The organism is Veillonella sp. AS16, assembly GCF_000517785.1.
Classification (GTDB): domain Bacteria; phylum Bacillota; class Negativicutes; order Veillonellales; family Veillonellaceae; genus Veillonella; species Veillonella denticariosi.
The window spans coordinates 1-192,631 of record NZ_AZYX01000022.1 but is presented as its reverse complement, the minus strand read 5'-3'; the positions used below and the strand labels follow the sequence as shown (position 1 = coordinate 192,631).

General features: G+C 43.5%; 181 protein-coding genes, 8 tRNA genes and 1 riboswitch. Of the genes, 149 read left to right on the top strand and 40 right to left on the bottom strand.

Annotated elements, in window-relative coordinates; genetic code table 11:
- The coding region (locus HMPREF1521_RS08810; RefSeq protein WP_232203216.1) for an ABC transporter permease at positions 1 to 1,041 on the bottom strand (1,041 nt) is incomplete at its 3' end.
- Positions 1,042 to 1,393: 352 nt separating this feature from the next.
- On the opposite strand from HMPREF1521_RS08810, the gene HMPREF1521_RS08805 reads away from it, so the two are divergent.
- The 5 genes from HMPREF1521_RS08805 to HMPREF1521_RS08785 all read left to right on the top strand — a co-directional run bounded on the left by HMPREF1521_RS08805 (position 1,394) and on the right by HMPREF1521_RS08785 (position 6,998).
- Positions 1,394 to 1,903, top strand: a complete 510-nt coding sequence (locus HMPREF1521_RS08805) for a hypothetical protein (protein WP_038118292.1) — start codon at positions 1,394 to 1,396, stop codon at positions 1,901 to 1,903.
- A 134-nt stretch (positions 1,904 to 2,037) separates the two neighbouring features.
- Positions 2,038 to 3,171 carry a PLP-dependent aspartate aminotransferase family protein gene (locus HMPREF1521_RS08800; protein WP_038118289.1) on the top strand — a complete coding sequence of 378 codons (1,134 nt, stop codon included), beginning with the start codon at positions 2,038 to 2,040 and terminating at the stop codon, positions 3,169 to 3,171.
- A gap of 11 nt (positions 3,172 to 3,182) precedes the next feature.
- Entirely contained in the window at positions 3,183 to 4,367 is a 1,185-nt protein-coding gene (locus tag HMPREF1521_RS08795) for a MalY/PatB family protein (protein ID WP_038118287.1), read from the top strand.
- Positions 4,368 to 4,393: 26 nt separating this feature from the next.
- Positions 4,394 to 5,353 carry a homoserine O-succinyltransferase gene (gene metA, locus HMPREF1521_RS08790; RefSeq protein ID WP_038118284.1) on the top strand — a complete coding sequence of 320 codons (960 nt, stop codon included), beginning with the start codon at positions 4,394 to 4,396 and terminating at the stop codon, positions 5,351 to 5,353.
- Between the two features lie 373 nt (positions 5,354 to 5,726).
- Positions 5,727 to 6,998, top strand: a complete 1,272-nt coding sequence (locus HMPREF1521_RS08785; RefSeq protein WP_038118282.1) for an O-acetylhomoserine aminocarboxypropyltransferase/cysteine synthase family protein — start codon at positions 5,727 to 5,729, stop codon at positions 6,996 to 6,998.
- A gap of 270 nt (positions 6,999 to 7,268) precedes the next feature.
- Here HMPREF1521_RS08785 and HMPREF1521_RS08780 read toward each other — a convergent pair whose 3' ends face one another.
- Positions 7,269 to 7,862: a PepSY domain-containing protein gene (locus HMPREF1521_RS08780; protein ID WP_038118279.1), complete on the bottom strand. Its 594-nt coding sequence runs from the start codon at positions 7,860 to 7,862 to the stop codon at positions 7,269 to 7,271.
- 436 nt (positions 7,863 to 8,298) lie between these two features.
- Between HMPREF1521_RS08780 and HMPREF1521_RS08775 the strand changes: the two genes are divergently transcribed.
- Positions 8,299 to 8,865: a biotin transporter BioY gene (locus tag HMPREF1521_RS08775; RefSeq protein ID WP_038118278.1), complete on the top strand. Its 567-nt coding sequence runs from the start codon at positions 8,299 to 8,301 to the stop codon at positions 8,863 to 8,865.
- A gap of 128 nt (positions 8,866 to 8,993) precedes the next feature.
- Here the strand turns inward: HMPREF1521_RS08775 and HMPREF1521_RS08770 are convergent, their stop codons facing one another.
- The 4 genes from HMPREF1521_RS08770 to HMPREF1521_RS08755 form a co-directional block, all read right to left on the bottom strand.
- Positions 8,994 to 9,764 carry a TIGR03943 family protein gene (locus HMPREF1521_RS08770; protein WP_038118275.1) on the bottom strand — a complete coding sequence of 257 codons (771 nt, stop codon included), beginning with the start codon at positions 9,762 to 9,764 and terminating at the stop codon, positions 8,994 to 8,996.
- 86 nt (positions 9,765 to 9,850) lie between these two features.
- Positions 9,851 to 11,473: a permease gene (locus HMPREF1521_RS08765; RefSeq protein WP_038118272.1), complete on the bottom strand. Its 1,623-nt coding sequence runs from the start codon at positions 11,471 to 11,473 to the stop codon at positions 9,851 to 9,853.
- Positions 11,470 to 12,339 carry a GTP-binding protein gene (locus HMPREF1521_RS08760; protein ID WP_038118269.1) on the bottom strand — a complete coding sequence of 290 codons (870 nt, stop codon included), beginning with the start codon at positions 12,337 to 12,339 and terminating at the stop codon, positions 11,470 to 11,472. Before HMPREF1521_RS08760 ends, HMPREF1521_RS08765 begins: the two co-directional genes overlap by 4 nt.
- A gap of 253 nt (positions 12,340 to 12,592) precedes the next feature.
- Complete coding sequence (locus tag HMPREF1521_RS08755) at positions 12,593 to 14,041, bottom strand: aminoacyl-histidine dipeptidase (RefSeq protein ID WP_038118268.1); 1,449 nt, start codon at positions 14,039 to 14,041, stop codon at positions 12,593 to 12,595.
- A gap of 421 nt (positions 14,042 to 14,462) precedes the next feature.
- Between HMPREF1521_RS08755 and HMPREF1521_RS08750 the strand changes: the two genes are divergently transcribed.
- The 3 genes from HMPREF1521_RS08750 to HMPREF1521_RS08740 are packed head-to-tail and all read left to right on the top strand — an operon-like array spanning position 14,463 to position 17,699.
- Positions 14,463 to 15,914: a nicotinate phosphoribosyltransferase gene (locus HMPREF1521_RS08750; RefSeq protein WP_084214647.1), complete on the top strand. Its 1,452-nt coding sequence runs from the start codon at positions 14,463 to 14,465 to the stop codon at positions 15,912 to 15,914.
- An 8-nt stretch (positions 15,915 to 15,922) separates the two neighbouring features.
- Positions 15,923 to 16,693 carry an NAD(+) synthase gene (nadE, locus tag HMPREF1521_RS08745; protein WP_038118263.1) on the top strand — a complete coding sequence of 257 codons (771 nt, stop codon included), beginning with the start codon at positions 15,923 to 15,925 and terminating at the stop codon, positions 16,691 to 16,693.
- Between the two features lie 28 nt (positions 16,694 to 16,721).
- The gene (locus HMPREF1521_RS08740; protein WP_038118260.1) at positions 16,722 to 17,699 is read left to right on the top strand and encodes an asparaginase; all 978 of its coding nucleotides are present in this window, start codon (positions 16,722 to 16,724) and stop codon (positions 17,697 to 17,699) included.
- A gap of 188 nt (positions 17,700 to 17,887) precedes the next feature.
- On the opposite strand, the gene HMPREF1521_RS08735 is transcribed toward HMPREF1521_RS08740, so the two are convergent.
- Positions 17,888 to 18,679, bottom strand: coding sequence for an adenosylcobinamide amidohydrolase (locus HMPREF1521_RS08735; protein WP_038118257.1), 792 nt, complete (start codon positions 18,677 to 18,679; stop codon positions 17,888 to 17,890).
- 238 nt (positions 18,680 to 18,917) lie between these two features.
- On the opposite strand from HMPREF1521_RS08735, the gene HMPREF1521_RS08730 reads away from it, so the two are divergent.
- The 3 genes from HMPREF1521_RS08730 to yfbR all read left to right on the top strand — a co-directional run bounded on the left by HMPREF1521_RS08730 (position 18,918) and on the right by yfbR (position 21,535).
- A complete protein-coding gene (locus tag HMPREF1521_RS08730) occupies positions 18,918 to 19,835 on the top strand; it encodes a mechanosensitive ion channel family protein (RefSeq protein ID WP_369759723.1) in 918 nt (305 codons plus the stop codon).
- 114 nt (positions 19,836 to 19,949) lie between these two features.
- Positions 19,950 to 20,798 carry a D-alanyl-D-alanine carboxypeptidase family protein gene (locus HMPREF1521_RS08725; protein ID WP_038118252.1) on the top strand — a complete coding sequence of 283 codons (849 nt, stop codon included), beginning with the start codon at positions 19,950 to 19,952 and terminating at the stop codon, positions 20,796 to 20,798.
- A gap of 146 nt (positions 20,799 to 20,944) precedes the next feature.
- Entirely contained in the window at positions 20,945 to 21,535 is a 591-nt protein-coding gene (yfbR, locus tag HMPREF1521_RS08720) for a 5'-deoxynucleotidase (RefSeq protein ID WP_038118250.1), read from the top strand.
- A gap of 32 nt (positions 21,536 to 21,567) precedes the next feature.
- Here yfbR and HMPREF1521_RS08715 read toward each other — a convergent pair whose 3' ends face one another.
- Positions 21,568 to 22,470, bottom strand: coding sequence for an epoxyqueuosine reductase (locus HMPREF1521_RS08715; protein ID WP_038118247.1), 903 nt, complete (start codon positions 22,468 to 22,470; stop codon positions 21,568 to 21,570).
- Positions 22,471 to 22,614: 144 nt separating this feature from the next.
- Between HMPREF1521_RS08715 and HMPREF1521_RS08710 the strand changes: the two genes are divergently transcribed.
- The 13 genes from HMPREF1521_RS08710 (at position 22,615) to HMPREF1521_RS08650 (ending at position 35,305) form a co-directional block, all read left to right on the top strand.
- Positions 22,615 to 23,397 (top strand): xanthine dehydrogenase family protein subunit M, encoded by a 783-nt coding sequence (locus HMPREF1521_RS08710; protein WP_038118245.1) that lies wholly within the window; start codon positions 22,615 to 22,617, stop codon positions 23,395 to 23,397.
- Positions 23,397 to 23,849 carry a (2Fe-2S)-binding protein gene (locus HMPREF1521_RS08705; RefSeq protein WP_038118242.1) on the top strand — a complete coding sequence of 151 codons (453 nt, stop codon included), beginning with the start codon at positions 23,397 to 23,399 and terminating at the stop codon, positions 23,847 to 23,849. Before HMPREF1521_RS08710 ends, HMPREF1521_RS08705 begins: the two co-directional genes overlap by 1 nt.
- Positions 23,846 to 26,143 carry a molybdopterin cofactor-binding domain-containing protein gene (locus tag HMPREF1521_RS08700; protein WP_038118238.1) on the top strand — a complete coding sequence of 766 codons (2,298 nt, stop codon included), beginning with the start codon at positions 23,846 to 23,848 and terminating at the stop codon, positions 26,141 to 26,143. The genes HMPREF1521_RS08705 and HMPREF1521_RS08700 overlap by 4 nt, the downstream gene beginning before the upstream one ends.
- Before the next feature lie 35 nt (positions 26,144 to 26,178).
- Positions 26,179 to 26,937 (top strand): selenium cofactor biosynthesis protein YqeC, encoded by a 759-nt coding sequence (yqeC, locus tag HMPREF1521_RS08695; protein ID WP_038118235.1) that lies wholly within the window; start codon positions 26,179 to 26,181, stop codon positions 26,935 to 26,937.
- Positions 26,938 to 26,943: 6 nt separating this feature from the next.
- Positions 26,944 to 27,669, top strand: a complete 726-nt coding sequence (locus HMPREF1521_RS08690; RefSeq protein WP_038118234.1) for an NTP transferase domain-containing protein — start codon at positions 26,944 to 26,946, stop codon at positions 27,667 to 27,669.
- On the top strand, positions 27,666 to 28,478 hold the full coding sequence (gene yqeB / locus HMPREF1521_RS08685; RefSeq protein WP_051435782.1) for a selenium-dependent molybdenum cofactor biosynthesis protein YqeB: 813 nt from the start codon (positions 27,666 to 27,668) through the stop codon (positions 28,476 to 28,478). The genes HMPREF1521_RS08690 and yqeB overlap by 4 nt, the downstream gene beginning before the upstream one ends.
- Entirely contained in the window at positions 28,462 to 29,190 is a 729-nt protein-coding gene (locus HMPREF1521_RS08680; RefSeq protein ID WP_038118330.1) for an XdhC family protein, read from the top strand. The genes yqeB and HMPREF1521_RS08680 overlap by 17 nt, the downstream gene beginning before the upstream one ends.
- The gene (locus HMPREF1521_RS08675; protein ID WP_038118231.1) at positions 29,180 to 29,494 is read left to right on the top strand and encodes an XdhC family protein; all 315 of its coding nucleotides are present in this window, start codon (positions 29,180 to 29,182) and stop codon (positions 29,492 to 29,494) included. The genes HMPREF1521_RS08680 and HMPREF1521_RS08675 overlap by 11 nt, the downstream gene beginning before the upstream one ends.
- 105 nt (positions 29,495 to 29,599) lie before the next feature.
- Entirely contained in the window at positions 29,600 to 30,412 is an 813-nt protein-coding gene (gene cdaA / locus HMPREF1521_RS08670) for a diadenylate cyclase CdaA (protein WP_084214646.1), read from the top strand.
- Entirely contained in the window at positions 30,409 to 31,332 is a 924-nt protein-coding gene (locus HMPREF1521_RS08665; RefSeq protein WP_038118228.1) for a YbbR-like domain-containing protein, read from the top strand. Before cdaA ends, HMPREF1521_RS08665 begins: the two co-directional genes overlap by 4 nt.
- Before the next feature lie 66 nt (positions 31,333 to 31,398).
- A complete protein-coding gene (locus HMPREF1521_RS08660) occupies positions 31,399 to 33,006 on the top strand; it encodes an NAD(P)/FAD-dependent oxidoreductase (RefSeq protein ID WP_038118226.1) in 1,608 nt (535 codons plus the stop codon).
- Between the two features lie 158 nt (positions 33,007 to 33,164).
- Positions 33,165 to 34,514 (top strand): phosphoglucosamine mutase, encoded by a 1,350-nt coding sequence (gene glmM, locus HMPREF1521_RS08655; RefSeq protein WP_038118223.1) that lies wholly within the window; start codon positions 33,165 to 33,167, stop codon positions 34,512 to 34,514.
- 95 nt (positions 34,515 to 34,609) lie between these two features.
- Complete coding sequence (locus HMPREF1521_RS08650; RefSeq protein ID WP_038118221.1) at positions 34,610 to 35,305, top strand: aspartate/glutamate racemase family protein; 696 nt, start codon at positions 34,610 to 34,612, stop codon at positions 35,303 to 35,305.
- A gap of 96 nt (positions 35,306 to 35,401) precedes the next feature.
- Here HMPREF1521_RS08650 and HMPREF1521_RS08645 read toward each other — a convergent pair whose 3' ends face one another.
- A complete protein-coding gene (locus tag HMPREF1521_RS08645) occupies positions 35,402 to 36,853 on the bottom strand; it encodes a hypothetical protein (protein WP_038118219.1) in 1,452 nt (483 codons plus the stop codon).
- 456 nt (positions 36,854 to 37,309) lie between these two features.
- Here HMPREF1521_RS08645 and glmS point away from each other — a divergent pair, with 456 nt between their 5' ends.
- The 9 genes from glmS (at position 37,310) to HMPREF1521_RS08600 (ending at position 45,603) form a co-directional block, all read left to right on the top strand.
- The gene (gene glmS / locus HMPREF1521_RS08640; RefSeq protein WP_038118217.1) at positions 37,310 to 39,142 is read left to right on the top strand and encodes a glutamine--fructose-6-phosphate transaminase (isomerizing); all 1,833 of its coding nucleotides are present in this window, start codon (positions 37,310 to 37,312) and stop codon (positions 39,140 to 39,142) included.
- A 57-nt stretch (positions 39,143 to 39,199) separates the two neighbouring features.
- Positions 39,200 to 40,186 (top strand): tryptophan--tRNA ligase, encoded by a 987-nt coding sequence (gene trpS, locus HMPREF1521_RS08635; RefSeq protein ID WP_038118215.1) that lies wholly within the window; start codon positions 39,200 to 39,202, stop codon positions 40,184 to 40,186.
- 37 nt (positions 40,187 to 40,223) lie between these two features.
- Positions 40,224 to 40,700 carry a hypothetical protein gene (locus tag HMPREF1521_RS08630; RefSeq protein ID WP_038118213.1) on the top strand — a complete coding sequence of 159 codons (477 nt, stop codon included), beginning with the start codon at positions 40,224 to 40,226 and terminating at the stop codon, positions 40,698 to 40,700.
- Positions 40,701 to 40,793: 93 nt separating this feature from the next.
- Complete coding sequence (locus HMPREF1521_RS08625) at positions 40,794 to 41,606, top strand: amino acid ABC transporter substrate-binding protein (protein WP_038118211.1); 813 nt, start codon at positions 40,794 to 40,796, stop codon at positions 41,604 to 41,606.
- A 124-nt stretch (positions 41,607 to 41,730) separates the two neighbouring features.
- Positions 41,731 to 42,384, top strand: a complete 654-nt coding sequence (locus HMPREF1521_RS08620) for an amino acid ABC transporter permease (protein WP_038118209.1) — start codon at positions 41,731 to 41,733, stop codon at positions 42,382 to 42,384.
- A 151-nt stretch (positions 42,385 to 42,535) separates the two neighbouring features.
- Positions 42,536 to 43,294, top strand: a complete 759-nt coding sequence (locus HMPREF1521_RS08615) for an amino acid ABC transporter ATP-binding protein (RefSeq protein ID WP_038118205.1) — start codon at positions 42,536 to 42,538, stop codon at positions 43,292 to 43,294.
- A gap of 9 nt (positions 43,295 to 43,303) precedes the next feature.
- Positions 43,304 to 44,569, top strand: a complete 1,266-nt coding sequence (locus HMPREF1521_RS08610) for a hypothetical protein (RefSeq protein ID WP_038118203.1) — start codon at positions 43,304 to 43,306, stop codon at positions 44,567 to 44,569.
- A gap of 189 nt (positions 44,570 to 44,758) precedes the next feature.
- Positions 44,759 to 45,205, top strand: a complete 447-nt coding sequence (locus HMPREF1521_RS08605; RefSeq protein ID WP_038118201.1) for a universal stress protein — start codon at positions 44,759 to 44,761, stop codon at positions 45,203 to 45,205.
- Between the two features lie 107 nt (positions 45,206 to 45,312).
- Positions 45,313 to 45,603 carry a metalloregulator ArsR/SmtB family transcription factor gene (locus HMPREF1521_RS08600; protein WP_038118199.1) on the top strand — a complete coding sequence of 97 codons (291 nt, stop codon included), beginning with the start codon at positions 45,313 to 45,315 and terminating at the stop codon, positions 45,601 to 45,603.
- Between the two features lie 162 nt (positions 45,604 to 45,765).
- Here HMPREF1521_RS08600 and HMPREF1521_RS08595 read toward each other — a convergent pair whose 3' ends face one another.
- Positions 45,766 to 46,755: an AEC family transporter gene (locus tag HMPREF1521_RS08595; RefSeq protein ID WP_038118196.1), complete on the bottom strand. Its 990-nt coding sequence runs from the start codon at positions 46,753 to 46,755 to the stop codon at positions 45,766 to 45,768.
- Between the two features lie 344 nt (positions 46,756 to 47,099).
- Here HMPREF1521_RS08595 and modA point away from each other — a divergent pair, with 344 nt between their 5' ends.
- The 5 genes from modA (at position 47,100) to thiM (ending at position 51,951) form a co-directional block, all read left to right on the top strand.
- A complete protein-coding gene (gene modA, locus HMPREF1521_RS08590; RefSeq protein WP_038118195.1) occupies positions 47,100 to 47,888 on the top strand; it encodes a molybdate ABC transporter substrate-binding protein in 789 nt (262 codons plus the stop codon).
- Positions 47,889 to 47,973: 85 nt separating this feature from the next.
- On the top strand, positions 47,974 to 48,642 hold the full coding sequence (gene modB, locus HMPREF1521_RS08585; protein WP_038118193.1) for a molybdate ABC transporter permease subunit: 669 nt from the start codon (positions 47,974 to 47,976) through the stop codon (positions 48,640 to 48,642).
- 10 nt (positions 48,643 to 48,652) lie between these two features.
- A complete protein-coding gene (locus HMPREF1521_RS08580; RefSeq protein WP_038118190.1) occupies positions 48,653 to 49,288 on the top strand; it encodes an ATP-binding cassette domain-containing protein in 636 nt (211 codons plus the stop codon).
- Between the two features lie 132 nt (positions 49,289 to 49,420).
- Positions 49,421 to 49,515, top strand: a riboswitch (TPP riboswitch).
- Between the two features lie 95 nt (positions 49,516 to 49,610).
- Positions 49,611 to 50,399: a bifunctional hydroxymethylpyrimidine kinase/phosphomethylpyrimidine kinase gene (gene thiD / locus HMPREF1521_RS08575; RefSeq protein WP_038118188.1), complete on the top strand. Its 789-nt coding sequence runs from the start codon at positions 49,611 to 49,613 to the stop codon at positions 50,397 to 50,399.
- 34 nt (positions 50,400 to 50,433) lie between these two features.
- Complete coding sequence (gene thiM, locus HMPREF1521_RS08570; protein WP_051435781.1) at positions 50,434 to 51,951, top strand: hydroxyethylthiazole kinase; 1,518 nt, start codon at positions 50,434 to 50,436, stop codon at positions 51,949 to 51,951.
- Positions 51,952 to 52,098: 147 nt separating this feature from the next.
- Here thiM and rbr read toward each other — a convergent pair whose 3' ends face one another.
- Positions 52,099 to 52,644, bottom strand: a complete 546-nt coding sequence (gene rbr / locus HMPREF1521_RS08565) for a rubrerythrin (RefSeq protein ID WP_038118186.1) — start codon at positions 52,642 to 52,644, stop codon at positions 52,099 to 52,101.
- A gap of 672 nt (positions 52,645 to 53,316) precedes the next feature.
- On the opposite strand from rbr, the gene HMPREF1521_RS08560 reads away from it, so the two are divergent.
- From HMPREF1521_RS08560 to HMPREF1521_RS08530, 8 genes are all read left to right on the top strand, one after another.
- Positions 53,317 to 53,520, top strand: coding sequence for a DUF951 domain-containing protein (locus HMPREF1521_RS08560; RefSeq protein WP_038118184.1), 204 nt, complete (start codon positions 53,317 to 53,319; stop codon positions 53,518 to 53,520).
- A gap of 11 nt (positions 53,521 to 53,531) precedes the next feature.
- On the top strand, positions 53,532 to 54,563 hold the full coding sequence (gene selD, locus HMPREF1521_RS08555) for a selenide, water dikinase SelD (protein WP_038118183.1): 1,032 nt from the start codon (positions 53,532 to 53,534) through the stop codon (positions 54,561 to 54,563).
- A 125-nt stretch (positions 54,564 to 54,688) separates the two neighbouring features.
- Complete coding sequence (gene yedF / locus HMPREF1521_RS08550) at positions 54,689 to 55,294, top strand: sulfurtransferase-like selenium metabolism protein YedF (protein ID WP_038118182.1); 606 nt, start codon at positions 54,689 to 54,691, stop codon at positions 55,292 to 55,294.
- A gap of 51 nt (positions 55,295 to 55,345) precedes the next feature.
- A complete protein-coding gene (locus HMPREF1521_RS08545) occupies positions 55,346 to 55,603 on the top strand; it encodes a DUF3343 domain-containing protein (protein ID WP_038118181.1) in 258 nt (85 codons plus the stop codon).
- A gap of 140 nt (positions 55,604 to 55,743) precedes the next feature.
- Positions 55,744 to 56,301, top strand: coding sequence for a Fic family protein (locus tag HMPREF1521_RS09150; RefSeq protein ID WP_304412505.1), 558 nt, complete (start codon positions 55,744 to 55,746; stop codon positions 56,299 to 56,301).
- A gap of 27 nt (positions 56,302 to 56,328) precedes the next feature.
- A complete protein-coding gene (locus HMPREF1521_RS08935) occupies positions 56,329 to 56,484 on the top strand; it encodes a helix-turn-helix domain-containing protein (protein WP_084214645.1) in 156 nt (51 codons plus the stop codon).
- A gap of 38 nt (positions 56,485 to 56,522) precedes the next feature.
- Positions 56,523 to 57,230, top strand: coding sequence for an NAD(P)H-dependent oxidoreductase (locus HMPREF1521_RS08535; RefSeq protein ID WP_038118180.1), 708 nt, complete (start codon positions 56,523 to 56,525; stop codon positions 57,228 to 57,230).
- Positions 57,231 to 57,419: 189 nt separating this feature from the next.
- Positions 57,420 to 57,656, top strand: a complete 237-nt coding sequence (locus tag HMPREF1521_RS08530; protein ID WP_038118179.1) for a CsbD family protein — start codon at positions 57,420 to 57,422, stop codon at positions 57,654 to 57,656.
- 76 nt (positions 57,657 to 57,732) lie between these two features.
- Here HMPREF1521_RS08530 and ychF read toward each other — a convergent pair whose 3' ends face one another.
- Positions 57,733 to 58,839 carry a redox-regulated ATPase YchF gene (gene ychF / locus HMPREF1521_RS08525; protein ID WP_038118178.1) on the bottom strand — a complete coding sequence of 369 codons (1,107 nt, stop codon included), beginning with the start codon at positions 58,837 to 58,839 and terminating at the stop codon, positions 57,733 to 57,735.
- Positions 58,840 to 59,219: 380 nt separating this feature from the next.
- Here ychF and HMPREF1521_RS08520 point away from each other — a divergent pair, with 380 nt between their 5' ends.
- Positions 59,220 to 60,392: a class I SAM-dependent methyltransferase gene (locus tag HMPREF1521_RS08520; RefSeq protein WP_038118176.1), complete on the top strand. Its 1,173-nt coding sequence runs from the start codon at positions 59,220 to 59,222 to the stop codon at positions 60,390 to 60,392.
- Positions 60,393 to 60,505: 113 nt separating this feature from the next.
- Here HMPREF1521_RS08520 and HMPREF1521_RS08515 read toward each other — a convergent pair whose 3' ends face one another.
- A complete protein-coding gene (locus HMPREF1521_RS08515; protein WP_038118174.1) occupies positions 60,506 to 61,477 on the bottom strand; it encodes a diaminopimelate dehydrogenase in 972 nt (323 codons plus the stop codon).
- A 266-nt stretch (positions 61,478 to 61,743) separates the two neighbouring features.
- On the opposite strand from HMPREF1521_RS08515, the gene HMPREF1521_RS08510 reads away from it, so the two are divergent.
- A complete protein-coding gene (locus tag HMPREF1521_RS08510) occupies positions 61,744 to 63,969 on the top strand; it encodes an autotransporter outer membrane beta-barrel domain-containing protein (RefSeq protein ID WP_038118172.1) in 2,226 nt (741 codons plus the stop codon).
- Between the two features lie 216 nt (positions 63,970 to 64,185).
- Here HMPREF1521_RS08510 and HMPREF1521_RS08505 read toward each other — a convergent pair whose 3' ends face one another.
- Positions 64,186 to 65,415, bottom strand: a complete 1,230-nt coding sequence (locus HMPREF1521_RS08505) for an LL-diaminopimelate aminotransferase (protein WP_038118170.1) — start codon at positions 65,413 to 65,415, stop codon at positions 64,186 to 64,188.
- A 212-nt stretch (positions 65,416 to 65,627) separates the two neighbouring features.
- Here HMPREF1521_RS08505 and HMPREF1521_RS08500 point away from each other — a divergent pair, with 212 nt between their 5' ends.
- The 7 genes from HMPREF1521_RS08500 to HMPREF1521_RS08470 all read left to right on the top strand — a co-directional run bounded on the left by HMPREF1521_RS08500 (position 65,628) and on the right by HMPREF1521_RS08470 (position 70,875).
- On the top strand, positions 65,628 to 66,812 hold the full coding sequence (locus HMPREF1521_RS08500; protein ID WP_038118168.1) for a multidrug effflux MFS transporter: 1,185 nt from the start codon (positions 65,628 to 65,630) through the stop codon (positions 66,810 to 66,812).
- A gap of 190 nt (positions 66,813 to 67,002) precedes the next feature.
- Positions 67,003 to 67,287: a 30S ribosomal protein S6 gene (gene rpsF, locus HMPREF1521_RS08495; RefSeq protein ID WP_038118165.1), complete on the top strand. Its 285-nt coding sequence runs from the start codon at positions 67,003 to 67,005 to the stop codon at positions 67,285 to 67,287.
- Between the two features lie 19 nt (positions 67,288 to 67,306).
- Positions 67,307 to 67,705 (top strand): single-stranded DNA-binding protein, encoded by a 399-nt coding sequence (locus tag HMPREF1521_RS08490; protein ID WP_038118163.1) that lies wholly within the window; start codon positions 67,307 to 67,309, stop codon positions 67,703 to 67,705.
- Between the two features lie 39 nt (positions 67,706 to 67,744).
- Positions 67,745 to 67,975 (top strand): 30S ribosomal protein S18, encoded by a 231-nt coding sequence (gene rpsR / locus HMPREF1521_RS08485; protein ID WP_004693795.1) that lies wholly within the window; start codon positions 67,745 to 67,747, stop codon positions 67,973 to 67,975.
- Between the two features lie 407 nt (positions 67,976 to 68,382).
- Positions 68,383 to 69,246: a substrate-binding domain-containing protein gene (locus HMPREF1521_RS08480; RefSeq protein ID WP_038118162.1), complete on the top strand. Its 864-nt coding sequence runs from the start codon at positions 68,383 to 68,385 to the stop codon at positions 69,244 to 69,246.
- A 115-nt stretch (positions 69,247 to 69,361) separates the two neighbouring features.
- Positions 69,362 to 70,042, top strand: coding sequence for a 4Fe-4S binding protein (locus tag HMPREF1521_RS08475; RefSeq protein ID WP_232203214.1), 681 nt, complete (start codon positions 69,362 to 69,364; stop codon positions 70,040 to 70,042).
- Between the two features lie 2 nt (positions 70,043 to 70,044).
- Entirely contained in the window at positions 70,045 to 70,875 is an 831-nt protein-coding gene (locus tag HMPREF1521_RS08470) for a radical SAM protein (protein ID WP_038118159.1), read from the top strand.
- A gap of 95 nt (positions 70,876 to 70,970) precedes the next feature.
- Here HMPREF1521_RS08470 and HMPREF1521_RS08465 read toward each other — a convergent pair whose 3' ends face one another.
- Positions 70,971 to 72,122 (bottom strand): aminotransferase class V-fold PLP-dependent enzyme, encoded by a 1,152-nt coding sequence (locus HMPREF1521_RS08465; protein WP_038118157.1) that lies wholly within the window; start codon positions 72,120 to 72,122, stop codon positions 70,971 to 70,973.
- A 120-nt stretch (positions 72,123 to 72,242) separates the two neighbouring features.
- Between HMPREF1521_RS08465 and yedE the strand changes: the two genes are divergently transcribed.
- From yedE to HMPREF1521_RS08400, 13 genes are all read left to right on the top strand, one after another.
- Positions 72,243 to 73,304 carry a YedE family putative selenium transporter gene (gene yedE, locus HMPREF1521_RS08460; RefSeq protein WP_038118155.1) on the top strand — a complete coding sequence of 354 codons (1,062 nt, stop codon included), beginning with the start codon at positions 72,243 to 72,245 and terminating at the stop codon, positions 73,302 to 73,304.
- Between the two features lie 96 nt (positions 73,305 to 73,400).
- Positions 73,401 to 73,649 carry a DUF3343 domain-containing protein gene (locus HMPREF1521_RS08455; protein WP_038118152.1) on the top strand — a complete coding sequence of 83 codons (249 nt, stop codon included), beginning with the start codon at positions 73,401 to 73,403 and terminating at the stop codon, positions 73,647 to 73,649.
- Positions 73,650 to 74,150: 501 nt separating this feature from the next.
- Positions 74,151 to 74,840: a hypothetical protein gene (locus tag HMPREF1521_RS08450; RefSeq protein ID WP_038118149.1), complete on the top strand. Its 690-nt coding sequence runs from the start codon at positions 74,151 to 74,153 to the stop codon at positions 74,838 to 74,840.
- A 144-nt stretch (positions 74,841 to 74,984) separates the two neighbouring features.
- Positions 74,985 to 75,644, top strand: coding sequence for a tRNA (guanosine(46)-N7)-methyltransferase TrmB (trmB, locus tag HMPREF1521_RS08445; protein ID WP_038118146.1), 660 nt, complete (start codon positions 74,985 to 74,987; stop codon positions 75,642 to 75,644).
- Between the two features lies 1 nt (position 75,645).
- Positions 75,646 to 76,992: an FtsW/RodA/SpoVE family cell cycle protein gene (locus HMPREF1521_RS08440; RefSeq protein ID WP_038118143.1), complete on the top strand. Its 1,347-nt coding sequence runs from the start codon at positions 75,646 to 75,648 to the stop codon at positions 76,990 to 76,992.
- A 105-nt stretch (positions 76,993 to 77,097) separates the two neighbouring features.
- A complete protein-coding gene (gene uraA / locus HMPREF1521_RS08435) occupies positions 77,098 to 78,381 on the top strand; it encodes a uracil permease (protein WP_038118140.1) in 1,284 nt (427 codons plus the stop codon).
- A gap of 248 nt (positions 78,382 to 78,629) precedes the next feature.
- Positions 78,630 to 79,094, top strand: coding sequence for an NfeD family protein (locus HMPREF1521_RS08430; protein WP_038118138.1), 465 nt, complete (start codon positions 78,630 to 78,632; stop codon positions 79,092 to 79,094).
- Positions 79,095 to 79,212: 118 nt separating this feature from the next.
- Positions 79,213 to 80,169 carry a flotillin-like protein FloA gene (gene floA, locus HMPREF1521_RS08425; RefSeq protein WP_105090545.1) on the top strand — a complete coding sequence of 319 codons (957 nt, stop codon included), beginning with the start codon at positions 79,213 to 79,215 and terminating at the stop codon, positions 80,167 to 80,169.
- 173 nt (positions 80,170 to 80,342) lie between these two features.
- Positions 80,343 to 80,795 carry a hypothetical protein gene (locus HMPREF1521_RS08420; RefSeq protein WP_232203213.1) on the top strand — a complete coding sequence of 151 codons (453 nt, stop codon included), beginning with the start codon at positions 80,343 to 80,345 and terminating at the stop codon, positions 80,793 to 80,795.
- Between the two features lie 158 nt (positions 80,796 to 80,953).
- A complete protein-coding gene (locus tag HMPREF1521_RS08415) occupies positions 80,954 to 81,688 on the top strand; it encodes a helix-turn-helix domain-containing protein (protein WP_038118127.1) in 735 nt (244 codons plus the stop codon).
- A 76-nt stretch (positions 81,689 to 81,764) separates the two neighbouring features.
- Complete coding sequence (locus HMPREF1521_RS08410) at positions 81,765 to 82,706, top strand: hypothetical protein (RefSeq protein ID WP_038118123.1); 942 nt, start codon at positions 81,765 to 81,767, stop codon at positions 82,704 to 82,706.
- A 77-nt stretch (positions 82,707 to 82,783) separates the two neighbouring features.
- Positions 82,784 to 83,377 carry a uracil-DNA glycosylase family protein gene (locus HMPREF1521_RS08405; RefSeq protein WP_038118120.1) on the top strand — a complete coding sequence of 198 codons (594 nt, stop codon included), beginning with the start codon at positions 82,784 to 82,786 and terminating at the stop codon, positions 83,375 to 83,377.
- A 338-nt stretch (positions 83,378 to 83,715) separates the two neighbouring features.
- A complete protein-coding gene (locus tag HMPREF1521_RS08400; protein WP_038118118.1) occupies positions 83,716 to 84,966 on the top strand; it encodes an MFS transporter in 1,251 nt (416 codons plus the stop codon).
- Positions 84,967 to 85,207: 241 nt separating this feature from the next.
- On the opposite strand, the gene pepT is transcribed toward HMPREF1521_RS08400, so the two are convergent.
- Positions 85,208 to 86,431: a peptidase T gene (gene pepT, locus HMPREF1521_RS08395; RefSeq protein WP_038118116.1), complete on the bottom strand. Its 1,224-nt coding sequence runs from the start codon at positions 86,429 to 86,431 to the stop codon at positions 85,208 to 85,210.
- A 248-nt stretch (positions 86,432 to 86,679) separates the two neighbouring features.
- Here pepT and HMPREF1521_RS08390 point away from each other — a divergent pair, with 248 nt between their 5' ends.
- Together HMPREF1521_RS08390 and mmuM are read left to right on the top strand one after the other, a co-directional pair.
- A complete protein-coding gene (locus HMPREF1521_RS08390) occupies positions 86,680 to 88,620 on the top strand; it encodes an OPT family oligopeptide transporter (RefSeq protein ID WP_038118113.1) in 1,941 nt (646 codons plus the stop codon).
- A gap of 522 nt (positions 88,621 to 89,142) precedes the next feature.
- Entirely contained in the window at positions 89,143 to 90,171 is a 1,029-nt protein-coding gene (gene mmuM, locus HMPREF1521_RS08385; RefSeq protein ID WP_038118325.1) for a homocysteine S-methyltransferase, read from the top strand.
- A gap of 20 nt (positions 90,172 to 90,191) precedes the next feature.
- On the opposite strand, the gene HMPREF1521_RS08380 is transcribed toward mmuM, so the two are convergent.
- From HMPREF1521_RS08380 to HMPREF1521_RS08370, 3 genes are all read right to left on the bottom strand, one after another.
- Positions 90,192 to 90,282: transfer RNA gene (locus HMPREF1521_RS08380), tRNA-Ser, on the bottom strand.
- A 183-nt stretch (positions 90,283 to 90,465) separates the two neighbouring features.
- Positions 90,466 to 91,701 carry an FprA family A-type flavoprotein gene (locus tag HMPREF1521_RS08375; RefSeq protein ID WP_038118110.1) on the bottom strand — a complete coding sequence of 412 codons (1,236 nt, stop codon included), beginning with the start codon at positions 91,699 to 91,701 and terminating at the stop codon, positions 90,466 to 90,468.
- Between the two features lie 262 nt (positions 91,702 to 91,963).
- Positions 91,964 to 95,704 (bottom strand): phosphoribosylformylglycinamidine synthase, encoded by a 3,741-nt coding sequence (locus HMPREF1521_RS08370; RefSeq protein ID WP_038118108.1) that lies wholly within the window; start codon positions 95,702 to 95,704, stop codon positions 91,964 to 91,966.
- Positions 95,705 to 95,989: 285 nt separating this feature from the next.
- Here HMPREF1521_RS08370 and HMPREF1521_RS08365 point away from each other — a divergent pair, with 285 nt between their 5' ends.
- The 18 genes from HMPREF1521_RS08365 to HMPREF1521_RS08280 all read left to right on the top strand — a co-directional run bounded on the left by HMPREF1521_RS08365 (position 95,990) and on the right by HMPREF1521_RS08280 (position 114,651).
- Entirely contained in the window at positions 95,990 to 96,895 is a 906-nt protein-coding gene (locus HMPREF1521_RS08365; protein ID WP_038118105.1) for a LysR family transcriptional regulator, read from the top strand.
- Between the two features lie 197 nt (positions 96,896 to 97,092).
- Entirely contained in the window at positions 97,093 to 97,668 is a 576-nt protein-coding gene (locus HMPREF1521_RS08360; protein ID WP_038118102.1) for a xanthine phosphoribosyltransferase, read from the top strand.
- 37 nt (positions 97,669 to 97,705) lie between these two features.
- The gene (locus HMPREF1521_RS08355) at positions 97,706 to 98,155 is read left to right on the top strand and encodes a hypothetical protein (protein ID WP_038118099.1); all 450 of its coding nucleotides are present in this window, start codon (positions 97,706 to 97,708) and stop codon (positions 98,153 to 98,155) included.
- An 8-nt stretch (positions 98,156 to 98,163) separates the two neighbouring features.
- Complete coding sequence (locus HMPREF1521_RS08350; RefSeq protein WP_038118096.1) at positions 98,164 to 98,604, top strand: hypothetical protein; 441 nt, start codon at positions 98,164 to 98,166, stop codon at positions 98,602 to 98,604.
- Positions 98,605 to 99,060: 456 nt separating this feature from the next.
- The gene (gene purE, locus HMPREF1521_RS08345; RefSeq protein WP_038118094.1) at positions 99,061 to 99,552 is read left to right on the top strand and encodes a 5-(carboxyamino)imidazole ribonucleotide mutase; all 492 of its coding nucleotides are present in this window, start codon (positions 99,061 to 99,063) and stop codon (positions 99,550 to 99,552) included.
- Positions 99,553 to 99,701: 149 nt separating this feature from the next.
- On the top strand, positions 99,702 to 100,430 hold the full coding sequence (purC, locus tag HMPREF1521_RS08340) for a phosphoribosylaminoimidazolesuccinocarboxamide synthase (protein WP_084214644.1): 729 nt from the start codon (positions 99,702 to 99,704) through the stop codon (positions 100,428 to 100,430).
- 12 nt (positions 100,431 to 100,442) lie between these two features.
- A complete protein-coding gene (gene purF, locus HMPREF1521_RS08335; protein WP_038118093.1) occupies positions 100,443 to 101,861 on the top strand; it encodes an amidophosphoribosyltransferase in 1,419 nt (472 codons plus the stop codon).
- Complete coding sequence (gene purM, locus HMPREF1521_RS08330) at positions 101,848 to 102,909, top strand: phosphoribosylformylglycinamidine cyclo-ligase (RefSeq protein WP_038118090.1); 1,062 nt, start codon at positions 101,848 to 101,850, stop codon at positions 102,907 to 102,909. Before purF ends, purM begins: the two co-directional genes overlap by 14 nt.
- Before the next feature lie 76 nt (positions 102,910 to 102,985).
- Positions 102,986 to 103,609, top strand: a complete 624-nt coding sequence (gene purN / locus HMPREF1521_RS08325) for a phosphoribosylglycinamide formyltransferase (protein ID WP_038118319.1) — start codon at positions 102,986 to 102,988, stop codon at positions 103,607 to 103,609.
- 39 nt (positions 103,610 to 103,648) lie between these two features.
- Positions 103,649 to 105,178: a bifunctional phosphoribosylaminoimidazolecarboxamide formyltransferase/IMP cyclohydrolase gene (gene purH / locus HMPREF1521_RS08320; protein WP_038118087.1), complete on the top strand. Its 1,530-nt coding sequence runs from the start codon at positions 103,649 to 103,651 to the stop codon at positions 105,176 to 105,178.
- 106 nt (positions 105,179 to 105,284) lie between these two features.
- Positions 105,285 to 106,547, top strand: coding sequence for a phosphoribosylamine--glycine ligase (purD, locus tag HMPREF1521_RS08315; protein ID WP_038118084.1), 1,263 nt, complete (start codon positions 105,285 to 105,287; stop codon positions 106,545 to 106,547).
- 295 nt (positions 106,548 to 106,842) lie between these two features.
- Entirely contained in the window at positions 106,843 to 107,985 is a 1,143-nt protein-coding gene (locus HMPREF1521_RS08310; protein ID WP_038118081.1) for an isochorismate synthase, read from the top strand.
- A 123-nt stretch (positions 107,986 to 108,108) separates the two neighbouring features.
- A complete protein-coding gene (gene menD / locus HMPREF1521_RS08305) occupies positions 108,109 to 109,890 on the top strand; it encodes a 2-succinyl-5-enolpyruvyl-6-hydroxy-3-cyclohexene-1-carboxylic-acid synthase (protein ID WP_038118078.1) in 1,782 nt (593 codons plus the stop codon).
- Between the two features lies 1 nt (position 109,891).
- The gene (menH, locus tag HMPREF1521_RS08300) at positions 109,892 to 110,722 is read left to right on the top strand and encodes a 2-succinyl-6-hydroxy-2,4-cyclohexadiene-1-carboxylate synthase (RefSeq protein ID WP_051435780.1); all 831 of its coding nucleotides are present in this window, start codon (positions 109,892 to 109,894) and stop codon (positions 110,720 to 110,722) included.
- Entirely contained in the window at positions 110,709 to 111,551 is an 843-nt protein-coding gene (gene menB / locus HMPREF1521_RS08295; protein ID WP_038118076.1) for a 1,4-dihydroxy-2-naphthoyl-CoA synthase, read from the top strand. Before menH ends, menB begins: the two co-directional genes overlap by 14 nt.
- A gap of 155 nt (positions 111,552 to 111,706) precedes the next feature.
- Complete coding sequence (gene menE, locus HMPREF1521_RS08290; RefSeq protein WP_038118314.1) at positions 111,707 to 113,098, top strand: o-succinylbenzoate--CoA ligase; 1,392 nt, start codon at positions 111,707 to 111,709, stop codon at positions 113,096 to 113,098.
- Positions 113,099 to 113,125: 27 nt separating this feature from the next.
- Positions 113,126 to 114,277: an o-succinylbenzoate synthase gene (gene menC, locus HMPREF1521_RS08285; RefSeq protein ID WP_038118074.1), complete on the top strand. Its 1,152-nt coding sequence runs from the start codon at positions 113,126 to 113,128 to the stop codon at positions 114,275 to 114,277.
- Positions 114,274 to 114,651, top strand: coding sequence for a PaaI family thioesterase (locus tag HMPREF1521_RS08280; protein ID WP_038118070.1), 378 nt, complete (start codon positions 114,274 to 114,276; stop codon positions 114,649 to 114,651). The genes menC and HMPREF1521_RS08280 overlap by 4 nt, the downstream gene beginning before the upstream one ends.
- 86 nt (positions 114,652 to 114,737) lie before the next feature.
- On the opposite strand, the gene HMPREF1521_RS08275 is transcribed toward HMPREF1521_RS08280, so the two are convergent.
- Positions 114,738 to 115,370 (bottom strand): hypothetical protein, encoded by a 633-nt coding sequence (locus HMPREF1521_RS08275; protein WP_038118067.1) that lies wholly within the window; start codon positions 115,368 to 115,370, stop codon positions 114,738 to 114,740.
- A 281-nt stretch (positions 115,371 to 115,651) separates the two neighbouring features.
- Between HMPREF1521_RS08275 and HMPREF1521_RS08270 the strand changes: the two genes are divergently transcribed.
- The 3 genes from HMPREF1521_RS08270 (at position 115,652) to HMPREF1521_RS08260 (ending at position 115,920) form a co-directional block, all read left to right on the top strand.
- Positions 115,652 to 115,727 (top strand) — tRNA-Asp (locus HMPREF1521_RS08270).
- A gap of 18 nt (positions 115,728 to 115,745) precedes the next feature.
- Positions 115,746 to 115,821: transfer RNA gene (locus HMPREF1521_RS08265), tRNA-Phe, on the top strand.
- A gap of 13 nt (positions 115,822 to 115,834) precedes the next feature.
- Positions 115,835 to 115,920 (top strand) — tRNA-Leu (locus HMPREF1521_RS08260).
- A gap of 135 nt (positions 115,921 to 116,055) precedes the next feature.
- Here the strand turns inward: HMPREF1521_RS08260 and HMPREF1521_RS08255 are convergent.
- The 4 genes from HMPREF1521_RS08255 to HMPREF1521_RS09065 all read right to left on the bottom strand — a co-directional run bounded on the left by HMPREF1521_RS08255 (position 116,056) and on the right by HMPREF1521_RS09065 (position 119,643).
- Complete coding sequence (locus HMPREF1521_RS08255; protein WP_232203212.1) at positions 116,056 to 116,571, bottom strand: phage integrase SAM-like domain-containing protein; 516 nt, start codon at positions 116,569 to 116,571, stop codon at positions 116,056 to 116,058.
- Between the two features lie 458 nt (positions 116,572 to 117,029).
- Positions 117,030 to 118,070 carry a hypothetical protein gene (locus HMPREF1521_RS08245; protein ID WP_038118062.1) on the bottom strand — a complete coding sequence of 347 codons (1,041 nt, stop codon included), beginning with the start codon at positions 118,068 to 118,070 and terminating at the stop codon, positions 117,030 to 117,032.
- 306 nt (positions 118,071 to 118,376) lie between these two features.
- Complete coding sequence (gene dinD / locus HMPREF1521_RS08235) at positions 118,377 to 119,240, bottom strand: DNA damage-inducible protein D (protein WP_038118059.1); 864 nt, start codon at positions 119,238 to 119,240, stop codon at positions 118,377 to 118,379.
- A gap of 25 nt (positions 119,241 to 119,265) precedes the next feature.
- On the bottom strand, positions 119,266 to 119,643 hold the full coding sequence (locus tag HMPREF1521_RS09065) for a helix-turn-helix transcriptional regulator (protein ID WP_198014221.1): 378 nt from the start codon (positions 119,641 to 119,643) through the stop codon (positions 119,266 to 119,268).
- Between the two features lie 319 nt (positions 119,644 to 119,962).
- Between HMPREF1521_RS09065 and HMPREF1521_RS09005 the strand changes: the two genes are divergently transcribed.
- Complete coding sequence (locus HMPREF1521_RS09005) at positions 119,963 to 120,136, top strand: hypothetical protein (protein WP_156924919.1); 174 nt, start codon at positions 119,963 to 119,965, stop codon at positions 120,134 to 120,136.
- A 29-nt stretch (positions 120,137 to 120,165) separates the two neighbouring features.
- Here HMPREF1521_RS09005 and HMPREF1521_RS09175 read toward each other — a convergent pair whose 3' ends face one another.
- Entirely contained in the window at positions 120,166 to 120,324 is a 159-nt protein-coding gene (locus HMPREF1521_RS09175; protein ID WP_198014220.1) for a KTSC domain-containing protein, read from the bottom strand.
- 1,857 nt (positions 120,325 to 122,181) lie between these two features.
- On the opposite strand from HMPREF1521_RS09175, the gene HMPREF1521_RS08220 reads away from it, so the two are divergent.
- Positions 122,182 to 123,618 (top strand): hypothetical protein, encoded by a 1,437-nt coding sequence (locus tag HMPREF1521_RS08220; protein ID WP_038118056.1) that lies wholly within the window; start codon positions 122,182 to 122,184, stop codon positions 123,616 to 123,618.
- Positions 123,619 to 123,757: 139 nt separating this feature from the next.
- Here the strand turns inward: HMPREF1521_RS08220 and HMPREF1521_RS08215 are convergent, their stop codons facing one another.
- Positions 123,758 to 124,549, bottom strand: coding sequence for a carbon-nitrogen family hydrolase (locus HMPREF1521_RS08215; RefSeq protein ID WP_038118052.1), 792 nt, complete (start codon positions 124,547 to 124,549; stop codon positions 123,758 to 123,760).
- Positions 124,550 to 124,698: 149 nt separating this feature from the next.
- On the opposite strand from HMPREF1521_RS08215, the gene HMPREF1521_RS08210 reads away from it, so the two are divergent.
- From HMPREF1521_RS08210 to HMPREF1521_RS08150, 13 genes are all read left to right on the top strand, one after another.
- Positions 124,699 to 125,262 (top strand): nitroreductase family protein, encoded by a 564-nt coding sequence (locus tag HMPREF1521_RS08210; RefSeq protein WP_038118050.1) that lies wholly within the window; start codon positions 124,699 to 124,701, stop codon positions 125,260 to 125,262.
- A gap of 67 nt (positions 125,263 to 125,329) precedes the next feature.
- Positions 125,330 to 126,133, top strand: a complete 804-nt coding sequence (locus tag HMPREF1521_RS08205) for a polysaccharide deacetylase family protein (protein WP_038118047.1) — start codon at positions 125,330 to 125,332, stop codon at positions 126,131 to 126,133.
- A gap of 11 nt (positions 126,134 to 126,144) precedes the next feature.
- Positions 126,145 to 127,083 (top strand): phosphodiester glycosidase family protein, encoded by a 939-nt coding sequence (locus HMPREF1521_RS08200; RefSeq protein WP_038118045.1) that lies wholly within the window; start codon positions 126,145 to 126,147, stop codon positions 127,081 to 127,083.
- An 8-nt stretch (positions 127,084 to 127,091) separates the two neighbouring features.
- Positions 127,092 to 128,069, top strand: a complete 978-nt coding sequence (locus HMPREF1521_RS08195) for a hypothetical protein (protein ID WP_038118042.1) — start codon at positions 127,092 to 127,094, stop codon at positions 128,067 to 128,069.
- A 72-nt stretch (positions 128,070 to 128,141) separates the two neighbouring features.
- Complete coding sequence (locus tag HMPREF1521_RS08190) at positions 128,142 to 129,317, top strand: glycosyltransferase family 9 protein (protein ID WP_038118040.1); 1,176 nt, start codon at positions 128,142 to 128,144, stop codon at positions 129,315 to 129,317.
- Positions 129,304 to 129,624 (top strand): hypothetical protein, encoded by a 321-nt coding sequence (locus tag HMPREF1521_RS08185; protein WP_038118038.1) that lies wholly within the window; start codon positions 129,304 to 129,306, stop codon positions 129,622 to 129,624. The genes HMPREF1521_RS08190 and HMPREF1521_RS08185 overlap by 14 nt, the downstream gene beginning before the upstream one ends.
- A gap of 540 nt (positions 129,625 to 130,164) precedes the next feature.
- On the top strand, positions 130,165 to 131,517 hold the full coding sequence (locus HMPREF1521_RS08180; protein ID WP_008715613.1) for a pyruvate carboxylase subunit B: 1,353 nt from the start codon (positions 130,165 to 130,167) through the stop codon (positions 131,515 to 131,517).
- A 218-nt stretch (positions 131,518 to 131,735) separates the two neighbouring features.
- Positions 131,736 to 133,079: a cell wall metabolism sensor histidine kinase WalK gene (locus HMPREF1521_RS08175; RefSeq protein WP_038118036.1), complete on the top strand. Its 1,344-nt coding sequence runs from the start codon at positions 131,736 to 131,738 to the stop codon at positions 133,077 to 133,079.
- On the top strand, positions 133,072 to 133,761 hold the full coding sequence (locus tag HMPREF1521_RS08170) for a response regulator transcription factor (RefSeq protein ID WP_038118031.1): 690 nt from the start codon (positions 133,072 to 133,074) through the stop codon (positions 133,759 to 133,761). The genes HMPREF1521_RS08175 and HMPREF1521_RS08170 overlap by 8 nt, the downstream gene beginning before the upstream one ends.
- A gap of 463 nt (positions 133,762 to 134,224) precedes the next feature.
- The gene (locus HMPREF1521_RS08165) at positions 134,225 to 135,331 is read left to right on the top strand and encodes a S1C family serine protease (RefSeq protein WP_038118027.1); all 1,107 of its coding nucleotides are present in this window, start codon (positions 134,225 to 134,227) and stop codon (positions 135,329 to 135,331) included.
- Positions 135,332 to 135,570: 239 nt separating this feature from the next.
- The gene (locus HMPREF1521_RS08160; protein ID WP_038118023.1) at positions 135,571 to 135,900 is read left to right on the top strand and encodes a PadR family transcriptional regulator; all 330 of its coding nucleotides are present in this window, start codon (positions 135,571 to 135,573) and stop codon (positions 135,898 to 135,900) included.
- A complete protein-coding gene (locus HMPREF1521_RS08155; protein ID WP_038118020.1) occupies positions 135,887 to 136,459 on the top strand; it encodes a DUF1700 domain-containing protein in 573 nt (190 codons plus the stop codon). Before HMPREF1521_RS08160 ends, HMPREF1521_RS08155 begins: the two co-directional genes overlap by 14 nt.
- Positions 136,460 to 136,468: 9 nt before the next feature.
- Positions 136,469 to 136,885, top strand: coding sequence for a hypothetical protein (locus HMPREF1521_RS08150; protein WP_038118017.1), 417 nt, complete (start codon positions 136,469 to 136,471; stop codon positions 136,883 to 136,885).
- Between the two features lie 299 nt (positions 136,886 to 137,184).
- Here HMPREF1521_RS08150 and pyrE read toward each other — a convergent pair whose 3' ends face one another.
- Both pyrE and pyrF read right to left on the bottom strand, forming a co-directional pair.
- Entirely contained in the window at positions 137,185 to 137,772 is a 588-nt protein-coding gene (gene pyrE / locus HMPREF1521_RS08145) for an orotate phosphoribosyltransferase (protein WP_038118013.1), read from the bottom strand.
- Positions 137,769 to 138,488: an orotidine-5'-phosphate decarboxylase gene (gene pyrF, locus HMPREF1521_RS08140; protein WP_038118010.1), complete on the bottom strand. Its 720-nt coding sequence runs from the start codon at positions 138,486 to 138,488 to the stop codon at positions 137,769 to 137,771. Before pyrF ends, pyrE begins: the two co-directional genes overlap by 4 nt.
- A gap of 183 nt (positions 138,489 to 138,671) precedes the next feature.
- Between pyrF and HMPREF1521_RS08135 the strand changes: the two genes are divergently transcribed.
- The 4 genes from HMPREF1521_RS08135 (at position 138,672) to HMPREF1521_RS08120 (ending at position 141,834) form a co-directional block, all read left to right on the top strand.
- Positions 138,672 to 139,301, top strand: coding sequence for a 3'-5' exonuclease (locus HMPREF1521_RS08135; RefSeq protein WP_038118008.1), 630 nt, complete (start codon positions 138,672 to 138,674; stop codon positions 139,299 to 139,301).
- A gap of 91 nt (positions 139,302 to 139,392) precedes the next feature.
- On the top strand, positions 139,393 to 140,055 hold the full coding sequence (gene deoC, locus HMPREF1521_RS08130) for a deoxyribose-phosphate aldolase (protein ID WP_038118005.1): 663 nt from the start codon (positions 139,393 to 139,395) through the stop codon (positions 140,053 to 140,055).
- A gap of 60 nt (positions 140,056 to 140,115) precedes the next feature.
- The gene (locus tag HMPREF1521_RS08125; RefSeq protein WP_038118003.1) at positions 140,116 to 141,417 is read left to right on the top strand and encodes a pyrimidine-nucleoside phosphorylase; all 1,302 of its coding nucleotides are present in this window, start codon (positions 140,116 to 140,118) and stop codon (positions 141,415 to 141,417) included.
- Between the two features lie 12 nt (positions 141,418 to 141,429).
- Positions 141,430 to 141,834, top strand: a complete 405-nt coding sequence (locus tag HMPREF1521_RS08120; protein ID WP_038117999.1) for a cytidine deaminase — start codon at positions 141,430 to 141,432, stop codon at positions 141,832 to 141,834.
- Here the strand turns inward: HMPREF1521_RS08120 and HMPREF1521_RS08115 are convergent.
- The 3 genes from HMPREF1521_RS08115 to HMPREF1521_RS08110 all read right to left on the bottom strand — a co-directional run bounded on the left by HMPREF1521_RS08115 (position 141,812) and on the right by HMPREF1521_RS08110 (position 143,906).
- On the bottom strand, positions 141,812 to 142,849 hold the full coding sequence (locus HMPREF1521_RS08115) for a glycosyltransferase family 39 protein (protein ID WP_232203210.1): 1,038 nt from the start codon (positions 142,847 to 142,849) through the stop codon (positions 141,812 to 141,814). The two genes, HMPREF1521_RS08120 and HMPREF1521_RS08115, sit on opposite strands and share 23 nt — an antisense overlap.
- Positions 142,850 to 142,876: 27 nt before the next feature.
- Positions 142,877 to 143,128, bottom strand: a complete 252-nt coding sequence (locus HMPREF1521_RS09120; RefSeq protein ID WP_232203217.1) for a glycosyltransferase family 39 protein — start codon at positions 143,126 to 143,128, stop codon at positions 142,877 to 142,879.
- Between the two features lie 142 nt (positions 143,129 to 143,270).
- Positions 143,271 to 143,906 carry a phosphatase PAP2 family protein gene (locus tag HMPREF1521_RS08110; protein WP_038117996.1) on the bottom strand — a complete coding sequence of 212 codons (636 nt, stop codon included), beginning with the start codon at positions 143,904 to 143,906 and terminating at the stop codon, positions 143,271 to 143,273.
- A 176-nt stretch (positions 143,907 to 144,082) separates the two neighbouring features.
- On the opposite strand from HMPREF1521_RS08110, the gene HMPREF1521_RS08105 reads away from it, so the two are divergent.
- Both HMPREF1521_RS08105 and HMPREF1521_RS08100 read left to right on the top strand, forming a co-directional pair.
- A complete protein-coding gene (locus tag HMPREF1521_RS08105) occupies positions 144,083 to 145,570 on the top strand; it encodes a HAMP domain-containing sensor histidine kinase (RefSeq protein WP_038117992.1) in 1,488 nt (495 codons plus the stop codon).
- 2 nt (positions 145,571 to 145,572) lie between these two features.
- Positions 145,573 to 146,292 (top strand): response regulator transcription factor, encoded by a 720-nt coding sequence (locus HMPREF1521_RS08100; protein WP_038117990.1) that lies wholly within the window; start codon positions 145,573 to 145,575, stop codon positions 146,290 to 146,292.
- Positions 146,293 to 146,518: 226 nt separating this feature from the next.
- On the opposite strand, the gene HMPREF1521_RS08095 is transcribed toward HMPREF1521_RS08100, so the two are convergent.
- Complete coding sequence (locus HMPREF1521_RS08095; protein WP_038117986.1) at positions 146,519 to 147,337, bottom strand: MetQ/NlpA family ABC transporter substrate-binding protein; 819 nt, start codon at positions 147,335 to 147,337, stop codon at positions 146,519 to 146,521.
- Positions 147,338 to 147,476: 139 nt separating this feature from the next.
- Positions 147,477 to 148,373: a 1,4-dihydroxy-2-naphthoate octaprenyltransferase gene (gene menA, locus HMPREF1521_RS08090; RefSeq protein ID WP_038117984.1), complete on the bottom strand. Its 897-nt coding sequence runs from the start codon at positions 148,371 to 148,373 to the stop codon at positions 147,477 to 147,479.
- A gap of 205 nt (positions 148,374 to 148,578) precedes the next feature.
- On the opposite strand from menA, the gene HMPREF1521_RS08085 reads away from it, so the two are divergent.
- The 4 genes from HMPREF1521_RS08085 (at position 148,579) to HMPREF1521_RS08070 (ending at position 152,091) form a co-directional block, all read left to right on the top strand.
- The gene (locus tag HMPREF1521_RS08085) at positions 148,579 to 149,529 is read left to right on the top strand and encodes a hypothetical protein (RefSeq protein ID WP_038117980.1); all 951 of its coding nucleotides are present in this window, start codon (positions 148,579 to 148,581) and stop codon (positions 149,527 to 149,529) included.
- Between the two features lies 1 nt (position 149,530).
- Positions 149,531 to 150,334: a hypothetical protein gene (locus tag HMPREF1521_RS08080; protein WP_038117977.1), complete on the top strand. Its 804-nt coding sequence runs from the start codon at positions 149,531 to 149,533 to the stop codon at positions 150,332 to 150,334.
- A gap of 139 nt (positions 150,335 to 150,473) precedes the next feature.
- Positions 150,474 to 150,845: a RidA family protein gene (locus HMPREF1521_RS08075; RefSeq protein ID WP_038117975.1), complete on the top strand. Its 372-nt coding sequence runs from the start codon at positions 150,474 to 150,476 to the stop codon at positions 150,843 to 150,845.
- 1 nt (position 150,846) lies between these two features.
- Complete coding sequence (locus HMPREF1521_RS08070; protein ID WP_038117973.1) at positions 150,847 to 152,091, top strand: serine dehydratase subunit alpha family protein; 1,245 nt, start codon at positions 150,847 to 150,849, stop codon at positions 152,089 to 152,091.
- Positions 152,092 to 152,210: 119 nt separating this feature from the next.
- Here the strand turns inward: HMPREF1521_RS08070 and HMPREF1521_RS08065 are convergent, their stop codons facing one another.
- The 4 genes from HMPREF1521_RS08065 to tadA all read right to left on the bottom strand — a co-directional run bounded on the left by HMPREF1521_RS08065 (position 152,211) and on the right by tadA (position 154,832).
- Entirely contained in the window at positions 152,211 to 152,936 is a 726-nt protein-coding gene (locus HMPREF1521_RS08065; RefSeq protein ID WP_038117972.1) for a hypothetical protein, read from the bottom strand.
- Between the two features lie 84 nt (positions 152,937 to 153,020).
- Entirely contained in the window at positions 153,021 to 154,211 is a 1,191-nt protein-coding gene (locus tag HMPREF1521_RS08060) for an MFS transporter (protein WP_038117969.1), read from the bottom strand.
- Between the two features lie 76 nt (positions 154,212 to 154,287).
- Positions 154,288 to 154,378: transfer RNA gene (locus HMPREF1521_RS08055), tRNA-Ser, on the bottom strand.
- On the bottom strand, positions 154,332 to 154,832 hold the full coding sequence (gene tadA, locus HMPREF1521_RS08920; RefSeq protein WP_071991537.1) for a tRNA adenosine(34) deaminase TadA: 501 nt from the start codon (positions 154,830 to 154,832) through the stop codon (positions 154,332 to 154,334). The genes HMPREF1521_RS08055 and tadA overlap by 47 nt, the downstream gene beginning before the upstream one ends.
- A gap of 84 nt (positions 154,833 to 154,916) precedes the next feature.
- Here tadA and HMPREF1521_RS08050 point away from each other — a divergent pair, with 84 nt between their 5' ends.
- The 31 genes from HMPREF1521_RS08050 to HMPREF1521_RS07900 all read left to right on the top strand — a co-directional run bounded on the left by HMPREF1521_RS08050 (position 154,917) and on the right by HMPREF1521_RS07900 (position 187,232).
- Entirely contained in the window at positions 154,917 to 155,543 is a 627-nt protein-coding gene (locus HMPREF1521_RS08050) for a trimeric intracellular cation channel family protein (protein ID WP_038117966.1), read from the top strand.
- Between the two features lie 112 nt (positions 155,544 to 155,655).
- Positions 155,656 to 157,464, top strand: a complete 1,809-nt coding sequence (locus tag HMPREF1521_RS08045; RefSeq protein WP_038117963.1) for a DUF4127 family protein — start codon at positions 155,656 to 155,658, stop codon at positions 157,462 to 157,464.
- A 10-nt stretch (positions 157,465 to 157,474) separates the two neighbouring features.
- Positions 157,475 to 158,596, top strand: a complete 1,122-nt coding sequence (locus tag HMPREF1521_RS08040; protein ID WP_084214642.1) for an acyltransferase — start codon at positions 157,475 to 157,477, stop codon at positions 158,594 to 158,596.
- 170 nt (positions 158,597 to 158,766) lie between these two features.
- Positions 158,767 to 159,624, top strand: coding sequence for an aminotransferase class IV (locus HMPREF1521_RS08035; RefSeq protein WP_038117960.1), 858 nt, complete (start codon positions 158,767 to 158,769; stop codon positions 159,622 to 159,624).
- Positions 159,625 to 159,772: 148 nt separating this feature from the next.
- Positions 159,773 to 160,819 (top strand): methionine ABC transporter ATP-binding protein, encoded by a 1,047-nt coding sequence (locus HMPREF1521_RS08030; RefSeq protein ID WP_038117959.1) that lies wholly within the window; start codon positions 159,773 to 159,775, stop codon positions 160,817 to 160,819.
- Complete coding sequence (locus HMPREF1521_RS08025; RefSeq protein WP_038117956.1) at positions 160,800 to 161,453, top strand: methionine ABC transporter permease; 654 nt, start codon at positions 160,800 to 160,802, stop codon at positions 161,451 to 161,453. Before HMPREF1521_RS08030 ends, HMPREF1521_RS08025 begins: the two co-directional genes overlap by 20 nt.
- A 9-nt stretch (positions 161,454 to 161,462) precedes the next feature.
- The gene (locus HMPREF1521_RS08020; RefSeq protein WP_038117953.1) at positions 161,463 to 161,768 is read left to right on the top strand and encodes a YerC/YecD family TrpR-related protein; all 306 of its coding nucleotides are present in this window, start codon (positions 161,463 to 161,465) and stop codon (positions 161,766 to 161,768) included.
- A gap of 58 nt (positions 161,769 to 161,826) precedes the next feature.
- The gene (locus HMPREF1521_RS08015; protein ID WP_038117951.1) at positions 161,827 to 162,621 is read left to right on the top strand and encodes a TSUP family transporter; all 795 of its coding nucleotides are present in this window, start codon (positions 161,827 to 161,829) and stop codon (positions 162,619 to 162,621) included.
- Between the two features lie 11 nt (positions 162,622 to 162,632).
- Entirely contained in the window at positions 162,633 to 163,400 is a 768-nt protein-coding gene (locus tag HMPREF1521_RS08010; protein WP_038117948.1) for an SDR family NAD(P)-dependent oxidoreductase, read from the top strand.
- Positions 163,401 to 163,540: 140 nt separating this feature from the next.
- Positions 163,541 to 164,404, top strand: coding sequence for a hypothetical protein (locus tag HMPREF1521_RS08005; RefSeq protein ID WP_038117945.1), 864 nt, complete (start codon positions 163,541 to 163,543; stop codon positions 164,402 to 164,404).
- Positions 164,405 to 164,423: 19 nt separating this feature from the next.
- Positions 164,424 to 164,768 (top strand): YkvA family protein, encoded by a 345-nt coding sequence (locus HMPREF1521_RS08000; protein ID WP_038117943.1) that lies wholly within the window; start codon positions 164,424 to 164,426, stop codon positions 164,766 to 164,768.
- Between the two features lie 117 nt (positions 164,769 to 164,885).
- Positions 164,886 to 165,305, top strand: a complete 420-nt coding sequence (locus HMPREF1521_RS07995) for a thioesterase family protein (protein ID WP_038117941.1) — start codon at positions 164,886 to 164,888, stop codon at positions 165,303 to 165,305.
- Positions 165,298 to 166,101 carry a glutamate racemase gene (murI, locus tag HMPREF1521_RS07990; RefSeq protein WP_038117937.1) on the top strand — a complete coding sequence of 268 codons (804 nt, stop codon included), beginning with the start codon at positions 165,298 to 165,300 and terminating at the stop codon, positions 166,099 to 166,101. The genes HMPREF1521_RS07995 and murI overlap by 8 nt, the downstream gene beginning before the upstream one ends.
- Before the next feature lie 13 nt (positions 166,102 to 166,114).
- Complete coding sequence (locus tag HMPREF1521_RS07985; RefSeq protein WP_038117935.1) at positions 166,115 to 166,654, top strand: hypothetical protein; 540 nt, start codon at positions 166,115 to 166,117, stop codon at positions 166,652 to 166,654.
- A gap of 10 nt (positions 166,655 to 166,664) precedes the next feature.
- Positions 166,665 to 167,315 carry a coenzyme F420-0:L-glutamate ligase gene (locus HMPREF1521_RS07980; protein ID WP_038117934.1) on the top strand — a complete coding sequence of 217 codons (651 nt, stop codon included), beginning with the start codon at positions 166,665 to 166,667 and terminating at the stop codon, positions 167,313 to 167,315.
- Between the two features lie 117 nt (positions 167,316 to 167,432).
- The gene (locus HMPREF1521_RS07975) at positions 167,433 to 169,100 is read left to right on the top strand and encodes a hydantoinase/oxoprolinase family protein (protein WP_038117931.1); all 1,668 of its coding nucleotides are present in this window, start codon (positions 167,433 to 167,435) and stop codon (positions 169,098 to 169,100) included.
- Complete coding sequence (locus HMPREF1521_RS07970; protein WP_051435779.1) at positions 169,090 to 170,559, top strand: histone deacetylase; 1,470 nt, start codon at positions 169,090 to 169,092, stop codon at positions 170,557 to 170,559. Before HMPREF1521_RS07975 ends, HMPREF1521_RS07970 begins: the two co-directional genes overlap by 11 nt.
- A gap of 131 nt (positions 170,560 to 170,690) precedes the next feature.
- Positions 170,691 to 171,446 (top strand): ribonuclease PH, encoded by a 756-nt coding sequence (gene rph / locus HMPREF1521_RS07965; protein ID WP_038117929.1) that lies wholly within the window; start codon positions 170,691 to 170,693, stop codon positions 171,444 to 171,446.
- 1 nt (position 171,447) lies between these two features.
- Positions 171,448 to 172,023: an XTP/dITP diphosphatase gene (locus HMPREF1521_RS07960; protein WP_038117926.1), complete on the top strand. Its 576-nt coding sequence runs from the start codon at positions 171,448 to 171,450 to the stop codon at positions 172,021 to 172,023.
- Positions 172,024 to 172,074: 51 nt separating this feature from the next.
- Entirely contained in the window at positions 172,075 to 172,572 is a 498-nt protein-coding gene (locus HMPREF1521_RS07955) for a metallophosphoesterase (RefSeq protein WP_038117923.1), read from the top strand.
- Positions 172,573 to 172,649: 77 nt separating this feature from the next.
- Positions 172,650 to 173,432: an adenosylmethionine decarboxylase gene (speD, locus tag HMPREF1521_RS07950; RefSeq protein WP_038117920.1), complete on the top strand. Its 783-nt coding sequence runs from the start codon at positions 172,650 to 172,652 to the stop codon at positions 173,430 to 173,432.
- A 148-nt stretch (positions 173,433 to 173,580) separates the two neighbouring features.
- Entirely contained in the window at positions 173,581 to 174,786 is a 1,206-nt protein-coding gene (locus HMPREF1521_RS07945) for an NADP-dependent malic enzyme (RefSeq protein ID WP_038117917.1), read from the top strand.
- A gap of 272 nt (positions 174,787 to 175,058) precedes the next feature.
- Positions 175,059 to 175,135: transfer RNA gene (locus HMPREF1521_RS07940), tRNA-Pro, on the top strand.
- A 10-nt stretch (positions 175,136 to 175,145) separates the two neighbouring features.
- A tRNA-Gly gene (locus tag HMPREF1521_RS07935) sits at positions 175,146 to 175,219 on the top strand.
- A 95-nt stretch (positions 175,220 to 175,314) separates the two neighbouring features.
- A tRNA-Arg gene (locus tag HMPREF1521_RS07930) sits at positions 175,315 to 175,391 on the top strand.
- Between the two features lie 495 nt (positions 175,392 to 175,886).
- Complete coding sequence (locus HMPREF1521_RS07925) at positions 175,887 to 181,181, top strand: YadA-like family protein (protein ID WP_051435778.1); 5,295 nt, start codon at positions 175,887 to 175,889, stop codon at positions 181,179 to 181,181.
- Positions 181,182 to 181,500: 319 nt separating this feature from the next.
- Positions 181,501 to 182,910: an MATE family efflux transporter gene (locus HMPREF1521_RS07920; RefSeq protein WP_038117915.1), complete on the top strand. Its 1,410-nt coding sequence runs from the start codon at positions 181,501 to 181,503 to the stop codon at positions 182,908 to 182,910.
- A gap of 363 nt (positions 182,911 to 183,273) precedes the next feature.
- Positions 183,274 to 183,969, top strand: a complete 696-nt coding sequence (locus HMPREF1521_RS07915) for an MIP family channel protein (RefSeq protein WP_038117914.1) — start codon at positions 183,274 to 183,276, stop codon at positions 183,967 to 183,969.
- A 154-nt stretch (positions 183,970 to 184,123) separates the two neighbouring features.
- Positions 184,124 to 185,170 (top strand): OmpA family protein, encoded by a 1,047-nt coding sequence (locus HMPREF1521_RS07910; RefSeq protein ID WP_038117911.1) that lies wholly within the window; start codon positions 184,124 to 184,126, stop codon positions 185,168 to 185,170.
- Between the two features lie 174 nt (positions 185,171 to 185,344).
- A complete protein-coding gene (locus HMPREF1521_RS07905; RefSeq protein ID WP_038118295.1) occupies positions 185,345 to 186,466 on the top strand; it encodes an AI-2E family transporter in 1,122 nt (373 codons plus the stop codon).
- A 109-nt stretch (positions 186,467 to 186,575) separates the two neighbouring features.
- Positions 186,576 to 187,232 (top strand): PepSY domain-containing protein, encoded by a 657-nt coding sequence (locus HMPREF1521_RS07900; RefSeq protein WP_038117909.1) that lies wholly within the window; start codon positions 186,576 to 186,578, stop codon positions 187,230 to 187,232.
- 146 nt (positions 187,233 to 187,378) lie between these two features.
- Here the strand turns inward: HMPREF1521_RS07900 and HMPREF1521_RS07895 are convergent, their stop codons facing one another.
- Positions 187,379 to 188,896: an NAD(P)/FAD-dependent oxidoreductase gene (locus HMPREF1521_RS07895; RefSeq protein ID WP_038117906.1), complete on the bottom strand. Its 1,518-nt coding sequence runs from the start codon at positions 188,894 to 188,896 to the stop codon at positions 187,379 to 187,381.
- Positions 188,897 to 189,225: 329 nt separating this feature from the next.
- Entirely contained in the window at positions 189,226 to 190,446 is a 1,221-nt protein-coding gene (gene sstT, locus HMPREF1521_RS07890) for a serine/threonine transporter SstT (protein WP_038117904.1), read from the bottom strand.
- A gap of 250 nt (positions 190,447 to 190,696) precedes the next feature.
- Here sstT and HMPREF1521_RS07885 point away from each other — a divergent pair, with 250 nt between their 5' ends.
- Entirely contained in the window at positions 190,697 to 191,422 is a 726-nt protein-coding gene (locus HMPREF1521_RS07885; RefSeq protein ID WP_038117902.1) for a ubiquinone/menaquinone biosynthesis methyltransferase, read from the top strand.
- Here HMPREF1521_RS07885 and HMPREF1521_RS07880 read toward each other — a convergent pair whose 3' ends face one another.
- Positions 191,423 to 192,172: an SIMPL domain-containing protein gene (locus tag HMPREF1521_RS07880; protein ID WP_232203209.1), complete on the bottom strand. Its 750-nt coding sequence runs from the start codon at positions 192,170 to 192,172 to the stop codon at positions 191,423 to 191,425.
- Between the last annotated feature and the right edge of the window lie 459 nt (positions 192,173 to 192,631).

Genomic DNA, 192,631 nt, shown 5'->3' with positions numbered 1-192,631 from the left:
ATCCTGGGTTGCGGTTGCGGTTGCGGTTGCGGTTGCGGTTGCGGTTGCGGTTGCGGTTGCGGTTGCGGTTGCGGTTGATGGGGGCGTCTCATAACTTTGTCGCGTATATTGCATCGATTTTGAGGTATTAGATTTTTCATCATCAGTGTGATAGGGCTCTGGAAATGTATCCGAATTTTCGTGTTCTAACAACTCTCGAATACGGGTATAGCATACGATAGCTTCAGGAATATCGATGATTACGAAAATAGCCATGAGCATACTCAATAAAATGAGGTTGGCGTATTCGATAACGGCCATGATATCACCTACCTGCAGGGAGCCCATGCTTACGTTGTAGCCTCCGAGCCATAGGATGGCTACGGTACTCATATTAAACAGGATCAATATGGTAGGTAAACCTATGGCAAAGGTTTGGCGCAATCGTTTGTTGAGTTGTGCTGTTTCTGTAAAAATACAGATTTCTTTATCGTTCTCATAGGTCCGTCTGTTGAAAGCTCGTATGACAGGCATGCCCACAATATGATCGCGTACCATGTCTGTAATATCATCTAATTTTATCTGTATCGCTTTGATGAGCGGTAAAGCCCGGCTTTCAATAAAGATAATGGTGAGTATCATGCAAGCCATAACGACGAGGATGACGAGGCCCAGTTGCCAGCTTTTATAGAATGTAAGACCGAGACCGACACAAATCATGAGAGGCATTGGGAGAATCATATTTAATCCTTCTCCCAGGACGGATTGAATCTTCTCTACGTCTCGGCTTGTTCGCATGAGTATGGTACCGGTGCCAAAATGTGTGAAGTCTCGTAGTGAAAAGTATTGTAAGGCTGTTACCAAATCATTGCGTATGTCCTTACCTATAGCGGCAGAAATATGAGCACTCATTGCTACGCTTAGAATTGCAGATAATACTGTTAAGAGCGCGACGATGAGCATATTCATGCTGGAGCTTGTAATCATTTCCAGGTCGCCGCGGAGTACGCCGTCATTGATGATAGATGCTGTTAATGTCGGTATATATAATGTGCCTGCCACATTGAGTAAAGATAATATCGATATTGTAATTATGGGGACCCGTAAGGGTTTTATATAATGGAAAAATGGTTTCATATAGAGCCTTTCGACATAATGCAGTTTAAAAGAGTACCTTTTATTATATTGCATAAAATTTAAATTAGCTAGAGATATATAATTACTCACAGTTTAGTATCTGTTAATAACTATTATGCTTTGAGATATGCGCTCTATCCTACGTAAGTCGCTGGATAGACATATGCCGGCTTATTTTTATCTAAAATGGTAAGACTTGACAAATCTAATAAAATCAATATATTGATAGTGTAATGGTAAGTATCCAAACTGTACTTTCTGTTGGAGGTGTTTTTTTATGTCCACAAAGTCTATAACCGGCACAGGTTTATTATTGGCCGTTGCTTTACTGGCGCAAAGCTTGCGTCTTATTTTCCCGTTTATTCCTAATACGGTGAGTATGTTCCTCATCGGAACGATTACGTCGGCTACATTTGTATTGGCGACATGGCGTTACGGTTGGAAAAACGGCCTCGTTATAGCCTGGATTGCACCGGTGGTGGCTTACTTGCAAGGTATGTTACCGTTTCCGCCGTTTATCCTGATCACGGGGCTTGGCACATCGGCCTATGTATTTGCCGTTTACCGGTTACAGCATAAACCCAAGATATTACTTGTCGTCGTAGGTGCCATTGTGAAAGCGGGGGTACTCTTTGGCGGATACTCGATGTTCTTTTCGTTATTCTCATTCCCTGAAAAGAGCGTTAACACCATGTTGTTCGTAGCTAGTTGGCCTCAGCTTGTCACAGCGTCATTGGGAATTATACTGGCTTTGATTGTTATGAAACGAGCTCGTCTTAGTTTCTAGTTATGACAACCCATTCAAAATAGATATGACTTTTAAGGGCGCTCATCACTGATGAACGCCCATTTTTGTTGACCTTACTCGCAGTCTACTTTTATAATTAACATATTGTATACGAATATGAGGAGTTGATTGGAATGAAGTTTAATACGAAATGCGTTCATGGCGGCGGCAAACCGGATAGTACGGGTGCGATTTCCCCTGCAATTTATATGTCCAGTACATTTTCCCATCCCGGATTAGGGGATACAACAGGATATCAATATACGCGTGAGTCGAATCCGACACGTGATCGATTGGAACAATTGATCGCCGGCCTTGAGGAAGGTACGGATGCATTGGCGTTTTCCTCGGGGATGGCGGCGGTGGACGCTGTATTCCATTTATTCTCTCCCGGAGACCACATCATATTAGGGGATGACCTGTATGGCGGCTCCATCCGCATGTTTACAAATATTTATGAACAGAACGGCATTGAATTTACCTATGTGGGGACGTCCGATCTTGATGCTGTGAAAGCAGCTTTCAAACCGAATACGAAGGCGGTATATATTGAAACGCCGACAAATCCGATGATGGAAATCACCGATATTCGCGCATTGTGTGCGATGGCACATGAACGAAATGCACTGGTTATCATCGACAATACATTTTTGAGTCCTTATTTCCAGAAGCCGTTGACCTTGGGTGCGGATATCGTGATTCATAGCGGCACAAAATTCATCGGCGGTCATCATGATGTTATTTCGGGATTTACGATTGTGAAAGATGATGAAATCGCGGCAAAGTTGCGGCTGATTTATAAAACGGTAGGCGCCTGCTTATCCGCTATGGACAGCTGGCTCGTTATTCGCGGTGTAAAAACATTGGCGCTTCGTATGGAACAGCATCAGAAAAATGCCATTGCTATTGCACAATGGCTTAAAAACGAACCGAAGGTGACCAAGGTATTGTTCCCGGGGCTTCCTGAACATCCGGGGTATGAAATCAATAAATCACAGACAACAGGTTTTGGCGGTATGTTGTCCTTCGAGGTAGATAGTGAAGAAACGGCGAAGACCGTCTTAGAAGGCATCGAGTTGATTCAATTTGCTGAAAGTCTCGGCGGGACGGAATCTCTGTTGACATATCCTGTAACGCAGACACATCCGGATTTAAAGCCGGAGGATGCGGAGCGTAAAGGCATTACACGTCGATTGTTGCGGTTGTCTGTGGGGATTGAAGATACGGATGATCTGATTGCTGATTTAGCGCAAGCTTTTAAAAAGTAAAAGGAGTTTAGATGGGACGATATAATTTTGATCAAATCTTGGATAGAACTCATACGAAGTCGTTAAAGTACGATTTCGCTGTGCAGCGGGGAAAACCGGCGGATATCCTACCGTTTTGGGTGGCGGATATGGACTTTGAGATTCCTTCAGAGTTGAAACAAATTTTGTTGGACCGTGTAAATCATGGCGTATTTGGATATACGGATACGGATGATTCATATTGGAATGTGTTGGAGCACTGGTTTACATCTCGTTTTAACTGGACTCCTCAAGCTAAATGGCTTGTGAAGACGCCGGGAATCGTGTTCGCCTTGGCAATGGCAGTTCGCGCTTTCACAAAGGAAGGGGACGGTGTCCTCATCAATCAACCGGTGTATTATCCTTTCAGTATGGTTATTGATGATAATGATCGACGGCTCATCAATGTACCTCTTATAAAAGGTGATGAAAAATATACCATCGATTTTGAGGGTATTGAGCGCGCTATCGTTGAGGAACATGTTACGTTATTCCTCTTGTGTAATCCTCACAATCCGGTGGGACGCGTATGGACTGAAGAGGAATTAAGATGTCTTGGCGATATCTGTATCAGATATAATGTGATTATTGTGAGTGATGAAATTCACGCTGATTTTGTGTGGAACGGTCATACACATCGCGTATTTGCCGGACTGGGTGAAGCGTATGCGGAGCATTGTATTGTATGTACGGCGCCGAGTAAAACCTTTAACATTGCAGGCTTGCAGGTGAGCAATATTTTTATTCCGAATGATTCGTTGCGCCGACGTTTTATCAAGGAAATCGATCGTGCCGGTTACAGTCAGTTAAATACGATGGGCATTGTTGCCTGTGAAGGAGCGTATAAGGTTGGGGCCCCTTGGCTTGATGAATTGAAGGAATATATTCAAGGGAATATTCAATTTACTATCGATTATTTTGAAAGCTATATGCCTAAGATTCACATGTATAGACCCGAAGGGACCTATCTCATGTGGTTCGATTGTTCTCAACTGCCACTTAGCCCTGCAGAACGGGACGAATGGATCGTGAATGATGCAAAACTGTGGTTTGATACAGGATCCATGTTCGGGGTTGACGGCGAGAACTTTGAGCGGATTAATGTAGCCTGTCCGAGAAAGACCTTGGAACAAGGCCTCGATGCATTGCGAAGAGCTTATGAGAAAAAAGGTTTTTAAATTGTATAAAGCCTAGGGGTGATATTATGCCTATTAAAGTGATAAAAAATTTGCCGGCTATTACGAAGTTAGCTCAGGAAAATATTTTCGTTATGGATACGGAGCGAGCGGAAAATCAACAGATTCGTCCTCTTCATATTCTGCTTGTCAATTTGATGCCTACTAAGGAAATTACGGAAACGCAGATCTTGCGTGCTCTCAGTAACAGCCCGTTGCAGGTAAATCTGACATTGCTACATACGGCATCGAGGAAATCTAAAAATACGGATGAAGAATATTTGGAAACATTTTATCGAACCTTTGATGAAGTGAAGGATGAGTTTTTTGACGGTATGATTATTACCGGCGCCCCTGTAGAACTGATGCCTTTTGAAGAGGTGGATTATTGGTCTGAACTCGTAGAAATTATGGACTGGGGTGAAGAACACGTTTATTCCACCTTTTATATTTGCTGGGGGGCACAGGCCGGTCTTTATCATCATTTCGGTATCAATAAATCCGTCATGGATGAAAAGCTGTTCGGTGTGTATGAGCATGATATTTATAATGATCAACCTGTATTAATGCGCGGATTTGATGAAAAATTCTGGATGCCTCATTCCCGTCATACGACGGTATCGTTGCAGCAGATTAAGGATAATCGTGAATTGGAATTATTGGCCGGATCTGAACCGACCGGTGCCGCTATAGTCCGTAGTCTTGATAATAAACATATTTTTGTGTTCGGTCATGCCGAGTATGATTGGGATACCCTTAATCGGGAATATGTGCGGGATATCAAAAAAGGTTTGAAAATTGATGTACCGGAAAATTATTTTCCCGATGATGATCCAAAACAGCGGCCTGTTGTGCGTTGGCGTTCGGTGAGCACATTGCTGTTTACGAATTGGCTCAATTACTATGTATATCAGGAAACACCGTATATTATTGAACAAATACAGAAAATGAAGTTTGAGCGCGATAAAAATTTAGGCGCCTATATTTAATCTTATAGAATGTTAGGAGTCCCTGAACGGGCTTCAAAGCCTCCAAGGCCATCCACCTCGCTACGCGAGGCCGCCAAGTCGTTTTGAAACCCGTTCAGGGGCTTTTTTATTTTAGGAATAAAATAGACGCCTACATATTATCGCTTGGGGCAGCGGCAAGTCGTTTTTGAGAAACCATTGGTTTTAATTTTGTGTCTTTTAACTATAGGGACCTAAAATTCTCAGAGGTATAAGAGGGTGTCAGGGAGTGCCCCATAGTTTTAAGTTATGGAGAAGGTGCTGTAAAAAATAGTAGACATAATTTTTAAAGCATAGTACTATACTGGGTATAAAAACAGATGAGATAGTTATCACATATAAAGGAGTTGTTACGATGAGCAAACAATACAGATTTGAAACTTTACAATTACATGCGGGTCATACGGTAGATCCTACAGGTTCTAGGGCGGTGCCGATTTATCAGACTACATCTTTCGTGTTTAAGGATGCGGAGGAAGCGGCAGGCCGATTTGCGTTAACAAATCCGGGCGCAATTTACAGTCGTCTCGGCAATCCTACGACGGATGTGCTGGATGCTCGCGTGGCACAACTCGAAGGTGGTGCAGGCGGTATTGCGGTAGCATCCGGTTCCGCAGCGGCTACTTATGCTATTCAAAACGTAGCGGGCACAGGTGATAATATTGTGGCTGCCTCCACATTGTACGGCGGTACATATAATCTGTTTACTGCAACATTACCTCGCTTCGGTATCACTACAAAGTTTGTTAATCCGGATAATTTAGATGAATTTGATGCGGCTATCGATGATAATACAAAGGCCGTATATATTGAAACAATCGGTAACCCCGGTATCAATTTGATTGACGTGCAGGCGGTAGCGGATATCGCTCACAAACACGGCGTAATCTTAATCGTAGATAATACATTTGCATCTCCATACTTGTTCCGTCCGCTTGAACACGGTGCAGACGTAGTTATTCATTCGGCGACTAAATACCTTGGCGGTCACGGTACGACCTTGGCGGGTATTATCGTAGAGTCCGGTAAATTTGATTATAAAGCATCCGGCCGCTATCCTGGCTTTGTGGAAGGGGATGAACATTATAACGGTTTAGTGTACGGTGATTTGCCGATTCCTTTCACCGTGAAAGTCCGCACTCAGTTATTGCGTGATACAGGCGCCTGCATTACCCCGTTGGCATCCTGGCAAATCCTACAAGGCATTGAAACATTATCCTTGCGCGTGGAACGTCATGTGGAAAACACTCGTAAAGTCGTAGAATTCTTGAGTAAACATCCTAAAGTATCCTGGATCAATTATCCTGAGTTAAAGGACAGTAAATATAAAGCCTTGGCGGATAAATACTTCCCTAAAGGAATCGGTGCTGTCTTTACATTCGGCGTAAAAGGCGGCAAGGAAGCGGGCATCAAATTTGTTGATGCATTGGATATTTTCTCCAACCTGGCAAATGTGGCGGATGCGAAATCCCTTGTTATTCATCCGGCATCTACTACACATGCTCAGCTTAACGAAGAGCAACAGAAATCTGCCGGTGTTACACCTGATATGATTCGTTTATCCGTAGGCCTTGAAAATATTGATGATATCATCGAAGATTTGGCACAAGCTTTGGATAAAGTATAATTGAATGTAATAAAAGAACCTTGGATCAATGATCCAAGGTTCTTTTTGAAAGGGAGTATAGTGTTATTTGACTTACGGTGTGTGGACATAAGTCAAATGTTTGTCTACATGTACGTAGACTTAGGAGAGCCTGTGGTGTGTGTCACAGGTTGTTAGTGTGTGTGAGAGTGTATCCAAAGGATACAGTGTGTATAGTATGTGTGTTATATATAGTGTTTGTCCAGGAGAGTGGTTAGGGTCTGAATTGCTCCCCTAGACTTTAAATTGGAATTAGTATTTAGTGTTTTTTACTTTTGCACTCAATACTTGGCCGGAAGTAGCATCGACTTTTACTTCAGCGTTTTTACCGCCGCCAGTAGTCATGTCGAATTCGTATACTACTCTGCCGCCTTCGCGTTCAACAGTCCATTCCATTGTTTGGAAATCGCTACCTACTTTTTCGATAGCTTTAGTTTCCGCTACTTCCGGAATGATAATGTTTTGAACGTTGAAGGTTTTGTTAGATTTGGAAGAGCCATATTTTTTAGCTTCTTTTGAAATGACTTGGCCGGACGCTTCATCAACCTTTAATTCAACTTCTCGGTTGCCGGAGAAGCCTTTTACTTCATAGTAAGGGTTGTGTTTTGCGTCATAGGAAATCGATTTCACTGTAGCATTAGGGAAATATTGGTGGAATGTCGTTACGGCACCCATGTAATCAACAGAGGAATTCTGCTGGTTGGAAGGAGTTACACTGCCGACACCGTCCCAATTGCTGCGGTTATTGTATGCGCCATGATTTGCGGCACTAACTGCACCGGCCAATAATACTGTACTAACACCTAATGCACATAATACCTTTGATAATTTCTTAACATTTTTCATAGTAATGCCTCCTGAATACCAAAAATCAAGGTAATATATTACGGTTTTGTAAAAGTAGATTTTGTTCAATCTACTGATACATAATTTAATGGCGTTGTATGAAAATAAGATGAAGAAATGGGAAATTTTGTATAAATATCTCCATATCTTTTAGTTATTACTGATACCTAATTTTCCTGATAATGATATATTGAATACTATATATAAATAATACATTATAGCAAGTCCCGTTATTAACGATTTTATAACTGAATATGACTATAGTCAACCGAAATCGATAGAAGTGTAGTTGACAATTAAAAATACAAGTGATTTAATACAAATAGTTAGTAGTTTGTTTAGCACATAGTCTTCATGATGTACATCGATGACAAGTGAAGATGTGCGCTGGATCGGTTGTATTTTTTTACACTGAAGTCGTTAATGGAGGTATATCATGAGTTCTACCGTTTCGAAACCATCTAAAATCAGTACACGTCAGCTGACCATGACAGCCTTATTTGTGGCGTTGATTGCAGTAGGGGCCTTTATACGGGTGCCGTTGCCGAATTGTCCTTTCACATTGCAGATTCTGTTTACTACCTTGGCCGGCATTGTCCTCGGTAGCCGTTTAGGTGCTATCAGCGTAGGAATTTATATTGCTTTAGGACTCATCGGGGTGCCTGTTTTTACATCCGGTGGTGGTCCCGGATATGTTTTGCAACCTACATTCGGATACCTGATAGGATTTATGATCGGTGCCTATGCTGTAGGCCGTATTGCAGAATCCATGCAGGTGTTATCCTTTAAACGGTTGTTGGTAGGGGCCATTATTAATCTATTTATTGTGTATGGTCTCGGTATGATTTATTTATACTTCATTATGAACTTCTATCTCGGCAAACCGATTGGTGTTGAAGCTGTTATCCTTACATGTTTCTTGATCCCGGTAGGCCCCGATTTATTCTTGTGTGCTGTGGCCGCATCCCTTGGAAAACGAATTGTGAAAGAATTGCAGTTCTGAGATAAAATTTAATTATGGCTTTTAGATAGAATCTGATCGCGATTATTCCGTTCATTAAAATAAACCGCCTCTAAGACTCTGCCTGGCCGATAATGTGCCGGCAGATTGCTTTAGAGGTGGTTTATTTTTTATGGATATACGTAACCTAGAATCGGTTCCGCTGCTTTCACTTTTTGAATTTCTATATACGGTTGTTGTCGTCCATGGAAGTCCCGCGTGGATACTTTACCTTCAATAGATACCCATTGATCGTTCTGGAAGCTGTCTCCATTTTCTTTATGGACTGTCATTCCCACCGGTGCTATATCGGCGATACAACAGGTCATCGCCATACGGGATAGGGTGAATTCATTATTTTTTAACGTATTGTCATCGCGGTTTACATAGCCGGTCATATATACGGTATAGTCTTTATACTGTTCGGCGTTAGAACCCATTTTGACAATCGTCTGATAGAAATTATCCGAGTTCAAAACGATTTCTTTTTTATCTTTTGAAATTCCCGGCTCTTTACTTTCATTATTAATCGTAATGACCTCACCTATATCGTCGCTGCTGAAATCAAAATTATTGGTGTCGTCATTGATGCGAGCGGAGCCTTGAACTTGTGCGGTAGGAACGAGAACAGGCGGCACGATGAGCAGCATCAGAGGAATGACGATAGGCACAACAGTACGCCAATTGTGTTTGTACCGGCGTTGAGGGGCCCATGCGACGGTGACGATACCCCCTAGGATAAGGGCGATTCCGCTGAGGGCGAGCAATAACTCATAGCGCGGAGCCACATAGTTTAAATAACGACCTGTCACGATGAGATAGATACAGGCAATACCCAGCGTGGCATAGAGCAGACCTTTCACGATGGAAAAGCGATCTCTGGTTGATAGTTCTGAAAACATATAATCATCTCCTTAATGATGCAGAACCGATACTATATAATAACTATTGATATAGAAAATTTATTGGTATTTTTTGATATAGAAGATTACTGAATTAACTTTAGAAATAACAGTGCTGTAAGACCGGTTGTAATGACGAGGGTCAATGCGAGACGCCATATGAACGCGGCCGGAACGTATTGTCGTAGCAGGTATACATTTTTTATATCCATCATAGGGCCTAAGATGAGAAAGCCCATGACGGCGCCCAGTGGAAAGAGTCCGCTTAAGGTCTTCCCGATGATGGCGTCCGATGTGGAGCATACGGAGAATAGAAATGCTGCCAATAATAGTACCGGAATAGTCGCTATATCCGGTAATGTGATGCCTGCACTGAGTAGAAGCGGTTTGCCGTAAACCTGAAAGACGGCTACGATAGCGGCAGCGATGGAAAAATATAACAATAATTGTGTAAATTCGCGCTCCATATGAAGTAATAGGATCTTGGGAGATACAGCTGATTGCCTGAATATTCTTTTGGTTAAAGAATGTTTTTTTATTGTAGTGCCGGTATTGTCGTTATGAACGGTTTCTTGAATACCTGATGGGGCGAAAGAAAGACTCAAGGCTTCGTATATGAAGTTCTGGCCGTTCTGTTTTGAACCCTTTAGCTCTGACAGTGCGGGCGGGCGGTATCGAAATGATAACGCCACGATGAGTGCTACGCCGAGGCCGAGCAAAATACGCCATACAGTTATCATCGGATTATCCGGAAATGCATACCATGTGGACAGTATGGTGATTGGATTGATGATAGGGCTGGCGAGCATGAATAAAATCGCTACCGATAGAGGTACGCCCCGGTCAATCAACGCCTTGAACAAAGGTATTATAGCGCAGTCGCAGACGGGTAAAACGAGTCCGCTCATCATGGCTGTGCCGTAGCTTTTCCATGAATGGCCGCCTAAAAGTTTTAATAATATGCGTTGAGGCACGAAAAAACGTATGCCTGTAGCTGCAATGGTCCCTAACAATAGAAACGGTATGGCTTCAATGATAAGTCCTGTTATTATGGCGAAACATTGATGAACCGAATAAGGTACATCGTGCCGGAAAACGGTGACTATCAGGATATAAGCGGTAAGGGCCATAATGAGCAGGTTCGGGATCAGGCCCCATGTGTTTTTTCTGCATAGCCGTTCCACATCTTTTGCTGTCGGCCTTATGATGATGTGGGCATCCGGATTATAAGAATGCAGCAGATCATCATGTTGATCCGACTCAGTAATGATAATGTCGGCGCTGTAAAGCTGGCTTTCAGCATTGGCACCTAAGGCGGGCAGCATCGTGGATATAAATGCGTCGCTACAAAGGTACAGTACTTTTTCTATGCGTACCTTGTCGCGTAATTCTTTACTGTATAACAGAGCTTCTAATTGGTGAAAGCCGAGCATGCCGTTCCATTCGATCCATAACTCTTTCGGTTGTACCTTGTCGAGGTAGGTTGCGATTGTTTTACTGATATCTATATAAGATTTCTGTTGGAACGGATTGATGACACTTAATCGGTCGGGCTCCAATACGAGCGGCTCTTTGATAAGTTTGGTGGATCCTTCCTCGGCAGAAATGAGGGCGGTACCGCCCAGCTTCTTACGATGCTGTAACTGTTCATTGATAAGCGTACTTTTACCGGATCCTATGAAGCCCATGACAATATAAACGGGGATCATGATTCGCACACTTCGTTGTGGACCATGGGTACATTAAAATCGGTACCGATAACGACGAGACCGTAATCGGTGGATTCTGTCGGGCTAAGCGTACAGTAATGAGTACCGTACTGGATTTCACGAGGCCCATCTGCCGTCGGTACAATGCCCTTGGCGCGCAATACCGTATCGGGCATTCCTTCCATGATGGTTTTCCACTGCAGCGTGGTGAGATTTCGTAAATTCCTGTATGTATGGCTCATAAAGTGATGATGATCATGCAGCGTTTCCTCATTGTGACCGTGGTGGAGCTGATTGATATAGTCCCGTAATGTCAATGTATCCCAAGGTTCTTCGTGAATCGGTGTGTGCGGTGCCAATTCGTCAATCATGTGTTTTGTTACGTTCGTTTGTCGACTGTCTGCGGTATGACTCAGGAATATGGCATCACTATGCGTGATTTGATCCTTGAAGAAGAGCCCGAAGTTTTTGATGAACATCGGTGCCTGCATGGCATCGACCGTAGTTATGGCTGCATGGACATATGCCTTTTCGGCGATATCCTCGTCTTCACAGGTCTGTAGAATTTCGCTGAGTTTGCTTACACCGGATGGTTCGATATATATGACATCGATAGATTCGTCTTTGATGATGTCGAGCAGGGCTTCCCGAAAGTTTCCCTGCAAGCTGCAACAGATGCAACCTGATGTGACTTCCTGTACGGTGGCGCCCGTTTGTGCCAGGTGGACCGCATCGAGGCTGGTTTCGCCGAAGTCGTTTTCTATAATAAGGACTTTATCAGTCGTTTTGTGTTCTTTTAGGATATGTTGTAAAAATGTTGTTTTCCCGGAGCCGAGAAAACCGGATATGATGACAATGGGAATCATATGCACCTCCTGAATAATGTAAACACAGTATACACCCATAGAATAACATATAAAATACTCCTATGGGTATATGCATACTTATGAATGACATGATGGTAAGAGTGTTTATCTGAAATATAATAATTATATGCTTTATATGAGTATATTGGTATATATTCAAGGGTTTCATAAATATTTGTACAGAAAAAGGCGTATGCCTCATCATGTATATATGAATGCATACGCCTGTATGAATAAATATTTAATTATATAATTATTGCAATTTTGCCAATAATGCTTTGAGGTAAATGAATACACGTTCCACAGATGGGAGGAATACTCGTTCTTGAGGTGTGTGTGGACTAACGATGGTAGGGCCGAAACTGATCATTTGTGTTTTGGGTAAAACACCTTTTAACAGACCGCATTCGAGTCCGGCATGAATCGCATTTACATTCGCCGGTGTATCGGACATTTCGTTATATAAGGAGATAGCCTGTTCTTCCAGTTTTGAGCCTTTATCGTATTCCCATGCAGGATATCCGCCGGTGCGAGTAGCGGATACGCCGAGGGCGCTGGCTAACAATAACATTTTCTTCGCTAAATAATCGAGACTGTTACCGTTGGAACTGCGGATGGAAATCAATACCTCAATGGTATGAGTATTTTCGCGAACGATGGCGATATTGTCCGATGTTTCCACGAGATTCGGAATGGTTTTGCTCATGGAATGAACGCCGTCTTCAGCGAGGTATACATAGGAGAGGAGGGCTTCCGACGTGTCGTCCGCATAGACTACCTTTGGTGCCGGAATGTCCTCGATGACAAATTTGAGCCCCGGATCTTGTACGGAGTACTCATTTTGATATTGTTTTTCCTGGAATTCCAATAATGTTTTGATGGCTTCCACATCTTCGGAACGGACGGAGAATTCCGCTACGGCTTTTGACGGGATGGCATTATGCTTTACGCCGCCCGTGAAAGAAGCTAAATTGATAGAATATTGCTTTTGTAAATCATAGAGGACACGTGCTAAGACCTGGTTGGCATTGGCGCGCTGCTCGATGATTTCGATGCCCGAGTGGCCGCCTTTAAGTCCCGTCACGGCAAGGGATAAGCCCGCATCATATCCTTGCAGATTGTTTTCCCGCAAGAGGGGAATGCTCACATGTATATGGCAACCGCCGGCACAACTTACGGTGAAGTCATGCTCTATTTCCGTGTCGAGGTTGAGCAGGTAATCGCCGGTGACCTGGCCTTCTTTAATCGCGAAGGCGCCGTCCATACCCGTTTCTTCATTTGTGGTAAATAGTAACTGCATAGGGCCGTGTTGCTGTGTATCGTCTTCGATAACGGCGAGCATCATCGCCGCGCCGATGCCGTTATCAGCACCTAGCGTGGTGTGGTCGGCGTGCATCCATTCGCCTTCGATGATATTTGCGATAGGATCCTTTGAAAAGTCGTGGCTTGAATCGTGGTCTTTTACACAGACCATGTCGATATGACCCTGTAAGATAACAGATGGGCGATTTTCATAGCCTCGAGAAGCCGGTTTTTTAATGACTACATTGTAAAGTTCGTCTTGCTGTACTTCAAGACCTAAGTTCTTTGCAAAGTTTACAATATAATCGCTGATAGCCTTTTCATTGCCTGATTCACGAGGAATTTGGCTCATGTCTTTGAAAATTTCTAATACTCGTTTGGCTTGAACGATTGTTTCCATAGTGGTACCTCTCATTCTTATTTCAGTATGAATAAACATCAGTATAGGGCTGAGCTATATTGAAAGATACAGTAAATCGTTTCAGTGGAGAATATACTGTACTTTATACTTACTTTCACAAAGCCGTAATGATGTATGCAATAGTAATATATTATATATATAGTTATATCATAAGAATGATTATTAGCATAGTTTACCATTGAATGAATGATTTATAATGATGGCGGTATATATGAGCGTAAGAGGCGAATCAGGTTGTATATATATGAATTGGATACTATAAAAAATAAAGAATATAACATAATATAAATCATAATTATACTGGCTATATGCCGGTTATAATGTATAATAAACGTATACGTGAGATTTGAATTATCGATGCGTACTTATATCTATTGCATAGCAGAAGGTTGGTGAACTGATGCAGCACGAACGTCGTAATATCAGTATGTTTATGGATTTTTATGAAATGACCATGGCTCATGGTTATTATAGAAAACAGGCGAATACAGATCGTGTCGCTTTCGATGTGTTCTTCCGGCGTAATCCGGACAAGGGCGGCTTCGCTATTTTTGGCGGATTGGAGCAGATTGTTGAATATATTTTAAATTTGCATTTTGATGAATGTGACATTGCCTATTTTCGGGAACAGGGCATATTCAGTGAAGAATTTTTATTATATCTGAAAGAGTTTTCTTTTACCGGCGATGTGTATGCATTTCCTGAAGGAACCATCATTTATCCCAATGAACCGGTTATAACTGTCGTGGCACCTCTCATTGATGCGCAGATTATAGAAACTGCCGTGTTGGCGATGATGAATCACGAGTCACTTATAGCGACAAAAGCAAACCGCATTGTTCGGGCTGCGGACGGACGCATCGTTTCGGATTTCGGAGCCCGGCGCGCTCATAATGTGGACGCCGCCGTGTACGGTGCACGGGCCGCTTATATCGGAGGGGTTCATTCTACGGCAACTGTCCTCGCGGGACAACAATTCGGTATTCCCGTCAGCGGGACCATGGCCCATAGCTGGGTGATGTACTATGATTCTGAATATGAGGCTTTTAAAGCCTATGCGGAATTATATCCGGATAATGCGATATTCCTTGTTGATACGTATGATGTGTTAAATTCCGGTGTGCCGAATGCCATCAAGGTGGCAAAGGACGTGTTGGAACCTATGGGACATCGGTTGAAGGGCATTCGCCTTGATTCGGGGGATTTGGCGTATCTGGCAAAACAGGCGCGGCGAATTCTTGATGACGCAGGCCTTACGGACTGTAAAATCGTGGCATCCAACAGTCTTGATGAATACACGATTACATCGTTGTTGAGTCAGGGCGGCCCTATTGATATGTTCGGTGTGGGGGAACGGCTTATCACATCTAAGAGTGATCCCGTATTCGGCGCCGTGTATAAAATTGTAGGTATTGAAAAAAACGGTCGTTGGGAACCTCGTATCAAGGTATCTGAGTCCGTTGAGAAGATTACGAACCCGGGACTAAAAAAGGTGTATCGCGTATATAATGAGCAGGGCCGTGCCATTGCGGAATTATTGACGCTGCCGGAAGAAGTGCCGAATACGGAAAAACCGTATCGCTATATCGATCCTGAGCAACCGTGGCGCGAGTTGTACTTTGAGCACTGTACGTTTAAAGAGATGCAGCAACTCGTTATAAAAGACGGAAAGCTGTTAATCGACTTACCGTCGTTGACGGAAATTCGCGCGTATGTTCAAAAACAGCTGCATGATGAAATCTGGCAGGAAGAACAGCGCTTTGAAAATCCGCATCGTCACTATCTGGATATGAGTCCTGATTACTATCATATGAAGATGGATTTACTCAATCGCATTGGCCGTAAGAAATAGGAGGTCTTATGTTAAAAGATGCAGAGGCTACGAAGAAGGCTCTGATTCAATGGATCAGAGATTACTTTCAGCAGAACGGACCTCAGTGTAGTGCCGTAGTAGGCATTTCGGGGGGAAAAGACTCGACGATTGTGGCGGCGCTCTGTAAAGAGGCCCTCGGTGCGGATCGCGTCGTAGGGGTTCTCATGCCGAACGGCGTGCAGTCCGATATCGACGATGCGAGAGCGGTGGTGAAGCACTTGGACATTCCCTATGTAGTGGTGAATATCGGAGAGTCCTATAAAGCATTGACATCTGCGATTGTTAAGGGCGAACATTTCAGCTCTGTTACGAAACGGACGGAATTATCTAGGGATGCCTTGATTAATATGCCGCCCCGATTGCGCATGGCCACGTTGTATGCCATAGGGCAGAATTTGCCGAATGGAGCGCGCATTGCCAATACTTGTAACGGTTCGGAGGACTATGTGGGATACTCTACAAAATTCGGGGACAGCGCGGGGGATTTCAGTCCGCTGGCTCACCTGGTAGTGGAGGAGGTCCGTCAAATAGGACGTCTGCTGGATATTCCGGCGTATTTGGTGGATAAAATACCGAGTGACGGCCTTAGCGGACAATCCGACGAGGATAAGCTGGGATTTACCTATGCCGTTTTAGATCGATATATTCGGAGCGGTGATATCGATGATATAGAAACAAAGGAACGTATTGATTATCTGAACCGTATTAACCGACATAAATTGGAATTGATGCCGGCTTTCAATCCCTTTGAAAAGTAGTTATATAGATGGTAATCATGGAGGAATTATGGATACTAAAATTGCCTTAATCGCTACCGGAGGTACTATTGCCGGTCAAGGAGCGTCAGATACGGATTTGACAGGGTATACACCGGGGGTTTTAGGACTTGATGAAATCCTTGCCTCTGTACCGGGTACAAAACCGTATGGCCCTTATGCATATACGCAGTTCAGCAATATTGAAAGTTCGGATATTACCGTTAAAGACTGGATTAAATTGGCAAAAGTGGTGCAGCGTCTGGTAAACCGGGATGATATCAGCGGGGTTGTTATCACACATGGTACGGACAGCATGGAGGAAACGGCGTATTTCCTCAATTTGACTGTACATACGGATAAACCTGTTGTGATTACCGGTTCCATGCGACCTGCAGGGGCTATCAGTGCTGATGGACCTATTAATCTGTTGCAGGCCATTCAGGTTGCACGCACGTCGGAATCTATAGGTAAAGGTGTTTTAGTCGTACTCAACGGATATATTGACGGTGCTCGTGACGTGTCAAAGCGGAATACGACCAATGTAGCAACCTTTGACAGTCCGTTAGTGGGGCATCTGGGCATAGTTCAGGACGGCAAGGCATATTATTATAGAACGTCTACGCGCCGTCATACGAATCAATCTATATTTGATGTGACCGATTGTGAAGAATTGCCGCGCGTGGTTATCTTGACTTGCTATGGCGGCATGGATGATATGGTGCCGCTCAGCGTGGTTGCGACTAATCCGGACGGACTCATTCTGGTCGGTCTCGGACATGGTACGATTCCTCAAAATGTGCGGCAGATTACGCAAAACCTGTCCTTTCCGATTGTGCGTGCGTCCAGGACGGGCAGCGGAATGGTATCCGCCGTGCCGCAAGATGCAGTGGCAGGTTATTTGGTGAGTGACACTTTGAGTCCACAAAAGGCGCGTATCTTATTGATGTTAGGCCTCACGAAAACAAAACACCTGAAAACATTACAAGAATATTTTCATGAATATTAATTTGAAATTCATTTTATAGACTCATAATATATCTGACAGTTTTATATGCAATAAACCGTACATCTCAATCGCCTAGATGTACGGTTTTTTCTTAGTATATATTCAGTTGGTTTGATGTGTTTATGAATTGCTTACAGTTGTTTATAAATTCACCTTCAGTTATTCATGAATCTATCTTCAGTTATTCGTTAATCGGAATTAGTAGAAATTAAATCCGTTCCGTTCTGTAAGGCTCGTTGCACGCCTACGTAGACGGCTTTGGCCAAGGTGTCGCCAAAGAGCGAAAAGGATCCCGCATCGGTTAAAATATCTCCGTTTGTATCGATGGTGAGAATGATTCCGTCTGTTGACGTGCCTGTAGCGGAGGTAAAATGTTCTTGCGTAATGGCATCCGGTATATCTTCGTTGATAAATGGATGGCGACGTACGCTCTCTATGCGCCAATCCTGTATAGCTGCCGTCTTGGCTTCGGTGATGGTCATGATTGCTTTTACCATGGCGCTATCCGTCAGCGCCTTGTTTGTAAAAATCAGGATATTAATCGTTCCGGGCGTTGTGAATACGCCGTTTTTTTCTTCGTAGCAATATCCTGTGCCTGCGCGGTGGGCCGTTTTGTCATACCCGGCGGTTACGATTGTTTCGACGATGGTGTCGCGTTCCTCTATTTTTGCATACGCGTGGTAAATCATATCGGCCGACGTGAGCAGCGCGGTACTGAAATGGACGGGTGTGTCGATATGTTCGAATTCCCGGGCTAAATAATTTGATACGGATCCGCCGGGCAAATCCTTTTCTGTTTCGATCTGGTATGTCAGTTGCTGATTCCGTACGGCCAATGTATGGTGAAAACCGCCGTTTAAGTGTCCGCTAGATAGGGAATAGTGAATGTCATCGAATAAAACGGTTACTGAATTGATTTCTTTTGTTATGTGACCACCTGTGGCGAGTTCATCTGGTGCTTCGTATGGATTGGTAAACATGGTGGGCTCCCTGTAGTTTCATAATCATTTGAAATTGTGTATTATAAATGATATATTAAGTAGATATTATTTTTAAATAGACATATTTAAGTTAAATGAAAGATAATTTATTTGGATATGTATATTAATAGTTATGATTATATGAATATTTTATTATATGTGGCATTATATCATACTTTTACAATAAGTTTGGTATACTAAACGATAGATTAAGGAGATTTGTATGACTGACGTTTGGATGACATTATCATCATTGGTGTTTCATGATGAAAGTACGATTTTACATCTAAAGGACTGGTTTTTTAATCAGGCCGGAAATATTCTGATAGCCCTTATTGTATTTTTGGTAGGTCGTTATATAATTCATTGGATCCAGCGCGTGGCGGAGCGTGTTATGACGCGTGCCGATTATGACCCGGCGGCGATGAGCTTTGTTAGCCAGATGGTTTATTATGTGTTATTGGTGGGACTCATTTTGATTTGTATTAATCAACTCGGCGTTCCTACGACGAACTTTATTGCCGCTTTCGGTGCCTTCGGTTTAGGTATCGGCTTGGCGTTGCAGAATAACTTGGCGAACTTAGCATCGGGTCTTCTGATTTTACTGTTCAAACCGTTTCGTGCGGGACACTACATTTCTGTAGGGGATATTGAGGGGAATGTACAGGCTATTCAGTTCATGAATACGATCATCATTACAAAGGATCAAAAACGCGTGTATATTCCGAATTCCCAGATGACATCGCAACCGGTAACGAATTTTTCGTATATGCGAGAGCGTATGATTCCTTTTGTATTTGACATTAGCTACAACAATAATCATCATGATGCTATTCAACTTTTAAAAGATATTTTTTCTGCAGATAAACGTATTCTTAACAGCAAATCTATGGAAATCGGCATCAAGGAATTTGGTAACAACTCCGTTCGTATAGCCGCTTTCGCTCGTGTTAACACCAGCAATTATCTTGATGTATTTTATGATATTATGTCCGATGTTAAAGATGCTTTTGATGAACATGGTATCGAAATTCCATATCCGCAACGTGTAGTATATATGCAACATGTAGATTCATCTGTCGGTGAAAGCGTTAAAATGGTAGGGAAGGGTTCAGACACCAAATCGATGAAAAAAACAGATGATTCGGGAAAATAAAAGCGGATTTATTGTAAAGATGATTTCGCAAGAGTATTTAGTTCAATTTCCCGATATAGAATTGTTTTATAATTAAATGTTCTGAGACGATGACTTGAGTAGAAAGAGAGAAGTATGTTTACGATTATAAAACGAATGGCTTTTACAGCTATCTGCATAGGGGCTTTTTTAGCTGTCACTGCAGGTACAGGCAATACGGCTGCTGCGGCAGCAATTTCACCACCGTCGACCATCGGTGAGGCGGTAGTCCTCATTGATGCGGATACGAAAGAGGTTTTATTTGCGAAGAATCCTAATAAATGGATGCATCCGGCGAGTACCACGAAGATGGTGACGCTTCTGACCGCTCTTGAATTGAAGGGGACTCATCTCGATGAACTGGCGACAATCAGTAACTATGCGACGAGTATGGAGGAATCCAATCTGGGTGTACGTGTAGGTGATCAGATTACGTTGGAGGCTGTCCTTGAAGGTATGATGGTTGCCAGCGGCAATGATGCGGCCGTTGTGGTCGCGGAAAATGTGAGCGGTTCTGTGGAAAAGTTTGCCGCTGATATGAACCGCATCGCCGCGAAGGCGGGCGCGAAGAACAGTCGCTTCCTGAATCCGCATGGATTAACACAGGTGGGACATCACTCCACGGCTCTTGATTTGGCACGTATCGCCGCATACGGAATGAAGTATCAGATGTTCCGCGATAAGGTAGCGAATGATTATTATAAGGTGCCGTATCAAAATCGCAACCCTGAGACGATTCGCACGACAAATATTTTCATTCGTAACAAATATCCCGGTGCAAACGGACTTAAGACTGGATATACGCAGGCGGCCGGTGAATGTCTAATCGCTTCGGCGACGCGTAACGGACATACCATGATTGTGGTTATGCTCAACGATGATAACCGGTGGAACGAAGCGGTGCAGTTTTTGGACTACGGCTTTAAACTTCGCGGCGTTATATAATGATGTAATTAAAGCCGGATATAATTATTTATATAGGCGTGTAATTTTTTATATAGTTAGTAGGCCTATAATTATTAATGTCTAGTTGTGTCTTTACTGATTTATTGTCGCAGATGTAAAGTAGATCCTATAATGTAGGAGGATGTATGAGTTCGTTTTTTGCATTTTTAAAACGCATGCGTTTCATCAATCGATGGAGTCTCATGCGCAATACGGAAACGGAAAATATTCAGGAGCATAGCTTAGAAGTGGCTATGGTGGCTCATAATTTGGCGGCTTTAAAAAATGAATACTTCGGTGGCGAGTTAGATATCAACAAGGTGGCTGTTATCGCCATGTATCACGAAGTGAGTGAAATCTTCACTGGTGATATGCCGACACCGATTAAATATTTCGATCCCAAACTGCGTGCACTGTATGGTGAAATTGAAACATTGGCGCAGGAGAAAATGCTGACCACGTTGCCGGAACAATTACAATCCGTGTATCGTCCGATTATCGTCGATGCCGAATCCAGCCCTGAATGGACTATTGTGAAAGCAGCGGATATTATTTCGGCATATATGAAATGCGTAACCGAGTTAAAAGCGGGAAATGATGAATTCAAGGAAGCTCATGATACGATTCTGGTAAAGCTAAAAAATCTAAATATGCCTGAAGTCGATATGTTCCTTGAACTCTATCTGCCGGCATTAGGAAAGTCGTTGGATGAGCTGAATTATTACGAAATTAAATAGAGTGTATCAATATACTAAAGACCGTATCGGACTTATTGGCCGATACGGTCTTTATGTTTTTTTGAATCGATGATTTCATGATTTCGAATAAGGATTTTCTTTCCGCGCCATGAGAATGCACGATGGCCGAATTTTGCTTTGAACTCCTTGTTGGTTAAAGATTTGAGTTCCGCTGTATCGACTACAGGTTCAATAGATTGGAATTCCACGATCGGTGTGGTGGGGAGATTCTTATTGTGCGGACATACTTCCTGACATACATCACAACCGAATATGAGAGGCGTTTTGCCGATAATAGTCCGTTCTGTATCGGTAAGCTCTCCTTTTTTTTGCGTTAAATAGCTTTTACATGTGGCATAGTTGAACTCATTATTTCCTAAACATTGCCCTAGACAGGACGTGATACATCGATTACAACCGATGCAGAACTTCGTTGAGGGCGTATCCGGTTCCAGTTCCAGTGTGGTGAGTACCGTGCCGATGACGATATAGGATCCCCAGGCGGGATTGATAAAGCATTTGTTCCTGCCGTAAAAGCCGAGTCCCGCCAGATATGCCATGTATCGATCTGCTAAGGGGGACGTATCGCAGTGAATAGAAAATTGTGCGGACGGTTCTAATATGCTCAGTTCGTTGACAAGTCGTGTCAAATAGTCGTTTATGACCAGGTGATAGTCTTTTGCCCATGTATAACGTGATACATTGGCAGGCCCTGTATAGTTTACATAATAGGGAAATAAGCATACGATGGCACTATGGGGCTCAAAATCTTCGGGCCCCCTTGTACGCTCCGCAATATCTGCTGCGGTAAAAGGACATGGATTGCTTTCATAGAGAATATTTTTGGCATCGGCTGGAAGCGGCCACGGAGCGATTCCTACGACTGGAATATGTAATTCTTTGCAAATTTTTTGTAAATTTATAGAGTTAATCATAGATTTAGTAACGAATCCTTGATAGAATAAATATATATAGACGAGATGATTCCATAGGTCATCCTCGAGTTTGGCGACTGCCGTGCTCGCTAGGCTGTCGCTTCTTGTAGTTTTAGTATTAGTATACCATTGAGAGGACAGGTTATGTTAGCATTTATGAAGGTTTTACAACCGAAGACGGTGGAAGAGGCTTATGAATTAGCCGTAAAAAACAAAACTGCCCCTATGCTGGCGGGCGGTTGCTGGTTGCGTTTAGGTCGTCGTACGTGGCCTGCTGTCATTGATATGGCAGGGCTTGACCTACGCTATGTGAAAGAAGAAGATAACGAATTTGTTATCGGTGCCATGGCTACACAAGGAGATGTGGAGCGTTTTGAACCGTTACAAACATTTTGTGGCGGTGCTGTAGTAAAAGGTGTAAAGGAAATTCTTGGAATTCAGTTTCGCAATATGGCCACTATGGGCGGGTCCGTTGCAAGTAAATTCGGATTTTCCGATATTATTCCCGCTTTGCTGGCGGTTCATGCGGATATCGTCACCTTTAAAGGCGGACGTATGTCTATGCAGGATTATATGAATTATAGGGAGCGAGATATTCTCGTAGAAATTCGTATTCCTAAGGCAGAGGTATCTGTTGCCATCGAGGCATTGCGTATTTCCCGCGGAGATTTTCCAATCTTGACGGGTTCTATTCGCCGTGATGATAAAGGCGTTGAATTGTACATCGGCACGAGACCGGGCGTTCCTCAGTTAGCACCTAAAGCGAGTGCGGTGCTTTCAGAAAAAGGCGCAGACGGTGTAAAAGAAGCGGCATTGCTCGCCTCGGAAGAATTAGTATACCAGAAGAATTCACATGCATCCAAGGAATATCGTATGGAAATGGTGAAGGCTATGGTTCAGCGTTTGTCCGGGGAGGTGCTGCAATAATGGAATTGTTACTAAATATCAATAATAAAAACGTTACTGTTAATGTAGCGACTGATGAAATGTTGATGGATACATTGCGCAATCTCGGTTATTTCAGCGTACGTTGCGGCTGTGATACGACGAATTGCGGATTATGTACCGTATGGGTGGATGATGAAATCACCCTGTCCTGTGCATATCCTACATTCCGTGCACCGGGACATAAGATTACCACATTGGAAGGCTTGCAGGAAGAAGCCGAACTGTTGGCATCCTGTCTTGCCAGTGAAGGGGCGGATCAATGTGGTTTCTGCACGACGGGTATGATGATGAGTGCGATTGCTTTGAAACGTAGAAATCCAAAGGCTAATGATGATGAAATTCGCGAATATCTCATCGGCAATCTTTGCCGCTGTACCGGTTATGAAGCACAACTTCGAGGGGTTCGTAAATTCTTAGAAGGAGGTCTATGATGAAGCAGCACATTGGTAAATCTTACGATAAAGTCGATGCAAAAGGTATTTTGACGGGCAAACCGTCCTATACGCGCGATTTTGTGCCGAAGGATGCACTTATTATCAAGGCTCTTCGTAGCCCTCATGCGCAGGCGCGTATAAAATCTATCGATACATCAAAGGCTAAACTGATTCCGGGTGTGGAAGCGATCTTTACCTATGAAGATGTACCGAATACGAGATATACATTGGCGGGCCAGACGTATCCGGAACCGTCTGCATATGATGCACTCATCTTGGATCCTGTAGTCCGTTACGTCGGTGATGAGGTGGCCCTCATTGTGGCTAAGGATGAAGCGACAGCATTAAAGGCGATGCCTCTTATCAAGGTGGAGTATGATGTGCAGACGCCGGTTCTCGACATGCATACGGCTATAGATCATGAAACAATCGTCCATCCGGAGGATGATATTCACAATAATATTCCTGTAGGTCAGGACTATAAACGCAATATTTGCGTATCCTATCATAAACGCGTCGGAGATATCGAGGCGGAACTCGCAAAATGCGATTATGTGGCGGAAGGGACTTATTTTGACCAGGCGACACGTCAGACGTCGATGGAAACGTTTAACAGCTTCGGCTATATTGACGCATTGGGACGTATTGTCATCGTATCATCTACGCAGATTGTATTCCATGTGCGTCGTCATATTGCACATGCTCTCGGAATTCCGGCGTCGAAGGTGCGCGTTATCAAGCCGCGTATCGGCGGCGGTTTCGGCTCTAAACAAACGGCGTGTACCGAATTGATGACTGCCTTTGTAACATGGAAGCTGAAGAAACCTTGTTATCTCCTGTACGATCGTACAGAGGCACAGACGTGTTCCACGACTCGTCATGCTCGTGAGTGGAAAATTCGCGTGGGAGCTACGAAGGACGGTATTATCAAGGTTATTGATATGGATTCCATCACGGCGGCAGGCGCTCATGCGACACATTGCTTCACGACGACCACCGCTGGGGAACATAAATCCGTTCCGCTTTATAATAAAGCGACGGCGGTTCACTATGGTACTGAAGGTGTGTACACAAACCATACACCGGGCGGTGCGTTCCGTGGCTATGGTGCTACAGAGGCATTGTGGCCTTTGGAATGCGCAGTCAATCAGTTGGCCGATAAAATGGGCATGGATCCGGCGGAATTACGCCAAAAGAATCTGATTGCCGCAGGTGAACAGAGCATAGTATATGCACCTGATGAGTATCTTGATTCCGGCCTTTTCCAGGATACGGTAAATCGGGTAAAAGAAATGGCCCGCTGGGATGAACGGCCTCATTCCTGGGATATCGATGAACGGTATCGAGGCGGTCTCGGTATGGCCTTAGCTTTACAGGGATCCGGTGTTGCCAATATCGATGTGGCTTCCGTAGAAGTTCGCCTTGGCGATGACGGGAACTATATATTGTATACCGGTTCTTCCGATATGGGTACGGGTTCTAATACCGTATTGAGCCAGATGGCTTGTGAAGTTATCGGTTGCCCTATGGAATATATGACGGTTATTGAATCCGATACGGATATTGTACCGTTCGATCCCGGTTCTTATGCATCCAGTACAACCTATGTAACGGGTACGGCCACAAAAATGGCGGCGGAAGAGTTACGCAACAAAATTATTGAAAAGTTTGCGACATTCTTTGAAACAGATGTGGATAATATTGATTTCGACGGTGTTGTAGCCACCACAAAGGACGGTTCCAAGAAGATGGATATTCATGAGTTGGCGCCTAAGTTAGTGGTGGGACCTAAAGCGGAACAGTTATCAGGTTCTGCTACATGGGGCAGCCATACATCGCCACCTCCGTTCATGGCATCCATTGCGGAAGTAAAGGTAGATAAACAGACAGGTAAAGTAATTCCTCTTCATTTCTACTCCTGTATTGATTGCGGAACAGTTATCAATCCTAAATTGGCGCGCGTTCAAGTTGAAGGCGGTGTAGTTCAGGCGATAGGCATGGCATTGTATGAAGATGTGAGGTATTCCTCTAACGGTCGTCTGGAAACGAACAATCTCATGACCTATAAAATACCGACTCGTCAGGATATAGGGGAACTTCATACGGACTTTGTAGAGTCCTATGAACCGACAGGCGGATTTGGTGCCAAATCAATCGGTGAAGTTGTTATCAACACGGGATGTCCTGCGATTCAACATGCCATTAAAAATGCTGTCGGTGCCGATATTCGTACATTGCCTATGACACCGGAGAAGGTATTTATGGGAATGGACGAGAAATATAAAGCATAGCTGTTTCTGTTCGCTTTCTAAGGAGGCCTGGTTCTATGAATGAACAAACATCGTATTGGAATCGTTTGGTACAGCCGGGTATCGTCGCCCTCGTAGGGGCCGGCGGTAAGACGACAGTATTATCCAAGCTGGTAGAATATGGCAGGTTGAAAGGTCAACCGATGGTGGTTACCACCACGACGCGTCTTTATGAATCACAGGTGGCTCATTATGAACCGATTTATACAACGGATATTAATGAAGCCGATGAATATTGTACGGAACGTATTTTGCGCGGTTATTGCGGTGCGTGGTTTTCGGGCATTACGGGAACCAAGGTGGACTCCTTAGATTGCGATTTTATCGATGGACTTTCACGGTTACATCCGAATTGGCAAATCGTCGTAGAGGCGGACGGTGCGAAGGAAAAATGGCTGAAAGCGCCGAAGACGACGGAACCGGTTATACCGTCATTGACGAAGACTACTATAGGGCTCGTTAATTTACAGATGTTGGGGACCAGTCTCGATGATGAACATGTTCATAACATCGAACTTGTTCAGGATATCGTGAAACGTGATATGGGCGCTATCGTGACGCCGCGTATGCTGGCGGATATCGTGCTGCACAAGCAGGGACTGTTTCAGTATAGTCGGGGCAAGAAAGTTTTGTTCTGTACCGGCTACGATACGGTGCAACATCGCATTATCGACGACTTTATCGATCAAATCGTAGACAGTGATATTTCCGCCATCATCCTGGCTGACGGATATAAGGCAAGTTGTGAAATTCGTCGCATTATTCAATGCCGGTAGGTAATTATGAATGTTGTGAAAGATGATTACATGACCGCTTTTAAAGCGGTGAAGGAATCTATAGATCGTGAACCTCTGCATATAGGTATTGTCCTGTTAGCGGGCGGTCAATCAAAGCGCATGGGATGCAATAAGCTGTTATTACCGTGGCGCAATAAGACCGTTCTTGATGCTGTTTGTGAGGCGCTCCGATCAGGTTGGAACGGGGCCGACATATCGTCTATGACGGATTGCAAGCGACCCTTTGTGGCCATAACCGGCGATGACCATGACCGGCTGGCCTCTATCGTAAGCCGCTATGGCTTTGAGGCGATTCAAAACATTCGTCCTGAACAGGGGCAGGGGGTATCCATTGCCATGGGGGTACGTTATTTATCGGGTTTGATGCCGATACCCATTGACGGAATCCTGTGTTCCGTAGGGGATCAGCCTTTATTGACGGGGCCTGCCGTGGGGCAGATTATAGAGGCGTTCGAAGAACATGCTGATCCCAAAACAATTGTCGTACCTCATTACGGGGCGGAATACCGGTCGGGAAACCCCGTACTGTTCGGATCTCATTGGTTTTCGGCATTACAACAAATCCATGGTGATAAAGGTGGAAAAACCATTATTCGCGGTATCGGTAAGGATCATGTGGTGAAGGTCTGGATTAGTGATGATATCGGGGACGATATCGATACACCTGATGATTTTAAGCGTTTGCAAGGTCGTGAAAGCGAGACATTATGAAACCATTAGTGCTTATGCGTGGGGGCGGTGATATAGCTTCCGGCGCTGTATATAGATTAAAACGGGCCGGCTATCCCGTTGTCATTAATGAAATAGCTATTCCTACGATGATTCGTCGCGAGGTCTGTTACGGTAATGCCGTACATCGCGGTGAGATGATTTTGGAGCGATATGTGGCGCGCCATGCGTCTATTGAAGAAATACCGGAGATGTTGGCAAATGATGTGATTCCCGTCGTGACCTCTCCTTATGAAGATTTGCTGGCTACATTACATCCTCCGATCGTGGTGGATGCTATTTTGAGCAAGAAAAATCTGGGTACTAATAAATCCGATGCGGAACTCGTGGTCGGTGTGGGCCCCGGATTTACCGCAGGCTATGATGTGGATGTGGTTATTGAGACGATGCGCGGTCACTGGTTGGGACGCTGTATCTATGACGGTCCGGCTCAGCCGAATACGGGGATTCCCGGCGATGTAGGCGGCTTTACACATGAACGTGTGATTCATGCTCCGAAAGCCGGCTTGTTTACGGCAAAGCGTCATATAGGGGACTCCGTACAGGCCAATGAAGTGATCGGTTATGTTGACGATGAACCGGTTCGTGCAAAGATTACAGGTATTCTTCGGGGCATTTTAAAGAGCGGTCTCATCGTGTCGGATCATTTCAAGTTGGCCGATGTCGATGCCCGCTGCGAAGAATCTCATTGTTATAGTATTTCGGATAAATCCCTTGCCGTCGGTGGAGGTGTGCTGGAAGCTGTAACCGCTTGGGACTATGAAAGGAATCAAGATGGAAACGATTTATGACGTAATGAAAAATCGGTTACATGCGACCGAAACCACCTTGATGGTTACGGTTCTATCAGGACCGCGACAAGGTGATAAAACTATTTATGCGAAGGACGGCAGCGTTCTTTACGGGACGGCTATCGAAGGCTTTACCGTAGACAAGGCAAAACTGAATGCTCTTTGCATGGTCGGTGAGATGGAATGTTTTGTACAACCAGTGGAAAATGATCCGTCCGTCCTCGTGTTGGGTGCGGGGCATGTGAGCCGTGCTATTACAGATCTGCTTTTATTCATCGGATGCCGCGTTACGGTTGTGGACGATCGTCCCGAATATGTGGTTCCTGAGTTTTTCGATGAACGCGTTATCCGTAAGTGTTTGCCGCTGGAAAACTTTAAGAATGATTTGCCTCTCGATGAATACAACGGCTTTATCATCGTTACGAGAGCCCATGAATACGATAATATCTGTCTTGAGCAATTGCGCGATTATCTGCCTGCCTATATGGGCGTAATGGGTAGTCAGAAACGCATTCATTACGCGTTTGAAGTGTTGCGGGAACAGGGCTGGACGCAGGAGGAGCTCGATATGATTTACGCTCCTATCGGTCTCGATTTGGGTGCGCAGACACCTGAGGAAATCGCTCTGTCCATCATTAGTGAATATTTAGCAGTGATACGTGGGAAAAAGGGCGGCTCATTGCGGAAAGGTAGAGTGAACCATGAATCGTGAGTTTGTTGAATATCTCAGTGCCCGTCAGAATGAAACATTAGCGGTGGCCACGATCCTGTTTACTCGCGGTTCTACGCCACGTAAAGCGGGAACGTCGATGGTGGTATTCCCTGACGGATCAATCTTCGGTACGATCGGCGGCGGTCGTGCGGAGAATGAAATTCGCCTCAGTGCCGTCGATTCTCTGAAGAAAAAAGAAGCTCATCGCCGCATCGAAGTTCGACTTGATGATGATGCGGCCGTAAAGGAAGGCATGGTCTGCGGCGGCGAGATGGATGTATGGATTGAAACCCAGAATATTTAAATTTGAACGTTTCTAAATTTACAGTGCTTTCAAAATACGATAAAATATAAGGTACAGTCATATGATGAGGCTGTACCTTATTATTTTGTATAAGGAGTTATGAATATGCATTTTGACGCACTTATTCATACCTTTAGGTTCCTTGATATCGTTGATATTTTAACGGTTGCTATCGGTATTTACTATATGTATAAACTGCTTAAAGATACACGGGCCGTATCTCTCCTGAAGGGTCTTGTTATCTTGGCGGTATTGAATTTATTGAGTCATCTGTTAAATCTGTATGTAATCAACTGGATTTTACAACAAGGGATGACGGTACTCCTCTTCGCGTTACCTGTCGTATTCCAGCCGGAATTGCGCCGTGCCCTTGAACAGTTGGGCCGGGGTCGAATTTTCAGCAAGGCTCAGAATGTGAATGAAGAGGAAATGGATATGGCCATCAATGAAGTGATGGCGGCGGCTCGCGTCATGTCCCGTGAACATACGGGGGCACTCATCGTATTTGAACGCGAGGTGGGGTTGAACGATTTCATCGATACGGGCATTCTCATAGATGCCGTATTGAGTCGTGAGCTCATAAAAAATATATTCGTTCCCAGTACACCGCTTCATGATGGAGCCTTGATTATTCGGGACGGACGTATCCGTGCGGCCGGATGTCTGTTGCCGTTAACTGAGGATCGCACGTTGAGTACGGAACTGGGAACTCGTCACCGCGCTGCAATCGGCTTATCCGAACAGACCGATGCGGTCGTTGTCGTTGTCAGTGAGGAAACGGGGACCATCTCTTACACATATGGTGGTCATATTTATCGTCATTTACCGGAAGACCAGATTAAAGAGGCTTTGCGTACCTTTATGGAACGCCCTCGTCAAACCATTACAAGTATGTGGAAATGGAGGGCGAAAAAATGATGATTCATTTGAAACGTAACTGGGTTGCGAAATTACTGTCCATTTTGGCTGCAATCGTCATGTGGTTCTTCATCATGAGGGATCAAAACCCTGTGATGGAGGTTACCTATAATGTGCCGATTCAAGTTCAAAATTTAGAATCCAATTATATCATCGAGGATGCACCGGCATCGGCACGTGTCGTGTTGAGCGGTCCTCGAGACACGATTATTACGATGAAAGCCGATGTACTCAAGGCTTATATCGATGCTTCCGGAGTAAAGCCGGGGCAGAATAATGTGACTATAACTTTCACCCCGCCGGCGGGCATGACGCTTGTGGAGGTTAAACCGGATAATATTACCATCAATGTTGATGAATATGCGGAACGAAAATTACCTGTTGAAATTGTGCCGCTAGGCAAATTCTCCGATGACGTGGCGTTGAAGTCCGTCACGATTGTTCCTAAAGAGGTGACCGTATCGGGGCGTAAACAGCAGGTCAATGCGGCTACAAAGGTTGTGATGAAGGTAAACCTTACGGGACAGACTAAAAACTTCAGCAGCGTTGGCGCTCTTGAAGCATGGGATAACAGCGGTAATGTATTGGATGTGCATGTCAATCCGGCGCAGGGTCAGGCGCAATATGAATTGAATTTATTGCGCAAGGATAAGGCTGTGCCTATAACCGTACCGACCACAGGAGCCGTAGCCGATGGTTATGAGGTCAAATCTATTACACAATCTCCGTCTCAGCTGACGATTACGGGACGTGAGGAAATTGTGGACAGCGTGAATGAAATTCAAACGGAACCGATTGATATATCCGGTGTGAATACACCGATACAGGGCACATATAATCTAGTATTGCCGAACGGTATTAGCAGTAATGTCTCGACGGTGCGTATTAAAATAGATGTTCAGAAGAAAGAAAATACGTAATGTAGGGACTTAAAAATAATCCATGAGGACCGTTGTTCTCATGGATTATTTACGATAGGTGCATAAATGATCAGAATAATAAATCTCCGCGTGGCCGTTACGGTCAAGTCGGATATCAAAGATATTGTAGAAAAGAAATATCCGGCGCTGCACGGTACAATTCAAACGATTCATGTCGTACGCCGTGCCGTCGATGCTCGTAAGAAACCGAATATCGTATTTGTGTACACTTTGTTTATAGAGGTGGAACACGAGGCGCAGGTTATGAAAAAACTGGGCAAACAGAAGGATGTATCCCTGTTTCATGCGGAAGAACCGGAACAGATTGTAATCGGTTCCGTGCCTTTGGCACATCGTCCTGTTGTTATGGGCTTCGGGCCCGCAGGAATGCTGGCCGCTTTTTATCTTGCCCGTGAAGGGTATCGGCCCATCGTTTTTGAGCGTGGTCAGGATGTGGATACGCGCAGTATGGACGTGGAAACATTCTGGAAACAGGGGCTGTTCAAATCGGAATCCAATGTGCAATTCGGTGAAGGCGGTGCCGGTACATTCTCGGACGGCAAGTTGACGACGCGCATTACTCATCCCAGGCTTCATGAAATCTCCAAATATTTCATTGAATTCGGGGCTCCTGAGGAAATCTTGTACAAGCATAAACCTCACGTAGGGACCGATAAATTGCGGACCATGGTGAAAGCCATGCGTGAACGCATCATCGAATGGGGCGGTGAGGTGCGTTTCGGTGCGAAGATAACGGATTTATTTATTGAAAACAATTGTATTGTAGGTGTTGAAGTTAATCACAACGAACGCATCGATACGACTGTCGTTCTATCCGGCGTCGGACATAGTGCCCGTGATACCTATGAAATGCTTCATAAACGGCATGTTGAAATGACTGCGAAGCCTTTTGCTATCGGTGTTCGTATCGAACATGACCAGGCGATTATCGATCAATCGCAATACGGTGTGGAGCCGGCCAGCTTGGGCCTTGGTGCAGCGGAATATTCCTTGGTGTATCACGATAAGGAATCGGGTCGCACCGCATACAGCTTCTGTATGTGTCCCGGTGGTCAGGTGGTGGCCTCCGCATCCGAAGAGGGCGGCGTCGTAACGAATGGCATGAGCTTATACGCCCGCGACAGCGGTGTGGCGAACAGCGCCATCGTCGTGAATGTGGGACCAGACGATTTCGGAACACATCCCCTTGACGGCGTTGCCTTTCAACGTGAATGGGAACGAAAAGCGTTTGCCTTGGGCGGGTCCAATTTTCATGCACCGGTTCAGACTGTAGGGCAATTCTTAGGGCTTTCACAGGCTCCGACCGTAACGGATAGCGTATACAGCTATGAACCGGGTGTGGTGAACTGCGATTTGCACGAGTGCCTGCCGGACTATGTGACGTCCGTTCTTGAGCGGGCTTTGCCGTATTGGGGGCGCCGTATTCATGGCTTTGACGATCCGAAGGTGTGCATGACGGGGGTGGAAACTCGCACGTCCGCACCGCTTCGCATAGGACGCAATGAGGAACGTGTGTCGCCTACGGTGGGAGGTTTCTACCCTATGGGGGAAGGCGCCGGTTACGCAGGCGGTATCATGAGTGCCGCCCTCGACGGAGCCGAAACGGCAATTCTATGTATGGCTAAATATGCTAGACCGTCAACTGACAATTAGGATAGCAGGCATCTTATCAACATAGATTGATGAATGTGCATTCATAGGAAAACAATGATTTAGGTTTATTCTATATGTGATATATTGTGATATAATACACAACAGCGATTATAGGTGATTTTGTGAAAGCTTTCACAAAATCTTGGAGGAGGAAGATTATGGCTCGATTATTTGGTACAGACGGTGTGCGCGGAGTGGTCAACGAGTTTTTGACACCTGAGTTGGCATATCATTTGGGACGTGCAGCGGGCACTCATTTCAGTAAGGAAAAGGCGCATCCTACATTTTTGATCGGCCGCGATACGCGTATTTCCGGTTCCATGCTGGAAAGTTCATTGGCTGCAGGAATTTGTTCCGTCGGCGGCAACGTGGTTATCGCCGGTGTAATACCGACTCCGGCTGTGGCATACCTCGTGCAACAACAAGGCTTTGACGCGGGAGCTGTTATTTCCGCATCTCACAATCCCTATCCCGATAACGGTATCAAATTCTTTGACGGCAGCGGCTTTAAATTACCTGATGAAGTGGAAGATCAATTAGAAACCTATGTATACCAAAGTGCGAACAATGAATTGCCTCGTCCGACCGGTGATGGCATAGGCCGCATTGAACATAACAGTAATTTGGCGCATTTTTATGCTCATTTTGTACGTCATACCATCAATACGTCCTTAGACGGTATGACCATCGTGTATGACGGTGCGAACGGTGCCGCATCCAGTGTGGGCCCTGAAATTTTAGCGGGCCTCGGTGCAAAGGTTATCAATATCAATGTCAATCCTGACGGGCTTAACATTAACCATCACTGCGGCTCAACTCATATCGAAGGGCTGCAGGTAGCGGTACAGCAGCATCATGCCGATTTAGGCATCGCCAATGACGGTGATGCGGATCGTTGTCTTTTAGTGGATGAAAAGGGGCAAGTGCTGGACGGTGACCAAATCATGCTGTTATGCGCCCTTAAACTGAAAGAAGAGGGAAAACTCAAAGGTGATACCATTGTAGGTACGGTAATGAGTAATATCGGCTTTCATAAAGCGGCGGAGGAGTTGGGCATGAAAACCGTATCGACCGCTGTCGGTGACCGCTATGTACTTGAGTATATGCGCGAACACGATTTATCCATCGGTGGCGAACAGTCGGGTCATGTTATCTTCCTCGACCATAATACGACCGGTGACGGTATGTTGACGGCTGTACAGGTGGCGGCCCTCGTGAAAGAAAAGGGTAAAACGCTTTCCGAACTGGCGGGAATCATGACAAAATATCCGCAAGTCCTTGTGAACGTACGCGTTGCCACAAAGACGGGCTGGGAAGATAATGATCTCATAAAAGCCGCTATCGTGACAGCTGAGGGGGAACTCGGTGATGAAGGTCGTGTACTCGTTCGTGCATCCGGTACGGAACCTTTGATTCGCGTTATGGCGGAAGGACCTGACCAGGAAACATTACAGTCCCTATGTGAGGAAATCGCCGATATTATCGGTAGAGAACAGGGGTTAGCATAAACTTCATATATAGGGGGTAGAGATGAGTGATATTTAAATTTGAATTTGAATAATCTTTTTTATTCCAGGATATTTTAATTTAAAAGGATGATATTATGAAAACCATCGGGTTAATTGGAGGAATGAGTTGGGAAAGCACGATTACGTACTACCAGGTATTGAATGAAACAATCAAGCAAGTTTTGGGAGGGTTACATTCGGCAAAATGTATTTTATACAGCGTTGATTTTGAAGAAATAGAAAAGTGCCAAGCGAATGGTGATTGGAACAGAAGTGCTGAAATTTTATCCGATGTGGCTCAGGCCCTTGAAAAGGCCGGTGCTGATTATATTGTTATATGCACGAATACAATGCATAAAGTGGCGGATGAAATAAAAAGACATATTCATATTCCTCTTCTTCATATTGCGGAAATGACTGCAGTAGAGTTAGAAAAATCAGGTATTACAAAGGTAGGTCTACTTGGTACCAAGTACACGATGCAACAAGATTTTTATAAATGTATCTTAGAAAATAGGGGCATTCATGTTGTTATCCCTAACGAAGAGCAGGTCGAACTTGTGAATGATATTATATACAATGAACTGTGTTTAGGTATTATTTCTAATAAATCTAAACAACAATACTTAAATATTATTGGCGATTTGGTAAAATCTGGTGTACAAGGTGTTATTTTAGGCTGTACTGAAATTGGATTGCTTGTTAAACAGGATGATACGGATATACCGTTATTTGACACTACATTGATACATGCAAAAAATGCGGCGTTGATTTCTATTGACAAGGCATAAATATAAAAAGCAACGTACTAAATGAACTGTACCTTCAAAGATTATGGTCAATTTTGGAGGTGCAATTTATAAATGACGTTGCTTTTTGTTTTTATACTATTGTTTATCCGCCACAACTAGTTTATATCCGTTAAGGCTTATATTAGCCCCCGTGGTGTCTTCGTTTTCAATGGATGTTACATAGCTGTCACCCGTGAGTACCCAACTGGAATCCTTGCTGAGTTTTACGGTTACGTTTTTAGATGCATTGTCGGGATTAATCGCGCCGACGAGGCTTGATCCGTTTGTCATGTCCAATGCGACGGAACTGATGGAATCCGCTAAGATATTCCCGTTCAAAGCCTGGTTGCTTGTTCGGAGTTTGAGATGTCCGCCGTTTTCTCCCGCTTTACCCCAGCGAGTGTCGGCTGCGGCTTTCACCAATGTCGTTGTATTCGGCATGGAGATCGCATTATTTGCCAAGTCCGCTTCGGCGGTGGTGTTGTTTACATAGAGAAATGCGCCGGTGGATAGGGTGGTAAGGGTATTGTTTTCCGCCTTGAGTCGGGCAATGCCGCTTTCAGCATCACCGGAGAAACTTTGGTAAAGCATAAAGCCGTTATCTTTGTAGCCTGTTACCGTTGAGTTTGTAAGGGTGATGGAATTTTTTCCTTCCACGACACCGATTTCACTGTTTCTCGCTTCACCGTTTATATTGTTCGCCGTAATATTGCCGGTTGAGTAGATTACAGGACTGCCTGAGCCTGATGTGGTGAGCTTCGCCGAATCCGCATTGATAGTGCCTTCACCGCGATCTGTGGCCAGCGTTGCGGAATGATCCCCTTCGGTGGTGATGGTCAGGTCTTTGCCGTTTACGATTCCTTTATAGGTCGCGTCAAGGCCGCGTGACGAATTGCCTTTTGTGTGGATGTTTGCATTTTCCACATTGATAACGGAGCCTTCGCCGGTTGCGAAGAGGGCGTTGGAACCGTTTGCATTGGATGTAATATTACTGTCCTTAATGTTGATTTGACTGCCTTCGATGCTTAGGACAATCGCATTTTGACCGCGGAAGTTACTGTTGTCATCGCTCGTCGTGTTGCCTGTTTTGTCCAATTCGTAACCTATAACATTGACGGTTGCACCGTTTTTGCCGATGAGAGCATTCTGATCCGCTGTCGTGCTTGTTACGAATTCGTGGGATACGGTCTGATTTTCCGTGATCACAGATGTACCTGTGAAAGTACTCGGATTCGCTTCGGGTTGGGGTGCATTCGGCATACCTTCAGGGGGATTTCCCGGAGGCGGATTGCCGTTTGGCGGTGTATTTGTCGGCATGGATTCTGCATCAGCTTGAGTCGTTGGCATCTGATGTTGTTGCGTAACCGCATTGGAAGCGGATGGGCTCTGTTCAACTGTTGCCGCAAAGGTCGGAGCAAAGGCCAAGGCGGATAATGCCGCACCGAATACGGCGGGAACCACCCAGCGACGCAGCTTGGCATAATTGCGCTTGTTTTTATAGGATACTTTATTCTTTTTTGTTGTATTTTTTTGTGCATTCTTAACCATAATAGACTCCTTTATATGACTACTCATATATTAGTAGTCACCAAACTTCAATCAAGGAAACGCAATAAAATATAATTGCATAAAATTAAGAATGATAGGAGTATATTAGAGAAGGATGAAACAGCGATGAAATGATACCGGCGCTTGAACTTCATCCCTACTTTCACGTATAATATTATTTGGTATATATTCATACCGATAGGTCTGTCGTATCCTAAAGAAAGGAGTCCCGTAATTCGTAAAGGCGAATAGCGCAGGTACCCGGCGAAGGCAGTCGTCAGGGTCGACGAGGTGAAGGGTTATCGAATCATCAGCGGATGCTCTTCCGGCCTCTCAGGTCGTAACAAGTAAAGCAAAGCCAATCGGTGACGATTGAACAAAGGTTACTTGAAAGAGATGTTTAACAAAATGAATTATGAACCATAAGGGCCCTGTGCCCTATAGGAGGAAACACATATGTGCGGTATCGTTGGATACATTGGCTTTAATCAAGCATCAGATTTTTTATTGGACGGTATGGCAAAATTGGAATACCGCGGTTATGATTCCGCCGGTATCGCTGTTATCGGTCCTGAAAATGTTATTAAAATTCAAAAAAAGGTAGGACGTCTCTCCAATTTAGAGACTATCGTGAAAGCGGATCCTAATGAAGGAACTGTAGGTATCGGACATACTCGTTGGGCTACACATGGCCGTCCATCCGATATGAACGCGCATCCCCATGCATCTGAAGATGGTAAATTTGCCGTTGTACATAACGGTATTATTGAAAACTATATGCCTTTAAAAGAGGAACTCATCGCAAAAGGCTATCATTTCAAATCTGAAACGGATACAGAAGTGGTTGCACATTTATTGGAGGATATGTACGATGGCGATTTCGTCGGTACTGTTCGTCGCATGCTGAATCGTGTAGACGGTGCATATGCTCTCGAAATCATCTGTGCCGATGAACCGGATAAAATTATTTGTACGAAGAAAGAAAATCCTTTGGTTATCGGTCTCGGCAAAGGGGAAAACTTCGTTGCGTCCGATATTCCGGCTATCATCAACTACACACGCGATACATATATCTTGAATGACGGTGAACTTGCTATCGTTACACGTGATAATGTGGCCGTATTTGACCGTGAAGGTAACGCTGTCGACAAAGAGGTGTTCCACGTCAACTGGAATGCTGAAGCCGCTGAAAAGGGCGGTTATGAACACTTCATGTTGAAGGAAATTCACGATCAGCCTAAGGCCGTGCGTGATACGTTCGGCACTCATATTTCCGAGGATGGTAAAACGGCGGTATTTGATGAACTTAACTGGACTGCTGACGATGTGGCGGCTTTCAACAAAATCCTCATCGTTGCGTGCGGTACTGCATATCATGCAGGTCTTGTGACGAAACAATATATTGAAAGCTTGGCGCGTATTCCCGTAAGCGTTGAAATCGCATCCGAGTACCGCTACAGTAATCCGTTGACTGATGACAAAACATTGTGTATCGTAATCAGTCAATCCGGTGAAACATCCGATACATTGGCCGCTTTGAAAGAAGCGAAACGCCTTGGTGCAAAATCGTTGGCTATCACAAATGTGGTAGGTTCCAGTATTTCCCGTGAAGCGGATAACACCGTTTACACATGGGCGGGTCCTGAAATTTCCGTAGCATCCACAAAAGCCTATACTACACAGCTTGTAGCGGGACTTTTATTCGCGGTATATCTCGGTCAGTTAAACGGGAAAATGGATGCTCAGATAGGGGCGGACATTTTAAGCGGCATCAAAGAATTACCGAACTTGATTCACGAAATCTTTGAAGTGGATGAGGATATGAAAGCATTCGCTAAGCATTACGGTTTTAAATCCGATGCGTTCTTCCTTGGCCGTGCCATCGATTATGCGGTAGCTATGGAAGGGGCTTTGAAACTGAAAGAAATTTCTTACATTCATGCGGAAGCCTATGCAGGCGGCGAATTGAAACACGGTACATTGGCCCTCATCGAGGAAGGTGTTCCTGTTATCGCTTTGGCGACACAGGAAGATGTATACGATAAGATGATCAGCAACATCCGCGAAGTAAAAGCGCGTGAAGCAATCGTTATCGGCATCGGCATGAAGGGTGACGACGAGTTGTCCAAGCACGTGGATCATACGATTTATGTGCCTCGCGCGAATAAGTTTATCGCGCCTATCCTGGCGGTTGTGCCGTTGCAATTATTGGCATATTATGCTGCGATTACACGCGGTGCGGACGTGGATAAACCTCGTAACCTCGCAAAATCCGTAACAGTAGAGTAATATACATGACCAACAGGGCTTAAGTCCTGTTGGTTTGTTCACTATAGGGAGTTTATTATGGCAGTTATATTTTCCGGTATCCAGCCGAGTGGGGAATTAACACTGGGCAATTATTTAGGGGCCTTACGTAATTTTTTAGACTATCAAGATACAGATGAATGTTATTATTGTATCGTTAACCAGCATGCGATTACCGTACCGCAGGATCCGAAGGAGCTATTCCAGAATACGCGTAATCTGGCGGCCTTGTACCTTGCTGTCGGACTCGATCCGAAGAAGGTGACATTATTTGTTCAATCCGAAGTGCCCGAGCATGTTAAACTCGGTTGGGTTATGCAATCTATCAGCTATGTAGGTGAATTGGAACGCATGACACAGTACAAGGATAAGTCTCAAAAGCAGGGGGATTCCATTCCGACCGCATTGCTTACGTACCCACCGTTGATGGCGGCGGATATTCTGCTATATGGTACAAACTATGTGCCTGTCGGCGATGACCAGAAGCAGCATCTTGAGTTGACCCGTAACTTGGCGGAACGTTTTAACCGTCGTTTCGGGGAAACCTTTGTGATTCCTGAAATCAAGGTCGGTGAAGGGGGCGCTCGCGTCATGAGTCTGCAGGAACCGACGAAGAAGATGAGTAAGTCCGATGATAACCAGAATGCGACGATTCGCCTGCTCGATGCACCGGACCAAATCGTGAAGAAATTGAAACGGGCCCAAACGGATTCGGATAATGCCGTTCGTTATGACAAGGACAATAAACCGGGAATTTCCAATTTGATGGGCATTTACCGCGCTATTACAAAGGATAGCTACGAAACAATCGAAGACCTGTATGCCGGTAAGGGTTACGGCGTATTTAAATCCGATATCGCCGACTTACTGGTGGCAACACTTGAACCGATTCAGCAGCGTTACCATGAATTGATTACGAGCTCCGAGCTCGATACAATTCTTGATGAAGGTGCTGAAAAGGCACATGCCAAGGCTAGCCGTATGTACCGTAAGGTCGAACAGGCTATGGGCTTGTGCCGCAAATAAAATCATATATTAAACTTTACTATCCGTGAGGCAAACCATGACGAAAAAAGAGGCGATGGAACGCTTTTCATCAGGAAACGTACAACAGAGCATAGAAATACATCGGTGGGTACAGTGGATCGGTCGTATCCTCGGCGTGTTGGGGTGCGTGCTTTTGGTGCGCTATATGCCGTCCGAATGGGCTGCGCGTTTGTGGTACTATCTACTGCTGCTTTGCATATTGTGGTGGCTCCATGGATTAGGTGAAAGCATCGCTTTCATCTGTGAAAAGGGCCTCGTGTTAAAACGTAGTCCTCTTTCTTTTGGAGAGTACTTTCACCGTCTGTTTAACGGGGATGAGTACTATGTATTTGTCGATTATGAGCATATCATCGGATTTACCGAAGCGTGGCGAGAACTGCAGGCTATGAACCAGCATGGCGGAATTTATGTGATTCCTTTGGATATACAACTCGTATCGTACAAGGATAAAATGGCTATGATGGATGCGATTCACAGAAATTCTTCAAATTAGTTATTTACAACTTTAATGAACTAAAGTATAATACATTCATCAGATAAATTAATTCGTAGTGAAGGTGGTCTATGTGCCCCGTGGAGGATAATGATGAATTGGAAAAAAGTGATGGCAATCGGCCTTGCAGCGGTATCTATGATGGCTTTCATAAGCGGCTGCGGCAGCGATACGAAAACGAATAACGGCGAACTGCCTAAAAAGGTTGTTATCGGGTTGGACGACAGCTTCCCGCCTATGGGCTTTAAAGATGAAAAGGGCGAAATCGTAGGTTTTGATATCGATATGGCGAAAGAAGCGGCTAAACGTGCCGGTATGGATGTAGAATTCAAAGCCATAGACTGGTCCAGTAAGGAAGCGGAACTGAAATCCAAGAAAATCGACGCATTATGGAATGGATTAACTATCACTCCGGATCGCGAAAAAAACATCGCCTTCTCCAATCCGTATATGAAGGATAAACAATATATCATCGTTCGTAATGACGATGATTCTGTTAAGGCTAAAGCTGATTTAGCGGGTAAGGTGATAGGCGTACAACAGGCCAGCACCGGTGAACAGGCATTGAAAGATGATCCAAGCGGTAAAACCGTTAAAGATATTAAATCCTATGCGGACTTCGTAAGTGCATTTATGGATCTTGGGATCGGACGTGTCGATGCGGTTATCGCTGACGGAGTGGTTGCCCGTTACCTGATGACAAAAGAACCGGGTAAATACAAAATCGTAGAAGGTACCGACTATGGTGTTGATGACTTTGCCGTAGGGTTCCGCAAAGAAGACACTGCATTGCGTGAAAAGATCAATGGTATTTTGGCGGAAATGAAAAAAGACGGTACTGCCGATAAGTTCGCTGAAAAATGGTTGGGTTCCGGTGCGGACTTGGATAAGAGCGATGCTAAATAGCACGATTCGTGATATACTAATAATGCTATGGTCAGCCTGTACAACTGATAATTAAAGAACGAAATGTACACTAGAGAAGTGGCCGAAAAGCCTCTTCTCTAGTCGTGTTTTGAAGGAGTATTTAATGGATTATTTATTGCAGATTATCCCTACCATCGCAGATGGGCTGAAGGTAACCGTATCGCTGTTCTTTGTGGTATGGATCTTATCGATTCCGGGCGGTATTTTACTCGCATTATTGCGATTGTCCAAACTGCCGTTAGTGGATAAAATCGTTGAAGCCTTCGTGTATTTGATGCGTGGCACACCGTTGATGTTACAAATTTTATTCATGTATTATGCATTGCCAATCATCACGGACGGCGCGATTCAGATGGATGACGCTACAGCGGCCGTTATTACATTTGTGCTGAATTACGCCGCCTACCTTTGTGAAATCTTCCGCGGTGGTATTCAGTCTATTTCCCGTGGTCAATACGAAGGGGCGAAGGTTCTCGGCTTTACGTATGCACAAACGATGCGTACCATCATATTACCGCAAATGTTCAAACGCGTTCTGCCTCCGTTGGCCAATGAAACCATCAACTTATTGAAGGACACATCTCTCGTGTACGTCTTGGCGATGAATGATATTCTGCGCATTACAAAATCGATTGTGCAGCGGGATTTCGATATTTCCGCTTTCATTGTGGCGGCCGTTTTCTATTTGATCTTCACCTTTATTTTGACGAATATCTTCAACTACTTGGAAAAACGATTTGCCGTATATGAAGATTAAGCTGTTTCTGTACTAGTCTGTCGTAGATGAGTGCTTGGGTGACGTTCATGTAAGTTGCTATGTGCATAGTGTATGCATAGCACGTGTATTTTCCCGTGTAAATAAACTTGTATATATGAACTCGATTAATACGACTAATTAAGAGGTAGTTATGACATTTGTGAATATGGAGCGCATCGAAAAGCGCTTTAACAATCAGCCTGTGTTGCGCGACGTGTCGCTCAGGATGGATCGGGGGGAAATCGTATCCATCATCGGTCCTTCCGGTTCCGGTAAATCCACATTTTTGCGATGCTTGGGGCAACTCGAAACCATCGATGGCGGATCTATTACTGTTGATGGGACCGTTCTTGCGAGCACTGATGAAAGCGGTGCCGTAAAATATGCGGATTCTCAGACTCAACATGATTTACTGTTGCGCATGGGCATGGTATTTCAATCGTTTAACTTATTTCCGCATATGACGGTGCTTGACAATATCATGATTGCTCCGCATATGGTTAAAGGGATGAAAAAAGAAGATATCCTGCCGATCGCTGAACGATTGCTGAACAAGGTCGGCTTGTGGGAGAAGCGTGACATGTATCCGTCGCGTTTATCCGGCGGGCAACAGCAGCGTGTGGCTATCGCCCGCGCTTTGGCGATGAATCCTGAAATCATGCTCTTTGATGAACCGACATCGGCCCTTGATCCGGAGTTGACCGGAGAGGTATTGAAAACGATAAAACAACTGGCGGATGACCACATGACGATGATCATCGTCACTCATGAAATGAATTTTGCCCGCGAAGTATCGGATCGCGTTATTTTCATGGCGGACGGTGTCATTCAAGAGGAAGGATCGCCGGAACAAATTTTTACGAATCCTCAGTCTCCAAGAACTAAGGCTTTCTTGGATAATATGTTATAAGGAGAAGCTATGAAACTACGTTTAACCGCAGCGTTTATGGTTGTGACAGCACTTGTGGGGCCGTTGGCTATGGCGGCAGATACGGAAGCGACGCCTCACGCTATTGTGGAATCGCAAAAGGATTCGGCATCCATTTTGCCGGCTCAGTATAAGTCGTATGCGACAAAGATGAATACGGTTGTAAAGGATTATAAAAACGGATATACTTTCACCATTCCGTGGCGTGTTTCCGACGGTGTCATGGTGGATATGGATGTGCGCAGTGAAAGCGGACATATTCAGGGGTATTCTTTCAACTTGGCGGGACCAACCCAGGAGGATTCGTATACGGTTTCTTTCACGAAGCGCAACAATACGCCACAGGACGGTGTATCTCAGAAGGAATGGAACACGACTTGGTACGGTGTGCCGATTAAGGGCTTGAGCAATGAGCAATATCTCAGCATCTGGCGTCAGCACAGCGATGTATTCGATGCGAATGATATTGAGGGCGGTTTTTTTGCTAAAAAAGGTGCCACCGCGGCCCGTTGGAACCGAACTACGCCGAAATCCTATGCGGAGATGACCTCTACGGAGTCTGTTCAATCCGTTTTTGAAGCGGAGTTTATCATGGATAAGGATCCGACTCATCGATATAATTTGGCCAGCACCTATCCTCCGTTCCAAAAGGACTTTATGGAACAGGGATTGCTCGAAACGACGATACCGTCATTTGAGTTATTGAACCGCAAGAGTGGGTCAGGCGCCATTAAAGGCGTACAGAAAATGCTTGCCGGTATGAGTGATATCAACGTAGTGGAAGGAATTAAATTTACATATCCGAAGGGCTTTACACGGATTAACGAAAAAGGGAAAATAGCATTTGCCAAGAACAACGTGCGACTCGATATTGAATCTTTCACAATTCCTGTACAGGCGGTCAGCTCCGGTGTGCCTACGATGATGGGGAAACAGATGCTGGGCGATTACTATGTGAAACAGCTGGTGGAGGTGAATAAGGCCACGATTTCACGGTATGAAACGCATATCGTAGACGGAAATGTGATGTTCTACATTGCGGGACATATGAAGAACCCGAATACGGCTGATACATCCGCAGCGGCACAGGTATCCTTCGGAGTGACTATCATTCTCGGCAATGAAGGCAATGTGGCCGTGGCACGCATGATCGGGCCTGCAGGTGTAACATTGGCGACACCTGAATTTATCGACATTTTGGACGGCTTTAAATTGACTACGACGTTGAATACCAACCAATCATCCCAAGTCTTATAAAATCATATTACGTATTATGATATGCAGAAATTTGTATTATTTGCATAATTTTTAAAAATCTGTGCTATAATGAGTATAAATCCTCTGGAAAAAAGAGGAGTTTTCCTTGCTTGTCTAGAATATAGTAATATAGGCTAAACAATCTTTGATCATATCCCCTTTGAGGGATTAGAAATAGGAGGGGTTATTATGGTTACCTACAAAACTATTGTCGTACCTACAGACGGCTCTGAAAATGCTAAGCGCGCATTGGAACATGCTCTCGCTGTAGCGGATCGCAACCACGCTGAATTGATTGTTGTTCACGTTGCTAATATTGTGTCTGCTATTTCCAATTTTGATCAAACTCCGATTTCCGGTGGTTATGTGTCCGAACAAATTGCTGAGGACATGGAGGAAACCGGCAAGGAAATCTTGAATGATGTGGTGAAAGAAATCCCTGCAGGCGTTAAGGTTAAAAGTGTATTTGAAGTTGGTTCTCCTGGACCTGCATTGCTCGCTGTGGCAAAAAAATATAATGCGGACCTTATCGTAATGGGTAGCCGTGGTCTCGGACCATTGAAAGGCTTATTCATGGGTAGTGTAAGTAGCTATGTGACTAGCCACTCTACATGTCCTGTACTAATCATTAAATAATTATCGTCATAAGATGTTATAAATGAATTACATAAAGAGGCTTTGTTCTATGAACAAAGCCTTTTTTTATGTATAATATACCTATAATACATAGAAAGGGGATACCGATGGGGGACACAAAAGAAGCTTTAATCAAGTTAGCGGAACTATTTAAAATCCTTGGTGATCCGACACGCCTTACAATAGTGGAATTATTGTTGGATAATGAAATGTGCGTCAATCATATTGCGGAGACGATGGGGATGGGACAATCCGCCATATCTCATCAGCTGCGCGTGTTGCGTCAGGCTCGACTTGTTACATATCGTAAAGAAGGCAAGACCGTGTATTATTCACTCGATGATGATCACGTGGAAGGCCTTGTGCGAATGGGCATGGAACACGTGGCGCATCAATAGAGTTCAATTTGAGGTTGCTTTCAAATATAGAAGCTTGATATATAAAATTTTGAATACAGCATATAAAAACACATCTCGTCGCTTGTACGAGATGTGTTTTGTATTATTTCAATTTATGGGATTAAATTTGCAACACATTTTGTGCTATAATCCTGTTTTTGGTTAATATAACGGGAATAAATAATATGCCAACGTGATAAATATAGGCATGGTCACAGCCGATAAAATGGTGGATCCCATGACGACCTGTGTCGCATATTCCGGATTGTTTTTCATTTCGATAGCGATGAGGGCCATATTGATGGCGCTCGGTACGCTGTAGGTGATGACGAGGGTTTGCGCCGCAATGGGATGCATCGGGCCGTAGAACAGGATAAAGCAGACTGTTACAGCTGCGGCGAGGAGCGGGCTCACGATGAGTCTCAGGCTGCTCGCCAATAAGACATCGGATTTGAAGAAATTCAGCGGCGTTCTGTTGATTTGTACACCTAAAGCGAGCATCGCAATCCCTACAAAGGCTTGTGCGAATATCGTGAGAGGTGCGTAGGCGAAGATATTGTGCAAGTCGTAAGGTAGCAGCTTGCATAAGAGGGCTAGGGGCACGGCGTAGACCATGGGCATGTGAAATACAACTCTGAGTGCATCGCGTGAACTCAATCGGCCCGCACCGGCCTGGTAGAAACCGAAGGTGTTGCTCGTGATGGTCTGAATGACCATAATCGATACGACACTTAGGATACCGAGTTCCGCATAGGGGGTGGTACCGTCGACGACATAAGGAACATTGCTGAATACGAAGAGCGCAAGCGCTACCCCCATATTACCGCAGTTATTGAACATAACGCAGTTTTTCAGGGTCGCTATCTTGGCGATATCGTATCCGTTTAGCCACCCCACGATATCTGAAATGATATAGTTCAGTATGAGTACACAGATGGCACAAAGTACGATTTCCAATGTGCTCCACGAAAACTTGGCTTCATATAAGGCTTTAAAGACAAAGGCCGGTAACAGTATATAGAAATTGAGTTTGCTCAGCGTATATAAATCGAGCTTGAATTTTCTGTCTAATACATAACCCATGCCGATGAGCATAAATATAGGGACCATGGAATTGATAAAAATATGGCCTATTAATTCGAATAAATTCATCATCTCACCTGAAATTTCTTTATTGATATGATATAAAATATGACGCTTTGAGCATGAATGTATACATTTGTTATACAGGTATAGCGCATATAGATGTTATAATATTTGCTATTATTATCATACCATAGTACGTATATTTTGGGACCTTAAATTTTATCCATTATTCATGCTTATCATATACATTACTAGCATTTATGCATAGTGGTGTGAAAGTATGCAGTCAAAGAGAAATTTTTATAGTATAATATGAATATATCGTATGTTTAGTATGTCGTATGAGTATCACCGTCGACGATACCATGGCTTTTATAGAATGGAGCGATATGGGATACGCAGGAGGAATCATGAAGAAAATTCTGGCACTGTTAATGAGTATTTGTATGATTGCGTTTTTGGCAGGTTGCGGTAATGACAGCAGTAAAACTGCAGACTCAGCAAAGCCGAGTACGTCCGAAAAGATTACCGTTCAAGCGGCGGCTAGTCTCAAAGGAGCCCTTACCGAATTGGCAGATACGTATAAGAAAGACCATCATTTAGCGGACGACCAAATTGCTATTAACTTTGCAGGCTCCGGTACATTGCGTCAACAAATCGAACAGGGCGCACCGGCAAGTCTATTTATTTCTGCGGACGAAAAGAACATGAAAATGTTACAGGAAAAGGACCTTGTAACTGATGTGAAACCGTTTGTTACGAATGAATTGGTTCTCGTTGTGCCGAAAGGTCAACCTCAAATCAGCTTGGATCAAATTACGACGGTGAAGCGTATCGTGTTGGGTAATCCTGAAACGGTACCGGCCGGTAACTACGGTAAACAGGTCTTAACAAAGATGGGCGTATGGGATCAAGTTGAACCGAATGTGGTATACGCAAAAGACGTTAAAGCCGTAACGGCTTCCATCAGCCAGGGCGCAGGGGATGCAGGTTTTATTTATAAAACGGATGCCATCGCGGCAGGCGATGCGGTGCAAATCGCGGCGGTAACACCTGCGGATTCTCATGATCCGGTTATCTATCCTATCGGTATCATTAAGAAGTATGACAATGCATTGGCAAAAGACTTCTATCAATATGTGATGAGCGACGAAGGTAAAAAGGTACTGGAAAAATATGGTTTCTCTACCGAAAAATAAACTTAAAACGCTAGCTTTGAGGGCTAGCGTTTTATTATGATAGAATGAACGTAATGAATTATGTATTTTAAGAAAGGGGGCAACTATGAGTCCTTTATGGTTGTCTATCTGGGTGGCAAGTGTTGCCCTCGTGTTTGTTATCATCGGCGGACTGATTACCTGTTTCTTGATGAATCAATGTCGCTGGAACGGCATTGCTGTCATTGATGCGATTCTCACGTTGCCTCTTGTGCTTCCTCCTGTGGTTGTAGGTTTTGCGCTACTTATGATATTTACGCCCGGTTATGCTTTCGGGGCATGGCTTGAAAGCCACGATTTGGGCGTTGTTTTTTCCGCGGCCGGTGCCGTTGTGGCATCTTCTGTCATCGCCTTTCCGCTGTTTTATCAGACGGTGCGCTCCGCATTGCAGTCCGTGGATCATAATATGGAGGATGTGGCGCGTACATTGGGGGCGTCGGAGCTGCGTATCTTCTTTACCATATCGATTCCGTTGGCCTGGAAAGGCATTTTGACGGGCAGTATTCTCGCTTTTTGTCGTGCCATGGGCGAGTTCGGGGCCACTATTTTGATTGCCGGCAATATTCCGGGGCTCACACGCACTATGCCGCTTGCGATTTACTCCTATGTAGAGGCGGGACAGTATATGGACGCCTTTGAACTGGTTATTTATATCTGTGTGCTTACATTGGCTTTATTGAGCGGTATTCATATCCTTACAAAGGGAACGTTATTCCGTCAAATCGATCACAATTAGGGAGGGGACTATGATAACTTTTTCTTTTTCCGTAGTCAGACCTTCTATTATTGTGAAAGCTGACGGTGTTTTATCGAATGGAATCACGGTTTTGACGGGGCAGTCCGGCAGTGGTAAAAGCACTTTCATTAAGTGTGTCGCAGGTCTTGTGAAGCCTACGACGGGCATCATTCGTTATGATGCGACCACCTGGGTGGATAGAGACAGAAAAATTTGGGTGCCGGCGCAGGATCGTCAGGTAGGGTATATGCCGCAAGGGAATATCGTATTTCCTCATTTGTCGGTGGAAAACAATATCAAGTACAGTAAACGCGGAACGCCTGAAATGTGTGAGAACCTATTGGCGCGATTGGGTCTTGAAAAGTATCGCCATACAAAGGCGGGGCAGTTATCCGGCGGTGAGCAGCAGCGAGTCGCGTTGGGACGTGCTCTTTACTCGAAACCGACCATATTGTTGCTGGATGAACCGTTATCGGCGCTCGACTGGACTCTGCGTAAACATGTGCGCGAGGATTTGGTATCCATTATCCGAGAGTGGGAGGTGCCTTGTGTATGGGTGACTCATGACGAGAGTGAAGCCGCAACGGTAGGTGATCGTCATTGGACCTGTGAAGGGGGACACATTGTTATACCGGAAAATGGATAGTCTTATATGGCATGCAGGAGTCGCATTGAACGGCAACAATTATTTTGTTGTATATAACATAAATGCATTGAATTTAACATAAATGTTATTGCATATGACGAATAATAATGTTATAAATAGAGTATAAAAATATATTGCCACTAGGGGTGCTTTTGCTGAGATTGAGTATTCAAAACCCTAGACCTGATCCGGATAATACCGGCGTAGGAAAGTGGAGTGATACAGAATGCATAACGAGACCATTCCATTTTGGATGGTCTTTTTTTGTCGGTTATTTGTAAAACACCCGGAGTGGAGGATGAATGAAGGTATAGGAGGTATTATGAAGCTGCATACTGCATTGTCTATAGCCGGTACGGACCCGAGCGGCGGGGCCGGCATTATGGCTGATTTAAAATCTTTTCAGAGTCGTCAGGTTTACGGTATGGCCGTTGTCACCTCTGTAGTCGCTCAAAATACGACAGGCGTTCATCATGTGGAACATGTGTCTCTTGAAAGTATTGAGCAACAGCTGCACGACGTTTATTCGGATATTGAGCCGGAAGCGGTCAAGACGGGGATGATCGCCTTACCGGAGATGATGGATGTAATGTATCCCTATTTGAATCGATCTATTCCGTATGTAATGGATCCCGTCATGATTGCCACCAGCGGAGACAGACTTGTATCCGATGAAGCAATAAATTTTCTGAAAACGAAACTTATCCCATTGGCCAGTGTGGTAACGCCGAATCGCAGTGAGGCGGAGGTTCTGGCGGATATGTCTATTTCATGTGAAAGTGACATCGCTACGGCGGCAAAGCGCATATTATCAGACATGGGACCGCAGGTTGTCGTTATCAAGGGCGGACATATAGGAAGAGATGCGACGGATTATGCTTTCACAAAAACGGGGGAGACCCGTTGCTGGACGAGCTCCAAATACGATACGGTTCATACGCATGGTACTGGGTGCACCTTTTCGGCGGTCATTACGGCGGAACTCGCTAAGGGGCGTGATGTGATGGATGCGATCGGTTTCGCAAAGGAGTATATTTCACTTGCCATTAAGCATAATCCGGGGCTAGGGCATGGTTGCGGTCCCGTTAATCATATGGCGATGAAACAATAGCAATGAACGATGAATAAAACTATAGAGGTGAGTGATGAGAAATCAGGAAAATCCGTATATGGGCGGTCGTACATGGCCGGAATTCCATATATTACAGGAATTACGAACGAAAAATCCCCTTGTAATCTGTATTACTAATGATGTGGTTAAGGCGTTTACCGCTAACGGGTTATTGGCAGCAGGGGCTTCTCCGGTGATGAGTGAATGTGTGGAGGATTTGGAAAACCTCATTGTTCATGCATCGGCTATGCTCATCAATATCGGAACGGTAACACCGGATACATTTGAATACTATAAATCCGCTTTGTGTCTGGCGAAACAGCATCGTGTACCGGTCGTACTGGATCCCGTCGGTTGCCACGCCGGAGCTTATCGTTTATCCGTTGCGCTGGATTTATTGAGGACTCAAGGTATATCCTTGCTACGGGGCAATCAAAGTGAGATTAAAGCTGTTTATGAAGCTCTTTGTAACGATAAACATGAGTCCCTGCCCGGTAGCGGGCAAGGTGTCGATGGCGGACAGGTTGAAGATATTTCTTCTGTAACATATAATGTATCTCGATTACTTCATTGTCCTGTCGTTGCCACGGGAGAAATTGATTGTGTGTCTGACGGTACACGTGTTTACGGCGTGCCTCACGGACATTCTCTGATGGCATCCGTGACGGGAACAGGCTGTTTACTCGGTGCTGTACTGGCGGCCTTTTTAAGCATTGCCCGGACCGTTTCAAATCGGCTCTCTCAGGCGGAATTTTTAGCGTATGTTCTGGCTTATTACGATATTGCCGGTGAAAGGGCCGCTGAATCATGCGGTATGGTACCGGGCAGTTTCGGCACGGCTTTCATCAATGAACTGTATACGATGGATGATACGGCGCTGCATGATGTCGATGTGATGCGATCCGTAGTAATACCTGAACAGTTGAAGGTATATTTCATATGCGGTACGCAGGATGTAGGTTATAGGGACGATGTATTACTGAAGACCGTTGAAGCCGCATGTAGAGGTGGCGTGACCTGCTTTCAGTATCGGGAAAAAGGGAGTAATACTCTAAACGGAAGCGATAAGTTTGAAATGTCACAGAAACTGAAAGATATTTGCGCCGCATATCATGTGCTTTATATCGTTGATGACGATGTGGAGCTTGCCGTGGCTGTCGGTGCGGACGGTGTTCATGTGGGGCAGGAGGACATGAACCTGGAGTCTGTTCGCAACCATATGGGACATAAGGTTGTGGGCATTTCGATTCACTCACAGGAAGAACTGAAGCAGACAGATATCGGCTATGCTGATTATGCAGGAATCGGTCCGGTGTATCCGACGGGCAGTAAAGCCGATGCGCAAGCCCCATGTGGACCTGAGCGGATTGGAGAATTGCAGCGTGCAGGTCTATCGTTGCCGATTGTAGGAATTGGAGGCGTTACACTGGATAATGCGGAGAAAGTTTTGCATGGCGGTGCATGCGGTGTGGCGGTTATTTCGGCTATAGCCGGTGCGGATGATCCTTGTGAGGCGGCACAACAGCTGACACAAATATTGAAAGATAAATAGAAAGGTAAATTAAATATTAGAGTGCGATAAAGGCAAAAAAAAAGACGATGACCGGAGTCATCGTCTTTCGTATTTTAAGGAAGTTGTCAGTGCATACTGAATAGAGGTTGTCTGCACTTGCAGTTTTATAAGATCTGTACTTACAGATTAGATGGATTCTACAAAACGGTGGAAGAATGCTTGTGGATGTGCACAAACTGGGCACACTTTAGGAGCTTCTTCACCAACGTGGATGTAACCGCAGTTAGCGCAAATCCATGCTACCGGTTGATCGTTGTGGAATACTTTATTCCCGGAAACCTGAGCTGCTAATGCAAGGTAACGTTGTTCATGGCGAGCTTCGATTTTGCCAACTTCGCGCATTTGGAAAGCGATTTTAGCAAAGCCTTCTTTTTCAGCTTCGTCAGCGAATTCTTTATACATTGTAGTGTGTTCATAGTTTTCGCCTGCAGCAGCATCGCGAAGGTTAGCTTCGATATCGGAAGATACATCGCCACCATGAAGCGCCTTGAACCACAATTTAGCATGTGCGGATTCGTTATGAGCTGTTTCTTCGAAATAATCAGCGATTTCGTTCATGCCAGCTTTACGAGCAGCGGATGCGTAGAAAGTATATTTTTGGAATGCTTGAGATTCGCCTGCGAATGCAGCTTGAAGATTTTTTTCAGTATTAGAACCTTTTAATTCTGCCATGTTCATTTCTCCTTTGTACTTACAGTTTTCTTAGAATGTTACTTAACGTTTTATTTTCATAACCACTTGGTTGTGAAAGCGATACATGTAGGAATACTTATTCCTCGCATTAAATGACTACTTAAGTTTAGATAAACTAGAATACTTATTCTGAAAGTTTTATCGACGACTTCGTCATAGTTAAGAATACCTATTCTTTAGTGAAAGAGGCACTTGCCTGTTCCTGTAATCAGTACTTACTTAACTCATCTGTTTAGCACTTGCTTATGTAACAGTTTTATATACAATGGTCTATCCGTATACTTAACGAATAATCATTGTTGACTATATTGTAACATACTAAATGAGAAATGCAAGTGTTTTTACAAAATTTATTTCGAAAATTTTCTAAATGATAAAAGTTATCAATGTAGTGTTTGCGCGGAAAAATAAAGGTTGATAAGTGAGGGAGCTACATGGAATAGAGAAAATGATATTGAGAATGATAGCCAAATGAAAAATCATTATTGTTTAGATATAACTCTAGAGTTTCTTATAACTGGTATTCAACTTCATAACTTATGCTATGATTTAGAGCTCGATAATCGTGCTTTATATACTTTCATCTATATATGTATTTGGATTTTAGGTATAATAAGTATATAAATACTATATATCGTATAAGGAGACATCATGGCGTTTGTGAGATATTATGTGGGCGATGTGGTACAGATGAAAAAGTCACATCCTTGCGGTAGCAATCAATGGGAAATCAGGCGAATTGGCACGGATTTTCTCATCGTATGCAACGGTTGCGGACATCAGCTGCTGATGCCGCGTCCGAAGTTTGAAAAAGCGGTTAAAAGAATAGTCTCGCGTTTACCGGGAAATGAATAGGAGGTGGTCCTATGGTTCGACTCACTGATTATGTAACGAGCGGAGGCTGTGCATGTAAGATCGGTCCTCACATTTTAAATCGCGTCCTTAAGGCGGTAATGCCCGTTACAAATGAGCATGTATTGGCGGATATGACCGGCGCAGATGATGCGGGGATTTATAAATTATCCGAATCATTGGCATTGGTGCAGACATTGGATTTCTTTACGCCCGTTGTCAATGATCCGACTCTATTCGGAAAAATTGCGGCCGCTAATGCCTTAAGTGATGTATATGCTATGGGCGGCACGCCGTTGACGGCGATGAATATCGTGGGGTTTCCGGTGCCTTTGGTGGAACAGGGGGTGTTGACGGATGTGCTTAATGGGGCGGCGGCGATTGTGGCCGAGTCGGGAGCGGCTATTGTGGGCGGTCACAGCATAGAGAATAAGGAGCCTATATTCGGCATGTCCGTAACGGGTCAAGTAAACCCTAATAACATCTGGAAAAATAAAGGTGCTCAAGCGGGAGATGTACTGGTTTTAACGAAAAGGATCGGAACTGGCATCATGAATAACGCTTTGAAAGGGGATCTTTTCCCGACGGGAACGGCACAGGCTGTAACGAGCATGAGTACGTTGAATCGCATGGCGGCGGATGTGGCGCACGCGTTTACGGTTCATGCCTGTACTGATGTGACGGGCTTCAGTCTCATGGGACATTCCGTTGAAATGGCGAGTGCTTCTGATGTGACGATTCATATCAAGGTATTTGATATTCCGCTTTTTGACGATGTTGTGGAGGCTGCTCAAATGGGACTTGTACCGGCTGCATCATATGGCAACCGCAAGGCTATAACCGATGTGCAGGTCGATGCGGAACTTGATCCGGTGTGGATGGATATCCTGTTTGATCCTCAAACGTCGGGCGGTTTGCTATTCGCTGTTCCTGAACGTGAGGGAACAGCTTTAGTTGAGGCACTACATGAGGAGGGTGTAGACTGTGCCTGTATTGTAGGAACCGTTGAAAGCTTCAGTGGACTTTCGGTACGCGTAACGGCATAGGCATAATCGAATAAATAGGTAATATACGATAATTGTTTAACTATGTATATTTATATCTATAATTTAGTATCATCTGTAGATAGTAGATACTTTTACAAAATATATAATGATATAAGAGGTGTACGATGAGCAAGAAAAATGAATTGACCGTAGACGTGCGTGGCAGTTTGTGCCCGAAACCTGTTATTGAAACCAAAAAAGTGAGCGATGCCAATCCCGATGCGATTATTACGACTGTTGTAGACAATGAGGTAAGTCGTGATAATGTAGAAAAATTTGGGAAATCCCGCGGTTATGGCGTGGACATTCGTCAAGATGGTAAGGATTTTTATCTCACCATGACACCGGGCGAAAATGTTACTGGTGATGGACAGCCTGTTTGTACACCTATGAATTATGGGAATCGCGTTATTCTTATGACAAAGGATTATCTCGGTGAAGGCAGCGAGGAACTGGGCCGCAATTTGATGAAAACATTCTGGGTGTGCATGGTTGAGGCCGATGTAAAACCATCCAAAATCTGCTTTATCAATAGCAGTGTTAAGATGGTGACAAATGATTCCGTTCATTTAGAGAACATTAAAAAGCTGGCTGACGCCGGTGTTGAAATTGCGGCATGCGGTATCTGCCTCGATTACTTCGGCATTAAAGACCAGCTTGGCGTAGGTAGCATTACTAATATGTATGCTATTACTGACTCCATTTTGGGCGATAATATTGTTAAGCTATAATAAATGGCACTAGAGGGCAACGGAATCATAGCGTAATAGGGAGGTGAGGTATTGGAAAATAAAAAGTTACTCGTCGTATTTACGTCATATTACTTTGGGGATAAGGCGGATAAGGTTTTATCCGAACTTAATGTGCCTCACCAACTGATGGCGACGCCGCCGGAGTTGCATGATATGTGCGGCCTATCCATTGAAATAGAACCGGATATCGCGGATCATGTAAAAACTATATTAAAAGAGCATCGCATCAGTACATCCGGATTATTCTGGTATGAAAAAGGTGAACTGGCGGTGCCGTATAAGGTGTAGCAGACTTAGACTTTTAACGATGAGTATCGAGTATTATCTATTTATGATATGATTGTCCGTATGGCTCATCATAGTACGGCTATCGAGGGTAATACATTGACACAGGGAGAAACAAAAAGTATTCTCTTAGATAAGATAATATGATTCCTCGAAAAATGGAATTACGCGAGTTCTATGAGGTATCCAATTATCGAGAATATTTAGCATTCTTAATGGAATCTTATCGAGCCCCGATAACAATTGAAACTATAAAAGAAACACAGAGATTATTATTGGCTCATATTCGTGATGATAATGGTCAATTTAAGGTAGTTCAAAATATGGTGATTGGTGCTGATTTTGAATCGACAAAGCCATACCAGGTGCCGGAAGTATTAAAAAATTGGAGCGATACATTACAGTATCGACTTGATATTGCGGTTACGGATGAAGATAAAATTCGAGCTATTATGGAACAACATTTACAATTTGAACGAATTCATCCTTTTGCCGATGGTAATGGACGGACCGGTAGAGCACTTATTGTGCATTCTTGTTTACAGCAGGAATTAGCGCCTATTATTATCAATAAAGATGATAGAGGTGAGTATATGACACTGTTAAATGATGGCGACTTAAATGGTTTATATGAATTGGGTTTCCGCCTGTTTAATCAGGAAAAGGAGCGAATGATCCTGTTTGGTCATAATTTTAGATAGTTTATTTTTGAAAGCTTTTAAATATGTATGTGTAAATCGGATGAGATTATACATAAGGAAATCTATCCCGTAGTGCCGCCTAAGACGGAATATAGCATGACTGAATTCGGTGAAACGTTACGGCCTATTATCATGGCTATGTGTGACTGGGGAAGAACCTATAAACGGAATATGATAAAGTGATTTCAGATTATTTTATGTATTAATATAAGGAGATATAAATGAGTAAATATGAAATAGAAACAGTAAAACTACAAGCGCCTAAATTTGACCGTAAGGATTTGGAATATGCCATGACGTATCGATATGCGTGCAAGAAGTTTGATCCGTCTAAAAAAATATCTGATGAAGATTGGAATGCCATTTTGCAGGCCGCACGCTTGGCGCCGACATCCCTCGGTTTTGAACCGTTCCAATTGTTGGTGATTCAAAACCCTGAAATCAGGGAGAAAATGAAGAATTATGGTTGGGGGATTCAGGCAGGCCTCGAAGCCAGTCATTTCGTGGTAATCCTGGCACGCAAGAGGGTTGATTTGGAATTTGATTCTCCTTATATTCGTCATATTCAAGAGGAAGTTAAACAGTTACCTGCCGAAATTGATGCGGCATATCGCGATTTCTATGCAGGGTTTACTACGGAAGATTATAAAACCTTTGAATCTGAACGTGCCGCATTTGACTGGACATCTAAACAAGCTTATATCGTAATGGCGAACATGTTGACGATGGCTGCGTATGAAGGTCTCGATTCCTGTCCGTTAGAAGGATTTAACCAGGATAAGATGACTGCATTCTTGGGTGATGAACTCGGTCTGTTTGATACAAAACACTTCGGTATTGCCGTAATGACGGCCTTTGGCTATCGTGATGAAGAACCTCACCGTAATAAGACGCGTCGCACGATGGATGAAATCGTAAGAGTGATTTGATTGATCGCTAATGCTTCAATCGGTAACTTTCATTTAAATTTTAATTGTAGAATGATATAATATAAAATATAATGATATGTTTATAAATTTATATAGCTAGCTTAAGCGTTTAATGCTGAACATATAAATAACTAAAACGTTTTAGGCTGGATGTATAAATTATATGTTTAAATGAAAGGAGTCATAATCATGGCTTTAGATGAAAAACTTAACCAAGCTAAAGGTGCATTAAAAGAGAATGCAGGTAAATTAACCGGTGACAAAAAAATGCAGGCGGAAGGTGCTGTTGAAAATACAGTTGCAAAAGTAAAAGACGCTGCTAATGATATTGCTGATGATGTTAAGAAAGCTGCAGATGATGTTAAAGGTGCTGTAGACGGTGCTATTAATGGCATTAAAAATGCATTAGGCAAAGACGAAAAATAATTTAATAGGTCTATTATATAGCAATAAAAAACCAGTAAATCCTGTGATTTACTGGTTTTTGTCATTATAAATTTGTTTATACATTGAAACGGAAATGTGTTACATCGCCGTCTTTCATGACGTAATCTTTACCTTCCAGGCGTACAAGTCCTTTTTCTTTAGCGGCGTTCTGACTGCCGCAAGCTTGTAGGTCATCAAAGGATACAATTTCGGCACGGATAAAGCCTTTTTCAATATCCGAATGGATTTTACCGGCCGCCTGCGGAGCTTTTGTGCCGTTTACGATGGTCCAGGCACGAGCCTCCATTTCGCCGGCCGTGAAGTAATTGATGAGGCCTAAGAGCGCATAGCTTGCCTTGATGAGTTTTGTCAAACCGGATTCGGAAAGACCGAGATCCTCTAAGAATGCGGCGGCTTCTTCATCGGATAATTCGGCGATTTCGGATTCGATACGGGCGGATACGACTACGATACCTGAGCCTTCCGCTTTTGCGTATTCCTCCACGCGTTTTACGTACTCGTTAGCGGAGTAATCGGATACTTCGTCTTCGGATATATTGGCCACATAGAGAGATGGCTTAGCCGTGAGCAAAGTCAATTCTTTAATCATGTCCATTTCGTCTTCGTCGAGACCTTGAGCACGAACCGGCGTTGCCGCTCCGAGACCTTCGATAATGCGTTCCAACAACGGTAGTTCGGCACGAGCGTCTTTATCGCCGGATTTAGCAATTTTTTCGATACGTTGCTTCCGTTTTTCTACGGATTCGAGGTCGGCCAGGCATAGCTCAGTATTGATGATTTCAATATCGCGAATCGGATCGATAGAACCGGATACATGTGTGATGTTAGGGTCGTCGAAACAACGGATTACTTGGGCAATCGCATCCACTTGACGAATGTGACTGAGGAATTTGTTGCCTAAACCTTCGCCCTTAGATGCACCCGCTACGAGTCCTGCAATATCTACGAAGCGCATCGCTGCGGGCAGGATGCGTTTGGATCCGAACATGTCCGCCAAGACTTGTAAACGATCGTCAGGAACGTCTACAACGCCTACATTCGGCTCGATTGTGCAAAACGGATAATTAGCCGCTTCCGCACCGGCCTTGGTAATAGCGTTGAATAATGTACTTTTACCGACATTTGGAAGACCTACAATACCTACTTCTAAATTTGTGCTCATGGTACCACCTTTGATATACATAATACATAATGCCACATGGAATATGTGGTCGATTTCGTTCATTGTGAAAGTTTATAGCAGTGATTTGTTACAAACCTTATCAAATAAATATTATACCATACTAATACGATGGAGTTGCTCTATAAATTTAGAATAGATTATTTAGAAGTGCTATAATATAAATAGAGTTAAATATGTTACTTCAAGAAATTTGATAAGTTCATATTAATATAGGATTAATATAGATTTTTATTTGCCGTAACTATATAGATATAATTTATGAGCATATATGTTGATAGGGTATAGAATCTATCCGGTCATGTTAATGTATATATTTTTAAGGTCTATATAGTGAAAGCTGATAGGAAAGGAAGTTAAGTATGTTTTCCAAACTATTTGATAGTTTCTTAGTACATTATTTAGAACGTTTCAATGATCATTGTTTCACCGTAAAAATTGGAGATAATGAATATACGATCGGTGACGGAGAATCCGAGTTTACCGTCATCGTTAATCGCGATATTCCGAAGAAGGATTTGTTAATATCCGCAGAACTCGCCCTCGGTGAAGCGTATATGCGTAAAGATATCGAAATTAAAGGGGATTTATTTAAAGCGCTTTGTGTAGTCCTTGGTCATGTAGGAAAGGACTCTATCAATCGGAAGGTACTTAGCTCGCTTTTTAATGCAGGTCTTAAAAAGAAAGATCAAAAACAACAAGTATCTTCCCATTATGATTTAGGCAATGAGTTCTATAAATTATGGCTCGATGAAACCATGAGTTATTCCTGTGCGTATTTTAAGCATGACGATGATAGTCTCAAAGATGCGCAATATCAAAAGGTTCATCATATTCTCGATAAATTGTACTTAAAAGAGGGAATGACCTTGCTTGATATCGGTTGCGGATGGGGATTTCTTCTCATTGAGGCGGCCCGTAAATACGGTGTTAAGGGCTATGGGTGTACTCTGTCCGAAGAACAATGGAAAAAGGGGCAGGAACGCATCAAAGAATATGCCCTTGAAGGACAGGTTGAGATTGAGCTTATAGATTATCGCGACGTAGCGGCTTCCGGGCGTACCTTTGACCGCATTGTCAGCATCGGTATGCTTGAACATGTAGGACGTGCTAATTTTCCTCTGTATATGGAGGACGCTTCGGACATGCTTAAAGACGGCGGTTTATTCCTGCTCCATTACATCAGTGATCCTTCTGAAAAGGAAACAAGTGCCTGGATTCGTAAATATATCTTCCCGGGCGGATGTTTGCCGTCCCTTCGCGAAATGGTCAGTCTCGCTTATGACTATGATATGAATGTCATCGATGTTGAAAGTTTACGGTATCACTATTATAAGACTTTAATGCATTGGTATAACAATTTTCAAGGCGTCCGTGAGCAAGTAGAAGCGAAACGGGGCAGTGAATTCGTACGTATGTGGGATCTGTATCTTTGCGGATGTGCGGCAGGTTTCTACATCGGTAATATGGACTTGCATCAAATTCTGATGACAAAAGGTATTACGAACGAGTTGCCGTTAACACGTTGGTATTAAGTAAGCGTAAAAAGAGGTTTATAGGACAAAAAAAGAGATCATCTTAGGGTGGTCTCTTTTAATATGTATGAAAAAAGATCCTCATCTATTTAACTCGATGAGGACCTTTTTAATTATAGAGAATGTGCTCTTAATTCTTCGGCAGATTGTGTGGAAATCCAAGCCGGTGGAATATCGAATACGGTGTAGCAACCTGTGCCGCCGTGTTTAGCGAGGCGATAGATACCGCGTGCGTAGGCAACGAGAACGGAGCCTGTGAATTCAGGGTTGGAGTCAAGTTTTAAGGAGTACTCGACAACGTGACGTGTGCCGTCTGTGCTTTCACCGGAGCGAAGAACAAAACCGCCATGTGGAATTCCCTTATGGTCACGATCGAGTTCCTCTTGAGAGATGAAGTGAACCACGGTTTCATAGCCTACGAAATAGTTTTCCATAGTTTTGATTTCGTTTTCAATTTTTGATTTGTCCGTATCAGGGGCAGCCACTACGTAGCAGTCGCGAAGGTGACCCTTGTATGCGTCAACCTCAGGTGTTTCACCGTTGCGGATCGCTTCTAGATATTCCTCTTTAGGGCATGTGTATTGACGAGCATCAACGACGCCTTCGATACGGCGAATTGCATCGGAGTGTCCTTGCGATACGCCGCGGCCCCAGAATGTGTAGGATTTGCCTTTCGGCAAGATGCTTTCAGCATATACACGTTGCAAGGAGAACATACCCGGATCCCATCCGCAGGAAATCAATGTAGCTGTTTTAGCCTCTTTAGCCACCTTGTCTACATTGGCGAAGTGTTCAGGAATACGTGCGTGGGTATCGAAAGAATCGATACAGTTGAAGTATTTGGATACCATCGGTGTCTGCTCGATAAGGTCCGTTGCACTGCCGCCGCAAAGAACCATAACATCGATTTTTCCTTTGAAGTTAGGTAGATCTTCCATTGTATAGGTCGGAACACCGGAAACAGTTTTAAGACCCTTTCGGCGAGAGAATACGCCAACAAGTTCCATGTCCGGTTGTAATTTAACAGATGCTTCTACGCCACGGCCCAAATTGCCGTAGCCGACGATGCCGATACGAATATTCATATTAGCCTCCTATATATAATTAAAGTAAATTCCATTGAATATTATAGCATAGAATGAGTGCTTTTAATAATATTCTATAGAATATTATTAAAGGACATTTAAAGGTATAATCGCCTAATTATATTTTGCACAACTATATCGATACATAGCGCCTGGTTATGGATTAAAAAGAAAACATCATATGTCCAAGAATTGACACATATACCCTCTGGACGGATAGAATAAAAGTAGATATTTATTGTGTGTACGTTTGAGGAGGTCAGCACATGAAAAGGACTGCATATATTGCCGTTATAGCGGCATTGCTTATTACGGGCGCCAGCGCAGATGTTATGGTATCGGCTACGACGATTACGAGTCATACGGACGGTAAATCCATCGGACTTAATTTGTGGGGAGAGACGCGGCACTATACGGATGATGTGACTGTAGATGTATCGGGGATGGGCGTGAATGGTACAAAATACCATAACAATGTAACGGCTATTTATGCGCTTGATGGAACGCAGGTGGCATTGGATAAAAATGTAACGATAAAGGTTAAAAATCCTGCTCCGGCTGAAAGCGGAGCTCAGCGAAGACCTGATTTAGCGCATTATTATATGAGCGGTATCTATGCCGGCTATGGCGGTCTGACCAGTGACGGCAATAATGACGATACTCGCGTTACCGTAAAAGAAAATGCCGATATAGATGTGGTCGGTGTCGGTTTACAGGCAAATAAGGATGGATATATCCGCGTTCTCGGCGGTGCAGATGTTAAAACACATCCGCTGGATACTTCGGATACATATTCCGCACTTTCCGAGGAAGGCTTTGTCTACGTGAATACCGGTATGGATGGTTTGCATCCGGGGAAAAATGATGTGAAGATGTACGGTAATGTAGGGTTTATTAATAAGAATTACGGCATTGAAGTGAATCCTCATAATCATGGCTCCGAAATTTCTTTGGGCTTAACAACGCCTGATTCTAAATTAGTTGGCGGTGTACTTAATGAATTTGATGAAAGTAATAACAATCCATATCATGGCGGTTTAAGATTATATCTGCAGAATGGTGCTACGTGGCGCAATGAATGGTTAGGGGCGGAACGTGTATATCCGACACAAGGTCGTCCCGATACGGCAAATTATTTGTATACAGGCAGTAAAGTGGAGCACTTTATAGGCGGTGCGGATGAGGCGAGTCGCGGTATTATTCAGCCGGTGGATGAAAGACCTATAACGATCAATAATTACAAAGGCCATGCTATGGCGGATTATTTGAAGGGCGCTCCGGCCGTGAAAAACGGGAAAGGCGACATCATTGTCAATCATGCCGATACAGGTTCGTCTCTTACCATGCATAGTTCCTTGGGCGCTCTGAATGAATCCGGTGATTTCAAATCGGCGAATTCCAGAGATGTATTGAATCGTCTGGCCAACAAACTGGTATATGCCGGATATACTAAAGGGGAACGCAATCTGGCTACTAAAGTTCAGGTTGATGAAGGCGTTATCAGTCCGACGGTGATCGCTAATCTTGGAACCGAAGGCTATGATGTAAACGGCAGAGCGTATGTATCTGACAATACATCGATGACGACTCGTGAAAGTGAATTAGTTTCGGGGGCTAAGAGTGCGTTAGTTTCTTCTGTTATGCAGATGAGGGCGGATACGAATGATTTACAACGTCGTCTCGGGGATGTGCGCATCAATCCGGCCGCACATGGCGTTTGGGGCAAATATATTGGCGGTAAGTCTAAAATGACAGACGATGCCTATGTAAATCAAACATACAACATGGCACAGGTGGGCTATGATACGCTTCATGGTGACTGGACAGTTGGTGGCGCTTTATTGTATGGCACGAGCAATAGTGACTATGCGCAAGGCTCCGGCTCAGGTAAAACGGCGGGACTAGCTCTATATGGTGCAAAACAGTTTACCGATGGCCGTTATGTAGATGTGATTGGCAAGGTAAATCGTTTGAAAAATGACTTCACTGTTCGAAATAGCTTAGGCACTACATTAAGCGGTGATTACCATAATACAGGGGCGTCCTTGAGTATTGAATATGGTAAACGGATTAAGAGGGACAATGGTTTCTATATTGATCCTAATGCGGAGTTGACGTTCAGCCGTTTATCCGGTAAAAGTCTTGATGCTCGAACTAACACGGGCAGTACCGTACATATTGATTCTGATGCGGTTAATTCCGTTATCGGCCGTGTCGGTGTAGGCATCGGCAAGGAAAATAAGAATAGTAATATTTTCCTTAAGGCTGCTCTAGCCCATGAATTTTCCGGTAAAATGAATGCTACATACAGTACGGCCGGAGAAGCAACAACTAGCGAAGTAAATTTAAAGGATACATGGCTTGACCTTGAACTCGGAGGTTCCTGGAGCGTACGTCCTAATACATATCTATACGGAACTTTCACCAAAAACTTTGGTGCCGAGGTAGATAATTCCTATCGCGTGGATGCAGGGATACGGCATAGTTTTTAATTGGGTTATGAGGATACTTTTAATTAAAAGTAATCGTCATTAATTAAAGGTAAGTGTCGTAAACTAAATATCGGCATCATCAAGTAAATACTAAAGGCCTAAATGATATGAAAATACCGGGTACATCTCATTCGAATAAATGGTGATGTACCCGGTATTTTTATGGATATATTTGTTTTGTGCATTTTGAAAGTTAATCAGAATGCTCAATGATTATCAGAACTGTAAAGTTTTGATTCTTTCAACGGCGCGAATTGTATTTTCACGACTGCCGAAGGCGGTTAAACGAAGGTAGCCTTCGCCATGAGGTCCGAAGCCGGAGCCCGGTGTGGACACGATTTGAACCTTTTCGAGCAAGATATCGAATAATTCCCAGCTGGTCATATTTTCAGGCGCTTTAAGCCAAATATATGGCGCATCAACACCGCCGTATACAGTGAGGCCGATAGATTCGAGGCCCTCCTTGATGATGCGGGCGTTTTCTTTGTAGTATGCAATGTTTGCGCGTGTCTGTTCATGACCTTCTTTCGTGTATACCGCTTCGGCGCCACGCTGGATGATGTAAGGAACCCCGTTGAATTTCGTACATTGACGACGGTTCCACATAGGATTGAGCGCTTGACGTTCACCGGATTTAGTTTTCGCGGTTACTTCCTTAGGTACTACTGCATAGGCACAACGTGTACCGGTGAAGCCGGCCGTTTTTGAGAAGGAGCGGAACTCGATAGCTACCTCACGAGCACCGTTGATTTCATAGATGGAGTGAACTGTGTCGTCCGTACTGATGAAAGCTTCATAGGCGGAGTCGAACATCAGGATCACGTCGCTTTCTTTACACCAATTGATCCATTCGGCTAAACGCGTACGACTTAACACCGTGCCCGTTGGGTTATTAGGGGAGCAGAGATATACGATGTCTACGTGTTCTGTTGGAAATTCAGGAGAGAAATTATTTTCAGCGGAGGTCGGCAAGTATACAACCTTTTGGAAAATACCGTCCACCGCTTCGCCGGTGCGGCCGCCCATAACGTTGGAATCAAGATAAACCGGATATACCGGATCGGTGATGGCGATGATATTATCTTCGCTGAATAATTCCTGGATATTACCGACATCGGATTTAGCACCGTCGGATACGAAAACTTCATCCGGAGCGATTTTGATACCTAATGGTTTATAATCGCCGTCGATGATTGTTTGACGAAGGAAATCATAGCCTTGTTCGGGACCATAGCCGCGAAATGTTTCAGCCTTTCCCATTTCCTGAACGGCTTTACTCATTGCGTCGATTACTGCCGGTACGAGCGGCAATGTGACATCGCCGATGCCGAGACGGATAATATCCGCATCAGGATGAGTCGCTTGGTAGTCACTTACCTTTTTAGCGATATCGGCAAATAAATAAGAACCTTGTAGGTTTAAATAGTTTTCATTAATATTGGCCATGAGGACTCCTTTTCTGTGATTGGGATTTTATATCATTTATAGTTTATATAGTAAATTATATAGAATAATGGTGCAATAGTTTTCTATAGAATCTTGCGTGGCTTTTGCTACGCTTTTATTATATTCTTCGCTTTTATATTGTCTGCTTTGGTATAATGAGGATGTATAGTTATTAAATTGTGGTTTTGTGTACATATGAAAGTGGTGACTTTATGCTGACGATTAGCGATAAAGGATGGCTTTTTATTTCTATATTGAGTGCCTTAATGGCGTTTACATCATTATCAACGGATATTTATTTGCCGGCTATGCCTGCAATGGGGCGAGATCTCAATGGTGATGCGGAGCTTACGTTGACCGGCTTCTTAATAGGTTTTGCGTTGGCACAGCTTTTCTGGGGCGCCGTTAGCGATAAAATTGGTCGCAAGAAGCCGCTTATAATTGGGATTGTTTTATTCATTATCGGTTCTGTAGGATGTGCATTGAGTTCATCTATGATGGAATTACTGGCTTGGCGAGTATTTCAGGCGTTTGGTGCCTGTGTAGGGCCTATGTTGTCTCGCGCCATGATTCGAGACCTTTACGGTCGGACCGAGGCGGCTAAGATGTTGTCGACCCTTGCCATTGTCATGGCGATTGCGCCTATTGTGGGACCGATGCTGGCGGGACATTTGCTCCTGTGGTATACCTGGCATGCCATATTCTGGCTATTGGTCGGAATCGGTATAGTTATGCTCGTGGCGGTGGCTGTATTACCTGAAACACATCCGCAGGAGAAGCGTAGTAAACGCTCTATCAGCCATACATATATAAATTATTGGATTTTATTACGCAATAAGGGATTTATGAAATATACACTCTGTGTGAGTTCATTTTATATTGCTATTTATGCCTTTTTAACAGGCTCTCCATATGTATATATTGATGTATATAAAGTCCCGACTGAATACTTCGGGTATCTGTTTTCTGTTAATATTATCGGTGTTATGTTGTTGAGCGCCATTAATCGCCGTATCGTCAGTGCTATACGCCTTGATAGACTATTGAAATATGCCACATTATTTGCTGCTGTTTGTGTATCCATTGTTATGGGCTTGATGTTCTTAGGTTACCATTCACTATGGTTAATCGTTATCGGCTGTTTTCTATTCTTCTCTATGAATGGGATTATTGCAGCGGTTACAAATGCGTTGGCGTTGGACCGTGCCGGTAAAATGGCCGGATCTGGGGCGGCACTATTAGGTGCCATGCAATATGGCAGCGGTATTGTGTCATCGTTGATACTTACCTTCTTACCAAATGATACGGCCTATCCTATGATGGGGGTTATTACGGTTTTTGTTATTATCTGTGCGATTATTGCTTATCCGGCGGATGAACGATACAATAGAATATAATTTTTATGAAAGCAGGGGCTATAAATGAACTGCCTCCAAGAATTGGATACATTTTTGGGAGATGCAGTTCCAAATATGTCCTTGCTTTCATCATATATTTAGGTTATAATAGTAAGGCTTATTGATGGTAAGCACTTCCTACCCCTATGTGTCGATAGGGGCATTAGTCCGAAAGAGGAGGTGATTTTGTATGAACAAATACGAAGTCATGTTTATTGTGAAACCAGCTGAAGAAGAGGCAACTAACGCTGTTATTGAAAAAGTAGAAGCTTTAATTGCTCGTGTAGGCGGCACAGTAGAAAAGGTAGATCGTTGGGGCAAGAAACGTCTTGCTTACGCGGTGAAAAAATTCACTGACGGTTTTTATGTATTGATTAACTTTGAAGCAGATCCTGCTGAAATCAAAGAAATCGATCGTGTAATAAAAATCAACGATGAAGTCCTAAGACATTTAATTGTAAAACACGATGCATAATTAAAGCCTGGAGGAAAACATGAACTCTGTACAAATTCTAGGTAATTTAGCTCGTGACCCTGAAGTACGTTATACCAAAACAGGTCGTGCGGTGGCAACTTTCACAGTGGCTGCAACGAATACCTATATTGATTCCACAACGAATGAGACGAAAGAACAGACTGCTTTCATCAACTGCGTTGCGTGGGGTAAACTTGGTGAAGCGGCAGGTAATCTTCGTAAAGGCAATCGTTGCTTTGTAGAAGGTCGCTTGCAGACTCGTTCTTACGAGACTCAGGATGGTCAAAAGCGGTACGTTACCGAAGTGGTAGCGAACTTTGTGGGCCAATCCCTTGATATGAATACTAATTCTTTCGATGGTGGGTCCAATTTTGATAGTTTCAGTACAGGCGGCGATGACGAAAACATCCCGTTCTAGTGTCAGGGACTCCTACTAATTCGAAAAGGAGGATTCGCAATGAGAAGAGATAGAGGCAGAAAGCCAAGAAGAAAAGTATGCGTTTTCTGTGCAGACCATATCGATCAAATCGACTATAAAGATGTTGCTAAACTTCGTCGTTTTACGACTGAACGCGGTAAAATCTTACCTCGTCGTATTTCCGGTACTTGCGCAAAACATCAACGTAAATTGACTACATCTATCAAACGTGCACGTGCAATCGCTTTATTGCCATTCACTGCTGAATAATTGATGAATCAAGGCGGTACAACCAATCGGTTGTACCGCTTTTTTTATGCTTAATAGGTATAAGTAATCATCAGTTACATCAAATACGTAAATATAAATGTAAAATTATTTAGAAATAATAAACTGCCGGATAGGCTATTGCTATAACTGTAATGCATAGTATAGATACCATTTTTTTGTTCGCTGAAAGATGCATGATATATGAATGTAATAAATATTCAAAAAAGTCGATGTAAATATATAGAGAGTATTTTTATAGAATTAGGTGAATTATAGTGTTTAATATGATTAATCTATATAAAGAGATTTAACCTAAAATGCATAGAATATTAGAATTATGCATTAAATTCATATTATAATACAAATATATAGAATGCTGTAAAGTTCAGTGAAAAGGTGGTGAGTATGTGGGATTTTTGAAAAAAGATATATCCCGGCGCCAATTTATTGGTGGCGCTTTAGCTTTAGCCGCAGCTTCCGCAGTACCCTCGTTTATACGCGGTGCGTATAAACCGACACAGACTGATTCACTTCAAGTGTGGACCTGTGGAGGACTGTCGGAGGCTTTTTTAGATTTGAATCAAGTCTATACGATGCACACCGGACATAATATTCAGTACACAGGTGCTTTTGCAGGGGCAATCGGTAAATCCCTGATGGCCGGAAAGAGTCGCACCGAGATTTTTGGCGCTCGCGGTTTGGAATTAGCGAAAAATATGCGCAAGAAGGGGGTAAGTATCGCCTTTGCACCGCTATGTTTTACAGACTATGTTATCGTAACACCGAAAGGAAATCCTGCGGGAATAAGAGATTTGCAGGATATGGCTGAGCCGGGTGTCCGGGTCATGTTGCCACTGGGGGCATCACCGCCCGGCAGTGCTTCCGTAAAGGGGATTATGAAATTATCCGGCTTAACAGAGGGCATTATGAAAAATATGGTATCTGAAAATGCCTGTGTTATCTCTATGATGTGCGATCTTGTAGAGGGGAAAGGGGACGTATCCATTATTGAAAAACGGCTTACTACACATGACCGCTTTAAGGATCGCATCGAATATTTTCCGATACCACCACAATTTGTGCCGCCGGCACCGTTGACTTTTACCATCAATACGATGAAATATGTGCAGGATCGTGCATTAGCATCGGATTATATTGAGTTTACACGTTCCCGAGAAGGGCAACAAATTCTTGAAAACAACGGGTTTACATCCGTTCATAGTGCGAGAGGTCTCGATTTGATAGAAAGGTTCGGTGTAAAAGATGTGTAATCAATGTCATGCGCCCACAAGCTGTACCGCTCAATCCGAAAATGTCTGTGTATCCAAATCAGCAAAAAAACTATCCATATGGCGCCGTATCGTGCAGTTTATATTTCTCTTTATTATGGGCAAATGGGTGTATTACGGGGTGTTCCGCTGTCCTTATATCGTGCCCTTCGTCAACTGTGAAAGCTGCTCCATGATTACCTGCTGGGGGCGAATTACCACGTATTTCTATGCATGGTGGATTATCATTCCGATTATGGCGGTCCTCTTTGGCCGTGTCTTTTGCAGCTGGTTCTGTCCAAGTGGATGGGTCAATCAGATGCTGGGGAAACTTTCAATAAGCAGATGGAAAAATCGAAAGTCCTACATGCGCTTATTCCAGCTGGGTATGGTGACTATGGTCGTATTAGGTGCTATCGTATATTTCAAATACGGCAATCCCCGCATTATGATACCGATACGGACGAGTGATGAATATTTTAATGCCGTCATTTTATCTATGCAGTTCTCAGAATGGTATTGGGCTGCCCGTACTATTACCGTAGTATCTATTATCGCCGCATCCCTTATTATTGCTAACGTATGGTGCAGATTTGTATGTCCTGTAGGGGGCATCATGGAATTGATTCGTAAGATTTCTATTTTCAGAGTCTATAAAACCGATGCTTGTGATAACTGTGATGCGTGCCTGCGCGTCTGTGAAATGGGAACTCGCCCTGACGAAATGAACTGTACCAACTGTGGCGAGTGTTTACATGTATGTCATAAGAATGCCATTAAGTTCGGACGGAAAGGTTAAGTATGAAAGAGATTCAAGGACAAAGTTTCCTGCAAAATCATCCGTGTTACAACAAGGATGCCGCGGCTAACTGGGGACGATTGCATTTGCCGGTAGCACCGAATTGTAACATTCAATGCAATTATTGTAATCGCATGTACGATTGTGCCAATGAAAATCGTCCGGGCGTGACACAACATATATATACGCCTCAAGAGGCCGTGTCTTTTGTGCGGAAGGTATTTGATGCACGTCGAGATATTTCCGTTGTCGGTATCGCGGGACCCGGCGATCCTATGTGTGATGCGGATAAGACCCTTGAAACATTTCGCCTCGTGAAACGTGAAATCCCCCATGTGATGTTGTGCTTATCCAGTAATGGTCTTGCGATGCCAGATTATATCGATGAAATCCATGATTTAGGTATTACTCATGTGACGATTACGGTAAATGCTATCGACCCGGTTGTGGCGAGTCATATGTATTCCATGGTGCGCTATGATGATACGGTTTATAGAGGCATCGAGGGTGGTCGTATTTTACTGGAACGTCAGGCTGAAAGTATCAGAAAATTAAAGGAACGGAATATTATCGTCAAAATTAATACGGTGGTTGTACCTGAAGTCAATATGGATCATGTACCGGCTATTGCTAAACAGGCGGAAGCGTGGGGCGTAGAATTGATGAATTGTATCGCCATGATTCCCGTACATGATACGGCTTTTGCGAATCATCGGAGTCCGACGATGGATGAAATTGACAATATACGCCGATTCATCGGACGGTATGTACCTCAGATGACACATTGCAAGCGGTGTCGTGCCGATGCAATCGGACGATTATGCGAGGCATAGGGCAAATCATATATTCTCGGGCAAGACGTACTCACTATAAATGAAATGTTTTGGACGAAAAAAAGGTTATATACAATATATAACCTTTAGAGTATTTAAGTATTCGTAATTATGCGTAGTGCGGACAGCGCTTTTGCTACATCTTCTCGGGTATTGGCATAGCCGAAAGAGAAACGCACGGTTCCTTCCGGATAGGTTCCCAGTGTTTTGTGCGCTCGAGGTGCACAATGGAGACCCACGCGAGTCATGATGTGATGAGTTGATTCAAGTTCGTAGGCTATTGCGGCCGGGTCCATATTGTCTACGGTAATTGATACGACGGCTGTCCTATCCCGTGTATCCTGTTTACCGATGATATGAATACCCTTTATCGCTTGTAATCCTTCGAGCAATGTTTTGGTTAAAGCCGTTTCGTGGTTGTGGATTGATTCTATTCCCTGAGACTCTATAAAGCTAAGTCCTTCATTGAGGCCGATAATGCCGGGCAGGTTCAACGTGCCCGCTTCAAAGGCGTCAGGCATCGTGGTCGGCATGGTTTCCAAGTGTGAGAAACTGCCGGTACCGCCCTCTATAAGTGGGGTGAGACGATTTGCCATATCTTTTGTCAGTACAATGCCGCCGATACCTTGCGGACCGAGTAATCCTTTATGCCCTGTAAAGCAGAGCGCGTCAATGTGTGATGCTTTCACATCGATAGGCAGTGTGCCCGCTGTTTGAGCACTATCGACGACGAAATGTAAATTATGGCGTTTGCATATATCGCCGATTTCCGCAACAGGCTGTACGGTGCCGCATACATTAGAGGCGTGATTGATGATGACCGCTACCGTGTTGGGTTGAATGAGATTTTGTACTGCAGGAAGGTCGATAGATCCTGTTGTATCGCAAGGAATGACATCAAATGTGATGCCATCTGCAAGCATTTGGGTCAGCGGCCTCATAACGGCATTATGCTCCATCGAGCTGACGAGTACATGGTCACCCGGTTTGAGCAGTCCCTTAATGACCATGTTAAGGCTCATCGTAACATTCTGTGTAAAGATAACATGGGACGGGTCATAGCCGTTGAATAGACGATGTAGACGTTCACGTGCCGTATAGATGATATCCTCTACATCATAAGCGAGAGTGTAGGAGCCTCTGTTGATATTGATACCCCGGTTTGTGATATAGTTTGCCATAGCATTCGCTACGGTTGGTGCTTTCGGAAATGTCGTACAGGCATTATCCAGATAAATATAGTCCATAGGCAATCTCCATGAATGATAATGTATATCTATGGTTATTATATCATGGGTGTATATTTTTATTCGGGTGGATTCATATAGTTTGATTTTGTTGTATAGGCAAGTGGAAAGGAGTTTATTATGAATGGGTTTCATGAGAAACGGACGTTGATTATTTCAGGCCTTATTATCGGGGCCATTGCAGGTTTTCTTGTACTTGCAGGAAATCCTGCTAATATGGGGTTTTGTATCGCCTGCTTTATTCGTGATACCGTTGGTAGTCTTGGCCTGCACAGGGCTGCACCGGTTCAGTATATTCGCCCTGAAGTCATCGGGCTTATATTAGGAGCTTATGTATTATCCATTATTCGAGGAGAACATCAGAGCAAGGGCGGTTCGTCGCCTATCATTCGATTTATTCTCGGCTTTTTTGTCATGATTGGTTCCTTAATGTTCCTCGGGTGTCCGCTTCGCATGATTTTGCGCCTAGGCGGGGGCGATTTAAATGCTATTTTCGGTATTCTCGGCTTTGCCGGAGGTGTCGGTATCGGAACGATTTTCTTAAAGCGCGGCTATTCATTGCAACGCACCTATGCGTTGAGTAAACTTGAATCAGCCATGATGCCTGCCATTCAAGTGGCTTTGCTGGCTCTTGTCATAATTGCACCGGCATTTATCCTCTTTAGTCAAAAAGGTCCCGGTTCAATGCATGCACCTTGGCTTATTTCTCTGGTCGCAGGTCTGGTTGTAGGCGGCCTTGCTCAATTAAGCCGGCTTTGCACCGTTGGCGGTTTCCGTGATTTGTTCTTATTCAAAAAATCCGTTCTGATTTTCGGCTATATTGCGGTTCTCATCGGTGTATTTGCTGTGAATATCAGCTTCGGCAACTTTCATCTCGGCTTTGAAAATCAACCGATTGCGCATACGGATGGCCTGTGGAACTTTTTAGGCATGGCTCTTGCCGGTTTTTGCAGCGTATTGCTCGGCGGTTGCCCGCTACGTCAACTTATCATGACCGGTGAAGGTAATTCCGATTCTGCCGTTACTGTAATCGGTCTTGCGGCAGGGGCGGCTTTTGCTCATAATTTTGGGTTGGCAGCCTCTGGTGCAGGTCCTACATTGAATGGTCAGATTGCTGTAGGTGTTGGCTTTATAGTAGCACTTGTTATTGCTATACTTAATACAAAACGCGCTAATGCTTAGATTATGGCAACGTGGACTATATGTGATATGATTAATGTATAGTTGATATCTGTAATCTATCATTTCATTTGTTAAATTATCTAGAATTGAGTATCTATGAAATATATTGCTACGTTTTATTCTCACTTCGGTGCGATTCGATTTAAACGTGAGGCCCCTGAAGGGGTAACTGATATAGAACTACGTCCTGTACCACGCGATTTAAGTTCCTCCTGTGGTACAAGTGTATCCTTTGAAGCTGGTGAAAGCTTTACTTTCACAGAAGATCCAACAGAGGAGATTGAACAAATCGTTGCTATAGTTGGTGGGGAATATAGAACTATCTTTGAAAGTCCTAATAAATAAAGTCAATTGTTTATTCGGGGCTGTTAATTTAAGCGGGTCTATAATTATTATGTACTGTAAAAAGAGGAGTTATCCGTTGGATAGCTCCTCTTTGTTATACCGCTCTATATTTTTTAGGTGGTTCTCCGTTTCAATCTCCTTAATCTGATGGTCTATTAATGATAATAATATACGTATATTCATCAAAAACCATACTTAATAAATTATAATTGTATGAATTTTTACATGTTAATAATTGGGAATGATTTTTAAAATGCTGTAAATCCGCATAATGATTGATTTGATGATAGTTCTCGATTGTTATCAAATTTATAATTTTGTTATAATTGTTAAAAATTTATAGTTTTTTTGGAACTAGGACTATAAAAATTAGATGAAGTATTATATAATAATACCTACAGTATGTATTATAGTAAGAATAATTGTTATTAATGTATGTAACTACAGTATTATTGCTTGATAAATCTATATAACATTAATGGTAAGGGAGATTGCAGGACGTTGAAACGAGTATTAACCTTAACATTAGCCTTGGCTATCGTTGCCGGTGGCTATATGTCCGAGGCTAATGGGGCGGGTGAGCAGGTATCAAAGCAGGCACCGCCTATCTCAGAAATAAATACATATACACCGAAAGAGCTTAATGCAAGACAAAAGGATTTGGTGTCGATTGGTCGGTATACGGCAAATGGGGATCAAGCTTCTTTGAAACAAACTATTACATCTGCTATAGAAAGCGGTACGTTGACACCTCAAGAGGTTAGCATTGCAATTCGTCAATTGTATTCCGCTGCGGGGTTGAAGCAGATGAATACGGCTCTTGCCACTTTTGCGGAATTGCGAGAAGAACGCCCTGAATTTGGGGATGATTATGAAAAGCTGGTGCCGAAGCGTGCAGGGTTGGGTGCCCTTTTGGGGAATGGCACCACTGTAGCGGGGACACTGGAAAAAACTAAAAATGATGAGGATAAGGATGCAGTACAGTATAATACGTTCCGCATGAAAAAACCGAAACCTCAGAACCGCAATCGCTCCCGTTTAGGTAAATTAGATCGTGAATTGGTAGCGGCTGCAGCATTGGGAACCCGCGTTGGTAAAAATAATTTATTTACCACTGCTGAGAAGAGTCTATCTGAATTAGGGCTTAGCAAGTATCAAATAGAAAATCTTGAAAGCATGATTTTTAATTAGCATCGGACCTGCTTCTACGGAAGCAGGTTTTTTTGTGCTTAGAATAGGATTGACGTTTATAGCCCCCTTTTCTATAATTAAAAAGATAGGTATATGACCTACTTAAATAGATATAAACGATGTAAATAAACGTAAGGAGATAACATGCGCCTTCGAAGAAAACCGTGGATTGATGAGGCTATCCACGAATATGATTCTCATATTATTTTGTCCGGACAGGCGGACCATAAAGGAAAGTGGCGAAACCTTTTTTCACATCCTGAACGTCCTCTGTATATGGAGCTTGGAACGGGAAAAGGTCGCTTTATCGCAGGCATGTCAGAGGCTTATCCGGATGCGAATTTTGTGGGTTTTGAGGTACAGATCGGCGTTATTTATTACGCGGCACGAAAAATTTTTGAAGCTAAGCGGGATAATGCGAAGGTATCTTTGTTTGATATTGCCGGTATTGAAGATATTGTAGCACCGGGCGAGGTGGACAGATTTTATATTAACTTCTGCGATCCATGGCCTAAGGCGAAACACGCAAAACGTCGACTCACATATCATACGTTCCTGGATCGATATGCGCGTCTATTAAAAGATGGCGGAGAAGTGCATTTTAAGACGGATAATGAAGGCTTGTTTATGTTTTCCCTTGAGGAATTCAAGGCCTGCGGCTGGGAGCTTAAAAATGTGACCTATGATTTGCATAGTACCGACTTACCGAATGTAAAAACTGAATATGAAGAGAAATTCAGTGCAAAAGGGCAGCCGATTTTCCGCTTGGAAGCGATTAAACCGAAAGTCATAAAGGAGGTTTAATATGGAGTCTCCAAATAAAGGCATCAGCCGGTGGGGGTCGCTTTTCAAAAACGACCTGCAAGGCATGTTACTGCCTATATTGATCATTACGATTATAGGTAGTATTAATATTTTTAGTGCCACCTATATCAGTTCTATTTCCGATAATACGGGGCTTCTAGGCTATTTTCCAAGACACCTTGCATATCTGATTTTATCTATAATAATGGGCATTCTTTTGTATCGTTATGATTATAGACGATTGCAGAAACAACATATTTTGCAACGAATCATGGTGATTACGGCTATCAGTCTGATCATTGTTTTTGCGATGGGGACCGTTATCAATGGTGCTCGACGTTGGATCGTCTTAGGGCCTATATCCATTCAGCCGTCGGAGTTTGCTAAACTGGCGGCCATTATATGGACCTCAGCGAAATTGAGCACGATGAAGTGGAAGCGCCCCAGATTTAAATCTCCTCTTCCTGATGTAGGCGGCTATTTAGTCGAGCGATTGCGTTATATGCTGCCGACATTGGGATGGCCGATTATTTTTGGCTTGTTGACGATTCTTCAACCTGATATGGGTACAATGGTACTCATTCTGGGATTTTCTTTTATCTTGATCTACTTAGCCGGATTTGACGGGAAGTTCTTTGGCGGCGCTTTTGTAGTAGCGGCTTTCCTGGGGTTTTTATTGGCTCGATCTTCGCCGTACCGTTGGGAGCGTATACAATCCTGGTTTGATCCATGGCCTTATGCTCAGGATATGGGCTATCAGACGGTACAAGGTTTGTTGGCGGTCGGTTCCGGAGGTCTTTTCGGTGAAGGCTTTATGCAAGGTACGTCTAAGTATTTTTATCTGCCCGAAGCGCATACGGACTTTGCGTTTGCCGTGTGGGCTCAAGAGATGGGCTTTGCCGGTGCCGTATTTGTAGTTTTGCTGGTAGCCGTTTTCACATATTTTGGATTCCGCATTGCTAATAAATCGCGCGATACATTCGGCAAGTGGTTAGCGATGGGGATTACATTGCTCATCAGTGGTCAGGCATTTTTTAATATTGCCATGGTCTGTGGGATCATGCCTGTTACGGGGGTACCGTTGCCATTTGTCAGCTATGGCGGTTCATCTTTATTGATGAATTTTATGGCTGTCGGGATTTTAGCCAGCATCGGACGCCGTAATGTAGAAGGCGTGAAACAGGTCGGCACACCGGATCCATTACCGTCATTGCGGGAGGAAACGCAGAGCCGTTTCAGACCGAGACCGGTGAAAAATTCTGGGGAAACAGCGTTCCCGGGACCTTTTAAACCGACCGAAAGTCGTAAGAGACCTGTTCGGACCCGCAAGCGTCCTGATGGTCGTTAATATATAGTGTTATATAACATTTTGTGTATAGACTGAGTGGTATGATTTAATCTGTCGCTTACTTTTAAAATCAATCCTATTCCTGTTGTTGTGTGAGGAAAAACGATGAACGATTACATTGATATTCAAGAACGCCCGTCCTGGGGGAAAATGTTGCCCCTCAGCTTCCAACATTTATTTGCCATGTTTGGCTCTACCGTGCTTGTACCGTATTTACTGAAAGTAGATCCGGCGACGGCGCTGTTTATGAACGGCATCGGTACATTATTATATCTGTTCGTGTGTAAGGGGCGTATCCCGGCCTATCTCGGTTCCAGCTTTGCGTTCATTGCACCTGTCGGTGCCGTATTGGCGGCGGGATTAGGTTACGAAGCGGCGAAGGGTGCCTTTGTTGTATTCGGGCTGTCCTTTGTGATTTTGTCCTTCTTGGTCAGATATATCGGGACGCGTTGGATTGATAAACTCTTCCCGCCGGCTGCAATGGGGGCCATTGTTGCTATCATCGGCCTCGAACTGGCGCCGGTTGCCATGGGAATGTCCGGACTCATCGGAGATCAGAACCTGGGGATGAGTCATAGTCAAGCTATTATCGTATCCATGTTCTCCTTGGTTGTAACATTGCTCGGTACGGTTGTGTTCAGAGGGTTTCTTGCGGTCATTCCGGTTCTTATCGGCGTTGTGGCCGGATATATTCTGTCCGCCGCTATGGGCGTTGTGGATTTTTCCGGCGTAGAGGCGGCACCTTGGTTCTCGTTGCCGCAGTTCTACGGTATGCCTGTCTTTGATATCAATGCGATTATCATGATTATGCCGGCACTTTTCGTTGTGTTTGCGGAACATGTAGGTCATCTGGTGGTTACCAGTAACATCGTTGGAAAAGACTTGATGAAGGAACCGGGCTTGCAACGGTCTTTGTTGGGTGACGGTTTAGCTAACATTTTATCCGGATTCTTCGGAGCTACTCCGAATACGACATACGGTGAAAATATCGGGGTTCTCGCTATTACTCGATGCTTCAGCGTCTGGGTGATAGGCGGTGCGGCCGTATTGGCGATGATTGTTTCCTTTGTAGGTAAGGTGGCTGCCTTAATTCATGCGATCCCGGTACCTGTTATGGGCGGCGTATCGATTCTGCTATTCGGCATTATCGCCGCATCCGGATTGCGTATGCTCGTTGAACGCAAGGTGGATTATACGAATCCCGTTAATATGATTCTTACATCCGTTATTCTCGTCGTAGGTCTTAGCGGTGCGGAACTCGTTGTGGGGCCGATTGTGCTGAAGGGTATGGGCCTTGCCACTGTAGTAGGTATGGCAATGAGTATCATCTTATTGATTTTGCAAAAAACGGGCATCGGTAACGACCAGCTTAAGAAAACTGATGTATAAAGATTGTTTTTAAACATAGTATGATGCACAATGAATATAATAGAACAATGTATTATACATATATTTAAACATTGAATGTATCGGAGAATGTATAGGACATCGATAAATTAGTATCTATACACAATATAACGACTGCTTTTATCATCTGTATGATGGTGAAAGTAGTCGTTTTTTTATTTGTAAATTATAGTTCGTATTGTATAATAGACATATAAGTTGTGTAAAATTAATTAAAGAGAGGAGGCTCTATGGAGTTTTTAATATGGATGGTCATAGGGATAGCTCTGATGGCTGTAGAGCTGGTTGTACCCGGCGGAATTTTAGGCATCATCGGATACTGTTTCTTCCTGTGGGGTGTTTATGTGGCCCTTGGGGAAGGAACGACAGCACTCTATGCAGTATTGGCGTTGACCGCACTTTTAATCGTATTATTAGTGGTATTTTTTAATCATTTCGAAAAAACCTGGCTCGGTCGGCTCTTTACTTTGGGGCAACGATCGACCGCGAAAGCCGGTTATATATCTAATGATGTACAGGCCGATTTAGTCGGTAAGACCGGTGTGGCTCACACTACATTGCGTCCTGCAGGAATTGCGAAAATCGATGATACCTTGGTGGATGTCGTTACCGAAGGGGACTTTATCGATGAAGGCACACCTATTGTGGTGCTTCGTGTAGTGGGAGGACGGAATATCGTAAGAAAACGGGGATAGTATTTAACAGGTTGTCTGTTTTATTGATGATATTTTTATGAGCAAATTATTATCTAATATTCTCTAAAAAATTAGGTTAATAATTTTCAGGCTGTTTTATGATTTTATGGAGGTAATTATGGATATAGGCATTTTAATTTTGATTCCCATTCTGGTCATCGGGATTATGGTATTTTTATATGTAGTTCCGTTGGGACTATGGGTGTCTGCACTCGCAGCGGGCGTTAATGTAGGCATTTTTACCCTTGTAGGGATGCGTTTGCGCCGCGTTAATCCATCTCAGATCGTAATGCCTCTCATCAAGGCGAATAAAGCAGGTCTTGATGTGAATGTAAACCAACTGGAAGCACATTACCTTGCAGGCGGTGATGTTGACCGTGTTGTAGATGCGTTGATCGCCGCTGAACGTGCATCGATTCCATTGACCTTTGAACGCTCCGCCGCCATCGATCTCGCCGGCCGTGATGTATTGGAAGCCGTTCAGATGTCCGTTAATCCAAAGGTTATCGAAACGCCGATTATTTCCGCGGTTGCGAAAAACGGTATCGAATTGAAAGTTCGCGCTCGTGTAACGGTGCGTGCCAATATCGACCGTCTCGTTGGCGGTGCCGGTGAAGCTACGATTATCGCCCGTGTAGGTGAAGGTATCGTAACTACGGTAGGTTCCTCTGAAGAACATACGGATGTTTTGGAAAATCCGGATCACATCTCCCGTACCGTATTGGGGAAAGGGCTTGATGCGGGTACAGCGTTTGAAATCTTGTCCATCGATATTGCGGACGTGGACGTAGGACGTAACATCGGTGCTCAATTGCAAACTGATCAGGCTGAAGCTGATAAGAAAATCGCTCAGGCCCGCGCCGAAGAACGCCGCGCTATGGCGGTTGCCACGGAGCAGGAAATGCGTGCTAAAACACAAGACATGCAGGCTAAGGTTGTGGAAGCTCAGGCAGAAGTGCCAAGAGCATTGGCGGAAGCTTTCAGAAACGGTAATCTAGGTGTTATGGATTACTATAATATGAATAATATTATCGCCGATACTAAAATGCGTGAAAATTTAGCGGATGGTGAATAGGAGCAGTTATGGACTCTATCTTGTCTACAGTGCTATCAATTTTTGAGCATAACCCGGTATTTGCGCTTATGATTATCGGATATGTCTTATTTTCCTTTTTGAAGAATTCAAAATCTAAGGATTCTCAGAGCTCTGATGAAGAAGCGTATACTTCGCATTCAAACGCTGAGGAGATGACTTGGGAAGATATGGAAAAAGAGTACGGCATTTCTATAGAGCGCAAGGAAGCCCCTTCAGAACCTGATGTGGAGAGGACGATTGAACGTGCTGCCGAAGAGCAGGAGCCGTCCTTTAAAACTACAATTCAGGAGCCCGAAACTGTAGAATCACAGAAAACGGTTGCAAAGCATACGCAAGATAAGCCTGAAGGCTCATCAAATCCTATAGGAGAAGCTACAGGCGCTACTGGAGGATCCGTCGAGGGTCCTACCTTGCAAGAGCGGTTGGCGGCCTTTAAGCGTGATAAAGCAGGAAAAATAGGCGGAGTTCTGGCTGATAATATGGGCGTTACTGCATCATCAATAACAAAGTCGAAGGTTAATAAAAAGCATCTCTCTGTAAGAGAGGGGATGAAATGGTCCTTTATTTTAGGAAAACCGAAAGCTCTTGAGCGCAGATATCGCTGATTTTACCGTGGCTTAGGGTTACTATATAATTACATATTTAAAGAGGTTCCTATTGGTCACCTATGTGACTGATGGGAACCTCTTATTTATTGTATTTTAGGTGTATAGCTTTCATAATACAGGGGAGAGGAGTTCGTTTATGAGAGAAGGTGCCTTTTATGTATCGAAATGTGCGTGTCATTCCGAGCCGATTATTATATGAATTGTATGTAGAGAAAAAATGGAGTTTGAGAGATGTGGCGGAATACTTTCAGTGTAGCGTAGATACGATTGAACGTCGCATGAAGACGTATCGGATTCCTCGACGGCCTCTGAAAAAAGAAATCAATATGAGTCATGTTCAATCTCTGTATGAAACGGGGCGGTGGTCTCTCTGCGCCTTGGCGAAACGGTATGGCGTGTCGGTCACGACGATGGCTAATCGCATGCGCGAACATGGGCTTTTGTGTTCCACATCTCATAATCCTGTATCGATGGATGTAGTGAAAATATGTAAGGCCTATGAAAGTGGTAATAGTACGGATTATATCGCACGGATTTATGGATTGTCACGGTGGAAGGTGCTGCATGTATTGCGTCATATGGGCCTCTCGGTAAGGCGGAACAGGCACAAGTCGGATCGGGTGGATGAAATGGCGTACCTTTATACACATCATTGTATGAGCACTGATGATATCGCCCTTGCGTATGGCGTAAAGGGCGCGACGGTTGCCGTGTATTTGAGAGAATACGGTATTACCCTTCGTTCAAATAGATTGGACCTCGATGAAAATCGTATACGCACATTGCGCGGAGAAGGCGTAGGGGTTAGGCGTATAGCCCAAATGATGGGATGTTCGGCTTCAGCGGTGAGAAAACGGCTGGAACGTAATTATTCGACATATAATCATTAGGTACGCTATCGTATATCCTTGATGTAATGAGGCAGATACTATATACTTAAATTTATACAAAGATGGGAGGATTATTATGCTTGAAATTATATCTGCTTTTGTACCTTTTTTACTACTCGGGTTTATAGCGGCCGGACTGTCTCGTTTATCAGGGGTAGCTTTATCGATGATTATCGTTCCGACTATATTGATTTGGGGTGCTGCACCGGTGGACGTAATCGCGTTTATGTTGTTGTTCGTGGTATACAATAACTTTACGACGGAAACACAGGATATACGACTTGATTATAAGGATTTGGTTCTGTTTCCTAAATGGCGTATTTGTATTCCGTTCATTTTAACCTTGGTTATTACGTTCTTCCTTCTCCCTGCTGCAGGACTTGCCTTCTTTATGGCTTGTTTTGTTTTAGAGATGGTGGCGACTGTATATAAACGGATTCCTGAAAATCAACGTCCTCGGGTTTATCGCGTGGTAGTATTGGCCATTTTAAGTGCCGTTGTGACCGCAGTAGGGGCTTATGCAGGACCTCAAATTCCGGGGGAATACTACTTTATCTGTGCCGGTGCGGCTATTCTGGTAATCACCGCTTTTGCCTGGTACGCAGGCAATCATCGTGATGCTTTTAAAAGTACATGGGAAATCATCTGGGTTGATTTTAACGTACTCCTCGGTATGTTCGGCGTTGAAGCATCCAATTATCCGGAAGGGATTAAGCGTTCCTTCACAAGTCCGATGACTCGTATGTTGCCGATGCTTACTGTTGTGGGCGGATACGCGGGCCTTATGGTTGTTTTTGCGGTATACGGTATGTTCTCCATCCCGTCGTTGATTACGGCTATCGGTAGCGCCATCGGTATTCGTTTCTTCGGACTGTATGAATTCCCTCGAACCGGCGGCTTTTCGTATCTGGCTATCGGGTTTGCGGTAATGGCGGTAATATGTTTATACCTCGTATATCCGGAACCTGTCGGCTTTGACTATATTAATGCACTTGTTTCCAAGCCTTTAGGTCAATAATTTCTGGTGTGATATTATTCATTGGATTATTTAGTACTGTTGGGTGCATAATGGATGGTGAAAGGAGTTGATGTCGTATGGCAGAAGTAATTGAAACGAGACCGTTTCCTCCCTTTTTACCGCCTCAAGCGACGGTTATGATGATGGGAACATTTCCTCCGGCTGCGGAGAAACGGGCTATGGAGTTTCACTATCCAAATTTTCAAAATGATATGTGGCGCGTATTTGGCCTTGTTTTCTTTGATGAGAAAGATCATTTCAGAAAAGGTGAAGAAAAGGCGATGGATCCAGAAAAAATTAAACAGTTTTTAGATGAAAAAGGGATTGCCTCTTGTCCGACTGTGTATAAAGCGATTCGTGAGCATGGTAATGCATCTGACGCATTCCTTGATGTTGTAGAAACAGTTAATTTGGGAGACGTGCTTAAACAAATTCCTGATTGCAAACATATCGGTACTACGGGCGGTAAGGCGACGGAAATCCTGTTGAGCCTTTTGCCTGAGAAGGTGAAATTGCCGAAGACAGGGGAAACGATTCCCTTTGTATACGATGGTCGTGAATTGACTTTGACCCGCTTGCCGTCAACCTCGAGAGCCTATCCGTTAAGCCTGGTGAAAAAAGCTGACGCTTATAAGACTTTTTTCCGTCAGTGCGGATTAACAACAAAATAATCATAAGAAATACCTTTGAAAATAGTTTTATCTGGTCTGTAAGATGAGAATAGTAAGACGCAGGATATTTTCAGAGGTATTTTTATGTCTGCAACAATGTTGCAAGAATATATGCGATTTGTTATCGATCAAATTAATTGAATGAGTTAGATTATCAAAAAATAATGTAAGATTTTAAATACTTATAGTATGAATATAATAAAAGGTTTATAGAATTATTTATAAATAAAATTAATAACAAAAATAACTTTTTAATTCTTGTTTTTTGTCATGAGAGGTCTATAATTAACCATTGTCATCACATGGTTGACAATTACGTGAGAATTGGAGTTGATATTATGGATAAGGCTAAAGAGGCCTTATGGACGAAGGCGTTTGTCCTCGATACGGTGATTAATTTTCTTGTATTTTTAATTTATTATTTATTGATTGTTATTATTGCAGTTGTTGCAAAAGATACACTTCATGCTACGGCGAGCCAGGCCGGCTTGGCTGTAGGCATTTATATTATCGGTACCGTTGTGGCACGACTCCTGGCGGGGCGCTTTATCAGTGTCCTCGGATGTCGTAAAATGCTCTATGTAGGACTTTTTATTTATCTGGCATCTACAGCGATGTACTTTTATACACCGAATCTTTTGATTCTTGATAGCGTACGATTCTTGAACGGTTTTGCTTACGGTATTACATCTACGGCGACGAGTACGATCGTGGCCGCTATTATTCCTATGTCCCGTCGCGGGGAAGGTATCAATTATTACGGGCTGTCCACATCTCTCGCCGCTGCGGTAGGTCCATTCCTCGGGATTCTCATGCTTCACACCGTCGGATATGATTTTATCATTGCTTTCTGTGTAGCCCTCATTATACTTTGTGTGGTCGGGGCGGTTATCATGAAATTTAAAGAACCGAAGCTTGCCATTGAGTCTGAAAGCCATAAGGGTATCAGAATTTCCGATTATATTGAACCTCGCATGAATTCTATCAGCCTCGTGTCCGTGTTGGTGGGCTTTTCTTACTCCGGTGTTATCGGTTTTATGGCATCCTATACGCGTGAGATTAATCTCATTATGGCGGGCACGTTCTTCTTTGTCGTATACGCCGTGGTCATTACGATCACACGCCCTTTACTGGGTCTCCTCTTTGATATGAAAGGGGAAAACTTCGTGTTGTATCCTTGTTTTATCTCCTTAGCATTCGGTATCTTTTTGTTGAGTATCGCCGATTCTACGTGGATTGTATTATTGTCCGCCGTATTCGTCGGTCTCGGTTATGGTACATTCATGTCCAACGGACAGGCGGTAACCGTTAAAATCGTACCGGTTCATCGTATCGGCGTGGCGACATCTACCTATTTTATCGCTCTTGATATGGGCCTCGGATTCGGGCCATATATACTCGGCGGGGTGAAAGAAATAGTTGGATATACCAGCATGTTCCAACTCACCGTTGTGGTAGCTCTCGTGGCATTTGCTGCGTATTATTTTCTATACGGTCGCCTTGTGGGAACCGATAACGATCTTTCTTTGAAAGCTCGTGCCGAAGAAGAGGAGATTAAAAATCGTAAACGTTTGGCGAAAGAGGTTTAATCGCTTATTAAAACGGCTAATGACGTATAGATAATACTTTTAAAATGTTCGGTAAATAGGTATTTGAAAATTTAATTGCCTATATTGCGATGTATATAATGAAAGCCCTCTATCCGGTTCTTGGATAGAGGGCTTTGTTATTGCTGTTCAGTTTGGGAAAGTATTATAAGGTTTTTCCCCATACTATTTGTCTTAGAAGTTTATGTTTATGATGTATATAAAAGGTTATGACATGTATAAACTATTTTTCTATATTCACGATGTTGACGATAACTTCCACAGCCTTTTTCATGTCATCGATGCAGGCGAATTCATGGCGACCGTGAAGGTTTTCCACACCCGTAAAGATATTCGGCGTAGGAATGCCCATGAAGGAAATCTTTGAGCCGTCCGTACCGCCCCGGATAGGATCGCAAAGCGGTGTAATACCGGCTTTTTTCATCGCCGCTTTGGCTACGTTTACACATTCCATATTATCTTTGATGATATCGTACATATTGTAATATTGATCTTTGACAGAAACTTCGCAGACTTCGCGGCCGTAAATATCGTTTAGCGTTTGACCTGCCTGTATAAAGAAAGCTTTTTTCGCTTCAAATAACTGTTTGTCGTGGTCGCGGATGATGTAGTTCATTTTGCCTGTGTCCACTTGCGTTTCCATGCTCATGAGCATGAAGAATCCCTGCCGGCCTGCTGTGTGTTCAGGAACCGCTGTACCCGGTAGCAGTGCATCAAACTGCATAGCCAGTTTAGCACAGTTTATCATGATACCCTTGGCAGTGCCTGTATGAACGGATACGCCTTTCAGAGTAACGGTTCCGCCGGCGGCGTTAAATGTTTCGTATTCAAGCTGCCCCAGGCTTTCACCATCGATTGTGTATGCGTAGTCTACAGGGAATTGAGATACATCGAAATGGTCGGCGCCGGTGCCGATTTCCTCGTCGGGACCGAAGGCGCACATAATTTTACCGTGCTTGATTTCCGGATGGGCCACGAGATAGGAGAGTGCCTCCATGATTTCACAGATGCCCGCCTTATCGTCGCCGCCGAGCAATGTAAGCCCGTCTGTTACAACTAAGGATTTGCCGATGTAATTTTTAAGATTTGGAAAGTCCGCACGACGCGTGAAAATCTGATGCTCTTTATTGAGGCAGATATCGCTGCCGTCGTAGTTTTCAATGATGCGCGGCTTGATATTTTCCGCATTGTAGTCCGCTGTATCCATGTGTGCGATAAAGCCGATAGAAGGGGCCGGCTCATCCGTATTGGCATTGAGGGTTCCGATAACAAAACCGTTGTCACGGTTATAGATGACTTCGTTAAGGCCGATAGCTTTCAAATCCGGTACCAGTACATTAGTGGCAAAATCCACCTGCGTTTGTGTGCTTGGGATAGTCGTGCTTTCTTCGTTAGACCGTGTATTTATACTCGTATACCGTACAAAACGTTCAACCATTGGTTCCATAATGAGCCTCCTTGTAAGTAAACATACGTGTTATACATGTCAGTACTTGTTATGCCGTTACATAATAAAGATGTCTAATATACTTTCATTGTAGAACAGAGGCGGAGAAAATGCAAAATATATTGAATCATAAAGTGTAAAAATATTCCTGTTATGCATATAAAGTAATTGAATCATGTATAATGCCGTGATAGTATAAAGGTGAATAGATATACGACTCTATTAATGTTATGTGAGGAGGTTTTACCATGTCGGACGAAATTCGTTCAATTCCGCCCGTAGAACCTGTGTTGGATCCTAAGAAGGACTATACGGAAATCAATTCTTATGTAGTATTCTGGGGTCTGTTCTACGCGGCAATTTTTACACTGGCCGTAGGGTATCTATGCTTGAAAATCGGTCAAACTGTAGATGCCTTTGCACCGGTATCCGTGCTCGCTATGGGGACGGCGGTTATCTTGAAACGGAAAAATGCTTTTGCTGAAACCGTTCATATTCAGGCGATTGCCAGCTCCAGTACGAACACATTGGCAGGGGCCATGTTCTTTCTGCCGGCCCTTTATATTTGGGGTGTAACGGATGTATCCTTTGCACAAATGGCGATTCCTATTATACTCGGTGGTGTATTAGGTGTTTTATTATGCGTTATGTTCCGTCGCTATTTCGTAGAGGAAATGCATTATGTATATCCGTTCCCAAGTGGTCGTGCCGCTGCGGAAGTATTGATGAGTAATGAAGGCAGCAGGGCAAAACTCATGATCGGTTCCGGTCTTGTCGCTTTGCTGTACGATTTTATCCTCAACAGTTTAGGATGGTGGCAAGAGGTTATTCGCACCATGAGCTTTAAATGGGGCGCTATCTTAGCGGATAAGACGAAAATATCTGCCGCTGTCGATACGGATGCTGCATTGCTCGGGTTAGGTTACTTTACGGGACTTCGTTATGCGGCTATCATCGCTGCGGGCTCCTTCTTCTCCTGGTTTGTATGTATCCCGATTGTCTATTTCTTGGCACCGGAACATGTGATGCACATCAACGGACAGGAGGTCCTTTTAGGGGATGCGCCTATTCGTAAGGTTTTCCTTGATTATGTACGTCATATCGGTATCGGTATGCTTGCTATGGCCGGTATTATCGGGCTTTTAACGATGTCCAAGGTCGTGGCCAGCGTCGTTAAAAATGCGGTTCTCGATATTTTCAGCTCCAAGACGGTGGATGTTAATTTGCTTCGCACGCAACGCGACGTGCCTACGTCTTGGATCGGTGCAGGTATCCTGTTGTGTACGGTTTTATTTGCCGCATATTTCCATGTGATGTATGCTGAAAGCTTCGCTCAAACTATTGTAGCGTTCCTTATTGTCCTTATCATGTCCTTCCTGTTGGCTGTAGTCGGCATCAGCTCTATCGCTTATACAGGAACGGAACCGGTTTCAGGGATGACGATTTTTATGATCATCATCTCCGCTGTATGTTTGACAACAGCAGGTATGACAGGTAAAGTTGGTATGGTTGCGGTCCTCATGATGGCATCCTTTATCGGTACGACCATCGGTATGGCCGGCAACTTCATGTCCGAACTAAAAGTGGCGCATATGACAGGTGCAACACCTAAGAAAATGGAGCAATGGCAAATCGTCGGTACCATCCTTTGCGCTGTTCTTTCCGTCGGCGTTATGATTCTCTTGAACGACGCATACGGATTCGTAGGGGATCATGCTCTTAATGCTCCGCAAGCGAATGCCATGGCTGCCATTATCGAACCGATGATGACGGGCGGTAGTGCTCAGTGGCCTTTATATATGGCCGGTGCATTCTTTGCCGTTATCTTGTGGATGATAAAGGTTCCGCCTTTGGCATTTGCTCTCGGTACATATTTGCCGATGGAAATCAATACGCCTCTACTTATTGGCGGTTTGATTTCCTACCTTGTACAAAACAGTACAAAAGATAAAGCGTTAGCTGATCTTCGTTTCTCTAAAGGCAGTACAATCGCATCCGGTCTTGTTGCCGGTGGTGCAATCGGTTCTCTATTCAGTGCGGTGCTTCGCATTGCCGGGGTCAATGTATTTGCCGAAACATGGGTGGAAACACCGGAAGCTACATATCTTGGTATCGTAATGTACTTGTTACTATGTACATTCCTTTATAAGGTTGCTATGTACATAAAAGAGAAAAAAGTAGCAAAATAGAGTCGTTATAGATTGCGAATATCTTTATAGATTGCGAATATCTTTCATTCATAAAAGAACTCCTTTTGAGATTTTTCAAAGGGAGTTCTTTTTTGCTACTATGGTTGGTGTATTATTAAGCGGTTCGGTACATAGCGAATTTCGGTATATAGTTGCTTTTGACCTATACTGCTGTTGATTAAAGTTAAATCTATTCCGTGCATAGTTACGGGGATTTTTAACTATTGCTTCGGGGGTGTGCGGTCTGAGGTGTGTCTCCGCTATAGTTATAAGTTATATTGCTTTAAAACCTATTTATATAATTGGGATTATTGACCTCGTATATGTGCGATGATATGATATGTGTATATTACCCCTATAGATATATTGATTTTGTGTATATCCATTATTAATAGGGGCTTTATTATTTTTGAGGTATGGAATGAGAATTTGAAATAAATCAGTATGGCAGAAGATAGAGGTCAATGTATAGTTTGAGACACGCATCTCGTGATATGAGATATGGTTAGAATGGGTGATGTAATGGCTAGACGAAGTGCATTTTTAGATATTATTGAGGAGAGAGGACAACTCGTGCTGGACGGTGCTTTTGGTACCGAGCTGGAACGCCATGGCTGTGATATTCATGATGAACTGTGGTCATCTAAAATGCTCATCGAAAATCCGGATATCATCAAAAAGGTGCATATCTCGTACTTGGCGGCCGGAGCGGATATTATTGAAAGCTCCGGCTATCAAGCTACCGTAGCGGCCTTTAAGGCTCATGGGTATGGAACGGAAGAGGCGCTGGATCTTGTAAAGTTATCCGTCCGTCTTGCCGTACAAGCGCGGAACGAGTTTATAGAAGCAAAGGCGAGCGGGGCTCTTACATTAAGGGGGATTAGGCTCGGCGAAGAAACTGCTGATGGGGTTCGATATTATTCGGAAGGGGCATTGCCTAAACCTTTGGTAGCCGCTTCTGTAGGTCCCTATGGGGCTTTTCTCGCGGATGGATCCGAATATCGTGGTGATTATGGAGTACAAACGGAATATCTTGAGGTGTTCCATATTCCTCGCCTGGCTCTTTTTTGCGAAGAGAATCCGGATGTACTCGCATGTGAAACAGTGCCGTCTTATGATGAAGCTATTGCTATTGCAAGGGCTTTATCGGATCCGTTTACGACAAGAGGAATTCCCGCGTGGATATCCTTCTCCTGTAAGGACGGACATCATATCTCCAGCGGAGAAACGATTATTAAATGTGCCTGTATGATTGATAAAGTACGTCCTGTAACGGGCATCGGTATAAATTGTACGGCACCTGAATATGTGGAGTCGTTGATCAAGGATATTCGCTCCGTCACGGATAAACCCGTCGCAGTCTATCCGAATCTAGGTGAAACCTATGACGGTGTTACCAAAACCTGGTCCGGTGGTCAAACAACATTCATTGATTATATTGATACCTGGCGAAAGGCGGGGGCGAATATTATCGGTGGTTGCTGTAGGACGAATCCTGAAATTATTGAAAGCGTAGCAAAGAGAATACATAAAAATAAGACCCTAGGTTAAACCTAGGGTCTTATTTGTTTTGGCGGAGAGACAGGGATTTGAACCCTGGGTACGGTATAACCGCACACATGATTTCCAATCATGCTCCTTCAGCCGCTCGGACACCTCTCCATGTATTCTGTTGTTTTACAGCTACTCAAATAGTATACGAAAAAGGGCTGTCCATGTCAAGGAAAAAATAGAAGATTCATCCGGTTTTCTGATGCGTAGATATAATGGTGAATTGGGTTATATCCGGTGAATTTATGATGTAAAAGCCACCCCGATGGGGTGGCTTTTACTGTTATCCGGATATTACTGTACATCCTTGATATCTGCTGCATCGATGGATGCTTTGATATCGTCCGCCATCTTCTCAATTAACGGAAGATCCTCATCTTTTAAAGAGGATTTGATATCGAGCGGCTCAGATATGATTTCTATATCTTTGAAATCATTTTCAAAGTGAGCCACCATCATTTTCATCGCAGCGGATGCCCAGGAGTGATTGCCGATGATGGATACTTTGTGATTTTGGAAGTTGAGCGCTTTCAATTCATGGATGAAGTTTTCCATGGTGAGGTACAGATTCAAGTTGTACGTAGGCGCGATAGTTACCAAATTTGTGTATTTCCATGCATCAGCGATGATGTAGGATGCGTTAGTTTTGGACACATCGTAGATTTTGATGTCCGGAATACCGCGTTTCGCTAACTGCTTTGCCAATTGTTGTGCAATATCGCGGGTGTTGCCGTACATGGAACCGAAGGCGATAACAACGCCTTTTTTCTCAGCCGTATAGCTGGACCAGTGCATGTATTTCTGCAAGATATACTGGATTGTTTCCGGTGTACGCCAGATCGGGCCGTGAAGTGGGGCAATACGTTTGATTTCAAGAGCGGATACTTTACGAATCGCATTTTGCACTTGAGGACCGTATTTTCCGACGATATTGGTGTAGTAACGGCGAGCTTCTTCCTCATAGGTCGCAACAAAATCGGTTTGGTCCGCAAAAATGTTGCCGTTAATGGTGCCGAATGTACCGAACGCATCAGCGGAGAACAAGGTGCCTGTAGATTTTTCATAGGTACATGTTACCTCTGGCCAGTGAACCATAGGCATCGTATAGGATACGAGTGTGTGCTTGCCGAGGCAGATTTCGTCGCCTTCTTTTACCAAATAGTAATTATCAGGCATCGGCGTGCGATAGAATTGCTCGAACATACGGAATGTAGTCGCATTACCGACCAATTTACAATTTGGATAGCGTTGTAATGTTTCGAGTAATGTCTGGCAATGATCCGGTTCCATGTGGTTTACCACGATGTAATCGAGTTCGCGGCCATTTAGAAGGTGAGTCAAGTTGTCAAAGTATTCTTCGCGGATTTCTGCATCCACGCTGTCTACAACGCAAGTTTTCTCATCGTCGATGAAATAGCTGTTGTAGCTTACGCCGTTTGGGATGGGGAATAAGTTTTCAAAACGTTCAGTCGTCCAGTCATTACTACCGATCCAGTAGATATGATGAGTCATTTTCTGAGCACAATGCATAATAAAATCCTTTCTTCACTCACATTTGTATACATATAGATTCACGTGAATCATCATGATTATAAATTATATTGACACTTTATAATACTAATATTTTCGAAAAAAATCAATATGATAACTCTTTGAATGCTGATTTTTCGATTGATTTCGGGAAGATTTATGAATTGAACAGCTTTCAAAAGGCGGTATGAGAGTCATTAATACGGTTATAACTGTAAGGATATAGCCTACTCAAAAGAGCAGGCTATGAATCACATATTTATTATTTGAAATAGCTTACGCCGGATGTGAATATAGGCAGTTCCAAATTGCCCCGAATATTTTTGCTGATATCCGCGCCGCAACGTTCGGAGTGGGCCATTTTGCCGAATACGCGACCGTCAGGGCTGTAAATGCCCTCGATAGCGGCTACGGATTGATTCGGATTGAACCGACTGTCCATCGAGGCAATACCGTTAAAGTCGACGTATTGTGTGGCAATCTGACCTGTTTTGTTGAATTCCAACACCTGCTGAGGAGAGGCGATGAAGCGACCTTCGCCATGAGAAATCGGTACCGTGTAGATTTCTCCGGCTTTCGCTTCGCTCATCCATGGTGATTTTGTAGAAATTACCTTCGTATGAACCATGCGGGATATATGGCGACCAATCGTATTGTATGTCAATGTAGGATGATCCGCCGTCAATGTTTCAATATGTCCGCCTGGTAATAAGCCTAATTTAATGAGCGCCTGAAATCCGTTACAGATGCCGAGTACCAAACCGTCTTGTTTGTACAGGAGATTTTCAAGGCCTTCCGCAAGGTATGGATTGCGGAAGAGGGTGGCCATGAATTTACCGGATCCGTCCGGTTCGTCTCCGGCACTGAAGCCGCCGGGGAACATGAGAATCTGCGATTGTGCTAATTTATCTTTAATCACATCGATGGATTCTTTGAGCTGTTCCGGTGTCTGATTTCTGATGACGACAATGTCCGTATCGGCACCGGCCCGTTCAAAGGCACGGGCTGAATCGTATTCGCAGTTTGTACCAGGGAATACAGGGATAAGTACCTTCGGTTTTGCCCCTGAGGATGTGCTGCGAGGTTTCGCGTGTTGATCGTGAATATATGCTACGGCTTCATCTGTACCGTTTTTTGCATACATAGGGAAGATATCATTTAATGGAGCTTCGTATGCTGCCTGTACCTCTTTGAGCGATACGGATTGACCGTTCCACTCGATAACCGGATCGGATTGTGTGACGCCGATAACCTTTAAATCCAACAGTTCTAACAGGTGGTTGACTGCTTTGATATCCACTTCTGCGATGAAAGCGCCAAGGGCCGGTTGGAAAAGAACTCGCTCGGCGTATTTGTCGAACTTCACACCGATATTGTTGCCGAGGGCCATTTTGGTAACGGCTTCGGGAATACCGCCATGGTCAACAACATAGGCTGAGTAAATGCGACCTTTTTCTATTTCTTCCTGCAAGATATCGCAGTTTTCCTTGAAGCGATCCCAGTCCGGCGTATCGTTATAGGTTCGAGGCACATCGAAGAATACTAGGCGATGATCCACGCCTTTTAAGTCCTGACTTACAACGTTTTTGGCGGATGTCGTATCTACCGCAAAGGATACGAGTGTAGGAGGAACCGTGAGATCTATAAAGGTTCCGCTCATGGAGTCTTTACCGCCTATGGCACCGATTTCCAGTTCTTTTTGCGCCTTGTAGGCACCTAAGAGGGCTGATACCGGTTTACCCCAGGATTCCGCTGTCGTAAGATGCTCGAAATATTCCTGTAATGTAAGATATGCGCTTTTGCGATTGCCGCCGAGGGCTACGAGTTTAGCAACTGATAAAAGTACAGCGTACTGCGCTCCATGATATGGACTCCAGGCCGATAATTCCGGTACGAACCCGTGCGTCATGATACTGGCAGTCGTCGTTTCGCCATGAAGAACAGGTAATTTTGCTACCATGCCCTGGGTCGGCGTTTTCTGGAATTTACCGCCGAATGGCATGAGTACCGTGTTGGCCCCTACGGTACTGTCAAAACATTCGACAAGTCCCTGTTGCGATGCCGTGTTTAAATCGGATACGGCCGCGATCCATTGCTCTTTAAAGTTGTCCGCACTGGCGGAACCGCGACGGAAATAGGACCTTTCATCAGGTGCGGTTACGATGGCGGCCTGTTGCTGTTTTGCTCCGTTCGTATTGAGGAAGTCACGGCTGATGTCGACGATAGTCTCGCCTTTCCAGTTCATGATGAGACGATTCGTATCTGTTACATCGGCGACGACTGTACATTCAAGATTTTCCTCATCGCAGAACTTCTTGAACCGTTCTATATCGGAAGGGGCGATGACGCAGGCCATACGTTCTTGAGATTCGGAAATGGCGAGTTCCGTACCGTCAAGTCCGGCATACTTTTTAGGGACCGTATCAAGATTGATGGTGACACCGTCCGTTAATTCTCCGATGGCTACGGATACGCCGCCTGCACCGAAGTCGTTACAGCGTTTGATGAGTGTCGTTACTTCCGGTCGGCGGAACAGGCGTTGGAGTTTACGCTCCGTGAGGGCGTTCCCTTTTTGTACCTCCGCACCGCAAGTTGCGAGCGATTCCGTTGTGTGTTCCTTGGAGGAACCGGTTGCACCGCCGCAACCGTCACGACCTGTTTTTCCGCCCAACAGAACTATGATATCACCTGCAACGGGTTCTTCGCGGCGTACCTGATTGCGTGGAGCGGCACCGATAACGGCGCCGATTTCCATGCGTTTCGCTACATAGCCGGTATGGTAGTATTCTTTTACTTCACCTGTGGCGAGACCGATCTGATTGCCGTATGAGGAATAGCCGCGAGCTGCTTCGCGGGTGATTTTCTTCTGCGGTAATTTACCTTTCAATGTATCTTCCAGGCTTGTGTGCGGGTCGCCGGCTCCGGTTATGCGCATAGCCTGATATACATAGGCGCGACCGCTCAACGGATCGCGGATACATCCGCCGAGACATGTGGCGGCACCGCCGAACGGTTCGATTTCAGTAGGATGATTGTGTGTTTCGTTTTTGAATAAGAGAAGCCATTCCTCGGTCGTCCCGTTCACATCTACGGGCACGATAATCGTACATGCGTTGATTTCCTCTGACTCGTCCAGATTCGTCAAGCCGCCTGCATGACGCAATTCCTTTACGGCTAGGGTGGCCATATCCATGAGAGAACGGGCCTTTGTTTTTGACACATATAATTCGTTGCGGCCGTTCATATACTCTTCGAGGGCTTCCTTGATAGGACCGGTGAAACGATTATCTTCGATGGTGATATCCGTCAATTCCGTCATAAATGTAGTGTGACGACAATGATCGGACCAGTAGGTATCGAAGAGGCGAATTTCCGTAATCGTCGGGTTTCTACGCTCCACATCGGCGTATTGCCGGCGGATTAATTGAAGATCCGCTATGGTCATAGCAAGACCGTATTTGTCGATGAGGGACTTTAAATCATCATCGCTCATCTCTGTGAAACCGTCGATGGTCGCCACCGGTTTCGGTTCCTCCAGGTCAAGGGCCAATGTGCTCGGCATATCGAGGCTTGCTTCGCGTGAGTCCACGGGATTGATATAGTAGGCTTTGATCGCCTGCTTTTGTGCCTCCGTGAAAGTCCCCTCTATGGCATATACACGGGCGCAACGCACGATGTGTCCCGATGTAAGGGTCAGCATGGAGATGCATTGCTCCGCACTGTCCGCTCGTTGATCATATTGTCCCGGTACATATTCAACAGCGAAGACAAGGCCGTCTATAGACGGTAATGTATCCATGATTGTATCTACCGGAGGTTCGGAGAAAATAAGATTTTTGGCTTTTTCCAGGTCCTTTTCGGATAGATGCTCGATATCATAACGTTCATAGATTGTTACCGCCGTAGCCGGCAAGGATAGTTCCTGCTGTAAGGTGTGTAACATACGTTCTGATTCTTGACTGAAAGATTCTCGTTTCGTTACGAATAAGCGTTGAATAGCCATTGTAGCCTCCTCAAATGTATAAATTCCGTTTATGGAGTTGACAAAATTAGTATAATCGGTCTAGACTTATAAGTAAAGATAATCTTATTAATAAAAAGATTAGAATTTCTAATAAATGTGAAAAATTCATGAAGGTCATAAGACTTGAGATTCATGAAGAACTCTACGTGATTGCTGAGCATTTTGCTGGATGAGCTGAGCATTCTGTCAGATAAAGAGTTTGGATTGACGTATGTATTAATTTATACAAAGTTCCATTATTAGTATATAACAGAGGTGAATAAAATGGCAGTATCTGCAGATTTATACAGAACTTTTTTAGGTGTCGGTTTGTATTTATCTTTTTCTCGTGCAGCGAAGGAACTCGGTGTGTCTCAGTCCGCCATCAGTCAAAGTATTAAACAGTTGGAAGGGGAACTCAATATGCCCCTTTTCGTGCGGACCACAAAATCCGTAGGCTTTACACCGGAAGGCAAGGAACTTTTTGATACGGTGGCAAAGGCGTTTTCCATTTTGGATAATGGCGTTACTCAACTGCAGGAACGCGTGAATCAGGCTTATGAAAGTTTAAATCTGGCAGCTACGGATACTTTGTGCCGTCATTTTCTGTTGCCCTACTTTCATAAATGGCAGTTACAGGAAAGCGAAATCGGTTTGCATATCATCAATAAACCGTCACCGGACTGTGTGCAGCTGGTGCTCGATAAGGAAGCGCAGTTAGCCGTGGTCAATGATTACGAAGGTTTGCGGGAAAATCCTCAGCTGGAGGTGACCACTTTAGCGACAATTCAAGATGTTTTTGTAGGCGGTCATGAATATAAAGGGGCCGGATTCTTTGATCAGGGGCGCCTCCTGAATGAACCGATGCTTTTACTGCAAAAGGGAACTGCAAGTCGGACATTCTTTGACGAAGTGACTCATGGTGCGTGCCGCAAGCCTCGTTTTGAACTTGGCAGTGTCGATGTGTTGCTGGACCTCGTGGAAATCAACATGGGGATTGCTATGTTGCCGAGTCATGTGGTTCAGGAAAAAATGCAGGAAGGCGCTATCGTGCGTATCGATACGGATATCCCTGTGCCGACTCGAGATATCGTCCTAGTACGTTCCCGACTGGTGCCGCAATCGGAGGGGGCCGCACGATTTACGGCACTGCTTGTAAATAAGGAAAGCAATCGAGATAAAATTTTATAAATATATACTTTATACTGATTGTGCTGAACTGCATTTCAAATTTCTCATGTGGAGTTTGAAATGCAGTTTATATTTTAATAAGGCATAGTGCATAGTTTTATTTTTAAATAATATATGAAATGTGCTTTCAATATATATTGACCCTGAGCCCCTATTTACGTTAAAATTTAAAGATAGTTATACGGAGGTATAAGCACATGGAATTATTAAAGCAACGCATTCGAGATGAGGGCATCGTCCTCAATAATCGCGTGTTAAAAGTAGATGGATTTTTGAATCATCAAATTGATCCGCATTTGTTCAAAGCCATCGGAAAGGAAATTGCAGATCGCTATCGTGATGCGGGGGTACAACGGATTGTCACCATAGAAGCATCGGGTATCGCATTAGCATTGATGGCCGCATTGGAACTCGATGTACCGTTGGTATTTGCACGCAAGAAAAAATCGATTCTCATGGTGGATGAGGTATATCATTCCGTTGTCTATTCCTATACAAAGGAAGAAAACTATGAAATCACGATTTCCAAAAAGTTCTTGCCCGCCGGTGAAAAGGTATTGATCATCGATGATTTCTTGGCATCCGGTGAGGCCGCTATGGGTCTGGCTAAATTGGTACAGGAAGCAGGCGATGAAGTGGTAGGTATGGCGATTGCCATCGAAAAATCCTTTCAGCCGGGACGTGAACGCCTTGAAAATGCGGGATTCCGTGTAGAGTCATTGGTGCGTATCAAAGAATTCAAGGATAATGGTTGTGTATTTTTAGAAGACTGATGTGTGTGTGGTCTTGTCATTAGTTGTAGAGGGTATTATGAATCACAAAGCAGAAAAATTTGATTTACTTGTAGCAGACCTTGAAAAAGGAGGTAACGGTTGGTTTCTCAAGGAGGAATTGACCGATGATTTAAATACAGTTGTATATCACGGTCGTTTAGATGTGCATGAAAACAGCCTGCCTGTGTTTATCGTAATGGATGATTCCGCATTTTCCTATGTGCGTGTAGCGATTACGACGACATCTGTTGCAAAAGATATGATTCCTTCCGTGTTAGAGGAATTGAATACATTAAATCAGGAATATAAAGTATCTAAATATTATGTAAGCAATGAAGACGGTAATATATATATGGATATTTCCGTTCCTACATTGGATGAACAGTTTGATCCTAGCGTACTGGTGAATATCTTATTAGGTGTAATCCAGCCTCATTTGGATGAGGTACATCAAGGTATTCTCAAGGTAGCGGGCATAGTTAAATAGAGGTCGTTATGAATCCGAAAGCACTAGCCTTTGACAAATTTATGAAAGAAGAGCAGATAACATCTTTTGAACGCAAGGATTTTGAAGATGAAGACGGTACTGTCGTATATCGTTCGTACATCAAATCTCCATTGTGGGATATGCCGTTATTTGTGATCTTAGATAACAGTATTTACAGCGTTATCCGTTTGGTTTTGGGCCCTGAAAAGGTGACGGCTCAGAATATGACCGCCTTAAATGCGCTTATCAATCGTGAAAATGCAACGTATAAGAATTATAAGCTTTACATTGACGAGCAGGATTCCAGTTTATATCTGGACTGCGTATATATGTGTGCGGATGATGCTTTCGAGCCTGCCCTGATGTATGCGTTGATGTCATCTATCGTGGATTATATTCCCGAATCTGTAGGTGAGTTGAAAACCGCTTTTGAAAGTGCGGCGCATTAGATCGTGATGCAGCTGGTTTATAAATATATGGTTGCTGATGTATAAAAGAACATATCGTTCGGAATTTAAATAAAAGAGACAATCGATTCTATGAATTGATTGTCTCTTTTTTGTATGCTGGAAATCATATGAGAAACATGATTATATAGTGTCATAAAAGAATTTGATGACACTATGTCAATCGAAGCGGAGTATCTGACGTATCATCTGAGCTTTTCGTGGAACTAATCTCTGATCATTCTATTGTTCATTATATATCGAACGATAATAAAAGCTTATATATTAATTATTCGAAAAACTATTGACCGAAGGTCTTGTGAGTGTTACAATTTAGCTACCAAAAGGAGGTAGCACCATGAAACGCTTTTATCAACAATTAACAAGTGAATCTTCGGAGGCTATCTGTGCGCATTTGACCCGGTCTATTCAGGCTGGGCTTTTTTATTAGGAGGTTCTATGAAGGTCGGTATCATCATGGGCAGCAAGTCCGATTTGGACATAATGAAGAAGGCATCTGCCGTATTGGATGAATTTAATATTTCCTATGAAATGGTTATTGCTTCGGCTCATCGTACGCCGGAGGCTGTGCGGTCCTTCGTAACACACCTTGAAGCGGAAGGTGCCATCGCCTTTATTGCCGGTGCCGGCGCGGCGGCTCATTTGCCGGGGGTTGTGGCAAGCTTTACAACGCTTCCCGTTATTGGTATTCCTCTTAATGCGACGGCTCTTAAGGGCGTCGATTCATTACTCGCCATCGTTCAGATGCCGTCCGGCATGCCTGTGGCGACGATGGCTGTGGACGGGGCTAAAAATGCGGCTCTCTTTGCGGTACAGATCGGGGCTGCTTTCAATAAAGAATTAAAAGAACGATACGAGCAATATCGAAAGGATATGGCGGATAAAGTGTTGGCGGACAACGAGGCTTTGCAGAGCGAACTCGGCAAATAATGTCAATTCGGATTGTATCATCCGCTGCGCTGGGATACATCGCGCAATGAATACTTCAATATTTTCGGAATTAAAGTTTTTATATTAACAGTTTCAGCATTTATTACGGTAAAATAGATTATTCATAATTTACGGCGAAGGAGAACATCATGGCTAACATCGAATTGGACAAATTGACATTATTGTATGAAGGTAAAGCGAAACAGGTGTATCAGACAGATAATAAAGATGAATACATCGTACATTATAAGGATGATGCCACCGCATTTAACGGCGAAAAACATGATACGATTCTGGGAAAGGGCGTATTGAACAATAAGATTTCGTCGTTCTTCTTTGAACTGTTAAAAAAAGAGGGTGTACCTACTCATTTTATACGTCGCGAAGATGACCGCAATCAGTTGGTACTTACCTTGGATATCATTCCGTTAGAAGTCATTGTTCGTAACATTGCAGCGGGCTCCATGGCGAAACGTTTCGGCATCGAAGAAGGAACACCTTTACAACATCCGATTCTCGAATTCTGCTATAAAAACGATGAATTAGGCGATCCTTTTGCCAACGAATCACAGATTACGGCGCTCGGGTGGGCTACACAGGAAGAACTTGATACGATTTCTACGATCACTTTAAAAGTAAATGATATATTAAAGAAATTTTTGGCTACAAAAAATGTAACCCTTGTAGATTTTAAAGTGGAATTCGGCAGACATAACGGCGAAGTGCTTTTAGGAGATGAAATTTCTCCTGACACATGTCGATTCTGGGACGCTACAACGGGTGACAAGCTTGATAAAGACCGTTTCCGTCGAGATCTCGGCAATGTTGAAGAAGCCTATAAGGAGATGTTGTTCCGCCTCACAGGCGAGCGTGCTTAATCGGAGTGACTCATGAATTACGATCCTATTTTTGACAAGTGGCATGAAGAATGCGGTGTGTTCGGCATCTTTGATCATACCGTAGATGTGGCTCGTTATGTGTACTGGGGCTTGTTTGCATTACAACATCGGGGGCAGGAAAGCGCCGGTATCGCCGTTACGGATGGGCACGATGTGGAATTGAAAAAAGGCATGGGCCTTTTGACGGAGGCGATTAAGGAATTGCCGACCTTGCCGAGCCATATGGGGACCGGACATGTCAGGTATTCCACGACGGGCTCCAATAATCCTCGAAATATTCAACCCCTGGTCATTCATTATCAAGGCGGGCAGATTGCGGTGGCTCACAATGGTAATTTGACGAATGCCCTTGCTATCCGCAAGCGCCTTGAAGCGGACGGTTCGATTTTTCAGACGACTATGGATTCGGAGGTTATCGTAAATCTGATTGCCCGATCCAAGGCTGATACACAGGTGGAACGCATCGCCGATGCGGCACGTCAAATCGAAGGGGCCTTTTCGCTGGTTATTACCACAAATGATTCTCTTGTGGGTCTTCGTGATCCGCAAGGTTTCAGACCTCTCTGTTTAGGCAAGACCGAGAACGGGTATGTACTGTCCAGTGAAAGCTGCGCGTTTGATGCGATTAAGGCGGAGTTTATACGTCATATCGATCCGGGTGAAATGGTTATTATCGATGATAGCGGTGTGCGTAGCACTATCTATGCGGAACCGGAAAAAATCGATAAAAAGTTATGTGTTTTTGAGTATATTTATTTTGCCCGTTCCGACAGTCATATCGACGGTCAGTCGGTGTATGAAGCGCGTATCAACATGGGACGTGAATTATATAATGAAACAAAATATGATGCGGATATCGTCATGTCCATCCCCGATTCGGGAACGACCGCCGCATTAGGGTATGCAAGGGCCTCCGGGATTCCTTTTGCGGAAGGCCTCATTAAAAATCGTTACAGCGGCCGTACATTCATCAAACCGAATCAGGAGGAGCGTGAGCTGGCGGTGCGCATGAAACTTAACGCGTTGCCTCATGTCGTCAGCGGAAAGCGTATTGTTCTCATCGATGATTCCATCGTGCGAGGTACAACGAGCGGACTCATCGTTAAAATGTTAAAAGAGGCGGGCGCCAAAGAGATATACATGTGCGTCAGTTCTCCTACCATTGAGTACTCCTGCCATTACGGCATCGATACGTCGGTCAGAAAAGAACTCATTGCAGCGACTCATACGGTGGATGAGATTAAGGACTATATTCATGCGGACAAGTTACATTATTTATCCCGTGAGGGTCTCTGTCGCGCCGTTTCGGGCGTAGGCGCAAATGATTTATGCTTCGCCTGTTTCAATGGTGATTACAGTGTTGCGGTTCCGTCGGAACAAGAGGAAGGGGTCAAATATGTGCTCGAATAAAACCAGTTTAACCTATCGTGACGCCGGTGTTGATATCGATGCGGGGAATCGTGCCGTGGAATTGATGAAGGAATCCGTAAAACGTACTTATACCCCCGGGGTAGTAGGCGATTTAGGCGGATTTGGAGGGTTGTACTCCCTGGCGGGGCACAGCATGACGGATCCTATGCTCGTATCCGGTACCGATGGGGTGGGGACGAAATTACGACTCGCCATCATGATGGATAAACATGATACAATCGGTCAGGATTGTGTGGCGATGAGCGTTAACGATATCCTCGTTCAGGGGGCGACACCCCTATTTTTTCTCGATTATATTGCGGTGGGCAAGTTGGACCCTGTGAAAGTCGCGGATATTGTGCGCGGTGTAGCACGGGCATGCGAGGAATCAGGCTGTGCTCTGTTGGGCGGTGAAACAGCCGAGATGGCGGGCTTCTACGACAATGATGATTATGATGTGGCCGGCTTTGCTGTGGGAATCGTTGATCGACCTAAACTTATTACCGGTGAACATATCGCGGAGGGAGATATCATTTTAGGATTGCCTTCGTCCGGTGTTCACTCAAACGGATTTTCATTGGTTCGTAAAATCGTATTTGATCATAAGAAATTCTCCATCGATACCAAAATTCCTGAGTTCGGTAAAACCTTGGGTGAGGAATTATTGACACCGACACGATTGTATCCGAAGGCTGTATTGCCGCTCTTAGAAAAAAATCTGCTCAAAGGGATGGTGCATATTACGGGCGGCGGCTTTTACGAAAATATTCCTCGCATTCTGCCTAAGGGCGTAACGGCTCATATTGATGTCAGTACATGGCCTCGCCTGCCGGTATTTACAAAACTGCAGGAGTGGGGTAATGTGGCATGGCCTGAAATGTACCGTACTTTCAATATGGGAATCGGCATGATTCTCGTCGTGTCACCTGAACAGGCGGATGTGGTGAAAGCAGATCTTGCGAAGCGGAATGAAGCGGTTTATGAAATCGGCCGTGTCGTTAATGGTGACGGCCCTGTAGTTCTTAAAGGGGCTGAATTTGATGCATAAGACTGATGATACCGATACTATCGCTATTGTGAGTAATAGCGTCGGCAGTATTCCGACCGATGCAGGGAACGGTGGTATGGGTAATAAAGTTGTAAAGAAGAGACTGGCCCTTTTTGCCAGCGGTCGCGGCTCTAACGGCGAAGCTCTTTATAAGGCCATGTGTGACGACTATATCAATGGAATATTCGTTGTAATTATTACGGACCATCATGATGCGGGGATTGTACGGCGTGCGGACGGGTGGGGGATTCCCATCGTCGTCATAGAACGATCGGACTATGACTCCAAGTCGGATTTTGAGGCCGCTCAATTAGAGGCTCTCGCGCCTTATGGAGTGGACGGAATCGTACTTGCCGGATATATGCGCATCCTTGGACGCCAGTTAATCGACAGCTATGAGCATCGGATTTTAAATATTCATCCCGCTTTATTGCCGTCCTTTCCGGGATTGCATGGACATCAACAGGCTATTGATGCGGGCGTAAAGATAACGGGATGTACCGTTCATTTTGTGGATGCCGGTATGGATACGGGACCCGTTATTATGCAGAATACGGTGCCTGTATTGCCTGATGATACGGAGGATACGTTGAGCGAACGGTTATTACCCGTAGAACATGCTACATATGTTGAGGCATTGCGATTATTTTGTGATGATAAGCTTTCCGTTGAGGGGCGTATCGTACGCATTGAAGAATAAGATTGTCATTCTGTGCGAAAACAGAGGTTGGGAGGATATATGATTAAGAATGCACTTTTAAGTGTATCCGATAAAACGGGGATTATAGATTTTGCAAGGGGATTAGCTGAGTTAGGTGTCACCATTTACTCTACAGGCGGCACATTGAAAGTCATCGCTGATGCGGGTATCCCCGTAAAGTCTGTTGAATCCTTGACGGGCTTTCCCGAAATGATGGACGGTCGCGTGAAAACATTACATCCAAGGGTGCATGGCGGTATTTTGGCTATTCGCGATAATAAAGAGCATCAGCAGGCGATGACGGAACATGGTATTGAACCTATCGATTTGGTGGTGGTCAACTTGTATCCGTTTCGGGAAACCATTGCAAAATCTGATGTATCACTGGAGGAGGCTATTGAAAATATCGATATCGGCGGTCCTACAATGGTACGGTCGGCTGCGAAAAATCACGCATATGTAGGTATTGTGGTCAACCCGAATCACTATGATGAAGTTCTTCAAATGTTAAAGACAGACGGTGAATTGTCAAAAGAATATCGTTTCGCTTTGGCGAAGGAAGCCTTTGCACATACGGCAGCTTATGATGTAGCTATCGCCAATTATATGAGCACCATTCTGAAAGAAGGTCCTACACCGCCTGAATATTTAAGCGCTTATGAAAAGGTGACCGATCTTCGGTATGGTGAAAATCCCCATCAACAGGCTGCTTTCTACAGAGAAATCGGCACGGCTCATGGCATGGGGGCATTAAAGCAGTTACATGGCAAGGAATTGTCTTATAACAATATTGTGGATATGGAAGCGGCCTGGAATATGGTGTGGGAATTTACAGGGCCCGCGGCCTGCATCATTAAACACACGAATCCATGCGGAGCCGCTACGGCCGATACATTGAAGGAGGCTTATGTATCGGCTTATGAAGCGGATTCCGTTTCGGCATTTGGCGGTATCGTTGCCCTTAATCGCGAAGTGGACGGCCCCACGGCGGAGGAAATGAGCCATATCTTTTTAGAGGTCATCATGGCGCCGGCTTTCACATCGGAAGCATTGACCATCTTGGAAGCTAAAAAGAATATACGCCTCATCGAATTGTCAAAACCGGAATCTGGTCAAGTGACGGTAAAAAAAGTTTCCGGCGGTTTGTTGGTGCAAACGGAGGATGATATCGCTGAGGATCGCGCAAATTATAAGGTAGTGACGAAGGTGCAGCCTACGGAGGCGCAGTGGAAGGCCCTTGAATTTGCGTGGAAGCTGGTAAAGCATGTGAAATCAAATGCCATACTCATTTCCAATGAGCATCATACATTGGGCGTCGGTGCGGGACAGATGAATCGCGTCGGCTCCGCTAATATTGCGCTGGAACAGGCGGGGGAGGCGGCCCATGGTGCCGTTATGGCATCGGATGCGTTTTTCCCGTTCGGCGATACCGTTGAAGCGGCGGCGAAGCATGGTATTGCGGCGATTATCCAGCCCGGCGGTTCCATTCGGGATGAGGAGTCCATCAAGGCAGCCGACGAAGCGGGCATAGCTATGGTATTCACCGGCATTCGTCATTTTAAACATTGATATCGGAACATGGGATACAGTATTGACAGAGTTTATACTCATTTTAAAAGACCTTTTATATTCTGATTATGAAACTTGGCGCATAATGCGCCGGACGGAGGACTCTATGAAAGTATGTGTCATCGGCAGTGGCGGTCGCGAGCACGCCTTGGCTTGGCGTCTCTCTATCAGCCCCAGCGTAACGAAGGTATACGCTGTTCCCGGCAGTGCGGCCATGTCCGGCTGTGCCGAGTTGGTAGGAATCGACTGGAAGCAAACAGAACACTTGATTCAGTTTCTGAAAGATAATCATGTGGACCTTGTCGTCATCGGCCCTGAAGCTCCGCTTGTGGCTGGACTTAGCGATAGTTTGTGTAACGCGGGTATTCCCGTATTCGGTCCGTCCAAGGCGGCTGCTCAACTGGAAGGCTCCAAGGTCTTTGCGAAGAATCTGATGAAACGCTATGATATCCCGACCGCTGCATATGGCGTATTTTCCGATGTTGAATCCGCAAAGTCATTCATTGATGATACGGGAGCGCCCATCGTAGTGAAGGCCGACGGTCTCGCTGCGGGTAAAGGCGTCGTTGTAGCCATGACCGTGGACGAAGCGTATGCAGCCGTGGAGGATATGCTCAGCGGTAATCGTTTCGGTGAGGCCGGGCATACCGTGGTTATAGAGGAATTTATGGTCGGTGAAGAGGCCAGTCTGCTCGCATTTGTGGACGGCAAGACGGTGGTTCCCATGATTGCTTCTCAAGATCACAAGCGCATCTTTGACGGCGACAAAGGCCCCAATACAGGCGGTATGGGGACCTATGCTCCGGCTCCGGTTCTGATCGATGAACTTCGGGATGAAGCGATGCGGACGATTCTAAATCCCGTTGTAAAAGCATTGGCTGACGAAGGTATGCCGTATGTGGGATGCCTGTATGCGGGCCTCATGATTACCGATGAAGGTCCGAAGGTGGTCGAATTCAATGCGCGCTTCGGCGATCCTGAAACACAAGTGGTATTGCCCTTACTGGACAGCGATTTTGGCGAAGTTATGATGTCCTGTGCCAAGGGTACATTGCAAGCGGAAGAGGTGCGGTGGAAACAATCGTCCGCTGCCTGCGTCATCCTTGCATCGAAAGGTTATCCGGAAACATCTTCGAAAGGTGATGTGATTAAGGGAGATATTGAACCCTATGATACGACTATCGTATTTCATTCCGGTACGAAGCTCGTTGACCATCAGTATGTGACTGATGGCGGTCGCGTTCTGGGTGTCGTGGGGCTCGGAAAGAATCTTCAGACGGCTCTGGATCGAGCCTATGGACGAATCAGTCATATTTCCTTTGACGGTATGCAATACCGTAAGGATATCGGCGCTAAAGCTTTTAAATAAATAATTCTCTACATCGTGGAATTGCGCATGACCCTTCCGGTGGTAAAGTGAAATAATCTTGCCCCTGGGAGGGTCTACTGCTATGTGTTACGGTCGGAGTGGAGGATTGTTTTATTTCTTATTTATGATATAATGAAAACGTGAAAGAGCCCGTTAACGTGCTAGGGCGTTAGGCTCATATCAAAAATGTAGAAACTTTTAACGATGACGCCTGACGTGTAAGAGGAATAAATCCTCTATACGTTAGGCGTTTTATATAGTGAATATTTGATTACATAAATAGCGATATACGATTATGATATATAATAAAGAACCGTTGGAACTGAATAGCCCTGTAGCTTTTTGGCTCAATTTTCCGAATGAGGAACGCGTGTTTTGGGTGGATCGTCAAAGTGACCGTATCGTTGTCGGTGCCAAGCGCTTGGCGACGGTTCTCGATGACGAAGACCGCAAACGGTATGCCTATGTATTTTATGGGGATACTTTTTTTGATGCCTCGAATGACCCTAAATGGGAGGGGATGGGGCATGAGATGATTGCTTTCACCCATTACTATATTGTGGAAAACGGGGAATCCTTTTACCTATATGCGGGGGAACCGGCAGTAATCGAGGACGTACCGGTGCCGCGCGTACGCCATGAGTATGTGGAAACGAGTGATGATAGAACCGACTGGGACCGTTTGATGAATGCTATCGGTGAAAGCATTGCGCATGGAGAAACGACAAAGGTCGTTGCATCCCGTGAGGTTCAGTTTACGAGTCCGGAACCTTTTAACGTGGCAAGCATTTTGGCTAATTTGGCGGATAATAATCCGAATTGTTTTATTTTCGGGTATGAAAAGGATGGCCGCACATTTTTAGGTGCTTCGCCGGAGATTCTGGTGCGTCATCGAGGCAGCGAAATCTTGAGCTATGCGTTGGCCGGAACAGCGCCGAAGGATGGCCCCGGTGCGTGGACAAAGGAACAGTTGCTTACAGATTCTAAAAATTTGCTTGAACACAATATCGTGCGGGACCGGATTTTGAATACCATGAAAGACATTACGCCCCGTATATCGGTAGGGGAAACGGGCATTATGGAGCTGGCTCATCTATACCACTTACGCACTATAATTACCGCTACAGATCCGACGAAGTCTCTGGTTGAATGGGCAAAACTGCTACATCCTACACCGGCCCTCGGCGGTGAACCGCGGGAGAAGGCGCTTGCTCTGTTACAGAAATACGAAACCCATGAGCGAGGTATGTATGCGGCGCCATTCGGCTTTATGAAAGACATGGGGGACGGCATCGTCGTCGTTGCTATTCGGTCCGCTCTCGTTATAGGAAACACACTCTATGCCTACGCCGGCTGCGGCGTAGTAGCCGACTCCGATGCAGATGCGGAGTATGAGGAAACTAACAATAAAATGAGAACCATATTAGATGCATTATAGGTATGTGCCAATATGAAGGGGGCGGTATGTGTTCGAAAAACGACTTGGCGGCTTCGCGAAGCGAAGTGGGTGACCTTGGAGGCTTTTCGGACATATGCCGACCATTACTCTGGGGAGGATCATATGAACGAATATATTGCAGCCCTCGTAGACGAACTGCATCGGCTCGGCGTACGGCATGTCGTATTTAGTCCGGGATCGCGTTCTACGACGATGGCCATGCTTTTTAAGGAGCATAAAGGCTTTGAAACATATATGAATATTGACGAACGGTCGGCTGCTTTTATGGCCTTAGGTATTGCAAAGGCTCATAAGAAGCCGGCTGTACTGGTGTGCACATCAGGTTCTGCGGCGGCTCATTATTTACCGGCTGTTCTGGAGGCTCAATATAGTGGCGTTCCGCTTATTATTTTGTCCGCCGATCGACCTCATACATTACAACATATGGGGGCTCCGCAGACGATAGACCAGCAAAAGCTTTTCGGTACGGCTGTCAATTATTATGAGGAACTATCTGTACCTCGTGAAGAACATTTCTATACGTATCCGCGTCAGGTGGCGCGCAAGGCGTGTATGAAAGCAATGGACCTGAAGCGCGGCCCGGTACATATTAATGTACCTCTCTTTGAGCCGTTGGTACCTGATTTTGATAGAAAGCACTTTGAGGCGGGGCGCATGGAACAATCGTTTTCACTGGTGACCGGTATGTTGCAGCCGAGTGCAATTCAGCCCGTTTACGAGGCGCTTTTGAACAAGAAGGTTATCGTCCTGGCAGGCCCGGCTTGGGGCCTTGACGAAGAAATGGCTATTTTGGAATTGGCGCATATGCTTAAAGCGCCTATTCTTGCAGATCCGCTATCAAATATGCGCCGCATCGATGATGAGCATATCATCACCTCTTATGATGCATTCTTGGCCGATGAAAATCGTCGTGATGCATTGCAACCGGATTGTATTTTACAAATCGGTCAGATGGTTGTATCCAAGCGTGTTCAACAATGGATAGGGGCTATGGACGAGACGACGATTATATCGGTGAGTCCTACTATGGATTATACGAATCCTATGGGAAATACGACCATGTATATTCAGTCGACGGCACAAGGTTTGATGAACGGCTTGAAGCGATATGCTGTTGAATTGCATTCTGCCGGTGCAGCGAATGCTACTGATATGACGCGTATTTCGGCCGGTGCGGCGAATACATTTACTGGAACAGAGAACATTGCTGATGGTTGCGATCAAATGTTTGATACCTCTATCGATGAGTACCTTGCTGCATGGACTGCTACGGAATCATACAGTCGTAATCAATTGGATGCAGTGGCGGAGGAGTCGGAATTATTCGAAGGTCGAACCATTTACATGTTGCAACGATTCATGCCGAAGGACGGTCAAATCATGAGTGCCAACAGCATGAGTATTCGTGATATGGATTATTTCTGGGCCGGACGGCGCAGTGATGCGGATGTATACGGAAATCGCGGTACCAACGGAATCGATGGAACCGTGTCGACCGCATTAGGTCTGTCCACGAACGGAAAGACGACCGTATTGCTGACGGGGGATTTGTCGTTCTTTCACGATTTGAACGGTCTTGCCATTGCAAAGACACATGAACTGAATCTCACTATTGTTCTTCATAACAACGATGGAGGGGGCATTTTTCAATACTTGCCTCAAAAGGGAACGGAGTATTTCGATTATTTATTTAACACGCCGCAAGGCATTGACTATAGCGGTCTTGCCACATTATACGGTGTTGATTATGTGCGCGTTCGGAATAATGCCGATTTAGAGGCGGCGTTCGCACAGTATATCGGTCAGTCGGGGGTACATATCATTGAAATTCCAACATCCAAGGAAGGAAGTCGAGAGTTGCATAAAAAATATCGGATCCACTGATATGCAGCGCATGTATATAGACTTAGGGGCCTATCGATACGGCTTGACTGTTGTCGGTACCGGTGAGCCGCTGGTATGTCTCCACGGATTTTCCGAGTCCGGATATACATGGAACGGGCTTACGCTGCCGGGGTATCGCATGATTCGCATCGATACGATCGGTCATGGTGATTCTGATGTTCCTGATGACGAGGCGGCCTATACGATTCCCGTTATGATGGAGGATTTGCATACGGTTCTGTATCATGTGGCCGGTGAAAGCTATCATCTGATGGGGTACTCCATGGGGGCAAGGTTAGCTTTGCTCTATACATTGCAATATGAGTCGGAGGTCAAACGCCTCATTTTAGAGAGCGGTTCCGTCGGGATTGCCGCGGATTCGGAACGTGAGGAGCGAAGACGAACTGATGAAGAGTTGGCTAAACGTATCGAAACTCACGATGGAGCGTGGTTTGCGAATTGTTGGGCGCAAGCGCCGATTTTTGCATCACAACAGCGACTTTCACAGAAGAAACGGGAACTCATATATCGTAGACGTGCACATAACAGCCCGAATGCGTTAGCCGCTACATTGCGTGGATCGGGACAGGGTATCATGCCCTATGTGGGTGATGATTTGAAAAAATTATCCGTACCCGGACTATATGTGAGTGGCGCGTTGGACACAAAATATACTACAATAGGAAGAGATGTGTTCGGCATGATGCCGAACTTTCACCATGTCATCGTCGAAGGGGCGGGGCATAATGTGCACATAGAGCAGCCGCGCGCGTTTGAGCAGGCGGTGCTGGATTTTTTAGATGAGAAAGGTTACATCCATGAGCAAATTTGATTGGAAAGTACTAGATCGTAATTACGAAGACATTATTTATGAGACCTATAACGGTATTGCAAAGATTACTATCAATCGTCCGCAGGTGCGCAACGCGTTCCGTCCGAAAACGGTTATGGAATTGATTGATGCGTTTACGGTGGCCCGTGAAGATAACGAAGTGGGCGTCATTGTCTTGACAGGTGCGAATCATGGTCAAGGGGAGGAGAAAGAGGCGTTCTGCTCCGGTGGCGACCAAAGCGTGCGCGGTCACGGCGGCTATGTAGGTGAGGATAATGTGCCGCGCCTTAATGTGCTGGATTTACAGCGTTTGATCCGTGTTATCCCCAAACCTGTTATCGCCATGGTAAACGGCTACGCTATCGGTGGCGGCCATGTATTGCATATCGTGTGTGACCTTACCATCGCTTCCGAAAATGCGAAATTCGGTCAAACCGGACCTCGTGTTGGTTCTTTTGATGCGGGATACGGTGCGGGTTATCTGGCGCGTATGATCGGTCATAAACGGGCTCGTGAAGTTTGGTTCCTCTGCCGTCAATACACGGCTGCACAGGCTTATGAAATGGGTATGGTCAACTGCGTTGTGCCGTTCGATAAACTCGAAGAGGAAACGGTACAATGGTGCAGCGAAATCCTTGAATTATCTCCTATGGCTTTGCGTATGTTGAAGGGCGCCTTCAATGCGGATACGGACGGCCTTGCGGGTTTACAACAATTTGCAGGGGATGCGACATTGATGTATTATACTATCGATGAAGCTAAGGAAGGTCGCGATGCGTTTAAGGAAAAACGCAAACCTAATTTTAAACAATTTCCTAAGTTCCCTTAATGAAATAATGCATGAGGTGAGAGTCGTTCGGTATGAGGTGATATGTTTCGGCTCCCGCTGATGTGTTTTGCTGATACGATTCGCATAGAGCGCCTCCTTGTGGGGCGCCTTTCTTTTACATATGGTTTTGCATTGATGATGTGATGAAAGGTAATATGATGGAGTGGTTACGCTACGGTGCTCGGCACTATCCAAATCGCATATGCATGAATGGGTATACCTACGAGGAGATATGTCGAGGGGTAATCTATGCAGCCCGTAGCATGGAATCACTAGATGCGTCGAGAATTGCTGTTTTATCCGATAATTCCGTGACGATGGCAATCTATATTTTGGCGGCTATGTTGGCTCATAAAGAGGTCCTATTATTGAATGTACATCTCAAGACGAACGAGATTGAAGCTCAACTGTCACAGCTAGGTGTTACGACTGTATTGCACAGCGTTGAGCGCCGTCATCAGGTGCCGGACTCCGCTACTTCTGTTGTGTTTGAATCGTGTGAAAGTATTATTTCGGCTCCCGAGTTGGAGGATACGTTTGACTGGACCTTTAACGATACGGACGTTGCGGCCATCATGAATACGAGCGCCACGACGGGGCAGTTTAAGTCCGTTCCCTTGCGTTGGGGACAGATTCAGGCCCATGTAAAGGCGTCCCGATCTGTATTAGGCGTAACCGTTGAAGACAACTGGCTCATGGTATTACCGCTATTTCACGTCAGCGGTTTATCTATTCTGATGCGGTCCTTGTATAACGGCACGGCCCTTACGGTGCTACCGAAATATGATGAGGATAAGGTACTTGATCTCATCAATCGTAATCAGATCAATATGATGTCATTGGTGCCTACCATTTTGACTCGATTGGAGCCGAGCATTCAACATCATAATTTACGTGTCATCTTACTGGGCGGTGAATTTATTCCCCGGTCCCTTATTGAAGCCTGCTTAAAAAAGAATTTGCCAATTTATAAGACTTACGGAATGACAGAAACCTTTAGTCAAAGCGTGACATTTTCTGTGCTGGATCATCCTGATAAAGCTGAGTCCGTCGGATTGCCGTTGCCGGGCATGACGGTGCGCATTGTTGATGCCGATGAAGAGGGAGTCGGTGAAATTCATCTGAAAGGCCCTATGGTTATGAGCGGTTATATCAATCGTGAACCCATCGATGGTGATTTTAATACGGATGATATGGGATATGTTGATGAGGACGGCTTTGTATACATCCTGAATCGACGTAAAGACCTCATCATTTCCGGCGGTGAAAATATTTATCCTAAGGAAATCGAGGACTTACTGTATACGTTGGATGCTATTAAAGAATGCGCCGTAGTACCTATGCCGCATCCGAAATGGGGGCAGGTGCCGGCACTCTTCTTGGCTTTTAATGATAATCAGAGGCTTGGAAAAGATGAAATACTCGCCTTTTTACAGGATCGTTTAGCGAAATACAAGATTCCTCAATATGTGCAGGTGATGGATTTTTTACCGAGAAACGGAACGGGAAAGATTATGCGCAATACTCTTATTCCACGGGAGCGTTAATTTATGTAGGTATGTAGTGAGGTGCTTATGAATGATATATTAAACTTTAAAAGTATTACTACTTACCGATTGCGAATGCCTTTGAAATTTACTTTTAAGACGGTGAAGGGAGAGGTGCGTGATCGAGAAACGATAGTGGTTCGTATCGAAGATCAGCAGGGCTATGTAGGATATGGAGAATGCGTAGCTTTCACGACCCCTTTTTATACGGTGGAAACGGTGGACTCCTGTTGGCGCACCATAGTCGATGACTATGTGTTCAACCTGCGTCTCATGCGGCCGGCCAAGTTGATGACCTATATTCGGCAATTGCAGTTTTGGATGAAGCGGGACGGCATGCCCATGGCTATCGCGGCCCTTGAAAATGCGCTCATCAATCTGCATTGTGAGCGAATCGGTGTCAATTCCGTATCGTATATTATGGATCAACCGCTATGTGACACTATACAGAGCGGTCTCGTCATCGGAGATATGGCGATGGAGGGGCTTTTACCTACGGTGGAACGATTTGTTGCAACCAGCTGCAATCGCATTAAGGTGAAGGTAAATCCCGTAGATGGTTATGAGCGTATGGCTCGAATACGTGACGCATACCCCGATTTGGTGCTCGCAGCCGATGCGAATCAGAGTTATACCTATGATGAAATTGACAAGGTGCGGCAGTATGATGAGCTGGGCCTTACCTGTATCGAGGAGCCCTTTGCCATCGCGTCGCTAGAGTCTTACCGGGACTGGAAATGGAAACGGCTCAATTCGGATGACTGGCACGTTATGACGCCTATCTGTCTGGATGAATCGATTTTGGGCTATGATGATTTGTCCTATGCCATTGAATTCGGACTCATAGATGTGCTCAATGTGAAAGTAGGGCGTATGGGCGGCCTTGTACCGACAAAGGCGGCCATCAATCTGTGTCGGGAGCGTCATATTCCGTATTGGATCGGCAGTATGATGGAATCAGGTATCTCCAAGATGCTTCATGTACAATTGGCGGCTCTCGGGGATTCATATATGGCGGGGGATTTATCCGACTCGTCCCGATACTTTGAAAGGGATCTTATCTATCCCGACTTATCTTTTAGAGATGGCGTTATGAGTGTTCCTGACGGAGACGGCTCAGGTGTGACTGTGTTTGATGATCGCATTGAAGAATATTGTGTGGAGAGACGAAGATTATGACATTAATAGATTCCTTACAAATTGATAAACCTCATATGACAAGTGATACCACATGTGAGGCGGTTATGCATTTGGACAGCTTTCACAGTCAACCGCAAGGATATTTAAACGGTGGTGCTACATTGGCGTTCGCGGAAATCGTAGCCGGCATGATGACGAATGAACTCATAGATGAAAGTAAATTCGGCGTGGGGCAATCCGTTACGGCGAATCATTTACGCCCTATGAAATGTGAAGGTGAGTTGACGGCCCGCGGCACATTGCTCGTGAAGGGGAAGATGTCACATGTATGGCGTTTCGATATGCTGGATGACCAGGAGCGCCTCATATCTCAGGTGACGGTTACCTTGGCCATTGTCAATTTTGAGCGATAAATAAACACAAAAGGACACATCCTGTGATTCGGTATCACAGATGTGTCCTTTATTGTACATAAGGTGCTCTGAAAGAGTGCTTTCTATTATTTTCGTGTAATCGTATATAGATCTTCAATATCCGGTATATCGTAAATAACCCAAGTGCCATCGCCGAGATGACGCATCAAGAGACGAATGTCCTTCGTCATATTGTGTTTGTTATTCTGTACGGTTACCGTTACAGTTGCTTTATCATCGTCCTCTTCTGATGATTTAATGTTTTTGATTTCTACATCGTGGCCTTCAAACATACGGCCTTCGATGAGCCGATCGACCATAGACTTTTTGTCGCTATCGGATTGGTTGGTAGTGGAGCTTTCATGAGCCGCCTGTTGAGAGGAAAAACTGGACGGATCGGCAATATATTTTCGTATTACATCCTCTAATAATGCGGGACCGAATGTTTTGCTTGCGGCGATGGCCGCTTTGCCGAATGGATTGGATGTGTCTACATATGTATTGCCTTCGCGTTCGACGATATTGCGCACAATCGATTTTGTATCGATATGTCGCAAGGCTTCGTCCGCATCTTTATCCTTTACGGCCTGATATATAATCTGTAATGTATATGCCGGCGTATGAGGCATATACCACCAGAAATACCATGCTGCGCCTAAAATGCCTACGATAGCGATAATGATGGTGATAATGACACCTTTGGAATTAAATCGATTCATAAGGACCCTTTCTGTTATAGATATGTTGTGAGTATTTTTACACATGGATATATACATATTGTAGCATATGAAGTAAAGTACTTTGATTAAATACAAAAATTAATGGATTCCTTCGTATAATGACGGAAATATGTGTATTCTTGATTATTTCTTGTGATGAAAGCTTTAAAGCGTTGATAATAGCATAGAATAGAGAAATTTATAAAAATTTTTCGATAAATAGTTGCGTTAGTTCGGAATTTATGATATTCTATCTAAGTAGTCAACGCGAGTTGATACGCGGCCCCGTGGTGTAGCGGTTAACATGTCGCCCTGTCACGGCGAAGATCGTCAGTTCAAATCTGATCGGGGTCGCCATTTTTTTTTACGAAAAATGCCTCGGTAGCTCAGTCGGTAGAGCAACGGACTGAAAATCCGTGTGTCGACAGTTCGATTCTGTCCTGAGGCACCATTTTCTATTCCATGCGGTTGTGGTGGAATGGCAGACACGCCATCTTGAGGGGGTGGTGAGCTAACGCTCGTGCGGGTTCAAGTCCCGCCAACCGCACCAAGTTGATTAAATAAGGAGTTACAGGTGATTCTGTAACCCCTTATTTTTATTTGACATCATAAAATCTTGCGTGGTTTGACATCATTTTGACATCAGAATATTTTAGAGATACGTTCCACGATGTCATCTTCCATTTTAGGTGTCACATGTGAGTAGGTATCCATCGTTTCCTGGAATGAAGCATGCCCTAGACGTTCTTGTAATCTCATCTGCTGTTAAAGTTACCATGTGCCTGACTTTTACTTGCTTTGGTCGGTCTAGGTTGCGCATATAATTTTTAGGGATGATATCATCCTTTACAGCATGTTCTAATATCGAACTCAGTATTATCATGGTGTAGGATATAGTTCGAGAGGATAACCCATCCATAGATTCAAATACATATCTTAGAGTGTTTGGTTTGATTTCAGCCAGCTTTACGCTACCTATTTTGTCTCTAATATAACGATTAATGATGCCTGTATAGCTTTGATAGGTAGCTGGTGTTATGCTCTTTTCTTTTAACTGTAGCCAAATATTAATCCAATGATCTAATGTTATTGTGGCATCAAAATTTGCACATGATTGATTAGCATTTACGTATTTCTCCATAGCTTCCGTAGCAGCTTTCTTTGTGCTGCCATAAAAGTATTTTCGCTTACCGTTTATCATCTCGATACCTGGTAACGACCGTCGGATCGTTTTTTAGCCATAAAAATAACCTCCTAGGCATAAAATTGGTGTAACAAATTAAGCCTCAGAGGTTTTATTTGATATAATGATATTGGAGTAAAAATGAAGTACCTCTAAGGTATGTAGTTTTTAATAGTCCTCACTGCGGTGAGGGCTTATTTTTTTGTAATGGGGGTATTGCACGGATTAGTAGGGAAGACTTATAATGAAAGTAGGGAAGGAGGATGTACTATGAACGTATTTAAGCAATTAGAGTGGTCTATTAATGCTTTTTGTATTTGCTTAATTGCAGTAACTTTGTTATTACCATCATTGTATTTTGATAGTATAAATATCTATATTAAGGGCGTATTTGTTAATGGCCCAGTAGCAATCCTCCTGGCTATTTTCATACAGCTCAAAATTTTTTACATAAGGATACGGTACCATAAAGACGGCTAATCTTGGCCGTCTTTTTCATTTGGCAACTTAGTTTCTAGCTTTTCTAAAGTACCAACAACTTGCTTTAATCGATTCATAGCTTCTGGGCTGTTTATAATTTGTGATACAAGCTGCTCAGTATCTAAAGCAGCCGAGGTAGTTGGACTATTTGCTTTCATTTTAAATGCCACCCCTTTAAGTCCTATTTTAAATTCACAACTTCCACCAACTTTTTCGATTATTTTCCCAGCTCGATAAAGGCTAATAGCGACTAATATAGCACCAAACCCCAGAAGCCCTGCGCCAAATGTTATATATTCTACAGGCCCCGGCGATTGTACATTAATTTTTAAATCAGCTTTGGCAATAGGATCTAGTATTTCAGTCGGAAACTCCGCCTTTGTGGCTATATCTTCAAAGCAAGTTAAAAGTGTGTTTATATCTGCAATCTTTACAGATTCTTTTGATTCTACTCTTAACGTAATGTGTGCACGTCCATTTTCTACATACATAGTTGACATGGAGCGGTTTATAAAAGTTGCTGAATCTGACACATCTGTTATAACATGGTGTGACATAATAGCTTTATATAAATAAGGGTCTAGGCTTTCTTTCTTTAATGTTTTTACCCATTTTACTTTTCGACGTTTGATAAACGGACATCCGTCTTCTTGGACGTCATCGGGGTTTATGATCTCTACGTCACTAGTTATCTCTCCGAAAGATATAAATTTGGAGTTTTCGCTAGGAATAAGAACAATATCTCCTGGATTCATCTCTACTATGAATCTTTTTAATTGATTAATAATAAGCCCTGGCTTTATCTTTATTTCTTCATCTGTTTCTGATTCGAGTTTAATCTTTTCATATAAAGCCCTTTTGTAAACGTCGTCAGTTTCAGCTTTTTCTATTACAGACTTATCTATGATAGAATTAAAACCGACTGCGATATACCCTTCGTGAAAATAATCGTCGTAATACTCGCCGCCATTGGTCCTAACAAACCAATAATGTCGCTCTGATATTTCATCAATAACAAACTCGGCAACTTCTTTCATAATTTTCTCCCCTTTATCACAACACATGATAGTAAAAATTTATCTGCTCCATATCATCATCTGATAACTCTTGTCGCCGCACCATAGTCTCAACCAGGTTAACATGCTGATCAACATAGAAGTCGTCGCTTATGATATGTAATAGCTCATGTTTTATTTCCTCCCGCATACGATCCGGCGGGAGGTTTTTTCGTATGTAGATATTGTGAGTATCTATATCTTCGTTTTCCTCCTCGATGGCCTTGCTGTGTGGCATGCCACAATAAATTACATTAACTACTAATTACAACACTCTCCCTTTTAATGTTATGCGTTCTCTATTGACTTATTATCAATAGGCTTTAATCGTTTATTAATTTTACGTTCGACTTTCTTCAAGTCTTTTTCTGCCGGCAATTCCTCCGGTTTAATTCCTCGTTCCGCTAACATTTCACGAATGGTCGAATTATTCTGTACGTGTTCGTCTGAAATAGGCTCTTCTCCATACATATTATTTTGCTCAACGTTATAGTTCGTCATTTCTGTAGCTAGATTTTTAGCGGCAATGGTTACGGTAGGGAGGAAGTCAGCCAGAGGACGTGCAGGGTTAACACCGAGTTTATCTTTCATAGCTTTTGTAGAATGTCCGCCGAATAATGCAGTATCACCTTTGGAGCGAATACGTGCAAAGCCTTTATTATCAACTCCACGCTCGTATATATTTTGTGAAAGCCGCTTTTCTGACTCTTTTAATTGGTCGCGAGCCTCTAGCCGCTTTATATCTTTGTCATACAGTTCTAGGGTTTCTCGTTCGTGAGTTTTTACCGCAAAATAAGTTTGAGCTAATGCAATTACCTCTTTGCGAGGGTCACCATTCATAGCGATTAGGTAGCATGCGTATTTAGTAAGCTTAATATCATCAACTTCTCGTAATGTATTATTACCAATTTCTATCATTTTGTTGACGTCAACAAAATGCACGGACACCGTGTTACTACTGGATTCACAAGTAACTTTAGCTTTCTCAACTACTTTGGAAAAATTCCGCCATTCTGAGTATTCAAGTATTCCTTGTAAGTCCCTAGCATACCAAAATTCGTTGCCTTCATTATCAAGTTGTTTTATCGAATCAAAAGGCGATGTATACGGACCGGTGCTAGTTTTATCTTCGTCAAATAAAAAGAAAAACATAATACTCCCCCTTATGTTATGTATATTACTTATGTTTTGATTTCAAAAATTCTATATATTTAACCGCTTCTTCTATTTCTTCCTTGGAGATATCCTTTGCGGCAGAGAATAGCATACGAGCACTTGGACGTGTTTGTAAGTACTCGGCGAATTCGGTCGCTTCAGGATCTTTATAGTATTCATCTTTTTGTCCTGGTATTGTTATTGGATCACCTACTTCCGCTAACATATCTGCCGTGATTCCCAGTCCGGCACAAATTTTTATTACATTATTTATAGATGCACCGCCTACATTTTTTAAAATAGATAAAAGTGTGGTATATGGCATGTCAATTTTTTCAGCGAATTCCTTTACTGTTCCATGCTCTAATATTTTTTCTCTTAGATAGGTTTCTCTTGTCATAATAAGTGTCTCCTTTTAAGTATATTCTTATAATATCATCTGTAACACGAAATATCAATATATAAAACGAAATACTGTGTTAAAAGAGATGATATATGTGTATTTAAACTTAGAAGCTGAATTGGTATGCAAGGGGGTTAGAAAACTATCTGAGATAATAGGCAAACGTTATTATACTATGATTGATAAGTTTAATGGTAAATACCCCTTAATATTAATGGAGGCCATGAGATAAAGACTGTGCTAGGCGTTGAGATGTCTTGGGGTGTTCTTTTTTTAGTTTGATACGAAACATAGTTTTGATAGTAAAGAAGGATATATGCATGATGTTGTAAATGATATTGCACAATATGTTGAATTGGCAAAAGTAGCAAAACTATTGGTGGAATGGATAAAGAAAAATGGCACATCTTATACAATGGTACTGGTTACTGAAGTATTCGTTAATGTTTGTAGTACCGATATAGGCGTGTCGATTAAGTTTGAGGATTAATTATCTAATTCTTCGTTGCGATCTATTCACTAAAAATTGATGGATGACGCATTTAAGAACGACTGAAATAAGCTTATATCACAATTTGGGTATTGATATACAGCTCCGTTTTTAAAGTGCACTTTGATTATGCCGTATTTAAACCCGATTGTAGATACATTGGTTGAAATAACTGAAGCTAATTTCACAACGATCACCCCTCTTTATCAAGCTTATAGCAAAGTAATGGGGTGATACTAAATACCGTATAAGAAAAGAAGGCATATGAATGAATTTTAAGAATGTTATGTATTCGAGAGAGGGAATTTGATTATAAATGTTCCCGGCAACAGTTTAGATGATGACACTGTCATATCAATTACGAAAGATGGCGTTTTCATCGTTACACCTGTCGATGGGGTCGAGTCTCTTGTAAATGATTAAAGAGGCAACTATAATGCTACCTCTTTAAATGTTATTTCTTTTTACCAGAACATTGGGCTAATGCACTGCCAGCTGCAGTTTTTGAAGCTTTACTTGTGCTTCCGATACGAAGTACTTTAGATGCAGCAGAGGCGGCTTTAGCAGATGTGACCTTTTTGCTATTATTTGCTATTTAAATCACTTCTTTCTTAATTCGGATTACACATGAATTGGAGGTGAAGATAAATGTTTAGTTAAAGGAGGAAATATGAAAACTACAATTGATATCACAGCGGAATAGCCGCTGAAGATTATAGATTATAAATCTTCAGCACCTATACCACAAATAAATATAGAGGTTGTAGTTAACCTTTACACCAAACCATTCGTAAGCCGTTTAAGGTTGATATTTGCAATTTGTCTGTTAAGGATACACGTATTTAGTAATGAAAGAAAGGAATTAATAAAATGATTATCGTTATTAACGCGACAATAAGTATAAAAGAAGAATTTGAAGAAATTATAAAGCAGGTCGCTGAATTAAAAAAAGAGCGCATCTGTGAGTGCACCCTTAATCCTGAATTTAATAGTTACTTTTCGAAAGTAATGTACAAAATATCATCGGCTTGGAACAGATGAATCGTATCACCAACAAGAGTGTATTGCGTTTAGTATAGTTTAAAGCTTTCAAAATCAGTGATGTCAGCCTGTTTTAGGTACGCTGATTTATGTTGACGTATGAGTTTTGGATTTTCTATTTCGATGTTTTCACCACCTTTTAATTTGACTGTTGCTCGCATATGATTAGCTACTTTCTAAGGTGATTATATAGACAAATTTTTAATAATATTCAAGATAACATACATGAAGAAAATATGAACGCTTGCAAAAAGATATAAAGGAGGGTAATTGATGAATAAAGACAGTCGATTTAAGGAACTAGAAGAATACGTGGCATATCTTGAATCAATTACGTAGTTTAATGCTCATGAATTATTAACCAACTATATCTTATGGTTGCAGATATTATTGGCATACCTTGCAATAAATTATGCCTCATTGTCGAAGCGGCCGCTGAGCTGGAAAGTGTATCAGATGATGTCATTCGGCAATGAGCCAAAGATATTGAGTTTTCTTCGTCGGAAGAAATGCTAAAAGATATTGTATTAGGGTTAATATATTTATATTTCTAATAGAAATAATGTTAACGGTTTTTAATGTTTTGTAAATATTGGAATTAATATAGCAACTACTATGCCAACACCCGATAACATTAGTATAAAAATAATAAAGTTATTAGGATGGCCTTAGATTAACTGATATTAAAATAAATGACAGACGGAAAAGCAAATTACTATTTACTAGAAATGATTATTTAAATATAAAGTATAATAGTTTGCTATCCCTATATTGGCAGGCTTTCACAATCCGTTTACAATCATAGTAAGTTATGATGTAATAATCTTAAGGCTTTTCGTTCGTGTAGGCGTTTTATGAGGTCTGTTTATGGAGTTTAATTACGGTGATACGTTGCGCATCAGGACTGATTTATACATGATTTCGGGAATGATAAAACACGAAGATGACTATGTTGATATGTGATTTGAGTATAAATCTTTAAAACCTGGCAGGAGAGGGACTCTATGAAAAAGAAAGTTTTTGCACTGACGATTCTTTCGTTGGTAACTTCCGTTCAGCTTGGATTTGCTACAACTGTAAAAGAACCGGTTGACAATATAAATGGCGGTATTAAAAGTGATATAAATTCAGCAGAAAATTTAAAATCAGAACGAATTGAGGTAATCCCTGGTGCTTTCAAAAATATAGTGAAAGATAAATCCGGAAATCCGAGAAAACTTTCAACTCAAGAACTTGCAGTATTGAATGTGGAAGAACAGGAGCGTTCAGCTAAACACTTGAAAGAATTACAAAAGGCTGATATGAGAGATGAATATGAGGTTTTTGATCCTCTTTATAATGATAAGGATGAAGAGGCGCTTAAACAAATCAAGCGTTATAATACTGGAGAAACATATAAGCAAGGTTATGGTGTCGGTAGCAGAAATAAGCCTATACGCGTAGTAAGTCCGTATATGAGTAAAAATGGACAAGGTGACCCTACGCTAACTAATTCGGTTGACACGCCGTCTTATCGGACACGTGCGGATAAGAAGGTGGCACATGAAAAGGAACTTCGAGAATATTTAGATAAAAATAAAGGTAAAGGTCACGATTTATATACGGCTAGATCTAAAGCTGAGATTAAAGAGTCCTTAGAAAGTTTCCTTAAATCCATAGAGTTAATTGAGTATCCTATCAATGATCCTAAGGATTATAAGTTGATTTCTACAATTCCTGGTTTCCCTAAAAGAATACCAAGTTTTGCTAAGAATATTCATATGCATAGGAATCCAGGATTTTTGCAAGCCGGCTCATATATACAGCTTGCATTTGGCGGTAAGCCTGAGCAATTAAAGTCATATATTGATGAAGCACGTATAAATTCCAAAGTAGTTATTTCCAAATCCGATTTAGTAAATGTATATGTAAAACAATATGTTGATTCGGACATGACATATGCGGATACTTTAGCGCAATTGTTGCCTAAATCAATGGTGTTTGTTGAAAGTACAACAGTTCCTATGGGAAAATTTATTCAAAATAGATTGGATAACCCTATTGATAAAACTGTTGATGAATTATATGAGTTAGAAAATCAAATTTTGGCTGAATTTAATAAGGTTAAGATTGATGGTGAAGATCGGGATATAAAGTTTAAGCGGTATGTCAAGACTCGTCAGCGAGTAGAAGCTGAGCAAGATAAAATAAAACCTAAACAAATAAATCAGTCTGGTTTATCTAAAGATAAATCATATCCAACTTATACGGAAGCTGAGAATCGAAAACTTCAGAAACAATATTTACATAGATTATCCTTTAACGAAGACTCTGTAAAAATACCTGATGATTATGTGATTTATCTATTTGATTTCGGTGGAAACTGGAATCATCCATATGCGTTGGGAGCTGCAGTCAGCCCTAATAAAGCTTATATAATTTATTTCTGCCAACAAGGCTGATCATATTTCTTTAAACCGTATTATCTTTTATAATCCGAACACAACACAATAAAAATTAAAAGGCACATTGTTAATTATAACGGTTTTCTAAAGTTTGAGATAATCTTAGAAAATCATTCAGTAACAATGTGTCTTTATTTTACAGATTATAGAGTTCAGGTTTACGGTCTTTAAAAATATTGATTTTATTGCGGATATCCTGGACCACATCAAAATCGATATCAACGGATTGGATGTTTTCAGTAGTGTCCATTTCCAACAGATTGGTGCCCCATGGATCATATACGGCGGAGTGGCCGGTACTTTGAACGCGGCCTACGGTACCGCATCCGTTTACGGCACATAAGAATAACTGATTTTCGATTGCCCGTACTTCGTTGAGCACTTGCCAGTGACGAAGTCGCATGGTCGGCCATTGAGCCGGCACGAATAGAAGTTCCGTATTCGGTAGTGCAGCCATGCGTACGAGTTCCGGAAAGCGGATGTCGTAGCAGATGACCGTGCTGCAAGGAATGCCGTCCAGCTCGAAGTGGGATGTATGTGTACCGCAGGCAAAGTATGTGTCCTCTTTGGCGGGACTGAAACCATGCATTTTGGAATACTCCCCGACGAGCTGACCTGCACGATCAAATGCATATGACGTATTGAATACATGGTCGTTTTTTGCTACCGCTACCGAGCCGCCTACGATGTTGACATTGTGTTCTTTGGCGAAGTCGCTTAACAATGTTTGCGTGCGTTCTCCGTTGCGGTCGGCGATGGTGATTAAATCTTTTGACGGATAGAACCCCGTGTTCCACGTTTCCGGTAAGACGATGATATCCGGTTCTTCAGCGAGGGAGTTGTATAGTAATTTTTGGACATTATTATAGTTATATTCTGTGTCATTTACATGAACATCCATTTGGATGAGGGCGAGGCGTTTTTTCATGAGGACTCCTTTTATATTAGTAGTTTTTTATGTTATATCATGTCGTATATATTATAATTTTCGTATATATTATAATTAGAATAATATAGTATTGTATGGGATATTACAATATATGTGGTAAATTTCAATATTCAGCAGTGAGGAACGATATGAATTTGCAAGAAGTGATACAGTTGCGCACAAGCGTACGTAAGTATAAAAAAGCTCCGTCTGTTGGCATTGAGGTAGTTGAAGAACTGGTTCAGCTCGGTATGCGTGCACCATCGCCGAAAAATCGACAACCTTGGCAGGTTCTTCATATGACTGGGGAAGAGAAAGTGCATTTTGTTAATTTAGGTTTTCAGGTGCTTGAACAATATAAATCGAGGAAAGCTCATTTCGGCAGTTTGGAAATCAGTCTTGGTGCGATAAAAATGGCGAGTGATTTATTATTTGTGTATAATCCGTATGATGACTTGTCGGATTATCATCGTGTGTGGGAGAAAAGTGATTTACAGGCTATCGGTGCATTTATTGAACATATTATCCTTGGGGCCAAGGATAAAGGGCTCGGCACGTTGTGGATGAATGATGTGTATTTTATGCAATGTGAAAGCAAGGCTTTTTTGGGAATTAATCATGATGTATTGGCGATTATTGCTATCGGGAAATCCGATGAAGGTATGTATCCGAGGCCGAGGAAATCATTGAAGGAAGTGCTTATAAAGCGTTAATTTTTACTATTTTTCATAGAAATGCTATAATAATCTGTATATAATTATTTCTGATAAAGGAGGAGCTATGAAACGGATTCCATTGGTAACGTGCATAGTTATCTTATTTATAGTGGTTCTGACAGGCTGTGGAGTACTTTCACAAAAAAGTGAAACGGCCAACAATGCGCCGCCTGTAAAAGAGGTCAAGATGGTGCATCCGTCCGGAATCCCTGTCCTCATGTATCATAAAGTCGGTGAAGATAAGGATAATGATGCGGTTATTCGAGAGGATCTGTTTAGACAGCAGATGAAGTTTCTCAAAGATAACGGCTATCATCCGTTGACGATGGAACAGTTGTATGAATATGTGGTTAACGGTGCCGCTGTGCCGGAAAAACCTGTTGTTTTAACCTTTGATGACGGTTATGCCGATACGTATTCCATAGTTTATCCTGTCATGAAAGAATATGGCTTCGCCGCTACCGTATTTATTAATCCCGGCGATATCGGTACCCGTTTGACCTGGGATCAGGTGAGGGAGATGCATAAAGGCGGTATGACCATTTCTAATCATGGCTTTCAACATATAGAGATGGGGCAGTTATCAGAAGCTGAACAAATAGAAAATATCACCAAGGCACAACAAGCTCTTGAAAAAGAGGTCGGTATCAAGGATAATCCATGGTTCTGCTATCCGTACGGGGATAAGAATGAATACACCGATAAAGCCAGTGAGAAGGCGGGAATTAAAATGGGTATGGCTATGAAGTCCGGTTGGACTCATATCGGCGATAATCCATATAATATCTTGCGCGTGTGGGTCGGTAATGCGGTAGACCTCAAGCATTTTGAGGAACGGCTAAGTACCGAACATTTCAGTGATTTATAAGGAGAAATACATTGTTCAAAAAGAATTGGGTAAAATTCATCATCATGGTGATTTTATTTACCGCTATTACATCACCGATTGTGGTGCTCTTTGGACCGTTTAATAATGTAAAACGTGCTGTAATCGGCGCCATTTTACAATCTCGTCATCCTCACTATATTACATGGCTGTTCAATGATGAACAGTTACAGTCCATATTGGGTACGGTAGGGGTTGTGAAGAGTCAGGATTTATTTAAGTTTAATGCCCGTGAAGATAAGACCTTAAATCTTGAAAAGATTGAGTCCGCTCGTTATGTCGGATATATTTTAGAAATTCCCGATCCTCGTCGTATTCAGGTGGGGACTGCTGCAAATATCCAGGAAAAAGGCGATACGACCAGTAATATCGCAAAGATGAATAATGCTGTTGCCGCTATTAACGGCGGCGGATTCCACGATCCGAACGGTACCGGAACAGGTCGTTTGCCGTACGGCTTTATTCTCCATGACGGTGAATATGTTATCGGCAAGGACGTAGGTTCCGATGAAGATGTAGATTTTGTAGGCTTTTCAAAGGCGGGAAATCTTATCGCCGGCAATTATAACAAGTCTGAATTAGCGGATATGAAAGCTATGGAAGGCATTACCTTCGGACCGCCTCTTATTGTAGACGGTAAGAAAATGATTACTGAAGGTGACGGCGGTTGGGGCGTAGGCCCTCGTACGGCTATCGGTCAAAAGAAGGATGGAACCGTATTATTCCTCGTTATTGACGGACGTCAACCGGGATATTCACTGGGGGCGACATTGCGAGATGTACAGGATATCCTGTATGAAAAAGGCTGTTATATCGCGGCTAATCTGGATGGCGGGTCCAGTTCCACCTTATATCTTAACGGTAAGGTCGTGAACAAACCGGCCGATTTATTAGGGGAACGGATGATCCCGACGGCGTTTATCGTAAAATAGGAGGATGCATGAAACCTTTTACGCGCGTACTGAGCGCTTTTGCGGTGGGGATTCTGCTGCAAGGTGGGGTGTACCTATACTTGGATCAATATGTGTTTGCACCTACTACGGAATTTAATGTGGCGGGGGCGAATAAGGATGATACAAAAAACTTTCCTGATGTGAAGGAAGGTACAAAATACGTATCTTATGATCACCAATTTATGGCGGTGGTTACGGAGAATTCTTTGAAAATTTACAAGGCCGGTGAAAGCGACCCGACTACGGTTAACTTGAAAGGGCGTTCTATCAGCTACTTTAACTGGATGCCGGATAGAAACTATGCCATTATGGGCTTGTATCGCAGTAACGAAGTTGTTATGGCACGCCTTAATGCGGATGATCCTGAACACGAAGTGGATACGGAACTTGAGGATTTACCTCGTGAAAGTAAAATCGTTGATGCCGCTTATTCCGAGGCGACCAATGTCGTTTACATGAAGGTTAAGGTACGAGAAAATTCGTATCGCATTTATCGTACCGATGCGAACTATGATACGCGCCGCGTTTATATGCAGGCTACGGATATCGGGCATATCGGCGTATTTTATGATGAAGATAATTTCTTCTATGATAATGTACGTACCGGTGATATCTTTATGTTTAACGGTGTTGAAGGCGGCTGGCGTGTTATCAACCCGCCGGGACGTTTCCGCTTTATCGGTGTCGATATGGACAAGACCATTTATATCGCTCGTGTAGACGAAGATAATAATGCATTGACTGTGTATACCGGTAAATTAGGCGTAGGATTCCAGCCGGTTTATAAATATAATCATCCTACCACATTTAATGAATTAACATTGTCTGATGTGAAAGATATCATCAAGAATGGCAGTGAGGAAACCACGAAGGTCACGGATGATGACACATCATCTCAATCTTCGTCCCAATCCTCATCGAGTAAATCGAACAAATCAAACAGTGAAAGTAAAAAGAAGTCATAACAAAAAAGCCTTTATAATGTCACTTCATTATAAAGGCTTTCTTCCTACAGTCGTAGTAGCATAAGGATGTATATGAATATATTATTTGTACGCCTCAGCTATATTGGGGACATTTTGCATGCCACCCCGGCAGCTCGGTGGATAAAGGAACAGTATCCGGATGCTAAGTTGCATTGGATCGTAACGCCCAGCATGGTGGACTTACTGAAAGGCAACCCTTATGTAGATGAAATTATTCCGTGGGAACGGGATGTATATGAGGCTCATTCGAAAAAACTGCATATTCCTACGATGTGGCGTATGTGGTGGGCCCTGAAAGCCAAGCTGAAGCCCTATCATTTTGATGTGGCTGTTGATGTACAGGGACGGCTTATATCGGGACTTGTACTGCTTGCATCGGGCGCGCCTATCCGACTGGGCCTAGGCGGTACAAAGGAATTAAATTGGCTTTTTACAAATTATAAGGCAAAATCAAGTAAGGCGCATGTAATCCGTCGATACATGGATGTGGTACAACTGTTGCCTCGTGCATTGGCGGATAAAGGCATAGAGCTATTGAAAGAGAATGGTGCCGATGATAAGGACGTAATCGATGCTAACGCTTTGTATGCGATGAATTTCCGTGTCAGCCCTGAGTCAAAAAAATGGGCGGAATCTATATGGTCATCGTTTGACGGAACAGATGAGGCTGGAGATGGAGATGTATCGGATACGCGTTTCAACTCCGGTATCTTGCGGATATGCCTGGTATTGGGCACATCGTGGACCAGCAAGGAATGGCCTCAGGAGAAGTGGTATTCCCTTGTTGAGTCATTGCGATACAGAGCGAATTTCATATGTCTTGGCGGTGAGAAAGAAGCGGAGCAGTATGCACCTTTTATAGAATCTATAAGAACTACGGATATGAAATACATCGTACAGAATATGATGGGCCACACGTCGCTGGAGGAACTTGGCGCAATCATTGCTCAGAGCGATGTTGTTGTCAGTGCCGATACGGGGGCGCTTCATATGGCGTTAGCCCTTGGAAAACCTGCCGTTGCACTGTTCGGACCTACAAATCCGAACATTTGGGGCCCTTTAACCGGCCATTATAGGGTGCTGGTCAATGATACGCTGGATTGTTTAGGCTGCCGCAGACGGCGATGTCCGAAGCCGGCTCAGTACTGCATGTCAGGTATTGATTCGATACGGGTAAAAAAAGCAATTATGGAATTGATAGGAGAGGTTAAATATGGCAAAGATTAAAATACAAAAAGGCTTATCCGATGCGGATATGATGAAACACTTCAAAGCAGATGATAATTTTGAAGAAACGATGCTCGATATGGAACGCGTCGCGAATAAACCGACTATTCATCAGAGTACAAAGCGGAAAGAAGATGCTTTCTATCGTGAATTTTTGACGGAAAAGGTGGAAACGTTGATCGGTAAAATGCTTCTCGATATTAAGATGGAGTATTTTAAAGAAGGCGAAGGTGCCTTTTCGATTCAGGTAAAGCGCGATGGAAAAAATATCGTGCTTGAAACGGCACCTAAGAAGGTTAAGCCTTAATGGGGCCTGAAAAGTAAAAATATATACGTGTAGGTCCTGTGATATGTATATCATAGGACCTTTTTGTATATTTATGAATTGTAGCAAATTGAGTGATATATTAATAAAAGTGATGAGCTTATAAGCGAACCGATATGTTTCGGTAAACTACATTAAAAAATACCGATATAAATAAATTCTCAGCTACTTATAACTAAAAATTATTTCGAAATAATTTTTGGTTTATTATTAAAAACAGGAATTATACTAAATATGTATTGTTTAAACATACAAGATGTTCACTAGGGTTTCAGCGGATTGATGTGATTTGCGTCACGAATATGAGCCGAGTTAATCGGAGAATTTATGATTAAATAGCATAACATAGTTGTTGACAAAGAATTTTATAAGTAGTCTAATATAAGTATGCTACAACGATTTGTAGAGTGTTTCATCTACATGTGTAGAGACTACAAAAAACGTTGGTAAATAGGTGTGAGATAGACATTTTGTGAATGCATAAAATTACATTTACAAACTATTTCGAAGTGGAGGATTAACATGGCTAAAAAATTAAGAATTTGCGAAACCGTTCTTCGTGACGGTCATCAATCTATTTTGGCAACACGTATGCGCTACGAACAAATGGAACCGGTGCTCGGCCTTTTAGATGATATTGGTTATGAAGCTCTTGAATGTTGGGGCGGCGCTACGTATGACAGCTGTCTTCGTTTCTTGAATGAAGATCCATGGGAACGCCTTCGCAAATTGAAAGCTAACTTGAAAAATACCCCATTGCAAATGTTGCTTCGCGGTCAAAACTTGTTGGGTTACAAACACTACTCCGATGACGTAGTGGAAGCATTCTGTAATGCGGCTGTAAAAAATGGTATCGACCGCATCCGTATTTTTGACGCATTGAATGACCCTCGCAACATGGAAGCTGCTATCAAGTATTCCAAAAAAGCCGGTGCTCATGTTCAATCCGCTATGGTTTACACTATTTCTCCTGTACATACAACTGAAAGCTTCTTGAAAGTGGCTGAAACATTGGTGGAAATGGGTACTGATTCTCTTTGTATCAAAGATATGTCCGGTTTGTTAGGACCTGCTGATGCATATGATTTGGTATCTACTTTCAAAAAACGTTTCGGTGAATTGCCAATCGATTTGCACAGCCATTTCACTTGCGGCCTTGCAAGCACAACATACTGGGAAGCTGCTAAAGCAGGTGTAGATATCATCGATACCGCTATTTCTCCATTCGCTCATGCAACTAGCCAACCGGCTACTGAAACCATGATTGAAATGTTCAAAGGTACTGAATGGGATCTTGGTCTTGACCTTGATAAATACATTCCGTTGGTTGATCATTTCCGTAAAGTTAAACAACAAATCGCTGAAGAATTCAACTTGAAACCAGCTAGTGATGTAATCCCGGCTGTTCGTCGTTATCAAATTCCTGGCGGTATGTTGTCCAACACTCAAAATCAATTGAACGAAATGGGGATGGGCGACCGCTTCTTCGACGTTATGGATGAAATGCCACGCGTTCGTGAAGACTTGGGTTACCCTCCATTGGTAACACCTACATCCCAAATCGTCGGTACAATGGCTATGATGAACGTTATGATGGGTGACCGTTATAAAATGGTTCCTAATGAAGTTAAAGACCTTGTACGCGGTAAATATGGTGCATTACCTGGTACTATCTCCGACGATATTCGTCGTACTATTATCGGTGATGAAGAACCTATCACTTGCCGTCCTGCGGATCTTATCGAACCTGAATTGGAAGGTTACCGTCAAGACTTGGCTTCCAAAGGCTACAACGGTATCACTGATGAAGACGTATTGACTTACGCTATGTTCCCAGAAGTTGCAATTAACTTCTTCGATGCTAATCGTCGTTAATCAAAATATAAAGAGGATTCTTCGGAATCCTCTTTTTGTTTGTCAACGTCTAAGAACATTTTGGACATAATGGTATTTTATACATCTCTTGTTTATTAAAGAATAATAAGCTATAAGTAATTATTATGGGGCGTTTTTTACGTTTGTACTTGCTTTAAATATTCAAAATAGCGTAAACTATAAGGAGTATCTACTATTTATGATATTGAGGTAGCCCTGTGAATTTACAAATTCGAATTTGGATATCCAATGTTGTGCTGTTTGTAGTACCTATTTTAATTGCATTTATATTATTTTTGCTTTATTTTACAGGTCTGCGCATATTGGCTAATGCTGGTTACTATTTGCGTATTGAACAGGAACAGCAGTTCAAAAGTGTAAGTCGTATTGCTGAAACGATTACTTTTTATGGATTAGAAAATAATCTCATAGACACATTGGTCAAACCTAGCTATAGTCTACTGGACCCGAAAGAAGTTTACGTGGAAGTTATGGATCAAGGAGCCCTGGTGTATCACTATGGTAATCCGCAGATTTATAGTGCTTCCGCTATTGTTGGCCTCATTGATGTGAACCCTGAATTACAGGGGATTGTATATCAGTCCAATAATACCTTCGTTTATGAAATGAGAAAATATGATTCGCATCATTCTTATGTGTATCATATTGCGATTAAGCGTGCCACTAATGGTAGTGACAGCTTGATGGAGTCCGTATCTTTTTACATCATTATCGTAGCCAGTCTACTTTTTATTATCACATTCTTCGCCATTAACAGATTTGTTACGAAGTTTATCATGATTCATGTTAAGAACATGACGAAGTCGTTACAACTGGCGAATCAGCAGATTGAAGTCGAGCAGGAGCAGCAGAAAGAACTGCTTGCCGGAATATCTCATGATATTCGAACTCCGCTGACGGCTATTAAGGCGTATGCAGAAGGGGTACGCGACGGTATTGCACCTACGGAAGAGCAGCAAAAACGCTATATGGGAATCATATTGAAACGTGCCAATGATTTGGATTCTATGTTGGAGGAATTATTCCTTATTACCACATTGAATTATAAGAAGGAATCTCGTCCATCCGAGCGTATTGAGCTGGGACAGTATGTGCGGGATTTTGTGGAAGATCATTTGGCGCCGTACAAGGCGCGCGGCATCGATATTCAGTATCGCATCGTCACAGATTCGGCATATATCAATGCGAATCCGCAATTGTTACAGCGTGTATTACAGAATGTACTGAATAATAGTGCTAAATATAAGATGGCTGATATCGGGCATTGCGTTATTGATGTGAACAGCGATGAAGACTATGTCTATTGTGTCATCAGTGATGACGGTCCGGGTGTACCTCCTGAATCATTAGAACGGTTGATGCGTCCATTTTATCGTGTTGATTCGTCCCGTACGAATCCGCAGGAGGGGAGTGGCCTCGGGTTATCGATCATTCGAAGAATCATGGAAATCTTTGAAGGCAGAGTAGTTATTGAAAATGTTAGACCGCATGGTCTACGTGTTATATTAGAGTTCCCTAAGCAAGGAGAAAAACATGAGTGAACATATCTTAATTATTGAAGACGATTTGGATATTGCCAACATTGAGCGGGATTATCTAATGGTAGCAGGGTATGAAGTGACGGTTATGAATAACGGTACCGATGGTATTGAAGCCGCTTTAAATACACCTGTAGATCTCATTATTTTGGATGTTATGCTACCTGAAATGGATGGCTTTGAAGTATGCCGTCAAATTCGTGATAAGGTACGTGTTCCTATTGTAATGGTGACGGCTCGCCTCGATGATATTGATAAAATTCGTGGTTTAGGGGTCGGTGCGGATGACTATATCGAAAAACCGTTCTCTCCATCCGTATTGATTGCTAAGATTAAAGCGATGTTGGCACAATATAAACGCTTGACGGAAAAAGACGCCATGGAAACCAATGCGATTCAATCCGGAGAAATTCGCCTTGATCCTAAAATGATGAAGGTTTGGGTTAATGATAAGGAAGTGCATCTCAAAAAGAAAGAGTTTCAGCTATTGGAATTCTTGATGCGTAATCGCGACATCGTATTTAGTAAAGAAGAACTATATTCTCGCGTTTGGGGGTTGGACTCCTACGGTGATTATGCTACTGTTGCGGTGCATATCAATCGCCTTCGTGAAGAAATCGAAGATAATCCGTCCGACAGCAAACACATCATTACGGTTTGGGGCGTTGGCTATAAATTTGTCTGATGAACCGGAATGATGGTTAGATTGTAGATGCGATAAGTCTGACTGTTGAGCGTATATAAATTCATAAGAACTTATTATATAGATGTAATCAAACCTTTAAGAATATTTTATATTGCTACATTGATAGTTTAACTGTTCGTTGTATACTATGTAATGTAAGGATAAAAATTTGATTCTGGAAAAGTAATACACTAAACTTCTCTCTCTTAATAAGTTCTCTCTCATACTTTTCCTGATCACATATACTCTCTCTCAACAGTCCTTACACTCTCAAGCTATATGCATAAAAGGCATTCGTTAGCGTCAGCTGATGAATGCCTTTTGTGTTTTATAACTCTTATGTCGCAACGTAAAATATTGCAGTGTAAACTATTGAAAATTGGAATATTGCATTATGAAAGTTTGCGTACTATAATTAGTTCATCAAAGTTAGTTTTATAAAATTAAATATAAAGGAGAGATTATGAATTTTTCAAAATATAAGAAAAGCATCATCGCCTGTATCCTGGCTTTGAGCGTTGGATTAGGCGGGGGCTATTACTATTTCGGCAATCCTGCAGGAGGGGATCAGTCTACTGTACGGGAGCAGACAAAGCAGACGAAACCGTTGACTGAAATCCGTAATACCTTTGTCGTACAGGCGGCTAAAAAATCGGGTCCTGCTGTAGTCGGTATTACTACGCAGGTATTTCAAAAAGATATCTTTAATCGCACGATTTATGCGGGAGAAGGCGTAGGATCCGGTGTGCTCATCGATAATGACGGTCATATTGTTACAAACAATCATGTTGTGTCCGGCGCTAAAAATGGAGAGGTGACGGTATCATTATCTGATGGCAGCACCGTAACAGGTACTGTTATCGGTACGGATCCGCAAACGGATTTGGCGGTTGTTAAAATTACACCGCCTAAGAATATTAAACCTATTGAAATCGGGGACTCCGATTCTTTACAGGTCGGGGAACCGGCTATTGCTATTGGTAATCCGTTGGGACTTGAATTTAAAGGTTCGGTTACGTCCGGTGTTATCAGTGCATTAGCACGAACCATTGATGATCAGGGACAACGATTCCCGTTGATTCAAACGGATGCGGCCATCAATCCGGGAAATTCCGGCGGTGCTCTTATTAATGCGGATGGGGAGTTAATCGGCATTAACAGTGCTAAAATTTCCAAAGAAGGCGTTGAAGGGATGGGCTTTGCGATTCCTATAAATTCCGCCAAGCCGATCATCGACTCTATTATCAAAAATGGTAAGGTTATACGTCCTTACCTCGGCGTATGGGCCGTGGATAAACAGACGGCAGCGCGCAACAATGTGAGCTATGAAGGTGATGGACTTCTCATCGTTCAACTGGATTATAACGGGCCTATGGCACAAGCTGGACTCGTAGAAGGCGATACGATTGATCAGATTGACGGAAAGGACGTCACTAATCTCATCGGATTAAAAGAACAAATTGATTCTAAGAGCCCGGGAGATACGATTTTAGTATCCTATACTCATAACGGTCGTTCAAAGAGCACACAGGTTAAATTGGGGGCTGTAAGTTCTCAATCCGGTAAATAAGTTTTGATTAATAGTGTTAAGATATGCCTGAATTGTAAATGATGTACATGGTCCTCTAAATGTGAAAAATATAGATAAAAACTGTAAATTCTCCATTTAGAGGATTTTTATTTATATATTGTATTTTAAAGTACCTTGCATTATATAGTACCTTGTGTTATAATGTATTTGCTGGTAGATAATGATGTCTATAAGTGAACTTTCACATTGCCTATGGGCACTGTCCAAAGGGAGGAACTATGCAAGTTCAATTAAAAAAAGGTGTTATGGATATGCTCGTGCTTGCATTACTGACACAGAATGATTGCTATGGGTATGAAATTGTGAGTACGATTTCGGAGTATATTGAGATTTCGGAAGGTACTATATATCCATTGTTTAATCGATTAAAGAAAGAGAAGTACGTTGAAACGTACTTGAAAGAGTCGCCTACAGGACCATCGCGGAAGTATTATCACATTACGGCGGATGGGCGTATGGCATATGCCAGAATGCGTCAGGAATGGGATGAATTTTCCGGTATTATCAACATCCTGTTGAAAGGAGTCGACTATAATGACCAAAAATAATTTTTTAGAAGCACTGCGCAATATTTTTAAGAAAGCGCGCGTTGCCGACGTGGAAAGTATTATAGAAATCTATGAGGAACATTTTGCTGCCGGTTATGAAAAGGGTTTGACCGACGGTGAAATTATAAGATCGTTGGGAACCCCAGAAGAAATCTATGCATCCTATGTAGATGCGGGTATTATTACGGATACTTTGGGGCAGGACGGTGAAAGTAAAGCGATTAATATGCAGGCTCTTTATGAGCGTTTAGATGATTATAGAGAACGGTTGTTACCTCAATTGCCGAGTATGGCTAAGAAGGCTTCCCGCACGCTATTGTTCATCGGCAGTATATTATCTTATATTGTAGGGGTTCTTATATTTATTATTACACCGGCTGTTTTGTATTTATTGGGCATTTCCTGGCAGCCGTTTGAAAATGTAACGGCATTTCCCGCTTTGTCCATTGTTACGTTGGTTGCTTTAGGCGGTATGGGCTTATTTGCTGGTCTTGTATGTATCTTTATTGGTACGGAACTGCGTGGCGTTCGTGAACGCTACTTCGGGAATTTGGACTGAGGAGGGCTTATGAGACGAATTATAATTGCAGCGATTCTCATGGTTATATGTGCCGTTGGTGCAACGACATCGTTTGTGGTCAATGATTTACCGAATTTCGGTGAATGGATGGAAACGAATGAACAACAGTTTAGACGTCCACCTAAGCCTGATGGTCCGCATAAGCATATGGATAAACCGATGATGGATGATCGAAATCAAAAGGGGCCTCAAGACGGAATGCCTCCTAAGGAAAATCCGGGTCAAGGTCCCCAAAATGGCCCTCAAGGACAGCAAAATCCTCCACAAGGACCGGTGGCGCCACCTCAAGGTCAGCCGAATGCACTTCAAGGCCCTATGAATGGAAATCAACCTGATGGTGCCGTGCCGCCACAAGCATCCAATACGCAACAGGGGTCAGCACAACCGAATACACAGGCTCAATAATTATATTGAATAACTGATTGTTAACTATATATCGAATTATCGATTGTAAATCATATATGTAAAATCTTTTAGAGGCGTGGTCATGAAAGTGCATTCATGGCCACCATAGAGCCACACACTCTATGCTGATACATTATGTATCAAAAACTCTCTTACACACAGTAACTACACACACGCAAAAAGCGCTCCTCATTGAAGGAGCGCTTTTTGTATATAATTAAATATGTATGACTCACAATATTATCGGATGTTTTGATATTGTATCGAAAAACAGGAGTGGGTACAGTGTTCCAGGTATTTTACTTGATATGTTTGGAGCCGCGTTCTGTCATGTCAATACCGTCTTTACAAAGCGGGCATTCTTCTGGTTTATATGTAGGAACCTCAAGGTTGAGAAGGGCCTGTACTTTTTCTTTTGGTACACCGAATTCGGCCTTACCGCCGGAGCGGTTAACGAGAAGGCCTACGCCTACGATTTCACCGCCGCTCTGGTTGACTACGTTGACAACCTCTTGAACGGAACCGCCCGTGGTTACAATATCTTCTACGATGAGGACGCGGGTACCCGGTTCAATTTTAAAGCCTCGACGCAATGTCATTACGCCTTTTTCGCGTTCCGTGAAGATGGCACGGGTACCAAGTGCTTTTCCTACTTCATGAGCCAATAGGATACCGCCGGTCATAGGCCCGATGACGAGTTCTACATTTTGATCGCGGAATCGTTCTGCCAGGTCTTTGCAAAGTGTTTCCGTGTATTTAGGATGTTGTAAGACGTTGAATTTTTCAACGTACATAGGGCTGTGTAAACCGGAGGTTAACAGAAAATGGCCTTCCAGAATAGCTTGTGTGTCAATGAGTAATTGTTTTACTTCTTGTTCTGTCATCATTTTGATAGACTCTCCATTTCTTCAATAATTAGGCGGACCGCTTCGCGAGGTTTCTTTGCCTGGGTAATAGGACGGCCTATTACGAGGCGGGATGCACCGTCCTGAAGGGCACTTGCCGGGGTGGCGATACGTTTCTGGTCATCTGTAGTCGCAAAAGAAGGACGGATGCCCGGTGTGACGATGAGAAAATCTTCGCCGCAGGCTTGTCGAATCATTTTCGCTTCGAGGGCGGAGCATACGACACCGTCCATGCCGCATTCCTTAGCGAGCTTTGCGAGGCGGATAACTTGATCGGAAATCGGCAACTGACCGCCTGTAGCCGTCCAAGCCTCTTCGTCAAAGCTGGTCAACACGGTAATTGCCAATAGTTTTGGGCGTTCCACGCCGAGCTTTTCCGCACTTTCACGGGCCGCCTGTACCGCTGCTTTCATCATCACGGGACCGCCCTGACCATGAATCGTGATTAAATTAGCGCCCACATATGTCAAGGTCGATACTCCGTGGGCCACCGTGTTCGGAATGTCATGTAATTTCAAGTCGAGAAATACATGCTTGCCCTGTTCCTGTAAATAGCGAATCGTTTTTTCCCCTTCGGCGTAGAATAATTCCATGCCGACCTTGTAAAAGCTGACCGAATCACCGAGGGATGTGACGATTGCTTTCACCTCATCCATGGTGGATACGTCGAGGGCTACGATTAATCTGTCATCTGCCATGTTACAACCTCCATATTATATATCTAAATAATTTTTACATATCGGGGCGGTCCTGTCAATGTAAATCGCCGTAAAACAGGTGACTGATGGGAACTTCGGGCAGTAGATAATCCTAGGTTTCATGCTATAATAAATATAGTAATTGATGATAATTCTTATATATAGATTTGTGAAAGGAGTCCTATGTTAGATTTTGTTGCATTAGACTTTGAAACAGCCAATAAATTTAAAAATAGCGCCTGTTCGCTCGCCGTTATTACCGTTAAGGGCGGTCAGATTACAAAAAAGGCGTATAGCCTCATCAAGCCTCCGTTTATGAGCTTTGATGACGAATGCATTGAAATCCACGGTATCGAACCGAAGGACGTTTTACATGAAAAAACTTTCGACCAGTTGTGGGAGGCCATTTATGAAAACCATTTGAAAGGAAATATCATGGTGGCTCACAATGCCAAGTTCGATATGAACGTGCTTCGCGCTACATTGGATTATTATAAGATTCCCTGGCCGGATCTTGATTATGCGTGCACGGTGAAATTATCACGCGCCGTATGGCCTGATCTGGTAAACCATAAGTTAAATACGATGGCCGCCTATTTGGGGGTAGAGTTTAAACATCACTACGCTCTCGATGATGCGGAGACTTGTGCAAAGGTCGTGATGGAGGCCGCTAAACTGCGCGGCGCTGACAGCTTGCCTGATTTGCTTAAAAGTACAGGGGTTCCTTTGGAGCCGTTTATCGATGAGAAAAATCGGTCGACTCAGGAGGCTCTACATAAAGCGCCGGAACCGGAGCAAATGTCATTTTTTTAACTGTTTGGAATTTGTACAGCCTTTTTGTTGTATGTCATAAATAGACTGATGAGAATATGTGCGACATATTCTATGGGGAATAGGAGGGACGATGTTAGGAAAAGAACTGTTACGATATGTGGATCATACGTTGTTAAAACCTACTGCGACGTGGGATGAGGTGAAGCAAATCTGCACGGATGCCGTAACTTATAAAACCGCTTCCGTATGTATTCCACCTGATTTTGTAGGCCCAGCACATAAAGCTTTTCCGAATCTTAACGTATGTACCGTTATCGGATTTCCTTTGGGCTATGAAACGACAGAAGTGAAGGTGGCCGAAACGGAACAGGCCATCCTTGACGGGGCCAATGAAATCGATATGGTCGTCAACTTGGGCAAGGTTAAGGAAGGTGACTTTGAAGCTGTTACGGAAGAGATTAAATCCCTTAAAGCCGCTTGCGGCGATAAGGTTTTAAAGGTCATTATCGAGGCGTGTTATCTGACCGATGCGGAAAAGGTCGCATTATGCCGGTGCATAACCGATGGCGGTGCTGATTACATTAAAACATCGACGGGCTTCGGTAGCGGCGGTGCCAGCATAGAGGACGTATATCTTTTTAAAAAGCATATCGGTCCTAATGTAAAGATTAAGGCCGCCGGCGGTATTCGCTCCGTAACGGATATGAAGGCCTATATTGAAGCCGGCTGTGCTCGTATCGGTGCCAGCGCAGCTGTAGAACTATTAAAAAATCATTTGGATGAAGATTACTAGTATATGATGAGATGCCACCTGAGCTTGTCTCAGGTGGCTTTTTAGAATGGCGGTGATACGATGCGCATGTACGATATTATTCTGAAAAAACGGGCCGCTCTGCCATTGACGCCTGAGGAGATTCACTTTGTCATCTCCGGTTATGTGAACGGAGATATACCGGATTATCAGGTGAGTGCCTTGTTGATGACCATAGTCTTTAACGGGATGAATAAAGACGAACTCGGTACGTTGACATTGGAAATGGCGAAATCCGGTCATATGGTGGATTTATCCTCAATTGATGGTATAACCGTAGACAAGCACAGCACGGGCGGTGTCGGTGATAAAACAACCTTGATTATTGCGCCTCTTGTGGCCGTTTGCGGCGGCAAGGTCGCCAAGATGTCCGGCCGCGGTCTCGGGCATACGGGCGGTACCATCGATAAGATGGAGTCAATCCCCGGCTTGCAGACGGAGATGAATCAGGAGGCTTTCATTGCACAGGTAAATCACATCGGACTCGCCGTTATCGGACAGTCGGAAGGACTTGCCCCGGCGGATAAAAAACTATACGCCTTGCGGGATGTGACGGGGACCGTCGACAGTATTCCGCTCATTGCATCGTCTGTTATGAGTAAGAAACTGGCATCCGGTGCACAGGCCATTCTCCTCGATGTGAAGGTCGGCAGCGGAGCGTTTATGAAAACCTTGGATGATGCACGTCAATTGGCACAGGCCATGGTGGATATCGGTAAGACTAACGGCCGCTTTGTGAAAGCCATTATTACCGATATGGATCGCCCTTTGGGACACGCGATAGGAAATGCGCTTGAGATTCGCGAAGTCATCGATACATTGAAGGGCAACGGCCCTGAGGACTTAACTCACGAATGCCTTGTTATGGCGGCCCATATGCTTGTTTTAGGCAGGATTTGTGATTATGACACGGCCTTTGAAAGAGTACAACAGGCGTTGGACTCCGGTGCCGCTCTCGAGCGGCTGGGCCTCATGATTTCAGCTCAAGGCGGAGATGAGCGAGTTCTCAATGATGACAGCTTGTTGCCGGTCGGTCGTTATACACGTGACGTGACTGCTCAATCAAACGGATATATTACACATATGAATACGGAACAATGCGGTATTGTATCTGTCATGCTCGGTGCAGGACGTACCGTTAAGGATGGTCCTATTGATTATAGTGCGGGCATTGTGATGCATAGGAAAACGGGTGATGCCGTCTCTAAAGGCGATGTAATCGCCACGCTCTATGCCGGTGATAAAGGTTTGCTTGATGGAGCGGAAGAAACTTACCTTGAAGCTATTAAGATTGATAAGCAATCGCCTGAAATTCGTGATACTGTACTTGATATTATAGAATAAGGAGAATGGTTAATGAATGAACAAGAAATTCAACTGCTTATTAAACGTGCTAAAGAGGCTCGTTTAAAATCATATAGTCCTTATTCACATTTTGCTGTTGGAGCAGCTGTTCTATGTGATGATGGAACGATATTTTCCGGATGCAATGTTGAAAATGCATCATATGGACTTACAAATTGTGCAGAACGTACCGCGATTTTTAAAGCTGTTTCCGAAGGATATAAAAAGTTCAAGGCCCTTGCCGTTGTAGCAGACTCGGCAGGACCTTGTGCTCCTTGTGGGGCATGTCGTCAGGTAATAGCGGAATTTGAAATCCAAACTATTATAATGTCGAATATGTCGGATACTATTAATATTGTCGCTAGTAGTAAATTATTACCATTCAGCTTTTCGCTTAGTGATGGAATAGATAAATAGATCCTTCGTTATCAGAATAAACTTGTACCCAATCAGCTTTATTGAGGGTGGACGGAAATTCATGATTATATGTCAACATATATACGTCCTTGTCTGTCGGTAAGTCATCAATTGATAAGAATGGCATAATTTCTTTTGCATCCCATGAAAGTGATGTTGTATCAGGTGGTATTTGGTGAGTGTCGAGTAGTTTGTATATCGTATGTCCACTATAATAAGTTGTTGATACACGATATCTACCGTTTCCTTGTATAATAATTGCATCAGCCGGAATAGATTGTATAATATAGGAACTTATAGTTGATGAGGAGGCCTGATTCATCTGCGGAACAGCTACGGTGAATGTGAGTACTATATATGTCAAGCTTATGACGAGGGCTGTTTTGCAGATGAATATTAAATGTTTATGACATATGAGCGCCATCGATATAACGATTGGGGTTAATGCGGGAAATGTATATGTTGTATATTTAGTGGCAATCAGAGAGAAAAAAATAATGACCGTACAGGCCCAAATTAATAGAAAACTATGTAAACGGTTATGAATGAACCATTTGTTTCTATTGGTATAAATCGTCTTTAGTAATATGAGAGACCATGGGAATAATGCAATTATACTGACAGGAAGATAGTAGTACCACACATTATATCGCGGGTGCTCGGATACAGTTGCGCGCAGCCAGTTATGGACGCCGAGAAATACATTGATGAAATCGTTGCCGTGAACAGCATACATATAATAATACCAGCCGCCACTTAATGTTAAGAGAATTGCAATTCCTGATAAAATTTGTAGGCTAAAAAATTCCTGAAAATCATGACGGATACCTAAATAGATTAATATAATTAGACCAGGTAAAAGAAACCCGATAGGACCTTTGGTCAATACTGCGAATGCTGATGCAATATAGGCTATATAATAGTACTGTTTATAATGTGGAAGATTTTCTTTATGTCTGATATAACCTATATAAAAGCTCATTAATGTAGCATTGAAATATAATCCTAATGTCATGTCGGTAATGACGGCTTTTGCAATGATCTAGTATTCTATGGTTGTTGCTAAGATGATTGTACTAGTGATTGCTGTCGTATGAGTGGATACTGCTTTTACAAATCGATAGACGAGAAAAAGATTGCATAGTGCTAATAGACTAGAGAAAAAACGTGCTCCGAAATTAGAAATACCAAATAATTTAAACCCTATTATGACTTCCCAATAGAAGAAAATCGGTTTGTCATACCAATAGTGATTGAATATTTGTGGTGATAAATAATTGCCCTGTAGTAACATTTCTTTAGCGGTTAATGCATAATTAGATTCTACAGGATCAGAAATGCTGAGTGAGGAATTACCTATAAAGTAAATAATAGCGGAGAACAAGAGGACTATCCATATGTGATAGTCCTCTTTCAATAATATTTGCTTCATTGTATTACCTCTTTATAGTTGACTGTTTGCTTAAGGGCTGCTGTGATTGTTTGATGATGGATAAAGTTTGTTTTGTGCTTATTAATATACGGATTATACTATGTTTAGGGTAATCTAATATTTCATCTATATAGGATGAAATATAGGTTTGATAAATTTTATATAAAATGTAGGTAATGATTATTCCCATGATGATATCCATAGGATAATGATGACCTACAAATACTTTTGCTATACCGGTTATAATCGTTCCTGATAATAGAATTGTACCTAAGCGTTTATAAACTGAATAAACGGATAATCCAATGGCTGTCATTCCCATAGCATGAGTACTTGGAAAACTTGAGTCTGGTGTGTGGGGTACTAACAGTGTTACCGTATGGCTAACAAAAGGTCTAGGTTCCTGGCTAAGAAATCCTATGATTGCATGAGCGCTAAGAGCAATACCTAGAAAAATGATTGTATGTAGCACATTTCTTATAATGATTTTATCCTTATAATAAATGCCCAAACATAATAGACATAGAATTAAAACGGCAAAGAACTCTGCTATATATTTGACGATGAATATCATCGTTGTATCCAGTAGATAATAATGACCTGCCAGATTATTAATGGTTTGAAAGAGCTCGTAATTCATAATAGTCTCCTTTATATGATTTACCTAAGGTGGATAGTCTTTTTATGCTATGTGTACATCATATAGGATAAATATTACGAAAATATAACGGTCATCTTACGCTTTATAAAAGTTTTTTTATAGCCATGACAGTAAGAGAGCGCCTATGTATAATAAGGTAAAGAAAGGAGTTTACTATGCGATTTAATTGGTTTAATCAATGGAGCGTACAGCGAAAACTGATCATCAGTAATTTATTGATGCTCGTCATTCCCTTTTTTGTTCTATCCATAACATTGTGCAGCATATGGGGAATCTTACGATATACGAATCCTGTTTCACATCGTGATTGGATGATGCTTGCGCCTAGCACAATTCAATCACAAGTATTTCAATTAGGTCTTGAACAAATAAATAAAAAATTGGCTCGATCATCAACGACAGTTAGTGATATCTTAGATAGCAGTGCTGTTCTTGAGGCACAGGGAATGGATATCGTTATTTTGAAAGATGATCAAGTCGCTTATTTTACACCGGGGAGTGATGCAAGTCGAATGCTACTAGATTTTAATGCTACAGGCCATATAGTATCTGCTTCCGTGCACCATCTTGATTGGCATGGTAATCAGATTACTTATGTCAACTCTTATGGGAATGGACTTGCTGTTTTGGGCAGTGGGCAGATTCCTTTTATGGCAAAAAGTATGGGGAAAGAAACAACAGAGAAGAAAGCCGTAGAAGGTGCATTTGGCCTTGGTATTTTCATAGTATTACTGATTATTATTAGCTTTGGTTTATATTTTTCTATTCGCTTGGCGCGGTATATTCTATTGCCGATTCGGGATTTGAAACGTGCTGCTGACTCTATTAAGGACGGATTGATACCGGAACCTATTAAGATTAGGAGTAATGATGAACTAGGTGTGACTTGTGAAGCTTTCAACAACATGCAGCAATCCTTGGTTGAAGCCCATGAAGAACAACAGATATATGAGGAGCGACGTCGGGAGATGATTGCCGGCATATGCCATGATATTTCAACTCCTCTTACATCGGTCAAAGGTTATGCCAGCGGTATTCTAGAAGGCGTAGCTAATACTGACGAAAAACGGGCCCGTTATGTACAGATGATTTATGATATGGCTGGACGCATAGAGCGTTTGGTGAATATGTTATCGGATTTTTCAAAGTTGGAGTTAAAGCAAATTCATTATGATTTACATATATACAATATAGATAATTTAGTTCGTGAATATGTTACTGATCGTCATCTTGAGGATACGGATCATATTATTTTACGTGAATCGTATCATACTGATGGCGGGCTTATTAATGTAGATCGTTTACAATTTCAAAGAATCTTGGATAATCTTTTGTCAAACAGCATTAAATATAGAAGAGGTGATACAGTTTATATTGATGTAGAGACAAGTATCATTGATACAGGTTACCGCTTAACTATTTCCGATAATGGGAAAGGCGTATCTACAGAAATGTTAGGACGCATATTTGACATATTTTTCCGTACTGATGAGGCTCGCACAGAGGTGACTAACGGTAATGGAATTGGTCTTGCTATTGTTAAGCAGATTGTGGAAGACATGAATGGAACTATTTGGGCGGTTCATAATCCGGAGGGGCAAGGGCTATCGATTGTGATAGAGTTTCCGAAGGCAAAGGAGTAAGGATGGAAAAGATTTTAATTATTGAAGATGATGCGGGCATTTATGAACTGGAACGTGATTATTTAGAAATCGAAGGCTATGAAATTGATATTGAATCTGATGGAATTAAAGGTCTTGCGGCGGCTCTTACAAAAGACTATAGTCTAATATTGTTAGATGTAATGTTGCCGGGAAAAGATGGATTCACCATTTGTCGTGATATCCGTAAGGAAAAGGAGATTCCTATTATTATGGTGAGTGCTAAGCGTGAGGATATTGATAAAATTAGAGGCCTTGGCTTGGGGGCTGATGATTATATGATTAAACCTTTTAGTCCGGCTGAATTAGTGGCTCGTGTTAAATCCCATATTCAACGTTTTAATCGTGTTCGGAATATGATGGTAGTTGAAGAAACTGTGGAATCTAAGATCTCGGCTGGTCATTTAGAGATTTTTCTCGAATCTCATCAAGTTTATTTAGGTGGTGTAGAAATTAATTTAACACCGAGAGAATATGATATTCTTGTTTTGTTGGCATCAAGTCCCAATCGAGTTTTTACAAAGGACGAAGTTTTTGAACTAGTTTGGGGAATTGATTCTTTGGGTGAGACATCAACTATTATGGTTCATATTAATCGATTGCGTTCTAAAATCGATAAACAGTTTTTGGATGAAGAATATATCGATACCGTGTGGGGCGTAGGTTATCGCTTTCATAAGTGGGATAACTATATAAAATGTTAATTGATATAAACGGAGTATTTTTCACGTGTAAACTATGTGAAAAATATCTGCCCTCCGATGTAATCCTATCTTGGCTTAATATCGAAGGGCAGTTTTTATTAGATATTTAATTATATGGATTATATATAGCCAATATAGTTAATATGTAATATGAGAAATACAACTGACAATATATTTGTTGTAATTAGTAAAAAAGGTCAGTCCGTATAGGACTGACCTTTTTACTTTAGAATGCAGGTACAATAGCACCTTTATATTTATCTTCGATGAATTTTTTGATTTCAGGACTATGAAGTGCAGACATCAATTTTTGGATACGTGGATCACTTTCATTGCCTTTAAGAACGGTTACGATATTTACGTAAGGGGAATCGTTGGACTCGATAGCCAATGCGTCTTTACCGGGATTTAACCCTACGTTCAACGCGAAGTTCGTATTGATCGCAGCCAAAGCTACATCATCAAGTGCACGAGGTACTTGAGCCGGTTCTAATTCTACGAATTGGTATTCGTTAGGATTGGAGGCGATGTCCTGTACGGTGGACAGGATATTGCTGGAATCTTTCAGTGTGATAAGACCTTGTTTCTGTAATAACAGAAGGGCACGACCGCCATTTGTAGGGTCATTAGGAATAGCGATTTTTGCGCCTTTAGGCAGATCTTTCAGATCCTTGATTTGACGAGAATATAAGCCCATCGGTTCCAAGTGAACCGCACCGGCGGATACTAAAGGCAAATTGTGCGCCTTTGCGAATTCATCCATGTAAGGTGTATGTTGGAAGAAGTTAGCATCGATTTCCTTGTCGCCTAATGCTAAATTCGGTGTATTGTAATCGCTGAATTCGGTGATTTGAAGGTCGATACCTTCTTTAGCTAAAACAGGTTTAACCTGTTCTAATATTTCTGCATGCGGTACGGCCGTCGCGCCGATTTTTAAAACTTGTTTGTCGCCGCTTGCAGTCTTGTTGTTATCGCTGCCGCAACCAGCGATTAATAGGGCGCCGCCGAGAATTACGGTTGCCGCCAATGCTAAAAATTTGTTCATTAAAAACACTCCTTTTACAAGAAATTTATATATCAAGTTTATTTAATAAATTTATACTACTAAATTATTTCCTAGTCCGCAAGAAGGTATTAGTATGAGTTATGCATAACTTAAAGCTATAGTATGAGGAACGTGAAAGTTATTTTCCTATAATCAGCCCCAGAGACCACATAATCTGGTAAATCATGGCGGCTCCGGCCGTAGTCCCCATGGCTTTGTCTAATTGGAACTCGTCTACATATGTGTCTAAGGTATACACTGTTTTAAATGCTAACGGTGCCGCTAAAAGAGCTAAGAGGGAAAACCATGTCATGTGTCCTACGATAATCCATGCGATAATCCACAGAAAATTAAAAATATAGCAGATACTCATGAGATGCAGCGCTTTGTCACGACCCAGTACAATCGGTAATGTATGACGTCCGTGACTTTCATCATTTTTTATATCCCGAATATTATTGGTCAACATGATGGAACCGACGAGCAGCGTAGAGGGAATGCCGGGGATGAGCAGCGCCCACGATAACTCGCGGGTCCATGCATAGCCTGTGATGAGTACGATGGCAAGACCCATGGCGATGCCGGAGGATAATTCGCCGAAGGGCGTACGTGAAATCGGTTTGGGCCCTCCTGAATAGAGGAAACTGATTAAGATGCACACCATGCCGACCGGTAAATAATACCATGTAATCGTGGCCGATAAATAGAGGCCGACGACGATGGGAACAATCATTACCGTCTTAATGAGGCGCATGATGAGCGTAGGGCTTATGGCTCCACGTGTAATGGATCCTGCATTGCCGACCTTCTGGCCGTGATCGAGACCGCTTTTAAAATCTGCATATTCATTCCACATATTCGCGATGATTTGCGCGGATACGACGGCGAGGAATATGAGTATCGTATGGAATACGGCAAGAGCCGTACCGTGTGCGGCGCCAAATGCATAATAGCTGAAGGATGCCCCTAGTAGAACGGGGCCGAGGGCCGCCGCCAATGTGCGGGGCCGGGTGAGAGGGATTAATTCTTGTATCATATGGTTTATGTACACAACATGTGTACTCCTTTCTGTCTCTATGTATTGTATAGCAGAACGGGCGGGTTGTAAATTATAGCGTACAGTAACGAAAATAATATATACAGTAGTGACGAGAGTTATAGTATAATAATAAATATACGTGTTATAGAAACTTTTACAATCTATAATACTGTTTTGGGATTGTTAATCAGTGAGGTGTCTTATGAAAGCTCTCAATAAAAAACTAATAACATTGGCTTGTGCTACCTGTCTGACTGTTGGAATGGGCGCTGTTGCCTGTGCCGATACGGTTGATATGGGTTACGGACTGCAAGGGAATACTTCGACATCCGTGAAAGCGGTGAAGTTGGTGAATATTCCGTCTGATCCAAGTATGCGCACAGCGGAGCAGAATAAACTGATTCGTCAGGCAAATGATAATGCCCGTGCTCAGGTGAACGCACTTATGCAAAATCAATATTCGGTGCAGCTACCTCAACTTGAAGGGAATATTGTAGACGGATATTCTATATATCAGTTACAGGGGGCCGATGCAAAAGGTCATCATACGGCATATTATATGACGATAGATTATTCAAAATCCATCATTGACGGGGCGATAGCCATAGAAAAAACGGTTTTAGAAAAAGGCTCCGATGCGGATAAGATAAAAGCAAATAGTAAGCATCCATTGTCAAAAGAAATTTCTATGTACTCTAAAGCTACCGCTGAAAATAAGCTGCAAACCGTTAAGGGGGAATCCTTGGATGGGAAAAAACTGGCAAAGAAAATGCTGGAATTTAATGCTAAGTTGCCGGAACAGTTGATTCAATCTTTCAGCCAAGCTGTTTTAGCCGATAAGAAGATGAAAGATTCCGAAAAGCAGGAACTGATCAACTGGACTACATTCGGCATTAAACAGCTGAAGGTGGATGCAACGCATATGGCCTACGAGCCGGTTCAAACTCGCTACGGTACGGCTGTAAAAAGCGATCTTCGCGGTTCACTTGGCTATGACGGATTCAAATCGCCGTTCTCACTCATCGGTTATGCGGTGCCGACAGACAAGGGCGTTTCCGTTCAGTTCCTGTTATCTGAGGACTCCAGTCATGACTACTGGGCTAACGAATTAAATCATATCTATCAGACACAATCTCTTAAGGGAGGCAAATAATATGAAATCTTTGAAAGTATTAGCATGTACCGCTTGCTTAATGGGGACTTTGACGGCTATAGGCATGGCAAAGGATGTACATACATTGGCGGGAACGATGACGGTACCTAATGACGTAACGATGGTGACCGCATCTCAGACGAATACCCGTAATTATGCATTGACAGAGGCTCAAAAGGCATTAAATACGTCTGCAAATAAAACGAATGCTATGCTGGTATCTCCGGAACAGTCAGTGGTGAACTTTTTGCAGAATCTGGGTGTAAACTATGATGCATACCAATTACAAGGAAATGATAAGACCGGTCAAAAGGATGCCTTTATGGTCGCTGTCGATGTTAAGACCATGGCTGAGGAAATGAATAAAGGCCGTTCCATGAATCCGAATATGGCGGTGGTTATGGGTATGTTAGACCAAGGTAAATTAGATCCGGCGATGGAACAGCTCATGTTGACATCTGTGAATAATGTATTGCCGAAACAAACTACGGTAATACCTTTAAATGAATCGATTAACGTATCCGGTCGCGATCCTAAAAAGGTTAGCGTTACCCCTAAATCACAAGCTACACTTACGGTAGAGGACACGGAGCCGATGAAACGATTGGATTCTACGAAATATCAGACGTATACGGTGGGTTCCCGTCTGTTGCTGAATAGTAGCGGTTGGCAGGCACCGTATTATGCGAAAGCGGCTCTCGTGATGAAACCGGGAAAACCGACATTGTATATCGGCCTTACAAGCGATGTACAACGCGATTATTTCAGTCCGATTTTTGATAAGGCTTTTAAGTCTATTAAATAGTTTATAATGGTTCGTTGCTTTCACAAATCATACATCATAAAAAATTATGATGTATAAGTATTACCGTGAAGTGTAATAATGGCATTTTGTGGGCAAGACCAAATTATATTGTATTTATTTTCAGAAAAGGAGATTGATTATGAACACAATTCACACAGACAAAGCACCGGCAGCAGTAGGACCGTATTCCCAGGCAAAGGTATCGGGAGGCTTTTTGTTCGCCTCCGGACAAGTACCGATCAATCCGGCTACGGCAACTGTTGTAGACGGCGGCATTCAGGAACAAACTGAACAGGTATGTAAAAATATCGAAGCCGTATTGACTGAGGCCGGCACGGATTTCTCTAAAGTTGTAAAAACCACGTGCTTCTTGGCGGATATCGGTGATTTTAAGGCGTTTAACGAAGTATATGCCAAGTATTTCACATCTAAACCGGCTCGTTCCTGTGTAGCCGTAAAAGATCTTCCGTTGGGTGTTTCCGTAGAGGTGGAAATTATTGCGGAAGTCTAATATGGATTTTGTTTCGTTGTTGCAGGCAGAGATGCGACCTGCATTCGGTTGTACTGAGCCGATTGCGCTCGCCTACGGGGCGGCAAAGGTCGCCTCTGTTTTACCTGAATTTCCTAATCGTATCCATGCACGCTGTAGTGCAAATATCATTAAAAATGTAAAATCTGTAGTCATTCCCAATTCCGGTGGGCGAAAGGGGCTTATTACCGCTATCGTTCTAGGTGCTGTTGTAGGACATCCGGAACGTGAACTCGAGGTGTTGGGGGCGGCTACAGATGAAGATCGCAAACGGCTCGGCACGTTGACGGAATCCGAATTCTGTACCGTAGAACTGGCCGAGGGCGTAGATAATCTGTATATCGAGATCGTTGCTGAAAGCGATGATCATACGGCTGTAATACGTATCGAAAATGACCATACCAATGTGACATATCTGGCGCTTGACGGTGAGGTTATCTCCGAGCATGCCGGTGAAAGTAAAAATAAGTCGGATACCTGCTCTATGGATTTTGACAGTATTTATGAATTTGCCAAAACAGGCGATATTTCCGAAATTATTCCTCAAATCCGACAGCAGATATCTTATAATTCGGCTATTGCGGATGAAGGCCTTAAGAACTCTTACGGTGCTAACATCGGACAAATCTTATTGCTTGATGAGGAGAATCCATCCCTTGAAACTAAGTGTAAGGCCCGTGCTGCGGCCGGTTCCGATGCGCGTATGAGCGGATGCCCGCTACCCGTTGTTATCTGCTCCGGATCGGGCAATCAGGGCTTGACGGTGTCGGTACCGATCATCACCACTGCTGAAGAATTGCGCAAAACGGATGAAGAACTGTATCGGGCTCTCGTCTTTGCCAATCTTTTGACGCTGTACGTCAAAACCGGTATCGGTAAATTATCCGCGTACTGCGGCGTTGTAGCCGCCGGTGTCGTCAGTGTTGCCGGGATAGCCTTTCTGAAGGGTGAAAGTAAAGAGATTATCGGAAATACCCTCGTGAACGGTCTGGCGAGCCTGTCCGGTATCGTCTGTGACGGTGCTAAACCATCCTGTGCCGGTAAAATTGCAATCTCTTTGGATGGCGCTTTTATGGGATATAAACAGGCCCGTCTCAATAAAAACTACGAAAAAGGCGACGGCCTCGTGGCGTACTCCGTGGATGAAACCATCCGCAGCATCGGCGTTGTGGCACAAGGCATGAAAGAAACCGATGTGGTTATACTCAATGAAATGCTGAAACATTAAGAAAGTATGGATACTAATACACAGCTATCGATATCAAATAGAAAATAATACATCACTAAATGATGAAAATGCACCCGCTATTAAACGGGTGCATTTTTATCAATAGTTTTATTCTTTTGTTATTTTTTGATTGCAAAGGTATTTTTTAGTACATCAATAGGTGACAGTTGATAGTCAAAGGAGATTTTATATTCTGATGACGTATCCATCGGTTGTGATATGATATCTGATATTAGATTAGTCAGGTCGTGTATTTTTGAATATATTTTGATTTGCTCGTCGTTAATAATAGTTTCTAATCGCACGTCTAAATCATAGGATCTGGAGATTTTGTAATCCCCTTTGTGATAATCTAAATTATTACAAAGGTTTTTTATCGTCATTTCCGATATTACATTATCAAGGCCTTTAATTGTATTTAAAAGTTTACTTTTACTAGTTTCGTTTACGTCGATGACTGTTTCGTTATTAATATGTGGAATTGCACCGACAATACCGTTATCCCTGACATCAGCTCTTAATTTCTCGTCCGCCATTATCATGTTCCGATCTAAGGCTTTGTCCCAATAGCAATGTCTTATCGCGATACAGTCGTTTTCATCGTCATAATATACTGTCCAGTTTTCGAATTTGTCGACATCAGTTTGTTCTATATAAAAAATTTCACGAGCATATGAATTAATAGTAAGAATATTGGAGCTATAATCTATTCCTCCCGGACCTCTTAGATAATACAATATAAAGTTTTCCAATCTAAGCATAACCAATTTGACAGTTGGCTTGGATCCCACATATATACTGGAAAAATTTCCTGTTTCATATTTTTCCAAAATCGTATCTTCCAAATGTGCACTCCTTTTGATAAGCAGTTATTTCCAATTGGAAGTAACTGCTTTTTAGTATGTCAATTTACTTATATCAACGTTTTTTTATAATCCCAATTTCTTCGGATCTTTTAAGAATAGTGATGCTATCAATCCTACGAGAAGAAAAGGTACCAGTGTCATCATCGCCACCGGCAAGGAGTATGTATCAGCGATGTTACCTACAACAGGTGCGATGATGCCTCCGATTGTTTGGCTCACCCCGAGGGTGACGCCTGCGGCAAAGCCGATGCTTTTAGCTAAATAGGTTTGCCCCAGCACGATGACGGGACTGTAGCTGAGCGCCTTGGCTGCACCGATAATAATTAGCAGAAGATAGCCCAGGGGCAACATAATGGTGGCGGAAAATTCCGGCACTTGCGGTAACAGAAACATGGACGGCAGCCAGAGTAGGAGGGATAGACGGATGATTTTAATCGGTCCGTATTTGTCGCCGAGCAGACCTCCGATATAGGTCATAAAGATACCGATGCTGAAGAATACGGTGAGGGCAAAGCTGCCCTGTTCGGGGCTCGTTCCCAGTTCCCGTGTCCAGAACACAGGAATGAATGCGTTAATAACGCGGAAGTTAATGGATTGAGACAGGATGATGATAAACAGAATGCCGAAATACATCCAGTAATTTTTGAGCGGAACGGCCGGGACCGTATGATTCCTGGTTATGACGGTCTGTTCAATTGTATTCGCATGGGCTTCGATGCGCGGCATGAGGATGCATAGAATGACTGAAACGATAATCCCGACGACGGTGAAAGCTAACAATCCGTGAGGTCCTACGGTATAAGCGACGGCCCCCGCAAAAAGAGGCCCGAAGGCAAAGCCCGAGCTGCCGCCGATGGCGAAGGTTCCCATGGCCTTACCTTTTTTGCCGCCGCCGAGGCGGTTCATGATTTTGGCGCCTTCCGGATGAAAGATGGAGGAGCCGATACCTGCTGATGTGGCGCAGATAAGAAGGCTTTCATAGGACGTTACAATACCCATTACACCTATGCTGCAGGCGGACAGCAATACGCCTAATGCGATGAGGCGAGGTTGATGGATCTTGTCGGAAATGTAACCCAATAAGGGTTGTAACAGAGACGATAGGGCGGTGTTGGCTAAAATGAGGAAACCCGCCTGTTCCAATGTGAGTCCGTAAGTGAAAATAAATAACGGTAATAAGGCGGGCAACACGCTCTGGCACGAATCGTTAATCATGTGGCTCACGGTAATCAGATAAGGATAGAATTTCTGCATCGACTTCACTTCCCTTGAAGTATAAACATATTACTAAAAAAGCGCTAACTTATGTTAGCGCTCTGTGCATGTTATATGGCAGAGGAGGAGGGATTTGAACCCCCGCGCCGGTTGCCCGACCTACCGCATTTCGAGTGCGGACCCTTCAGCCTCTTGGGTACTCCTCCGTGCTTTACGGCGCTCTTTGAAGAAATCTTTCATAATTTGGCTACATTCATCGCCGAGGACACCGGCCGTGAGTTCCGGCTCGTGGTTTAATCCGGGATGAGACAGCACATTGAATAGTGATTCTACCGCGCCTCCTTTGTAATCGCTCGCACCATATACAACCCTGTCGATACGACTGTTGATGATGGCGCCGGCGCACATCGGACACGGCTCTATCGTAACATACAGGGTACATCCAGTCAACCGCCAACGCTGCAGGCTTTCACAGGCCTCGCGAATGACGAGAATTTCCGCATGAGCCGTCGCATCATGATCCAGTTCGCGACGGTTGTGATGGCGGGAAATAATCGTATCGTCGTGCACCAAGATCGCCCCGATGGGAATCTCGCCCAATTCATAGGCCTTACGGGCTTCAACGAGTGCCTCTTGCATATATTGTTCATCTTTTGTCATGACCGTACCTCTTCATGTATAATATTCTACATAAAGTCTATCATAGTGTGAAGAGTTATGCGAATAGATTGTGTGGGGGGAATTATGGATATTATATGGTATATATTTGATATGATCGGGACGATTGCGTTTGCCGTATCCGGCGCCCTTGTGGGGGTGGCGCGGAAAATGGATATCTTCGGCATGTCCGTTCTCGCTCTGGCGACGGCCATCGGGGGCGGTATTGTCCGAGATGTATTGCTCGGTTATTTTCCGCCGAATTCCTTGCGGAATATCGTGTATGTAACGGTGGTCATCGCGGTGACGATTATCGTATTTATCATCTACAGCAGCCGATATCGACGTCAGGTGATGGGGCCTCGCAGTCGGGCCAGTTATCTGTTTGCCGATGCGGTGGGGCTGGCATCCTTTACGGTGACCGGCGCATCTGCGGGATATACGTTGTATCCGGACTTACCGATTTTTATCGTTCTTCTCGGGACGATAACCGCCGTCGGAGGCGGCATCATTCGGGATATGCTGGCGCAGCGCATTCCGTCGGTTCTGAAAGAAGATGTATACGCCTTGCCCAGCATCATCGGCGGTATCGTCTATTACGTTATGGTCTTGTACGGCTGGGTAGGACAGGCCGTGTATGGAGCTTTCAGTATCGTTCTCATTATACGTCTGTTGGCCATCAAATATCGGTGGAGTTTGCCAAAGGTTCGGTAAGTGCTATAATCGTAGTAATAAGGATTTCATAAAACTGTCAGAAATTAAAGGTATCATAAAGCAGTTATTTCTGCGGGTTATATTGGCCCGCCTATGGAGAAGGAGTTTATATATGACTAATAAGTGGTTGAAAGTAGCCCTCATGGCAACAGCTATTGCTACAGGTACGTCCATCTATGTTGATGCGGAAACCGTTTTGTATGTACCGCAAGATGATCGTCCTGTAAGTTTACAGTACACCGTGGATACGGCGCGTGAAGCGGGGATGACCGTGTTGACACCACCTCAGAATCTGATTTCCGGCAAGACCTACCAAGGTCAGGCGGATAAAATCTGGGACTGGGTCGAACAGAATGCCGGTCGTGCAGATGTTATGGTATTGAGTACGGACTCCCTTATTTACGGCGGTCTTGTTGATTCTCGTAAGCATAATATTCCTCTCAGCGTATTGCAAAATCGGTTGAAACGAATCGAAGGCCTAAAGGCGCGTCATAGAAATGTGCGCATTTACGGTTTCGGTACGGTAATGCGTTCCCCTCGTGCCAGCGGTGGCGGTACGGAGCCGGCATACTATGCCGAATACGGTCCGACTATTTTCCAGATTGCCGCATTGCAGGACAAGATGGATGCAGGTTCCTTGACGCAGGAGGAAACGCAGAAATTGATGAGCCTTCAGGCTTCCGTACCTGTGGAATATCTGCAGGACTGGTTTGAACGCCGTCAGAAGAACATGAAGGTCAATAAGGGCTTAATCGATGAAACCCGCAGCGGCGTATTCGATTATTTCGCATTGGGCCATGATGATACATCTCAATTATCCCAGTCAGCGTTGGAAGGTCGCTATCTGAATTCCTACTCAAAGGATATTCCTGTTGAAAAATATGGCAGCTTCCCCGGGGCCGATCAACTCGGCTTGTTGTTGATGGCGCGTTCCCGCACCGATGAAAGTGCGGAAAAACCGACTTTCTCCGTGATTTATCCTCTCGGCGGCGCCGGTAAGACCCTGCCTGGATACGAAGATCAGACCGTCGATAAGACGATTGCGGAACACGTGCAGGCTGTAGGCGGTACGATGGTAACGCAAGGAAAGCCGACGGTTTTATTGGCTGTGAATACACCTCTTACGACAAGTACGGGGGAATCTGAAAATTTTGAAAACTTCCCGATGATCTCTAAATCCACCAATGCCTTTGTAGATCGCATTCAACAGGCGGTTGATTCCGGTGTCAATGTGAGTGTTGCGGACATTGCCTATAATAATGGTGCGGATAATACATTGGTATCCGCTATGTATAAACGCGATATGCTTTATAAAATCGGTGCCTATAACGGCTGGAATACGGCAAGTAATACGGTAGGTTATGCGATTGCGCAAGGCTTGCTGCTCAAAACTATGAGTCCTGAAAGCCATCGCAACATGTTGACGCAACAGTACCTGGATAACTGGGCTTATCAGGCGAATATCCGTAAGGATATTTATCGTATGCAGGATTCTATCCGCACGGATAACGTCCGCTATTCGGGCGAGCTCAATGAACGTCTTGAAAGCTATCTCGGCGAACGCATTCAGGATTTCGCTGAAAAATACCTTAAGGTAAATCCTCGTACGGTGAAGGCCACATTCCCATGGGGTCGTTTATTTGAAACGGACATCACCGTTTATGATAAACCGGTAGTGCCTCTTGAAAAAGAATTGCGTCTAAAACGCGAAGCGGAAGCGAAGGCCAAGGCCGAAGCAGAGGCTAAGGCAAAAGCGGCCGGTCAAAATGGACAAGCTCCGCAACCGGCTCAATCTGCACAACCGACACAACAAACTCAACAAAAAACAGAAACAGCGCCTTCGAATGTGGTAACACAACCGGCTACGACTTCTCAAGGCCCTCGTCTTGTGCCGACACCGGCCGCTGCACCGGGACATTAATGAAACGAGCATGGTTATGAAAAAGGCGTTTTTACCGGAAATTACCTATATGCGAGGACTCTGCATGCTCGGTGTTATCGGCATTCACGTAGGGTCCTATGCATTGCAAAATCCCTTTGTAAATTTACAGCTCATCAGCGTGTTGGAAATTCTGTCGCGCTTCGGAGTTCCTGCGTTCTTTTTTCTTTCTGCCTTCGGTCTGTTTTATCACACCTCGGTAGAGGGACCATTCTCATATAAGGAATTTATGCACCGCCGCATCCAGGTGGTGCTATTTCCATATATTGTGTGGTCGCTGTTTTATCTGCTTTATACAGCGGCGACATCTCATAATTTCGCGAATCTGCATCCGGGACCGCTGGCCGTGAATATGCTGTTCGGCACATCCATGTACCATCTGTATTTTATGGTCATCCTTTTGTGGTTCTATGTGATGATGCCGCTATGGCGCGCCATGGTGAAAGTCATATTGAAACGGCCCGTGCTGTGGCTGTCGGTTCTTTTGGTGCTGCAGGGGGGTATCGATTATGTATCCTCCTATATGCTCGGGGCGTGGGTGACACAACATTTCGGTGACCGGCCGGCTATAAAATATCTTTTTGATATGCGCCTCAATTACTGGGTGATTCACTATGTTTGGATTTTTCTTTTGGGTGCCGTTTGTGCCGAGCGATATGATGCGGTGCGTGAGTATATGTGGCGTTATCGCTATGCGTTGGCCGTCGGTGCGGTGGGTTCGGCATTGCTCATGCTGGGCGCCTACTACTATGTGATGGATGTATGGCATTACACCGTACTCGAAGCGATTTATACGGTACATCAAATGAGCCCGATGGGGGTTCTCTATACGGGGCTCGGTACCTTGTTCAGCTTGTTATTGTTTCAGACGGTACCGCTCAACGCGACCATGGAGGCTTTCTGGTCTCAAATCGGGGATACATCCTACGGTGTGTATCTGGTTCATCCGTTTTGGCTGCTCATCCTGTCCGGTCTGATGGCAAAATATAATTTAACATATACGGTTATACACGTTATCGCCATGTATATCATGGCGTTAGGTTTGTCGTATCTGATGACCCTTGCGCTGGATCAGTTGCCTAAACAGGTGCAGCGTTTTGTGTTGGGCCGATAATTATCCGCCGGGGCATAGTTTTTTGCTATGCTATGCCGGCGGATTTTTTTATGGGAAAATACTATCTTTCACAAAGTAAAGTGTGAAAATTTAAAAGCAATTATGATATAATAAATTCATGATGATTGCTATTAGAAATAGAGTAACGATATAGAAAAAGAGGTGCTCCTATGCAAGAATTAACATATTTTAACGGCGAATTCGTCGAACCAGGCGCCAAGGTAGTCAGCATTGATGACCGGGGATATCTGTTCGGCGACTCCGTGTATGAAGTGGTACGTGTTGTAAATGGTCGATGCTTTGCCTTATCGTATCACCAGGATCGCCTGTATCGGTCCATGCGTGAAATGGATATTCCTGTTAAAATGACACCTGATGATTTGACGGAGTTGCATGAAATACTGATTGAACAAAGCGAGATCAGGGACGGGTATATTTATTTGCAGATTTCTCGTGGCGTAGCACCGCGTCATCATGCCTATGATCGCTCTAAGTTGGAGCCGCAGATGCTCATGTCCATCCGCATTCTCGACATGGAAGCGGTTAATAAATTAGGGGAAGGTGTAAAGGCGATTGCCTTACCGGATGAACGGTGGGGGCATGTGGATATTAAGACGACCAACCTGATTCCGAATATTTTAGCTCAAACAAAGGCGGAAAAGAAATTTGCCTATACGGCGATTTTATTTCGCGACGATATTTGTACGGAAGGTGCGACGTCGAATGTATTTGCCGTAAAAGACGGCATCTTGTACACGCATCCGGCGGATAATCACATCTTGAAGGGCATTACACGTCAAATGATTCTGACCCGTGTTGCACCGTCATTAGGTATTACACTTATTGAAAAGGAATTTGACCGCGCTTTCGTGGACGATGCGGATGAATTATTCTTTACCGATACGATTGGCGGCGTTATTCCAATCATCAAACTGGATCGCAATCCTGTATCCGGTGGTAAACCGGGGACCGTCACACTACGGCTTCGAGAAGCATTACAGAAGTTGATGGAAGAAGGCCTCCCTTGATGGGGGCCTTAGTATCCGCTATATAAACAGATATCTGGTTTTCCGGCATTACTGAATATAATGTAATGTTATTGGTGTACCCTGTTGCGATAATCTGTGGTCAGGTTAAATTAGTTTAGTATTTACTTTCATAAGAAAGGATAGTATTTTGATAGAATTACAACACATTAGTAAAGTCTATGAAGGCGCTAATCGTGTGGAGGCCTTGAAGGACATCAACCTTACCGTTAAGGAAGGTGAAATCTTCGGCATTATCGGTCAATCCGGTGCGGGCAAGTCCACATTGATTCGCTGTATTAATATGCTCGAAGCGCCTACATCCGGTTCCGTTATCGTAAACGGAACTGATTTAACGAAGCTTGGAAAATCCGATTTACGTAAGGCGCGTAAGCAAATCGGCATGATTTTCCAACATTTTAATCTGTTGTCATCCCGTACCGTATACGATAATGTAGCGTTCCCATTGGAACTGCAAGGCATGAACAAATCGGAAATCAAGGAACGTATCATGCCGATCCTCGACATCGTTGGCCTTACGGAACGTATGAATAATTACCCGTCTCAATTATCAGGCGGTCAGAAGCAGCGTGTCGGCATCGCCCGTGCATTGGCGTCCAATCCGAAGGTTCTCCTTTGCGATGAAGCGACATCAGCGCTCGATCCGCAGACGACGGACTCCATTTTAAAATTACTGAAGAATATCAATGAGAAGATGGGACTTACTATCGTCCTCATCACCCATGAAATGCATGTCATACGCGAAATCTGTGACCGTGTGGCGGTCATTGAAGGGGGCGTAATCCTCGAAGAAGGCAGTACCCTTGAGGTATTCACGCATCCTCGCGAGAATACGACGAAGGACTTTATCAGCTCCGTCGTGAGTGATAATCTGCCTCCTGAAGCACTTGCGCATCTGGAACTGCATGATCAATGGGTTGGCGGAACGGCACCACTGGTACGCCTTAAATTTACGGGGCAAGCTACAGATGAACCTGTCGTGGCGGGACTCGTAAGACGGTTCGATTTAGATGTAAGTATTCTCTTCGGTGGCATCGACTACATTCAGGATACGAGCGTAGGGCGTCTTATCGTCATATTGAACGGTGACCCTGAAAGAGCGCAGGAAGGGCTTGAGTATATCAAAACATTGCCAATTGAAAGCGAGGTGATCGGTTATGTCAGAGCAAGTCATTAATCTACTCATAACCGGTACCTTGGATACATTGCAGATGACCGTTGTCTCTACGGTGATGGCGATGTTACTGGGAATTCCGTTAGGTGTTATTCTCGTCGTTACTTCAAAGGGACATATTCTCGAAAATGCCGCTTTGAATAAGGTGTTGGGGGCCGTAATCAATGCGGTTCGTTCCGTACCGTTCATTATTTTGATGGTTGCCATTATCCCGTTTACACGTATGGTGGCGGGTACCTCTATCGGTACGACGGCGGCCTGTGTGCCGTTGACCTTGGCGGCTATCCCGTTCCTGGCACGTCTTGTGGAAACATCGATTAAGGATATTAACTTCGGTGTTATCGAGGCGGCACAATCGATGGGGGCCAGTCCGGTTCAGATTATCTGGAAGGTATTGTTGCCGGAAGCCTTGCCGACTATTATCGACAATGTGACGGTTCTTATCGTGAACCTCATCGGCTATTCGGCGATGGCCGGCGCTATCGGCGGCGGCGGCCTCGGTGATATTGCCATCCGGTACGGCTATCAACGTTTTCAGGCGGATATCATGATTGCGACTATCATTATTTTGGTTATTCTCGTGCAGGTAATTCAGATGATCGGTGACGGTCTATCTAAAGCGATGAATAAGAAATAGGAGGTACTTATGAGCATAAATGAGAAATTAAGAAGCCTACAAAATGATGAATTATTCACCGCTATCCTGACCTTGAAAAATATTGAAGAATGTTATGCGTTTTTTGAGGATATTTGCACGGTCAACGAACTCAAGGCATTATCTCAACGCTTACAAGTGGCTAAAATGTTGCGTTCCGGTGACAGCTATGAAACAATTGTAGAGGAAACCGGAGCCAGTACGGCTACAATCAGCCGTGTAAAACGATGTTTGGTATATGGTGCCGATGGATACACATTGGCTTTAGATCGACTCGGCGTACAATCAAATACATAAAGCATGACAACGGTGGCCTTCGGCGACCGTTGCTGTACTATGTGAAAAGAGGAAATCTATGGATTGGCTAATAGGAATAACGGGATTACCTTACGATGTGTTAGTGCTTATGCTGCTCTGTGTGGCAGGCGCTTTCGCGGGATTTGTGGACTCCATTGTCGGCGGTGGCGGGCTCATTTCCGTGCCGGCTATGCTGCTTACGAACCTGCCGCCCAGCGTGGCTCTCGGCAGTAATAAACTATCCAGTATTTTTGGCGCCGGCAGCGCATCCATTACGTTCTTGCGCAACGGCATGGTCGACTTCAGCCTGGTTCGTAAACTTTTACCGTTTACCTTTATAGGTTCCATGGTCGGTACCGTTGCGGTGGTATCGTTGCCGCCGCTCTATGTAAAACCCATTATCATCGCACTTCTTGTAGGGGTGACGCTGTTCGTGGTGTTTAAAAGGGACTGGGGCGAGGTGAATCGTACATCGCAAGTGATAGGACGGGCTTTATATATTTGCATGGCCTTCGCCCTTGGCATCGGTATGTATGATGGATTTATCGGACCGGGGACCGGAACATTTCTCATCATGGGTTTTATTTTTACGGGCTTTGATTTTCTTCACGCTTCGGCGAATGCGAAGATTTTAAATTTTACCAGTAATTTAGCATCGCTTATCGTGTTTTTTTATCTTGGGCATGTACAAGTTTATTATGGTTTGGCGGCGGCCGTCGGTCAGGTGATCGGTGCGTATATAGGGTCGCAGCTGGCCATCATGAAAGGCTCGTCTCTGGTGCGTGTCGTGTTTTTGTCGGTAACGACTGTCATGCTCATAAAATTGGTGTTTGATTATATTACGAACTTATAGGAGGGCTAGGTATGCCTCATAAAAGTGATGTGCAGGTGGCATTGATCAGCGGTGGTACGTCGGGCATCGGGTTTGCTACGGCGGAACTGTTGTTGAAGGACGGCTGGTGTGTAGCTATTAACGGCCGCAATGAACGGGAGGGTCAGAAGGCGAAAATGAAATTGCGCCGCTTTTCGTCAAAAGTTCGCTTTGTGCAGGGTGATGTATCGAAAATAGAAGATTGTCAGCGTATTGTAAAGGAAACGGTAAATTTTTTCGGCGGTATTTCGGCCCTCGTGACTGCGGCGGGTTATTATGAAGAAGAACTTTTGGCGGATGTGACGGAAGCCGCCTTTGACGAGATGTTCGGCACCAATGTGAAGGGCACCGTATTCTTATGCCAGGCTTCATTGCCTTATTTACGATCAGCGAAGGGCAGTATCGTAACGGTGGCCAGCGATGCGGGGCTTCAAGGAAATGTGGCATGCTCCGTATACGGCGCATCGAAGGGGGCCGTGGTCAGTTTTACTAAATCGCTGTCTTTGGAAATGGCGCCTCATGGGGTGCGGGTCAACTGCGTGTGTCCCGGCGATGTAGATACCTCATTGGTGGATAAACAAATAGCTCATGCTCATCAGGATATGGCGACCGCAAAGGCGGAAATGGGACAGCATTATCCGTTGGGACGCATCGGCAAACCACATGAAATCGGTGAAGTTATCGCATTCTTATTGAGCCGTAAAGCTTCGTTCGTAACCGGTGCGGCGTGGACCATAGACGGCGGTCTCACAAGTTGGTAAAGACAGCCCTCATAATGATGCTTTTCGATATGAACCATTTACGGGGTAAACATAAAATTTCATTTCACTTCTACACATAGAATGGTATAATAATACTAATAATATGACCTATAGTTGGTACACAACAAAGGAGAATAATTATGGCGGAATATAATGGCGTAACACTTGAGCCTCTTATGGACGGTTCTCAAGATCGTGATTATCAAGTTGAACAATTTATTTTCTGGGGGGCAGGGCGTGCGGCAGCATTGGCTTTATCTCCAAAATTCAGTAATGTTGCGCTATGTGCTAATGCAACATATATGGTAACGCGCATTGCCCATTTATATGATGTGGAATTACAAACCGGTGCCGTTGTAGGCTTTGTGGGTGGTTTGAGTACGGCTGTAGCGACTGCCGCTATATCCTTAGTGATTCCTGTGAAAGCTGTCCGCATACCTGTGGCTATCGGATTGACGTATGCAATCGGCAAGGTTGCACATATCTGGATTCAGGACGGTATGCCTTCCGATATTGAACGCTACAAACCTATGGTTGCGGAATTTCTTGAAAACGGCAAAGCGATGGCCTCCGAAATTGCCCGCGATGCTGCGACCAGCATTCCTTTTACGCAAGGTCAACGCGACGTGTGGGCAGGTATTGCCAATGAAACAGGATTGTCAAAGGAAACTTTGAAACAGGTCTATGATGATAAGGTAAGCCCGGCTATTGAAAAGTGGAATAACGAAACGAAGTATCAACTCCATGATAATGCCGCTGAAGTTGTGGCAAAGGTATCCGATGCGGCGAAGGAAAAATACGAATCGGCGAAGGACGGCTTTGAGACTGCTAAGGAATTAGCTAAAGGCGGCGTGGAGGTAGCAAAGGCTTCGGCTCAAGTGGCTGTAGAGAATGCGAAAGCTACGGCTACGAACGTTGTAGGCACTGCTAAAGAATCTGCGGGACAGGCGATTTCTACGGTAAAGGAAACTACGAGGGCCAAGTTTGACGAATTTCGCAGATAAGCATTGAAGGATTAATGTGATGAATCCATTAAAAATCATTAAATACGGTAAGTTTTTCAGTGAATCCAGATTCGTCGCCTTTCTCGGGCGATACGGTAAGAAACTTGCCTTTGTACAACAAGCGGTGACCTTGTTTTTCTGTTTGCGGGACGAGGATACGCCGAAATATGTGAAAGCCGTTATTGCCGGTGCCCTGGGTTATCTTGTGTTGCCCATTGATATAGTTCCCGATACGATTGCCGTTTTGGGATGGCTAGATGATATGGCTGTACTCGGGATTGCGTATAAGGTTGCCAACCGATATATCAAGACCAGTCATCAGCAACAAGCAAAGAAATTTTTCCCTTTTGGTGGCAATGGGTAAACTTTCACCAATTAAGGCAGTTTAATCCTGTTGTGATTGAACTGCCTCTATTTATTTGACACCCTATAGCAATAGATATACAATGAAATTTGTATTCTGTTTAAGAAGGAAAGATTTATGTATATTGCTTCAATACATGTACGTTTTTATGAAACCGATATGATGGGGATTGCACATCATAGTAATCATTTCAGATGGTTTGAGCTGGCCCGCATCGAGTTTCTTCGTCATATCGGGGTGACATTGTGGGATATGATGAATCGGGATATCGTGTTTCCTATTATGACTGTATCCTGCGATTATAAAGAGCCGGCCAGATTTGATGATGAAATTCATATTGAGACCTACCTGGTCAAGATGACTCGTGCACAGATGGTTTTCCGCTATCGCATGCGTCGTGCCTCTGACGGTGCGTTGCTTGCGACGGGCGAAACGAAGAATGCGTTCATGTCGAAATCGACGGGCAAGATTGTACGTCTGGAGGATAATTTTTATCAACCTATGTTAGCAGCTGTCGAGGAGATGCATCATGAGTAATCGACAACAATTACCCATCGGCGTCTTTGATTCCGGGGTCGGCGGTTTATCCGTATTAAAGGTATTACAAGAACAGTTTCCTAACGAAGATTTTGTTTATATCGGTGATAATGCGAATAATCCTGTGGGAAATCGCAGTGATGATGAAATCACTGCGTTGGCATGTCGCATTGCGAATGCGTTAGAAAATCAGCCTGTGAAGCTGATCGTTATCGCCTGTAACACATTTACGGTGGTGGCTTTGGATGCGGTGCGTGCGCGCGTGTCCGTGCCGGTTATCGGCGTATCTCAAGGGGTGAAGAGCGCTATCGCCGCCAGCAAGAGCAATACTATCGGCATCATGGCTACGGTGGCGACTGTAAACAGTCATATTCACAAACATGTAGCCCTTGAGGTGGATCATGAGGTCCTCGTTTGGGAACAACCTTGTCCCGAGCTGGCGGGATTGATCGAGCAGGGCCATTTAGATGATCAGTTTGTGCGCGATGTATGTAGTGAATATTTAGAGCCTCTTTTATCGCGAGAAATTGATGTGGTAGTCCTCGGATGTACCCATTTCCCGTTTGTACAGCCTCTGTTGGAGGAACTGACGGAGGGGCGGATTCGTTTTATCGATCCCGCTTTTGAAACAAGTGAACTTGTGAGGCGTACATTATCCGGAAATGATTTGTTCAATCCGCAGAAAACATCGGGCTCCGTGAATTTGTATTTTACAAAGGATATCGTTTTAGGTGATACGCTAAGCGCATCCTTTCTTGATGCAAGTCGCAGAACTATAGAGTATATTACATTGTAAAGGAGATGCCCTTATGTGGTTATATAATATCCTAACTGCAGTAGTTGCCATTATCGTAATTATTGCGGTGCTGTACTTATTATTTCGTTTATTTGTCTTTAAACAAGGCGATGAGCATATTGTGTTGTTGCCGAAACGGAAAACGAACTTTCAATTGTTGGATATGACATTTGATAGCATTACACTGTTCTGTGATATTCCGTTTGTAAATAAGGGGCGTCAGAACGGTACTATAATGGATTTATTCCCTCGTCATCTCTTGCCGGAGGAACAGTTTGATGCGGTGAAAGTAGAGTCCTGGACGATGGATATGAGTCGTCCCCGTAACGACGGTTACTTTGAATCCGTTATCATCGAACCACGTAAGGGCGGTACGATTCGCCTATATGTAACATTGAAAGCCAAGAATGGCAATATTCGGGACGCTCTTATCGGTTTCCCTTACATGAATATCGATATCGTATACCAGGTGGTCGGTCGTGAAGACTGGCATATTGCAAAAGATCGTGTACGATTGACACCGGAAGAATTAGAAGCCGCATCAGGGCATTAAGGAGGCAGCTATGGCAGAGTTAGAATTGGTTACGGTTCCTACGCGTATACTGACAGATAATGATGACATCGTAGATGCCATTGTTGAATACGGCGGACATAATATAGGACCTGAGGATATCGTGTGCGTAGCGGAATCCGTTGTGGCTATTACGCAGGGACATTTCACCCGTCCGGAAGAGTTAACGCCGTCCTGGCAGGCTCGTCTCATCAATCGCTTTGTACCTGCAGAGGGGTCCATGAGCTCCGTTTACGGCATGCAGGCGGCTATGGAAATTGATGGTAAATGGAAAGTTTTGGGTGCCTTTATCCTTGGCGCCATTGCAAAAATATTTAGAAAAAATGGCGTGTTTTATTCAATTTCCCGTGCGGCGGCTCTTGCCGACGACGTAACGGGCACTATGCCGCCATTCGATAAACATATCGTATACGGTCCGAAAAATCCGGATAAGGTAGCGGAGAAAATCGTGTCCCGTACCGGTTGTTACGGTGCCGTTGTGGCGGATGTTAACGACTTGAAGCGCTCCGCCGTACTCGGTACGAGCAGCGGCGTTGACGCCGGTAAAATTGCAAAGCTTTTGATTGATAATCCGTTCGGTAATGACAGTCAAATGACTCCGATTGTTATCATCAAGAATTACGCATCTGTATCTGCGAAATAACAGAAGGCTGTACTCGTCTCATAGAGATGAGTACAGCCTTTTTCCATTGTGTTTCGATTGATTTTCTGATTAACCGATTGTTTGTTTTCTAGCGATCTGATCGGTATAGGAGGTTTTATGCTATTAGGATTGGATGTGGGCGGCACTTTTACGGATGCGGTCATCATTGAAGGACATCGCGTGATTGCATCGGCAAAGGCGCGTACAACAAAGGATAATCTCATGGACGGTATCGGTGCAGCTCTTGATGCGGTGTTACAGTCATTGCGTACTCATGCTGCTAAGACCGGCGAAGCTGATAATTTAACGAAATCTATCGAGCAGGTTACCCTGTCTACGACCGTTGTGACCAATACCATTGTGGAACATAAGGAGGCGCCTGTAGATTTATATGTTATTACGGGGCCCGGGATGAACGTGGACCATAGCTTTCCCGTACAACCACAATATATAAAAGGCTATACGGACCACCGCGGTATTGTAGTGGAAACATCCGTAGCGGATATTTCCGCTAATCGACATAAACATAATCTGGCGGCGGTATCGGCAAAGTTCGGTGTTCGTAATCCGCAAGAGGAACTATCCGTGGCGAATCAGCTGAAACCATATTACGATGTAATTTCGACGGGGAGCAGTCTCAGCGGATCTTTAAATTTTCCGCGGCGTACGATCAGTGCTTATTTTAATAGTGCGGTTACCCCCGTATTTACATCATTTAAAATGAGTGTCGAGGAAGCTTTACGAAAACGTAATATTACAGCTCCGCTTTATATTCTTAAGGCGGATGGCGGCTCTTTGCCGATTGCACATATGAAGTCACGTCCTGTTGAAACTGTTTTCACGGGTCCGGCCGCGACAGTATTGGGATTGTATGCTTTGAAAGCGGTTGGAGACAGTCATACGGTGGCCTTAGATATTGGAGGCACTACGACGGATATATCCTTGTGGAAACAGGGCCGCCCTCTCATGACGAAGAATGGTGTCTCCATCCGTGAATACCCGAGTGCCGTTCGGTCCTTTGCGGTAACCTCTGTCGGTATCGGCGGCGAGTCCGCGGTGCGCATTGAGGATGGAGTTTTAACCGTAGGCCCTGAACGCGTCGGTCCGTCGGCGGCGCTCGGCGGTGAAACACCGACCTTGGGGGATGCTCTTATCGTGTTGGGCTTTGCCCGATATGGTGATATGAAGTTGGCCGAAGAGTCAATACTTGCCTTAGATAGTTCCTGTCCGGTAGAGGAATTAGCTCAAAAAATTATACATACCGCACTTCAGACTATTCAATGTGGTATCGAAGACGTTGTGGCGGCGGAAAATAAACGTCCCGTTTACGTGGTGGCGGATATCGTAAATCCCGATGTATTTAAACCGGCTCAGCTTGTGGTAGTAGGAGGGACGGCATCGAGTTTAGGTGACAGTATAGGAACATATCTGAAACTGCCGGTTACCATTCCGGATAATGCGGCCGTTGCCAATGCCATCGGTGCGGCCGTGGCTTTATCGACCATCGAGATTACCGTTCACGTCGATACGAAGCGTCGTATGCTCGTTGTTCCCGAACTGGGCATCAAGGAAGCGAATTGCACGCTGCGGCGTGGCGATGATGTAGTCCATTACGCTACATCTTTATTGTGTGCTGAGGCGGATCGGTTGGGACTTAATCATCATCAGGATGTGGAGGTCATCAGCCTGGAGGATTTCCCTGTAGTAGAGGGCTGGCAATCGCTGGAGCGTTTGATTATGGTGAAAGTACAACTTGAAGCGGGGGTGAAACATCATGTGGAATAAAGGATTATCATATCGTAATCGTCATGGATTGACCTCTATAGGGCATTCTATAAATGATAAAAACCTGGATGTAAATCCAAATACTATAGAGAATGCAGGTCAGCTACAAGCCGGTATGAAACCTGCCGAGCCGGTAGAAGGCTGTCAGACATTAGGACTCGTATTTTTCCCGGCCTTTGACTGGAAGATTTCCGAAACTCATCCGGAACGGCAGGAACGCCTGCTTTATACGCGAGACCAGATCGTAGAGGAGGGCTTGCTGGATCTCTCTAATATTCGTGAATACAATCCTATCGTAGCCGATTGGGATACGATTGAACGCGTTCATGTAGGGGCTCCTGACCTGGCTTCCTGGGTGACGGAAGCACATCGGGTGTCAGCCGGAGGTGCTATTGCAGCGGCAGATGCCGTATTATCCGGTGAGGTGGATCGTGCATTTGCCCTTGTGCGGCCTCCGGGGCATCATGCGATGTCCATGGTTCACGGTATTCGTGGTTTTTGTACCATTAATATTGAAGCCGTCATGATTCAGCATATGCGTCAACAATATGGAATCAAGCGGATTGCCGTGGTGGATACGGACGTTCATCACGGTGACGGGACGCAGGATGTGTTCTATCATGACCCTGATACGTTGTATATCAGCTTTCATCAGGATGGGCGGACATTATATCCCGGAACGGGTTTTATGAATGAGTTTGGCGGACCTCAAGCCGTTGGTGGGAATATAGATATTCCGTTGCCGCCGGGCACGGGTGATGAAGGTCTGCTAACGGTGATGCGGGAATTGGTATTGCCTATCTTGGAGGATTTCAAGCCGGATATCGTCATCAATTCTGCGGGACAGGATAATCATTTCAGCGATCCGTTGGCGAATATGCAGGTGACCGCAAAGGGGTATGCGGAGCTGGTAGATCTATTGCAGGCGGATATAGCCGTTCTCGAAGGCGGTTATTCGGTGCAGGAAGCGTTGCCGTATGTCAATACGGGTATCATTTTATCTATGGCGGGGCTGGATTACAGCAAGGTTATTGAACCCGCATTTGACCCTGTGCGTTATAAACAGTCAAAGGATGTTACAGAATATATTGATGATCTCATATCGAAATGGAAGATCCAGTGGGCGAATCGATATGATATGGCTGAGGCGGAGCGTTTAGGATCAGGTCCCATATGGTCCGATCATCGCAATATTTACTACGATGAAACGGGGGTCCAGGAGGAACGTCTCGAAAAGGTGCGTATGTATAAGGATAAGGTAGGATGGCACAGTATATTATCACGTGGTCAATATGGACCGTACGGCCCGCAAAGTGTATATGCCATGTTTATCCCTTGGCAGGCTGATGATGACACGAGGTATGATGCGGTAACGGAGGCGAAACGCGCCAAAACAGAAGGCGGTGCCGACCGTTATGTCGTTGTGGATCCTTTAGGCATGGGGCAATATGAATTATGATTGCTCGAAAGTACTGAGGAATAAACATCCTCTGTGATGTAAAATAGAAAAAATATGCTATAATAAAGCTAACGGCGCCCCTTTGTGAAAGGGGCGTTCTATCTGTATAATTTTAGAATGGTGAGGTTCCTATGCGCAGCGATAATAGAACAGCGGGTCAGTTACGACCTATCAAGATTACACGGCATTTTACGGAATATGCAGAAGGGTCCGTATTAATCGAGTGCGGCAAGACGAAGGTTATTTGCACGGCTACCGTTGAGGACTCCGTACCGCGTTGGCTGAAAGGGACAGGTCAAGGCTGGGTGACGGCGGAATATTCTCTGTTACCTCGCTCCACCCAGACGCGGGTCAGCCGTGAGGCGGCAAAGGGGAAACAGACGGGGCGCACCGTTGAAATTCAACGACTTATAGGGCGTGCATTGCGAGCCGTCGTGGATCTTAACGCTCTCGGAGAACGGTCCATAACCGTCGATTGCGATGTAATCCAGGCGGATGGGGGCACCCGCACCGCATCTATTACCGGTGCATTCGTGGCGCTCGTTGATGCGGTGGATTTCACCTTCGGCGGTGCAGGAAAGTTCCCGATTACCGACTTCTGTACGGCGATTTCCGTGGGAATCGGCCCTGACGGTCCTATTACAGATCTTTGCTACGAAGAAGATAGCGCTGCGATAGTAGATATGAATGTGGTGCGCACCGGCTCCGGTAATCTGGTAGAGGTACAGGGGACCGGTGAACATGGTACATTTAATCGGAATGAACTCGATGCATTGCTCGACTTGGCAGAGGACGCTACTGATGAATTGATGGTGAAACAACGTGAAGTGTTAGGTGCTACGGCAAATAAAGTCGGCAAAGAATTTCCGACGGCACCGGAGGTATAATATGGAAATTATCGTATTGGCGACGGGAAATAAAGGTAAAATCCGTGAATTTAAAGAGGCTTTTTCACATCTGTCCATTGAATGTGTATCGGTGAAAGATGTCATCGATATCGATGAACCTGAGGAAACGGGTAATACCTTTATGGAAAATGCATTGCTCAAGGCCCGTTATTATGCGCAGGTCACAAAGAAGCCTTGTCTTGCGGATGATTCGGGGCTTACGGTGGATGTGCTTGACGGGGCTCCGGGAGTGTATTCCGCTCGGTATGCAGGGGTTCATGGAGATGATGATGCGAATAATGCGAAACTGATTCGTGATTTGCAGGGAAAAGACAATCGCTCGGCCCACTATGTATGTGCATTGGCTCTCGTGTATCCGGACGGCCGTGAGATAACTGCGGAGGGTTTTTGTGACGGTCTGATTCAGGATGAACCGAAGGGAACAGGAGGGTTCGGATATGATCCGTACTTTTATGTACCTCAATGTAAGAAAACCATGGCGGAACTATCTATCGATGCAAAGGAAAGCATCAGCCATCGAGGCCGTGCGTTACGGGAACTTATAAAACGCCTGTAAGTTTAATATGAATTACAGTTAGGTTTAGAATACAAAACATTTTAGGTTAGTATGAAACGAATTGGTATAATCAGCGATACCCACGGGTATCTGGAAAATATAGATCTCGTATTGAAAGCGACAGAGAATCGACATATCGACATGTGGCTGCATGCCGGGGATTATGGTGATGATGCGAGGTATATGCAGGATCATACAGCGGTTCCGGTTTATGCGGTACGGGGAAATAATGATCGCGTGCAGCCTCTCGAACCGAGGGAACAATTGATTCCTCTGGAGGACACCTATATTTACATGACTCATGGTCATGAGGTATCATATTATAATCGAATACAGGAATTACTCTATCTGGGACGTTCGATGGGGGCGCGCCTGGTCGTGGCCGGTCACAGTCATCATCACGGTGAATATCGTCAGGACGATGCGTTATTTGTCAATCCGGGCAGTATTTCATTGCCTCGGGACCGATCCGGCGGCACCTTTGCCATCGTTACCTATGATAAAGGTACATTTGATGTAGAGTTTGTATATAAACAGAATATTGTTTAGTTATATGGTGAAAGTATCGGAAACGAAGCTTTCACAAAAAATAGTAAGTCTATGCATGGAAAGGGTTATGACATATCATGGATACACAAGTTAAAGCGAAGCCTAAAATGAAGTTATATGGGTTTAATAATCTCACAAAGACATTGAGTTTTAATATTTATGATATTTGTTACACCCGTACCGAAGAAGAAAAGAAACAATATATTCAGTATATTGATGAAGTATATAATGCGGAACGATTGACATCGATTTTGACGGAAGTGAGTCGCATTATCGGTGCCAACATTTTGAATGTGGCCAAGCAGGACTATGATCCGCAAGGGGCGTCCGTAACCATCTTGATTTCCGAAGAGGAAATTGAAAAAGAAGATGTGGTGATGCATCTTGATAAATCGCATCTTACGGTGCATACATATCCGGAAAGTCATCCTCATAAAGGTGTCAGCACATTCCGTGCCGATATCGAGGTATCCACATGCGGTCAGATTTCACCGCTTAATGCCCTTAATTATTTGATTAACAATTTTGATTCGGATATTCTCACATTGGATTATCATGTGCGCGGCTTTACACGCGATGTATCGGGTAAAAAAATCTACATTGATCATCGCATCAACTCCATTCAAAATTATATTAATGCAAAGACTAGAAATCTCTACAATATGATTGACGTGAATGTATATCAGGAAAATATTTTCCATACGAAAATGATGTTGAAGGAATTTGATTTGGACAATTATTTATTCGGTATTACCGAGGATGAGTTGAGCGCTCGTGAAATCAAGGAAATTAAACATCAATTAAAACAAGAGATGATGGAGATCTTCTACGGTCGAAATCTGCCGTCTGTGAAAGCGTAAAATTACAGCCATTATACATTTCTAAAAGTTTCGAAGAACTAAATCGAAAAATCTTGAAATATTAACATACATTCTGTATAATGATGTTAGCAAGAGGTATTTTATACCGACTCTATTGAGTCCGTTTGTATCCAAAAGGAGATTTATTATGGACGTACGTGAATTAGCAGTACAGAAAAAACGTGAATTAAAAGGTTTCTTAACTGTAGGAACTAAATATGAATTAAAAGACGCACATGATCTATCTGTCGCATACACTCCTGGTGTAGCAGAACCATGCTTGCGTATTAAAGATAATGAAGCGGAATCTTTTGAATTGACATGCCGCTCCAATATGGTTGCCGTAGTATCCGACGGTACTCGTGTACTTGGCCTTGGCGACATCGGTGCCGCCGCAGCTTTGCCTGTAATGGAAGGGAAATCCCTTCTGTTTAAAAAATTCGGTAATGTTGACTGTATCCCGTTGGTAGTAGATACAAAAGATGCGGATACATTGATTAACACCGTAAAATTGTTGCAAAAAAACTTTGCAGGTATCAACTTGGAAGATATTTCTTCCCCTAAATGCTATGAAGTTGAAAACCGATTGAAAGAAGAGTTGGAAATCCCTGTATTCCATGATGATCAACACGGTACAGCAATCGCTTGTCTTGCCGGCGTAAAAGGGGCTCTTCGTTTGGTAAAGAAAGATTTAGCAACTGCTAAAATCGTTGTAAACGGTGCCGGTGCAGCGGGTGCGAACATTGCACGCCTATTGTACCTTGCAGGTGCCCGCAACATTACCGTATTGGTATCTTCCGGTGTATTGCATAAGGACTATAAACGTCTTGACTCGTTGCAAGCTGAATTGATCGATATGTTAGGTCTTGAAGAAAAACATGGCGACTTGGCTGAAAATGCGAAGGGTGCAGACATTCTTCTCGGTGTATCCGCAGCGGGTGCTTTCACAAAAGAAATTTTGGAAAACCTGGCTGATGATGCTATCGTATTCGCAATGGCAAATCCTAATCCGGAAGCGACTTATGCGGACATGAAAGCAGCCGGTGTTCGCATTGCCGGTACAGGCCGTTCCGATGCGCCTAACCAGATCAACAACGTGGCCGTATTCCCTGGCGTATTCCGCGGTGCTATCGATGTTCGTGCATCCAAGATTACTGACGAAATGAAATTGGCTGCTGCCGATGCATTGGCACATTTGATTCCTGATAGCGAATTGAACGATGAAAATGTAATGCCGTCCGTATTTGACCCACGTGTGGCGCCGGCTGTAGCAAAAGCTGTTGCTGAAGTTGCTGTAAAACAAGGTATCGCTAAAAACCCTCAAGTTATTGAAGATGGCAGCTACGAAGGTTAATTACAATATAGCTTTCGTGACATTTTAAAATCACGACTCTAGCGTGATTAGGATTATGATAAAAATAGAAATTGTGTAGCTCCGTAATGTCGCTATACGGTTTCTATTTTTATTTATAAATTTATAGAATTTCACATAAAAATACTTGTCAGTTTTTTTTGTCGGTGATATAATAAATTTCGTTACAGAGATGCGTGTTTCGTGATGTTCTCTGTGATAGTAGTGGTTGACATCAACCATTGGGTTTGCTATAATGGCAAAGTAACGAATGACGGGGCATAGCGCAGTTTGGTAGCGCATCTGGCTTGGGACCAGAGGGTCGCAGGTTCGAATCCTGCTGCTCCGACCATTTTTATTTTGCGGGTGTAGCTCAATGGTAGAGCCCCAGCCTTCCAAGCTGGTCGCGAGGGTTCGATTCCCTTCACCCGCTCCATTTTTTTTTGCCTTTTTTAGGTGAGATGTTTCACTTATTGACGTCATATAAGACATAAATTATACTATAGTAGATAATTATATATGAGTATACATGGTTCAGTAGCTCAGTTGGATAGAGCAACGGCCTTCTAAGCCGTGGGTCGGGGGTTCGAATCCCTCCTGGATCACCAAAGAAATACGCGGATAGTTCGATTTGAACTATCCGCTTTTGTCGTTTAGGAGTGTCGATATATTGATGCTCTTTTTATATATAGTTAGGTATAGGTGTTAACATGATTAGTAATGTTATTTTTGCGATGAATGTAATGATAATAGATAGAAAAAATTAGCTTTATATTGCGTTTTTATCATAGCTGGTAATAAAAAAATATATATAAATATAAATTTATGTTTAAAATGAATAAAACTTCATAAAATAGAGAAGCGATGGGTAAAAAAATACACTTATAATTATTATTTAAAAATTAAAAATAATTAAAAGTCCATATAAATACTGTGTTCTCATATACTGATAAAGCATGAATAAAAAATGAAATTTCCTTGATTGTTATATCGATAATCTTATATAATGTACATATTATGAGTAATTATAAATCTTAAATGTGTAACTCATGAGGATTTATAAAGTGATGTCTAGGTTATAGTTATTACAATAGGAGAACTTAATGAACAAGATTTTTAAGGTGATTTGGAGTAAAAGTAAAGAATGTTATGTAGTTGTGTCTGAGATTGCTAGCAACTACAGTGCTAAAAAAACTGTATTGGCCAGTGTTTTTGCCGTATTGGCGGTAACAGGCGGCGTGGCGCCTGTTATGGGGGCGCCCTTGCCGACGGAGCTTACCGATAGAGGCTCTGTTAAAATCGGTGAATATGCAAGCACTAGTAACCGATCTACTGTCGTGATAGGGACAAGCAGTCAATTCAGGACTTCTTCAGCTGATGGGGATAAGGCGATCGGTATAGGTGCCGGGATTACAGCTAGTGGTAATAACAGTGTTGCTATCGGGGCTCATTCCTTAGTTCAAGATGATCAGGGCATTGCGATTGGCGGTGCTTCCGGTGATAGTGGTGCTAAAGCTATAGGGGCACAGTCTATTGCTATCGGTGGTGATACCATAGCTAGAGGTGCTTCCTCAATTGTAATCGGTGGGGATGACGTGGAGGCAGCGTTTGCTAAAACCGTAACGTATACAGATATTAATACCGGACAAGCTAAAACGGGTACATTGAGACAGGCGTCGATTGATTTAGCGAATATACAGTTACCTCAATATATAACTGCTACAGCTAGCCATGCAGGGACTGCCATCGGTATGAAAACTAAAGCAGGTGATCTAGGTCTTTCTTTAGGGATGGGGGCGGACTCCGCTACTCGTCTAGATGGTAAATCAGGTAATGTAGTTAACTCTATTGCTATCGGATCCGGGGCAAAGGCTAATCGGGATAATTCTATTGCTATCGGTGGTGGTGCTACTACTGATGCAGCGGGTGTGGCACAGACAAGTTATACGTTGAGCAATGGGGATACAGTTAACTGGGCCGGCGGTGAACATGTGTTGTCCGGTGACGTGGTATCATTCGGTGCTGTTGGATATGAACGTCAGCTTAAAAATGTAGCACCTGGTGTTGTCAGTGCAACTTCTACTGATGCGGTGAACGGATCTCAGCTATTTGCAATCGCTGAAAAAACGTTACCAAAATATATTTCTATTAAATCTGATGTGGCCGGAAATAAATCGAATAAGGGCGCAGAAGCTACTGATTCCATGGCTATCGGACCGGATGCTTCTGTTACAGCGGCGGCTACTAAGGGCTTAGCTATCGGTACAGGTGCATCTGCTACTGTAGAGAACGGTGTTGCTGTAGGTTCACAATCGAAATCAAGCACAGCTGGTGGTGTAGCCGGCTATAATATAAATGATTCAAGAACTGATAAATATGGCGCGTTGTCCGGTACGGCATTGACATCTACGTTGGGGGCTTTTGCGGTAGGTAATGATACAAATACACGTCAAATCACAGGGGTAGCTGCAGGTACTGCGGATACGGATGCGGTTAATGTGGCACAGCTTAAGAGCGTGAATTTGAAAGTTGCCGGTGATGCAGGTACAGGTGATGTTAATCTTGCTAACAGCACGTTGAATATAAAAGGGGCAGGTCTTGCTACCACTGCTGCAAACGGTAACGATGTAACGGTAACTGTATCCGAAAAAGCAGTTAAACAGGAAGCTGTTAAAGCGGTTACAATGGCAGCAGCAGATCCTAATGGCCCAATCACTGTTACGCCGGATGTTAGCGCAGATAAAGATTCCGCGTCTTATAAAATTGGTCTTGATCCAACTAAGGTCGCTGAATCTACAAAGTTGACATATAAGGATAATGACGGTGCAGATAAGACTGTTACGTTGAGCAAAGGTTTGAACTTTAAAAACGGCACTATGACGACTGCTAAGACTGAAGCAGACGGGGTAGTAACTGTTGATATCAACGATGATACAAAGGATAAAATCAATAATGCTGCGACAAATAAGCTAGACAACCTTACACCGGAAGGTGAACAAAAGGTTAAGAGCTTGTCCGCCTGGAAGGTGAAGGCTAATAACAGTAATGCTGAAACAGTAACAGGTGGAGATACCGTTACATTTAATGATGGTTCCAATATCGCTATTACGCAAAATGGCAAAACTTTCACCGTTGCAACAAAAGATGACGTGACGTTTAACAGTGTAACGGCTGGTTCGAAAGTGACAGCACCTGCGGTAGAAGGGCTGACAAATACGTCCTGGACACCAGGTAGTACAACTCCTGTGAGTGGTCGTGCGGCGACGGAAGATCAATTGAAGGCCGTTGATACACAGGTAGCGACAAATAAAGACGATATTGCTAAGAATAAGGATAATATCGATAAGAACAAGGATAATATTGCAAAGAATGCGGACAATATCACGAAAAATGCCGGAGATATTGCCACAAATAAAGGTAATATTGCAACCAATACGCAGAATATTGCAACTAATACAGCAGCCTTGGCTCGTAAGATTTCCTTAGGCGGCGATACCGGTAATACGACAGAGAAATCCTTAAGTACCGGTGATGTGAAATTTAATGTAAAAGGTGCGGGCCTTGTAACGACTTCTGCAGCCGGTGATGATGTAACAGTAACCGTGACAGAAAAAGCGGTTAAACAAGAAGCTGTTAAAGCTGTTACAATGGCAGCAGCAGATCCTAATGGTCCGATTACTGTGACACCTGAGCTTAGTGCGGACAAAGATACGGCAACTTACAAAATTGGTATCGATCCAACTAAGGTGGCAGAATCTACTATCTTGACTTATAAGGATAATGATGGTGCAGATAAGACCGTTACATTAAAGAAAGGTTTGAACTTTAAAAACGGTACTATGACGACTGCTACAACTGCTGCAGATGGGGTAGTAACTGTTGATATCAACGATGATACAAAGGATAAAATCAATAACGCCGCAACGAATAAGCTAGATAACCTTACATCGGAAGGAGAACAAAAGGTTAAGACTTTGGCAACATGGAATATCGGTACAGCTGCTGACGGTGGAACTCATTCCGGTGACTCCACAAGTACTGTAACAGGTTCTGATACAGTGACTTTCAAAGCAGGTAATAATCTTAATGTAAATCAAACTAGTAGAGATATTACATTCTCCTTAAATAAAGAGATCTCTGATATGACTAGTTTAGGTCTTACAAATCCGGATGGTGCAAAGGCGACTATTAAGACTGGAAAAGGTGATGCTCATGTAGGTGAAACAGACCAAGCGGATCGCATTGTTTATACTAATGCAGCTGGTACTGAAGAACAGGTGGCAACATTAAAAGACGGTTTGCAATTCGGTGGCGATAATAATTCTGAAGTTATCAATAAGACCTTGAATCAAAAGCTGGAAGTTGTTGGCGGTGCTGATGCAGCGAAATTATCCGATAACAATATCGGTGTTAATGCGAAAGACGGCAAGTTGCATGTACAGTTGGCTAAAGAATTGAATGACTTGACTAGCGCTCAATTTAAAAACGGTAATGCAGTATCCACAATCAGTGGTGCAGGCACTACCGTGACAGACGGTACGAATACATCTCAGTATGGTCCTAAAGGCATGACCATTAATCCAGGTGCAAATGAAATATCTCTTACCGATAAAGGCTTAAACAATGGTGGTAAAGTCATCTCCAATGTAGCGAGCGGCGGCACTGTTGATACTAATGCGGCAAACATCGGTGATGTGAAGAAAGCGGCTGCAGCATCTAAAACGACAGTATCTGTTAATAAGAAAGATACAGAAACTCCGAATTTGGTACTGGAAGAAACTGTAGATCCTGCTGACGGTCATACAAATTACGATATCAAGTTGGCTGATAAAGTTAACTTGGGTAATGGTAACATCGTTCTTGACGGTACTGATGGAAGCATCAAGACTAAGGGCAACATTATATCCGAAGGTACTGTAGAAGGGAAAGACCTCAAAGCGGGCGATGTAACTGTTAACAAGGACAACAAAGGTACTGTGAACGGTTTATCCAATAAGACCTGGACTCGTGGACAGGCTCCTGTGAGCGGTCAAGCAGCCACAGAAGATCAAATCCAAGCGGTAGATACACGTGTGATGGATGTAGAAGATAAGGTGGCTGATTTCGGCTGGATGGCGAAGAGCAGTGCTACAGGCACAGGTAAGGCAACGGGCAATAACGCGGCGACTAAGGTTGGCGATAAAACAGAAGTGGAATTCCGTGCCGGTGACAACCTCACTATTGATCAAACAGGTACTACTTTCACGTATTCTTTGAATAAAAATATGACAGGTCTTGAAAGTGTATCCGTAGGTGATGTGGCAAACGATAAACCGGGCGTTGTATTGAACGGTGCTGACGGCACTATGGGCGTACGCGGTAAAGATGGTGCGAATGCATCTATTACAGCGGCTAAAGGTGCTGATGGATTAACAGGTACCGGTGCCGGTAAAGATCGTATCGTTTATGAAACCAAAGATGCAGCAGGCAATCCTGTAAAAGAAACTGTAGCGACAATGAACGATGGTTTGCATTTCGCCGGTGATAACGGAAATACAGTTATCGACAAGACCTTGAATCAGAAACTTGAAATCGTTGGCGGTGCTGACGCAGCAAAATTGACTGATAACAATATCGGTGTTAATGCGAAAGACGGTAAGTTGCACGTACAATTAGCTAAAGATTTGAATGGTTTGTCCAGTGTGGAAGTGAAGGACGATAATGGTGCATCTACTGTTATGAAAGGTGATACTGTTACGAGCAAAGATGCAGCAGGAAATACTTCTGTTGTAAATGGCTCCGGCGTGACTATCACACCTGCTAATCCGCAAAATCCGAATGCCGGTACAGTTTCCTTAACTACTGAAGGCTTGAATAATGGCAACAATCAGATTAAAGGTGTTGCAGCCGGTACAGCAGATACAGATGCGGTTAATCTTGGTCAATTGAAAAAGTCCAATGCTCAGCTGGCTAATGCAATCTCTAATGTTGAATCCGAAACACAACGGGTAGGTGCTCACGCGGCGGCTATGTCAGCGTTGAAACCAATCCAATATGATCCGTTGGAACCGACTCAAGTTATGGCCGGTTACGGTAACTATCGCGGTAAGAGCGCGGCGGCATTGGGTCTTGCTCATTACACTAATGAAGATACCATGTTCAATGTGGGTGTTTCCGTAGGTGGACGTCATAATATGATCAATGCCGGATATACGCATAAGTTCGGTAACAGCGATGCGAAAAAAGCTGTACCGGAACGTTACAAAGGTGGTCCAATCAGCTCCATTTATGTAATGCAGGATGAAATGACTTCATTAAAACAAGAGAACAATAGACAGAAGGAAATGTTAGACAAGCAACAGTCTGAAATTGAATCCCTGAAAGCTATGGTTAATACTTTGTTAGCGACTAAAGGTTAATAATCAAATAAGGTCATGAGTTCTACATGGTTTTAGTAGTATCTTAGATGCTACGTGGAAAGGTTCCGTATGATGGTGGCGGCTGTTTTAGCTGTTACTAATACGGAACCTTTTTATATTTTATAAGATACAGTTGTATCGTTATGGGTATTTTATACGTTATAATCTGGAATGAGGGCCTTGCGTATTGAATCGTTTCAGATGAGAATAATTACCGAGGAAATCGTGTCATATGCTATAATGAATGAGATATGTAACAGGCGTTAATGAGTCGTTACATGATGAATTGTTTTTAAAGTACTACGTATCTGGAGCATACATGATAGGATTATTACGTCGATGGTTTTCCATTGAGGCTGTATTGCCTTATGAGACGCGAAAGGGCCCGGTAGGGTCTACGAAAGAGTTATATGGTCGATACCTGAAAATTGCATGGCCGGCTACCTTGCAAGGATTAATGCTGCAGTTCATGACCGCTATCGATCTTGCTATGGTCGGTAGCTTAGGAGCTGGGGCGTTGGCATCTGCGGGCATAATGGGACAGCCTGAGATGGTCATGCTCATTTTCTGTCGAGCTCTGTCTATCGCTGTAACGGCTATTATTGCCCGTCGCTATGGTGAGGGCGATATGGACGGTATGAATGCGGTGTTAAAGCAGGCGATTTTACTTAACTTTTTGATATATATACCGCTGTTAGCAGTATGTCTTTTTAATTTGGAGCATATTTTACGTTTCACAGGTGCTGAAGACAGTTATATTGAAACGGCTGCATGGTATGGACGTTTTATTGTTATCAGTCTTTTATTTCAGACTTTCAGTCAAGTTGTGGGGGCCGCTCTTATCGGCTATGGAAATACAAAGGTTATCTTTAAGTCAAATGTAGTCGGCAATATTCTAAATACCATCATGAATTTCTTTCTGATCTACGGTATCGGATTTTTCCCCGAGTTGGGCGTTATGGGGGCAGGTGTATCCACAATGCTCAGCAGTGCGGTGATTGCACTCTTATTATTGCGTACTATTTCACAACATACATCGGACGGATTAACATTAAGACATCCGTCGAAATGGGGCTTTGAACGATCGGTATTACATACGGTATTTCACGTCGGAGGCAGTTCGTTCGGCGAGCAGTTTTTTGAACGCTTCGGTATGTATACGTATACGATGATTGTTGCATCGTTAGGGGCTGTTCCGCTAGCGGCACATTATGTCTGTATGAATTTAATGGATATATTTTATTATTTTGCTATGGGCCTCGGCTTTGCAGGGGCATCCCATACGGGACAGTGTTTGGGCCACAAACGGTCTGATCTGGCGTATGCATATGGTCAAATCGGGGCGCGAATCGGCCTCTGTGTCGGCTTGTTGAGTGCTTGCATTTTCCTTGGATTAGGTGATGTTCTTGTTCAGTTTTATACACGTGAAAGCGATGTTGTCACTCTTGCGGCATCGTTGATGGGCGTTATGGCTGTTGCGGCCTTTCCTCAAGCATTACAGCAAGTTTATTCCGGTGTGTTGAAAGGGGCGGGGGATACATATTATATTATGAAATATTCCCTTGTCAGTGTTGCAATCATTCGTCCTATTATTACGTATTTATTATGCATTACATTGGGGCTTGGACTCTTTGGTGCGTGGCTATCACTTTGTTTTGATCAATCTTTGAGACTTTGTTGCGCTTATATACGTTTTATTCGTGGAACATGGCAATATCGAATTGTTTAAATTTTCTCATGAAAGAAATGTGAAAATTTTATGAATAGTTTATTGCATATTCAAGGGGATTCATGTAAAATAACAAATGTGGAAAAAATGACACATTGGGGAATGTGTTATCTGATCCGGAGGATCTAATTTCATATATATGTAAGGGATGTATATAAGAAAGCATAAGGGCTCGGTTAGTGCATACTAACCGGGCCCTTGTTGTTTTATATGATTATCTTGAGGGACTTTGAACGTGTAAAACCTTGTTGACAAGGTTTATAACTTTTTTATAATATCGAATAGAACATAATCGCTATACATAGAAGTTTACGGACTCAGATTGTGTTTTATTTATGCTTAATTTTTATAAGGAGGACAATTGTGAACAAGTATATTGCTGAATTTATCGGTACAATGATTTTGGTATTTTTCGGGACCGGTACGGCCGTTGTGACAGGTGGTTTTACAGGCGGTTTAGGACTTGGATTTTTAGGTGTTGTAGCTATTGCCTTGGCGTTCGGTTTGACTATCGTCGCAGGGGCTTATGCGATTGGTCATATTTCAGGTTGTCATGTCAATCCGGCGGTGTCTATCGGTGTTTGGCTTGCCGGCCGTATGTCTTTGAAAGATTTCGGCGGCTATGTAGCGGCTCAAGTTCTTGGGGCCTTTGCCGGCACAGGTTTATTAAGTTTTATCGTTAAATCATCTGAAACACTTTCCAGTTACGGTGCTGACGGATATGGCGACTTAAGTGCTGTCGGACTATCTATGGGCGGTGCGTTTGTAGCTGAAACCTTTCTTACGTTTGTATTCGTACTTGTTATCCTTGGTGTCACATCTAGTGAAAAAACATCCTCCATTGCGGGCCTTGTTATCGGTGCTACATTGACAATGGTTCATTTAATCGGTATTCCATTGACGGGAACATCTGTAAACCCTGCTCGTGCATTAGCTCCGGCCGTATTTACCGGCGGTGAAGCTTTATCTCAGGTATGGCTCTTTATTGTGGCGCCTCTTATCGGTGGTGCTATTGCGGCCGTATTCCATCGTGCATGGTTTTCTGAAAGCGAAGACTAGTTAATCAATATAAGTTCTGTGTTTAGAATTTTTCGGAGAACTTCATCGAATACTCATAAAATATATTGATAAATTTAAAAATTTTTTGTAAAATATAACTATCTTATTACTATCCCGGGCTGTTTCTGAAGCGGGGTTATGGAGGGTCATTATAATGAACAAAAAATTATTAGCTTTGATGGCTGTTACTGCTGTAGGTGTTTCTGTAGCAGGTGCAACACCTCAAACTCAGTTTGACAAAGGTGAAGTCCAAGTGGACCTTGGTGCAGCACATTCAAAATCAAAAACTAACGCGTTCAGTTCCGATGCAAAATGGAACTTTGACGGTGGCGTAACGTATGCATTAACTGATAAAACAGCAGTACAATATGCATATCACGGATTAAAAGATCATTTTGTTGATTTCGACTATAACGACAAAATGCATGAAGTTAATTTGATTCAATCTTTGAACAAGAACTTCGCAGTATATGGCGGTTATGGCCGTATTTCCGGCGATGACTTCGTGAAAGCGAATAATATCGCACAAGCCGGTGTAATCGGTAAAGCAAATCTTGGTTCTAAAGTCGATGTATACGGTAAAGCAGGTGTAGGTACTAAAAAAACTACGACTTGGGAAGCTGGTCTAGGCTTTAAAGCAACTGATGATTTGGATATCAATGCAGGTTATCGCTATATCAACACAAGAAGACATGCTGATGATAACATTTCCTTCCAAGGACCTGTTGTAGGCTTGTCCTATCGTTTCGGCGGTTCCAAGGTGGCTACGCCGGTATCTGCTCCGGCTCCAGCGCCAACCCCTGCATATACTCCTGCTCCGGCTCCTACAGTGCAGGAAGCGCCTAAACATGAAACTCCTAAATTGGATTACTATGTACAATCCATCTACTTTGACTCCGATCAATCCACTCCACGTTACGACCAAGCGCCTAACTTGGATGCTGCATTGAAAGCTGCAAACAAATATTCTCAAGACCAAGTTAAATTGATGGGTAATGCTGATACTGATGCAAATCCTCAATATAATATCAACTTGTCTGAACGCCGTGTACAAAGCGTTGCTCAATTCTTAGTAAATAACGGCGTAGCAGCTAATCGTCTGATCGGTGTTGCTAATGGCGATGCTAAACCGGTTGCAACAAATTCAACTTCTTCCGGTAAAGCTGAAAACCGTCGTGTAGACGTATACATTCATCGCTAATTTCTAGATGAATCTAGAATAGACATTTCTTAAGTCCATCTTATCGTCATGCTCTCGTATCTATCGGGAATTGAATACGCGATAAGGTGGGCTTTTGTGTTCTGGCAGGTCATATAACGTTCATTAATATGTGGTATGGTATGCGTTGTGAGTATAGTAAAGTGGGTTATGCGTATGGAAAAATTCAAATATTATAAACAACTCGTCGGCGCTATTATACTGGCCGGCATTATGGCGATAGTGGCGCTTCGCATAGGTGACATCGCTAATGCTATTGATGCTGTACTGTCAGCTTTTGTACCCCTTATTTTGGGGGCCTGCATGGCATTCGTGCTGGATATTCTTGTCGTTCGTTACGAACGTTGGCTGTGGCCTAAAACCAAGTTTGGCTGGCGGTATAAGATTCGTAGACCGTTGAGTATCATTTTATCCTTTGTGACCATCAGTCTCATTGTATATTTCATTGCTCGCATGGCTGTGCCGCAACTAATTCATTCCATGTCAATTATTGTTTCGGCGGCACCGCAACTTTATGCGGACTTTCAGGTGTGGATACAACATATAACGGAAGCTATTCCGTTTGCATCAAACCAAACGATTATGGATACGTTAAATGGTGAAAGCTTTGTAAAGTATACACGTGAGTGGGGGACAAAGGGCGGCTCTTACATCGTTGATACGATGGGATCCGTTTTATCCTGGACCTTGAATATCGGGTTGGGACTTATTTTCGCAGTATATATGTTGCTTGATAAGGAACGCCTGATTTTACAGGGAAAACGCATGTTAAAAGCGTATGCTTCAGATGTATGGATGGAGAGAACAACGTATGTAGGTAATGTTGCTGTTAAGACATTCAGTAATTTTTTTGTAGGCCAATTTATCGATGCTTTGATTCTGGGTGTTATGGTAGGCGTAACATTATGGCTGTTCAATATCGAGTATGCCACAACGATTGCGTGCGTTATCGGCCTCACAGGATTGATTCCTCTCCTCGGTATTTACATAGGTGGAGTGATGGGTGCTGTTATGTTGCTCACCGTCAATCCCATGGATGCATTGCTGTATGTTGTTATCCTGGAGGTATTGCACCAAATTGAAAGTAATGTAATATATCCTAAGGTTGTGGGAAACTCTATCGGTCTCCCCGGATTGTGGGTGTTTGCAGCGGTTATCATCGGTGCCAGTCTCATGGGGGTCACAGGAATGTTAGTAGGTGTGCCTTTGGTGGCTACGTGTTATAAATTGCTGATGGCCGATGTGGAGGCTCGATTGGCTTCAAATGAAGGTTTGTAAATCAGTTTTTAGTTAACTGTCGCTATATGGTTATCATTAATTGATGATTCTGTTATATGAGATGCTTTCACGAATGGTGAAAGCCTGTATATGCTAGGAGGATTTATAAATGAATAAAAAGTTAGTTTCTATGGTGTTAACGGGTGTTTTAGCGGTCGGAGTCTTATCCGTTGCGGCACCGAACGAAGCTCAGGCTCGTAAGACGAAACCGGAAACGAGTACTGATATATCCGTACAACGTGCACCTGGTGAATCCATGGTCATGACGATGAGCAGAATCGGTACGATTTTCCAAAATCGTTTCCCTAATGCGGCAATCCATTCCGTAGAATTGAATTCTAATGACTTGAATTACGGTTATAAAGTGGTAGGTTACAGCAAATATCATCAATATAAGTTGAAAATTGATGTAATTACAGGTAATGTATCCGATATGGAAGAAGGCGGTAAGCCTAAAAAAGTGATTGGCGAAATCTTTAATAAAGATAAAGTCATCGAAGCTGCTCAGGCAGAAGCTGTGGCTAAGCAACAATTAGGTGCGGATGCGGTTATGAAGGGCTGGAAAATCGAAGCACATGAAGGCAAGGTCCTCTATTATGTAACGATGCACCAAGACGGTAAAAAAGTTGTCGTTACTGTCGATGCACAAACAGGAGCTTATGTAGGTCAAGGTAAGGCAAGTAAATTACCACCGGAACCGGATCAAGGATTTGATGGACGTAAAACAAACATTATCTGGGGTAGCGGTATCGATTTAGGGCGTTAATCCTTGGATACGAATGTGATAGTATTTAAATAGTTGTCGTATTAAAAATAAAGAAAAACGGTCTGTACCAACATTAATCGGTACAGACCGTTTTTCTTTATTACTGTATGTAATGATATAGTTTTCTCTTGTGAGCGGGTTTTGTATTACCAGCGATGTTCGTAATATACCTGAGTCCACATGATAACTTCGATTAGGGAAGGGTGAGGGCTCATGGTTTCGCCGACGGTAATGACCGATCGTGGATCCATATTGCGTGTTAAACCTTGAGCGCGTAGTCTCTTGGTTCGCTCCGATGCGATGTCCTCATTGATTGCCGTTAAAGGTGTAACACCGCTGTTCATAAGGTTTACATATGGTTGGAATAAAATAGAGGCTTGCGGTCCTACAACGTGCATGCCGAGGATATAATTGGTATCCTTATCGACGACGATTTTCACAAATCCGTCATTTATATCGCCCGGATTGATGCCCATTGCATAGCCTTTAGCCGTAGCGGAGTAGTAGTTTTTACCGACACCTACATTATAGCCGGCCTTGACTGCTTCCGCCTCGGTAAGGCCTACACTGCCAATCTCAGGATACGAAAACGTAACCTTTGGCAGTGTGTCGTAACGGGCCCAGCGATAATCCTCTTCGCTTGTGGCGTAGAAGAGATTGTGTGCAATGATATCCGCCTCGTAATTGGCGCGGTGACGGAATGCCGGTTCGCCGTTCACATCGCCTAACGCATAGATGCCGTCGACGGAGGTTTCCAAGAACTCATTTGTTTTAATCCAGCCGTTTTTCCAAGTCGTGATACCCGTATTTTCAAGATGTAATTCCTGCACGGTAGGGCGAATGCCGGCGGCAACTAAGATTTCTTCTACTTTCGTCTCCGTAATTTCGCCCGTTGTACGATCTTTTGTTATAACGACCTTGAGGCCGTTTTCCTGGCGTATTTCCACGGTATCTTGATTCAGGATCACATTGATACCGCGAGCTCTGTAATTTTCGAGCAGATGAGCCGAAACTTCTTCATCTTCTTTCGGCACCAGACGTACATTATGCTGGATGATTGTAACCTCTGTACCGGCGGAAGCGAATACATGGGAGAATTCTGCACCGATTGGGCCTGCACCCAGTACGGCGAGGGATTTATATGGCTTTTCCGGATATTTATCGCCGAAGAGGCTTTCACTGGATAAGAAACCTGCCTCCTGAAGTCCCGGTACATTTGGAATGTTGCTATGACCGCCTGTGCCCAGAATGATGATTGGAGCTGTAAGTTCTTCGGATTCGCCGCCGTCATTGAGGTGAACTTTCATTACCTTGTCGGATACAAAGCTGGCTGCGCCGCGATAAACGTCAACATTGTCGAATGCATCGTAATATTTAAAAATATCTTTGTTTTCATCGATTACATGCCATACGCGTTTTGAAATGGTATTCCAGTCCATTGTTGCCTCGCTGACATTGATGCCGATCTTTTTAAATTCCTCGACCTCTTGTACGGCATTGGCTGCCGTTACCATCACCTTTGTAGGAATACAGCCGCGGTTTAAGCAGGTGCCGCCGAATTTACCTTTTTCTATTTGTGCAATCTTAAGGCCCTTTTTTTGCGCTGCATCTACTACGATGTTGGCGCCGCCTGTGCCGACTACAATAATATCGTATTGTTTCATGTCGATTCCTTTCTGATTTTATTCGTTGAGAGTTATTATTGTTAATTCTATTATATCAGTACATTTAAGAAAATCAATATAGAAGGTCAATTTTATTTTCAATATATATTTGTAATACATCGACTATGTAATACATCAATTGTGTTATACATCGGTTGAATAGATTCCTCAGACATATAGTTTAAATAGATTTCACAGATATGAGGGGTTATGTATCGTGAGAGGATCTAATATATTGTTATTTTTATACAACAAAAGACGCCCTGTAAACCGGACTGAAAAGTTAATTTAACTTTTATAGTTTCGTTTTTAAGGGCGTCTTTAGAAAATTATTGCCAGTCTTCGTTATAGCCGCGTTTTGCATAGTCTGCCGTAGCGGTAAAGAGAATGTCCGTACTAGAGTTCAGTGCTGTTTCCGTAGAGTCCTGCAATACTCCGATAATAAAACCTACACCTACAACCTGCATGGCGATATCATTGGAAATACCGAATAAGGAGCACGCCAATGGGATGAGCAGCAATGAGCCGCCTGCTACACCGGAAGCTCCGCAAGCACCGATAGTGGCGATGACAGAAAGGAGAATCGCAGTCGGAATATCCACCTGAATTCCTAATGTGTGAGCTGCAGCTAACGTCATAATCGTGATGGTGATGGCTGCGCCACCCATATTGATTGTGGCACCTAACGGAATGGATACGGAATACATATCCGGATTTAAGTGTAATCGTTTAGCCAAATCCAAGTTTACCGGAATGTTTGCGGCGGAACTGCGTGTGAAGAATGCGTAAATTGCAGATTCGCGTAAGCATTTGAATACTAGAGGATATGGATTGCGTCGGATAAAGATGAATACGAGTAATGGATTGATTACAAGTGCTACAAAGAACATGGAACCTAATAGGAGAACAAGTAGCTGTAAATATCCCAGTAAAGCTTCAATACCATTTGTAGCAATAGAGTCGGCCACAAGGCCCATAATTCCGAGCGGGGCGAATCGGATGATCCAACCTACAACGGTCGTAATTGCTTGGGAAAAAGATTCCATGTTTTCTTTTGTGCCCATTGGAGCCTGTCGTAAGGCTCCGCCAATCATGAGTGCCCAGCCGAGAATACCGATATAGTTACCGGTCATCAAAGCGTGCACCGGATTATCTACGATATTTTTTAATAATGTAATCATTACTTCCGCGATGCCTTGCGGTGATGCCGCATCGGTAGCCCCTGTTGCAAGATGTAATGTGGTCGGGAAGAACCAGCTTACGATAACTGCTAATGCGGCGGATAGGAAGGTACCTAGCAAGTAGAGCGTGATAACGGAGCCCATCCCTGTTTTTTGCCCCGATCGATGTTTGCTGATTGCGGTAATAACCAAGAAAAATACGAGAATCGGTGCAATACCCTTTAAAGCACCTACGAATAAAATACCCAACAATGATAATTCTTTTGCGATATCGGGAATATAAAGCGCCGTCACAATACCTATAATCAGACCGATAATGATTTGTTGAATGAGGCTGACTTTATTTATTGATGTCATAAATCGATTCATGTTACACTCCAATACTTAATTAGTAGATGTGGATCTCCACAATTAATAAATTATAAAATCATAAATCCTTTTACAAGGGACATATGTCATTATACAACGAACACGGGTTGTAGGCAATAGACAACTGGTATTGTAGGAGATAGTTGATTAACACAGTGTGCGGTGGAGATGCTTTCAGTGGCGTCGGTGATATGGTATACTATGCCATATGCGACATATTAAAATATTTTAATCTGTGAAAGTGAAAGTAATGAATACTAAAGAATTTAAAACCTATGATGATAAAGAAGCATTTGTACAAGGTGTGTTCTCTAATATAGCCAAGCATTATGATTTGATGAATACGGTACTCAGCTTCGGACAGGATTACTTTTGGCGGAAATTTGCCGTGAAAGAAATGAATGTGGGACCATATCAGCATGTGCTCGATGTAGCTTGCGGTACTTGTGTATTTACAAAGGAAGTATTACGGCAGGAACCGACTGTTACGGTGGAGGCATTGGACTTTAATCATGACATGCTGAAAGAGGGGCATGCGCGAATTGAAGCGGCCGGTTTATCGGATCAAGTGAATTTAGTACAAGGTGATGCGATGGCATTACCTTATGCAGATAATACTTTTGATGCTGCTATGAGCGGTTTTGCCATGAGAAATGTGCCTGATATAAAACAGGTGCTTTCAGAAATGCAACGCGTTGTAAAGCCGGGAGGGAAGGTTGTCGTATTAGAACTGGCAAAGCCGAGTATGATTGGATTTAAGCAATTATATAATTTATATTTTTCCTATATATTACCTGTTATAGGAAAGCTGAGTAAAGATAATTCGTCATATTCTTGGCTGCCTGAGTCGTTACGTCGCTATCCTCATCAACGTGAGATTCTGGAAATCTGGAAGTCGTTAGGATATGAAAATGCCACCTATCATGAGTTGACAGGCGGCATTGTAGCAGTTCATGAAGGCGTGGTGCCTCATTAACTATTGTAAGTAGTAAATGATATTAGCATCCTGAGATACAACTAAAGAGCCGTTTTCCACAGGTGTGGATGTACTAAGTGCGGCTTCCATTACTTTAGCACTACGATAATAAGTATTGTCGATAGTGCTAGTTTCATTTGTGCTGATAGAAAGTGATTTGACAGGGCCTAATGTGCGTCCTAGAGCAGCGGCAATAATTTCAGCTTTGTGGCGACCGTTTTTAACAGCTTCGGTCGTGAGTGAATCTGATAATTCTTGAGAGGTTTCACTTTGGAATGTTAAGTTGTTAATATCGTTAGCACCGACGCTGACTGCGGCATCAACAGCTTTTCCTACATTACTGAGGTTGTTAATCTTAACGGTGACACGATTGGACACGCTATATCCGGTGTTTATACGCTTACCATCCTGATAGTCACTGGCAGGGTTTATTGATATGTTGGATGTATACACATCTTTCTTGTCGATGCCTAGGTTCGCGAGTTTGCTGATGAGGTCGCTCATGATGCGGTCGTTATTGGATTTTGCGGTGTTGATATTGGCGTTTTCACTGCTGATTCCTAATGTTAAAATCGCATAGGTCGGCGCAACGGATCGAGACGCTTGACCGGTTACATGGATTTCTGTGGTATCAAATGTTCCTTGTGGTGATGCAAAGACTGAAGTTACCATTGTTGCACATACTGCAGCTATAGTGATGGCTTTGGTAAATACGTTTTTAGAGCGTTTCATAATAATCTCCTTACACAATCATACGTAACAGGATACACTAACACATTTGTTGGAAATACAGTTATAGATACAATCGTACTGTTCTATAGTTTCCGTATTCTGGTATCATAGATTTATTCTATAAAAACATTGTACACAATATATTTCGTATTATCAAATACGTTTTTATAATAATTAAAACATATAGTTTTTTGTAGTCTAAGGATTTTACGGATTTTACCTGAAAATGAACTGAAAATGAAGTTTTGGCGGTGGAGAACTTAAACCTTGCGTATATATAATGGTTGTAATATAATATGCATACAGTCTTTTGAAAGGCTGTTTCTTAATGAATAAGATGTAGTATCTTATTCGTTATTTTATTTATGTGTAAACATAAAAAGCTATATAAAATATGTTGACATAAAAATGTGAACATGTTAATATATTCAAGTCGCCAGTTGGCAAAGCAACTCGAATGAGAATTGCTTTGATGCC

Excerpts from the sequence above, each read along its gene's own strand:
- HMPREF1521_RS08045 (WP_038117963.1), top strand. The coding sequence starts at position 155,656 with ATGACTAATAAGTGGTTGAAAGTAGCCCTCATGGCAACAGCTATTGCT.
- HMPREF1521_RS08125 (WP_038118003.1), top strand. The coding sequence starts at position 140,116 with ATGCGCATGTACGATATTATTCTGAAAAAACGGGCCGCTCTGCCATTG.
- HMPREF1521_RS08680 (WP_038118330.1), top strand. The coding sequence starts at position 28,462 with ATGGAAACGATTTATGACGTAATGAAAAATCGGTTACATGCGACCGAA.
- HMPREF1521_RS08390 (WP_038118113.1), top strand. The coding sequence starts at position 86,680 with ATGTCGGACGAAATTCGTTCAATTCCGCCCGTAGAACCTGTGTTGGAT.
- HMPREF1521_RS08500 (WP_038118168.1), top strand. The coding sequence starts at position 65,628 with ATGCTGACGATTAGCGATAAAGGATGGCTTTTTATTTCTATATTGAGT.
- speD (WP_038117920.1), top strand. The coding sequence starts at position 172,650 with ATGGATACACAAGTTAAAGCGAAGCCTAAAATGAAGTTATATGGGTTT.
- HMPREF1521_RS08725 (WP_038118252.1), top strand. The coding sequence starts at position 19,950 with ATGTTTACGATTATAAAACGAATGGCTTTTACAGCTATCTGCATAGGG.
- HMPREF1521_RS09005 (WP_156924919.1), top strand. The coding sequence starts at position 119,963 with ATGCATGATGTTGTAAATGATATTGCACAATATGTTGAATTGGCAAAA.
- HMPREF1521_RS09120 (WP_232203217.1), bottom strand. The coding sequence starts at position 143,128 with ATGTTACTACAGGGCAATTATTTATCACCACAAATATTCAATCACTAT.
- HMPREF1521_RS08615 (WP_038118205.1), top strand. The coding sequence starts at position 42,536 with ATGACATTTGTGAATATGGAGCGCATCGAAAAGCGCTTTAACAATCAG.
- purC (WP_084214644.1), top strand. The coding sequence starts at position 99,702 with ATGGCTAACATCGAATTGGACAAATTGACATTATTGTATGAAGGTAAA.
- HMPREF1521_RS08215 (WP_038118052.1), bottom strand. The coding sequence starts at position 124,549 with ATGAAAAAACGCCTCGCCCTCATCCAAATGGATGTTCATGTAAATGAC.
- HMPREF1521_RS08760 (WP_038118269.1), bottom strand. The coding sequence starts at position 12,339 with ATGATTCCCATTGTCATCATATCCGGTTTTCTCGGCTCCGGGAAAACA.
- ychF (WP_038118178.1), bottom strand. The coding sequence starts at position 58,839 with ATGAGCACAAATTTAGAAGTAGGTATTGTAGGTCTTCCAAATGTCGGT.
- HMPREF1521_RS08000 (WP_038117943.1), top strand. The coding sequence starts at position 164,424 with ATGAATCCATTAAAAATCATTAAATACGGTAAGTTTTTCAGTGAATCC.
- thiM (WP_051435781.1), top strand. The coding sequence starts at position 50,434 with ATGAGAAATCAGGAAAATCCGTATATGGGCGGTCGTACATGGCCGGAA.
- HMPREF1521_RS08675 (WP_038118231.1), top strand. The coding sequence starts at position 29,180 with ATGAATCGTGAGTTTGTTGAATATCTCAGTGCCCGTCAGAATGAAACA.
- HMPREF1521_RS08785 (WP_038118282.1), top strand. The coding sequence starts at position 5,727 with ATGAGCAAACAATACAGATTTGAAACTTTACAATTACATGCGGGTCAT.
- HMPREF1521_RS08470 (WP_038118159.1), top strand. The coding sequence starts at position 70,045 with ATGAAAGAGATTCAAGGACAAAGTTTCCTGCAAAATCATCCGTGTTAC.
- yfbR (WP_038118250.1), top strand. The coding sequence starts at position 20,945 with ATGAGTTCGTTTTTTGCATTTTTAAAACGCATGCGTTTCATCAATCGA.
- HMPREF1521_RS07925 (WP_051435778.1), top strand. The coding sequence starts at position 175,887 with ATGAACAAGATTTTTAAGGTGATTTGGAGTAAAAGTAAAGAATGTTAT.
- HMPREF1521_RS08705 (WP_038118242.1), top strand. The coding sequence starts at position 23,397 with ATGGAATTGTTACTAAATATCAATAATAAAAACGTTACTGTTAATGTA.
- nadE (WP_038118263.1), top strand. The coding sequence starts at position 15,923 with ATGTTAAAAGATGCAGAGGCTACGAAGAAGGCTCTGATTCAATGGATC.
- glmM (WP_038118223.1), top strand. The coding sequence starts at position 33,165 with ATGGCTCGATTATTTGGTACAGACGGTGTGCGCGGAGTGGTCAACGAG.
- HMPREF1521_RS08095 (WP_038117986.1), bottom strand. The coding sequence starts at position 147,337 with ATGAACAAATTTTTAGCATTGGCGGCAACCGTAATTCTCGGCGGCGCC.
- HMPREF1521_RS08070 (WP_038117973.1), top strand. The coding sequence starts at position 150,847 with ATGGATTTTGTTTCGTTGTTGCAGGCAGAGATGCGACCTGCATTCGGT.
- purM (WP_038118090.1), top strand. The coding sequence starts at position 101,848 with ATGTGCTCGAATAAAACCAGTTTAACCTATCGTGACGCCGGTGTTGAT.
- HMPREF1521_RS08040 (WP_084214642.1), top strand. The coding sequence starts at position 157,475 with ATGGTTATGAAAAAGGCGTTTTTACCGGAAATTACCTATATGCGAGGA.
- HMPREF1521_RS08610 (WP_038118203.1), top strand. The coding sequence starts at position 43,304 with ATGAAACTACGTTTAACCGCAGCGTTTATGGTTGTGACAGCACTTGTG.
- HMPREF1521_RS08805 (WP_038118292.1), top strand. The coding sequence starts at position 1,394 with ATGTCCACAAAGTCTATAACCGGCACAGGTTTATTATTGGCCGTTGCT.
- HMPREF1521_RS08245 (WP_038118062.1), bottom strand. The coding sequence starts at position 118,070 with ATGAAAGAAGTTGCCGAGTTTGTTATTGATGAAATATCAGAGCGACAT.
- HMPREF1521_RS08155 (WP_038118020.1), top strand. The coding sequence starts at position 135,887 with ATGACCAAAAATAATTTTTTAGAAGCACTGCGCAATATTTTTAAGAAA.
- HMPREF1521_RS08595 (WP_038118196.1), bottom strand. The coding sequence starts at position 46,755 with ATGAATTTATTCGAATTAATAGGCCATATTTTTATCAATTCCATGGTC.
- deoC (WP_038118005.1), top strand. The coding sequence starts at position 139,393 with ATGTTAGGAAAAGAACTGTTACGATATGTGGATCATACGTTGTTAAAA.
- yqeC (WP_038118235.1), top strand. The coding sequence starts at position 26,179 with ATGAATGAACAAACATCGTATTGGAATCGTTTGGTACAGCCGGGTATC.
- HMPREF1521_RS08110 (WP_038117996.1), bottom strand. The coding sequence starts at position 143,906 with ATGAATTACGAGCTCTTTCAAACCATTAATAATCTGGCAGGTCATTAT.
- menD (WP_038118078.1), top strand. The coding sequence starts at position 108,109 with ATGAACGAATATATTGCAGCCCTCGTAGACGAACTGCATCGGCTCGGC.
- HMPREF1521_RS08410 (WP_038118123.1), top strand. The coding sequence starts at position 81,765 with ATGCTTGAAATTATATCTGCTTTTGTACCTTTTTTACTACTCGGGTTT.
- thiD (WP_038118188.1), top strand. The coding sequence starts at position 49,611 with ATGAAGCTGCATACTGCATTGTCTATAGCCGGTACGGACCCGAGCGGC.
- HMPREF1521_RS08050 (WP_038117966.1), top strand. The coding sequence starts at position 154,917 with ATGGATATTATATGGTATATATTTGATATGATCGGGACGATTGCGTTT.
- yedF (WP_038118182.1), top strand. The coding sequence starts at position 54,689 with ATGAGCAAGAAAAATGAATTGACCGTAGACGTGCGTGGCAGTTTGTGC.
- HMPREF1521_RS08625 (WP_038118211.1), top strand. The coding sequence starts at position 40,794 with ATGAATTGGAAAAAAGTGATGGCAATCGGCCTTGCAGCGGTATCTATG.
- HMPREF1521_RS08255 (WP_232203212.1), bottom strand. The coding sequence starts at position 116,571 with ATGATAAACGGTAAGCGAAAATACTTTTATGGCAGCACAAAGAAAGCT.
- HMPREF1521_RS07905 (WP_038118295.1), top strand. The coding sequence starts at position 185,345 with ATGGAAAAATTCAAATATTATAAACAACTCGTCGGCGCTATTATACTG.
- HMPREF1521_RS08750 (WP_084214647.1), top strand. The coding sequence starts at position 14,463 with ATGCAGCACGAACGTCGTAATATCAGTATGTTTATGGATTTTTATGAA.
- HMPREF1521_RS08515 (WP_038118174.1), bottom strand. The coding sequence starts at position 61,477 with ATGAATATTCGTATCGGCATCGTCGGCTACGGCAATTTGGGCCGTGGC.
- trpS (WP_038118215.1), top strand. The coding sequence starts at position 39,200 with ATGGCAGTTATATTTTCCGGTATCCAGCCGAGTGGGGAATTAACACTG.
- HMPREF1521_RS08025 (WP_038117956.1), top strand. The coding sequence starts at position 160,800 with ATGTCAGAGCAAGTCATTAATCTACTCATAACCGGTACCTTGGATACA.
- HMPREF1521_RS08490 (WP_038118163.1), top strand. The coding sequence starts at position 67,307 with ATGAACTCTGTACAAATTCTAGGTAATTTAGCTCGTGACCCTGAAGTA.
- HMPREF1521_RS07985 (WP_038117935.1), top strand. The coding sequence starts at position 166,115 with ATGTGGTTATATAATATCCTAACTGCAGTAGTTGCCATTATCGTAATT.
- HMPREF1521_RS08730 (WP_369759723.1), top strand. The coding sequence starts at position 18,918 with ATGACATTATCATCATTGGTGTTTCATGATGAAAGTACGATTTTACAT.
- HMPREF1521_RS08660 (WP_038118226.1), top strand. The coding sequence starts at position 31,399 with ATGATCAGAATAATAAATCTCCGCGTGGCCGTTACGGTCAAGTCGGAT.
- HMPREF1521_RS07910 (WP_038117911.1), top strand. The coding sequence starts at position 184,124 with ATGAACAAAAAATTATTAGCTTTGATGGCTGTTACTGCTGTAGGTGTT.
- HMPREF1521_RS08690 (WP_038118234.1), top strand. The coding sequence starts at position 26,944 with ATGAATGTTGTGAAAGATGATTACATGACCGCTTTTAAAGCGGTGAAG.
- HMPREF1521_RS08440 (WP_038118143.1), top strand. The coding sequence starts at position 75,646 with ATGGAGTCTCCAAATAAAGGCATCAGCCGGTGGGGGTCGCTTTTCAAA.
- rpsF (WP_038118165.1), top strand. The coding sequence starts at position 67,003 with ATGAACAAATACGAAGTCATGTTTATTGTGAAACCAGCTGAAGAAGAG.
- HMPREF1521_RS08165 (WP_038118027.1), top strand. The coding sequence starts at position 134,225 with ATGAATTTTTCAAAATATAAGAAAAGCATCATCGCCTGTATCCTGGCT.
- purE (WP_038118094.1), top strand. The coding sequence starts at position 99,061 with ATGAAGGTCGGTATCATCATGGGCAGCAAGTCCGATTTGGACATAATG.
- HMPREF1521_RS08100 (WP_038117990.1), top strand. The coding sequence starts at position 145,573 with ATGGAAAAGATTTTAATTATTGAAGATGATGCGGGCATTTATGAACTG.
- pepT (WP_038118116.1), bottom strand. The coding sequence starts at position 86,431 with ATGGAACCAATGGTTGAACGTTTTGTACGGTATACGAGTATAAATACA.
- HMPREF1521_RS07945 (WP_038117917.1), top strand. The coding sequence starts at position 173,581 with ATGGACGTACGTGAATTAGCAGTACAGAAAAAACGTGAATTAAAAGGT.
- modB (WP_038118193.1), top strand. The coding sequence starts at position 47,974 with ATGAGTCCTTTATGGTTGTCTATCTGGGTGGCAAGTGTTGCCCTCGTG.
- HMPREF1521_RS08310 (WP_038118081.1), top strand. The coding sequence starts at position 106,843 with ATGATATATAATAAAGAACCGTTGGAACTGAATAGCCCTGTAGCTTTT.
- HMPREF1521_RS08360 (WP_038118102.1), top strand. The coding sequence starts at position 97,093 with ATGGAATTATTAAAGCAACGCATTCGAGATGAGGGCATCGTCCTCAAT.
- HMPREF1521_RS08085 (WP_038117980.1), top strand. The coding sequence starts at position 148,579 with ATGAAAGCTCTCAATAAAAAACTAATAACATTGGCTTGTGCTACCTGT.
- floA (WP_105090545.1), top strand. The coding sequence starts at position 79,213 with ATGGATATAGGCATTTTAATTTTGATTCCCATTCTGGTCATCGGGATT.
- modA (WP_038118195.1), top strand. The coding sequence starts at position 47,100 with ATGAAGAAAATTCTGGCACTGTTAATGAGTATTTGTATGATTGCGTTT.
- pyrE (WP_038118013.1), bottom strand. The coding sequence starts at position 137,772 with ATGATGACAGAACAAGAAGTAAAACAATTACTCATTGACACACAAGCT.
- HMPREF1521_RS08185 (WP_038118038.1), top strand. The coding sequence starts at position 129,304 with ATGGCAAAGATTAAAATACAAAAAGGCTTATCCGATGCGGATATGATG.
- HMPREF1521_RS09065 (WP_198014221.1), bottom strand. The coding sequence starts at position 119,643 with ATGACAAGAGAAACCTATCTAAGAGAAAAAATATTAGAGCATGGAACA.
- menC (WP_038118074.1), top strand. The coding sequence starts at position 113,126 with ATGAATGATATATTAAACTTTAAAAGTATTACTACTTACCGATTGCGA.
- HMPREF1521_RS08115 (WP_232203210.1), bottom strand. The coding sequence starts at position 142,849 with ATGACATTAGGATTATATTTCAATGCTACATTAATGAGCTTTTATATA.
- HMPREF1521_RS08710 (WP_038118245.1), top strand. The coding sequence starts at position 22,615 with ATGTTAGCATTTATGAAGGTTTTACAACCGAAGACGGTGGAAGAGGCT.
- HMPREF1521_RS08665 (WP_038118228.1), top strand. The coding sequence starts at position 30,409 with ATGATGATTCATTTGAAACGTAACTGGGTTGCGAAATTACTGTCCATT.
- HMPREF1521_RS08280 (WP_038118070.1), top strand. The coding sequence starts at position 114,274 with ATGACATTAATAGATTCCTTACAAATTGATAAACCTCATATGACAAGT.
- yedE (WP_038118155.1), top strand. The coding sequence starts at position 72,243 with ATGAATGGGTTTCATGAGAAACGGACGTTGATTATTTCAGGCCTTATT.
- HMPREF1521_RS07885 (WP_038117902.1), top strand. The coding sequence starts at position 190,697 with ATGAATACTAAAGAATTTAAAACCTATGATGATAAAGAAGCATTTGTA.
- HMPREF1521_RS08780 (WP_038118279.1), bottom strand. The coding sequence starts at position 7,862 with ATGAAAAATGTTAAGAAATTATCAAAGGTATTATGTGCATTAGGTGTT.
- cdaA (WP_084214646.1), top strand. The coding sequence starts at position 29,600 with ATGCATTTTGACGCACTTATTCATACCTTTAGGTTCCTTGATATCGTT.
- dinD (WP_038118059.1), bottom strand. The coding sequence starts at position 119,240 with ATGTTTTTCTTTTTATTTGACGAAGATAAAACTAGCACCGGTCCGTAT.
- purD (WP_038118084.1), top strand. The coding sequence starts at position 105,285 with ATGAAAGTATGTGTCATCGGCAGTGGCGGTCGCGAGCACGCCTTGGCT.
- HMPREF1521_RS08605 (WP_038118201.1), top strand. The coding sequence starts at position 44,759 with ATGGTTACCTACAAAACTATTGTCGTACCTACAGACGGCTCTGAAAAT.
- HMPREF1521_RS08715 (WP_038118247.1), bottom strand. The coding sequence starts at position 22,470 with ATGATTAACTCTATAAATTTACAAAAAATTTGCAAAGAATTACATATT.
- HMPREF1521_RS08775 (WP_038118278.1), top strand. The coding sequence starts at position 8,299 with ATGAGTTCTACCGTTTCGAAACCATCTAAAATCAGTACACGTCAGCTG.
- HMPREF1521_RS08765 (WP_038118272.1), bottom strand. The coding sequence starts at position 11,473 with ATGATCCCCGTTTATATTGTCATGGGCTTCATAGGATCCGGTAAAAGT.
- HMPREF1521_RS08650 (WP_038118221.1), top strand. The coding sequence starts at position 34,610 with ATGAAAACCATCGGGTTAATTGGAGGAATGAGTTGGGAAAGCACGATT.
- HMPREF1521_RS08560 (WP_038118184.1), top strand. The coding sequence starts at position 53,317 with ATGGCGTTTGTGAGATATTATGTGGGCGATGTGGTACAGATGAAAAAG.
- HMPREF1521_RS08210 (WP_038118050.1), top strand. The coding sequence starts at position 124,699 with ATGAATTTGCAAGAAGTGATACAGTTGCGCACAAGCGTACGTAAGTAT.
- HMPREF1521_RS08740 (WP_038118260.1), top strand. The coding sequence starts at position 16,722 with ATGGATACTAAAATTGCCTTAATCGCTACCGGAGGTACTATTGCCGGT.
- HMPREF1521_RS08600 (WP_038118199.1), top strand. The coding sequence starts at position 45,313 with ATGGGGGACACAAAAGAAGCTTTAATCAAGTTAGCGGAACTATTTAAA.
- HMPREF1521_RS08275 (WP_038118067.1), bottom strand. The coding sequence starts at position 115,370 with ATGAATCGATTTAATTCCAAAGGTGTCATTATCACCATCATTATCGCT.
- HMPREF1521_RS08400 (WP_038118118.1), top strand. The coding sequence starts at position 83,716 with ATGGATAAGGCTAAAGAGGCCTTATGGACGAAGGCGTTTGTCCTCGAT.
- selD (WP_038118183.1), top strand. The coding sequence starts at position 53,532 with ATGGTTCGACTCACTGATTATGTAACGAGCGGAGGCTGTGCATGTAAG.
- HMPREF1521_RS08455 (WP_038118152.1), top strand. The coding sequence starts at position 73,401 with ATGAAATATATTGCTACGTTTTATTCTCACTTCGGTGCGATTCGATTT.
- HMPREF1521_RS08375 (WP_038118110.1), bottom strand. The coding sequence starts at position 91,701 with ATGCATTGTGCTCAGAAAATGACTCATCATATCTACTGGATCGGTAGT.
- HMPREF1521_RS08355 (WP_038118099.1), top strand. The coding sequence starts at position 97,706 with ATGAATCACAAAGCAGAAAAATTTGATTTACTTGTAGCAGACCTTGAA.
- HMPREF1521_RS08150 (WP_038118017.1), top strand. The coding sequence starts at position 136,469 with ATGAGACGAATTATAATTGCAGCGATTCTCATGGTTATATGTGCCGTT.
- HMPREF1521_RS08630 (WP_038118213.1), top strand. The coding sequence starts at position 40,224 with ATGACGAAAAAAGAGGCGATGGAACGCTTTTCATCAGGAAACGTACAA.
- glmS (WP_038118217.1), top strand. The coding sequence starts at position 37,310 with ATGTGCGGTATCGTTGGATACATTGGCTTTAATCAAGCATCAGATTTT.
- HMPREF1521_RS08415 (WP_038118127.1), top strand. The coding sequence starts at position 80,954 with ATGTATCGAAATGTGCGTGTCATTCCGAGCCGATTATTATATGAATTG.
- HMPREF1521_RS08120 (WP_038117999.1), top strand. The coding sequence starts at position 141,430 with ATGAATGAACAAGAAATTCAACTGCTTATTAAACGTGCTAAAGAGGCT.
- murI (WP_038117937.1), top strand. The coding sequence starts at position 165,298 with ATGAGTAATCGACAACAATTACCCATCGGCGTCTTTGATTCCGGGGTC.
- HMPREF1521_RS08350 (WP_038118096.1), top strand. The coding sequence starts at position 98,164 with ATGAATCCGAAAGCACTAGCCTTTGACAAATTTATGAAAGAAGAGCAG.
- menE (WP_038118314.1), top strand. The coding sequence starts at position 111,707 with ATGATGGAGTGGTTACGCTACGGTGCTCGGCACTATCCAAATCGCATA.
- HMPREF1521_RS08005 (WP_038117945.1), top strand. The coding sequence starts at position 163,541 with ATGGCGGAATATAATGGCGTAACACTTGAGCCTCTTATGGACGGTTCT.
- HMPREF1521_RS08105 (WP_038117992.1), top strand. The coding sequence starts at position 144,083 with ATGCGATTTAATTGGTTTAATCAATGGAGCGTACAGCGAAAACTGATC.
- HMPREF1521_RS08160 (WP_038118023.1), top strand. The coding sequence starts at position 135,571 with ATGCAAGTTCAATTAAAAAAAGGTGTTATGGATATGCTCGTGCTTGCA.
- pyrF (WP_038118010.1), bottom strand. The coding sequence starts at position 138,488 with ATGGCAGATGACAGATTAATCGTAGCCCTCGACGTATCCACCATGGAT.
- metA (WP_038118284.1), top strand. The coding sequence starts at position 4,394 with ATGCCTATTAAAGTGATAAAAAATTTGCCGGCTATTACGAAGTTAGCT.
- HMPREF1521_RS08075 (WP_038117975.1), top strand. The coding sequence starts at position 150,474 with ATGAACACAATTCACACAGACAAAGCACCGGCAGCAGTAGGACCGTAT.
- HMPREF1521_RS08020 (WP_038117953.1), top strand. The coding sequence starts at position 161,463 with ATGAGCATAAATGAGAAATTAAGAAGCCTACAAAATGATGAATTATTC.
- HMPREF1521_RS08205 (WP_038118047.1), top strand. The coding sequence starts at position 125,330 with ATGAAACGGATTCCATTGGTAACGTGCATAGTTATCTTATTTATAGTG.
- HMPREF1521_RS07920 (WP_038117915.1), top strand. The coding sequence starts at position 181,501 with ATGATAGGATTATTACGTCGATGGTTTTCCATTGAGGCTGTATTGCCT.
- HMPREF1521_RS08015 (WP_038117951.1), top strand. The coding sequence starts at position 161,827 with ATGGATTGGCTAATAGGAATAACGGGATTACCTTACGATGTGTTAGTG.
- HMPREF1521_RS08935 (WP_084214645.1), top strand. The coding sequence starts at position 56,329 with ATGTGTAAATCGGATGAGATTATACATAAGGAAATCTATCCCGTAGTG.
- tadA (WP_071991537.1), bottom strand. The coding sequence starts at position 154,832 with ATGACAAAAGATGAACAATATATGCAAGAGGCACTCGTTGAAGCCCGT.
- HMPREF1521_RS08080 (WP_038117977.1), top strand. The coding sequence starts at position 149,531 with ATGAAATCTTTGAAAGTATTAGCATGTACCGCTTGCTTAATGGGGACT.
- HMPREF1521_RS08510 (WP_038118172.1), top strand. The coding sequence starts at position 61,744 with ATGAAAAGGACTGCATATATTGCCGTTATAGCGGCATTGCTTATTACG.
- HMPREF1521_RS08800 (WP_038118289.1), top strand. The coding sequence starts at position 2,038 with ATGAAGTTTAATACGAAATGCGTTCATGGCGGCGGCAAACCGGATAGT.
- HMPREF1521_RS08365 (WP_038118105.1), top strand. The coding sequence starts at position 95,990 with ATGGCAGTATCTGCAGATTTATACAGAACTTTTTTAGGTGTCGGTTTG.
- HMPREF1521_RS08755 (WP_038118268.1), bottom strand. The coding sequence starts at position 14,041 with ATGGAAACAATCGTTCAAGCCAAACGAGTATTAGAAATTTTCAAAGAC.
- HMPREF1521_RS08520 (WP_038118176.1), top strand. The coding sequence starts at position 59,220 with ATGTTTTCCAAACTATTTGATAGTTTCTTAGTACATTATTTAGAACGT.
- menH (WP_051435780.1), top strand. The coding sequence starts at position 109,892 with ATGCAGCGCATGTATATAGACTTAGGGGCCTATCGATACGGCTTGACT.
- HMPREF1521_RS08580 (WP_038118190.1), top strand. The coding sequence starts at position 48,653 with ATGATAACTTTTTCTTTTTCCGTAGTCAGACCTTCTATTATTGTGAAA.
- HMPREF1521_RS08645 (WP_038118219.1), bottom strand. The coding sequence starts at position 36,853 with ATGGTTAAGAATGCACAAAAAAATACAACAAAAAAGAATAAAGTATCC.
- HMPREF1521_RS08620 (WP_038118209.1), top strand. The coding sequence starts at position 41,731 with ATGGATTATTTATTGCAGATTATCCCTACCATCGCAGATGGGCTGAAG.
- HMPREF1521_RS08530 (WP_038118179.1), top strand. The coding sequence starts at position 57,420 with ATGGCTTTAGATGAAAAACTTAACCAAGCTAAAGGTGCATTAAAAGAG.
- HMPREF1521_RS08060 (WP_038117969.1), bottom strand. The coding sequence starts at position 154,211 with ATGCAGAAATTCTATCCTTATCTGATTACCGTGAGCCACATGATTAAC.
- HMPREF1521_RS08035 (WP_038117960.1), top strand. The coding sequence starts at position 158,767 with ATGCAAGAATTAACATATTTTAACGGCGAATTCGTCGAACCAGGCGCC.
- purF (WP_038118093.1), top strand. The coding sequence starts at position 100,443 with ATGAATTACGATCCTATTTTTGACAAGTGGCATGAAGAATGCGGTGTG.
- uraA (WP_038118140.1), top strand. The coding sequence starts at position 77,098 with ATGAACGATTACATTGATATTCAAGAACGCCCGTCCTGGGGGAAAATG.
- HMPREF1521_RS08420 (WP_232203213.1), top strand. The coding sequence starts at position 80,343 with ATGACTTGGGAAGATATGGAAAAAGAGTACGGCATTTCTATAGAGCGC.
- HMPREF1521_RS08180 (WP_008715613.1), top strand. The coding sequence starts at position 130,165 with ATGGCTAAAAAATTAAGAATTTGCGAAACCGTTCTTCGTGACGGTCAT.
- HMPREF1521_RS07955 (WP_038117923.1), top strand. The coding sequence starts at position 172,075 with ATGAAACGAATTGGTATAATCAGCGATACCCACGGGTATCTGGAAAAT.
- HMPREF1521_RS08475 (WP_232203214.1), top strand. The coding sequence starts at position 69,362 with ATGGGCAAATGGGTGTATTACGGGGTGTTCCGCTGTCCTTATATCGTG.
- HMPREF1521_RS08535 (WP_038118180.1), top strand. The coding sequence starts at position 56,523 with ATGAGTAAATATGAAATAGAAACAGTAAAACTACAAGCGCCTAAATTT.
- menB (WP_038118076.1), top strand. The coding sequence starts at position 110,709 with ATGAGCAAATTTGATTGGAAAGTACTAGATCGTAATTACGAAGACATT.
- rph (WP_038117929.1), top strand. The coding sequence starts at position 170,691 with ATGCGCAGCGATAATAGAACAGCGGGTCAGTTACGACCTATCAAGATT.
- HMPREF1521_RS08465 (WP_038118157.1), bottom strand. The coding sequence starts at position 72,122 with ATGGACTATATTTATCTGGATAATGCCTGTACGACATTTCCGAAAGCA.
- yqeB (WP_051435782.1), top strand. The coding sequence starts at position 27,666 with ATGAAACCATTAGTGCTTATGCGTGGGGGCGGTGATATAGCTTCCGGC.
- HMPREF1521_RS08505 (WP_038118170.1), bottom strand. The coding sequence starts at position 65,415 with ATGGCCAATATTAATGAAAACTATTTAAACCTACAAGGTTCTTATTTA.
- HMPREF1521_RS08735 (WP_038118257.1), bottom strand. The coding sequence starts at position 18,679 with ATGTTTACCAATCCATACGAAGCACCAGATGAACTCGCCACAGGTGGT.
- HMPREF1521_RS08195 (WP_038118042.1), top strand. The coding sequence starts at position 127,092 with ATGAAACCTTTTACGCGCGTACTGAGCGCTTTTGCGGTGGGGATTCTG.
- HMPREF1521_RS07975 (WP_038117931.1), top strand. The coding sequence starts at position 167,433 with ATGCTATTAGGATTGGATGTGGGCGGCACTTTTACGGATGCGGTCATC.
- HMPREF1521_RS08795 (WP_038118287.1), top strand. The coding sequence starts at position 3,183 with ATGGGACGATATAATTTTGATCAAATCTTGGATAGAACTCATACGAAG.
- rpsR (WP_004693795.1), top strand. The coding sequence starts at position 67,745 with ATGAGAAGAGATAGAGGCAGAAAGCCAAGAAGAAAAGTATGCGTTTTC.
- sstT (WP_038117904.1), bottom strand. The coding sequence starts at position 190,446 with ATGAATCGATTTATGACATCAATAAATAAAGTCAGCCTCATTCAACAA.
- HMPREF1521_RS08370 (WP_038118108.1), bottom strand. The coding sequence starts at position 95,704 with ATGGCTATTCAACGCTTATTCGTAACGAAACGAGAATCTTTCAGTCAA.
- mmuM (WP_038118325.1), top strand. The coding sequence starts at position 89,143 with ATGGCTAGACGAAGTGCATTTTTAGATATTATTGAGGAGAGAGGACAA.
- HMPREF1521_RS07970 (WP_051435779.1), top strand. The coding sequence starts at position 169,090 with ATGTGGAATAAAGGATTATCATATCGTAATCGTCATGGATTGACCTCT.
- HMPREF1521_RS07960 (WP_038117926.1), top strand. The coding sequence starts at position 171,448 with ATGGAAATTATCGTATTGGCGACGGGAAATAAAGGTAAAATCCGTGAA.
- HMPREF1521_RS07900 (WP_038117909.1), top strand. The coding sequence starts at position 186,576 with ATGAATAAAAAGTTAGTTTCTATGGTGTTAACGGGTGTTTTAGCGGTC.
- menA (WP_038117984.1), bottom strand. The coding sequence starts at position 148,373 with ATGATACAAGAATTAATCCCTCTCACCCGGCCCCGCACATTGGCGGCG.
- HMPREF1521_RS08700 (WP_038118238.1), top strand. The coding sequence starts at position 23,846 with ATGATGAAGCAGCACATTGGTAAATCTTACGATAAAGTCGATGCAAAA.
- purN (WP_038118319.1), top strand. The coding sequence starts at position 102,986 with ATGGGTAATAAAGTTGTAAAGAAGAGACTGGCCCTTTTTGCCAGCGGT.
- HMPREF1521_RS07995 (WP_038117941.1), top strand. The coding sequence starts at position 164,886 with ATGTATATTGCTTCAATACATGTACGTTTTTATGAAACCGATATGATG.
- HMPREF1521_RS08010 (WP_038117948.1), top strand. The coding sequence starts at position 162,633 with ATGCCTCATAAAAGTGATGTGCAGGTGGCATTGATCAGCGGTGGTACG.
- HMPREF1521_RS07895 (WP_038117906.1), bottom strand. The coding sequence starts at position 188,896 with ATGAAACAATACGATATTATTGTAGTCGGCACAGGCGGCGCCAACATC.
- HMPREF1521_RS08190 (WP_038118040.1), top strand. The coding sequence starts at position 128,142 with ATGAATATATTATTTGTACGCCTCAGCTATATTGGGGACATTTTGCAT.
- rbr (WP_038118186.1), bottom strand. The coding sequence starts at position 52,644 with ATGGCAGAATTAAAAGGTTCTAATACTGAAAAAAATCTTCAAGCTGCA.
- HMPREF1521_RS08135 (WP_038118008.1), top strand. The coding sequence starts at position 138,672 with ATGTTAGATTTTGTTGCATTAGACTTTGAAACAGCCAATAAATTTAAA.
- HMPREF1521_RS08430 (WP_038118138.1), top strand. The coding sequence starts at position 78,630 with ATGGAGTTTTTAATATGGATGGTCATAGGGATAGCTCTGATGGCTGTA.
- HMPREF1521_RS09150 (WP_304412505.1), top strand. The coding sequence starts at position 55,744 with ATGATTCCTCGAAAAATGGAATTACGCGAGTTCTATGAGGTATCCAAT.
- trmB (WP_038118146.1), top strand. The coding sequence starts at position 74,985 with ATGCGCCTTCGAAGAAAACCGTGGATTGATGAGGCTATCCACGAATAT.
- HMPREF1521_RS08220 (WP_038118056.1), top strand. The coding sequence starts at position 122,182 with ATGAAAAAGAAAGTTTTTGCACTGACGATTCTTTCGTTGGTAACTTCC.
- HMPREF1521_RS07980 (WP_038117934.1), top strand. The coding sequence starts at position 166,665 with ATGGCAGAGTTAGAATTGGTTACGGTTCCTACGCGTATACTGACAGAT.
- HMPREF1521_RS08405 (WP_038118120.1), top strand. The coding sequence starts at position 82,784 with ATGGCAGAAGTAATTGAAACGAGACCGTTTCCTCCCTTTTTACCGCCT.
- HMPREF1521_RS08770 (WP_038118275.1), bottom strand. The coding sequence starts at position 9,764 with ATGTTTTCAGAACTATCAACCAGAGATCGCTTTTCCATCGTGAAAGGT.
- HMPREF1521_RS08170 (WP_038118031.1), top strand. The coding sequence starts at position 133,072 with ATGAGTGAACATATCTTAATTATTGAAGACGATTTGGATATTGCCAAC.
- purH (WP_038118087.1), top strand. The coding sequence starts at position 103,649 with ATGATTAAGAATGCACTTTTAAGTGTATCCGATAAAACGGGGATTATA.